Genomic DNA, 230686 nt, shown 5'->3' with positions numbered 1-230686 from the left:
TGGACAATCTCCAACGCGATGGCCTCCTCATGCCCGACAATTGCGGTGCATTCGCCATCGAAAGGAACAGCCATGTCCCAGCCGGAGTACGGGGCCCCGCAGGGCCAGCCGGATCCTCAGCAGAGCCCTCTCTACGGTCAGTCGCCTGACTACGGCCAGACCCCGCCGGCACCGGCCTACGGTCAGCAGCCCTATGGCCAGCCGCAACAGCCCTACGGCCAGCAGCAGCCCTACGGCCAGCCGGCCTATGGCCAGCAGCAGCCGTACGGCCAGCCCACCCCCTATGGGCAGCCGGGTTACGGCCCCGCCGCCGAGCACCCGCAGAGCCAGACCGTGTTCATCCTCGGCATCATCGGCATCTTCGTGCAGGTCTGCGCCTTCATCGCCTGGTACATGGGCGGCAAGGCCAAGAAGGAGATCCAGGCCGGCGCGCCCTACGCCTTCGACGGCAACCTGAAGACCGGCTACCTGCTGGGCAAGGTCATCTCCATCCTGACCATCATCGGCGTCGTCCTCACGATCGTGTGGTTCATCTTCATCATCGGTCTGGCCGCTTCATCCGGCTACTGATCGCCTGACACGCGACGACGGCGCGGCCACCATCGGTGGCCGCGCCGTCGTCGTCTGTCTGGGTCAGTGGTCGCCTTCGTCGACGACGACCTCGGGGGTGCGCACGAGGTGCACCACGGCTGCTGCCAGCCCACCCCAGAGGGTGAGCATGGCGATGATCATCATGGTGATGGCAATGGGTGTCATTTCTTCATGATCTCCTCATACTTGGCGTCGAGCGCGTCCTCGTCCATGGATTCCACGGTGCCGCGTTTCCACGGCGTGAGGGCCAGGAGGGCGGCTCCGACGATGAGCGACGCCACCATGCCCCAGCCGAAGATGCCCAGCATCCCCAGCGGGTAGTCCCCGTAGGGCGTGGTGACGTGCTTGATGACCTCGGTCACCAGGATGTAGCCCAGCACCACCGGCACGACGACGGCGACGAGCACCATCCACGCCTTGCCGAAGCGCACGCTGGAGACGCGATAGAGGTGGCTCTGCAGCAGCGGGATCTTCCGCAGCACCCAGGCCACCACGATCACCATGGCGAACGCCCCGAGCAGGATGCCGAACTTGTTGATGAACTCATCCGTGATGTCCAGGAAGAACAGGCCGGTGGTGGTGGACAGCAGCAGCATGGACGCCGCGGCCATCGGCAGGCCGACGGCGAGCGTGGCCTGCACGCGGCCGAGGCCCAGCTTGTCCTGCAGCGCGGCGGTGCAGACCTCCACGATGGAGATCATCGACGTGAAGCCGGCGAACACCAGCGACGCGAAGAACAGGGCGCCCAGGAGCGGGCCGATGGAGCTGGAGGACACGATGCTGGGGAACGCGATGAACGCCAGCCCGATGCCTCCGGAGGCCACGTCGCCCACCTCGCTGCCCGACGACTGCGCCATGAAGCCCAGCACCGCGAAGACGCCGATGCCGGCGAGCAGCTCGAAGCCGGAGTTCGCGAACCCCACCACCAGGCCGGAGCCGGTCAGGTTGGTGCGGCGACGCAGGTAGGACGAGTAGGTGATCATGATGCCGAAGCCCACCGACAGCGAGAAGAAGATCTGACCGTACGCCGCCGCCCACACGCCGGGGTTCGCCAGCGCGGCCCAGTCCGGGGTGAAGAAGGCGTTGAGACCGTCCATCGCGCCCGGCAGGGTGAGCGCCTGGATCACCAGGACCAGGAACATCACGAGCAGCAGCGGGATCATCACCAGGTTGGCCCTCGCGATGCCCCGCTTGACGCCGAGGCCGATCACCACGAGCGTCAGGACCCACACCAGCAGCATGGGGACGGCCACCTGCGGGACGAAGTCGAACCCGATGTGCGGGGTCTCGGCCACCTGGAGGAACTCGCCGAAGAGGAACCCCTCCGGGTCGTCACCCCAGGCCTCGGTGAAGCTGAAGAGGAAGTACATGGCGGCCCACGCGAGGATCGCGGCGTAGTAGACGGCGATGACGAAGCAGACCAGCACCTGCCACCAACCGAACATCTCGCTCCACTTCTTGCCGGCCCGGCGCAGCGCCAGCGGGGGAGAGGCGCGATAGCGGTGGCCGAGGGCGTAGTCGAGGAACAGCAACGGGATGCCGGCGGTCAACAGCGCGATGAGGTAGGGGATGAGGAAGGCGCCGCCACCGTTGGTGTACGACACGTAGGGGAATCGCCAGATGTTGCCGAGACCGACGGCGGAGCCGATGGCCGCCAGGATGAACACGTTGCGTGAGCTGAACGTCTCGCGACGGTGGGTCGTCGGCGCCGCTGGCCGCATGACAGATGGATCGCTCATCCGTCCTCCTATGGGTAGTGATACGGGCGTAGCGTATAGGCCACGGGGGCGCGCGCGATAGGGGGTGCGCACGATGGCTCGCTCAGTGGCCCAGCGCAGTGCGGCCCCGGGATGTGTGCCTCATGTCTCAGTGTCGCCCGCCGTGGGAGACTCTGGTGAGCACCAGACGGAGGAGAGCCCTGTGAGTGACGTCCCGCCCTACCGACCCGACGACTTCGCCGACCCCTCGTCGCCGTCGGAATTCGGCCCCGCGCCCAGCCGGGGCGCGTCGTCGCCCGCACCGTGGGGCCAGCCCCCGGTCCAGCCCCAGCCCCAGCCGTACGGGCAGCCGGCGCCCTATGGCCAACCCGCTCCCTATGGCCAACCCGCTCCCTATGTGCAGCCGGGACACTATGCACCCTCGCCCTACGCGCAAGGGCCGGGGCCCTATGCGGCGCCCTGGGCGCGCCCCGAACACCCGCAGACGCAGATGGTCTTCATCCTCGGCATCGTGGGCATCTTCACCGGTGTCGTGTCCTTCGTCGCCTGGTACCTGGGGGGACAGGCCAAGAAGGAGATCGAGGCCGGCGCGCCGTTCCCGTGGGACGGCAACCTCAAGACCGGGTACATGCTTGGCAAGGTGTTCAGCATCATCTGGATCGTGCTGATGGGTCTGGGCGTCGTGTTCTGGGTGCTGTACATCCTGTTCTTCATCTCCCTGTTCGCCTCGATGCCCTGACGCTGGGCGTGGGGCGGACTCAACGCACGAAGACCGGCTGGTCCTTCGTCGAGCGGGCCTCGTCGTACTCGTAGCCGTCGCGGTTGAAATCCAGCAGCTTGGAGGGCGTGCGCACCCGCTCCTTCACCAGCCACGCGGCCATCGTGCCACGGGCCCGCTTGGCGTAGAAGCTGACGATGCGGGGCTCGCCGTCCTTGTCGCGGTCCTCGAAGCGCGGCGAGATGATCCTGGCGCCCAGGCGTTCGCCGTCGAGCACCTTGAAGTACTCCGTGCTGGCCAGGTTGATGAGGACGTCGGCACCGGGGGAGGCGTCCAGGTCGCGGTGCAGGAGGTCCGTGACCTGACTGCCCCACCAGTCGTACAGCGACTGCCCCCGAGCGGAGGCGAGCCGGGTGCCCATCTCGAGGCGGTGCGGCTGGATGAGGTCCATCGGCCGCAGCAGCCCGTAGAGCCCGGAGAGGATGCGCAGCGACTTCTGCGCCTCGGTGAAGTCGCGGGCGTCGAACGTGTGCGCCTGGAGGCCCTGGTAGACATCGCCGTTGAAGGCGAGGATGGCGGGCCGGGCGTTCTTCGCGGTGTGTTCGCTGGTGAAGTCCTGGTACCGCGTGGCGTTGAGGTGGGCCAGGTCGTCGGAGATGTGCATGAGCCGCGAGATGTCCGCCGGGGATTTGGTGCGCATGATCTCGATCAACCCGTCCGACTGCCCGATGAGGCGCGGCTCGGAGTGCTTCTTCGTGGGCAGCGGGCTTTCGAAATCCAGCGACTTCGCCGGCGACAGGACGGACAGCATGGCCCCGATTGTAGGTGAACCCACGCGGGGACGTGCCTGGGAATACCCAGGGCAGTATCGGTGTTTGAATGTGTGAGGAGGATGTATTCATGTTGGACCCAGCAGCCCTGTACCAGTTCGAGTCGCACGTCGACCCACGCACGATCCACGCCAAGGCGATGGTGGTGACGCTCGGCGCCTTCGTGGACGCCGGACACGTGCAGCGACTCGTGGACGAGCACCTGCTGGAGACGTTGCCCAACCACGTGCTGGCGCGCTTCGACGCGGACCAGCTGCTCGACTACGCCAGCCGTCGGCCGCCCATCACGTTCGAGCGCGACCACTTCACGGACTACGAGCGCCCCGAGATCACCCTCCACCACGTCCTGGACACCGACGGTGCCCCGTTCCTGCTGTTGAACGGCCCGGAGCCGTCGTACCAGTGGGAGCGGATGGCCGCCGCCGTCGTCCACCTCGCCGACACCTTCGACGTGGCGCAGGTGATCACGCTCCAGGGAGTGCCCATGGCGGTGCCGCACACGCGCCCCGTGTCGCTGTCGCGCTTCGCCACGAGCCCGGACCTGATCCCCGGCCACCAGCCCATCTTCGGCACCATGCGCATGGGCGCCTCACTGCCGGCGCTGCTGAACGTCCGGCTCGGCGAGGCCGACGTGGCGTCCGTGGGCCTGGCGGCCCACATCCCGCCGTACCTGGCGGAGACAGACTTCCCCGCGGCCGCCGTCGCGCTGCTCGACTCGCTGGGAGTGCACGCCCAGCTGAACCTGCCGACGTCGACGCTGGAGACGAAGGCGGTCCACGTGGCCGCCCGGCTGGGTGAGGGCATGGCCGCGGACGACGACCTGCGCGAACTGGTGGAGTCGCTCGAGGAGCAACACGACCGGGTCGTGCGGGCGCTGGGCCACCAGGCGGAGCCCGAGGACGTGCCCTCGGCCGATGAGCTGGGCGCTCAGGCCGAGGCCTTCCTCAGGTCGCTGGACGACACCGAGTAGGCCACGTGGCCCCGGCAGGCGTCAGCCGACGTGGTCTGCTGAGTTCGTCGAAATGCCCGGCGCGCCCTCGTGGACGATCTTGCCCGGGTTGAAGTTGCGGCCCGGATCCACGCCGTCGAACAGCTTGCTCTGGATGAACACGCCCGCGGGGGAGATGTCCTGCTCCATCCAGGGGCTGTGCTCCTCACCGACGCCGTGGTGGTGCGACACCGTGCCATGGTTGTCCATGAACGCCTGCTGGATGGCGCGCTTGGCCAGGTCGTAGGTCACGAGATTGCTCTCGGAGTCGTCGTTGATGGCGAAGGTGAAGTACTGGCACGCGCCCGAGTGGTACGAGTGGCTGAGGTGGCAGAACACGACGCCCCGCAGGCCCAGGTCGTCCATCACCTGGTAGAAGGCGTCCGTGGCGTTGGTGTGGATCTGCTCCGCGAAGGCCCAGGGGGTCGTCGTCTCGGAGACGTCGCAGACCAGGCCGTGGTCCAGCATGAAGTCGCGCAGGTAGGGGGTGTCGTACTTCTTCTGGTCGTACAGCGCGCCCGGGCCCTTGCCGACGCCCATGCCGCCGTTGTTGCGCACGATCTTTCCGACGATGCCCTTCAGGTAGCGCACGTGGCTGGCCGAGCCCTCGAAGCCTACGAAGCTCATGGCGATCTGGCTGAGGTCCCAGCCCTTCTGTTCCATCAGCTTCTTGATGCCCTTGCTGATCAGCGACGAGACCTTGCTGCCCTTCTTGCCGTTGGCCATGATGTATTCGGTTTCGAGAGCATCCGAGACGCGGGCCATCATGACCTCCGCGTCGGATTCGACGATCTCGCGGCAGGCCTTGAGGCCGTCTGCGTAGGTGGCGTAGAAGTACGCCTGGATCTCGCGCACCTCCGGCACGCGGTGCACGTTGACCCACGCGGACGTGATGACGCCCAGGCGACCCTCGGAGCCCAGCACCATCTCGCGCACGGACGGGCCGGACGAGGTGGACGGGAGGGGGCGCAGCGTCAGCACCTGGCCGGGCATCACCATGGTGAGGCCGCGGGTGATGTCGGCGATGTCGCCGTACTTGTCGGACTGCATGCCCGACGAGCGGGTGGCGATCCACCCGCCGAGCGTGGACCACACGAACGAATCGGGGTGGTGCCCCAGCGTCCAGCCGCGAGCCTGGAGCTGGTCCTCCATGTCGGGGCCGAAGACGCCGGCCTGGATGTGCGCAAGGCCCGAGACCTCGTCGATCTCCAGCACCTTGTTCATCCGGCCGAGGTTGACCGAGACGACCTGCCGCGACTCACCGGGCATGGCCTCCAGGGCGGCCACGATGTTGGAGCCGCCGCCGAACGGGATCAGCACGGCGTCGGCGTCGACGACGGCGTCCACGAGTCGTTCGACCTCACGCTGGGTGCCGGGGTAGAGCACCACGTCGGGTACGCGGCCGAGCTGGCCGCGGCGCACGCGCACCAGGTCACGCACACCCTTGCCGAACGCGTGGACGACGCGGGTCTCGTCGTCGGTCTGCACGTACTTCTCGCCCAGGATGGCGACGAGGCTCGTGCGCAGCGACTCTGAGAGCTGGGAGGCCGGCACCTCGAGGGAGGAGAAGGGCGGGACGGGTTTGACGGGTTCGTCGATGTCGACGCCGACCCTATTCATGACGAAGGGTGCGAACTTCGGCTTGTCCTTGTAGCCGAAGCTATGGCCTTCTTCGCCCCAGCCCCACCACTTCTGCTGCTTGACGCCCTCGATCATTGAGGATCCTCCTGCTTGTCGGCCTGCTCCCGGGCATGTTCAGCCAGAGTCGCGATTTCCGTCTCCTGTGCGCGTTCGAGCGCCACATTACGCTCATACTCCGCGAGCGTCTTCTTACCGTAAGCGCGCGCGGTCGTGTCATGGAGCTCCAGCACCTGGCGGCGCATCCGCTCGTTGAATTCGTGGGCGATCTCGCCGGGCCGCGGCGTCATGGGCCGTCCGAACACGACGTGCACCTCGGGCCGGCCCTTGGGGAGGTGCTTCTGCTTCGACGGCCAGGCCTCGAAGGCGCCGACGAGGGCCACCGGCAGCGCCGGCACGCCGCGCGAGATGCACAGCGACGCGACGCCGGGGACGTACTTGCCCATCGCGCCGGTGCGGGAACGCGTGCCCTCGGGAAACAGCAGCAACGGGACGCCGTCAGACAACAGCTGGCCGGACATGCCGCGCCTGCCCTTGCCGCCCTTGCCGCGGTCGATCGGGAAGCCGTTCATGAACAGCGCCATCGACATGGACTTGAACCAGTTGCCGAAGAAGAAGTCGCCCGCCGCCCCGGTGGCGACGCGCTTCGAGAGGCGGGTGGGCAGCGAGGCCAGGATGAGTGGGGCGTCGAGGTGGGAGGAGTGGTTGCCGAACACGATGAAGGCGCCGTCGAGGGTGTCGAGGTTGCTGGCGCCGTGCACATGGACCCGCAGCAGCCGCATCAGCGCGGGCTTGAGCACCAGCATCTGGGCGGTCTGGCGCGTCGTCGCCTGCACCTTGGAGGTGTAGCGCGAGTTGCCCGATTCGAGTTCGGCGGCCACGTCAGTGCTTCCTCGAGGCGGACAGCTTCTTCGAGAACCAGCGGGTGAAGGAGCGCGGACCGTGATCCGCGAGGAACATGGCGGTCTTCCACTTCCAGTCCGGCACCGACTCGAAGCGGCCCTTGGCGGAGTCGTCGAGGGCGGTGCGCACGAGCTTGTCCGCGTCGATCCACACGATGCCTGGCAGCTTGGAAGCGTTGATGCCTGCCCGCTGGTGGAACTCCGTCTTGACCCAGCCGGGGAGCAGCGCGGTGGCGGTGACGCCGGTGCCGCTCAGCTCCAGGGCCAGGGAGTTCGAGAACGTGCGCGCCCAGGCCTTGATGGCGGAGTAGTTGCCGGAGAAGATCGACGACGACGAGGACGCCACCGTGATGATCTGGCCGTGCCCGCGGGTCTTCATGGCGCGGGCGGCGGAGCCGCTGAGGATGAACACCGCCACGCACATGACCTCGATGGCGTTGGTGTTGAGTTCCACCTCGTCGGGGTTCAGCGACGTGGAGTGGAGGCCGAACCCGGCGTTGTTGATCAGGATGTCGACGGGGCGGCTGAGGTCCTCGAGCCGCTCACCGATGCGCAGCATGTCGGCCCGCTCTGACAGATCCGCCTGAATCGTCTCGACCTCGACGCCGAACTGGCCGTTCAACTCGGCCGCGACGGCCTCGAGGCGGGCAGTGTCGCGGGCCACCAAGATCAGGTTGGTGCCACGCCTGGCCAACTCCTGCGCGAACGCGAGACCGATGCCGGAAGTGCCACCCGTGATCAAAGCTGAAGCCATGAGGTCAAAGGTACGCCACTGGGGGTGGGGCTCGCGAAGCGTGTCGGGCGTTGCTGAGCGGGGTTTGTGGTAATCCCACAACGGCGGGGCCCGCGGTTGTCGGAGAGCTACAAAAAGGGGGCTGGAAATGCTTCAGGGGGCGATCTCGCGCAGACGCGGACCGTTCGGCCCGGTGTGCGCGACACCACCCCCTGAAGGGCTTTGCTCAGCGGGAGATGACCTCGAGGGTCTCCTGCGCCATGGCCAGTTCCTCGTTGGTCGGGATCACCAGCACGCGGACCCTGGACTCCGGCGTTGAGATCTCACGCGGCTCCTTCGACCGGGCGTCGTTGGCGGCCTGGTCGAGTTCGAAGCCCAGGTTCTTCAGGCGCTCGATCACGGGGCGACGCACGTGCGCCGCGTTCTCGCCGACACCGGCGGTGAACACCAGGGCGTCGACCCCGCCCAGCACGGCGATGTAGGAGCCGATGTACTTCAGTAGCCGGTGCACATAGACGTCGAGCGCCAGCTGCGCGCGCTCGTCGCCCTCCAGGATGGCCGTCTGCACGTCGCGCATGTCGGTGAACCCGCAGAGGCCGCCCATGCCGGACTTCTTGTTGAGCAGGTTGTCCACCTCGTCGATGGTCATGCCGCTGCGCACCAGGTACTTGTGCAGACCGGGGTCGACGTCGCCGGAACGGGTGCCCATGACGAGGCCCTCCAGCGGGGTGAGGCCCATGGAGGTGTCGATGGCGACCCCGCCGTCGACGGCGGAGATCGAGGCGCCGTTGCCGAGGTGGCAGACGATGGTCTTGAGGTCTTCGATGGGCTTACCCAGGAACTCCGCGGCCTTCTTCGACACGTAGCTGTGCGAGGTGCCGTGGAAGCCGTAGCGGCGCACGCCCAGGCGCTGCGCGGTGTCGTAGTCGATGGCGTAGGTGTAGGCCTCGGCCGGGAGGGTGGAGAAGAACGCCGTGTCGAAGATGGCCACGTGCGGGACGTCCGGCAGGACCTCCTTGGCGGCGTTGATGCCGGCGATGCCGGGCGGGTTGTGCAGCGGCGCCAGGTCCGACAGCTCCACGAGCTTGTCGATGACGCTGTCGTCGATCAGCACCGACTCGATGAAGGTGGCGCCACCGTGCACCGTGCGGTGACCCACGGCCACCACGTCGTCGAGGCTAGGCCCGTGGTCCGTGAACATCTTCACGACGGCGGCCACTGCCTCGGTGTGGTCCGCGAACGGGCGGGCCTCGTGGTACTCCTCATCGCCCACCTCGTGGGTGATGGTGCCGACCTCGAGACCGATGCGCTGCACGATGCCGACCGCCTGCGGCGAGCCCACCCCCGGATCGAGTAGCTGGTACTTGATCGACGACGATCCGCAGTTGAGCAGGAGGATCGGCTGGCTCATGGCGCTTCCTTTATTGGGTGGTGGTGATGAACGACGCGGCAGGGTGGGGGACCCTGCCGCGTCGGTTCCTGGCTCAGTTGGTCTGGGCCTGGATGGCGGTGATGGTGATGGTCGACACGATGTCGTCCACGAGGGCGCCGCGCGACAGGTCGTTGACCGGCTTGCGGAGGCCCTGCAGCACGGGGCCGATGGCGATGGCGCCGGAGGTGCGCTGCACGGCCTTGTAGGTGTTGTTGCCCGTGTTGAGGTCCGGGAAGATGAACACGGTGGCACGCCCCGCGACCTCCGAGTTGGGCATCTTCTTGGCGGCGACCACCTCGTCGACGGCGGCGTCGAACTGGATGGGGCCCTCGACCTTCAGCTGCGGCGCGCGCTCGCGCACCAGGCGGGTGGCCTCGCGCACCTTGTCGACGTCTGCGCCGGAACCCGAGTCGCCCGTCGAGTACGACAGCAGGGCCACGCGGGGCTCGATGCCGAAGTTCGCGGCGGTGGCCGCCGAGGTGATGGCGATGTCCGCCAGCTGCTCGGGGGTGGGATCCGGGTTGACGGCGCAGTCGGCGTAGACCAACACGCGGTTGCTCATGCACATCAGGAACGAACCCGACACGACGGAGACCTCAGGCTTGGTCTTGATGAACTCCAGCGACGGCCGGATGGTCGCGGCGGTGGTGTTGATCGCGCCCGACACCATGCCGTCGGCCATGTCCAGGTGGACCATCATGGTGGCGAAGTAGGACGGGTCCGTGATCCGCTGGCGGGCCTGCTCGATGGTGACGCCCTTGTGGGCGCGCAGCCTGGCGTATTCCGCCGCGAACTGCTCGACCAGCTCCGGGTCCTCCGGGTTGACGACGGTGGCGTCGGAGAGGTTGAGGCCCAGCTCCGAGGCGCGCTGGCTGATGCGCGCCACGTCGCCCAGCAGGATGATGTCTGCGACGGAGCGCTGCAGCACGATGTCCGCGGCCTCGAGGATGCGGTCGTCCGTGGCCTCCGGCAGCACGATGCGCTGCTTGTTGGCCCGGGCCATCTGCATGATCTGGAACTCGAACATGGTGGGCGTGCGGATGTCCGTGGTGGTGAGGTCGATCTTCTCCAGCAGCGCACTCTCGTCGACGTACTGCGAGAACAGGGCCCGCGACACCTCGATCTTGCGGGGGGAGCTGGTGGACGTGCCGCGCACGCCCTGCAGCTTCACGGCGGTGGAGAAGGTGTCGCCCTTGGTGACCGCGATGGGCAGGTCGATCGTCGAATCCGTGAACAGCTTCGACACCGATTCCGGGATCTCGAAACCGCCGGTCAGCACCATCGCCGACAGCGGGCCGTAGTGCGGCGAGCGGTGCGCCATCACGAGGCCGGGGAGCAGGTCGAGGCGGTCCGCCGGCATGATGACGGTGGATTCACGCTTCAGGTAGGGCAGCAGGTTGGGCAGCGTCATGCCGCCCACGATGGTGTGCAGCGACTCGTGCGCCAGGAACTCGCTCTGCCCCAGCCACTGGGTGGCGCCGACGGCGGCGAACTGGGCGCCGACGGAGGGGGCGCGCAGCACGGGGCTGTCCGGCAGCACGGCGACCACGGCTTCACGGACCCTGTGCAGCGCATCGGCGACCTCGGCCTCCCGGCCCTCGTCGGCATGCGTCGCGATCAGCGCGATGACGGTGTTGTGCCGCGACTCGAACGCATCGACGGCGGACTCGGTCATCCGCTGGACCTGCTCGGCCGAGCGGTCCTTGGCGCGTGCCACGAATATCACGGGCGAGTTGAGGTTGGCGGCGATGACGGCGTTGTGGTCCAGCTCCAAGGCCGACTCGAAGTCGTCGTAGTCCGAACCGACGATGACCACGGCGTCGCGGTTCTCCGACAGCTCGCTGTACTTCGCGACGATGGTGTCGATCGCCTGGTCCGGATCCGCGGCGTAATCGGCGTAGGTCACGCCCACGGCGGACTCCAGCGACTGGTTGACGCCCTTCGGCGAAAGGAGGGCCTGGGTCACTGCGTCAGCGTCGAGGGAGTGCACGAGCGGGCGGAAGACGCCCACCGAGCGCACCTGGCGAGCGAACAGGTCGATCACGCCCAGGGCGATGGACGACTTACTGACCAGCCGCTCCGACGAGGCAATATAAACACTTTTGGTCACGGGGACCACCTTATCGCGATTCGTTTGTTGGAATGGGGCGGGTCTACACCGTCAGCGTAGGAGCTTCGCGGCGGCCACCACGACGGCGTCCAGCAGGTGCTGCAGCTGCCCGGGCCGGTGGGCGTCGGGGCGGACCTGGTTGCCGTCGAATTCAGTGGCGTTGTTGAGCGACACCTGGTTGCGCAGCCCCCACAGGTGCAGCGCCGCGAGGATGGGCCGCCACGCCTCGACGGCGCGCACCCCGCCCTCGAAGCCGTAGGAGACGAACGCCACCGGCTTGAACGCCATCTCCATGCCGAGGTGGTCGACGCCGTTCTTGAAGCCGCCCGGTACGCCGTGGTTGTACTCAGGGGTCAGCCACACGTAGCCGTCGCAGGCGGCGAGCGCGTCGGCCCACGCCTGGACGTTGGCGTCGGGGTACTTGCCCGCGTAATCGAAGGGCTCCACCTCGTCGGTGAGCACCGGCAGGTTGTAGCTGGCCAAGTCGATGAGCACGAACTCGGCGTCGGTGCGCTCCGCGGCGAGGCCCATGATCCAGTCAGCGACGGATGTGCCCTTGCGGCCCTTGCGGACAGAGCCCAGAACGATGCCGATCAACATGTCAGGGCCTTTCGGGTGCGCGAGAACGGTGTTGGTATACCAGCGACTCTATCGCGGCCGAGCGGCTCAGGCGGCTCAACTGTCGAGGAGGGCCTCCGCCAGCAGTTCGAAGCCGCGCACCTTCGCCGGCCAGCGGTCTGCGGCGTCGCCCTCGTAGGCGCCCTGGACGGGGTGGACCATGATCTCGTCCACGCCGAACTCGGCTGCGGTTTCGCGCAACTGGTGGGCGACCTCGTCGGGATTGCCCACCGCCCACGTGTCGAGGGTGGGCTGGGCGGCGCGGCGCAGGTCGTCGGTCAGCAACCGCTTGACGTCGGCGCCGACGAACGGCGAAGGCGACAGGCCGCCGCCGGTGGAGAACTTCGCCATCGTGTAGAGGTGGGGCTCGACGAGTTCCCAGGCCTCGTCGGCCGTCTCGGCCACGCAGACGTTGACGGTGACGAACGTCCGCGGTGCCTCACCGTTGTCTGTGGGTTGGAACGAGCCGCGGTACAGGTCGAGCGCCTGCCGCGTGCCGCGCCCGCTGAAGTGGCGCGCGAACACGTACGGCAGGCCGAGCGCAGCGGCGAGTTGCGCCGAGTAGTCGCTGGAACCCAGCAGCCACACCTGCGGGGAGTGCTGGATGTCCGGGGCGGCGCGGAGGTGGTAGGTGCGGCCGTGGGGGAGCCGCACCTCGGCGCCCTCGGGGTTGAGCAGGGTCAGGATGTCGGTGACGTTCCGGGGGAACTCGCGCACGGGGTCGACGGGGCGGCCATCGGCGTCCACGAAGTGGCCCCCTGCCAACTGACCTCGGATGGCGGCCGACGTGATGGGGTCTGTGCCCGGCGCGCGGCCGATGCCCAGGTCGATGCGGTCGCCGTACACGGCGGTCAGCAGCGAGAACTGCTCCGCCACGGCCAACGGGGCGTGGTTGGGCAGCATCACGCCGCCGGAGCCGAGGCGGATCTGGTGCGTGTCCTGCCCCAGGTACATCAGCTCGACGGCGGGGGAGGTGGATGCGACCGAGTCTGTGTTGTGGTGCTCGGCCACCCAGTACCGGGTGAAGCCCAGCCGGTCCGCCGTCTCGGCCATCTCCCGGCTGGCCCGGAGGCTGTCCGCCGTCGTCTGGCCCCTGCGGACGCTGATCAGGTCTAGTACCGAAAGCTGCATACCCCCCACCGTAGAGGCACCGTTCAAGCTGTGGTCTCCGTGGGGCCCTATCTCGACGACGCCCGGCAGGCCACGCCCTCAGGGGCAGCGGATTGCCAGACGGCCGCGGTGCGGGCGATCAGGTCCTCGAGCCGGCTGAGGTCAGGGGGCTCGGGTTCGTCTGGGCAGGGTGGTGCCTTGGTCGAGGAGACGAGGTGTTCGCGCAGGAGGTGCCTGCGGTGTTGCCTCGCCCTTCGCGCCGGGTCGACATGTCGGGGTGGGGTGAACCACGGCTTTCCGGTGTCCGGGTCGAGGTGGACCTGCCACTGCGATTCGGCTGACTGTTGAGGGTCTGGTTCGACCAACCGGTGATGGTGCGGACACAAAAGCACCGCATTGCCTAGACAGCTGGTTCCGCCTGCCCACCAGGGGACGATGTGGTGCGCCTCACACGAGGCAGGTCTGGCGGTGCAGCCGGGGAATGCGCAGCCTCCGTCGCGCAGTGCGAGGGCGGTGCGGATCCCGGTGGGGAACAGGCGGTGTTTGCGGCCGACGTCCAGGGGTTGGGATTTGGTGCCGAGGACGACGGGGATCAGGTCCGCGTCGCAGGCCAAGTGTCTGGCGTCGGCGGCGGATAGGCCGCCTAGGCTGTGGCCGCCGAGGACGTCGACGCGTCCCAGGCCGGTGAGCAGGGTGTCGTAGTTGACGGTGATGTGGACCTGGGGGCGGTCTCCGCCGTGGGCGGGGAGTTCCCCGGTGGCGGCGGCGGTGTGGACCAGGATCATCAACGCGTCCGCGCGGCGCATGGCGGGGCCGGAGGGTTCGTCGGAGTCGCGGTACGACGAGGCTGGCGGCGTCACCGCGTCCAGTTGGGCGGCGAGTAGTTCCGCTTGGGCGGTGGGCAGCAGGCCGGTGAAGCGGGAGGCGCCGTGGTGGTCCGGGGTGATGGTGAGGTACCGGTTGCGGTGGCGGCGCGGTCTTGGGCGTCGAGTCTCTTCTTGTCTTCGGCGTCGGCGCCGTCGGGGTCGATCACCCGGAACACGTGGCTGGCCAGTTCCCGCAACTCGTCCGGGCCGAGGTTGTGGACCTCCGCCAGGACGGAGCGCTGGCACAGTTCCACCTCTGCACGCGTCACAGCGTTGGGGAGCTTCCGTAGCCCGGAGATGATCGCTTCGGCCTGCGCCAGCGAGATTTCCCCGTCGTTCAACGCATCAGCGATGAGCGGGAACCGCTCCCCGAGATCCATGGCGAGCTTCAATGAGGCGGTGGCCTGACCGGTGGTGGTGCGCACCGACTGCCGCACCTCTTCCACCACGCCGTCGGCGGCGGAGAGGCGGGCCTCATGGAGGAGGTGGAGACGCAGCCCGGCCAGTTGGGCCTCGGCCTCGGTGACGGTGTGCACCATGTGGCCCAACCGTTCTGCGGCCGGTGAATCAGTTAGGAGTGAGCCTGCGGCGTCCCAGAGCGCAGCGATGCCCTGCTGCATCAGTTCCCGCGCTTCGCTCATGTGAACTATGCTAAAGGAACGCACGGTCTAAAACAAGGAAAAACATGTTGTCAGTCGCAACTTGTGCTAGCAGGTGCCCCTGACATTTCCCCGTCAGCAGTAGCCGACCACGAGCAGGCGGCAGCCGCGGCCGGCGTCGATCCTTTGACCCAGCCGCAGGCGGCGGGCCCAGGAAACCGTCTCAGTCCAGGTGGCGGAAGCCGGCGTCCTTGAGGTCTTCGGCCAGGTGGTTGACCAGGAGTTCCGAATCATCCGTCAGCCCGCTTCGGTAGGCCGAGCGCGACACCATGCTCGCCGAGACGGGAGCCGTCAGGAGTTGCAGCGCAATGATCAGCAGGCACAATCCCAGGGCCCACCAGGTGCGGAGGCTGAGCGCGATGCCGACGGAGACGAAGATCAGCCCCAGCACCTGCGGCTTGGTGATGGCGTGCATTCGTCCCAGCAGGTCAGGGAAGCGCACGAGGGCCACGGCGGCGCCGAAGCACAGGATGGCCCCCACCAGGATGGACAGTGCGCTGATGAAGTCGAAGACGGTGTCCATCACACCCGCTCCTTCCGCTGTCGGTTGTAGCGGTGCCGCTGCAGCATCCGGTCCGACACCATGCGGGCCACCGACACGGCGCTGGTGAAGCCCAGCATCGACAGCAGGACGAGCACCATCAGTTCCGTGGACATGTCCGTCCAGACCACCCACAGCCCGAGCGAGGCCACCATCACGGCGACGATGAGGTCTGCCGCGACGGAGCGGTCGAGCTGGGAAGGGCCCGCCGCGATCCGGTTGACGCCGATGAACGCCGCCACGGTCAGCAGCACGGCCGCGACGGACAGGATGATGTTGGTGGCCAGGATCATGGTTCGACCTCCAGGTCGAGGGCGTCGGGGGCCGGGTGGTGGTGCAGCGCGGCGTTGAAGTCCTCTATCTCGCGGCGGGAACCGAAGGCGCGCACCACCCGCGACTCCACGTCGACGGCCATCTTCTGCACCCGCCCGATGGGGTCGTCGCCGTGCAACTGGATGGCGTGCAGGTAGAGGCGGCGCGGGTTGCGCACCACTTCGACGACGACGGTGCCGGGCACCAGTGAGATCATCTCGGCCACCTGCACCTGGTAGAGGTCGTTGTCGGTGATGAGGTCGATCCGCACGATGCCCGCGCGCAGGTCGACCTTCCGGTGGAACGCGAGCAGGAACACGCGGATGGACGACACGACCAGGTCGTAGACCAGGTGCCCGATCAACCGCAGGATGCCCACCGGCCGAAGGCGACCCTTCCAGAACACGGGGGGGAGCGGGAGCACGATGCCCACCACGTAGCCCAGCAGGAGGCCGGACACGATGATCATGGGGGAGACGCTGCCCCAGAGCAGCACCCAGACGGTGGCCATGGACAGCACCGACAGCGGCCGGAACGTGAGCCGCTCTGCCAGGGGCACGCGGGACCTGGCGATCATCGCAGACCTCCCGGCAGCACGGCCTGGACGTAGGAACCGTCGCGCAGCGCGGCTGCGGCGGCGTGCGCGTACTCGTAGAGCGGGCCGGCGAACACCGTGAGGGCGAGGCTGAACAGGATCAGCCCGATGGTGGCGCCCACCTGTAGCGGGGGCATGGGGCGGGTGTCCTCGTCGGCGATCTCGTCGGGGTCGAGGTCCTGCGCCGCGGCATCCGCCCGGCGCTGTTCGGCGGGGGTGACGCCCCAGAATGCCCGGTTCCAGACCTTGGCCATCGCCATCAACGTCAGCAGGCTGGTCAGCACGCCGCCGGCGAGCACCGTCCAGGCCAGCGGGGTGCCCACCTCAGCGGCCGCCTGGAGCAGGCCGAGCTTGCCGATGAAGCCCGACAGCGGAGGGATGCCACCGAGGTTCATGGCGGGGATGAAGAACAGCGCCGCCAGCAGGGGGGCGACCTTCAGCAGGCCGCCCAGCCCGTCGAGCGACGACGTGCCGCCGCGTCGCTCGATCAGTCCCGTCACGAGGAACAACGTGGCCTGGATGGTGATGTGGTGCGCGGTGTAGAAGATGGTGGCGGCCAGGCCCGCGTCGGTGCCCAGCGCGACGCCGAAGATCATGTAGCCGATGTGGCTGATCAGCGTGAAGGACAGCATTCGCTTGATCTCCACCTGGGCGATGGCGCCGAGGATGCCCAGCACCATGGTCAGCAGAGCCGCCACGAGCAGCACGTTGTAGACGGTGTCCGCCGGGAACAGCAGGGTCTCGGTGCGGATGATGGCGTAGACGCCCACCTTGGTCAGCAACCCGGCGAACACCGCGGTGACGGGGGCCGGCGCCGTCGGATAGGAATCCGGTAGCCACGACGACAGCGGGAAGACCGCCGCCTTGATGGCGAACGTCACGATCAGCAGCACCTCGAGCAGCAGCTGGACCGGCTCCGTGAGGTCGCGCAGCCGGACGGCGAGGTGGGCCATGTTGACGGTGCCCGTGGCGGCGTAGATGGCCGCGATTGAGATCAGGAACAGCGACGAGCTGAGCAGCGACACCACGACGTAGGTGGTGCCAGCCCGGATCCGGTCCGACGTGCCACCCAGCGTCAGCAGCACGTAGGACGCGAACAGCAGCATCTCGAAGCCGACGAACAGGTTGAATAGGTCACCCGCGAGGAACGCGTTCGAGACTCCGGCCATCAGCAGCAGGAAGGTGGGGTGGAAGATCGAGACGGGGGTCTCGCGCTTGACCTCGTCCCTGTCCTGGCCGGTGGCGAACAGGAGGACGCCCAGAGCGATGACGGAGGCGACGAACAGCATGAGCGCGCTCAGCCGGTCCACCACCAGCGAGATGCCGAGGGGTTCGGCCCACGCGCCCAGCCAGAGGGCCATGGGGCCGTTGGCGTGCGTGAGCCACATGAACAGGGCACCCAGGGCGACGATGCCGCTCAGGCTGAGGATCGACACCAGGCGCTGGAGCCCAGGGCGACGGGGGAGGGCCAGCGCGACGGCGGCGCCGCCGATGGCGAGCAGCACCGGGAGGGGGAGGAGGTTGTGGAGCATCATTCGCTGACCACGTCCGCGCCGGTGTCGGAGAAGGTGGTGTCCTCGTAGGACTCAGAGGTGACGTCGTCGAGCGCGAGCTGCCGGATGCGCGCATCCTCGACGTCGTCGGCCACCTCGTCGTGCCCGTGCAGCTGGAAGCTGCGGTAGGCGAGCGTCAGCACGAACGCCGCCACCGCCATGGTGATGACGATCGCGGTGAGCACCATCGCCTGGGGCAACGGGTCCGAGACGCCGTCCGCGCCGGAGTCGCCGAGGCCGATGATCGGCGCCAGAGCCGGCTTGCCGGCCGCCACCAGGAACATCAGATTCACGCCGTTGCTGGCCACCATGACGCCCAGCAGGATGCGGGTGAGGGAGCGCTCGAGCAGCAGGTACACGCCTGCCGCGACGAGGGCGCCGGCCGTAATGGCCAGGACGAGGTTCGCTGTCATCGGCGCTCTCCGTAGCCGGGGATCGCCTTGGTGGAATCCGGGATGGGCATGGGTGCGATCTCCTCGGAGGCGTGCTGGTCGATGCCGGAACCGAGGCTGCGGGCCACGTCGAGCAGCATGCCGATCACGACGAGGTACACGCCGATGTCGAAGACCGTCGAGGACACGAGGTGGAGCTCGCCGAGCAGGGGGATGGTGAGGTGGGCGTCGTAGCTCTGCAGGATGTTGCCGCCGAAGAACACCGGGGTGATGGCAGCGAGCAGCGCGAGGATGAGCCCGCCGCCGAGGAGTCGTCCGGCGTCGAACGGGGCGGCCTCGTCCAGTTCGTGGCGGCCGGCGGCGAGGTAGCGCGTCATCAGCGCCATGCCCGCCACGAGGCCACCGGCGAAGCCGCCGCCCGGCCAGTTGTGGCCCGCGAGCAGCAGGTAGACCGACACCACGATCATCACGCCGAACAGCATCCGGGTGACGACCTCGAAGACGAGCGAGCGCACCATCGGCGACAGCGTCTGGCCGGCACGCAGCCACACGCCCGGCGAGCTGTCCGCCTGCGGCTCGTCCTCGCGCGATTCGAAGGCCTGCGCCGTCGAGGTGATCCCCACCACCCGGGAGCGGAGGAAGATCAGCGACGCGACGCCGGTGGCTGCGATGACGAGCACCGAGATCTCGCCGAGCGTGTCCCAGGCTCGGATGTCCACGAGCGCGACGTTGACGATGTTCTTGCCGTAACCGAACTCGTAGGCGGCCTCGTACCAGGCCTTGGACACGGGCTCTGCCACCCGGGCGCCCACGGCGACCAGCGAGATCAGCGTCACCGTGGTGCCGACGGCCAGCGCGATCAGCACGCGCCACCACCGCGTCGAGCTCAGCGGCCGGTTGGTGAAGTAGCGCGGCAGCTTTCGCACCACGAGCACGAAGACCACCACTGTGACGGTCTCGACGAGGACCTGGGTGAGCGCGAGGTCCGGCGCCCCGCCCATGGCGAAGAGCAGCGCGAGGCCGTAGCCGGTGACGCCGACGAGCAGGACGGCGCGGATGCGGCCACGGGAGGCGGCCGCCAGGGCCGCGGCGGTCACCATCACGGCGGCGACGAGGAGTTGGGGCCAGTTGTCGAAGAGCCGGTAGGTGGGCCAGATGCGGATGCGCAGCATGGCGTAGGTGGAGAGGGCGACCATCACCAGCAGGATGGTGCCGAGGTAGATCGACAACGAGCCGCGCTGGGTGCGCGCGGTGACCTCGACGGAGATCCGGTCCAGCCCGTGCATCGAGCGGTGGAAGATCTCCTCCGACGTGGTGGTCGTCGGGAACGTGCCCTGGATGTCGGCGATCCGCTCGCGGAAAACGAAGAGGAGCACGCCCGCGGCCACCGCGATCATGGACATCCCGAGCGGCCAGGAGACGCCGTGCCACAGCGCGAGGCCGTGGCTGGGCTGCCCGTGCCCGACCTGGGCGGCGTAGGGGGTGAGAATCTCCGTGAGCTGGGGGCCGAGGAAGCCCAGCACCAGGCTGAGCGCGCCCAGGAACATCGGCACGCCGGCCATGCCGAGGGCGGGACGGTGCCAGCTGAGCGCCGGGGCGCCGTCCTTGGAGGCGAAGGCGCCCCACCAGAAGCGCAGCGAGTAGGCCACGGTGATGGCGGAGCCGAACACCAGCGCGACGGCCAGCGCCGCCGCAGCGAGGGGCGTGACAGCCTGGATGTCGCCGACCACCAGGTAGACGATCGACTCGAACGCCGCCTCCTTCGTGAGGAAGCCCACCAACGGCGGCATGCCGGCCATGGAGAGCGCCGCGAGGCCCGCGAGGACGGCCAGCCAGGGCACCCGGTACCCGACACCGCTGAGCTCGCGGATGTCGCGGGTGCCGGCGGAGTGGTCGATGAGGCCGACGCACAGGAACAGGGTGGACTTGAACAGCGCGTGGGCGATGACGGTGCCGATGGCCGCCAACGCGGCAGCCTCCGTGCCGATGCCCGCCAGCAGCACCATGAACCCCAACTGGGAGACAGTGCCGTAGGCCAGCAGCAGCTTGAGGTCCGTCTGGCGCAGCGCGCGCCAGCCGCCCATGATCATCGTGAGGGTGCCCAGCAGCATCACGGCCGGCCGCCAGAACGGTACCGTCGCGAACGCCGGGGCCAGCACGGCGACAAGGTAGACGCCGGCCTTCACCATGGCCGCGGCGTGCAGGTAGGCGGAGATGGGCGTGGGTGCCGCCATCGCACCCGGCAGCCAGAAGTGGAACGGCACGAGCGCCGACTTCGACAGGGCGCCCACCAGCATCAGGAGCGCGCCCGCCGTGGCGAGGACCCCCGTCGGCGGGTTGGCGACGATCTGCTCGAGGGAGAACGTGCCGGAGGCGCTCCAGAGGGCGATGATGCCGATCAACATGGCCAGGCCACCGGTGGTGGTCACGACCAGCGCGGTGTGCGCGGCGCCGCGGTTGGCGCGGCGGGTGGGGTCGTGGCCGATCAGCAGGTAGGAGAAGACCGTGGTCAGTTCCCAGAAGACGTAGAGCACCACCAGGTTGTCCGCGGTGACCAGCCCCAGCATCGTGCCGGCGAAGAGCGTGAGCACCGCGGCGGACCGGCCGCTGGTGAGGCCCTCGAAGTACCAGCGGGAGTAGATCAGGACGCCCACACCGATCCAGGTGACGATCATCGCCAGGACCCACTGGAGCAGGCCCAGGCGCAGCGTGAGATCGATGTCGAGCGCCGGGATCCAGCCGTAGGCCTCGACGTAGGGGCGGCCCGCCAGGATCAGCGGCGCCTTGGAGACCAACCAGCTGCCTGCGGCCAACGGGGCGAGCGCCAGGATGAAGTAGGCACGGGCCCCCATCCGCTTCACGATCAGGGGCGTGAGGGCGCCCAGAATCGCATGGACGGCGATCAGGGCATAGAGCACGCCAGAGCTCCCCTCGGGTTTGGGTTCTTGGTGGCGGGGTCAGCTTATCGGGTGTGGCAAAGGGCTCTCAAAGTTCGGCGATGCCCGTTGCCGTGTCTGGGGTCGTGCTGATATTGTTTTCTCAGAAAACAAATCCAATGGAGGAGAGTCCCGTGTCTGATCTTCGTTATTCCTTCGGTCTCTGGACGGTGGCCTGGCGTGGCACCGATCCCTTCGGCAGCGACACGCGGCCTGAGTTCGACCCCTGGTACTACACCGACAAGCTCGCCGAGCTCGGCGCCTGGGGTGTGACCTTCCACGACAACGACGTCTATCCGTTCGATGCCGACGACGCCACCGTCGCCAAGCGGCTGGCCAAGTTCAAGGAGGCGTGTGACGCTTCCGGCCTGACCATCGAGATGGTCACCACCAACACCTTCAGCCACCCCATGTTCAAGGACGGCGGCCTGACCTCGAACGACCGCTCCGTGCGTCGCTACGGGCTGCGCAAGATCCTGCACGCCGTCGACATCGCCGCCGACATGGGTGCCAGCACGTTCGTCATGTGGGGCGGGCGTGAGGGCGCCGAGTACGACAGCTCCAAGGACTACCACGCGGCACACGCGCGCTACGCCGAGGGCCTCGACACCGTCGCCGGCTACATCAAGGAGCAGGGCTACGGGTTGCGCATCGGCCTGGAGCCCAAGCCCAACGAGCCGCGCGGCGACATCCTCCTGCCCACCATCGGGCACGCGCTGGGCCTGATCAACACGCTCGAGCACGGCGACATCGTGGGCCTGAACCCGGAGGTCGGCCACGAGCAGATGGCCAACCTCAACTACACCCAGGGCCTCGGGCTGGCGCTGTACTGCGACAAGCTCTTCCACATCGACCTCAACGGCCAGCGGGGCCTGAAGTACGACCAGGACCTCGTGTTCGGCCACGGCGACCTCATGAGCGCCTTCTTCACCGTCGACCTCATCGTCAACGGCTTCCCCGCCAGCCCGGACGCGCCGCGCTACGACGGCCCGATCCACTTCGACTACAAGCCCAGCCGCACCGAGGGCGTCGAGGGCATCTGGGATTCCGCGAAGGCCAACATGGAGGCCTTCACGATGCTCGCGGACCGCGCCAAGGCCTTCCGCGCCGATCCCGAGGTGCAGGAACTGATGAAGAAGGCCTCCATCTTCGAGCTCGCGGAGCCCACCCTCGCCGAGGGCGAGACCATCGCGGACCTGCGCAAGGCCGAGATGCCGGATCCCGCCGAGAAGGGCGCCCGCGAGTATCATTTCGTCGAACTTCAGCAGGCAGCGCTGCGGCACCTGCTCAAGGGCTAGGAGACCGACGATGGCATTGGTGGCAGGCGTCGACACCTCGACACAGTCGTGCAAGGTGCTCATCGTCGATGCCGACTCCGGCGCTGTGGTGCGCCGGGGCCAGGCGTCGCACCCCGACAGGACCGCCGTCGACCCGGAACACTGGTGGAACGCGTTCCAGCAGGCTGTCGAGCAGGCCGGCGGGCTGGATGACGTCGAGGCGCTGAGCGTCGGCGGTCAGCAGCACGGCATGGTGGCGCTGGACGCCGACGGCCGCGTGATCCGCGATGCACTGCTCTGGAACGACACCCGCTCAGCGGGGGCCGCCGCAGACCTGCGCGCGGAGTTCGACGGCTGGGCGGAGGCCGTCGGCCACCTGCCGCTGGCGTCGTTCACGCAGACGAAGCTTCGCTGGCTGGCGGAGGAGGAGCCTGACAACGCGGCGCGGGTCGCCGCCGTCGCGCTCCCGCACGACTGGCTGACGTGGCGCATCCGTGGCGCACGCTCGCTCGACGACCTGGTCACGGACCGCTCCGACGCGTCGGGCACGGGCTACTTCGACTCCGTCGCCAATGAGTACCGCCGCGACCTGTTGTCGTTGGCGCTGCGACGCGACGCCGCGAATGTGGTGTTGCCCCGCGTCCTGCGTCCCCACGAGGCGGTCGAGGGGCCGGGGTTCCTCATTGGGCCCGGCGCCGGCGACAACGCGGCGGCCGCTCTGGGGCTGGGCCTCGCGCCCGGCCAGACGTCGCTGTCGATCGGCACTTCGGGCGTGGTGGCTGCAGTCTCCGGCACCCCGGTGGCCGACGCCACCGGCACAGTGAACGGCTTCGCGGACGCCACCGGTGCCTGGCTGCCACTCACCGCCACCCTCAACGCGGCCCGCATCCTCGACAGCGCCCGCTCCGTGCTGGGCGTCGATTTCGACGAGCTGGCCAGGCTGGCGCTGTCGGCAGAGCCCGGCGCCGGCGGGCTGACGCTCGTGCCGTGGTTCGAGGGCGAACGCACGCCCAACCTGCCCGACGCCACGGCCTCGCTGGTGGGCATGACGCTGGCCAACTTCACGCCGTCGAACCTCGCCCGCGCCGCCGTCGAGGGCCTGCTGGGCCTGCTCGGTGGGGGTCTTGATGCGGTGCGAGCGCTCGGTGTCGCCGTTGAGCGCGTGTCGCTGATCGGTGGCGGCGCCAAGTCTGAGGCCGTGCGACGGATCGCCCCCGCGGTGCTCGGGGTGCCCGTGGACGTGCCGCCGGCCGGCGAGTACGTGGCGCTGGGTGCCGCGCGTCAGGCCGCGTGGGTGCTGACCGGAACGCTCCCCACCTGGGAGCTGGCCGGCTCCGAGACCTACGAGGCCGCGTCGAAGCCGGAGGTCATGGAGCGCTACCGCGCAGAGGCCGAGCGGCTGGCTGTCGCCAACGGCTGGAAGTAGCCCTCAGAGCCGGGCCCGGAGCCACGCCAGGTCGGCGTCGTGCTCCGGGACCCCGCCGGGGGTCTCCAGGATGGTCGGCACGGCCGCTTCGCGGATGATCGCGATGAGCGCCTCCGGGTCCGCCTGACCCTGACCCAGGTTGGCGTGCCGGTCGGCGCCGCTGTCGTAGGCGTCGCGGGAGTCGTTGCAGTGCACCACGTCGATGCGGCCGGTGATCGCCTTGATGCGCCCCACCAGGCCGTCGAGCTCCAGCCCGCCCGCGTGGGCGTGGCACGTGTCGAGGCAGAACCCGACCTGCCCGATGTTGTCCGAACCTGAGATGGCGTCCCACAGCCGCTCGATCGACTCCTCGTAGCGCGCCATCGCCTGCCCGCCACCGGCCGTGTTCTCGATGAAGATCGGCACCGGCAGTTTCAATCCGTCCACGCACTTGCGCCAGTTCTCGTACCCGACGGCCGGGTCGTCCTTCGCGGTGACGTGACCGCCGTGCACCACCACCCCGAGCGCGCCCACGGCAGCCGCCTCGTCGACGGTCTGCTGCAGCAGCTTGCGGCTGGGGATGCGCACGCGGTTGTTCAGCGAAGCGACGTTGAGCGCGTACGGGGAGTGGACGACCAGCTGCACGCCCGCCTCGGCGGCGGCCAGCCTGAGGGCCTCGGCCCCGCCCTCGGTGAGGGCCGCGGGCTTCTTCCAGCTCTGCGGGTCGCCGAGGAAGATCTGCACTACTCCGGCGCCGAGCGCGGCGGCGTCGGCGAGGGGGTTGACGGAGTCGACGTGGGCACCGAGGGGGAAAGACATGGGGCCCAGCCTAGCTATGTGGCGCGGGAAGTCCGCGGCGCAGTTTCAGCGCGCATGCTGCCTGTCGTCCATGATCCCCAGCACGAGCGCGAGCAGGAGGCAGGCTGCGATCCCGGTGAAGGCGCTCATGAACGCCAGGGTCCATGAGCCCGTGGCGGCGACGGCGAAGAAGACGCCGGTGATGGCGGCGTTGCCCAGCGCGGTGGTGATGCGCTCCACGGTCTGCTTCAGGCCGCTGGCCGTGCCGCCGTGGCGCACGGGCACGTCCTGCATGCTCAACGTCTGGTTCGCCGAGGCGAAGGCGCCCATGGCCGCCCCGTTGAGACCCAGCGTGGCAGAGAGCCACCAGAACGACCAGCCGAACTCCCCGATGCCCCACGCCACCAGGATGCTCAACAGGGCGCCGGTGACCATCAACGCGAGCGCGAAGACGACGAGTCGCCTGCCACGCGTCATCACGAAGCGCACCGTGTAGATCGAGGCGACGGCGCTCAGCACCGCGTTGGGGAGCCCCAGAAGGCCGGTGCGCAGCGCGTCGACCCCCAGCCCGTTCTGCAGGAAGATCGCCACCACCGCGAACGTGGAGGTCAGACCCAGGAAGGCGGCGCCGGAAACCAGCAGCCCGTTGCGGAAGGAGCGGTAGCGGAAGAGTTCGAGGTCCACGAGCGGCTCGCGGCCCGCGGCCTTGTAGCGGCGCTCCCAGAACCACCACGTGAGGATCAGGACGGCGGCGAGGGGCAGGAGCCACCAGGCCCACGACTGCCTGGCCATGAACGGGTACATCACGGCCACCACGGAGGCGGTGATGAGCAGGGAGCCGACCGGGTCCAGATCGACCCTGCCCGCCGTCGCGTCGAGGCCCAGCCGTCGCCTGCGTTCCTTCACGAACGGGAACCACCTCAGGCCCAGCACGACTGCGGCAAGGCCGAGGGGCAGGTAGCCGAAGAAAGCCCAGCGCCATCCGGTCTCCGGGCCGGCGGCCTCGATGATGGCACCGGCGATGACGGGGCCGGCCGCCACTGAGGCGGAGATCGTCACGCCCAGCAGGGCGAACGCCTTGGCCCGCCCACCGCCGCTGAAGTACTGCTGGATCATGCCGGTGACCTGCGGCGAGAATAGTCCCGCGCCCACGCCCTGCACCAGCCTGGCTGCGTTCAGGATGAACGCGTTGGGCGCCAGACCGCATGCCAGCGACGCCACGGTGAACAGCGCCGCACCGACGATGAACCAGGAGCCACGCCCCAGCACGTCGCCGGCGCGGCCGGCGGGGATCAGCGTCACTCCGAAGGCCAGCGCGTAGCCGGCGAGCACCCACTGGAGGTCCTGGTCGGTCGCGCCCAGCCCCTCCTGGATGGTGGGCAGGGCCACGTTGACCGACGAGATGGCCATGAGCGACATCCCCATCGACAACAGCAGGACGGCCAGGACCTTCATCCGGTGGAAGGTCCTGGCCGTGCCTGGTGCGGAGATGTGGTTTCTATCGGTCACCCGGCGAGTATGTCACCCAGTGGCGCGATCACCCGCGTGGCGTGTCTGGGTCATCGTCCCCCTCCGGGTGACGTGCCCGTCACCGGTTGAAGAGGACCTGGTTGTTGAAGACCCACGTGGTCTCCTGGCGGTAGCCGGAAGAGGTGGTGCCGATCACGGTGGCGAGGATGTAGCTGCGGCAGGCGCCGCGTCCGGTGGTGGCGGTGTCGCATTCGGTGCGCCACCTGCGGCCGTCGGTGGCGGTCCAGCCCGGGGTGGTGTTGCCCAGGGGGTTGTTCTTCCAGAGGGCACGGTCCGACCAGCGGTACGTGAGCGAGTTGAACGCCCAGCTGTCGGTCTTGACGTACCGGCCGTCCTTCAGCGTGATGACGGAGGCCCAGATCTCGGTGCGGCAGCGGGCGGTGGCCGAGTACGGCTCGCAGGTGGTGCGCCACTGGCGAGAGTTGACGGTGCGCTCGCCGGGGACGGTGTAGACCTCCATCATCGGCTTGAAGAGCTTGGCGGTGGCGATGTTGTTGGCCTCGGACACGGCCCAGGTGTTGCCGGTCATGGAGGCCACCGCGCCCGGCGCGAACGTCCAGTAGTAGAACGCAGGGCTGGCGTCGGCCCACTTGAAGGCATCGGCGCCCAGCGCCGGTACGGGTTGCGGCTGGAACGGATAGGGGCTCTCGTCGGGCCACTCGGCGGCGATCGTCGCCTTGACCTCGGCCGGGGTGCCGACGGCGACGCTGACGGTGAAGCCGTCGTAGGCGTCGCCGCCCACCCTCTGGTAGCGGCAGGAGGTGGTGGTGACCTCTGTCCGGGTCATCTTCGCGCCCCAGGTGGCCGAGACGGCCTCGGCGCTGGGACAGGCGACGCGGGCCACGGGGGCGACCGGGGCGGCCTGCGCGGGAGTGGCCACACCGACGGCGAACATCGCTGCGGCGGCCAGGACGGTGAGTGTGGTGCGGAGCTTCATTGGAATCGCCTTCCTCAGCGGTCTGTACCGGTAAGACGCGATGAGCGGCGCTTTGGTTGACAGGCGGACCGGTTCGGCTCAGCTGAACAGGACCTGGTTGTTGAACACCCAGCCGACGGTGGTGACGAACTCCCCGTCCGATGCCACCTCGACGGTGGGGTGACGAAGCCAGGTTCGACAGGCGCCCCGTCCCGTGACGGCCGTGTCGCACTCGGTGCGCCAGACCCGGCCGTCGGCCCGCCACGTGCCGTCGGTGGCGAGCGGGTTGTGCGCCCACAGCGCGCGCTTGGACCAGAGGTACGTCAGCGAGTTGAAGGTCCAACCCTCCTGGCGGCGGAAGGAAGCCCCGTCAGGCACGACGGTGTGCGCCCAGATCTCGGTGCGGCAGCGGGTGGTTTCGGAGTACGGCTCGCAGGTGGTGCGCCACTTCCGGCCGCCCACCGTGCGCTCGCCCGGCACGGTGTAGACCTCCATCTGTGGGCGGAACAACTCCGCTGTGGCCACTGCCTTCGCGTGGTCGTCGACGCCGCTGAGCGTGCCCACCGCCCCGGGGCTGACCTCCCAGTAGACGTTGGCCGGGCCCGCGGACTCCCAGGAGAACGCCTCCGGGCCCAGCGCGACGGCCGAGCGGATGGTGGCGTCCTGCCACGCCTCGACGCGGGACCGGGCGGCGGCCAGGCCGGCGTCCTTGGTGTAGGTGAACTCGACGCGCTGCCGCGGGCCCTGCGCGGCGGTGGGGGCGCTCTCGTACCAGCAGGAGGCGCGAGTGGCGGTCAGGGAGGACAGGTCGTAGCCGGACACCTTCGAGACCTGCTCGGCGGTGGGGCACGAGATGCGCCGGACCGGCGTGACGGGGGTGGTGCCCTCATCGGCACGTGCCACGGCCGGGACGGCGAGGAGGACAGTGGCGGCGACGGCCAGCACACGGCGCAGCACGTTCATCGCATCTCCTCCTCGGCCCCACACCGAGGTGACGCGCCCGACGGTGTGTCTGACAAACTCTAAACCCAGCAGGGGCTGCCCGGATACGGGTAGCTTGGCTGACATTCAGTAAGGAGCATTCATGGCCTACTCAGAGGGTTACGAGTACCACATCCACCTCGCCCAGGGCGACATCGGGCGCTACGTCTTCCTCCCCGGCGACCCCGGCCGCTGCGAGGTCATCGCGCAGCATTTCGACAACCCCCGCTTCGTCGCGTCGAACCGCGAACACACCACCTGGGCGGGTGAACTCGACGGCGTGCCAGTCGCGGTCACGTCCACCGGCATGGGCGGCCCGTCCACCGCGATCGCCGTCGAGGAACTCATCCATGTGGGCGCCGACACCTTCATGCGCGTCGGCACCTCCGGCGCCATGCAGCCGGAGACGCAGCCCGGCGATGTCGCCGTGATCAACGCCGCCATCCGTGACGAGGGCACTGGCCTGCACTACCTGCCGATGGAGTTCCCCGCCGTCGCCCACCAGGACCTCGTCATGGGCCTGACCGAGGCCGCGCGGGACATGGGGAAGCGCTACCACGTGGGCGTCTCGCAGTCGAAGGATTCCTTCTACGGGCAGCACTCGCCGGATTCGATGCCCGTGGCGTCGCGCCTGAAGGAGCGGTGGGACGCCTGGGTGAAGGGCGGCTGCCTGGTCTCCGAGATGGAATGTGCCACGCTGTTCCTCGTCGCCGCCACCCGCCGCGTCCGCGCCGGCGGCGTGATGATGATCATGGGTCACCACGATTTCCAGCCCATGACCGACGAGGAGAAGGCAGCGTCGCAGATCGGCAACCTGATCCCCACCGCCATCGAGGGCATGCGTCGCGTGATCGCCGCCGACAAGGCCCGCGGCTGACGCCTCACCCGTCACTGATCCGCACGTCGCCCGCCTCCCGGGTCAGATCCCAGCGACGGGTGACGTGCAGGTCGCGGGCCAGGTGCGCGTCGTGGGTGACGATGAGGAGCGCCCCGCGGTAGTCGCCGAGCGCCGCCACCAGCTGCCCCACCGACGCCAGGTCGAGGTTGTTGGTGGGTTCGTCGAGCACCAGCAACTGCGGCGCCGGATCCGCGAACAGCGTGCGCGCCAGCCCCAGCCGGAACCGTTCACCGCCCGACAGGGTGGCCGGCGGCTGGTCCGCGCGGTCACCCCTGATCAGGAACCGCGCCAGGAGCGCCCGGGCGTCGTGCGGCGTCCGGCCCGGGGCGGCCGCCCGCACCGCCTCCAGCGCGGAGGGGAAAGCGTCCAACTCGTCGAGTGTCTGCGTCAGCACGCCGACGGGCACCTGGGGCGGGAGCGTGACCTCCACGTCGCGGAGAAGGCGGGACGCGGTGCCGTTTCCCAGCAGCCGGGCGAGCAGCGTTGACTTCCCCGCCCCGTTGTCGCCCGTGAGGCGGATCCGCTCAGGGCCGACCACCTCGAGCGGCGACTCACCGGGCCGATGCAGGGCCAGGATCCGCTTGCCCGGCGGCACCGTGGTGTCAGGCAGGTCGATCCTGATCACCTCGGGCGCGCGTGCCGCGGCGTCGGCGCTTCTGCGGGTGGCGAGCGCGTTGGCGACGGCCGCGGCGTGCGCCGCCGCCTTGGCGCCGGATCCCTTGTCCGCGCGGTCCTGGAAGTAGTGCGCGGCCATCTTGTCCACGTTGCCCTTGGCCCGCTCACGCCGCCCGGAGCGGTCCCGTTGGGCCTGCCGCTGCAGCTCCGCCTGTGCGGCGCGCTTCGCGCGGGACACCTCGGCGTCGGCCTCCCGAAGTCGCCGCTCAGCCGTGGCCTGAGCGGCGGCACGCTGCTCCTGGTAGGCGCTGAACGGGCCGCCGAAGCTGACGGTGCCGCGGGGATCGAGGTCCACCAGCGCGTCCACGCGCTCCAGCAGGTCGCGGTCGTGGCTGACGACGATGACCGCGCCGGCCCACGCGCTGAGGGCGTCGTGGAGCCACCGTCGGGTGCGGGTGTCGAGGTTGTTGGTGGGCTCGTCGAGCAGGGTGATGTCGGCCCGGGCGAGCCGCGCGCCCGCCAGGGCGATCCGGGTGGCTTCGCCGCCGGACAGCGAGCCGGCGTCGCGGTCGAGGAAGTCCGTGTCGACCGGCAGCCCGAGGGTGGCCAGTGCGGCCAGGGCGCGGGGCTCCACATCCCAGTCCTCGCCGACGGCGTCGAACTGCGCTTGGTCGACGGACCCGGCTTCGAGGGCCCGCAGCGCGGATCGGACGGGTGTGATGCCGAGCAGGTCAGCGACCGAGCTCGCAGTCGACACGCGCTGGGGCAGGAGATGAACCCGTCCCGAGACCAGCAGTTGGCCCGCCGTCGGCTGGAGGCGGCCGGCGATGAGGCGCAGCAGGGTGGTTTTCCCGGAGCCGTTGGGCCCGATGAGCCCCGTCCGGGCAGCCGGGAACGTGGCGGAGACGCTGTCGAGGATGACGGCTCCGTTGGGCAGGTGGAAGGAGAGGCCGTCTACGACGACGGCAGGGGACTGAGCCATGAGGGTCCTGAGGGTCGCTGGGATGCGGTCTGGTGGACGGCACGCCAACGGGCGCGCCCGGCTCAGTCAGTCATGTCACTTCCAAGGTCGGGTCCGACCAGTCTAGACACCGGCGGGCACGTCTGTCACGGTGCGCGTTAGGCTGGAGAACGCCCAACGGAGGGGAACCCCATGAATCACGTCGTCGCACGCGTCCGCAGCATCATCGAGCAGCATGGCCAGCGCACCGCCACCAGAATCCGCGAGAACGACGCGTGGCGAACGCAGACCTACGCGCAGTTCGGTGAGCAGATCCGACGGGTGGGTCAGGGTCTCCTGAACCTGGGCGTCGAAACCGGTGGGCGCGTGGGCATCTTCCTGGGCAACAGCCCCGAGTGGTCCGAGATCGACCTCGGTTCCGGCCTGGTGCGTGCGGTGCCCGTGCCGTTGTACGCCACGTCCACGCCGGAGCAGATCCAGCACATCGCCCAGGATTCGGGCCTGACGGTGATGTTCGTCGGCAACCAGTCTGAGGCCGAGCGGGTGCTGGAGGTGTTCGACTCCCTGCCGGAGCTGGAGCATGTCATCATCACCAGGCCCTACGACGGCATGCCGCCCCAGATCGTCAGCTACGCGGACTTCCTGGCCGAGCCCACCCCCGCCGTCGAAGAGCGCTTCGCCGGGGCCGACGGGGACGACCTCGCCTCGATCATCTACACCTCCGGAACCACCGGCAACCCCAAGGGCGTGATGCTCCAGCACAAGGCGTTCGTGATGCAGTCCGAGGCGCTGGACCAGTTCTTCGACATCACCCCCGACGACCACTCGCTGTCGTTCCTGCCCCTCTCGCATGCGCTGGAGCGGGCCTGGACCTACGTCGTGCTGATGCACGGCTGCATGAACACCTACGTCGAGAACGCGCGCACCGTCGCGGAGCAGATGGTGCTGGCCCAGCCCACCCTGATGGTCTCGGTGCCGAAGCTGTTCGAGACGGTCTACACCACGGCGCACCAGAAGGCCGGCGGGTCGCCGGTGAAGCGGGCGATCTTCGCCTGGGCGCTGAAGGTGGGCCGGCACAACCAGTACGCGTTCCGCGCCGGCCGTGAGCCCGGCGCCTCGCTCCGCGCGAAGCTGCGGATCGCCGACAAGCTGGTGCTCGGCAACGTCCGCGCCGCGCTGGGCGGCCCGAAGACCGTGCTGGCCTGCGGCGGCGCCCCGCTGCGCCCGGAGATCGAGGAGTTCTTCGCGTCGGTGGGTCTGCCGGTGATGCAGGGCTACGGGCTGACGGAGGCCTCGCCGCTGGTGTCGTTCAACGCGCCGGACGACTTCAAGGAGAACACCACCGGCAAGGTGCTGCCGGGCGGCCAACTCCGCATCGGCGACTTCGGCGAAATCCTCTACAAGGGTCTCAACGTCATGTTGGGCTACTGGAACGACCAGGAGGCCACAGATCAGGTGATCAAGGACGGCTGGCTGCACACCGGCGACGTCGGCTACGTCGACACCGACGGCTTCCTCATCATCACGGACCGGCTGAAGGACATCATCGTCACCCTCGGCGGCAAGAACGTCGCCCCGCAGCCCATCGAGGGCCTGATCCTGGCGGACCCGCTGTTCGAACACGCCGTGCTGCTCGGCGACAACAGGCCGTTCGTGACGCTGCTGGTCAAGCCGTCGCTGCCCGCGGTGGAGGAGCTGGCCAAGCGCTTCTCCTGGCCGGGCGAGATGAAGGACTGGATGAACTCGAGCGAGCTGCTCGACGAGCTGCGCCGCCGCGTCGACGAGATCACGGCGCGGCTGCCATCGCAGGAGCGGCCGAAGGAGACCACCGTCCTGCACGAGGAATTCACCATGGACAACGGGCTGCTGACGCCCACACTCAAGGTGCGTCGCCGCGAGGTGGAGAAGCGCTTCCGCGAGTTGGTGGACGAGATGTACGCCCGCCTGGAGAAGGCCCGCAAGCAGGGCTGAGTCACCACAGGTAGAAGAACATCTGCAGCTGCGGGTAGCGCACGTGCACGATCGACAGGAACACCACCACGTCGAACAGCAGGTGCACCACCAGCACGTACAGCAGCGAGCGGGTCTTCGAGTACAGGTACGCCTGGAGGAGGGCGAACGGGGTGGTGAGCAGCGGGCCCCACTCCTGGTAGCCCAACTCCCAGAGGAACGACACGAAGATCACCGCGGTCAGCACGTTGGCGAACCAGAAGGAGAAGTGCCGGCGCAGCAGCACGAAGATCGTGATGATGAAGAAGAACTCGTCCCAGGAACCCACGAAGTTCACGCCGACGAAGAAGCGGGCCACCTCCGTCCAGTCCTCGAGCGCGGGCCAGTTGCGGTACGCACCGGAGCGCACGAAGTAGGTGGGCAGCAGCACCCAGCCGATCACCGGCACCGCCAGCAGATAGGCCCACATCCATGTCGTCCAGCGGCCTGAGAGCCAGTGGAAACGGATGGTGTGGTCTCCGTAGCCGAAGCGGTTGAGCAGGTACGGCACCGCCACGGCCAGCGTCAGCACCGTGCCCATCAGCGCCACGTTGCCCCAACTCACGTCGGCGCGCACCGAGATGGTGGAGACGATGATGAGGCCGACGGCGACCAGCAGGAGGTCGCGGAGCAGGACCCGGTCGAGCCAGACGGCCAGGGCGATGCCGAGCGCCATCGTCAGGTAACCGACGGGCCGGGCCTCGAGGCCGAAGAGGAAGAACGCGGAGAGGGAGACCAGCGCGGCGGGAATCAGCGACGCGCTCCATCCCGGCCTGCGCGCGACGTCGGGGGAGTCCGTGGTCTCGACGGTCACGCCGTCACCCTATCCGGCGGCGCCGAGCCGCGGGATAGCGGCGATCAGCGCCTGGGTGTACGGCTCCCGTGGTGCGTTCAGCACCTCCATCGTGGGGCCGGATTCGACGAGCCGGCCGTCCTGCAGGACCACCGTCTCGTCGCACAGCGCGGCCACGACGCTGACGTCGTGCGACACCATCACGATGCTCAGCCCGCGGTCCTTCCGCAGCCTGTCGAACAGCGCGATCACCTCGATGCGCGTGGTCACGTCGAGGGCGCTCACCGGCTCGTCGGCGATCAGCACCTCGGGGTTGGTCACGAGGGCTCGGGCGATGGCGATGCGCTGCCGCTGCCCGCCGGAGAACTCGTGCGGGTAGCGCTTCAGGACGTCGGGCTCCAGGCCCACCTCCGCCAGCGCGTCGGCCACCCGGGCTCGACGCCGGGCGCCGTCGCGCTCCACCGCCAGCGACACCAGCGGCTCGGCCACGATGCGGTCCACCCGCATCCGCGGGTCCAGCGACGCGTACGGGTCCTGGAAGACCGGCTGCACCGCGCGACGCAGCCGCCGCACCTGCCCGGCGTTCCGCAGCGACAGCGGCTCGCCGTCGAACAGCACCCGCCCCTCGCTGGGCGACGCCAGTGCCAGCAGCAGCCGCAGCGCGGTGGTCTTGCCGGAACCCGATTCGCCCACCACGCCCAAGCTCCGCCCCTTGTCGACGGCGAGGTCAAGCCCCTGCAGGGCCGGCTCTGTGGCCCCGCGGTAGCGGTAGGTGGCGCCCTCCAGCGCGAGGATCGTCACTCGAGCCTCCCGGTGGTCAGCGCACGGTCCAGCGCCCGAGCGCTGCCCACCAGCCGGTGCGTGTACGGGTCACGGGGGTCCGTGATCAGGGCCTCCACCGGCCCCTCCTCCACGACGCGTCCGTCGCGCATCACCAGCGCCCGCGTGACGGTTTGCGAGACGACGGCGAGGTCGTGCGAGACGAACAGCAACCCCATCTCGTGTTCCTCCACCACCCGGGCGAGCAGGCTCAGGACGCCCGCCTGCACCGTCACGTCGAGCGCGGTGGTGGGCTCGTCCGCCAGCAGGATCTTCGGCCGGCACGCCAGGGCGGCCGCGATCGCCACGCGCTGGCGTTGCCCGCCGGACAGTTCGTGCGGGAAGGCGCGCAGCACCCGGTCCGTCGACGGCAGCGCCACCTCGTCCAGGGCCTGCCGGATGGCCGCCTCCAGGCCGGAGCCGCCCAGCCCACGGTGTCGGTGCAGCGGCTCGGCGAGGAACGCCCCCACGCGCGTCAGCGGATCCAGTGCGGTGGAGGGATCCTGGAACACCATCGCCACCTTCGCGCCCCGCACGCCCGCGAGGGACCGCTCAGACGCGCCGATGATCTCCTGCCCGTCCACCCGGACGGACCCGGAGGCCCGCAGCCCGCGCGGCAGCAGCCCCAACACCGAGAAGATGCTCAGCGACTTCCCGGAGCCGGATTCGCCGATGATGCCCACGCGCTCACCGGCGTCGACGGCGAACGACACTCCGTCCACCACCCGCCGGCCGCCGGCCACGACGGCCATATCGGAGACTTCGAGGTAGCTCACGACCGCTCCCTCCGCGTCGGGTCGAGCCGCTCGCGCAGCCCGTCGGCGACGAAGTTGGCCCCCAGCACGATGATCACGATGACCACACCCGGCGCGACGGCTCCCCAGGGCGCCGAGTTCACCGTCGACTGGGACTCCTGCAGCAACCGCCCCAGCGACGAGTTGGGCGGCGGCACGCCCAGCCCCAGGTAGGACAGCGACGCCTCCGCCAGCACGGCGGCCCCAAAGATCAACGCGCCCGCCACCACGAGCGTGGGCCACATGTTGGGCAGCAGATGCGAGCGGATGATGCCCAGCCAGCCGGTGCCCGACGTTCGGGCGGCCGTGACGAACTGCGCGCCCAGCAGCCTCTTGGCGAGGATGCGGGTGAGGCGCGCGACGATTGCGGAGGCCGCCAGCCCGATGGAGACGACGGCGGAACCCAGGCTCGCGCCCTGCGCGGCGCCGATGAGCATGGCCAGCAGCAGCGTGGGGAACGCGATGAGCACGTCGAGCAGCGACGACTGGATGTCGTCGAGCCAGCCCCTGGAGAACGCGGCGATCAGCCCGATGACCGTGCCCACCACCATGGCGATGGCCGAGCTGCCCACGCCGACGGTCAGCGCGATGCGGGTGCCGGCCATGATGAAGCTGAAGGTGTCGCGGCCCAGCCTGTCGGTGCCCATCCAGTGCTGGGCGCCGGGCGGTTCGAGGCGCCCGCCGGAGGTGTCCGCCAGGTCGAACGGCAACCAGACGAGGGAGACGACTCCGAGCGCCACGGCGAACAGCAGGAATGCCGTGCCCACCAGCAGCGTCAGCGGCAACCGCGCCCGCCGGCGGGCCGGCGCGGGCACGACGGCCGCGGGCAGCTCGACCGGGGCGCTCATGCGTCGGCCCCCGAGAGTGAGACGCGCAGCCGCGGGTCCACGAGGCGCTGCACCACGTCGGCGAGGAAACCGATCAACAGCACGAACAGCGTGGTGACCAGCAGCACGCCCTGGATGCTGGGGTAGTCGTGCTCCGCGATGGCCTTGGTCAGCATGGATCCCAGCCCCGGCAGGTTGAAGACGGCCTCCACCACCACGGCGCCCAGCAGGGTGGACGCCAGCTCGATGCCCAGGATGGAGATCACCGGCACCGACGCGTTGCGCAGCCCGTGACGGAGGAAGGCCTCGGTGGGGCTCGCGCCCAGAGCTCGGGCGTTGCGCAGGTGGTCCGCGTCCAGCACGTCCAGCACGGCGGAGCGGACGTAGCGCGTCAGGGAGGCGCTCATCACGAAGACGATGGTGATCACCGGCAGCGTCAACGACGTGAGCGCGGCGAGCGGATCCTCCCAATCCGTGCGCGGGAAACCGCCCGAGGGGAACAGCCGCAGCTCCAGCGCGAGCAGCCAGACGAGCAGGATGCCGATCCAGAAGACCGGCACCGCGATGCCCACCTGGGCCACGCCGGACAGCAGCACGCCCAGCCGGGTGTTGGAGCGCACGGCCGCGGTGTAGCCCAGCAGGCCGGCGACGACCACCGACAGCGCGAACGCGATGAGTGTCAACGGCAGCGTGACGGTCAGCCGTTGGGCGATGTCGGGCAGGACCCGGCTGCCGGAGATGAAGGAGTTGCCCAGGTCGAGCCGGGCAACGTCGGAGAGCCAGGTGGTGAGCTGTTCCCCGAGCGGCAGGTTCGAGCCCACCTGCTCCTGCGCCGCCTGGATCTGTTCCGGCGTGGCGTCGACGGACAACAGCGCGTTGGCCGGGTCACCCGGAAGGAGGCGCAACAGCACGAAGATCAGCAGCATCGCCAGGAGGAAGCTGAGCAGCAGAAACCCGAGCCGGCGCACCAGGTAACTGGTCATGCGCCCGCCCGGGTTTCCCGCTGGATCATTGCCAAAGATTAGCCCTTGGTGATGCCGTAGACGAAGAACTGGGAGTTCAGGCCGTTGACCGGGAACCCGCTGATGTCCTTGTGCGCCACGACGATCTGCGGGAACAGGTAGAGCCAGTTGCTGGCGGCCTCATCCGCGATGATCCGGTTGGCCTCCTTCAGCTTCTCCGCCTGCGCCTCGGGCGAATCCGCCTGCTCTGCCTCGGCCACGAGCGTCTGCACCTCGGCGTTGTCGTAGCCCCAGTAGAAGTCGGGGTTGGCGTACCAGACCACGTCGCGGTCGTTGACGTGTTCCTGCAGCGTGGCCTCGAAGGCGCGCTCCTTGAACACGTTGGAGTACCACTCGTCGGCGGTGATGGTCTTGATGTTGACCGTGATGCCCACCTTGGCCAGCTCCGACTTCAGGAACTCGGCCACCTGCGGGTGCGGGTCGTAGTTGGGGGTCTGGAGTTCGAACTCGAAGCCGTCCGCCAGGCCCGCCTCGGTCAGCAGTTCCTTGGAGAGCTCCGGGTCGTACGGGTTGAGGTCCGTGAGGTCCTCGTACCAGGGGTCCGTGGGCGGCACCATGGAGCCGATCAGCGTGCCGCGGCCGTCCCAGATCGCGTTGAGGAGCTTCTCGCGGTCGACGGCGGAGTAGACCGCCTTGCGGACGAGGGCGTCGTCGAACGGGGCGACCCGGTCGTTGAACGCCAGCAGTTCCTTCACCGTCGAGGTGCCCTCGCTGATCTGGAACTCGTCGTTGTCCTCGAACGGGACGAGCGAATCCGGGCTCTGGATGGTGGTGACCAGGTCGAGTTGGCCGGTCAGTAGGGCGTTGCCCAAGGCGCTGGCGTCGGTGAAGTAGTTGAAGGTGACGCGGCCGTTCTTGGCCTTGTCGCCCCAGTAGTCGTCGTTGCGCACCAGGCTGAGCGTGCTGCCGCGCTTCCACTCGTCCAGCGTGTAGGGGCCGGTGCCGTCGGTCTCTGTGAGCGGGTCGCCGAGCTCCGGGTTCACGATCCACACGTAGGCCATGTAGTACGGGAATGAGATGGACTTCGAGTTGAGCGTGAAGACCACCGTCTTGTCGTCGGGGGCCGCCACGGAATCCACGACGGCGAAGCTGGACTTGCGGGCCGCCTGGGAATCCTCGGCCACCACTGCCTCGTAGCTGGCCTGCACGTCTGCTGCGGTCAGGTCGCGGCCGGAGTGGAACTTCACGCCGTCGCGCAGCGTGAAGGTGTAGGTGAGGCCGTCGTCGCTGACCGCGTAGTCCTCCGCGAGGAGGTTGCTGATGGAGCCGTCGTCGTTCAGCTTGATCAGGGCCTCGTAGACGTTGCCGCCCAGGGCCTCGGTGACGCCCTGGCCGCCGCCGCCGGTGTTGCTGAGGTTGCCGGGCTCGTAGATGGAGCCGATCTCGATGGCGGCCTCCGGGTCTGCGCCCACCGCTGCGGGATCCGCTCCGTCGTCGGAGCCGCCGCAGCCGGTCAGCATCACGCCCATGGCTGCTATGGCGGCGACTGCTTTCCAGAGTTTCTTCATGACGGCTCCTGTGTTCATTCGGGTCGGCCGGTCAGCCGCCCTGCCCATCTCCCAACCCGGGGGAGGGCCATTTCATTCCCGGTTGGCCGGGACCATTTCCACCGGGGTGCCGAGGGCGACGGTGCGCGAGACGGTGCAGAGGACATCCCGGGCGCGCTCGATGGACTTGTCGAGGATCCGGCGGGCCCGGTCGCCGTCCTCGCCCTCGGGGAAGCGCACGTCGAACGTGACCCGGATGTCCTCCAGGCGGTTGCCCGTCTCGTCCTTGACGCTGGTGCCGGACGCCTCGACGGCGAACACGTCGGGCACGGCGCGGCGGGTGGTCAGCATGTCGACGTCGATCGATCCGCAGGCGGCGATGGCGGCCAGCAGGAGTTCCACGGGGGTGAAGAGGTCGTCGCCGCCGGTGCCGATGGCGATCTCGCCGCCGCGCTCGTTGGTGGCGCGGAAATCGGTGGACGACACGCGCTGCACGTCGACCGCGCGGGGGCTCCTGGTCTGTTCGGTCATGGCGCCAGCCTAGGCCGGGCGGACGGGTGGCGGCGACCCCTCGTCGGCCGGGGGACGCGCCACATCTAGACTCGGCGTCGTCCACGGCCCCACATCTGGATTCGGGCCGTGCGGCATGGATGGGGCTGGTGCTCAGCCGCGGTTTGATGAGTGGACCCCCGCCGGCGCCGGTGTGCGTCGGGGATACCATCACCTCCATGGCCCAGTTCTCCATCAAACGCAGCACGACCCCCACCGCCGAAGCAGCCCGCCACGCGGCGCTCGCAGACCCCGGTTTCGGTCGCTACTACGTGGACCACATGGCAGTGATCGACTACATCAGTGGCGACGGCTGGCAGGAACCGCGCATCGTGCCCACCACCGAATGGGCGCTGCACCCCGCCTCCGCCGTCCTGCACTACGGCCAGGAGATCTTCGAGGGACTGAAGGCCTACCGCCACGACGACGACTCGATCTGGCTGTTCCGTCCCGAGCGCAACGCCGCCCGCTTCGTGAACTCCGCCCGCCGCCTGGGCATGGCCGTCCTGCCGGAAGACCTCTTCCTCGCGTCGGTGGAGGAACTGGTGAAGCTGGAGCACCACTGGGTGCCGGTCAGCGAGAACGAGCAGAGTCTCTACCTGCGCCCGTTCACCATCGCCTCGGAGCCCTATCTCGGCGTCCGTGAGGCCAACACCTACCGCTACGCCGTGATCGCCACGCCCGCGGGCCCGTACTACTCGGAGCCCGTGAAGCTGTGGATCACCCCCAACTACACGCGCGCCGCCCCCGGCGGCACCGGCACCGCCAAGTGCGGCGGCAACTATGCCGCCAGCCTGATCGCCACGGAGGAGGCGGCGGCCAACGGCTGCGGCCAGGTGCTGTGGCTCGACGGCGCGGAGCGCAAGTGGGTGGAGGAGTGCGGCACCATGAACATCATGTTCGTGACGGCCGACGGCGAACTGCTCACGCCGGCCCTCGGCACCATCCTGCCGGGCGTCACGCGCGAATCCATCCTGGAACTCGCGGCGGATCATGACCTCAAGGCCGTTGAACGCAAGATCTCCATCGACGAGGTGCTCGACGGCGTGGCCAGCGGCCAGATCGCCGAGGTGTTCGCCTGCGGCACCGCCGCCGTCGTGACCCCCATCACCGGCTTCAACTCCCCGGACCGCGGCCCCCAGCAGGTGGCCGACGGCATGCCGGGCAGCAAGACCCGCGAGATCCGCCAGCACCTCGTGGACATCCAGTACGGCCGCGCGGAGGACAAGCACGGCTGGATGCGCCGCGTCGTCTGACCGAGGGCCGCTGTCGTCACGGAGCTCTTGTTTCGCCTCAGGCGGAGCCGCCCCAGCACCACCCCATGAGGGGTGTCGCCGCCGGCCGCGTCATGTGAGGCTGGAACATGTTTGCAGTCACCTGGCAAGGCATTGAAGACATCCGCACCGTGGAGGTCGACGAGCCGCGGATCATGGAGCCCACAGACGCCGTGCTGCGCGTCACCTCCACCGCCATCTGCGGCTCGGACCTGCACCTCTACTCCACTTTCGCGCCGTTCCTCGAGAAGGGCGACATTCTCGGCCACGAGTTCATGGGCATCGTCGAGGAGGTCGGCGGCGCGGTGCAGAACCTCGCCGTGGGTGACCGCGTGGTGGTCCCGTTCACCATTACCTGCGGCCACTGCTGGATGTGCACCCGCGGCCTCCATACGCAGTGCGAGACCACGCAGGTGCGCGAACAGGGCCGGGGGGCGGCGCTGTTCGGGTACACCTCGATGTACGGCGGCGTGCCGGGCGGGCAGGCGGAGCGGGTGCGGGTGCCGCACGCCGACTTCGGGCCGGTGAAGCTCCCGGCCGATTTCGACGACGAGCGGTTCCTCTACCTCAGCGACATCCTCCCCACCGCGTGGCAGGCGGCGAAGTACGCGGAGGTGAAGCCCGGCGACACCGTCGCGGTCCTCGGGCTGGGCCCGGTGGGGCAGATGGCGGTGCGCTCCGCGTTCCGCCAGGGCGCCACCCGGGTGCTGGGCGTCGACCTCGTCGACGAGCGGCTCCGCCTGGCCGAGGAGTGGGGCGCGGAGACCGTCGACTACCGTCAGGTCAAGGATGTCGCCGTGGCGCTGCGCGGACGTACGGACGGCCGCGGCCCGGACTGCGTCATCGATGCCGTCGGGATGGAGGCGCACGGCAATCCGGTCACCGCGCAGATCATCGCCGGGACCGCCCGTATGCCTAAGCCGGTGGGCCGCCGGATGTTCAAAGACCTCGGCATCGACAGGCTGGATGCCCTGCACACCGCCATCGACGCCGTCCGTCGCGGCGGCGTCCTGTCGGTCGCCGGCGTCTACGGCGGGATGGTCGATCCCATGCCCATGATGACGTTGTTCGACAAGCAGCTGACGTTGCGCCTCGGCCAGTGCAACGTGCCCCGGTGGACCGATGAACTGTTGGCCCTCGCGCTGGAGGACGGCGACGTCATGGGGCTGGAGGGCTTCGCCACCCACCGCGTGCCGCTGTCTGAGGCCTCGGAGGCTTACAAGATGTTCCAGACCAAGTCCGACGGTTGCCTCAAGGTGGTGCTGCAACCCTGAGCTGCCGGCGCGCTTGGGCCCGGGGAGAGGAATAGTTGAATCCTCAAGTATGTTGTACAGTGATGACATCAGCTTGAAGGAAAGGCACATCATGCAGTTCGGCATCTTCACCATCGGTGACGTCACCACGGACCCCACCACGGGCCGGACGCCCACGGAGAATGCCCGCATCCGGGCCACCGTCGAGCTCGCCATGAAGGCTGAGGAAGTGGGTCTGGACGTGTTCGCCACCGGTGAGCACCACAACCCGCCGTTCATCGCGCCGGCCAACCCGCCCATCCTGATGGCGTACCTGGCCGCGAAGACCGAGAAGATCCTCCTCTCCACCGCCACCACGCTCATCACCACCAACGACCCGGTGCGCCTGGCCGAGGACTACGCCTACGCGCAGCACCTGGCTGAGGGCCGCGTCGACCTCATGATGGGCCGCGGCAACACCGGCCCGGTCTACCCCTGGTTCGGCAAGGACATCCGCGAGGGCATTGGGCTCGCCGTCGAGAACTACTCGCTGCTGCACGCGCTGTGGCGCGAGGAGGTCGTCAACTTCGAGGGCAAGTACCGCACCCCGCTGCACGGCTTCACCTCCACGCCACGCCCGCTCGACGGCATCCCGCCGTTCGTCTGGCACGGTTCCATCCGCTCCCCCGAGATCGCGGAGCAGGCCGCCTACTACGGTGACGGCTTCTTCCACAACAACATCTTCTGGCCCTCGTCGCACACCAAGCGCATGGTGGAGCTGTACCGCCGCCGCTTCGAGCACTACGGCCACGGCACGGCGGACCAGGCGATCGTCGGGCTCGGCGGCCAGGTGTTCATGCGCAAGAACTCCCAGGACGCCGTGCGCGAATTCCGCCCGTACTTCGACAACGCCCCCGTCTACGGCGGCGGCCCGTCGCTGGAGGACTTCACCCGCGAGACGCCGCTCACCGTCGGGTCGCCCCAACAGGTCATCGAGCGGGTGCTCGGCTTCCGCGAGTACGCCGGCGACTACCAGCGCCAGCTGTTCCTCATGGACCACGCCGGCCTGCCGCAGAAGGTGGTGCTCGAGCAGCTCGACCTGCTCGGCGCAGAGGTCGTGCCCGTGCTCCGCAAGGAGTTCGCGAAGCTCAAGCCCGCGCACGTGCCCGACGCCCCCACCCACGCGAGCCTGCTCGCCGCCCGGGGGCCCGTCGAGGAGGCGGCGCCCGGCGAGCCGCAGGTGGACCGCTGGACCGGCACCCGCGCCGAAGACGACAACAAGCTCTGAGGAGAGACACATGCAGCGCATCGTCGTTATTTCCGGCGGCCTGGGGTCGCCGTCGTCCACCCGCGTGCTGAGCGACGACATCGTCGCCCGGCTGCGTGATTCCCTCGCCGCCAAGGGGGAGGAGCTCGAGGTCACCGTCGCGGAACTCCGCGAGCTGGCCCACCCCATCGTCGACGCCATGCTCACCGGGTTCCCCACCGGCGAACTGGCCCGCATCACCGACGCCGTGGCCGCCGCGGACGGCCTCATCGTCGTCAGTCCCACGTTCTCGGCCTCAATCTCCGGCCTGTTCAAGAGCTTCTTCGACATCCTCGACATGGACACGCTCAAGGGCAAGCAGGTCCTCATGGCCGCCACCGGCGGCACGGAGCGCCACTCGCTGATGCTCGAGTTCGCCATGCGCCCCCTCTTCAGCTACCTGGGCGCGCTGACCATGCGCACGGCCATCTTCGCCGCGACGTCGGACTTTGGCGGCCCGGGTGTCGCCTCGCTGGGCCGCCGCGTCCGCGCCGGCGCCGACGAACTCGCCGACGCCCTCGTGGGCTCGAAGCGCAAGGTTGAGGTCGACGACTTCGTCGAGTTCGCCACTCTGCTCAGGAACTGACGGTGCCTATGCTGAAGGACATGCTCCCTGATCGCCGGCTCCTGCTCGTGCACGCCCATCCCGACGACGAATCCAGCCAGTCCGCCGCCACCATGGCCCGGTACCTCGCCGAAGGCGCCCAGGTCACGCTCGTGACCTGCACGCTGGGCGAACTCGGCGAGATCCTGGTGCCCGACTGGGCGCACTACTCCCCGCAGGAGTTGGGCGTGCACCGGCAGGAGGAGATCGCGCAGGCCATGAGTGTCATCGGCGTCACGGACCACCTCTTCCTCGGCGGGGTCGGCCGCTACCACGACAGCGGGATGATCACCACGGAGGCGGGCCGCGCGGGCGTGCCCGACGAGATGCCGGCCAACGCCTTCTGGCGCGCGGACCTCCTCGAGGCGGCGGACCACCTCGTCGATGTCATCCGCACCCGCCGCCCGCAGGTGGCGGTGACGTACGACCCGCACGGCAACTACGGCCACCCGGACCACATCCAGGCCCACCGCGTGCTGATGTACGCCGTGCAGTTGGCGGCCACACCGTCGCACAGGCCGGATCTCGGACCGCCCTGGGAGGTGCAGCGGGTGCTCTGGAACACGCACAACACCAGCCGTTGGGCGGAGGCCTACGCCATCGCTCGCGAGCGGGGGCTGGAGCTGTGGGGTGCCGATCACGACCACAGCGACGAGGCGGAGCGCCGCTTCGGCCCGGACCCGGAACAGATCGTCGCGGTGGTCGAGCTGCAGCCGTACCTCGACATCTGCCGCCGCGCGCTCTTCACCCACCGCAGCCAGGTCAACGCGGAGGACCCGTTCTGGCAGTTCTTCTCGATCATGCAGGAACTCCCCGGCGCGGGGGAGGCCTATCTCCTGGGTGCCGGGCAGCCGTTCCCGCAGGGCGACGGGCCGGCCACGGACCTCTTCGAGGGCCTGCCTCCGGACGCTACATAGAATTGCGCCCATGAGGATGAGACCCGCCGCACTTGCCGTCACCGTTGTCGCCGCGCTTTCGCTTGCCGCCTGCACCGGCTCGGACGAACCCACGCCTGCGCCCGAGGCCACCGCGTCCGCCCCGGCGGGTGGCACCCAGAGCGGCCTCCCGCAGCCGGAGGAGGAGGCGTTCACCGGCGAGATCCAGACAGAGGTGATCAAGGTTGGCCCCATGGACGTCACCGTGCCGAAGGGCATGAAGTTGCCGGAGAGCACCATCGTGACGCAGTCGGAGCAGTCAGCCGTGATGATGATCGACGAGGACCCGCAGCCAGTCATCGACTCCGTCATGAGCAGCGCCGCGGACGCCGGCTACGAGATCTACGCCGAGCCTAGCGAGGACCAGACGGTCTTCGTGGGCCACGGCAACGCCGTCCTCTTCACGGCCATCCCCAACGCCCAGATCCTGACGTGGGGCCCGGAGTCTATGAAGGACGTGCTCGCGGAAGGCTGACGCGGCGGCCGCATCAGATCTTCTCCAGTGCGGACCTCCCTGTGTGGGCCCGCGCGGACGCCCCCTGCTGGCGGACATCCCATGCGGTAGTAGATTCACCTCGTGATCGACCTCGACCCCGCCAAGGCCCGCCTGCTGCGCCGCACCGTGCTGGTGGTGGCGTGCCTGAACCTGGGCTACTTCTTCATCGAGGCGACGGTGGCGTGGGCCATCGGGTCGGTGTCGCTGTTCGCGGATTCGGTTGACTTCCTCGAGGACACCGCCGTCAACCTGCTGATCTTCGGCGCCCTCGGCTGGCCGCTCGCGCGGCGCGCGAAGGCCGGCAAGGTCATGGCGGTGGTCATCCTCGCCCCGGCAGCCGCGGCGCTGTGGCAGGCGGTGGCCAAGTTCTCCCACCCGGACGCACCTGATCCGCTGTCGCTGATCCTCACCGCAGGCGGCGCAGTGGTGGTCAACTCCCTGTGCGCGTTCCTGCTGCTGCGCCAGCGCGACCACGGCGGCTCCATGACCAAGGCCGCCTGGCTCGCCGCCCGCAACGACGTGATCATCAACATCGGCATCATCGCCATGGGCATCCTGACGCTCACCGTGGTACCCAACGGATGGCCGGACCTCATCCTCGGCCTCGGCATCGTCGTGCTCAACTTCCACGCCGCCAAGGAGGTCTGGGAGGTGGCCGAGGAGGAGAACCTCGCGGCCAAGGCCCTGGCCGGCGAGGTCGACGACGACTGAGCCGCCGGCCAACTGCCCCTGACCGGGGGCGTGAGACGCGGTGCCCGATCCTGGCGGCGGCGAGGGATAGTCTCAGAGCATGACCGAGAGCACCCAACCCGGCCCCGGGTACGTCCTCGCCGGCCGCTACCTGCTCGAGGAGAGGCTCGGTCGCGGCGGCATGTCCACCGTCTGGCGCGCCCGGGACCAGGTGCTGGGCCGCGAGGTCGCCGTCAAGGTGGTCGCGGAGATGGAGGACGCAGAGGTCACCGCGGAACGCTTCCGCCGCGAGACCCGCGTCACGGCCGCGCTGAACCATCCCAACATCGTCACCGTCTTCGACGCCGGCGTCGACAATGACCGGGCATTCCTCGTCATGGAGCTGCTGCCCGGCAGCACGCTGGCGGACGAACTGCGGACCCGCGGCGCCTTCCCCTTCGAAGAGATCCGCAGCATCGCCATCCAGGTCTCCGCCGCGCTCGGCGCCGCCCACCACGCCGGCCTGGTGCACCGCGACGTCAAGCCCGGCAACATCGCCCGCGCCGCCGACGGTGCGGTCAAGGTGCTCGACTTCGGCATCACCCACATCATCGACGAGGCGGTGGCAGATTCCGGTTCGCCTCTGACCGCCACCGGTGCCGTCATCGGCACCGCCGCCTACCTGGCGCCGGAACAGGCCCGCGGGATGCGGGTGGACCAGCGCGCAGACATCTACGCGCTCGGCTGCGTGCTGTTCGCCCTCATCACCGGCCGGCCCCCGTTCCAGGGCCCCACCGCGGTGTCCACGATGATGGCCCACGCCACCGAGCCGGTGCCCAACATCCAGGAGGCCCGTCCCGACGTGCCACCGCAGCTGGCCGCCATCGTCGCCGCCATGCTGGCCAAAGACCCGGAGGCCCGGCCGACCGACGCGGCCACCCTTGAGGCAGCGCTGCGCGCCGAGACCTCCGAGGCCGTCACCCAGCTCCTCCCGCCACCCGTGGTGGAGGGCGAACACACCGCCGTGGTGCCGGCGGCGGACCTCCCCGCGCCCATGCGGGCCTACCCGGCAGATGCCCCCGGCCCGGTGGTTGCGGCGCCTGTGGTTGCGCCAGCCCGAGCCGCCGTCGACCCGGAGGGCACCGACGACGACGTGCTCCCCATGGAAGAAGAGGAAGAGAGCAGCCGCCGGGGCCTGTTGATCGGCCTCATCACGCTGGCCGTGCTGCTGGTCGTGGGCTTCGCCTGGTGGCTGCTGTCCGGGGACCCGCAGCTCACGGCTGACCGGTCGCCGACCGCTGCCGTGCCGGCGTCGACCTCCCCGAGCGTCGACGCCTCGCCCTCGGTCTCACCCTCCCCGCAGACCACCGAGGCGTCCCCCAGCCCCACGCCCTCGCCCAGCCCCAGCCCTTCGGCCGCCCCCGCGACGACGACGGCTGCGCCGGCAACGACGGCCCCGGTCACTACCGAGGCGCCTCCGCCGCAGACTGAACCGCCCGTGGAGACCGCGCCCCCTGTCACTCAGGCGCCCCCACCGGCGGACCCGGGCAACATCGAGGGGGCCGCGCAGTCGGCTCAGGCGGCGGCCGATGAGCTCAGCACCGCCGTACGTGAAGCCTTCACGGGCGGCAACCTCGACAACGACGCGCGCAAGGCCGTCGACGCCGGCCTGCGCGATCTCTCCAGCGCGCTCCGCAGCGGCGACGAACAACTGGCCAGCGACGCCATCTCCGCGGTGGACCAGGCCCTCAGTGATTCCGGTCAGAAGGACCAGTTCGAAGGGCTCTACGAGCGGTTGAAGGACCAGGTCGACAGCTGGAACGACTTCCTCTAGGCCCCGTGCGGCCGAGAATCGAGGCCCAGGAGCGGGCGCAGGTCGTCCAGGTGGGCGACTGAGTGCTCGGCCGCGTCGTCGACGGGAGCAGCAGCCGACTCCACCGTGGCCGCCGTCATCCCCGCCGCCATGGCGGCCTCCGCGTCGATCGGCCGGTCGCCCACGCTCAGGCAGTCCGCCGGGTCCAGCCCGTGCCGCTCCATCAGCATCAGGTACAGCTGGGGGTCAGGCTTGCGCGGGTGGCCGTCGGAGGTGGAGATGAGGTCGTCGACCACGAGTCCCAGCCCGTCCAGCAGCGTCTGGGCGGAACTGCGGTCGCGGTGTGTCACCACGAGGTTGAGACCGCCCGCCGCGGAGACATCGCGCAGCAGTTCCCGGGCGCCGGGCATGGCCGGCGGGGGAGCCGACCTCCACCGCGTCTTCAAGGCAGCCTCGGCGTCCTCGAACTCCGACTCCGGCAGGTCGAAGCGCCCGCTCAGCGCGGCGATGGCCTCGCCCGTCGACCTGCGCGTCAGCATCGCCACCTCTGAATCCAACAGTTCGAGGCCGTGGCTGCGCACCACGTCGGCCAGTGCCGCGTCGAGCGCCGGATAGGTGTCGACGAGCGTCCCGCCCAGGTCCCAGAAGACGTGCCTGTACATCCTGAGAGACTACGGCGCCGCGGGACCCTCGGAGTGCCCGTCCGAGGAGAATTTTCATGGTGTGGGGTGGCGCCGCCGGGGTACGGCCTGCCGCAGGATGAGGCGTGTTTTACTGGGCGGCCCCAGTGTTTGCCACAATCGAGGGATGATCATCGCACTCGACGAACCCGGCTGGCCCACCGCGGACTGGCCGCTCGGAGCAAGCCCTTCGGCGGAAGGCATCACGTTCGCCGTCCACGCCCCGGCCGCCACCCGCGTCCAACTGGAGATCTATCCGGAGGCGCTGGGCGCCGACGCGTCCCACACCTTCCTCCCCGCCAAGGGGCCGGACGGGATCTGGCGCGCCAACATCCAGGGCCTGCCGCTCGGGGCCCTGTACGGCTATCGGGTCTGGGGCCGCAACTGGCCCTACGTCGACACCTGGGAGCCCGGCACGGAGGAGGGCTTCGAGGCGGACATGGACGAGGACGGCAACCGGTTCAACCCGAACAAGGTGCTGTTCGACCCCTATGCGCGCGAGATCAGCCACAACGTCTTCTCCGACAGCATCCTCGAGCACGGCAACGATGAGGTGTTCGGCACCGGCCCTGCGGAGGTCGACCCCACCCCGGCCGTCGAGGACGTCGAGCCCGAAGAACCGCTGCCCACGCGGCGCTCGGTCGACACCGCCCGCCAGGCGCCGAAGGGCATCGTGATCACCGACTACACCCCCATGGTCGACACACCCCACCTGCCCCCCGAGAAGTCGGCCATCTACGAGGTCTCGGTGCCGCAGCTCACCGGGCACCCGTCCGTCTGCCGGCTGAGCGAGCTGTTGAAGGACGAGCCCGGCTACGAGGGGGTCCAGAGCATCCCCGACGAGTATCGCGGCACCTACAAGGGCGCCGGCATGATGGCGCCCTACCTGAAGGCGCTGGGCTTCACCACCGTCGAACTGCTCCCGCTGCAGCAGACCAACGCGTCGGAATCCGCCCGCCGCGGCTACACCAACGCCTGGGGCTACATGACGCTGAGCTACTTCGCGCCCCACCGCGGCTACTCGTCGGACCAGAGCTACGGCGGCCCGACGCGGGAGTTCAAGGAGATGGTCTCCGCCTTCCACGCCGTCGGCATGGAGGTCTACCTCGACGTCGTCTACAACCACACGGCCGAGGGCGGCAACTGGGACGGCGACGTCAACAGCACCGGCTTCACCTCGCTGGGCGGCTTCGCCACGGCCGACTATTACCAGATGACCGCCGATTTCGTGCTGGTCGACGGCGCCACCGGCACCTCCAACCAGCTCAACTTCTCGTCGGACGCCGCCTGCAGGCTGGTGCTGGACTCGCTGCGCTACTGGACCACGGACATGGGCGTCGACGGGTTCCGCTTCGACCTTGCCACCGTGCTGGGCCGCAAACCGGACGAGGCGCACCCGGAGGACTGGGCCAACCAGAAGCGGTTCTTCACGGACCACCCGCTGCTGGTCGCCATCGCGGACTTCGCCGCCAGTGAGCACATCGAGGTCATCGCCGAGGCGTGGGACCTGTGGGGCTACGAGGTGGGCAACTTCCCGCGCGGCTGGGGCGAATGGAACGGCCGGTACCGCGACGCGGTGCGCCGCTTCAGCAAGGGCGACGCCAACATGCGTGACTTCCTCGACATGATGAACGGCGACTACCACCACTTCCACGACTCGGGCGGCGCGCAGAAGTCCATCAACTTCGTCGACGCGCACGACGGCTTCAACATGGTGGACCTCGTCAGCTACCAGGAGAAGAACAACGACCAGCCATACCCGTTCGGGCCCTCCGACGGCGGCTCCGACAACAACCTGTCCTGGGATTCGGGTGGCTCCCAGGCGCTGCGCCGCCAGCGGGTGCGCAACCTGTGGACCATCCTGTTCTTCTCCCGCGGCGTGCCGATGGTGGTGGCCGGCGACGAGTTCGGCCGCACCCAGAACGGCAACAACAACCCCTGGGAGCTCGACTCGCTGGCCATGCTGAACAACTACGCCATGATCCCGACGGCGGCGCCCCACCTCGTCGACGTCGAGGCAGGCGTCGACGCGGCCTACCACGACAACTTCGGGCGCTTCGACAACCAGGACGATGCCAACTCGCTGTTCCGGTTCGCCACCTTCATCGCCAATCTCCGGCAGCGTCACGAGGCGCTGCAGCAGACCCACTGGGGTGACCTCATCCCCGACAACAGGGACGTCAGTTACCTGTTCTCCACGCCGACGGGCGACGGTTACCCGGAGGAGGGCCACCGGGCCGTGGCGGTGCGCATCAACAACCCCGGCGACGACTTCTGGGTGCTGATCAACATGGCCGAGCACCCCATCGACTTCACGTTGCCGATGCCCGCCGAGGGGTGCGTCCTGCGCCGCCTCATCGACACCGCGTCATGGGCCGAGCCCGCGCACAACTACTGGCAGGAGGGCGAGGGAATGATCATGGAAGGGGCCACCACTGTGGAGCCCTGGGCCATCGTGGTGCTGCAGGAAGGCGTCCTCGAACCCCGCGACGTCCCGGTGTGGGAGGACTGAGCCCCTTGCCAATCGACCCGAGCCGCCCCGGGAACGGCCACACTAGGGACATGAGCACTCTCGCCGTGATCTTCAACCCCACCAAGATCGACCGCGCCGACCTCGAGGCGGTCGTCGAGCCGGCACGCGTCGAAGCGGGTTGGGGGGAGGTCCTCTGGTTGGAGACCGAGGAGGACGACCCCGGAGTCGGGATGGCGCGCGAGGCCGTCGAGAAGGGCGTCGACGTGGTGCTCGGCGTGGGGGGCGACGGCACCATCCGTTGCGTCGCCGAAGGGCTGCGCGACAGCGGGGTCCCGCTGGCGCTCGCGCCGCAGGGCACGGGCAACCTGCTCGCCCGCAACCTGGACCTCACCCTCGACAACCTGCCGGAGTCCGTCGACGCGGCCTTCAACGGAAAGCCCCGCAAGGTGGACCTCGGCATCGCCCGCTGGGTCCGCCCCAACGGCGACGAGGAGGAACGCGTTTTCCTCGTGGCCGCGGGGGTGGGGCTGGATGCGCAGATCATGTCGACCACCGACGAGAAGCTGAAGAAGCGCGTGGGCATGCTCGCGTACGTGAAGGCAGGCGTCGAGGCGCTGTTCCGCAACCATCGCATGCGGCTCACCTACCGGCTCGACGAATCCGAACCCGAGCGCGCCCGCCTGCACACCATCCTGATCGGCAACTGCGGCTCCATCGGCGGCAACGTGCTGCTGCTGCCGGACGCGGCCGTCGACGACGGTGTGCTGGACGTGGTCGGCGTCTTCCCCCGCGGCGTCTTCGGCTGGCCCAGGGTGGCCTGGAAGGTGCTGGTGGACAACGCCATCCTGCACCGCACCCGCAGCGAATTCGTCCGCAAGCAGCGCGACCGCAGCCGCGAGCTGAACTACCAGCAGTGCCGCGAGATCGAGATCACCTTCCACCGGCCGGAGGAGATCGAACTCGACGGCGACCACTTCGGGGAGATCAGGTCGCTGCTGGTGCAGGTGGAGGACGGTGGGTTGCTCGTCCAGATGCCGGCAGGCTGGACCCCCGCAGAGGACTGAGCCGGCCCCCATTTCCCCCTGATCCCGGCCTGCAGGCCTGTTGCTGAGCGTGCCCGCGACGCATACTTCAACGCATGGAACTGCTGCCAATGACCTTCGCCTCGGGCTGGGCCTCGGGCATCAACGCGTACGCCACTGTGTTCATCCTCGGCATCCTCGGGCGCTTCCTGAACACCGGCGGAGTCCCTGAGGGGTTCCAGCGCACCGACGTCCTGATCGTCATGGGCATCCTCGCCCTGGTGGAACTGGTGGCCGACAAGGTGCCGGTCATCGATTCGGTCTGGGACGTGCCCTCCACCGTCATCCGCCCGGTGGCGGGCGCGGTGATCGGCGCCCTGATCGCGGGCGCCAACGGCGACCTCCTCACCATCTCGCTCGCCGCGGTGGGCGGCGTCACGGCACTGCTCAGCCACCTCTCGAAGGCGGGGATCCGGTTGGCCGTCAACAGCTCGCCGGAGCCGGTCTCGAACGTGACCGCTTCGGTCGCCGGCGACATCGGGGTGGTCGGCGTCACCACCCTCGCAGTGCTGTTCCCCGTGATGGCCGCGGTCGTGGCCGCGGTCCTGCTGGCCCTGATGATCTGGCTCGCGTTGGCGATGATGGCCAGGATCCGACGGGGGTGGCGCTGGCTCAAGCAGCGCTGGACAGCGCCGCCGGCGGCCGTCTAGTCGGAGCGACGGCGGCGCGCCCAACCGAGCACGACCAGCGCCAGCAGCGCGGCCGCGGCCACCCCCAGCGCCGCGTAGAGGACCGCCGGGCTGCCGTTGTCGGGGCCGGGGGAGGGCGCCGTCGAGGAGTCGGCCGACGGGGTGAGCACCGTCGGCTCGCCCTCCGCGGTGGTCAGTTCCGCGGCCATCGCCTCGGTCATGGGGCCGGTGCCGTCGCAGAGGTCTGATCGCCACACGCCGTTGTCGTCGCGGGAGAACAGCGCGATGGTCATGCCCTCGGAGAGTCCCTCCAGGCCGCAGCTCGCGCCGCTGACCGGGGAGAGCACGGCCACCTGGGGGGCCTCGGGGCCTTTCCACAAGCGGGTGAGTTCGACGGTGTAGGTGGCGTCATCCATGGAGCTCTGAGGGTTCTCGGGCCGGTCCACACCCACCACGACGCCCTCCGCAACCAGGTCCGCGCTCTCGGCGTGTTCCGTGACCGACTGGGCCACACAGCTGCACGCGGCCGCGCGCGGGGCCTGCTGCCAGCTCACGACGCCGATCCCGGCGAGCAGCAGCAGCACCATCAGCATTGACCGTGTCCTCATCTTCCAAGTCTGGGGCCGTGCCCTCCGGTCGGCCCCGCCCCGCGGCCAACAGCAACCGGATTGTTATCCCTGGGATCGTCGCGGGTCGGCGGTAGGTTGGCGGTGATCAGAGAGAAGGGGCGACCATGTCAGAGCTGACCATCCTCCACAACCCGCGCTGCTCCACCTCGCGCGCCGCGCTCGAGGCGGCAGAGGCGTCGCCGTTCGCGCTCACCGTGCGCAACTACGTCAAGGTGCCGCTCACCGAGGAGGAGTGGCTCGAGGTGATCGCCAAGCTCGACGGCGACCCCACGGACCTGGTCCGCCGCGACGCCAACTTCAACTGCAGCACGTTGTCCGACGACGACGTCCGCACCGCCGAGCAGGTCGCCAAGGTGCTGGCTGAGCACCCGGAAATGGCACAGCGCCCCGTGCTGATCCGCGGAGACCGCGCGATCATCGGACGGCCCAAGGCCGCCGTCGCACCGTTCCTCGCGGGCTGAGCCGCCTGCCGGGCTTCAGGCGTCTGCGAGCACGTCCTCGACGGGGGCCCAGTCACGGTTGAAGGCCTCGGCCACCGGCTGCGACGTGAGCCGCCCGGCGTGCGTCGCCAGACCCTTCGCCAGCGCTGCGTCGATACGCATGGCTTCGCGCCAGCCGTGCTCGGCGATCCGCTCCACGTAGGGCAGCGTGGCGTTGGTCAACGCCCACGTCGAGGTGTTGGGCACCATCGCGGGCATGTTGGCCACGCAGTAGAAGGTGGAGCCGTGCACCTGGTAGGTGGGGTCGTCGTGCGTGGTGGGCCGGCTGTCCTCGAAGCAGCCGCCCTGGTCGATGGACACGTCCACCAGCACCGAGCCCGGCTTCATGGTGGCCACCATCTCGTTGGTGACCAGGCGCGGTGCCCGGGCGCCTGGGATCAGGACGGTGCCGATCACCAGATCCGCCTGCGGCAGGTGCTCCCGGATGGCCATTTCGGACGAGCGGAGGCCGTGCACCCGGTTGTCCCAGCGCCAGTAGGCCTGGCGCAGCTTGTCGATGTCGGTGTCCAGCATGGTCACGTCGGCGTTCATGCCGAGGGCGGTGTTGACGGCGTTCTGGCCGGCGGTGCCGCCGCCCAGCACCAGCACCTTCGCGTTGGGCACGCCCGCCACGCCGCCCATCAGCACGCCGCGGCCGCCCTGCGTCTTCATCAGGTGGTAGGCGCCCATCTGGGGGGCGAGGCACCCCGCCACCTCGCTCATGGGGTAGAGGAGGGGGAGCAGCCCGGTGGGCTTCTGCACCGTCTCGTAGGCGATGGACGTGGCGCCGGAGCTGAGCAGCGCGTCCACCAGCGGTTCGTCCGCGGCCAGGTGGAGGTAGGTGAAGACGCTGATCCCCTCGCGCAGGTGGCGGTACTCCGAGGCGACGGGCTCCTTCACCTTGAGAACGAGCTCGGCGTCGCCCCAGACGCGGTCCACGTCCGCCACCACCGAGGCGCCGGCATCACGATACGAGTCGTCGGTGAAGCTGGATCCCACACCGGCGCCCGCCTCCACGACGACCTCGTGCCCGCGATGGGTGAGTTCCTGGACGCCGACGGGGGTGATGGCGACCCGGTTCTCGTTGTTCTTGACCTCGCGGGGGACGCTGATGCGCATAGGGGAATCCTTCCGGTATCTGCTCAGGCTAGCCGCCGCTCTGGTGGGGCGTGACCGATGAAGGGCAGATGCCGCGGGGGGCCGGAGTTTCACGTCGGTGAACGAGCGCTGAGAGTTCTCAGTCGCCCACGGGGACCCTGCGGGTAAAGGCGCTTGTGGAGGTCGCGAATTGCGGTGAACCTGAAGCCAATCCTGAGAAATTCTTTGGAAAAGGGGGCCTCGGGGTGTTAACGTCATCCCGCTACTTCGAAAGGACCCCCTCCATGCTGAAGCGCCTCCTAGCCGCAGCCTCCGCGGCCGTCGTCGGTCTCGGGCTGGCCCTTGTGGCCCCGCAGACCGCGCAGGCCGTCGAGACGAACATGTACACGACGCCGGGCAATCACCTTGTCAACGGCCGGTACTGGAAGACCGCCTGCGACAAGTACTCAGACTCCGTCGTGCGGTGCCGCACCGAGATCTGGACCACCAAGGTGGCCACGGTCCAGGGCCAGCACGTCCTGCACAACGGGTGGGTGTTCAACAACCTCACCTACCTCCCCTCCGGTCGTGACCAGTGGGCGGGCAACCCCCTCGCCGCGGGCGGCCAGCCCGGCGGCACCCGCACCTGGACGGCCACTGACGGCCGCCAGTGGCGCACCGAGTGCGACACCGCCGCCACCGGCCGCAACGGCTGCCGCACCTACGCCCTGACCTCCGTGGTCGCCCACGAGGACGGCGCGTTCGTCACGGAGAACCAGTGGCAGTTCAACAACATCATCCAGTTCGCCACCACCGGCACCCCCGCAGTGACGACGATCCCGGCCGCGGCCCCGCCGCTGGCCGGGGTCCCCGTCGAGACCGCCCCGCAGCTGCCGGCGAACCAGCGCATCGACCTGAGCCGCGCCGCGACGTGGGACCGGATCGCCCGGTGCGAGTCCGGCGGCCGCTGGAACATCAACACCGGCAACGGCTACTACGGCGGCCTGCAGTTCAACCTGCAGACCTGGCGCTCGGTCAACGGCGGCGACTTCGCTGCCTACCCGCACCAGGCCACCCGCGAGGAGCAGATCACCGTGGCCAACCGCCTCTACGCGCAGCGCGGCTTCCAGCCGTGGAGCTGTGCCTGATTCCCTGAAGTAGCTGACGAACCCCCGGGCGCAATGCCCGGGGGTTCGTTGCTTAGACTGACCCATCGTGCGTACGAAGTGGGCAGCCCTAGTCGGCGGTGTGTTGGTTCAGTTGGTCATCGGCGGCGTGTACGCCTGGAGCCTGTTCGGGCGCGCCCTGCAGGCGCCGGAGGCGATGGCCCTGAGCCACGTGCAGGCCTCCGTCCCGTTCGAGACGGCCATCGGCATGATCTTCGTCGGCGCCTCCATCGGCGGGCGCCTGCAGGACCGCAGCAGCCCCCGCACCGTCGCCATCATCGGCATGGTCATCTACGGGCTGGGCGTCCTGCTGGCCTCCCTGGCCACGGCCCCGAGCCACTTCTGGCTGCTGGTGCTGGGGTACGGCGTCATCGGCGGGTTCGGCCTGGGCATGGCCTACATCGTGCCGGTCGCACTCCTGCAGAAGTGGTTCCCGGACCACACCGCGCTGGTCACCGGCCTCGCCGTCGGCGGCTTCGGCTTCGGCGCGACCGTGACCTCGCCCTTCGCGCAGTGGCTCGTCGCGATGACGCCCGACACGCCCGCGTTGGCGTTCCGCTGGCTGGGCGTCGCCTACTTGGTGCTGGGGCTGATCGGAGCCGCGCTCCTGGTGTCGCCCGTTGTCGCGGCCGGTGCCAAGAAGGTCGTCGAGGGCGACCTCACCGCGCCCCAGGCCCTGCGCACCGGCCAGTGGTACCTGCTGACCGGCACCCTGATGCTCGCCGTGATGGCGGGCATCTCCCTGATTTCGATGATGGCCAGCGCCGCTGTCGACGTGGGTGGCTTCACCCCCGCGGCGGCCGCGGGCATCGTCGGCGTGCTGGCGCTGTTCAACGGTGGCGGCCGGGTGGCCTGGGCCGCCGTCGCGGAGAGGCTGGGTCGCCTGCCGATGCTGGCCACGATCCTGGCCCTCGAGGGCGTGGCGCTGATCCTGCTGCCGCACGCGCAGGGCTTCTGGTTCCTGGCGCTCGCCGCGGTGGTGTACCTCTGCTACGGCGGGGCGTTCGGCGTGCTGCCGTCCACGGCCGGACAGTTCTTCGGGTTGAGCCACGCCGGCGCCATCTACGGGCTGATGCTGGTGGGCTGGTCGGGCGGCGGAGTGCTCGGGCCCCTGCTGGCGGCAGGCCTGGTCGGCGATGCAGGCTCCTACACCCTGGCGTTCTCCGTGATGGGCGCCCTCGCAGTGGTGGCCGTGGCGTTGCCGCTGGTCACGCGCCCTGTGCGCCGCGCCCCTGCGGATCAGGCCGGGAGCACCCCCAGCGTGGTGAGCCAGGCGCGCGTGTCGTGATCGTCCACCCAGCGGTGGGCCTGCCAGCCCACCGATAGGGCGCCGTCGACGTTGGCCTGCTTGTCGTCGATGAAGGCGATCTCGCCGGGTGCCAGCCCGAGGTCGCTGGTCACGCGTTCGTAGATGGCGGGCTGCGGCTTGACCGCCCCTAGGCTGGCCGAGACGTAGAGGTGGTCCACGTCGGCGCGCCAGGCGGCCCCGTCGGCGGCCCGTTGCATGGCGTGCGGCGAGTTGGACAGCACGGCCACGGTCACCCCGGCCTGCCTGCAGTCGCGGAGGAGTTGCCACGCCGCCGGGCGGAGGTTGGCCCAGATGTCGGCGTCGAGGTGCGCGATCTCGGCGATGAGGTCGGCGTCGTGGACCTCGTGCCCGACGGCCGTGAGCAGCGGGCCCCAGTAGTCGCCGTCCGGGGCGCCGGCGTCATACTCGGCCCGGCCCGTCCAGTAGTGCTCCTTGAGGAGTTCGGGGGTGGTGCCGACCCGCCCCGCCAGCACTGGCAGGAGCGACGGCGGCGAGGAGAGGACCTCCCCCAGGTCGAAGACGACGGCCTTGATCATGGCTCCAGCCTAGGCCGTCCGTGACCTGTCGTCCCGCGCTAGTGGGGCAGGGCGAGGGCATCTTCGTGGGCGACGGCCAGGCCGTCGTCGACCAGCGACGTGATGCAGCGGCGGAGTTGATCCGGGTCCGGCCAGGTGAGGTCGGCCACGGGGACGGGCACGTGGGCCGAGCGGAGGGCGGCCATGATGCGACCGCGGCACTGGCGGTCCGTGCCCTCCCACGCCTGGCCCACCCGCCGCTTGCCTTCCCAGCCGGGCCGCCCGAGGGCGAGCCAGGAGCAGTGCCCGGCCACGGGGCAGCGGCCGCACTGCGGGTTGCGGGCGGTGCAGACGGTGGCGCCCAGTTCCATGGCCGCGGCGGACCAGGTGGCCGCCTCCGCGTCGCCCTCGGGGACGAAGACCCAGGCGCGGCGGCGTTCCGCCGCGGTCTCCGTGCGGGCCGGATGCTCCACCCCGCCGTCGAGGCGGGCGAGGACCCGCCGCACATTCACGTCCAGCACCAGGGACCGGCGGCCGAAAGCGAAGGCCATGACCGCGGCGGCCGTGTAGCTGCCCACCCCTGGGAGCGCGAGCAGGGCGTCCTCGCTCTCGGGGAGCTCGCCGTCGTGCCGCTCCACCACAGCTCGGGCCGCCTCCTGCAGGCGCAGCGCGCGGCGGGGGTAGCCGAGCCGACCCCAGGAACGCAGGACGTCCGCCGTGGGCGCCGCCGCGAGCGCGGCAGGAGTCGGCCAGCGCTCCATCCACGCCAGCCACGTCCCCTCCACCCTGGCCGCGGGGGTCTGCTGCAGCATGATCTCGCTGACGAGGATGCCCCACGGAGACACTCCGGGCTCACGCCACGACAGCGGCCGGGCGTTGGCCGCGTACCAGGCGCTCAGCGTGTGCCGGAGCTCCGAACGCCGGGTCCTCACGCCTCGAGGAGGGGGGCGATGGTGTCCACCAGTTCCGGATGGTCGGCGAGGGCCTCCCTCAGCTCGCGTGGACCGTGCGGCGCGAGGCCGGCGAGGAAACCCCGGACCAACAGGGGGACGTAGCGTTCACCGAGCCGGGCCTCGAGGATGAGGTCTGCCGTGCGGAGCACTTCGTGGGCGGCCTTGTCGCGGACCTGGGTGCCGGTGAGCCTGCGCATCTTCAGCAGGGTGGAGGTGTAGGACGCGTCCTCCAGCGCGGAAGCGAAGTAGACCCGTGCCGCATCGGACAACTCGTCATCGACGGCGGGGCCGCCGGCCTCCTCAACCGCCCTCCGGAGGTCCTGGCCGGATTCGAACTTCTCCACCTGGCGCTTCACGTTGCTCAGGCTGGGCCGCATCTGCTGGGCCTCGACGATCATGCCCAACCAGAGGCCGACGAACAGGTCGCCCGTGCGGCGCTTCCCGTAGCGGGCCAGTGCGACGGCGGGATGCATGTCATCGGGGTCTGTGAGGTGGTACTCGGTGAGCAGCGCGGCCATGGGGCAACGGTACCCCCCGGCCCGGGGCGAGGGTTGATTACCGTCGCGGCAAGGCGTCCAATGGGGGCATGGACAACTTCCCGCTGCTGCGCACCCCGATCCGCTCGATCGTGGTCGACGACTCCGCCTGCGACGTCAACGACCTCGCGGTCTGTGGAGGGGTGCAGGTCACCGTGCCGGCCACCGGGAGCTGGGCGGAGCTGGTCGAGCGCGCCGTCGGCTCCGACTGGACGGGGATCGAGGCGCTGGCAGGTCTCCCGGGCACCGTCGCAGACGTGGTGCGCCGCAACGCCACCGCGCACGGGCAGCGGGCGGCCGACACCGTGATGTCCGTGCGCACCTGGGACCTCGAGGCCGACGCCCAGCGCACCTTCGCCGCCGTCGACTGTGGCTTCACCGACGGAGGCTCCCGGTTCCAGAAGGAACTCGCGGCTGGCTCCCCGCGCTACGAGATCCTCGACGTGAGCTTCCTGTTCCGCCAGGGCGACCTCACCCGGGTGGGCGCGGAAATCGCCGCCCTGCTCAATGTGGGCCTGGGCGAGCGGGTGCCGCTGCGCACCGTCGCAGACGCCGTCACCGCCTGCTGAGCCGGTCGGCGCCGGCTGGGGATCACATGGGCGCGTTCGTGAACCGGCTGTAGTGGCCCTGGAAGAGCGCGTCGATCTTGCCGGTCTCGCCGTTTCGGTGCTTCGGGATGTGGAAGGCCGCCAGCCCGCGCTCCTCGTCGGAGGGGTTCTGGGAGTACATCTCCGGGCGGTGCAGCATCAACACGATGTCCGCGTCCTGCTCCAGCGAGCCTGATTCACGCAGGTCTGACAGTTGGGGGATGCCGTCCTTGCGCTGTTCGGTGTTACGCGAGAGCTGCGACAGGGCGATGACCGGGATCTCGAGTTCCTTGGCCAGCAGCTTGATCTGGCGGGAGAACTCCGAGACCTCCAGCTGACGCGACTCCACCTTCTTGCCGGAGCTCATCAGCTGGATGTAGTCGATGGCGAGCAGCTGAAGGTCGTGGCGCTGCTTCAGGCGGCGGGCCTTCGCGCGGATCTCCATCATGGTGAGGTTGGGGGAGTCGTCGATGAAGAAGTTCTTCTCCGCGAGGATGGCCGACTTGTCCGTGACCCGCTGCCAGTCGTTCTCGTCCATCTTGCCGCCGCGGATACGCCCCAGGGGTACCGAAGCCTCCGCGGAGAGCACCTTCATCACGATCTCCGTGCGGCTCATTTCGAGAGAGAAGAACGCGGCGGGGAGGTTGTGGTGGATGGCGGCCGAGCGGCACACGTCGAGCGCGAACGTCGACTTTCCGACGCCCGGGCGCGCGGCGACGATGATCATCTGGCCGCCGTGCAGGCCGTTGGTGATGCGGTCTAGTTCGGTGAAACCGGTGGGGACGCCGGAGAGTGCGTCGCCGCTGTTGGCGATGGCCTCCATCTCATCGAACGTGGGCTCCAGCAGTTCCCGGAGCGACTTGTAGTCTTCCGAGGAGTTGCGGTCCGTCACCTCGAAGAGCGTCTGCTGGGCCTCGTCGACGATCTTGTCCACTTCGCCCTGGCCGCCGTAGCCCAACTGCGCGATGCGGATGGAGGCGTTGACCAACCGACGCAACACGGCCTTGTCGCGGACGATCTCCGCGTAGTACGGCGCGTTCGCGGCGATGGAGACGCTGGAGAGCAGGTCGTGCAGGTAGACGGCGCCGCCCACCTTGGCCAGGAGCCCCGTCTTGCCGAGTTCGCCTGCCACGGTGATGGGATCCGCCGGCTCACCACGGCCGTAGAGGCTGATGATGGCGTCGTAGATGGACTCGTGGTTGGGGCGGTAAAAGTCTGTGCCGCGCAACACCTCGACGACATCCGAGATGGCATCCTTCGACATCATCATCGCGCCCAGCACGCTCTGCTCCGCAGCGAGATCCTGGGGAGGCGTGCGGTCGAGCTCGCGGTCATCGAAGACCGCGGTTGTTGCGTGCGCCGTCATCAGCTCACCCCCTTCCAGTTCCGTTGCTTAGGCTAAGGCACCCCTCTGACGGTTCCTGCCCACGTGTGCCCCCAGCGTGTGGAGAGCTCTGTGGACAGCCTGTGGAGGGCTGTGGATAAGTGCGCGGCGCTGAGTCCCAGGGGTGTGGACGAACCTGTGGGCTGAGCGTGGATTCACCGTTATCAAATCGTTATATCCAGGGTGGCTGCCTGGCCCCTGGGGATTTGTCCACAAAGAGACGCGGCCCGCCCGGCATCCGCTCGTCATCTCGGCCCGGGTGCTCCGGGGGTGCGGCGGGGGCGGGGTCTTAAACCAGCGCTGACAATGCACTTTGTACGATTCAACCCCATTTTCCATCCGGAGGGGCCAGCGTGGTATACGGGGCCGAGTTCACCCACCGTTCATCTTCACGACGCCAGTTATCCACAGCGCCTGTGGGTTCATTGTGGATATGTGGGGAATCGCGCCTCGACCCGGGCGGTAGGCCACCCCGGGGGCCCGTCGGGAAACCTCGATGGGATGATGGGATGAGATTGAATTCCTTACCCCCCCGGGGTATGCTCAGTCAAGAGGGAGGTGCCATGACGACGGAAACCGAAACCTGCCACACTCACGGCTACACGCCGGAGAAGGCAGCCTATTTGCGGCGCCTGCGCCTGATCGAAGGTCAGGTCCGCGGTCTCGCTCGCATGGTTGAAGAGGATCAGTACTGCATCGACGTCCTGACCCAGGTCACGGCCGTGACCTCGGCGCTGAAGGCGGTGTCGCTCGGGCTCCTCGAAGACCACCTCTCGCACTGTGTCGCCGACGCTGCCCGCAAGGGCGGCCCGGAGGGCAAAGAGAAGATTGACGAGGCGATGCAGGCGATCAAGCGCCTGACCCGATAGCCCGTCACCCAAGGAAGGACTTTCTCTGTGATCACCAACTACACCGTTTCGGGCATGACCTGCGGTAACTGCGTCCACCACGTCACCGAAGAGGTCTCTGACGTCGAAGGCGTCAACAACGTCTCCGTCACGCTCGAGGGTGGCGCCATGTCGGTCGAATCCGACGAGCGCATCCCGTTCGACGCCATCATCGAGGCGGTCCGCGAGGCCGGCGGCTACACCGTCGTCGAGGCCTGAGCGCCTGACCCTCTGACCCCATCCGGGCAACTTTCCCGGGCGTAGCCGCCCGGGGCCTGTTCGGCCTGCCCTGCGCCAGCCGCGGGCATCGCAGTACCCACCGCGCACCAGGCAAGAGGAAGCATGTCCACCACCAGGACCCAACCCATCACCAACAAGATCCAGCTCGACATCCAGGGCATGACCTGTGCCTCCTGTGCCGCGCGGATCGAGAAGAAGCTCAACAAGGTGGACGGGGTGACCGCCTCGGTGAACTACTCCACCGAGAAGGCGACGGTAGAAGCACCGCCCAACTTCACCGCTGAGGACCTCATCGCCGTCGTCGAGAAGACCGGCTACGGGGCCACGTTGCCCGTCCCTGTCGGGGAGAAGAACGACGAGGCCGCAGCCCTCAAGCCGCGCGTGCTCTGGTCGTTCATCCTCAGCACCCCCGTCGTGCTCGTCTCGATGATCCCCGCGTTGCAGTTCCCGGGTTGGCAGTGGGCGGCTCTGGTCCTGTCCGCCGTCGTCGTGCTCTGGTTGGGCCGGTCTTTCCACAAGGCGACCTTCACCAACCTGCGCCACGGCGCCACCACGATGGACACGCTCGTGACCATGGGCACCGGCACCGCGTTCGCCTGGTCCCTGTACGCCATGCTGTTCGGCCACGCCGGTGAGATCGGCATGAAGCACCACTTCGAGTTCAACCTCGCGCAACAGGACGCGATGGGCTTCATCTACTTCGAGGCCGCCGTCGTCATCATCTCCTTCCTGCTGCTCGGCCGCTACATCGAGGCCCGCGCGAAGACCGAATCGGGCGCGGCCATGCGTGCGCTGCTCGAGGTGGGCGCCAAGCAGGCCACCGTCCTGCGCGACGGGCAGGAGAAGCGCGTCGACGTGAAGTCGCTCGCGGTGGGCGACCTCGTCGTCGTCCGCCCCGGCGAGAAGGTCGCCGCCGACGGTGAGGTCGTGGAGGGCCGCTCCGCCGTCGACGCGTCGATCATCACCGGTGAGTCGCTGCCGGTGGAGGTGGAGCCGGGCACGACGGTGGTGGGCGGTTCCGTGAACACCACCGGCCGCCTGGTGGTGCGCACCACTGCGGTGGGCGCCAACTCGCAGCTGGCGCGCATCGCGAAGATGGTCGAGGAGGCCCAGGAGGGCAAAGCCGACGTCCAGCGCCTGGCGGACAAGGTGTCCAGCATCTTCGTGCCCGTCGTCCTGGGTATCGCCGCCGTGACGCTGGTGGGCCACCTGGTCGCCGCGCACGGCTGGACGGTTGCGCTCTCCGCCGCCATCTCCGTGCTGATCATCGCCTGCCCGTGTGCGCTCGGTCTGGCCACCCCGTCGGCCCTCATGGTGGGGACCGGCAGGGGCGCCCAGTTGGGCACCGTGATCCGGGGCCCGCAGGTGTTGGAGCGTGCCCGCCGCGTGCAGACCATCGTGTTCGACAAGACCGGCACGCTGACCACGGGCCACATGTCCGTCGTGGACGTGGAGCCCGTCGATGGCGTGGACCGCGAGGAGCTGCTCGGGCTGGCGGCCGCCGTCGAGGCCGCCTCTGAGCACCCCATCGCCGCCGCTCTCGTCGCGGCGGTGGACCGGCCCCTGCCCGTCGAGGACTTCCAGAACGTGCCCGGCCGCGGTGTCCGCGGCATCGTGGACGGCCGCACCGTCTACGCCGGTTCGCCCGCGTTCATGGCCGATCTGGGCCATGGCCGCGCGGAGTGGAGCCGCGACGTGATCGGTTCCGTCGTCGAGGTCGCCGATGAAAACCGGATCCTCGGCCGCGTGGTGGTGGCCGACACCATCAAGGAGTCGGCCGGCGTCGCCGTCGAGCAGTTGAAGAAGCTGGGCCTCACCCCCGTGCTGCTGAGTGGCGACAACGAAGCCACGGCCCGCGCCGTTGCGGAGTCACTCGGCATCCACGACGTCCGTGCAGGCGTCACCCCCGAGGGCAAGGTGGCCGCCATCAAGGAACTGCAGGCCAAGGGCCAGCAGGTGGCCATGGTGGGCGACGGCGTCAACGACGCGGCTGCCATCGCGCAGGCGGACCTGGGCATCGCCATGGGCACCGGCACCGACGCGGCCATCGCCGCCGGCGACATCACGCTGATGCGCCACGACCTCAGCGCCGCCGTCGACGCGGTGCGCCTGTCCCGAGCCACATTGCGCACGATCAAGGGCAACCTGCTGTGGGCCTTCGGCTACAACACCGCCGCCATCCCGCTGGCGGCCTTCGGGATGCTGACGCCCATGATCGCGGGTGCGGCCATGGCGTTCTCCAGTGTCTTCGTGGTCTTGAACAGTCTCAGGTTGCGGGGGTTCCGCTCCCTCCGGAAGGGCTGATACCGGCCGCTGGCTAGGGCAAACTGCTCCTGAGAAGCGCTTTCAGGAAAAATTCAGGGAAACATCAGACAATTTGCCCCGTCCGGCTTTGCAGTGGCGAGAAATCCCGCTACAGTAATCCCATCTTCTGGATCAAACAGAAGCCCGAAAGCCGCCCGGACCGCTGCCGCCCCCCAAGGGCAGCGGTCCGGGCCTTTTCATGCCCGTGCCGCTCGGCGTCTGCCGGATCTCACCTCTGCCGAATCGTCCCGATCAGTCGTCGCGGCGGGGTAGCGTCGGGGGCATGGCACGCATTGAATCCGACTCCATGGGCAACATCGACGTTGCCGCAGACCGCTACTGGGGCGCGCAGACCGAACGCAGCCTCCACAACTTCGACATCGGCCGCAACGCCTTCGTCTGGGGCCGCCCCATGGTGCGGGCCCTCGGGGTCCTGAAGAAGGCCGCCGCGCAGGCCAACGGCGAACTGGGCGAACTGCCTTCCGATGTGGCCGAGCTCATCGCCCGGGCCGCTGACGAGGTGATCGCCGGCAACCTCGACGACCACTTCCCGCTGGTGGTGTTCCAGACCGGCTCCGGCACCCAGTCCAACATGAACTCCAACGAGGTCATCTCCAACCGCGCCATCGAGATGGCCGGCGGCGAGATGGGCTCCAAGCAGCCCGTCCACCCCAACGACCACGTCAACCGCGGCCAGTCGTCCAACGACACCTTCCCCACGGCCATGCACATCGCGGTGGTCAGCGAGCTCAACTCGCTGCTGTACCCGGCCTTAGAGAAGCTGCGTGAGGTGCTGGACACCAAGGCCAGGCAGTACGACGACGTGGTGATGGTGGGACGAACCCACCTGCAGGACGCCACGCCGGTGCGGCTGGGACAGGTGTTCGGCGGCTGGGTCGCCCAGCTCGACTTCGCCGCCGAGGGCATCAGGTTCGCGGATTCGCGGGCGCGTGACCTGGCGATCGGCGGCACCGCCGTCGGCACGGGCCTCAACGCCCACCCGGAGTTCGGCGCGCTGACCGCGCAGAAGATCTCCGAGGAGACGGGCCTGGAGTTCCGCCAGGCGGAGAACCTGTTCGCCGCGCTGTCGGCGCACGACTCCCTGGTCGAGGTCAGCGGCTCGCTGCGCGTGCTGGCCGGCGCGCTGATGAAGCTGGCCAACGACGTGCGCTGGTACGCCTCGGGCCCGCGCAACGGCATCGGCGAGCTGCTGATCCCCGAGAACGAGCCCGGCTCGTCGATCATGCCCGGCAAGGTGAACCCGACGCAGTCGGAGGCCCTCACCATGGTGGTCGCGCGGGTGTTCGGCAACGACGCCACCGTCGGCTTCTCGGGAAGCCAGGGCAACTTCCAGCTCAACGTGTTCAAGCCCGTGATGGCCCACGCCGTGCTGGAGTCGATCCGCTTGCTGGCGGACGGCATGCGCTCGTTCACGGACCACTGCGCCGTCGGCATCGAGCCGAACCTGGAGCGGATCAACGCGAACCTGTCGTCCAACCTGATGCTGGTCACCGCGCTGAACCGGCACATCGGCTACGACATGGCCGCCAAGATCGCCAAGCAGGCGCACAAGGAGGGCACGTCGCTGCGTGAGTCTGCGATCGCCAACGGTGTCGCCGGCGAGGACTTCGACGCCTGGGTGATCCCGGCCGACATGACCGGTAAGTAGGCCGCGCCGGGCGCTGGTCTCAGCGCCCGGAGGCGGCGACCTCGGCGTAGATCGACAGCATCTCCGCGGCCTGCGAGGCGATGCTCCACTGCGAACCGAGTTCGACGGAGCGCTCGCGCGCCCTGGCCCGCCAGGTGTCATCCGGCAGCTTCTCCAGCACCCGGATGATGCCGGCGGCCAGGGACGCGGGCGTCGGGCGGGTGATCTCGCCGTTGACGCCGGGTTCGATCACGAGTTGCAGTTCGTGGTCCACTGAGACGATGGGCAGGCCCGCCAGTGCGGCCTCGTGCAGGACGAGGGCCTGGGTGTCGGTGAGGCTGGGGAATGCGAACACGTCCGCCATGCCGTAGAACGCACCGAGGTCGTCGCGCTTCTGCTCACCGGGAAGGATGATGCGGCCCGCGTCGCGGCCTTCGGTGAGGATCCGCTTGATGCCCGAATACCGTTGCCAGTCTCCGACGATGCACAGCCGTGCGTCGGGGTACTGGGCGTGCACCAACGTGAAGGCCTCGGCCAGCAGCGGGATGCCCTTCTCCGGTGCGATGCGGCCGGCGTACAACACCATCGGCCCGTCGGGATGAGTGATCGGCGGGGGGCCGGGCGGGAGCGGGTCCACACCGTTGGGCACCACCCGCACGTTGATGTTCTCCGTGAGGTGCCGGCAGCGCAGCGCGGTCTTCGGCGACGGGGTGGTCACCAGGGTGGCCGTCTCCAGCATCTTCTGACACAGGGCGAGCAGCGACGCCGTCGAGCGGCCGCGGTCCTCGTAACGCACCTCTGCGGCGCGGATGTCGCGCTGGCTGACGAAGTCGCCCCGGGTGATCGTCGCCCAGGCCCGCAGCACTCCGGTGAGCAGGGGCAACACGGTTGAATAGTGGTCTGCGTACGCGTCGAAATCGGTGTGCCACGTCAGCAGCATGGGGATGCCGAGCCGCTGCGCTGCCCAGGTGCCCAGCACGCCGATGGTGCCGAAGCCGTGCACGTGCAGGACGTCGGGCTTCAGCTTCGCGATCTCGTCGATGGTGCGCTCGAAGTGCCGCCCGTTGGCCACGCGCGTGGGCATCTTCGGTACGCGCACCGAGGGGAGCCGGATCTCGCTGCGGCCGGGGCGGCCGTGGTGCGGGTTGGGCCCTTTCGCGGCGGGGGCGACGACGATCACCTCGTGCCCGGCGTCGAGCAGGTTGCCCTCCAACTGCTGCACGGCGAACATCAGGCCGTTGGCACCCGGGCCGTAGTTATCGATGAACTGGGCCACCCTGAGGCGGCGTCCATCGGTGGAAACGGGGGCGGTCACCCGGCCACTCTAGCGGCTGATCGCGGGCGCCTGTCGGCGGGCGTGGCAGCCGGTCGAACCGTGGGCAACCGGGCGCCATCCCAGGGTTTCCACGCCGTTCCACCGGCGTGTCGGAGGGCGACTGCCGCGAAGTGCTCGCGTTGTAGACCCCCTCCGGGTTACCGTCGTCCATGCGCGTGGTGATCGCACCCGACTCCTTCAAGTCGACCATGACCGCCGTCCAGGCCGCACATGCGATCGCGGACGGGTGGGTCGACGTGCGCCCGGCGGACCGCCTGACCATCCGCCCCATGGCCGACGGCGGGGAGGGCACCCTCGACGCCTTCGCCACCCTCGCGGGGGCCGAGCGGCTGCCGCTCGACACGGTCGACGCGCTCGGCAACCCCCGGCACGCGTCGTGGGTGCGGCTCCCGGACGGCACGGGCGTGGTGGAGCTGGCACACTGCTGCGGGCTCACCACCATCGGGCATCTGGCCCCACGTGAGGCGCACACCCGCGGCTTCGGCCTGGCCATCCGCGCCGCGCTGGACGCCGGCGCCACCCGGCTCCTCCTGGCCCTCGGTGGCAGCGCCTCCACCGACGGCGGACTGGGCCTGCTCGTGGCGCTCGGCCTCAGCGTGGGGCGCGCGCCCCAGCCGCCCGCGCTCACCGAGCAGCTGGGCAACGCCGCACTGCCCGCAATCACGGCCGTGGAGTGGGCCGGCGTCGTGCCGCCGCCCGAACGCGGTGCCCTGGTGCTGTCCGACGTGACCAACCCGCTGCTCGGCCCCGACGGCGCGGCGGCGGTGTTCGGGCCGCAGAAGGGCGGCGCCTCCCTCATCGAGGAGATGGACGCCAACCTCGCGCACTGGGCCGCGGTGGTGGGAGGCGACCCCCACGCACCCGGCGCCGGCGCGGCGGGCGGCGCAGGCTTCGCGCTGCAGCTCTGGGGCGCCACCACCACCTCCGGCGCCCGGGTGGTGGCCGACGCGATCGAGCTCCGCGAGGCCATGCAGGACGCCGACCTCGTCGTGACGGGGGAGGGCTCGTTCGACGCCCAGAGCTTCAGCGGCAAGGCCGTCGACGTGGTGCGGCAGATCGCTTCCGAGGTCGGGGAGGCGCGGGGGAGGGAACTGCCGGTCGCGCTGGTGGCCGGCCGCCAGGACGTGGACTTCCACGGCCTCGCCGTCGCGCTCTGGGACCTTGCCGGTGAGCGCGCCCTGGCGGACCCCATCGCAGTGGCGAGGGAAGCGGGACGCCAGGTGGCTATGAGCTTCCGCTGACCACGGGGGAGGCGGACTGGCCGGCGGGGCTCATCCGCACCACCCTGGTGCACTGAGCCACCACGTCCGGGTCGTGCGTGATGACCAGGACGGGCTCGTCCGCGAAGGCGGCCCACACGTCGCGCATCAGCGCGTCGGCGGTCTCTCGGTCCAGGTGCTCGGTGGGCTCGTCGAGGATGATGAGGTCGCGCGTGCCCACCAGGAGCCGCGCCAGCGCGAGGCGACGACGCTCGCCGCCGCTGATCGTCGTGCCTGATTCGCCCAGCCGTCGCTGCGGGTCCATCGGCAGCCCGGCCTTCGCCAGCGCGTCGACGACGGCCTGATCGGTTGCGTCCTTGTCGCCGATGCGCACGTTCTCCGCAACCGTGGTGGCGAAGATGTGGGCGTCCTGCTCCAGGTAGCCGACGCGCCCGCCCCGCGACACGCGGCCGGCCAGTGCGGGGATGAGCCCCATGGCGGTGGCGGCCAGGGTCGTCTTGCCGACGCCCGACTGTCCCACCAGCGCCACCCGCTCGCCCGGGGCCACCGACAGGGAGACGTGCTCCTGGACCGCCACGGAGTCGCCGTCGGGCAGCGGCCAGCCGATGGTCGCGTCCTCCAGGAGGAGGCCCGGTGCGCCGTCGCCGGGCACCACGTCGCCGGTGCCGACAGGCTCGACCTCCAGCACCTCGGAGAGGCGGCCGAGCGCGGAGCGCGCCCGGGTGTAGGTCTGCGCCGCCTGCGCGAAGGTGCCGAGCACCTCGTGCAGCGCCAGCGGGGTGAGGACGAGCACGGCCAGCAGACGCGGGTCCAGGTTTCCCGCCGTCAGGGCGCCGGTGCCGAACCACAGCGCAGCCCCGACGGCTAGCCCCGAGGCCACCAACTGGCCGCCTGTGGCGATGCCGCGGATCCAGGCGCCGCGGGCCTCCTGCCGGCGCAGTTCATCGTCGATCCCCAGCAGCCTGTCGAGCGCGGCGGAGTCGGCGCCGTAGGCCACCAGATCCGTGGCGGTCCGCGCCAGTTCGCGCACGCCGTCCGCCAGGCGACCCCGGGTGGGCACCGCCGCCAGGTCGACGGCGAGGCTGGCCCGCTGGGTCCACCACGGCAGCACCACCCCGGCCAGCAGCGCGGTCGCCAGCAGCGCGAGGGCGGTGGGCCAGTTGAACACGCTGAACATCACCGCGGTGGCCACGACGACCAGCGCGGCCGAGACGAACGGGATCACCACGCGCACCACGAGGTCCTGGATGGCGGTGACGTCTGCCACGACGCGCGTGAGCAGGTCGCCGCGACGCCTGCCGATCAGGGTGGTGGCGGCCAGCTTCTCGTAGACGCGCACCCGCAGCGCCGTCTGCATGCGCAGGGCCAGGTCGTGGCCGACGATGCGCTCCAGGTAGCGGAAGACGCCCCGCGAGATGGCGAACGCGCGCACGCCCACGGCGGCGGCCTGCAGGTACAGCACCGGCGGCGCCATCGCGGCGAACGACAGCAGCCAGGCGGAGACGCCCAGCAGCGCGACGGAGGAACTGGAGGCGAGCATCGCCAGCAGCACCGCCAGCAGGAACCGACGGCGACCCTTGGGTGTCGCGTCCATCAACTCCCGGGCCAGGAGGACTGTCTTCCTCATGCCAGCACCACCTCCACCACGCGGTCGGCGGCGGCCAGCACGGCGGGCCGATGGCTGACGATGAGGGCGCCTGCGCCTGTGGCGCGGACGGCCCCGATGACGTGCGCCTCCGTGGCAGCGTCCAGGCCGGCCGTCGGCTCGTCGAGCACGAGCAGCCGCGCGCCGCCGAGCCTGATCCGCACCAACGCGCGGGCCAGCGCGACGCGGCGCCGCTCGCCGGCGGACAGGCCCTCCCCGTCGTCGCCCACGTGCTTGTCGAGGCCGAAATCGGCCCCGGCGTCGGCCAGCGCCTGGGCGAGGTCCGCCTCCCGGGCGGGGGGATGGCCGAGGGCCACGTTGTCGCCGACGGTGCCGTTGACCAGCCCCGGTTCCTGCGCCACCCACGCCACCTGGGCCCGCCACGAGGCCAGGTCGATGTCGGTCAGGGAGACGCCGCCCACGGACACCGTGCCGGAATCCGGCGTGAGGAAGCCCATGGTCATGGCCAGTGTCGTGGACTTGCCGCCGCCCGAGGACCCGCTCAGCGCCACCACCTCGCCGGGCTCCACCCGCAGGTTCAGCTGGTCGACGGCGGGGCCGGCCGCTCCGGGATAGGTGAACGACACCGCGTCCAGGACGAGGGCGCCTTCCGGCGCGGGCAGCGTTCCCGCGTGGGCCTGGGCCGCGTCGATCACCTCGAACGCGGCATCGGCGGCCGCGATGCCGTCGGCTGAGTCGTGGAAGTGCACGCCCACCTGCCGCACGGGCAGGAAGGCCTCCGGCGCCAGGATGAGGACGAAGAGGGCGGTGGTGAAGTCGACGTCGCCGTAAACCAGCCGGAAGCCCACCGTGACCGCGACGATCGCCACCGACAGCGACGCCAGCAGCTCCAGCGCGAACGCCGACAGGAAGGAGATGTAGAGCACCTTCATGGTGGCGCCGCGGTACTGCTCCTCGGTGAGGTCCACGCCGCGCTTCTGGGCCCGGGCGCGCGCGAACGCCTGCAGCGTGGGGAGGCCGCTGATGAGGTCGCCGAAGTGGTTGGCCAGCCGGTCTGCCACGGAGTACGAGTGCCGCGTGGCCTTCTCCGTCGTCCATCCGATCAGCGCCATGAACACCGGGATGAGCGGCAGAGTGAACGCGATGATCAGCGCGGACTGCCAATCTGCCAGCAGGATGGTGCCGCCCACGAGCAGCGGCACGGTGACGGCCAGGCCGAGTTGTGGGAGGTACTTGCTGAAATAGCCGTCGAGCGCGTCCAGTCCTTGCGTGACGGTGCGCAGCAGGGACGCCGACGACGTGGCCCCCACCGGGGTGGCCAGCCTGGCCGCCAGCACGTCGCGACGCAGCGTCGACTTCACGGAGGCCGCGCTGCGGTGCGCCAGCCACGAGTTGAGCCAGGCCAGGAGGCCGCGGCCCAGGAACACGAGGAGCAGCAGCACCAGGGCGGTGCCCCAGCCGGGTGGGAAACCGCCGCTGTCGAACGCCAGGGTGACCCAGTCGGCGATGAGCCTGGCCTGGGCGATCAGCAGCCCCGCCGTGACCACGCCGACGACCACCGTGGCCACCAGGAACCTGCGGGTCGCCTCGGCGCGCTTCAGGAGTCTGGGATGGATGGGTCCGGCCACTCCATCATCCTTCCACAGGGCGTCCGGCGCTCAGCCGGGCGTGCGAGTCACCGCAGGTCGGCGTAGGCGCCGCCGTCGATGACGTCGGTGAAGCCCATCTCGTCCATGAGGGCCTTGGCCTGCCCGGAGCGGTTGCCGCTCTGGCAGTAGACCACGTACTGGTCGTCCTTCGGCAGTTCCGCGAGCTGGTCTGCGAAGTCTGCGGCGTAGAAGTCGATGTTGCGTGCTCCCTCGACGTGACCGGCGTCGTACTCCTCCGCGGTGCGGACATCGAGGTACACCGCGTCGGTGGGGAGCTCGGCCGTCTCCCCGGTGCCGCAGGCGGCGAGGACGGCGGTGAGGGACAGGACCAGGGCGAGGAGGAACGTGCGCACGGCAACATCATACCCCCACCGGTATATATGAGCGGGCGAGGGGCCCACTTCCACCGAAGCGAGCCCCTCGTCGTCGGGATCCGGAGGTCAGGCAGCGACCTGCACCTCGTCGGGGATGTTCTTCGTCGAGATCCGCTTGCTGAACACGTAGTAGCTCCAGCTCTGGTACGCGATCACGATGGGCACGAAGATCACTGCCGCCCACGTCATGATCGTCAGAGTGGTGGGCGACGACGCGGCCGACAGCATGGTGAGGCGCTCGCCGATGGCGATGGTCTCGTTCTGGGCGAAGCCCAGGTTGCCGTACATCTTCAGGAAGATGCCGGTGAACAGCGCCACCACGGTGATGCCGGTGGAGATGAAGCCCCAGCCGTCGCGGCCCTTGGTGATCAGCAGCGTGCCCGCCACGATCGCGATGATCGCAACCGCCCCGGCCACCCAGGCGTAGATCGAGAAGTCGCCGAACTCGGAGGTGGCCGGCCAGAAGATGTTCTGACCGATCACGAAGAGCGCGACGAGCGCCGCGGCCAGCCAGCCGACCTTCGACGCGAACGCCTTGGCGCGGTCATGGATGATGCCGCTGGTCTTCAGCGCCAGGAACATCGAGCCGTGCACCAGGAACAGCACGACGAGCAGCACGCCGCCGAGCAGGGCGAACGGGCCGAAGAGGCCCCAGAAGGTGCCGTCGAACAGTGGCGCCGGTCCCACGGGGGTGTCGACGGTGGCCTGCGGCAGGCCAACGACGAAGTTGGCGAAGCCGACGCCCAGCACCAGCGACGGGATGAAGGAGCCGATGGTGGCGAACCAGTCGAGCATGGAGCGGTACTTCGAGTCGTGGTGCTTCGAGCGGTACTCGAACGCGACGCCACGCAGGATCAGCCCGACGAGCACGAGCAGGAGCGGCAGGTACAACGCCGAGAACGTCGTCGCGTACCAGCCGGGGAAGGCGGCGAACATCGCGCCGCCCGCGGTCAGCAGCCACACCTCGTTGCCGTCCCACAGGGGGCCGATGGTGTTGACGATGACGCGTTTCTCCTTCTCGTTCTTGCCGAACACGGGGATGAGCATGGCCACGCCGAAGTCGAAGCCTTCGAGGAAGAAGAAGCCGATCCACAGGACGGCGACCAGGAGGAACCAGACGGCCACGAGGATCGGGGTCTGAACGGTGGTTTCAAGCAGATTCAACATGTCTCAACCTGTCAGTAAGCGAAGCTCATCGGGGCGTCGGCATCCGTCTGTACCTCGACGGGGGCGACCTCTGGGAGACCGGCCTTCGCGTACTTGAGGAACAGCCACACCTCGAGGACGGCCAGGCCGCCGTAGAGGAGGGTGAAGACGATCATGGAGAACAGCACCTCGCCCGCCGAAACGGAGGCGGAGACGCCTGCCTGGGTGGGCAGCACGCCCGCGACCAGCCACGGCTGGCGGCCCATCTCGGTGAAGATCCAGCCGAACGAGTTGGCGAAGAGGGGCAGCAGCGGCATGGCGAACATGAACACCGTCCAGAACCGGCTGTACTTCGGCAGGCGGTCCTTGCGAACGCTCCAGAGCGTGAAGGCAGCGATCGCGATGCCGATGAAGCCCAGGCCGATCATGAGCCGGAAGGTCCAGTAGGACACGGCCACGTTGGGCATGGGGTCCACCTCGTAGTTGGCCTGGAGTTCGGCCGCGTACTGGGTCTGGAGCGTGGTCTTGGTCTCATCGAAGCGCTGGAAGCCGTTGGCGGCGTACTCGTCGCGCAGGTTGTTGATGCCCTTGACCGTTTCGTGGCCCGAGAGGGTGGACAGCAGGCCGGGGATCTTGATGGCGAAGACCTCCTCCGTGCCCTCCAGGTTGCCGATCGTCACGATGGAGAACGAGGCGTTCTCCTCCGTGTAGAACAGTCCCTCGGCGGCGGCCATCTTCATGGGCTGCACCTCGGTCATGATCTTGGACTGGAGGTCGCCGGTGAAGATGACACCGACGGAGGCCACGAGCAGCACCCAGGCGCCGAACTTGGTGGCGAAGCGGTAGGCCTGCGTGTCGCCGGGCTTGGCTTCACCGTCGCGGTTGAGCTTGGCCAGGTGCCAGCCGCCGATGGCCGCGAGCAGACCGCCGGCCACCATGTAGGCGCCGAAGATGACGTGCGGGAAGGTGACGAGGAACACCGGGTTGCTCAGCACCTCCAGGAAGCCGTCGACACCGTCGAGCTCAGCGCGGCCGTTCGTGAAGATGGTTCCGACGGGGTGCTGCATCCACGAGTTCGCCGCGAGGATGAACACGGCCGACAGCATGGTGCCGAACGCGGCCATGTAGATGGCCATGAGGTGCAGCCACTTGGGCAGCTTGTCCCAGCCGAAGATCCACAGGCCCAGGAACGTGGACTCGAGGAAGAAGGCCAGCAGCGCCTCGAGCGCGAGCGGTGCGCCGAACACGTCGCCGACGAATCGTGAGTACTCGGACCAGTTCATGCCGAACTGGAACTCCTGGACGATGCCGGTCACGACACCCAACGCGAAGTTGATCAGGAAAAGCTTGCCGAAGAATTTGGTGAGGCGCAGGTAGGCATCCTTGCCGGTGCGCACCCAGAACGTCTGGAGGACCGCCACGAGCATTGACATGGCGATCGTGATGGGGACGAAAAGGTAGTGGTAGACGGTGGTGATCCCGAATTGCCACCGTGCAAGAATCACAGGATCCATGGCCGCACGGTACTACTTTGCGTCGTACTTCGACAACCTGTCGCTAAAACAGGGACGAGTAGCGCCTATGCTTGCCCCATGTCATCCAGGGGTGAACTCGAGCAGCGTGTGATGGAGGTGCTCTGGGCCGCGGAAGCGCCCATGAGCGTCGCCGACGTGCACGCCAAGCTCTCCGAAGAGCGGGAACTCGCATACACGACTGTGATGACCGTGCTCGATCGCCTGACGAAGAAGGATCTGGTGGACCGCGAACTGGTCGCCCGCGCGTGGCAGTACACGCCGCGCAGCACGCAGGCCGAGGTCATCGCTGCGGACATGCTGCGCCAGATCGACGGCGTGGACAGCTCGGTTCGGGTGGAAGCGCTGAAGCTGCTGGTGCGGTACCTGCCTGATGACGAGCGCACCGCGCTGGAACGCCCCGCGGAACTCGTCTAGCGCTTCCCGCCCTACTTGCCGACGGGCCTGCCCCGCTGGTCGAGCAGTTCCCGCTTGTGCGCCAGCGTCGCGTCGAGATCCGCCAGGAGCGCGGCCCGCTTGCCCTCCACCTCCGCGACGGCGGTCTGCTGCACGTCCTGCGGCTCCGCCTGGGTGCGGATCCGGGCGGCGTCCTCCGACGCCTCGAGGCTGTTGTCGATCGCATCGAGGACGGTCTCCTCGGTGTCGGCGAAGTCCTCGGCCAGCGCCTCGGTACTCATGGTCTCCGCCAGGCGGGCGCGTTCCCGCTCCGGCGTCCACCCCTCCTCGGGTTCGGGCCAGCGCAGGTCCATGTCGATGAGGGTGCGCAGCAGGATCTCGGTGACCGCCAGCCGCGAGTACCACTTCCGGTCCGCCGGCAACACCATCCACGGTGCGTACCCAGTGCTGGTGAGGCGGAAGACGTCCGCGTAGGCCTCCTGGAACTCGTCCCACTTGGCCCGGGTGTCGAGGTCGCCGGGGTTGTACTTCCACCGCTTGTCGGGGCGGTCGATGCGCTCCATGAGGCGCTTGGCCTGCTCGTCCTTCGAGACCATCATGGCGAACTTCAACACCACGGTGTCGTCGTCGACGAGCTGCTGCTCCCACTCGTTGATCTCGTCGTAGCGCTTGGACCAGACGTCCTCCTCCACGATGCCCTCCACCCGCACGACGAGCACGTCCTCGTAGTGGGAGCGGTCGAACAACCCGATGAGGCCGGGCGGGGGGAGAGCCTTCTCGACGCGCCAGAGGTAGTGGTGCGAGCGTTCCTCCTCGGTGGGTACCCCGAAGCTGGTGAGCCGGATGCCCTGGGGGTCGAACAGCCCGAAGACGTGGCGGGCGATGCCGCCCTTGCCCGCGGTGTCGAGGCCCTGCACCACGACGAGGATCTTCTTCGTGCCCCCGGAGCGACCGTGGGCGAAGAACCGTTCCTGGAGCTCGTTGAGCAGCTGCTCGTTGCCGGCGATGTACTCCTTGGCGTCGTCCTTGCTGCCTTCCCAGCCCGGGGTGGAGTTGCGGTCGAACGTGGCCAGGTCGAAATCGGGTGTGACCCGCAGCGCGTACCGGGGGTCCTGGCTCCAGAGATCGGTCATGGGGAGTCCTTTCGGGAGGATCACCCATTCTTGCGCGCATAGGGGCCGTTGTGTGGGCGATCGCGGGCCCCGGATGCCAAATCCAGATCTGGGGTCATGAGTGACACCGAATCTGGATTTGGGCGTCTCCCTGGGTTCGTCAGACGTCGGCCGTCAGGCGGATCTCGTTGCGCCACGGGTCGAGCACCGTGAGGGTGCGCCCGTCGTGCGACCCGGTGAAGCCCGCGGCCCGCAGCCGCTCGTCGGCCTTGGCGACCTCGTCGACGGTGGGCACGAGGATGTCCACGACGCCCATGCCCAGCGTGTTGGCGCGAGGGCCGGCGCCGGCGGAGTTCCACACGTTCATCGCCATGTGGTGGTGGTAGCCGCCGGCGGACACGAACAGCGCCTGGCCGCCCAGCAGGAACGTCTGGTTGAACCCCAGTGCATCGACGTAGAACTTCTGGGCCGACGCCACGTCGCCCACCTGAAGGTGCACGTGGCCCAGCTCGCCCGCCTGGCTGGTGGGCTGGTCCGTGAGGTGGGTGCGCACGAACTTCTCGGGATCGATGTAGAGGGTGCTCATCTGCACCTGGTCGCCGATCCAGGTCCACTCGTCGCGGGGGCGGTCGTGGTAGAGCTCGACGCCGTTGCCCTCCGGGTCTGTGAAGTAGAACGCCTGCGACACCAGGTGGTCGCCCGTGCCGGCATAGGTCTCGGGGTACTTGGTGTACATCGACACCAGGGTGCGGGCCAGGTCCGGCAACTCGTTGTACAGCACGGCTGTGTGGAACAGGCCGGCGGCGCTACGCGGCGCGGAGCGCAGTTCGCGGGACTCGGTGAGGCGGACGATGGGGGTCTGACCCAGGCCGAGCGTCACGGCGCCGGGCTCGTCCGCCAGCGGGGCGAGGCCCACGCCGTCGGTGTAGAAGGCGAGTTGCTGGTTCATGTCGCGGACGCGCAGCTCGAGGCGGCCCATGTGCGTTTCGGGTGCGAGAGTCATGCCTCCAGCATACGGTTGAAAGTTAAACTAATCAAGTCGCGGTAGGGCTTCAAACCCAGCCGGCCGTCACTGCTGCGCCCAGCGCTGACTTTGAGGCGAAGGACGGCGTCAAACCCAGCAGTCGCCCGAGACGTCCTGCGAGGCACGGGACGTGACGAGGTCCTAAGCCCGATGCCGTACCCCGCGAGCTGCCGCCCCCAGGCCTGGGCGGCCGCCAGCGTGGCCGCCAGCGCGCTCGTCATCGCGTACGTTCTCGCTCCCTGAGCCAGCCCGCAGCGGCAGGTCGAGGAGAGGGCATGGCTCCCGGGGCACGTCCCCACTGCGTGGGAGAGCGCCGCCTCAAGCCGGTTGCCAGATTGCGGCTGTTCGGGCGATGAGGTCCTCGAGCTTGCTGACGTCTGCAGGCCCGCCATCGGGTTGATGCTCGGTGACTACGGCCTCGGGGCCTACCGGTTCGGCGGTGTCGGGTTCGTCTGGGCAGGGTGGTGCCTTGGCCGAGGAGACGAGGTGTTCGCGCAGGAGGTGCCTTCGGTGTTGCCTGGGTCTCCGGGCCGGGTCCACGTGTCGGGGTGGGGTGAACCACGGCTTTCCGGTGGCCGGATCGAGGTGGACCTGCCACTGTGATTCGGTTGATTGGTGTGGGTCTGGTTCGACCAGCCGGTGGTGGTGTGGACACAAAAGGACCGCATTGCCTAGACAGCTGGTTCCGCCTGCCCACCAGGGGATGATGTGGTGGGCTTCGCAGGCGCGTGGTTTGGCGGTGCAGCCGGGGAATGCGCAGCCCCCGTCACGCAGTGCGAGGGCTGTGCGGATCCCGGCGGGGAACAGGCGGTGTTTGCGGCCCACGTCCAGGGGTTGGGAGTGGGTGCCGAGTACGACGGGGATCAGGTCCGCGTCGCAGGCCAAATGTCTGGCGTCGGCGCCGGATAGGCCGCCGGGGCCGTGGCCGCCGAGGACGTCGACGCGTCCCAGGCCGGTGAGCAGGGTGTTGTAGTTGACGGTGATGTGGACCTGGGGCCGGTCCCCGCCGTGGGCGGGGAGTGCCCCGGTGGCGGCTGCGGTGTGGACCAGGATCATCAACGCGTCCGCGCGGCGGACGGCCGGGTCCGATGGCTCATCGGAGTCGCGGTAGGACGACGCCGGGGGCGTCACCGCGTCGAGTTGGGCGGCGAGTAGTTCTGCCTGGGCGGTGGGCAGCAGGCCGGTGAAGCGGGAGGCGCCGTGGTGGTCCGGGGTGATGGTGAGGTACCGGTTGCGGTGGGCGGCGCGGTCTTGGGCGTCGAGTCTCTTTTTGTCTTCGGCTTCGGCGCCGTCGGGGTCGATCACCCGGAACACGTGGCTGGCCAGTTCCCGCAATTCGTCCGGGCCGAGGTTGTGAACCTCCGCCAGGACGGAGCGCTGGCACAGTTCCACGTCTGCACGGGTCACGGCGTTGGGGAGCTTTCGGAGCCCGGAGACGATCGCCTCGGCCTGCGCCAGCGAGATGTCCCCGTCGTTCAACGCCGCAGCGATCAGCGGGAACCGCTCCCCGAGATCCAGCGCCAGCTTCAGGGAGGCGGTGGCCTGGGCGGTGGTGGTGCGCACGGACTGCCGCACCCCCTCGACCAGAGCTTCGTCGGCTGCGAGGCGTGCGTCGTGCAGCAGTCGCAGCCGGGCGCCCGCGGCCTGCGCCTGGACCTCGTCCAACAGTGCCGCGAGCTGGGCGCGACGCTGGACGTCGGCTTCCGGGTCCATTCCCAGCGAGCCGATGTCCTGCCACAGGGCAGCCATGCCCTGCAGCAACACCTCGCGCGTCTCGTTCATACGTACCATTAAATAAGAACGCACTGACAAAATCGCTCGAGTCGGCGCCCCTCTTCGAAAACCACCCCAAAGGGTGGGCGCAGTTTAGAACGAAGGAACCCCCGGACCCGTGGGGCCCTGGGTCAGGCCCCCCGTGCCCGGGGGTTCCGGCGCTCGCCGGCGGTGCGCGGATCTACCCGTCAGTCCTCGATCGCCGCCGCGAACTGCGACTGATACAGGTCGTAATACGCACCCTCGGCTGCCAGCAGTTCGTGGTGGTCGCCCTTCTCGACGATGGCCCCGTCCTCCATCACGAGGATGAGGTCCGCGTCGCGAATGGTGGACAACCGGTGGGCGATCACGAACGACGTCCTGCCGGTCCGCAGCGCCGCCATGGCGTGCTGCAGCAGCAGCTCGGTGCGCGTGTCCACGGAGCTGGTGGCCTCGTCGAGAATGAGCAGCGCAGGGTCGGCCAGGAACGCCCTGGCGATCGTGATGAGCTGCTTCTCGCCCGCCGACACGTTCGAGCCCTCCTCGTCGATCACCGTGTCGTAACCGTCCGGCAGCGAGTGCACGAAGCGGTCGACGAACGTGGCCTTGGCGGCCTCGATGATCTCGTCCGGGGTGGCGTCCGGGCGGCCGTAGGCGATGTTGTCCCAGATGGTCCCGCCGAACAGCCAGGTGTCCTGCAGCACCATGCCGATGTTCCGGCGCACCTCGCCGCGCGGGAGCATGGCGATGTCCACGCCGTCGATGGTGATGCGGCCGCTGTCGAGGTCGTAGAACCGCATTATGAGGTTGACCAACGTGGTCTTGCCGGCTCCGGTGGGGCCGACGATGGCGACGGTTTGGCCGGGCTCGGCGGCCAGGTTGAGATCGCGGATCAGCGGCTTGTCGGGGGAGTACGAGAAGTCGACGTGCTCGAACTCGATGCGGCCCGTCACGTTGCCGGGCGCTCCCGCCTGGCCTGCGCTCTGCGCCTGGCCAGACTCGGCGAACGTGTCGAGCCCGGTCATCTCTTCGGCGTCCAGCAGTTCGAAGACGCGCTCCGCGGAGGCGACACCCGACTGCATGAGGTTGGCCATCGACGCCACCTGGGTCAGCGGCTGCGTGAACTGGCGGCTGTACTGGATGAACGCCTGCACGTCGCCGATGTTCATCTGTCCCGTGGCGACCCTCAGGCCACCGAGCACCGCGATCACCACGTAGTTGAGGTTCCCGACGAAGAACATCAGCGGCATGATGATGCCGGAGATGAACTGGGCACCGAAGCCGGCCTTGTACAGCTCATCGTTGCGTTCGGCGAAGACCGCCTCGACCTCCTTCTGGCGGCCGAACACCTTCACCAGCGCGTGGCCCGTGAACGCCTCTTCGATGTGGGCGTTGAGCTCACCCGTCGACTTCCAGTTCTGCGCGAACAGCTTCTGGGAGCGCTTGCCGATGATGGCGGTGATGAGCACGGCCACCGGGATGCTGACCAGGGCGACGAGGGCCAGCGTCGGCGAGATCCAGAACATCATGATCAGCACGCCGATGACCATCAGCAGCGAGTTGAGCAGCTGCGACAGTGTCTGCTGCAGCGTCTGCGACACGTTGTCGATGTCGTTGGTGACGCGGCTGAGCACCTCGCCGCGGGGCTGCTTGTCGAAGTAGCGGAGCGGCAGCCGGTCCAGCTTGGCGGAGACGCGCTGCCGCATCTGGTAGATGGTGCGCTGCACGGCGCCGTTGAGGATCCAGCCCTGGAGGTAGGAGAACGCGAACGAAGCAACGTACAACGCCAGCACCAGCATCAGGATGCTGCCGATGGCGCCGAAGTCGATGCCTTCTCCGGGGACGAAGTTGAGGTTGAGGAGTAGGTCGGCGAACTCGGTCTGCCCCTGTGCCTCGGCGCCCTGGATGATCTGTTCCTTGGTGGCGGTGGCCGGGAACTGCTTGCCGACGATGCCCTCGAGCATCTTGTCGGTGGCCAGGCCCAGGATCTTCGGGCCGACCACGCCGAGCGCGACGGAGAGGGTGCCCAGCGCGACGGCGGTGATGATCCAGGCGCGCTCGGGCCGGAGGTGGCGCAGGAGTCGCCGGGCGGAGACGCCGAAGTTGGCGGCCTTCTCTCCGGTGCCCATGCCGTGGCCGCCAGGGCCCATCTGGCGTCCGGGGCCGTGTTTGGGGCGCTCGTTGGCCTTGACTGGCAGGGCCATGTCGTCGTCGGGGTTCTGGGTGGTGGTCGTGTCGGTCATCAGGCCGCCTCCTCCGCGCTGAGCTGGGATTCGACGATCTCTTGATACGTCGGGTTGCTCTCGAGGAGCTCTTCGTGGGTGCCGCGGCCGACGATCTGCCCGTGGTCCATGACCAGGATCTCGTCGGCGGAGGTGATGGTGGAGATGCGCTGCGCGACCACCAGCACCGACGATTCGCGCGTCACCGGGGCGAGCGCGGCGCGGAGCCGGGCGTCGGTGGCGACGTCGAGCGCGGAGAAGGAGTCGTCGAACACGTACACGCCGGGCTTCTTCACCAACGCGCGGGCGATGGCGAGGCGCTGGCGCTGACCGCCGGAGACGTTGGTGCCGCCCTGGACGATGCTCGACTCGAGCTGCCCGTCGCGTTCACGGACAAAATCCGCGGCCTGGGCGACGGTGAGCGCCTCCCACAGTTCGTCGTCGGTGGCGTCCGGCTTGCCGTAGCGCAGGTTGCTGCCCACCGTGCCGGTGAACAGGTACGGCTTCTGGGGGATGAGGCCGATGCGGGCCCAGAGGTCGTCCGGGTCGTAGTCGCGCACGTCCACGCCGTCGACGAGGACGCGGCCACCCGTCGCGTCGAACAGGCGGGGGATGAGGTTGATGAGCGTCGACTTGCCGGCGCCGGTCGAGCCGATGATCGCCGTGGTCTTGCCGGGGGTGAGCGTGAAGGAGACGTCCTTGATGACCGGGGCCTCGGCGCCCGGGTAGGCGAAGCTCACGCCGTCGAAGACGACGTTGCCGCGCACCATGGTCGCCTGCTGCGGGTGGGCCGGCGGCGCGACGGAGGACTCGGTGTCGAGGACCTCCATGATGCGGTCTGCGGAGACGGCGGCGCGGGGCGCCATCACCAGCAGCATGGTGGTCATCATCACGGAGATGAGGATCTGCATGAGGTAGGCGATGAACGCGGTGAGCTGGCCGATCTGGATGTCGCCGGATTCGATGCGGTACGCGCCGAACCACATCACGCCCACCGTCGAGAGGTTCATGATGAACCCGACGAAGGGGAAGAGGAAGGCCATGAGGCGGCCCACCTTGGTGGTGACGTCCACCAGTTCTGCGTTGGTCTTCTCGAAGCGGACGGCCTCGTGGGGTTCGCGGACGAACGCGCGCACGACGCGGATGCCGGTGATCTGCTCGCGGAGCACGCGGTTGAGGGAGTCGATGCGCTTCTGCATCTTCTCGAACAGCGGGCCCATGTTCACGATGAGCACGACGATGCCGATGCCGAGGATGACGACGGCGGCCAGGATGATCCAGGACAGCCCGGCGTCTTCACGCAGCGCCATGAACACGCCGCCCACCATGGTGATGGGTGCCGAGACCAGCATGACCGCGGTCATGAGGACCAGCATCTGCACCTGCTGCACGTCGTTGGTGTTGCGGGTGATCAGCGACGGGGCGCCGAACTTGTTGAGCTCCTGCGTGGAGAAGCTCAGCGCGCGGTTGAAGATGGCGGTGCGGACGTCGCGCCCGAACTGCATGGCCGCGTTCGCACCGGCCCAGACCGCGCCGATCTGCGCGGCGCCCTGGACGGCGGAGAGGAGCAGCATGATGCCGCCGGTGCCCCAGATGAAGCCGGGGTCGCCCTTCACGACGCCCTCATCGATGATGCGTGCGTTGAGGGTGGGGAGGTAAAGGCTCATGATGGTGGCGATGGTCTGCAGCACGATCACGATGGAGAGGAGGCCCCAGTAGGGGCGGATATAGCGGTTGATGAGCCGCGCCAGGCGGGAGAGCATTAGTAGGCCTTTCGGGCGCCCGTGAGGGCGAGGGAGGCGAGGGTTTCGGGGGTGAGGGCTGCGGAGCCGTGCGTGTAGTTGAACACGTGGCCCAGTGCGATGGTGCGCAGGAACTCGACGTAGGCCTGCGGCTCGATCGAGAGTTCGTCGATGTGGGGTTCGAGCTGTTCCATCAGCCAGGCCTCGAGTTCGTCGCGGCGAGCTTCGAGTTCGTCGCGGAGGCAGGCCCCGCCGTCGGACTCCTGGCTGTGGTGGACGGTGTGGAGGAGGTTGCGGATGTCGGCCATGCGCTGGGTCAGGATGGCGATGGCTGCGTGCGACTTCGAGAGGAGGGTGTCGCCTGGTTCGACGGCGGCGATGTCCCGCTGCAGACGCTGGGCGGAGAGCGCCTCACGCGTGGTGGCGGCGATGAGGTCGGGGAGCGAGGTGAAGGCACGGAAGATGGTGCCCTCGGCCACGCCGGCGGCTTCGGCCACCTGCTTGGTGGTGAGGGAGGGTCCGTGTTGGAGGAGGAGGGGGAGTGTCGCCTCTACGAGGGAGGCGCGTCGCTCCTGTGGGGGCATGGGTGTCGCGCGGGTCACGGATCGAGTGTAGTGAGTGAGAGCTCACTCATCAACTCACCGCGCGGCGGGGCGACGGCGCAAGGTCCAAACGTCGCGCTGCGCTATCGGTGAATACTCGCGCGACTCCGGGTGCGGCCTTGCTCAGAGCCTCACCGGGTTGCGCATGAGGGCGGCTGCTACTGAGCCCCTCCGCCCACGGACGTCAGCGGAGCTCTGTCGAGAAGTGCTCAGCCAGCGGTCAAGATTTCCGCGGGGCGTCGGTTCGTTACTGCCCCCTCGTATTCGTTAATTGCTAACTCAAGCAGGGAACGAATATCACCTTGGTGGGCTTCCTCGGCTAGCGAGTGCACTGCAGCTGCAAGGATCCTGCCCGGAACTAGGACTATTGGATACTCGTCATCCTGAACCTCGATCTGGGCACGTTGGCTGAACGTGCCTGTAGTCACGTACACCCCAATCCATCCCCGCCGTAGCCTGGCTACTACACGCGCCACTTGATCTGGGCTGATGATGGAGTCCGGGTGGATGCACTTCGCCTGGCCCAGCACTACGAGTGGGGTTTTCGCGGACGTTGTCCCCACGTCGAGCCTTCCGACGAAATCCATACCGCCGTCCCCGCTTGGTCGGGTCAGCCAGCCCACGTCGTAGTGGGCACCGGACGCTCTGAGAACCCATTCAGCCACGCGCGAGGCCAGCCACTCGAAGGCGTGCTTGCGCTCGTCGAAAGCACCGTAGACCTGCCGGAGGATAGCTTCGTCGACGGAGCCAGGCTCAGGCAGTTGCTCCGCTTTGCCGAGTACCGGGCTGGTGAGAACTCGGCGCCGGATACGCGGGAGTTCCACCTTGCCACGCTCAACCCATGCCCGCCACGTTGCCGGGGCATGCCTGAGCGTCTCCGCGGCCGACAGCCTTTCGTCCCGCCGATCATCGATCCAACGCCAATCCAACTCATCATCCTCGCCCAACCTGATGACGTTGAGGTCGACCACGAGGTTTGGAAAGGTGCCTCGTCCGGCCGGATCGCGCTGAACGATGTACTCGAGACGTTCCATGACGGCGACTCCACAGAATTCTAGGAAACCCTTATCCCTCCGCTGACCATCAATGACTGTGGGGCTGGCGCGAAACAAGAGAATCGGGCTGGCGAGAACGCGGTCTTCGCGGCGGCCTGAAGCGTGGAGGTTCCATACGGATAGCAGCTGAGCGTTGCCTGGCGTCGACCCAAGGGGCTTTAGGGTCGTGACCTTGTGGTCGCCGAAGTACCGCACATGACCATGGTCAAGGTCGAACTCGTCATGCCAAGGCGTTGAATCCTGGCCCGCCTTCCAGGGACTCGAGCGGAGAAGGAGCACGGGGAGACGCGCCACGCCCTGCAGGTCACTAATCAATGCGACTCGGTTGATACCTGCTTCCAGCATCAAACGAGGGCCAGCGTGACCGGGCGGATGCTGTACAAACCAGAAGTTTGGGTATCCGTCAAGGGTTGCCTGCTTAGTGTCATAAGTGCGGTCATAGCGAACTACCTCGTTAACCCCGAGGAAGCGCATGTCTACGTTGGGACCCATGCGAGACACAATGCCAGGTGTGTCGGTTCGCTGGTGGCTCTTGATCCCTGAGCTGCTGGTTCACCTGCCGGACTTGACTGTGTGGGGCAGGGCGCGTGCCCCGCTAGAAAAGGTCAGAGGAACCAGATACCCTTCCCCTCATGGATACGGGGAACATGGTGGAGAGTGCGAAAATCCTTCCCCTCCGTGTCTTGGATCTTTTCGCAGGCGCGGGAGGTCTGAGCGAGGGATTTCGGCTAGCCAGCCACAGGTTCATGGTCGTTCAAGCGGTCGAGCTTGATTTGCATGCGGCCGCCACCTATCAACTGAACCATGGCGATGTGATCCACCGTGGTGACATCGAAGAGTGGCTGGACTCGCACGTCGTCCCCGAGGTTGACGTCGTCTTGGGCGGTCCCCCATGTCAGGGCTTTTCGACCCTGGGGAAAAGGGACGCTCAGGATCTGCGCAACCAACTTTGGGTGCAGTACGCTCGAACGCTTGAGAAGGCTCAGCCGAAGTACTTCGTGCTAGAGAACGTCGCGGTGTTCATGAAGTCTGCGGAGTTAGCTGCCTTGGAGGAGTGGACCCTCCCCGGAGCGCCGCTTGAGAACTACGTCATCGAAGCGAGAGTCCTCAACGCCGCCGATTATGGCGCGCACCAGCTTCGTAAGCGTGCCATCCTCCTTGGGTGGCGTAGGGACATGCCTAGACCCGGTTGGCCCGTACCGACACACCAGCCAAGCGAATGGAGGTCCGTTCGGGACGCCTTTGCAGGATTGGAACCCGCCGTCACGCGGACCGAGTTGCCGGATCGGTCGATGAACAGCTTGGGCAATCTTGTTCCAGGGCCGTTCACCACGGCAGAGCTGCACATAACCAGGAACTACAAACAGGTTTCGCTCGATCGGTTCCAGTGCATACCCCCTGGAGGCAACCGATTTGACCTCCCGGACGAACTCAAGGCTCCATGTTGGCGCAAACACACCAGCGGGAGTGGAGACGTAATGGGACGTCTCCGAAGCGCTCGCCCCTCCGTGACAATTCGTACGGAGTTCTTCAAGCCGGAAAAAGGCAGATACATCCACCCAACGGAGGACCGAGCGCTCACTCACCATGAGGCAGCGCGCCTGCAGGGTTTTCCTGATTCCTATCGCTGGGCGGGCACGAAGACGTCGATCGCCAGGCAGATCGGGAATGCTGTCCCGATCCCCCTGGGCAAGGCCATCGGTCAAGTGGTGGCAGAAGCGCTCGAAGCACCAGACAGGTGCCTGTGCATCGACGCTTGATAACTACGGGTTAGTCGCGAGTTTGTCAGTGAAGTCCGCTAGCCTCATGCCTACGTAGTCGAGGAGGGGCATCGTGGGTTTGTTGATATCCAAAAGCAACTGGGACCCGGATCCAGGATTGGTCCAGGAGATCGAGGATCACTATCAGCGGGCTCTGGGGGCCTACTCGAAGAACCCTAACCTGATCAGTGAGCATGCCAATCAGGAGGAATCTGTCCGTGTTGGCGGTTACGCGAACAGAACTCTGCTGGAGCTTGTCCAGAACGGCGCTGATGCGATGGCTGGCATTTCGGGCGAAGAGCACGGCCGGGTCGAAATCCTGCTGGATGAGGAAGACAGTGCTGTGTACGTCGCCAACTCAGGACGACCTTTCAGCAGCAGCGGATTGCGTTCGCTCTTCCACGCGCACCTAAGTGCCAAACGAGGCGACGAGATCGGGCGCTTCGGCCTTGGGTTCAAGTCAGTTCTTGCAGTGTCCGAGGCCCCGCAAGTATTCAGCCGGTCGGTCTCGTTCCAATTCAATGCGGAGCGGGCTCGCGCCGATCTGACGAAGCTCCCGGGTGGTGCGGCACGGTTCCCTATCCTGCGGACGCCGACCCTGTTGGACTCGTGGGAAGAGTTCCAGGAAGACCCCGTGCTGGAGGAGCTGTCCCGGTGGGCCACGACGATCGTGAAACTCCCTGCTGCGAGGAACCTCAGCCGGCTGCGGGACGAGGTTGAGGATTTCCACTCTGAGTTCCTGCTATTTGTCCGAGCGGTAAGGGAAATCCGCCTACGAGTCATCGGGGACGACCGCTTCACGACATCGCACAGTTCCCGAGAAACCGGCCCGGGGCGACTCCGTATCGAGCGGCCCTCTGGCGAAGGCGAAGACTGGCTGGTCGCTGAGCAGATGCACCGACCCTCACACGAGGCCAAGAAGGAAGTCGGTGAAGCTGTTTCTCGTGATGAGGTCAAGGTGACGGTTGCCGTCCCGCTAGGCACCCGGGCCCAAGCGGTCGGCAAGTTTTGGTCCTACTTCCCACTGGCCGATCAAACAACTGCGAGCGGACTCTTCAACGCTCCATGGAGCGTCAACGATGACCGGACGAACCTGTTAGTAAATAGCTACAACGAAGAGATTCTCCAAACGGTTTCCGAGATGTTCGTTGAGCTCGTTCCGAATGTGAGAACAGCGGATGATCCTGCACTGCACTTGCGTTATCTCCCTGCCCGCGGTCGAGAGATACGCTCGTGGGGAGACCAGAAGCTCAGCACACTTATTCCTGCTATGGCCGCCACTTCTTGCTTCATCCCCGACGCGAAGGGAGTTCTGCGGAAGCCTGGGGAGCTACGGCCCCTGGACTTCCTGTCTGAACTCGACATCAGCGAGAGGACTCACGAAGCATGGTGCATGTCCCCGCATACTGGTGATGATGTCCCCCACCCCCGTTGCTATGGCGATAGGCAGCGTCTGACTCGACTCCGGACGCTTTGCGCGGTGCAACAGAACAGCGACCTGTTCGAGGAAGAGACACGCGACTGGAAGCGCGCCCTAGAGCAACTTCCGAAACGCGGTGGTAGGTCATGGCTCCGTGAATGGGCCGACGGTCCCGACTTGGTATCAGCTGCCGACGCGTTGCGAGTAGCTGCGCCGCAAAAGGCTTGCGAGGAAGCAGTCAAAGCCAGAGTAATTCCCACGACTGCCGGTCTGAAGAGCCTCGACGACCACGCTGGTGTCTACATGCGCAGAGTGGAGGATGTAGAGGTCGAAGACGCTGTATTCGTGTTGGAGGCGTTCCTCGAGGAGGAGGGTATCGAACGGTTGCTCAGAGAGAACCGGTTCCAGGATCTGTCGCCCTCCACACTGCTTCGCGCGAGGCTCATGAACCTATCCAGAGATCCGCAGGAAGAAGAACTGCTCCAGATCTGGGACAACGTCCTCGACCTGCCCTTGGAGACTGCCAAGCGGGTGTTCCGTGAATGCCCGGGAGCAGCCATAAAGGTACCGACGCGCGATGGCGGGTGGGACTGGCCTCAAAGAGTGATCGATCTCGAGCGACCCTTGGCTGGTGAGTTTGAAAGCGTGCAGCTCGATCCACGGCGATGTGTGAGACCCCTCGCGCATTCTCTCGGCGTGATTTCAGGAGCCGTGAAGGACTTCCAGCTCGAAGATGAACCGCTGGAAGCCGAGTACCAGCAGTGGGTGCTGGACTCCATCAACGCATGCTTGGGACCGGGCGAGCGGCCTATTGAGCGCCTGTCGCTATTCCCGACCACCGAGGTCAGCAGCGGACCAGCGTCGGTTCTTCTGATTCTTTTGCGTTCCCATGCTTCGAGCGAAGAAAGAGTTAAGTGGACCGAACGGCTCTTGGCGTGGGGTGATGAGCCTTGGGATGGCGAGGACGAGGCAGGTGTCAATCACCGGGTCCCCTCGCCAGTCGCGTGGGCAGTCGAGGTAGCCGGACTCCTCAACACCATTCGTGGGCCGCTTCATCCTTCGATGGTCGTCTCACCCACACTCACGCGATACCATGCCTTTCTTCCTCTGTTGAAAGCGCCATCGGTGGTGGCCGAGGCTTTGGGGTTGCCCCGTGAGCTTGACTGCGTAGCGCCTGAAATCTTGGCTCGAGCATTGAACGAGGACGAGTACCCGGGTGCGGTGACGGATGAGCTTCTTCTTGAGTTCGTGTTGGCCGCGGCGCCCGTCGCCTATCCAAACACCGCCCCAGCGCGCATTCTCGCGCGCGTGGGGGGACGGGTTGAGAGCCGGGAGCCATCCCTCGTTTACCTGGCACATGATGATGAGCAGCAGGACTTTCTTCGGAGCAGGCAAAAACCGTACTTGCGGGTAGCAGAGGATGACGTCGATCAAGTAGTCGAGAGCCTGCGCTGCATGCGATTCGAGGACAGCTTCTCATTCTCTGTCGAATGGGCTGGAGAGCAACGATCGGACCAGGTTCTCGACGCCTTCCCCGGGCTGCGGGAGCCCTGGTGGGCGCAAGCACTAACACACGCCTCTGTGACTCGTGCCGCCGAGATCGAGAAGTTGGTAACGACCGAGGACGGCGTCGTATCGGAGACGCTGGATTGGCACCTAGAGGGTCTCAATCTCATCGTCGCGTCCGGCGCGAGTGACAAACAGGTTTTGGACTGGATCAGCGACGCATTCGCATTGGGACTCAACCACGCAGACATACTGAGCATTATGCAGGCTGGCGTAAACGCGCAGCTGGAGGCCATGAGGGCCGAAGCCGCAGCTGCACAGACCGATGCGCAGCGGCTGGAGGCCTATTTTGGGGACGATACCCTTAAAGACCAGCTCCCCCAGGGCCTCTGGGTGGGGCTTGAGTCTCAAGGATTGGTGAACAGGCGCACGTCCGTGGCTGATCTCTTCCTCACGGTGTACGGGACTGACTCAGTCAAGAACCTCAAGGACCAGTTCATGGATCTGGGATTCGGGGATGTGCCCGAGAGTTGGGCTGGTAGCCCGGCGGCGGTCCAGTGGCTACGCCGGATGGGATTCGGTCCAGAGTACGCGGGTACAAGAAGAATTCGCCAGGATGCTGAATTCATAGTTCCAGGGGCCGTCACACTCCCGCCTCTTCACGATTTTCAATCTGAGATCAGCGCCCAGATGAATCGGGTATTAACCGAACGGGATGCGAAGACGTCAAGGCATCTCAAAGCCATGCTGGAGTTGCCAACCGGTGCTGGCAAAACGCGGGTGGCAACTGAAACCGTCCTGCGCGCCTTCATCAGTGGTGATCTCCAGGGGACAGTGCTCTGGATCGCTCAGTCGCAGGAACTGTGTGAGCAGGCAGTCCAGACTTGGAGCACCGTCTGGCGAGGATTGGGCGACGAGCGCCCCCTCACCGTTGGACGTCTCTGGGAAAGCAACGACGTATCTCGGCCAGAGACGGAATTCTCTGTTGTCGTAGCAACCGACGCAAAGCTTGACGTGGTCCTGGGGAGGGCGGAATACGAGTGGCTGTCGAAGCCTGCAGCGGTGATCGTGGACGAAGCGCATAGGAGTGGTGACTCGACGCTTTACACGAGAATCTTCCAGTGGCTTGGCATAGACGGGCGCAGTTGGGATCGCCCGCTCGTGGGTCTATCAGCGACTCCCTTCAAGGGCCAATCCGGCCAGGGCACAGCGAACCTCGCCACCCGCTACGGAAGCCACAGGCTAACGGCCTTCACGGAGGGGCAGCACCAGTATGACGAGCTGGTCAAGCGCGGTGTTCTGGCCAGGGTCCGCCATGAAGTTCTGCCTGGTGTGAAGGTCGACCTGGACCCCAAGGAGCGAGCAGACGCTGCAAAGAGCCGACGCTTCTCCGCCGTCGTGATGGACCGGGTCGGACGAGATCAGGAACGCATGAGGATCCTCGCCGATCACGTACTGTCCCAGGACCCTGAATGGCCCATCCTTGTCTTTACTCCCAGCGTGCTGTCAGCGCAGGTGCTCGCCGCCACTCTGCGCTATAGGGGTGCGACTGCAGATTCTGTCAGCGGGCAGACCGGCCGATACCAGAGGCAGGAAGCAATCAAGAAGTTCAAGAATGGCGAGACTCAGATCCTCGCGAACTGTGACCTCCTCATCCAGGGGTTCGATGCCCCTGGCGTCAAGGCTCTGTACATTGCCCGCCCAACCATTAGCCCGAATGCGTACATTCAGATGGCCGGGCGCGGTTTACGTGGACCGAGAAATGGCGGCAAGGAGGAGTGTCTCATCGTGGACCTCGCTGACAACTTCGGCGATCTCAATGACTTCCTGGGCTACCGCGAGTACGAAGAATACTGGGGCCATCGCAGATGGTAGATGCCTGATAGGAGAGCAAATGTTGACGCCAACCCAGAGGAAAGCGTTGGAACACCTGAGGTCTGCCTACTGTGGACCTGAGGACGGAGAGTTCGAAGTTCTTCGGAATCGTCCACATCTGCAGTACCCCGTGGGGATGCTCTTCCCCATCGAGTCGGAACTACCGGTTACGCCGGTCGATTCCGACCTCTCGGCTCCTGGCGGGGTAGCAGAAGGAGACGTTGAAGAAGACGACTCGTCTCCTCTCGCGGAGGACTGGCGCCCCACTTCGGTTGCCATCTCTTTCGTGACCGACAAGCCCGAGATTCGCTGCACGATAGAAGGTGCGACCTACGCCTCAGTCGAGTCAGACGGTGGCCAGCGGTGGGCGCGCAGTCCGTTGGGTATTCCGGTGTTCGGATTGGACTCTAGCAACGCCACCCAACGCTTCGATCAGGGAGGGACATCTCTCGAAGTTGGGTCTCGCTGGCGTCCTTATGGAACCGCCTTCTTGGTTACGGTACACCTGCGAGTCACCGCTATGAGTGCGGGCAATGATCGAGCGGATGTTGAGCGGATGCTCTTTCAAGCAGGTCTATCAGTCGCTCCCGTTGGTGGTGGACACATCCTCGAATACGACACCTCACGCACCTACGACGACGATGCCGAAGCGCAGGAGCTTCACCTACGCTTCCGCAACCGGCAGGTCTTTGCGGTTGGTCATGGCATGGCCGCCGACTGGATCGTTGAGAACGGTGTGTGCGAAAGGATTTGGCTCACGCCTGTCCCGGCGTTCGTCGTCTCCGACGTGGAGACCACGGGTTTTTCCCCGGGGACGCCGGAATATGATTCGCTGAGCTTGGAATTCTTATCGACCATCGATCAAGACGCTTCCTCGGTCTCAAGGGCGCTTCATGGATTCGTCAATGGGTTTGAGGGATGGATCGGTAGCCAGGAATCGCGGGTCGCGCATTTCGGTTCGCGTAGCGAAGTGGCTTCCAGAATCGTGGCGCGATCACGCGTGGCTCTTGAGCGTATGAAGGAGAGCCTCCAGCGGCTGGATGAGGACACTCTACTGAAGCGCGCTTTTGCGCTGGCTATGAGTGCCATGCGGCTGCAAATGCTCAACGGCGCGAACATCAGTGGTAGGCCACAGGAGGAGCCTCGATGGAGACCGTTCCAGCTCGGGTTCATTCTTGTTTCGTTAGCATCTACTGCCGATTCGCGACATCCCGATCGGGAAATTGTGGATCTCATCTGGTTCCCTACCGGAGGTGGCAAAACTGAGGCCTACCTGGGTCTCGCCGCCATCGAGATTTTCCGGCGGCGTCTCACCGACGGGATCAAGGGCGGCGGCACTGCCGTGATAACTCGGTACACGCTTCGCCTGCTGACGGCGCAGCAGTTCCAGAGAGCAGCTGCTCTCATCTGCGCCATGGAGGTCATGAGAGATACCGACCCAAGAGTGGTCGGGATGGCACCCTTCACAATTGGTCTTTGGGTTGGCAACGAGGTGACGCCGGGCACGAAATTGGAGGCACGTGAGGCTGTCAATCGCCTGCGAAAGGCCGCTAACCCTCAAGGATCAAACGAGTTCCAGGTTGAAAGCTGTCCCTGGTGCGAGGCTGCACTGGTGCCCGAGGCTAGATCAGAAGGCCAGAACTACGGGATGGTGATTGTCGGGCATGACGTAATCATCCGCTGCCCGAACGCAAAATGTCATTTTCACGGTGAGCTTCCCCTCATAGTGATTGATGAACAACTGTATGAGGCCCCGCCCACAATCTTGCTTGCCACGGTCGATAAGTTTGCTCGTCTCCAATTCAACCCGATGGCGGGCCGGCTCCTGGGACTGAACTCACCATATCGTCAGCCATCCCTTATCATTCAGGACGAGTTGCACCTGCTGTCGGGCCCTTTGGGGACTACCGTGGCGGTTTTTGATGCGGTGATCCAGCAGTTGCTGAGCCAACACGGACACGCGCCCAAGATCGTTGCATCGACGGCCACGATCCGCGCAAGCGCTGATCAGGTGCGGGGACTATATGGCAGGGACGTGGCCCTCTACCCGCCATCAGGTCTCGACGACGATGTGACGTTCTTCTCAAAGCCAGTCGCGAGCGGCGAGGGCCGACTCTACGTCGGCCTCATGCCGCAGTCGATGTCCCAAGCTTCTGCCCTGATTTCGTCAGCGGCCCCCCTGTTAGAACTTCCGGACATCCTTGGGCAAACATCACTCGAGGACAAGCCTAGGCGGGATAGCTACTGGACCTTGGTGATGTACCACAATTCATTGCGAGAGCTAGGGCGCAGCGGGACGCTTGTTCTCGATGATGTTAACGGTCGATTAGAGACGCGTGCGGAGCGGCTGAGCCTCCGTGAGCGCTATGTCCGAACGTCAAATCTGATCGAACTCACGAGTCGTCGTGGTCCCGGGGAACTCCCAGACGATCTGAGGGCACTGAGCCGCAGCATCGATGAGCGCCCCGATGCGGTTGACGTTGTCCTGTCGTCGAACATGTTGTCAGTGGGGATCGATGTCCCTCGGCTGGCCCTCATGCTTATGGTGGGCCAGCCGAAGACGACCGCAGAATACATCCAGGCGACTAGTCGCGTCGGCCGTGGCGGCACGAAAGGACTGGTCACAACGTTGTTCCGGCCCAACAGAGCCCGCGATCGATCCCACTTTGAGACTTTCCGTGGTTATCACGAAGCCCTATACCGCGGGGTGGAGCCCTCCAGTGTGACGCCGTGGTCCTTGTCATCGCGAGATCGATCCCTGGCCGGAGCCATCGTGACTCTTGTCCGGCAAACGGTTACCGACCTAGCTGGCCCTGGTGATGCCATCAATATGGATCTCAGTGACCCGAACCTTAGTCGACGAATCAAGGCACTCGTTGAGGAGCTCGCACGGCGTATCACTGCCTCTGACCCCCTGGAGGCGCAGGAGACTGAGTCAGCGATCTGGCGCCTTCTTCGTGATTGGGATTGGCGTGCAAAAAAGCTCCGTGGTGAGGGATCTAGCTTACGCTATGAACGCCTACCTAAGGATGACTCAGCTCTGCTGAAACGCTTCGGCCAAATCGGTGAGGGTTGGCTGGTCGGCGATTCGATGCGCTCAGTAGAACCCAATGTGGCGGTGAGGGTGCAGGAGCCAAACGAAGGAAGGCGCGATGGAACAGATTAGTCATGACTTGAGGCTTCAGGAGATAGTGTCCCCGTTCGGGGTCGGCTCAATCGTCGATGTCTTGGGAGAATCCCTCATCGCTCCTGATACATCCTACTGGCAACGGCGTACAGCCCCGGTTATCGAGTGTCAGAGACTCGTGGACCAGCTTGGCCGAGGAGAGCTGCGTGAGCCACCTTCACACGGTGGAAAAGCTGGAAAGCAGACTGCATCGCTGGAATACCTGCGGTTCCCCGCGTGGCGTTTCTGCGAACGCTGTGAACGACTCACTCGCCTCTCCAGCAGAGTCAAGGGCCGGTGGAGCAATTCCTGCGCTTGTGGCGGCTTTCTGATTCCCATGCGGTTCGTGGGTGTTTGTCAGAAGGGTAGCCATATCCAGGACATCCCGTGGTTCATGTGGGCCCACAGAGGAACCGACGACGAGCTCAGCGAAACCATCCGCAATTGCCGGGAGTACACCGAGCTGCGGTTTGAGCGCCTGAAGGCGAGAGGAGAAGGACTGCAGTCCTTGAGGGTGGTTTGCGCCGGTTGTGGGCGCTCGCGAGGACTTGATGAACTCATCACACCATCCGCGCTACACCGGGACGGGATCACGTGCGAGGGACGTCAGCCCTGGGAGCCAAGGGACCTGGCGATGGGTACATGCGACTCGACGCTTGTAGCTGTACAAAGAGGCGCAACGGGCAATTACCTCGCTGAGCGCCTATCAGCCTTAGATATTCCTGAAGAGATGACCTCGCACGAAGAGGGTGTCCTTCGCGTCCGCAAGCACCCGTACTTCTCCCGTTTGGTAGACAGGATGGGCACGTCCCAGGGGGTTGCCATTGCGGGGTGGATCGCCGATGAGTTGGGTATCGAGCCGCGTGCGGTCGTTGGCGTCGCTGAACAGGGGCCGGAGGCCCACGGATCTTCGCCTTCCACCGCTTCCTCTTTACTCGAGCTCAAGGACGGAGAATGGGCAGCCTTCTTGAGAAAGTTGCCGAATGGCCGCGACTCGAACGTGGATAGCTTCGTCGTCGACGGATGGACCACGGCCGATTTCTCATGGCCCGAGAGCATCGGCACTGTGATCCAGCAAGTAGGACAGGTTCGCAGAGTGCGGGAGGTCCGGGCGCTGAAGGGCTTCCGGCGCTACTCGCCCGACGCGAGTTTTATTCCGGCGGACTTGGGTCGGGGGGCGGGCTATGTGCCTGTCTATCCTGCTGTGGAACTATTTGGCGAGGGTATCTTCCTTCGGTTCAATGAGGAAGCTATCGCGGCTTGGGAGAGCTTGCCCAAGGTGCAGGCTCGAGCACGAATCCTCCTTGACCGACGTGCGCAGCTCCCGTGGGCCTGCCGTCTTGATTCGCCAGAACCGCGGTTCCTCGCCCTACACACACTCGCTCACATGTTAATTCGCCGGCTCGCATTCGCCAGCGGGTATGCCTCCGCCGCATTACAGGAGCGTGTCTATGCGAGTTCTGAGAGACCTGACAAGACCGCGGGCATCCTAATCACAACATCCGCGGGTGACGCACAGGGGACGATGGGCGGGCTCGTACGCCTAGGTGAGCCCTCACATCTGCTCCAAGTGATTCTGGCTGCCTTGGATGACGCGGAGGTTTGCTCCAATGATCCAGTCTGTATCGAGAGCAGTAGACAGGGCTCGGCCCAATTGAACTTGTCGGCTTGCCATGGTTGTTCGTTAGTGAGTGAGACGTCCTGCGAGTCAGGAAACCGGCTCCTAGATCGGCAGCTCCTTCTTGGCGGGTCGCAAACCCCCGGCCTTATGGAGGCTGTTTTGCCGGAGATTCGAGCCCAGGCCGAACAACGCAACTGAGAGGCTGTCACCGCCTTGGATGAGGGCGGCTAATGTCCTGAACCCTCTACCATTCCGGTATCGCGAGGAGACCGCCGTGTCATCCCGACGGAACTCTCAAAGTGGCTCTTCACAGAAGTGAGTGGATCAGGGGTCTGAACCCGCCCGCGTCGAGTAGGCATCGGGCGACGTAGTTGACGATGCTGCGGAACCCGCGCGCTGTCCCGCGGAGGTGCTCCAGGAGGCCATTGACGGCCTCGGTTGGACCGTTCGATGTGCCGGGGTGGTCGAAGAACGCGAGGATGTCATCGCGGCGCCGTTTCATCGTCTGCCCCAGCGACCGCAGCTCGTCGAGGCCGGCCGGGACGCCGCTCTGGAGCCTGGTGATCAGCCGGGTCATGTGTCAACGCCGGCCAATTCTGACCCCCCTGTGCTGATTGAAAATTGACCCCTCTCGGCCGGTTTCTTGTTGGTTGGCTACTTGTTTTGCTGGTTGATGCTGTCGCGGTGTCCGCGGGTTCGGTAGGAGTCGCCGTCCAGGCCGATGACGTGGGCGTGGTGGACGAGGCGGTCGATGGTGGCGGCGGCGACGACGTCGTCGCCGAGGGTTTCGCCCCAGCGGCTGAAGGACAGGTTCGAGGTCACGATGATGGAGCCGGTCTCGTAACGGGAGGCGACGAGCTGGAAGAACAACGCCGCCGCGGCCGCGTCCAGCGGTAGGTATCCGACTTCGTCGATGATGAGTAGTCGGTAGCGGTTCAGCCGTCGGAGTTCTCGCTCGAGGCTGCCCTTGGCGTGGGCTTGGGCCAGCCGGTGGATCCAGCCGGTCGCGGAGTCGAACAACACCGGGTAGGACGCTTCGGCGGCCTTGATGCCCAAGGCGATCGCCAGGTGGGTCTTGCCGGTGCCGGGTGGCCCGAGCAGGACCACGTTCTCCCGTTTCGCGATGAAGGTGCAGGTCCCCAGGTGCGCGATCACGTCTCTGGTGACGGCGGGGATGTGATCGAAGGTGAAGTCCTGCATGGTCTTGACCTGTGGGAAGTGGGCTGCTGAGATCCTCATCCTGGTGCCGTTGGCGGTGCGGGATGCGACCTGCCTGCCCAGGACAGCGGCGAGGTATTCCTCGTGGGACCAGCCGGCTTGGCGGGCTTGGTCGCCCAGGGTTGTGAAGGTCTCGGTGATCACCGGGGTCTTCAGTTCCCGCGCCAGGAACGCGATCTCGGCTGCGATGTTCTTGCCGGTGGTCATCAGGCCACCTCCTTCACCGACTGCGCGGCAGTGTTGATGTTGAACAGCTCGTCGTAGTCACTCAGCGGCCGCAGTCCCACCTGCTGGCTTGGCTCCGCCCTGCGGGCCGCCGGGGTGGTGCGGGACTGGAAGGCTGCGCGCAGCTGTTTGGCGGCCGCGACATGGGTGGGGTCGGTGATGGTGCGTCGCAGGTCCCAGCAACGCTCATGCCGGGCCACCACAGTCCCGGCGCAGCGGACAGTGACGTGTTCCAGGCTGCAGGTGATGTCGACGAACCTGCCGATCATCGTCGGGTCCACGGAGTAGTCGTTGCCCATCACCCGGACGTAGTAGTCCCTGCCCAGCCTGATCCGGTCGCTGAACCCGACCGCGGGTGGCACTGGCGGCAGCGCAGTCATCGCTGCCACTTCGGCTGCCAACCGTGCCGCGGGAGCAGCGCCGGTGCGGCGCAGCAGCCGCTGGTTAGCCCGCGGCAGCCAAGCTCCGAGCTGGGTGTTGAACTCGACCGGGGATCCGAACTCGCGGCCCGGGAGGAACGAGGTCTGCAGGAAGCCGTTGGCGCGTTCCACCACCCCCTTGGCCTCCGGGTCTCTGGGTCTGGTCTGGTAGATCTGGGTTCCCAACGTCCCTACGAACGCTCGTGCCGCAACGGTGAGGCGGGACTGCTGACGGTTTGGTTGACTCCAAGACCGCATGATTCCTGAGAGGGGGGTCGTGCTGAAAGGATGGCAACCATGCCGAAGATCACCTACACCGACGAGTTCAAGCGCGACGCGGTCGCGTTGGTCGAGTCGGGTATCCCGCAAAAGCAGGTCGTCAAGGACCTCGGAGTGGCGAAGACCACGCTGCAAGCCTGGCTCCGTGATGCCAGGTTCAAGTCCCATGGGATGACCCCGACCACCGATCCAGAGGCCCGCAAGGACATGTCGCAGGCACTGCGTCGGATCCGGGAGTTGGAGATGGAAAACGAGGTGCTGCGGCGCGCGGCGGCGTATCTGTCGCAGGCTCACATCACGCCCCCAAAATGATCTATCCGCTCGTGAAGGAGATGGCCGCGGTCGGTGCCCGGGTGAGGGTGCCGGTGGCGGTCGCGTGCCGGATACTGGGATTCTCCAAACAGGGCTACTACAAATGGCTCAAGCAACCGGTGTCAGCCCGTGAGGCCGAGGAGCAAGAACTCATCTCGGTGCTGCATCAGCTGCACACCGACGACCCCGAGGGCGGCTACCGGGTACTGGCAGACGACCTCGCTGAGTTGGGCTACGAGTTGTCGGAGCGCAGAGTGTGGCGGTTGTGCCGGGTCGCCGGGATCCAGTCGGTGTTCACCAGGCGCAAGACCCGCTACAAGAAGGCCGGCGCGCCGGTTCACGATGACCTGGTCAACAGGCAGTTCAGCGCTGACGGGCCCAACCAGGTGTGGCTGACCGACATCACCGAACACCGCACCCGCGAGGGCAAGGTGTATCTGTGTGCGATCAAGGACGTGTTCTCCAACCGGATCGTGGGCTACTCGATCGATTCACGGATGAAGGCCCGTATCGCCGTCAACGCGCTCGAGATGGCGGTGGCCCACCGAGGCGGGCCCGCTGGGGTGATCGTCCATTCCGATAGAGGCTCCCAATTCCGGTCGCGCCGCTTCCGCAAGGCACTGAAGCGTCACAGGCTACGTGGCTCGATGGGCAGGGTCGGGGCATGTGGCGATAACGCCGCGATGGAGTCGTTCTTCGCGCTACTCCAGAAAAACGTCCTCGACCGTCGATCCTGGGGCACACGAGAGGAACTGCGCCTGGCTATCGTGTCCTGGATCGAGGGGAAGTACCACCGCAAACGCCGTCAACGCCGCCTCGGAAAACTCACCCCCATCGAGTTCGAACTCATCATGAACCCAGCCGCTAAACTGGCGGCATAACCCCGGAGGTCAACCAAACCTTCGGCAGTCCCTCAACCCAGCGAAGAGCGGTTCGATCGATTGTTCGATGCGGGACAGCCGACGAAGCGTGGCTTCCGCCGCGTCGAGGACATCGGAGCCGTAATTGCTGGCAGCAAATCGGGCGAACTCGTTGACGACGGCCGTGGCCTCTTCCATTGAGAATCCTAGGGCTCCCAAGTTCGCGCTGCTCTCATGCGACGAGTAGGTGCGACCGTAGCGCTTCTCGAAAGCGGACTCGGATCGGAAGTCTGGCAGCAGGCAGGCGCTTGACTCTGTTCCGGGCAGAGTTGGGAACTGGCGAGGCGAGAATGTGCTCTGGGCGAGCCCGTCTAGCTCCCGGTCCACGTGGCGGATGAAATCGTTTGTCTGCATTCGCTCCCCTTACTGCCCCTGGCGTGACTCTGTCTGTAGAGCGCTGGGGCCGCTCTCACTCGGCAACAGCGCTCCTCCCGCCGAGGGATGCCACCGTATCGCGCCCGTTGGGTGATCCGTCTGTCGGGCACCCTTTCCCGTCCGGATGGCCGCCACCCATTGCTTCAGTACTCAGTCGCTGACTCGTGCGGATTCGATGATGGCCGTCGCTCGCTTCACGCTGTGCTCCCACCGCTCCTGCATCGTGGGGGCGCGCTGGTCGTCGGCCGGCGGCTCGATGCCGCCCACCATGGCTGAGTGGACCTGGTTCCAGGAGCCTGACTGGTACGAACCGTGGACGATCTGACGGATCCAGGCGTAGATCAGCTGCCCGCGTTCGGAATTGGGGTTGCAGAGCCCCTCCGTCGCCTCCTTCAGTTGCGGGTAGGAGTCGCAGAGGATCTCTACCACCTCACGGTCAAGCTCCTCACCTAGGTGGGATGACGCCTCTTGGCCCTCCATGTCCTGGGCCCCCCACAAATCTTTGCGCTCGTCCTCTCCGAGGCCGGGCATGCCGACGGCAGAGAGCAGGTACGGCAGTTCCCAATCGAGTGACAGGATCCAGCCGGCGAGTTCGCGGGCGAGCCCCTCCGGCCGAGGCGCGGGGACGACATAGCTGACGGGATCCACATCACCCCACCGGTTGAACGCCCACAGTCTGGAGCCGCACCAGCCGAGCCCGGCCCCACCGTCCCAGGTGCAGGGGCCGCCAGACTCACCGTAGAAGCGCCACGATAAAAGGTCTTGCGTGAGCGTGGGTCTGGCCCACTCGTATTCGTTGTCGAGCATCCCGACGGCCGCGAACCCGGCTGGACCCCGCAGTACGAATGCCCGTTCGCCGTTGATCCGGATCCACCGCGGCACGATGTCGTGGCCGTCGGCCGGGCTGATGCTGAGGATCTCCTCGTCGTAGCCCCAGTCCTCGATGTCGATCCCGAGGTCCACCTTGGGTTCGCCCTCTGGGGTGAGCCAGTCGTCGGAGCTGGGATCGGGTTCGCCAGGCTCGTCGACGACGAGCATGCCGAGGAGCTCGTGCAGGCCGACCCCGCCGTTGGTGGTGATGTCCGTGAAACCCGCGCCGACGCGCAGGAGCGCTGGGTTGTACTGGAGGGCCTCGACGAGCCCGCCGCTCAAGGCTCCGAGGTCGCGGGTCTGGGGTTCTCCCGCGTCGTTGGTGGCGGTGATGCTGAAGGCTGAGTCGCATTCGGTGATGTCGTACTCGGTGGTGGTGCCGTCGGGCTGCACGGAGCGGCTGTGATACCGGCTCGTGCCGAGAAACTTAGTCATGGTTTCACTTCCTCAGGTGGGTGGGGATTGCCCGGCTCTGTCAGGGGGCGAAGGATTGCTTCCGCGGCCTGGGTGACACGGAACTCTCCACCGTGCTGGATGACCCAGGCGCGCAGGTCCTCAACCGGGATACCGAAGCATTTCAGTTCACCGGAGTCGGTCAGTTCGGGATGGTCCGTGCGGACCTCCACGTAGTCATAGGGGCCTGGATAGTCGCAGTCGACGACGCCGTCGGTCCCCTGCACGGTGCCGTCACCCTCACCGGTCGCGCACAGGCAGAAGGCGGGAGTCGGTTTCGACCAGGTGCCGTTTCCTGCAATCACCGAGATGACCGTGCCGTCCATGCAGAGGATGTCGTTGTTGTTGCGTTGATATCCGTGGTGGTGGCCACGATTCCCGTGGGCGGCGATCTCATCGAGAGTGGGCGTCTGGGTCTTCGTCATATGGTTCTTTCCAGGAAGGTGGTTGATGGGTTGAGCAAGAGACGCAAACCGCGCAGAATGTGCTGCCGTTCTCAGCCGCCTCCCTCCTAGGTCTGCGTGGTTCTCTTCACAGGTGTCCAGAACCGATGCAGGGGCCCAAGTAAGGGCTTGTCCAGGGCCTGTCTGAAAAGGGCTGCTTCTGTGGCTTGCCGCAGATCGCCGAGCTGCCGTTCAGTGTCTTGTTGCACTGGTTCTTTAGCAATCAATGTAGAGGGGGGCTCCGACAATTTCTCGCGGAGGGGATGTATCCATCTGACGGGTCTGAAGCGGCCGCGAAACGTGGTTCTGGACACTCTGTCGGGGTGCTGTGCCATACTCCCTGGTGGGTTAAGAGATGCGGCCCCAATCCCTCGGAATGGTCGCACGGCAACCGGTAACCGCTCCGGTGCCCTCCGAGGAAGACCCGGCCTCCACAGCCGTCGAGGTCATGCGGTCTCGTTCCAGCGAGACCTGGAACGAGGAGTTCTTTCATGTCGCCGTTGCCACTTCGTCCCGGTGAGGGTTCCTTCCCGGAGGACCAGATCTCGGTCCCCCGAGCGCCACACCGCACTGACCCTGACTACGGGAAAGTCCTGCGGCGCCGGCCCTCGGTGCCCGTGGTGGAGTCCTACCGCCAGACGGTCATCCGGATCTGGCCGAACGGGAGCGATGAGTCCCCCGTCGACGTGGTGCCCACGCCCGGTGCGGAGACCCACGGCCCGGAGGCTCTGTTCGGCGAGGGGTGCGGGCCGGTGTTCGTCGTGTCGGGGAACCACGCCTTCGGTCGGCTGACGATGCCGGATGAGGATGCTGCCACGCTGGGCGGGCTGTACTGGAGGTTGGAGTATCAGGGTGAGGACTGGGTGCCGAGCGTGTCGAGCTCGCCGAATCGTCAGTGGGTGGAGAAGGGTGCCGTGGTGAAGGGCATCGACGAGGAAGAGGCGCTCTCCACGGCCTTCTTCCACGGTCAGGACTTCGTCTTTCGGTGGGATTCCAGTGGGCTGACCCCGCTCGCCACGCGGGAGGGCGTTGACGTCGGAGGAGACGAACCGGTCGCGGTTCAGTTGGCCCCGGCGCGCACCGGCTGTCCGCTGCGGTGCGGAGCCGATGGGGTTTGCAAGATGTACGGGGGACCGTGGACGAGCTCGTCGATCACGGCCGCGTACTTCTGGAGCCAGCACCGCGCGCTGCTGCTGGACGCCTTCGGCTGCGACGTCTGCGAAGGCGAAGGTGGTGGCGGGCTGACCGGTGGCGTCGACCTGTTCACGCCCTCGAGGGAGGGCGGTTGGCAGCGGGGGGCGCCACGGACCCTGGAGCAGATCAGGGATACACCCAGCACGTCGTGACACGGGATACGCTCTCTGCGGATCGGGGCCGCTCCGAGAAGGGGTCCCCGGAGCGGGTCCATAACGGCGGCCGCTACAGCGTCGCAGAACCTCGAGGCCCGGCGGGGCGGCCGAGAACCCCGCAGATCAGTCCGGGCAGCCGCACACCCCGGACAGAGGCAGCCGGGTCAAACAGTGGGGGCATGCCTCTGCAATCTCTAGCGATCCAGCCTGTGAGCTGTTCTGGAAGGTGGACAGGGTTCGCCAGGTTCCGTTCCCGGCCAGGTCCGTGGGGACATATCCCTTCGGGAAGTCGACGTAGCCGGGGTAGATCCGGCAGGCCACTCGTCCCGCCTCCGTCCGGCATGCGACGTACGTGTGATTCATGGACCTGAACGTGACGGCTCCCACTCTGTCGAGTTCTGTGCCGATGATTCTCAGGTCTCCTGGCTCCAGCGATCGCGCCACTTCAGCACCTTGTCGCGGGTGATGGTGAGAGATGTCATTTGTCTGCCTCTCAGCTGATCCGACCCTTTCTATCTATGGCGGAGGTCCGACAGTTGCGGGGGTTCGGATGACCGAAATGGCTCGTCGATAACGCTCACTTGGCCGGGCAGATTGAACAAATCCGCACCGCTGTCAGTGGCAGCGGTCACGATGGAGAAACAGCCGAAGGAGGATTCAGTGCAGTTTCCAACAATTGGGCCTGTGGGCTTGCGTGACACGTTGGACGTCGCTCTCTTTGTTGACTACCTCCGCTCGACCTCTCGCACACGTCCGGTCGTAGTTCTCACTGTTGCGGATGGGGAGGCGGCGCCGTTCGTGTCGGCCGCCGGGCTCGAGAAGAAATTCGGGCGTCGTATCGATGTGGTGACCCTCCCCGCGAAGCAGCACACCTTCGCGCTGTCGGATGCAGTGGGCAAGGAGCGTGGAGCGTTCCTCGGCGCCTGCCGCGTCTACCCGCCGGGCGACTCTTGGGAGATCAATCCTATGGGCGTGCCCCTTCGGCTGGCGCGCAGCGCGGAGGAGCGCAGAGCCCAGCCTGGCCTGATCGAGAGGGACATCCGGGCCGCGCTCGACGCGGCCTGGTCCAACGCTTCGCTGCCATCGGCTCCCCCCGCGCCACTCGCGACGCCGGTACCGCGCCCGGCGCGGCGTCTTGGACCGCAGTACCCCTCGGTGCAAGCGGAGAAGCCGGCGCAACCGGCCACGCACCTGGTGCAGGTGGACACGGCGGCTGCGGCCGCTTCCCTGGCCCAGCACCTCGTGAGCGCGCAGCGGCCCCGGCCCGTCGTCGTGGTCACCAGGGCGACGGGCGCCCCCGCCGCCTTCGTAGACCTGGATTCATTGCGCAATGATCTCGCGGGGCTGGCGGATGTCGCGGAGATCACGACGGCAGAGGCCAGCTGGACATTCAGTGGGCAAGTGCCGGACCTGTGCCAGGTTTACGGCGGTGCCTCGCGGGTCTACCCGATAGGCGACGAGTGGACCCGAGACCCATACCTCTCCCCACTGCGCTTCGCCTATAGCTTGGCCGACAAGGTGGAGGTCACCAGGCAGTTGATCTCGGACGCCATGTCGATGGCGGCTCGGGGAGGTCTGACGCTCGCCAGCGGTCCCGCCGAAGCCCGAATGGTGGAGGGCATTGTGCAAGGCGTGGCAGGCGACCGCGGAATCGTGTCCGTCCCCGGCGATTCGTCGGCGGTGCTGTGGCCGGAACTTGTGCTACCTGGCTTACCCGCCGAGCGGCTGTTCTGCAAGGGAATGGAAATCACCGGTCTACTGGACCCGGAGTCGCGCCGGGTGGACCTACGCGAGGCCACGCGTTCGGCAGCGGAGGCGGTGGCTGGCTACCGTGACGGTGACACCATCCTCGCGCGCGTCGCCGCAGTCGATCAGGCGGGCTGTGACGTGGAACTGTTTCCCGGAGATATCCGGCGGGTCGCAGCCGAGGACCTAGGCGACGAGCGGGCGGCGGTGTCGTCGCTGGTCGCGGTGGGCGATGTCGTGCCCCTGTGGCTGGGCCAGGTCGACGGCGGCGAGTGGATGCTCTCGCTACTCGACGCCGGCGACCCATCGGAGGCGGTGCCCGCACCGTCGATCCTGGTGGGCGGCCCCCCTTGGTTGGTGCCGCAGGAACCCGCGCCCGAGGATCCCGCCGCTGACGACCATCCCGACGAGCCGGGGGATCTGAGCGACGCTGGCCAGCGTGAGCGCGCCCAGTTGGTGAAGCGGCTCCGCGCCACGGAGCGCCGCGTCGAGGAGTTGGGTGCCCAGCTCCAGAACGCCCGCGCCGCGCTGCGCGACGCGGAGAAGCGACTGAGACGCAAGCACGCTCAGGTCAGCGAGAACGCGCGCCTATTCGACAACGACGCCGACCAACTGGACTTCGAGATCCGCCACGCCTGGGCCCTGATGACGACTCCATCGGAGAAGCGCGTCAGGCGCCTAAAGAAGTGGAGGTACAGCGACCACTTCTTCGCCACCGTGGCGGAAGTTGAAGGCGTCTCGCGTGACAAAGTGGTAGAAGTGCTGGTCCACGTGCTCACCGGCCTCGACGCGGAGCTCACCTCCCGCGGGCGGCATCAGTTGCGCACCGGAGAGGGTGGCGACGCCCCGTCATTGGTGCGCCCCGGTGGGGAGACGGCGTGGCGCGTGAGCCTGCAGGTCAACGCCCCGAGCGCCCGACGGCTGCACTACTGGGTGTGCAACGACGGCTCGATCGAGCTGAGCAGCGTGCGGCTGCACGACGACATGCGCGTGTGACCGCGGCAGAGAGCATGTTCTGCGCGGGGCCTCTAACAAGGGACGGAGGGAGTCGTCGAGCTCATCTCATCACCTCCCACGCCCGCACGGAGGCTGTCGCGGTGGGCCCGACATGGCAGGAGGCATGACCTCGTTGACCAACCGGTCAAGACTCCGCCCGAGGCGCTCAAACTCGCTCATCATGGAGATACGTCGATCCCCGATCCAGATGATCCCCTCGGTGGTGTCCAGTGCACGAACAGGGGCACCGGCTTCTCCTCCCTGGATCGGGCACAAGAACCAGTATCGCGACGCGACGAGTTCCAGTGGATGGCCTTTTGGTTGGTGACGCGTCCGGTCCTTGGCCGCCTCAGGCATCGAGTCGAACAACTCCCCATGAGCTCCGGAGCCCTCGTCGTCCAAGAAGGCGCCGTTCGTCAGTACCCAGCGGTCGCGTTCCAGCGCCGTCCGTTGGAGGAACGCGGCGATTACACGCGGTCCGATGCTCATAGCGCGCGTCGTGGGGGTCGAGGCTGGTGGCGAGAGGTGGAGTTGGACCTCCAGGCGCTCGACCACGTCGAAACGTCGATCTGGCGCGAGTAGCACGTCCAGCCAATTCAGCCGTCCCTCGAGCGCCGCTTCTCCAAGCGGGGTGATGTGCATCTCTGCGCCGAGCGTGAGGAGCGCCAGAGGATGGCCATGCGACCCTATCCGGCCCTCCGGCGTCTTCCAGACAGTGAGGGCCGGACCGTATTGATGGGGGAACACCTCAATGAGGCGAAGCGAGTCTGGGTGTCTGCGCACCAGTTCGGCACCGACCACCAGGCCAGGGCTTGCCGGAGGGCAAAGGTCGGTACGTGGACCCGCTCGCCGAGCCCGTGTACTTCGTCGTTGTGCCAGACGCGCCGGCTGTTCGGCGTGTCATCCGTGGTCTAGAGTCGATACCTCCCGTGGCCGACCCTGACCAGGTCCGCGTACACCACGGCATGGTTCGGAGGTGCGTTCACGCACATGCGCGACACCACATGCGTCCGGATCGTGCTGTCGGTGAGCCGGGTCTGGCGCTGCCGCAGCCAACGGATGACATCGGCTGGACTGAATGTTCCGTCTGGACTGGACGCCTCCAGCGACTTGGCGGCCTCGAGGATGTCGTCTCGCGCGGTCATGAGTTCCTTTCCCTCGTGCGTTGAGATGCATTGCGTTTCTCTCGGCACTGTGACCGGGAGACACATGGCTTTCGTGGCGGGCCTTGTCCGTGAGCCGAGTACGGTCTGAGCGCTACAGACTTTCTACTTTGTAGCGCATTCACGCATCTGGCGGGGTCGAGCGCAGAGAAGAGCCGCCCTCTGTGTCTCTCCTGGCTACGGGTATCGTCTCCCCGACGCTGCAGCACAACGAGGAGCACAGCAGGGACACGCCACTGACCTGAACCGAGCTCGATACCCGAAAGATCCCGGCCCGGCACCACCTGGCCAAGTTCGGGATCTTCATCCTTTGGGGCATCTTCTCGGTCTCCGCCTGACGCACCCTCTGACGACCTGTTCGGCGGCCACGCTGAGTGGTACTACGCCTCCGTCTACGGGACCGTTCCGCAGCCAGGACGGTGACCACCAGGCCCGCAGCTACGTCGCAGACCCTGTGCACCGCCACTTCCCGGCCGACTTCACCGCCGCCGCGTTCGACCCCGCGGTCTGGGCCGCCTCTTCAAGCGCGCCGGCGCTCGCTGCGTCGTACTCATCCAAGCACCACGAGGGCTTCTGCCCGGTGGCCCACCAACAACCCGCACAAGCACCGGTGGAACGGGGGCGAGGTGCCCCGCCGCGACCTCGTCGGCGACCTCACCTACGCCCTCCGCGCCGAGGCCATGAGGATTGGCCTCTGCTGCTACTCGTGCGCGAGTGGGAGCCCAACCCCACCCCCGGGGTGGCGGCGGATACTTCATCTCCGTGCGCCGTCCTCCGCTTCGGCACGGAGCCCACCCGCTACCCGGACGACATCCTTGCCGCCGACGCTGGGCGGAGCCCTCGGGGTCCCTGCGGCGTCGCTGGGCGTCGACGGGTTCGGCCAGAGCGGCTCGATCGACGCGCTCTACCGGGAGAATCACCTGGACTCCGGCTCGATCGTCAACGGGGCCTTGGGCGTGCTGGGCCTCTGAGACCGGCTCACCAGGCGGTGGCGATGCTGACCGCCAGGATGACCACCGCAGCCATCGCGCAGCTCAGTTCCACCAGGATCCCCATCCCCAGCGCCTTGACTGTCGTCCAACTGGTGGCCAGCGCCATGCGGAAGTCGCGTAGCCGGTACCACTCCGCCAGGAGCAGGCCGAGCACGAAGCCGATCGGCAGGCCCAAACCGGGAAGCACGAAGACGCCGACGACCCCGGCGACGACACCGACGACGACCGGCCATTTCGGTACCTGACGCTGCTGGAGCGAGCGGCCGGTCAGCATCCAGCTGCTGAGGGCACCGAAGATCAGCAGCAAGGCGGCGAAGCCGAACGCGATCCACCCCCAGGACGAGCCACCCCAGATCGCCCACACGAGTGCGCCGACGCCGATGGCGAGGCTGCCGGGGAGGACGGGCACCACGATCCCCGTGAGCCCGACCAGGGCCAGGACGCCGGCGGCGAGCGCGGCGATCATCTCTGCTGTCATCCGGCAAGACTATGCCGTACCGCAGGCTGGTGCGAGTGCGGACTGTGGGCGCTTTCATGCGGTCAGACACCTCGCCATGGGGCCAGCCGTTCGGCGGTGGAGTACCGTCTGGGCATGCCCGCCGTCACCCGCCGACCTCCCGGTCACACCCCGGGGATTGCCAACACCGAACGAATCCGTGAGGTGAACGTGTCGCGCCTGCTGGATCTGCTGCATCGAGGTGGCCCCCAAACGCGTGCAGCGCTCACCAGGCAGCTGGGCCTCAACCGATCCACCATGGGCGTACTCGTGGCGCAACTCGTGAAGCTGGGCATCGCAACGGAGTCGGAACCGGTGCCGAACGGCACCGGAAGGCCCAGCCCCGTGGTGTCGCTCGACCCCGGCCTGGTGGCCATCGCGATCAACCCCGAGGTGGGGATGCTGCGGGTGGCCGCCGTCGCCACGGGAGGTCGCATTCTTGAGCGGGTCTCGCTGCCGCTTGATGATCTCCCATCCTCGCGGACCGTGGCGGCACTGGCCGCCGAGGCCGCAAACGACATGCTCAAACGTCATCCAGAGTGGCGACTCCTGGGCGCTGGGGTGGCCGTCCCGGGGCAGATCCGCCTGCAGGACGGCTCGGTGAGCGAGGCCACCCACCTGGGATGGACGGATGAGCCGCTCTCCAGCCACGCTGCCGAAGCGCTGGGTGCGCCCACCTGGGCCGCCAACGCGGCGATCCTCGCGCTTCGCGCCGAGACGACGTTCGGGGCCGGTGTGAACCGCGACGACCTGTTCTACATCATCGGCGGGCCTTCGGGCATCGGCGGGGGAGCGGTCGAGGACGGACGCCTCTTGGTGGGTGCCCAGGGGTTCGCCGGCGAGATCGGGCACGTGGCAGTCAATCCGGGCGGCAAGGAGTGCCATTGTGGTGGCCGAGGATGCCTGGAAGCGGAGGTCACAGCCGCTCAGTTGGGCGAAGCGCTCGGCAATCCCGATTTCACCATCGAGGAACTCGTCGACGAGTGGCGCAGCCGGCGCGACGAGCCGGGCCTCCATGAGCTCAACGAAGAGTTGCTGGCCCATCTGGCCGTCGCCCTGCGCAACATCGTCAATCTCTTCAACCCCGGGACCATCCTGATCGCCGGGTTCCTCGCCGGCCTTGTGGCGGGGAGAACGGTCGAAGAACTGGTGCCTGAGGCCATCCGGTCAAGCCGGCGCGACCTGACGATCCTGCCCGCCAATGTGCCCGACGCGGTGCTGCTCGGTGCCGCCGAGTTGGTCTTCTCCGAGTTCATCCTTGCTCCGTCCGCCTTGACCTGACTTCACAGCACCGCGGCAGCCTCGGTTTGTAACGAAGTACAACTAAATCCCCAGAACTCTTGCAAGACGTTCGTCGGCGGGATATGTTCGAGTCGCAAACAAAGCATCGGAGTGCCCCAGCAGCCTGCTGGCTCGCAGTCCTACAAGGAGGTAGTGATGCTCAAGAAGATCGTGAGTGCAGCGGCCGTCGCGGCGCTGTTGCTGACCGGATGTGGCGCTGGCGGCACGTCGGACCCTGAACCCGCCGAGGCGACCAACGGCGGGGCTGGCGCCTCCGGCGAGGGCGGCTCGTTGACTCTCTGGCACTACGAAGGTGCCAATTCGGCCATGGGCATTGCCTGGGATGAGGCCATCAAGATCTTCGAGGAGGAGACCGGAGCCACGGTCAACTTCGAGGAGAAGAGTTTCGAACAGATCCGCTCGACGGCCAGCCAGGTCCTCAACTCGGACGAGGCGCCTGACGTGATGGAGTTCAACAAGGGCAACGCGACGGCTGGGCTCCTGGCCAGCCAGGGCCTCCTGGCCGACATCAGCGGCGCCGTCGACGAATACGGCTGGGACGACAAACTGGCACCGGCGCTCCAGACGACGGCACGATACAACGAGAACGGCGTGATGGGCTCTGGCCCCTGGTACGGAATCCCGAACTACGGCGAGTTTGTGACCGTCTATTACAACAAGGCGATGTTCGAGGAGTCAGGCCTTGAGGTGCCTACCACCTACGCGGACTTCATCGCTGTCATGGATGCTTTCGTGGCCGAGGGTGTGACCCCACTGGCCACCGCCGGCCTCGAGTATCCGCTCGGTCAGCTGTGGTACCAACTCGCGCTGAGTCAGGCTGACCGCCAGTGGGTCAATGATTACCAGCTGTATGAAAACCCCCTCGACTGGAACGGCAAACCCATCACCTACGCCACCGACACTCTTCTTGAGTACGTCGACAAGGGCTATATCTCTGAAGACGTCTCCGGCATCAAGGCGGAGGATGCGGGCTTGGCCTTCATGGGTGGGCAGTCGCCGATGTTCGTCTCCGGTTCGTGGTGGTACGGCCGCTTCGTCGATGAAATCGAAGGCTTCGAATTCGGGCTGTTCCCGTTCCCCGGCAGCGAGCTCAGCCTCGGTTCCTCGGGCAACCTCTGGGTCGTCCCCGAGAATGCCGAGAACAAGGAGCTCGCTTACGAGTTCATCGACATCACCATGCGCCCCGAAATCCAGGCAATCCTGGGCAACAACGGGGGCCTTCCCGTCGCAGCGGACGAGGCTGACATCACCGATGAGAAGAGCCTTGAACTCATCCAGGCGTTCAACGCGGTCAACGAGCAGGACGGCCTGTCCTTCTACCCCGACTGGGCCACCCCCACCTTCTACGACGTGATCGTCGCCCAGCTCCAGGAACTCGTCAACGGCACCAAGAGCCCGGCTGAGGTGCGGGAAGGTCTCGCGGCGGAGTACAACTCCTACGCCGAAGAGGTCAGCTAGTCGGCATCGGCGGGGCGGCCACGCGGCCGCCCCGCACTCGACCCTCGCACCATTCACCCGAGCCGCCACCCCACGAAGGAGTAGGGCTGTGACTGCTGTTCCCACCATCAAGCGAGCCAAACGCCCGCGATCCATCGAAGAGCCGCTGATCCCTGAACGTGGCCGGCGCTCGCTCATCTACTGGCTCTACCTGATTCCCGGCTTCGCGCTGCTCACGTTGGTGGTGCTCATCCCCTTGGGTTGGAATATCTACCTGAGTTTCACGTCCTGGCGTGGCATCAAGCCTCCCGAGTTCATCGGCTTCGACAACTGGCTCAAGCTCTTCGGCGACGACAAGTTCTGGGCCTCGTTCAGCAACAGCCTCTGGATGATCGTCGCCATGGTGATCGTGCCCACCTCGATCGGGCTCATCCTGGCGGCGCTCCTGTTCGACCTGGTGGGACGCAAATTCGGCGGCAAGGTCGCCAGCTTCCTCCGCGCCACGTACTACTTGCCTCAGATCCTGCCGGCGGTCATCGCGGGCATCGTGATCGGCTGGATCCTGCGGCCTCAGGACGGTGCCCTGAACACCATCCTCGAGGGCGTCGGCCTGGGCTCACTCACCCACAACTGGCTGGGCTCGCCTGATACAGCGCTCGCCAGCATGATGGTGGTGCTCGTGTGGATCCAGATCGGCTACCCCGTCGTCATCTTCATGGCCGCCCTCCAGAGAGTGAACCCCGAGTTGTACGAAGCCGCGGAACTCGACGGCGCCAATTGGATTCAGCGGTTCCAGGCGATCACCGTCAGCATCATCCGTCCAGAGATCTTCGTTGTCACCCTCACCTGCACGATCGCAGCGCTGAAGGTGTTCGGCCCCATCTATGTGCTCACCAGGGGAGGGCCGGGCACGTCGACGATCGTTCCCGCCTACTACGCATACAGCGAGTTCTTCCAGTCTCAGCAGGTGGGTTACGGCGCCACGATCGCCACCGCACTGACCATCGTCATCAGTGTGGTCGCCATTCTCTTCATCCGCGCTCAGAACGCGATGGAGCGCAAGGAAAGCGCAGGCCTGTGATGACCACCAACATCCTTACTCCGGTCCAGACCAAGAGGCGTGGCCGGGGCGGCATGCTCAGGCGTCGTCCCATGGACTGGCTGCTCCTCGCCTTCGCCATTGCGGCTGCCGTGGCCATTGTGGCCCCCTTCTATCTGATCCTGGTGAACTCCTTCAAGTCGCCTGCCGAGTACTCCGCAGGAGGCCCATTGGCACTGCCCAAGGGTCTGTACCTCGACGGCATCATGGCCTTCTGGGAGCGCGTCGACTTCCCACGGAAGGTGTGGAACTCGTTCTTCATCTCCGGCCTCGTCGCCGTCTTCGCAGTCATCATTTCCGTACTCAACGCTTTCGCGATCGGCATCGGCAGAATCAAGGGCCGCTCCTGGGTGGTCTTGGCGTTCCTGCTGGCAAACCTCCTGCCGCAGGAGGCGCTCCTCTACCCGCTCTACTACATGTTCAAAAGCATGGGACTCTACAACAACGTGTGGTCCGTGATCATCATCTTCACGGTCATCCAGGCAGCATTCGGCACCTACCTGTTGGCGTCGGTATTTGGGGCCTTTCCCAGGGAGATCCTCGAAGCCGCCGCCATGGACGGCGCCAGCCGGTGGCGGATCCTCACCCGGGTGATCTATCCCATCAGTCGCCCCACGCTCTCGGTCCTGTTGATCTTCTTCTTCATCTGGACCTGGAACGAGTTCCTGATCCCGCTCACGTTCCTGGTCTCCAACGCCAACCAGACGGTGCCCGTGGCCATCTCCGTCCTGCAGGGCGACCGGCTCATGGACGTCACCACGACGTCGGCCTCGGCGCTGCTGGGCCTCATCCCGACCCTCATCTTCTTCCTCATCTTCCAGCGCACCCTCACGCGCGGCATCACCGCAGGAGCAGTCAAGTAATGAAATTCACCGATGGTTTCTGGCAGATCCGGCCCGGGGTCCGGCCCCTGTATGCGCAGGAGGCCTACGACATCTGGGAGTCCGACGAGACCCCGGACGGCCCGGGTCTGGTCATCACGGCACCTACCAAGGAGATCGAGAAGCGCGGCGACGTGCTGAACCGGGCCGTGCTCACGACCACGCTGTCGTCGCCCTGCGAGGGCGTCATCCGCGTGCGGATCGCCCACCACATCGGCGGCCGTCCGGTGCAGGGGTTCGACCTGCCCGGCCGCGTCGAGGGCGGTGCCGGCACGGTGTCGATGGCGGCCGACCACGCCACCCTCACCAGCGGCAGCCTGGTGGCCCGCATCAACCAGGGATCACCCTGGCAGCTGGCATTCGAGAGCGACGGTCGACGGCTGACCGGAAGCGGCCACAAGGCGCAGGGATACCTGCAGCTCGACGTTGACGCCCAGGTGGACCCGGGCCTCATCGACAACGCCAGCGAGGGAGCGCCGGTGCCCCGGCCCCGAACCTTCGTCCACGAGCAACTCGACCTGGGCGTGGGGGAGGCCATCTACGGGCTCGGCGAGCGGTTCGGGCCCCTGGTGAAGAACGGCCAAACCGTGGAGATCTGGAACGCCGACGGCGGCACCTCCAGCGAGCAGGCCTACAAGAACGTGCCCTTCTATCTCTCCAGCCGCGGCTACGGTGTGCTGGTCAACGACCCCGGTCACGTCTCGTTCGAGATCGGCTCGGAAGCGGTGGAACGCGTCCAGTTCTCCGTGCCCGGTGAGGTGCTGGAGTACTTCATCGTCGATGGACCCACGCCCAAAGACGTGCTCGAGCGTTACACCGGCCTGACCGGCCGGCCGCCCGTCGTCCCCGCCTGGTCCTGGGGGCTATGGCTGTCCACCTCGTTCACGACCGATTATGACGAGGGCACCGTCGCGAGCTTCGTCGACGGCATGGCGGAGCGCGACCTGCCGGTCTCGGTGTTCCACTTCGACTGTTTCTGGATGCGTGAATTCAACTGGACGGACCTGGTCTGGGACCGCCGCACCTTCCCGGACCCGGACGCCATGCTCGCGCGTCTTCGGGAGAAGGACCTGAAATTCTGCGTCTGGATCAACCCTTACATCGCGCAACGCTCCGTGCTGTTCTCCGAGGGTGCCGAAAAGGGCTACCTGGTCAAGCGCCCGGACGGGTCCATCTGGCAATGGGACCTGTGGGTTGCGGGCATGGGCCTGGTCGACTTCACGAACCCCGAGGCCACGAAGTGGTTCCAGGAGAAGCTTCGGGTGCTTCTCCGTCAGGGTGTGGATGCCTTCAAGACGGACTTCGCCGAGCGGATCCCCGTCGATGTTGTGTGGCATGACGGCTCAGACCCTTCGCGGATGCACAACCTCTACACCCACCTCTACAACAAGGCGGTCTTCGACGTCATCGTGGAGGAACGTGGCGAAGGTGAGGCTGTTCTTTTTGCCCGCTCGGCGACCGCCGGTGGCCAGACCATGCCGGTGCACTGGGGCGGCGACAGCACCTCAACGTTCGAGTCCATGGCGGAAACTCTCCGAGGCGGGTTGTCGCTCGTCCTGAGCGGCTTCGCCCACTGGAGCCACGACATCGGGGGATTCGAGGGCACTCCCGACCCCGCTGTCTTCAAGCGGTGGACGGCGTTCGGGCTCCTGGGTTCCCATTCCCGCTTCCACGGCTCGAACTCCTACCGGGTCCCGTGGGCGTTCGACGAGGAGGCCGTGGAGGTCACACGCGTCTTCACTCACCTCAAGATGCGGCTGATGCCCTACCTCTTCGGGGTCGGGATGGAAGCCGCCCGGACGGGCCTGCCCATTATGCGACCCATGCAACTGGAGTTCCCCGAGGACCGTTCGGTTGACCACCTGGACCGGCAGTACATGCTCGGCCCAGACATTCTGGTCGCACCTGTCCTCTCCCACTCGGGCGATGTGGAGTTCTACCTTCCAGCCGGCACCTGGACCCAGCTGCTCACCGGTGAGGTCGTCGACGGCGGTGGCTGGCGCACGGAGAGCCATGGCTTCACCAGCCTGCCGATCTATGTCCGCGCAGGCGCAATCCTTCCCATGGGTTCAGTCGCCACCCGCCCTGACTATGACTACCTGGATGGCCTCACGCTCCGGGTTTTCGCCGGCGGCGGGTCTGGCGCCAGGAGCGTGCGGGTGACGAACCCTGACCGCTCCGCCGTCGAGTTCCAGATCCACGAAGCCGAGGGTGGGATCCGCGCGACGAGCGATGTCGCGGACGGCTGGTGGTTGGCGAAGGGCCTGGGCGACCCTGTCGCTGCTTCCGACGGCGTCGCGGAGGTCCTGGCATGAGCTTCCACCATGCTGATCGCCCTGATCGGGGTCTCGTGTTCCCGCCCGGCTTCGTCTTCGGATCGGCCACTGCCTCTTACCAGGTGGAAGGCGCCGTCCACGAGGACGGGCGAGGCCCCTCGATCTGGGACACCTTCAGCCGCACGCCCGGCAAGGTTTCGGACGGTGACACGGGCGATGTCGCCTGCGACCATTACCACCGCTGGGAAGACGATCTCGACCTCATGAAAGAGATGGGCCTGGGGGCCTACCGGTTTTCCATCGCCTGGCCGCGCGTCATCCCCGGCGGTGTGGGTGCAGTGAACCAGGCGGGTCTGGATTTCTACTCACGCCTGACGGACGGGCTGCTGGAGCGCGGCATCATTCCGGTGGCGACGCTGTACCACTGGGACCTTCCCCAAGCACTGGAGGACCGGGGCGGTTGGCCCGAGCGGGCCACGGCCGAGGCCTACGCAGAATACGCCGCAGTGGTGGGCAGCGCACTTGGCGATCGCATTCACACCTGGACCACGCTCAATGAGCCGTGGTGCAGTGCCTATTTGGGCTATGGCCAGGGTGGGCACGCGCCGGGCCGCACGGAACCGGCCGCCGCCTTGGCGGCCGTGCACCACCTGAACCTCGCACACGGCCTGGGTATTCAGGCTCTGCGCGCTACGTCCACTGGGTCACCCGAGTACTCAGTGACCCTGAACTTCCACGTGCTCCGCGGCATTGGGGAAGGGGCCGACGAGGCCGTGAGGCGCATTGATGCCCTCGCCAATCGCGCATTCACTGGGCCCATGCTGCGAGGCTTCTATCCTCCTGACCTGCTGCAGGACACCGCAGGGGTCACAGACTGGTCCTTCGTCCGTGAAGGCGACCTTGAGCTCATCAACCAAGACATCGACACGCTTGGCGTCAATTACTACTCGACCACCACCGTCGGGCTGTGGGACGGGATATCACCGCGCCAGGGCGCTGATGGGCACAAGCCGTCCGGCGGCACGGCTTGGCCGGGCAGCGACGACGTCGTCGAGTTCCATGAGCAGCCAGGCCCGCACACCGCCATGGGTTGGAATATCGCGCCAGAAGCGCTGTACGAGTTGCTGCTGTCCTTGAACCGGCAGTTCCCGGGCCTCCCATTGATGGTGACGGAGAACGGTGCGGCGTTCGACGACGTGGTCGCCGATGACGGTTCAGTCCCCGACGTGGAGCGCCTCGACTATCTACGTCGCCACTTCGCGCAGGCCCACCGGGCGTTGAACGAAGGCGTTGATCTTCGGGGCTACTTCGTCTGGTCGTTGCTGGACAACTTCGAGTGGGGCTATGGCTACTCCAAGCGATTCGGAATCGTCCGGGTGGACTTCGATACCTTGGAGAGGACTGTCAAGGACAGCGGCAAGTGGTACAGCGGTTTGGCCGCCACGGGCGAATCGCCTGGGTGAACGCGTCTGCAGTGTTCATCGCACAGCTATGAAGCGCTCAGGCCTGCAGCTAGCAGCTCGGGTGCTCCCGGGCACCGCCCGGCAGAGGGAGCCAGGTGGTGCTCCGGCAGGCCTGCTCGAACACCGCCTCGACGGTGTTCTGAGCCAGACGCTCCGGCAGGCGCCGGAGGTGCTTGACGAGGCGGTTCCGGTTGATGACAGTGACGTCCTCCGGTGCCGCCTTCACGACGAAGGTGTCGGCATTGACGGGCACCACCACCCCTCGCACACTCACGTCGAAGCCGGTCGCCTTGGTCAGGAGTTTCGATGCGCGGCTCGCCTCGTATCTGGAGTTGCGGATGTGCGGCTGGCGCACGCCGTTGACCATGAACGTGTTGCCGCCCACCCATACCTTCATGCCGTCGTGGTTCTTGGAGTTGATGGTGAACACGCCGCCGGGGCCGATGAGGACATGATCGATGTCTGAGTCGTTGGAGCCAACGGGAATCGAGTGGAGGAACAGCCAGCGCGCGTCCTTCCTCTGCAGCTTCTCGAGCTCCGCGGCGACCAGTCGCTCACCGATGGCGCCCCGCTCCCAGGAGGAACGGGCATGTTTGCCGAGGAAGATGCGCCGCAGGAAGGTGGCGCGCTGACCGGCGGCGTGGGCAGCGTCGATCTGGGCCTGAAGCGAGGCGCCTGGGCGGTTGGCGGCCAGGTCAGCCATCACGGGTTCAGATGCTGGGGATGCTTCGGGGTCCTTCGACCCGCCGCCGCCGGCCGGCTGCGGAAACGTCGCCGCTACGACAGCCGGCAGGGGCTCGCTCTCGCGCGGCACACCCACGACGTGGGGTTCGGCCCGCACAGGCGCTTCCGGGTCTTTCGACCGGCCGCGGGCCGCCAGCTCAGGAACCAGGTTCGAGCCAGGCTCGGGGACCGTCAGACGCCAGGAGTCGACGGCAGCCGTCAGCTCGTCGCTGAGCTCGGGCGACTCCGGGTGCAGCGTTCCGGCGAGCACGTCCAGGTAACCCACCTGGACGTCGTCGCGGTTCACGTACAAGCGGTCCTTGCCGAAGCGCTTCCAACGCTTGTACGTGACCACACCCGTTGCTTCATCCCCCATGGGCGACGAGGCTAGCCGCGATCCATCCGGACCGCGGCCAGCCCGCCGGAATCAGGCGCGGGGAGGGTCTCGTCGTGGAACGCGATGACGGTGTCCCGGTCGAGCGACATGGCGAAACGGTTGTGCCACCGGAACTCGAACCACGCCCAGAGGGAGCTCAAGCCCAAGCCACGACGACATTGCCCTGCGGCTCGACTCCACAGGCGGCTGGCAGAAGCGCCCAGCCCTACACCGATTTTGACTTCTTCGCAGAGTCTGTCTAGTATTGGCCTTCGCGCAAGCGACTGCTGAACAAGCAAAACCCCCAGTCACATGGGGATTCATGCTTATTTGCGGGCTGATCCACCCAGATCAAGCGATTTGACACGGGGGAGGCCAACAAGTAAAGTTCTGCGGGTTGCCCAAGCGGCAAATACAACTCAACGGAACAAGCCAAACCGGCCGATTTGACAGGCTGGAACACGGCAAGTAAAGTTGATCGAGTTGCCCCAAGCGGAAATCGCACTGGAAATGGTGTGTTTGATGCGCGGGTCGCACCCGAAACTTGAGAACTCAACAGTGTGCTTTAAGTCAATGCCAAATACATGCACTGGCAAGGCTTTTTGGAGTCTTGTCGTGCGAACCCGTCTCCCAGCTTTGGTTGGGGATGGATTCCTTTGAATTAATATTGATTAAAGTCCAGTTTTTTGGATTTTGTCGGTATCAAACTAGTTGACAGTTGAGCAGGTGCCTTTTGGGGTGTCTGTGCTGATAATTTTCAACGGAGAGTTTGATCCTGGCTCAGGACGAACGCTGGCGGCGTGCTTAACACATGCAAGTCGAACGGTAAGGCCCTTTCGGGGGTACACGAGTGGCGAACGGGTGAGTAACACGTGAGTAACCTGCCCTTGACTTTGGGATAACTCCTGGAAACAGGTGCTAATACCGGATACCAGCCTTCACGGCATCGTGTTGGTTTGAAAGCTCCGGCGGTCAAGGATGGACTCGCGGCCTATCAGCTTGTTGGTGAGGTAGTGGCTCACCAAGGCTTCGACGGGTAGCCGGCCTGAGAGGGTGACCGGCCACATTGGGACTGAGATACGGCCCAAACTCCTACGGGAGGCAGCAGTGGGGAATATTGCACAATGGACGCAAGTCTGATGCAGCAACGCCGCGTGCGGGATGACGGCCTTCGGGTTGTAAACCGCTTTCAGCAGGGACGAAGCGAGAGTGACGGTACCTGCAGAAGAAGCACCGGCTAACTACGTGCCAGCAGCCGCGGTGATACGTAGGGTGCGAGCGTTGTCCGGATTTATTGGGCGTAAAGAGCTTGTAGGCGGTTTGTTGCGTCGGTAGTGAAAACTCAGGGCTTAACCCTGAGCCTGCTTCCGATACGGGCAGACTTGAGGAAGGTAGGGGAGAATGGAATTCCTGGTGAAGCGGTGGAATGCGTAGATATCAGGAGGAACACCAGTGGCGAAGGCGGTTCTCTGGACCTTTCCTGACGCTGAGAAGCGAAAGCGTGGGGAGCAAACAGGCTTAGATACCCTGGTAGTCCACGCCGTAAACGGTGGGTACTAGGTGTGGGGTTCATTCCACGAACTCCGTGCCGCAGCTAACGCATTAAGTACCCCGCCTGGGGAGTACGGCCGCAAGGCTAAAACTCAAAGGAATTGACGGGGCCCCGCACAAGCGGCGGAGCATGCGGATTAATTCGATGCAACGCGAAGAACCTTACCTGGGTTTGACATATGCCGGAAACATCTAGAGATAGGTGCCCCTTTATGGTCGGTTTACAGGTGGTGCATGGCTGTCGTCAGCTCGTGTCGTGAGATGTTGGGTTAAGTCCCGCAACGAGCGCAACCCTCGTCCTATGTTGCCAGCGGGTAATGCCGGGGACTCATAGGAGACCGCCGGGGTCAACTCGGAGGAAGGTGGGGATGACGTCAAGTCATCATGCCCCTTATGTCCAGGGCTTCACGCATGCTACAATGGCCGGTACAAAGAGCTGCGAACCTGCAAGGGTGAGCGAATCTCAAAAAGCCGGTCTCAGTTCGGATTGGGGTCTGCAACTCGACCCCATGAAGTCGGAGTCGCTAGTAATCGCAGATCAGCAACGCTGCGGTGAATACGTTCCCGGGGCTTGTACACACCGCCCGTCAAGTCATGAAAGTCGGTAACACCCGAAGCCGGTGGCCTAACCCCTTGTGGGAGGGAGCCGTCGAAGGTGGGACCGGTAATTAGGACTAAGTCGTAACAAGGTAGCCGTACCGGAAGGTGCGGCTGGATCACCTCCTTTCTAAGGAGCCTGTAGCAGCACAGTTTTTGACTGTGGTGCTCATGGTCGTGTTCTGGGACAGATGTTTCCAGCGCGGCCGGCACCGGAATGTGGAACATTGACTTTTCATGCCTGATCAGAAGTCTGGTCCGATTAGTACAACCCTTCGGGGAGTGGAACGTGGGTCTGGGTGGAGTGAGGGTTAAGCACGCTGTTGGGTCCTGAAGGGTCGGTTGCTTTTGCAACGCCTTCTAGCGGACCATGCCGGCAGTCGCCTTTCGAGGTGGTTGTTGTCCTGGGCTCGCCCGTATTTTGAGAACTTCACAGTGGACGCGAGCATCTTTGTAGATTTTTTGACAAGCTACTAAGTGCGATCGGTGGATGCCTTGGCACCAAGAGCCGATGAAGGACGTTGTAACCTGCGATAAGCCATGGGGAGCTGGTAAACGAGCTTTGATCCGTGGATTTCCGAATAGGGAAACCTTGAAATACCGGAGTCATGTCCGGCAACCTCTGCCTGAATATATAGGGCAGTTGGAGGGAACGTGGGGAAGTGAAACATCTCAGTACCCACAGGAAGAGAAAACAATAGTGATTCCGTTAGTAGTGGCGAGCGAACGCGGAAGAGGCCAAACCTCGTGTGTGTGATAGCTGACAGGCGTTGCATGCGGGGTGTTGTGGGGCCGTTCTGGTTGCGCTGTCGAGCAGCCACAGAGTAAAAAATGATCAGTGAAGTTGAAGTGTCTGTGAATGGCACAGCAGAGAAGGTAAGACTCCTGTAGGCGTAAGTTGATCACTCTGGAGCGTCACCCCAAGTAATGCGGAACCCCTGAAATTCCGCATGAATCTGGCGGGACCATCCGCTAAGCCTAAATACTCCTTGGTGACCGATAGCGGACAAGTACCGTGAGGGAAAGGTGAAAAGTACCCCGGGAGGGGAGTGAAATAGTACCTGAAACCGATCGCATACAATCCGTCGGAGCCTTTCGGGGTGACGGCGTGCCTTTTGAAGAATGAGCCTGCGAGTTAGTGGTACGTGGCGAGGTTAACCCGTGTGGGGAAGCCGTAGCGAAAGCAAGTCCTAATAGGGCGTTTTTAGTCGCGTGCTCTAGACCCGAAGCGAAGTGATCTATCCATGGCCAGGTTGAAGCGACGGTAAGACGTCGTGGAGGACCGAACTCACTTGGGTTGAAAACCGAGGAGATGAGCTGTGGATAGGGGTGAAAGGCCAATCAAACTTCGTGATAGCTGGTTCTCCCCGAAATGCATTTAGGTGCAGCGTCGCATGTTTCTTACCGGAGGTAGAGCACTGAATGGTCTAGGGGGCCCACAAGCTTACCGAAATCAGTCAAACTCCGAATGCCGGTAAGTGAGAGTGCGGCAGTGAGACTGTGGGGGATAAGCTTCATAGTCGAGAGGGAAACAGCCCAGATCATCAGCTAAGGCCCCTAAGCGATAACTAAGTGGAAAAGGATGTGGAGTTGCGGAGACAACCAGGAGGTTGGCTTGGAAGCAGCCACCCTTGAAAGAGTGCGTAATAGCTCACTGGTCAAGTGATTCTGCGCCGACAATTTAGCGGGGCTCAAGTTATCCGCCGAAGCTATGGCATTCACACGTTTAAGCCGTAAGGTTGTGTGGATGGGTAGGGGAGCGTCGTGTGCGCAGTGAAGCGGCGGGGTGACCCAGCCGTGGAGAGCACACGAGTGAGAATGCAGGCATGAGTAGCGAAAGACGGGTGAGAAACCCGTCCGCCGAATATCCAAGGGTTCCAGGGTCAAGCTAATCTGCCCTGGGTAAGTCGGGACCTAAGGCGAGGCCGACAGGCGTAGTCGATGGACAACGGGTTGATATTCCCGTACCGGCGAAATATCGCCCCTGCCGAACTGGATGATGCTAAGCACGCGAGGTGTGGTGATGTCTTCGGACGGATCTTCACTGAGTCTGTGACCCAAGTTCATAGTAGGCAAGCTGCGGAGGGACGCAGGAAGGTAGCTCTTCTCGGTTTTGGATATACCGGGTCAAGTGTGTAGGGCGAGACGTAGGCAAATCCGCGTTTCATTAAGCCTGAGACATGATGTGTCGGCAACTTTGGTTGTCGTAAGAGTGATCCTATGCTGCCTAGAAAAGCTTCGTGAGCGAGATATTAGCCGCCCGTACCCCAAACCGACACAGGTGGATAGGTAGAGAATACTAAGGCGATCGAGAGAATCGTGGTGAAGGAACTCGGCAAAATACCCCCGTAACTTCGGAATAAGGGGGACCTGATGCGTATTAGAATTTACTTCGAAAGCGTTGAGGGTCGCAGAGACCAGGCCCAAGCGACTGTTTACTAAAAACATAGGTGCGTGCTAAGTCGTAAGACGATGTATACGCACTGACTCCTGCCCGGTGCTGGAAGGTTAAGGGGAAGGGTTAGCCTCACGGCGAAGCCTAGAACTTAAGCCCCAGTAAACGGCGGTGGTAACTATAACCATCCTAAGGTAGCGAAATTCCTTGTCGGGTAAGTTCCGACCTGCACGAATGGAGTAACGACTTGGGCGCTGTCTCCACCACGAACTCGGCGGCGAAATTGCATTACGAGTAAAGATGCTCGTTACGCGCAGCAGGACGGAAAGACCCCGGGACCTTTACTATAGTTTGGTATTGGTGATCGGTGTGACTTGTGTAGGATAGGTGGGAGACTTTGAAGCTTGGACGCCAGTTCAGGTGGAGTCATCGTTGAAATACCACTCTGGTCACTCTGGTTATCTAACCTAGGTCCATTATCTGGATCAGGGACAGTGCCTGATGGGTAGTTTGACTGGGGCGGTCGCCTCCCAAAAGGTAACGGAGGCGCCCAAAGGTTCCCTCAGCCTGGTTGGCAATCAGGTTTCGAGTGTAAGTGCACAAGGGAGCTTGACTGCGAGAGAGACATCTCGAGCAGGGACGAAAGTCGGGACTAGTGATCTTCTGGTGGCACATGGAAGCGCCAGGACTCAACGGATAAAAGGTACCCCGGGGATAACAGGCTGATCTTGCCCGAGCGTCCATAGCGACGGCATGGTTTGGCACCTCGATGTCGGCTCGTCGCATCCTGGGGCTGGAGTCGGTCCCAAGGGTTGGGCTGTTCGCCCATTAAAGCGGCACGCGAGCTGGGTTTAGAACGTCGTGAGACAGTTCGGTCCCTATCCGCTGCGCGCGTAGGAGTCTTGAGAAGAGCTGACCTTAGTACGAGAGGACCGGGTCGGACTAACCTCTGGTGTGCCAGTTGTTTACCAAAAGCACGGCTGGTTGGCTACGTTGGGACGTGATAACCGCTGAAAGCATCTAAGCGGGAAGCACACTTCAAGATGAGGACTCCCACAGAATAATCTGGTAAGGCCCCTTGTAGACCACGAGGTGATAGGTCGGATGTGGAAGCACAGCAATGTGCGGAGCTGACCGATACTAATAGGCCGAGGGCTTGTCTTTCTACAAAGATGCTACGCGTCCACTGTGAGGTTCCCGAGATACGGTCGGGAACACACAACTCAACACAGACTTGAGCAAGGTGTATCCGAACGCTATTTCCCATAGTGTTACGGTGGCCATAGCGAGAGGGAAACACCCGGTCCCATCCCGAACCCGGAAGTTAAGCCTCTCTGCGCCGATGGTACTGCGAGGGGGACCTCGTGGGAGACTAGGACGCCGCCGGACTTCTTTATAACAAACCCCCCGAACCTCGTTCGGGGGGTTTGTTGCATTTACAGCCCCTTTTGCAACGCCCTCCAGCGGGGTCGTCGGCGTCGGGCGTACGGTATCGGTAGCATTTCGACAGACTCCACGTCTCACCCGCTACCGGAAGCTTGTGTCCATGAAAAGACTCGTTCTGGGGCTCGCCCTGATGCTGACCGCCTGCGGGGCCACGGCGCCTTCGGCGTCTCCTTCCGGTGCCGCGACGCCCACGCCGGCACCCCCGTCTCCCACTGCCACGGTAGTTATCCTGGCGTCGCCGGTCTTCTACGAAACTATTGATGACATGGCAGCGAAGTCGGATGCCATGGTCTCGGTGCGGATCGTCGGATCGCGCGGCGAGATGGTGCTCCCCGACTACAGTTCCGACGACCCACTCATCAACCCCTACGCAGGCACCACGAATACGCCGTCCCCAGCCGAACTCAAGCAACTGGGGACTCCGACGACGGTCTACCAAGCTCTGGTCACGCAGGCATTCGCGGGCAACCTCAAGACGGGCGAGGAGATTGAGATCCTCGAAGTGGGTGGTGTGGTGGGCGGTGTGGCCTACGAGATGGGTGGCACGCCTGATCTGCCGAGCGACCTGCCCGATCTCCTCTTCCTCGCGGAGGCCGGGAAGCACGGTCGCTATGTGACCGCGGGCATGGCTCAGGGTCGGTTCAAGGAGGTGGGTCCGGGCCAGTACCGGAGCATCGATCCCGCGCTTCCCCAGCTGGCGCTGAACTCCGCCAGCGAGATGGCACGTGTGAAACGCGTCATCGAATCCTGATCCGTACCGCGGGCATGGGCTGTTCTTCGAAGGAATGTCGTGACATATTTGGAACCCGCCAGGTAGACTGGGTACCCGAGCAGGCGCACCGTAGCGCGGACTCCCTGAGGAGGGACTGACATGAGTGCCATTACCGTTTCCCGCAAACTTGGATCGTACGGTGGGCGAATCGCTGAGCGGGTAGCCCAGGAGCTGGGCTGGAAGTTCGCGGATCGCCCCTTCGTCGATCGCGTCATCAGTGAGTTCGGACTGATCAGGCTCTCGGAGCTCTACGACAAGCCCCCGACATTGCTCGACCTGTTCAACGAGAACACCTCGCAGACCATCGACTGGATGAACAAGACGCTGGTGACCTTGGCCGCCAAGTACGACGTCGTCATCCTGGGGCGCGGCGGCTTCGCCGTGCTGAAGGGGCACTCCGACGTGTTCAATGTGCTCGTGACGGCGCCGGACGAAGACCGGGTCAGGCGCGTCATGGAGGACAACCGGGTGTCCCAGGGCGTCGCCGCGGAACTGGTCGAGCGCGATGTCGACACGAAGACCCGCTTCGTCCGCCGCTACTACGGGGAGAACTGGGCAGCAGAGGACAGCTATGACCTGGTGGTGGACACCTCCCAGGTGAACGAGGACGAGGCCGTGCAGCGGATCATCGACTCCGCTCGCGAGTGGTTCGGCTCCAACGACGGTCCCAAGATCGCCGAAGTGGGCGTCGACCCGATCCTGGTACAGACCATCGAGCAGCGCTTCGAGGAGGAAGTCCTCCTCTACAAGGAGTAGGACCCCGTGGCGTGACCGCACTGCTGGACGCGAGATTCCAGTGAGCCGGGCTGACCATCGGACGAGCTCGTCCCTGACGGCTCAGTCCAGATCGAGCCGGGCGAGCTGGTCCGGGGAGTAGGTGGCGAGCTGCTCGCCCACCGCGACCACGGCGAAGCCGTGCGAACCGATGCGCCAACTGCCAAGGATCTCGCCGGTGGCCAGGTCCAACTCATGAGTGTAGAAGTCGGCGGACAGCAGATTGCCGCGCTGCAGGAACGGTTCGTGCAGCCGGAAGCCGTACTCGCTCACCCACAGGATGTCGCCGTCGGGCGCGACCGCCGCGGTCTTGGTGTCGTCTGCCACCACCAGCACGCCGTCGATGGTGGCCGCAGTTGGCGGGATGGCCATGCCGAAGGCGCTGCCCATGGCGGTGCGGACCAGCGGGCCCTCCGTCGCACCCGTGGTGGCGTTGACGCGCAGGAGGGCGCCGTCCTGATCCAGGAAGGCGGGGACGGTGATGTCGCCTGCGCGCGGGTCCCGGTAAGGGAAGGCCAGACGGACGCCGGCCTCGGTGCGGGTGATGGGCTGGAGCCGGTAGTCGTAGGCGACCGCGCTGCTGCCCGCGTTGCACCACAGCCTGTTCCCGTCGTCGACGAGCCGGCTGCAGTGCGGCATGCCGACGAGCTGGCCGCTCGGGACGTCGATGAAGGCGGTGCGGGCACCGATCCAGAGGGCCGTGAGACCGTCGGCGACCCGACGGACGCGGGGCCGGTCCAGTGCGGGCCCCTCCGGGTACTCCTCGGGACGGATGATGATGCGGTTGTCCGAGAACAGGTCGGCGTGGCCCTCCTCCTGTGACAGGTCGATCTGCCAGGCCTGCGTGAGGTCGCCGTCGAGGCCGGTGATGAGGGCGTGCGGTGCGGGAAGTCGCTGTTCGAGGACCAGGACGTGGCCGTGGTCGACGACAAGGCCGGTGATCCAGCCGTCGAAGTCCGCCGACGACGCGGTCGCACCCGTGGCGGGGTCGATGCGGTGGAGGGTCCAGTTGGTGCCGAGGCCCCGCTCCCGTTCGAAGGGCTCGGCGCAGAGGAGTTGCCCGCCCAGCAGATCGTCCGCGCAGAAGACCCCGTCCATGGGGCGGCGCCACCGCTCCTTTCCGGTGGCGGCGTCGAGACCGTGCAATCGGGTGCTGCCGCCCTGTTCCTCGCGCGTCACGACCGCCCACGTGTCCCCGGCATCGATGGCGAGGGTGCTGTCCATGAAGCCGCTGAGGGACGTCTCGAACCTGCCCTCGCCCAGATCTGGGCGGAGGTCGACGAGGTCCAGCGACCACACGGTGGGGACGTCGCCGGTGGGGCGTGGGGGCGGACTATACGGATCTGTGGGGTCGGTCGGAAGCTGCCCTGACGGGGTGCGGCCGGGGTCTCGGTCGCCCAGCCAGCTGATGACGTTCCAGCCGCCGACGAGCACGATGATCGAGAGGATCGTGACCGTGATCACGGGGGCCCAGAGCCGCAGTGTGCCGCGGGCCTTGCGCTGTGGGCGCCGGCCAGGCCGGTGCAGCGGCGACTGCCGTGGAGGTGGAGGTTGAGGAGGCCATCCCGCCGGTGGTGCAGGAGGCTGTGGTGGTGAGGTTGGCTGTGGTGGAGCTGGCGGCTGCCTGCCGTCGAGGTGGTGCCAGCCGTCGGGGCGCTGGAAGTCGACGCGCGGCCTTGCCCCGCGCCCACTGAATGGCCACCTCACAGCCATGCGACCCTCCTCCTCGTGCCCCCGCGAGGGTACCGGAGCGGCGGTTCGTGCTGCGGGCTGTCGTATCTTGGGAGCCATGAGTAAATACGCCGGCCGCCGCGGTTTCTATTTCGCGCCGCAGTGCGCCAAATGCGGCCTGAGCACCGGAGTCTTCGAGGTGCTCGGGCCCGGCGACATGCCGGAGCGCTGGGGATGCTGGGATCCCCGCTCGCAGCAACTGCACTCTGACCGGACGGACACCGACGGCTGGCGGATGATGATGCAGGCCGGCGGGCTGGACAACGGCGTCGTGGGTGAGGCCATCGAACTGGACGACGACAGCGCCGCAGCGCTCCACCGTCGGTTGTCCGAGGGTGACGTCGAGGCTCTTGAGTCCGCGAGCGACGACCTCCTCGGCCACTGTGTGCAGTGTGGGGGGTTCTACTGCCGTCTGCACTGGCGAGCGAATCGTTGCCCGGAGGGGCACCTGCGCGCGCAGGCCTGATCCTCGGGCGACGGGACCGACGCCTAGTTGTTCAACGCGGCGCGGACCGTCTCCTGGAGTTCCCTCCAACTCACGGCGAACTTCTCCACGCCCTCGTCTTCCAGCACCTGGAAGACGTCAGCGAGGTCCACCCCGGCGTCGGAAATCTCCCGGAGGACCCGGCGGCCCTCCTCCTCGGTGCCTTCCATGGGGCGACCGACGACGCCGTGGTCCGCGAAGGCCTCGAGGGTCTTCTCGGGCATGGTGTTCACCACGCCGCGGGCGACCAGCTCGCTGACGTACATCGTGTCCGGGTAGGACGGGTCCTTCGTGCTCGTGGAGGCCCAGAGGGGTCGCTGCGGGTTGGCACCCTTCGCCTTCAGCGCGGCGAACCTCTCGGAGCCGAAGACCTCCTCGTAGGCGCCGAGGGCGACCTGGGCGTTGGCGATGGCGGCCTTGCCCTTCAGCTCTTCGTGGCCCAGCTTCTCCAGCCGGGCGTCGATCTCGGCGTCGACCCTGGAGATGAAGTACGACGCGACGGAGTGGATCTTGCTGAGGTCGCGCCCGGCCGCGTCGGCGGTCTCGAGGCCGGTGAGGTAGGCGTCCATCACCTCGCGGTACCGGCCCTCGTCGAAGATGAGGGTCACGTTCACGGAGATGCTGCGCCCGATCGACTCCGCGATGGCGGGGACACCCGCGCTGGTCGCCGGAATCTTCACGAGGAGATTCTCGCGGCCCACGGTGTCGTAAAGTTCCTGGACCTGGGTGACGGTGGCGTCGGTGTCGTGGGCCAGGTCCGGGGTGACCTCGATGGAGACGCGACCGTCGAACCCGTTGCTGGAGGCGTAGATGTCGCGGAAGAGGTCTGCGGCGTCGCGGACGTCGGTGGTGGTGGCCAGACGGATGGCCTCGTCGACATCGGTGAGATCCGCGAGCTGTTCGGCGTACGCCTCGCCGTCGCTGAGGGCCTTGGCGAAGATGGTGGGGTTCGTGGTCACCCCGACGACGTGTTTCGTCGCGATGAGCTCGGCCAGATTGCCTGTGGTGAGGCGGTCGCGCGAGAGGTCGTCGAGCCAGATGGAAACTCCGGCGTCTGTCAGGGACTTGAGACGGTCTGTCATGGGGAACCCTTCTCCTGGAGTGGTGACTCGAGCCTATGTCGCGCTGCGGTGCACCTGTCGAGGAGCGACGGATTCGTTAGTCTGGCCATGACCGTAACGCGGCGGTCGAGAGCTGGAGGGTACGAACATGGCGGATGTGGTCGTGGTGGGGTCGGCGAACGTCGACCATGTCGTCGAGATCGACCACCGGCCCGACGGCGGGGAGACCATCCTCGGCTCAGACCTCGTGTTCACCCCGGGCGGCAAGGGCGCGAACCAGGCGGTAGCCGCCGGTCTGGTGGGCGGTCGGGTGGCGTTCCTCGGCTGCGTCGGCACGGACTCCACCGGGGACCTGCTGATCGGCTCGCTGGCAGGGGCCGGCGTCGAGTTGGCTGGGATGTCGCGGGTGGAGGCGCCCACCGGGGTCGCCATCATCATGTTGACCCCGGACGGCGAGAACTCGATCATCGTGGCGCCCGGCGCCAACCGCTGGGTGACCCCGGAGTTTGTGGCCTCGCACGCGGACCTGCTGGCTGAGGCCACCGTCGTGGTGGCGCAGTTGGAGATCCCGATGGAATCGGTGGTGGAGGCGGTGTGGCACGCGCCGAACGCGCGCCTGGTCCTGAACGCCGCGCCGGCCCGGGAGTTGCCCGCCGAGCTGCTCGCCGAATGTGACCCTTTGGTGGTCAACGAGTCCGAGGCCGCGTTCCTCCTGGGCGTGGAACCCGACGACGGGGCCCAGCTCGCCCGGGGCCTGCTGGCCCGGGGCGCCCGGTCTGCCGTGGTGACGATGGGCGGTGCGGGGGCGTTCGTGGCTGAGGGGTCGTCGGAGCCCGTGCACATCGCGGCCGCCGTGGTGGAGGCGGTGGACACCACCGGCGCCGGCGACGCATTCGTCGGTGCGTTGGCGGTGCGGTTGGCGGAGGGGTCAGGCTTGGCCGAGGCGGCGTCGTTCGCTGCGCAGGTGGCGGGTGTCGCCGTGACGCGACGGGGGGCCCAGGCGTCCTACCCCCGGCGTGACGAGGTGCCGCCGACCGCGTAGTTGTGGGACCCCGCCGGTAGGGTGCTGGCGTGTGGAAATCAGCGGTGGGCGGCGTCGGCGCATTCCTGACGGTCAAGGCGGTGTTCATCGCTGCTCTGGCCGCTGTGGTGGGCGCCTTCCCGCTCGCCCAACTGACGGCCGGTGATGCGGGGTGGTACCTGAGGATCGCGCAGGAGGGGTACCCGGAGGCGGTCCCGGGTGGGTTCGCGTTCTTCCCGCTGTTGCCTGGGCTGACCAACATCCCGCTGGCCCTCGGGGCGCCGGGCGAGTTGGCGCTGTTGGCAGCAGCGTGGCTGGGCTCGGTGGTGGCGGTGATCGGGATCCAGCGGGTGGGTTATGAACTCGGCTCGGGCGCCGTCGGATTCTGGTTGGCGTTCTGCTGGGCCGTGGCGCCTCGGTCAGAGCTCCAGGCGATGGGTTTCGCCGAGGGCTGGGTGGCGGCTTTTGTGGCGTGGGGAATCTGGGCGATGCTGACCCACAGATCCTTCGTCGCCGGGATCATGGGACTGCTCGCGGGGCTGACCCACGTGTCAGGCCTGCCGTACCTGGCGACGCTGTGGCTGTGGTGGCTGGCGGGTGTGGGCGGTAGCCGACGGGAACGTGGTTGGCGGTCCAAGGTGCGCGTGGACCGGCTGGGCGCCGCCGTCCTGGGCTCTTTGGGGCTCGGGTTGTACTGGCTGTACGTCGGTTACCGCATGGGTGCGGCGAGCGGCTTCCCGGAGATGTTCGCGGGCCGTAATGGCGGGCTAGGGTCGCCTGTGGACGGGCTGGTGCGGGTGTGGGGAGTGCTCACGGGTCAGGCCGACGGCGTGACGTGGGCCGGTGCCGGAACGGATGCGGTTGCTGTGGCCGTGGCAGTGGTGCTCGTGCTGGTGCTGATCTACATGAGGGAGCACTGGCTGGTGATCGTCCCGGCGGCGCTGGCAGTGGTACTCGCGCTGATGCAGGGGCGGGTCGAGGGGATGGGGGCGCTGCTGCTGCCGTGGTTCGTACTGTGGTTGCCACTGGCACGGTTGTTCGCCCGGGTGTCGCCGTGGGTGATGGTGCCCCTCGCGCTTGCGCTCACCGTCGGCTCTGCGATGTGGGGGATCGACGGGGCGATGTACCGCTGGTCGCCGTAAGTTATCCACAGCTTCGCTGATAGGGAGGGCAAGTGACCCCCGGCGTTGTTTAGATGGGGCTCGGATTGTGGATCGGAGTTCTTCATGAGGCTGTGTGTGGCCGCCGTTGCCGGCGCTGCGTTGCTGGTTGGGTGTACGGCGGGGGCGGTGGAGTCGCCGGAGCCTGAGGTCGAGAAGACGATGGTGTCCGCTTCGCCGTCGATGTCGCCGAGTGTGAGTGTGTCGCCGAGTGCCGGCCCGAGTCCCTCGCCGACGACGTTTGAGTCGTACCCGGGTGAACTGCCGACGGAGGATGCGGAGTCGGCGGCCATCATCGCTGGTTGGCAGGAGTATCAGCGGGTCTTGGCGAAGTACCTCGCTGATCCCGAGGGCTATACGGACTTCTCGGAGACCCAGTACGTGACGACGGGTGACCAGAGCAACCACATCCTACGGAACGTCGAGATCTATCGGGAGAACGAGATCCGCAATCTAGGGGGTCTAGTTTTTGAATCCCTTTCAGTTGGCGAGATTCAAGACTTCCCTTCGGTGCGGCGTGGGGAACTCACCTACTGCGTTGATCGGAGTGCTGTGGAGATCCGCAAATACGACGGTGACCCGTACCCGACGGCGGGGTTATCTCCGCGTTACGTCGAAACAGCGACGATGGAAGAGGGCCAGGACGGCGTCTGGCGAGTTGCGCTGATCGAAAACGATCAGGAAGAAGCATGCTGATCCGTACGCGTTCGCTTCTCGCGGGCGTAGTCCTCATGCTGTGCATTTCTGTGTCGGGCACCGCGGCGGCGGAAACCAAGGAGATCTGTGGAGCCCGAGATTCGTCCGGCATCTGCCTCTTTATGATTACCCTCGAAGGTAGTGATCCTCCTAGTTCGAAGGAGGATGAAGGGTCAGGTGGGAAGGGGAAATCCGAGCCCCCCAGGGTTTGTGCATTTCAGGGGCGGACCGTCCCCTGCACGACCGGCCTAGGTGCATGGAGTGCCCTAGTGTCGGCGTGGTGTCGGCCATCATCACCGCAGCCTCCGCTCTCGGATCCAGCGTGGGGCGGGCGTACTGAAGGCGCGATCTATTTCTGCGTGCGTCCAGGTGGAGATCTCGTGCCCGATCCACGCATGGTGTCCACCCGTTGGCTGCCCGCGCCGCCGGAGGCGGTACAGGTAGATCCCCGGGAGGTGGCGCTGCGCCTGTTGGCGCGGCTGGACCTCGAAGCCGTCGAACTGGGGATGCTCCCGCGCGGTGACAACGATGTGCGCCTGAGCTTTGTGGGATGGCAGAACTGGATGTGGGCCGAGTCGCCGTCGGAAAGGCAGTGGGGGCCGGTCACCTCGTCGGATTCGGCCAGCGGTGTGACGGTGACGCTGCGGGCCGAGGTGGAGCGCGTCGAGTGGGACATGGGCGACGGCACCACCGTGACATGCGGGAGGGGTACGCCGTGGTCTGCGGTTCGGACGCAGGGTGGGAAGAATGTGAAGTCGCCCGACTGTGGGCACATGTACGAGGAGATGGGCACCTACGAGGTGACGGCGACATCGCATTGGGCGGTCAGTTGGAGCGGCGCCGGCCGCTCGGGCACGTTACCGTTCACGCTGTCGCGCAGTGCTGACTACCTCGTCGGGGAATACCAGGCCGTCAACACGAAACGCTGAACAGGTCTCGCGTCTCCGTGGCCCTCGGTTTGTCAGCCGGCGCGTGGGGCGGTGAATCAAGCGCTTTCAAGGTGACTTCAAGCCCATTTCGATTGTGTGTTGACATTGGTCTTCCGTTGGGCATAGCCTTCTCTCTGGATACGCAATTGAAAGGAGAGGTCCCATGTTGAAGTTCACTACCGCGCACCGCCTGCGCCGTGCCAACGGGGCTGCCTCCTTTGCGGGTTCCCAGAACGCCTGACGCGTTCACAACCCCTTCTGACACCCTCGTTTACTGAGGGTCTGCGGCGCGCCCGCGTCGTTGCGGGCCGTCAATACCCCCTTTGCTGATGATTATCGGCATGCCATTTTCCTGTGCATTCTGCGCGCCCAAAAGAGAAATGAAACCATCTGATGAACACGCTCCTAGCGGAACGAATACCCGTACTCAATGACCATCTACTCGAGCATTCTGAGCGTCGGCTGGGCCTAGCTGAACGCGTCGCGATGCGCATCGGCCTCTGGATGCTTCTCTGGAGCATCAGGTACGAGCGGAACGAGCGACACCCTGACGAGCGACTCGTCAACCAGGAACACCTCGACCGTGAATCTCGCGAACAGCACTATGTATCACTCCTCGGCCTCAACCGCCCCTACTGAAGCCGACGGCACAGCTGTCGGAGAGCACCCGACCCCCGGGTGGACTGGAATCACACAGTTCGCCCGGGGAACGGATGCTGCTCAACCCACAATTCTCTATAACCACCCGCGCTCAGCGTGAGAATCTGCACCGGCCGAGGGTGCTGGCTGGCCCGCGTACCGGGAGCGCTAGCGGCCCCGTTCAGGAGGCCGTGCGGCGGAGTATCGCGAACCCGTCCCAGCCCTTGGTGCCCACGGTCTGAATGGCCGCGACGTCGAGCCTCGGGTCTGCGCCGGCAGTGGTCAGGGCAGCGCGGACGCCACGGGAGTCGTCGTCGTCCGGGTTGAGCACTTTGCCGCCCCGCACGACGTTGTCGATCACGATCAGCGCGCCCGGGCGGGTGAGCGCAATCGAGCGCTCCAGATACGTGGGCAGCGACGCCTTGTCCGCGTCAATGAAGACGAGATCGAACGGCTCGACCTGCAACTCGACCAACCTCTCCGACGAGCGCGCCGCAGGGCCACACATGATGTCCACCCAGGCGCTGACCCCAGCCGCCTCGAAGTTCCGACGGGCCACGTCGGCGTTGCTGCGCTCGAGTTCGAGGCTGACCACGCGGCCCGTGGGCCCCACGGCCCGCGCGAGCCAGATCGTCGAGTAACCCGCCAGCGTGCCGAACTCCAGGACCCGCCTGGCGCCGGAGGCGGATGCGAGGATATGGAGGAGGCGGCCCATGGACGGCGAGACCTCGATTCCTGGCCGCGTCACCTCGGTGGACGTGCGGGCGGCGATGAGGGCGTCGTCCTCGCCAGCGAGCGGTGCGAGGAGGGCATCGAAAGCCTCGGGCGTCGGGGTGTCGACCATCCTGCGAGCGTAGTGCCCCCGCAGGCTCACGAAACGGGTGGGTTCTCGCTCAGACTGCGGAGCTCGTCGGCGAGGTTGGCGCGGGCCTGGCTTTCCCAGAGGTCGCGGGCGAGTTCCGTGTGGAAGAGCGGGTCCTTGGCCAGGAGTTGGCGCAGCACCTGGGAGCGTCCCTGTCGCCAGGCCTCATCGTCGACATGGGCGTAATCGAGGCGCACGTCGCGGACGTAGACGTGGTAGCGGCCGGGGATCTGGCCGAGGATGCTGAGGTCGGCGTCAGAGAGAGTCGCCTCGCGCTCGTCGCCGGGGGAGTGCGTCGCGGTCATGCGGATGAGCCGGCCGACCGCCGCTACGTCTTCCGCGCTGAGCAGGCCCGCGAGCGAATCCTCCGCCAGCCGGGCAGAGGCTTCCTCGTCCTGGCCGGGGACGCCGTCGTAGATCGCGTCGTGGAACCAGGCGGCGAGGATGACGACGGGGTCGGTGCAGCCAAGGTCTCCGAGCGCCATCAGCACGTGGGCCAGATGGCGGACGTCGTGGTAGTGGCGGTCCGGCTGTTGCCAGCGGGCGAGCAGTTCATCGCGCAGGTCGTCTGGCAGACCGAGGTAGCTCCACGACCGGTGGGCGACGGCCAGGGCTTCCGCCCGCGTCGGCGACTTCTGCGGCTTGCGCACCCGCAGCCCGCTGGCGCTGAGTGCCCGGATGAGCTCCATCTCGCCGACGGGCCGAGCCCCCTGGGCGACGAGGTCGTCGTAGCGGGAGGCGGGGACGTCGTAGTGGTCGTGATCGAAGGCCCGCGGCGGGAGCCCCGCCGAGCGGGCGAAGGTGTGGAGCTCATCGAGGGAGGTGTCAGACACGAGGTGCGCGAAGACGGTGCCGTGCGCGGGCCAGCGCGGGGGATCGATCAGGACTGCCATCTACCTAGTCTGCCTCTCGATCTACGCGGTGGTGGTGCGCAGGTCGAGGCCGAGATCCAGGACGCGGGGCGAGTGGGTCAGCGCGCCGATGGAGATGTAGTCGACGCCCGTGGCGGCGACAGCGTGGGCCGACTCCAATGTCAGGCCACCGCTCGCCTCGGTCTTCACGCCGGCCGGGCGGCAGATCTCCACGGCAGCACGCATCATGTCGGGGGCCATGTTGTCGAGGAGGACGAGTTCGGCGCCCACCTCCACTGCCTCGCGGACCTGCTCCAGCGTGTCGCACTCCACCTCGACGGCGATGCCGGGCGCGGCCCGCTGCACCGCCCGGAACGCCGCCCCCACCGAGCCGGCGGCGGCGACATGGTTGTCCTTGATCAGAGCGGCATCGCCGAGCGCCATTCGGTGGTTGACGCCCCCGCCGTCCACGACGGCGGCCTTCTGCAGCGCCCGCAGGCCGGGGACGGTCTTGCGGGTGTCGCGGATCTTGGCGTCGGTGTCGGCGACGGCCTCGACCCAGCGGGAGGTCGCGGTGGCCACGCCGGACAACTGCCCCAGGAAGTTCAGGAGCGTGCGCTCGGCCGTGAGCAGGGTCTGCACCGGGCCGGAGATGCGCAGCACCACGTCGCCGGGGGCCACATGGGTGCCGTCCGGCGCGACGACCTCGGCCGAGGCGCTGGAACCGACCCGGTCGGCCAGCGTCTTGAGCGCGACGAGGGCGGCGTCGATCCCCGAGATGACGCCCGTCTCGCGGCTGACGACCTCGGCGACACCCTGCGCTTCAGCGGGCACCGTCGTGAGGGTGGTCACGTCCGGCCCGTAGCGGAGGTCCTCGTCGAGGGCGATGTCGACGAGGCGCTGCAGCTCGGCCTGGGCTTCGGTGGTCGTCTCCTGCCGGGTGGTCATGCGGCGGTCCTTTCGACGGTGGGGAGGGGCTCGGCGCTGCAGGTCAGCGCGCCGTGGGTGAGGGTGACAAGCAGGCGGTGCGCCTCAGCCCGCCCGGGGAAGTCGGCGCGGCGGTGCGCGCCCCGGGACTCCTGGCGGGCGAGGGCCGCCGTCGCGATCGCCACAGCGACCGTATGGAGGTTGGTGGCGGTGAGGGAACGGTCGGTCAGCGTGTCGGTGGACGGGGCTGCCCCGAGGTCGCGGAGCAGTGCGGCCAGGCCGTCGGCGGTGCGGGCGACGAAGGCGTGGCGCTGCATGGCGGCGCGGAGCGCAGGCGTCGACGAGGGGTCGATGAGGCGCGGCTCGGTGCTGACGCCCACCCGCTCAATCGCAACTCCGCGGTGCGAGGTGGGCCCGACCGGAGCGGCGGCCAGCAGCCGGCCCACGCGGTCGCCCATGACGAGGGCCTCAGTCAGCGAGTTGGACGCCAGGCGGTTCGCGCCGTGCAGGCCGGTGGCGGCGACCTCCCCGACAGCGAAGAGCCCCGGCACGCTGGTCTCGCCGTCGAGCGTGGCCGCGACCCCGCCACACGAGTAGTGCGCGGCGGGATGCACGGGGATGGGCTCGGTCACGGGGTCGACGCCCCGTTCCCGGCAGAGCGCCAGGATGCCCGGGAAGTGCGCCTCCCACGTGGCGGCCCCGAAGTGGGTGGCGTCGAGGAACGCGTGGGCCTCGCCGGTGGCGCTGAGGTGGGCGACGATCGCCGCGGAGACCACGTCGCGGGGAGCCAGGTCCTGAAGGGGATGGACACCCGCCATGATGCGGCGGCCCGACGAGTCGACCAGGAACGCGCCCTCGCCCCGAACGGCCTCGCTGATCAGCACCCCGCGGGCGGTGGCCGCCTCGTCCGCGAGGACGGTGGGATGGAACTGGACGAACTCGATGTCGCGCACGGTCGCGCCGGCGCGCAGGGCCGCGGCCACGCCGTCGCCCGTGGCCACCGTCGGGTTGGAGGTGACGGGCCACAGTTGGCCGATGCCGCCGGTGGCGAGCACGACGGCGTCGGCGCGGATCTCGAAGGGTTCGTCACCGAGCGCGCGGATGCCGACGGCCCGGCCGTCCTCGGTCAGGATGTCGACGAGCCGGGTGTCCTCCAGGATGCGGACGGAACTGCCCTCCAGCGCGCGCGACAGCGCCGCCCAGAGCGCGCGTTCGATCTCGGCGCCGGTGGCGTCGCCGTCGGCGTGGATGATGCGCCGGTGGGAGTGGCCGCCCTCGAGGTGCAGGTCCAGTTCCCCATCGGGCGTGCGGTCGAACTTCGCGCCCAGTTCGATGAGCCGGGTGATGGAGCCGGGGGCGGAGGTGACCAGGTCGCGGACGACGGTCTCGTCGCAGAGGCCGACCCCGGCGGTGAGCGTGTCGGCGATGTGGGCCTCGAAGGAGTCGCCCGCGTTCCAGACCGCCGCGAGGCCGCCCTGGGCCCAGCCAGTGGCCGAATCAGTGACACCCGCCCGCGTGACGGCGATGGTGTCGACGCCCGCCGCGGCGAGGTGGAGCAGCGTGGACAGGCCGGCGGCGCCGGTGCCCACCACCACGACCCGCGCGCGCATCACTCGCCCGAGCCGGGGTTGCCGATCGCGATCATGCGCTCCACCGCCTGGCGGGCCTTGAGGGCGATCTCGGGCGCCACGTCGACCTCGTACGCCGCCGTGGTGGCCGGGTCGCCGAGGCAGGCCTCGAGCTTCTCCGGCGTGATCAACTTCATGTACGGGCACGACGCCTGGGCGTTCACGGGGCGGAAATCCGTCGTCGGGTTGGCCTTGCGGAGTTGGTGCAGCATGCCGATCTCCGTGGCCACGAGCACCTGGCTACGCGTTTCGTTGCGCGCCCTGTCGAGCATGCCACCCGTCGACAGCACGTGCGTGCGGCCCTCCGGCAGTTCGCCGGATTCCGCCAGCCACAGGGCCGAGGTGGTGCAACCGCATTCCGGGTGCACGTAGAGGCCCGCGTCGGGATTGCTGCGGACGGCGTCGATGAGGTTCGACGGGGAGATGTCGGCGTGCACGTGGCACTCGCCGAGCCACACCTGGATGTTCTTCCGGCCGGTGGCGCGGCGCACGTGGGCGCCCAGGAACTGATCCGGGAGGAACAGGATCTCGCGGTCCTCCGGGATGCTGCGCACGACCTCGACCGCGTTGGAGGACGTGCAACAGATGTCCGTGAGCGCCTTCACCTCCGCCGTCGTGTTGACGTAGGAGACGACGGCGGCGTCAGGGTGCTCGGCCTTCCAGGCGCGGAGCTGGTCGGCGTCGACGGTGTCGGCCAACGAGCAGCCGGCGTTCTGGTCCGGGATCAGGACGCGCTTGGCGGGGGAGAGGATCTTCGCGGTCTCGGCCATGAAGTGCACGCCGGCGAACACGATGGTCTCGGCGTCGACGGTGGCGGCCAGCCGGCTGAGGGCGAGGGAGTCGCCGACGTGGTGCGCCACGTCCTGGATGATGCCGGACTGGTAGTTGTGCGCCAGGATCACCGCGTTGCGCTCGACGGCCAACGCGTGGACGCGCTCCTGCCACTGCGCGACTTCGTCTGCGGTCCACTGCTCCCAGGTGCGGTTCAGGGTGAGCGTCATGGCGGGTGTCCCTCCGTGGGTTTTCGTCTCTCAGGCGGAAACTTGCGTCACTGTAGCATGCGGCCATGACCAGCAGCCAAATCCGCGACTCCGCCGGGGTAGCGCTCTACCGCCACGAGGCAATCGGCGCGGTGCTGCAGGTGCGCGACGGAGGCCCCGACGCGAGGTTGTGCGTGCTGACGGCGATCCGGGGCTCGGCGCCTTTCGCCGGCGTGCCCGCGCTGCCGTCGGGGCCGGTGGAGCCGGGCGAAACCCTGGAGGCATCGGTGCTGCGGCACCTGGCGGCGAAGGTCGATATCGCCGGGTTGGCGCACCTGGAGCAGTTGGGCACGAGTTCCGATCCCTCGCGGGACCCGGCGCAGCGCACCATCGGGACGAGCTACCTGGGGCTGGTGGCTGCGGGCGCCGAGCCGGAGCTACCGGAGAACGCCGCCTGGGTGGACGTCGACGGCGTGGGGGAGATGGCCTTCGACCACCGGTTCGTCGTGGCGCACGCCGTGCGTCGGCTGAGGGCCAAGTTGTCGTACACGAATATCGGTTTCGCGCTGATGCCGGAGGAGTTCACGATCGCAGAGCTGCGCTCCGTGTACGTGGCGGCGCTGGGCCACGACGTCGCGCCCACGAACCTGCAGCGGGTGCTGACGCGGCGTGGGCAACTAGAATCGACGGGTGAGCTGACCGTCTCAGGCGCGAAGGGCGGCAGGCCCGCGCGGGTGTTCCGCTTCGTTGACAGGGAACTGGTGGTGACCGACCCGTTCGCGGTGTTGCGCCCGGAGTGAGATCCACCTGTCAGGGCGGGCGGAGTCAGCCGACGACGTCGTAGAGGAGGCGGGCGAACTGGCCGTGCGCCTGCGCCGAGACCAGCCGGAGGCGGTCCGACTCCAGGCGCCGCGGCAGGAGCGGGGCGCCGCCGGTGAGGGCGACGGGGGCGACCGACAGCGCGATCTGGTCCAGCAGCCCGGCGTCGAGGAATTGACCGGCGAGGTCGCCGCCGCCGACCACCCAGATGTCGCCGTCGCCGGCCGCCTCACGGATTGCCCCGATGTGGTCGGTCACCGCACCGGAGATGAAGCGGACGTCCGCGCCCTCTGGCCGAGGCAGGTTGCGCGTGGTGAAGACGAAGGCGGGCCGCGACCCGTGGAAATCCTGCCACTTCTCGGGGTGGTTCAGGATGTCGTCGTGGTCGAGGACCCACTGGTACGTGGTGGAACCCTCGACCAGGACGGTGGCGCCGTCCGGGAACAGGCCCTCGTCGGGGTGGTCGCCGCCGTCGACCGCAAAGAGCCAGTCCAGCGAATTGTGCTCGTCGGCGATCCAGCCGTTGATGCTGGTGGCGGTGTCGAAGAGGATCCTGCCCATGGCTCAGCCCGCGTGCATGGGTTCCGGATCCGAGAAGCGCTGCTCCGTGCCGGGCGTGCCGTCGTCGCGCACCCAGGCGACTGCAAGCTCATCCTTGGCGCCGAAGCGCACGAGGTGGCGGCCCACGACCTGCTCCAGCCGCTCGATGGTCTCGGCGTCGGGGCCGAAGACCTGCAGGACGAGGGTGTCGGTCTCCGCGGTGAGTTCAGCGCGGCCCATGTCGCCCAGTTGCACCCAGCCGGATTCGGTCTCCGCGGACCACCCGCCGCCTGCGCGGCGCCCCAGATGGCCGACCAGCTGCTTCCCGTACCGGGCGGGGCGCTCCGTCGTGACGGACGAGACGCTGCTCATGCCTGGGGTTGCCGAGTTAGGTCACCTAAGTTCATGTTCCCAGGCTAGCGTCAGACCGAAGCGCGTTCCACGAGTTCCATGTCGAGGACGACGCTGCGGGCCTTCTTGCCGTCGATCATCTCCAGGGCCAGCTGGGTGGCCAGCCTGCCCTGCAGGTTCATGGGCTGCCTGATGGTGGTCAGCGGTGGAGCGGTGGAAGCGGCCAGGCTGTGGTCGTCGAAGCCGATCACCGACACGTCGCCGGGGACGGACCGGCCGGCCAGGGAGAGCGCCCGGAGCGCGCCGGCGGCGATGCGGTCTGAGGCGGCGAGCACGCCGTCGATGGCAGGGTCGCGCTCCAGGAGCGTGCGCATGCTGTCGAAGCCGGAGGCCTCGTCCCAGCCTGTCCATACCGCGAGTTCCGGGTCGAAAGCCCCGCTCATCGCGGCCCGGTAGCCCAGCAGGCGGTCCACTGCCGCGGGGTTGTCCTGCGGGCCGTTGATGACGGCGACACGACGGCGGCCACGAGCCATCATCCGGTTCCCGGCGAGCTGGGCGCCCGCCACATCATCCGCGTAGACGCTCGCGAAGACCCCCAGGTAGGGGTGGCCCTCCACCTGGCCGCAGAGCACTACAGGGAGCGTGCCCTCGCGCAGCGCCTCGAGCATGTCGCCGCCGACGTACGGCGAGATGGAGATGACGGCGTCCACCGCGCGTCGTTCGAAGTGGCGCAGGGCGCGCCTGTGCTCCGCGTCGGACCACGCCTGCAGGAGCACCGGCATGGTGGAGGTTTCAGCGAGGCCCTCGGTGATGCCGCGGAGCACGGTGAGGAAGGTGGGGTCGGCGAAGAACTCGTCGAGGGGCTCGGTGACGAGGATGGCGATGGTCTCCGAGCGGCCGACGGCCAGGGCCCGGCCCATCTTGTTCATCACGAAGCCGGTCTCGCGCACCGCTTCGCGCACCCGTTCCTTGGTGGCGGCCGTGACCTGCGCGGAGTCGTTGAGCGCGCGGGACGCCGTGGCTCGAGAAACTCCGGCCACGCGGGCGACGTCGCCGATGGTGGCGCGCTTGATCGAGTCCAACTCCGCCCCCTTCCTGTGCTTGTGCAGCCCCATTCTCGCATCAGCGGGGCTCTCTCGGCGCCACAGAAAGAAACCGGTTTCATTTTAGGCACCCCCGGCGTGACAGCGCGGTGGGGGTTATGTATATTGGCAAATGAAACCGGTTACATTCCATAGGGGACCGGTGAACGACATAAGGAGATCGAGTCCATGACCGACCCACGTGACTGGGAGAACCCCTCCCTCACGGGGCGCAACAGGCTCCGGGCCCGCGCCTACTTCTTCGGCTACGCCACCGAAGAGGACGCCGCCACCCGAGACCGCACCCGTTCGCGCGGCTTCGTCAGCATGTCAGGCGACTGGCAGTTCCGGTTGTTCGACAACCCGCTGCGCGTCCCCGCTGCCTTCACGTCCGCCCACCAGGCCGGGTGGGACACCGTCACCGTGCCGCACCTGTGGCAGCTCGACGGCTACGGGCACCTGCAGTACACCGACGAGGGCTACCCGTTCCCCATCGAACAGCCCCGCGTGCCGGCGGACACGCCTACCGGCGCGTACCAGCGCGTGGTGCCGCTGAGCCGCCCCGCCGACGGCGAGCAGGTCATCCTCAAGATGGACGGCGTCGAGTCCTACGCCGAGATCTACCTCAACGGCGACTTCGTGGGCATGACGAAGGGCTCCCGCCTCACCGCGGAGTTCGACATCACCGCCCACATCGTCGACGGCGACAACCTCTTTGCCATCAAGGTGCTGCAGTACTGCGACGCCACCTACATCGAGGACCAGGACATGTGGTGGGCCTCGGGCATCTTCCGCGACCTCTACCTCATCACCCGCCCGCAGGCGCGCCTGACGGACTTCTTCGTCCGCACCCGCAAGGCAGGCGACTCCGCCGAGGTCACCCTCACCGCAGAGGCCGACGGCGCCCGCAGCATCGAATGGAGAATCGCCGACGGCGACACCACCGTCGCCAGCGCCACGCTCACCCCAGGCGACACCGTCACGGTCACCGTCGACAACGCCACATTCTGGAACCCCGAGACGCCGTACCTCTACGACATGACGCTCACCGTCATGGGCGACGACGTGGTCAGCGAGCACGTCCCGCACCGCCTCGGCCTCCGCGAGATCACCATCGACGAGGGCCTCATGCACCTCAACGGCGCCTACTTCATGATGCACGGCGTCAACCGCCACGACCACGACCCAGAGAAGGGCCGCGCCATCTCAATGGACCGCGCGCGCCGCGACCTGGAGCTCATGAAGCGTCACAACATCAACGCCGTGCGCACCGCGCACTACCCCAACGACCCGCGCTTCTACGAGATGTGCGACGAGCTCGGCCTGATGCTGATCGCGGAGACCGACCTTGAGTCGCACGGCTTCGCCAACGTCGACGACCTGGCCAGGGTCACCGACGATCCCGCGTGGGAGGCGCCCTACGTGGACCGCATCGAGCGCCACGTGCTCGCGCAGCGCAACCACGCGTCGGTGCTGATCTGGAGCCTCGGCAACGAGTCCGAGTTCGGCTGCAACATCCGCGCGATGTACCACCGCGCCAAGGAGCTCGACCCCACCCGCCCCGTGCACTACGAGGAGGACCGCAACGGTGAGGTCGTCGACATCGTGTCGACGATGTACTCCCGCGTGCAGCAGATGAACGACTTCGGCGAGCACCCGCACCCGAAGCCGCGCATCAACTGTGAGTACGCCCACTCGATGGGCAACGGCCCGGGCGGCCTGTCGGAGTACCAGGAAGTGTTCAACAAGTGGGATTCCATCCAGGGTCACTTCATCTGGGAATGGGCGGACCACGGACTGCTCGACCGCAGCCGTAGCGGCGGGGCGGTGGGGGAGAACGCCTTCTACGCCTACGGCGGCGACTACGGCGACTACCCCAACAACAAGAACTTCTGCATCGACGGCCTCGTCTTCCCCTGGCAGCAGCCCAGCCCCGGCCTCACCGAGTACAAGCAGGTCATCTGCCCCGTCCTCGTGACCTGGAGCGACGGCGTGCTCAGCGTGCGGAACCGCCGCTGGTTCACCGACCTCAGCGACATCGAGATCCGCGTCGAGACCACCGTCGACGGCGTGCCCGCCGCGCCCGTGACCCTCACGCCCCAGCCTGTCGGCCCGGGCGAGACCTGGACCACCGAACTCGCGCTGAACCTCGGCGACGGCGCCCCCGCAGCCGCGGTCGCCCGCGTGTTCTCGACGCAGGCCCACACCTGGGCCGACGCCGGCCGCGAGCTCGGTGTCCACCAGCTCGCCGTCGTCGACGCCCTGCCCGCAGCGCCCACCGTAGCCCCGCGCCTGGACACGGCCGAGGACGAGTTCACCCTCACCGTGAGCACCGGCAACGGCGAACTCGTGTTCGACACCGTGAACGGCGACCTCCTCTCCTGGCGCGCGGGTGGCCGCAGCCTCGTCGCCGCGCCGCTCCGCGTGGGGTTCTGGAAGCCGCTCATCGACAACCACCAGCAGGAGGCCGACGAGCACTGGACCCCCCAGCACATCGAGATCATGCAGAACTCGGCCCGCAACGTGACCTGGCGCCGTGACGGCGAGGCCGTCGTCGTCGATTACGAGGTGCGGGTCGCCCCGCCGGTGCTGGACTTCGGCATGCAGTGCCGCGTCACCTGGCGCGTCGGGGCCGACGGTGTCGCCACCGTCGCCGTCACCGGGGAGCCCTACGGCGACTACCGCGACATCATTCCGCGCATCGGCGTGAGCCTCGAGGTGCCGGGGGAACTGCAGCAGGTGGCGTGGTTCGGCCGCGGCCCAGGGGAGAACTACCCGGATTCGAAGGCCGCCAACACGATCGGCTTCTGGGGGACCACCGTCGACGCCATGGAAACGCCGTACGTCTACCCACAGGATTACGGCAACCGCGGCGACGTGCGCTGGATGACGATCACCGACGAGGCAGGCAACGGCCTCCACGTGAGCCGTCCCGCGGATCAGGCGCCGTTCCACTTCTCCGCGTGGAACTACACGTGCCAGGACATCGACGACGCACAGCACCGCACCGACCTGGTGCGCCGCGACAACGTCACGCTCAACCTCAACGACCAGGTGATGGGTCTCGGCTCCAACTCCTGGGGCTCCGAAGTGCTCGATGCCTACCGCACCCGCTTCGAAGCCTTCGACTTCGAGTTCACCCTGCGACCCACCGAGGAGAACTGACATGCGACTCTTCACAGACCGGGCCACGATGCACGAGGTGATGGGCGGACACAAGAAGTGGCGCCGCACCCTCCAGGCCCTGGAGAACGCGCCGTCGCTGCAGAGCGGGGTGGCCTACTCCATCGTCGACTCGCTCACCTACCGCAAGGACCGTACCGCCGAGCTCGCCACCGATGAGCTCGTCGGGCGGCGCCGCTACCACGGTGTGGTCGCGGCGCTGGACGGCGATGTTGACGTCGCCGTCGCCCCCAAAGCCGACCTCGTCGAGGTCGGCGCCTACTCAGATCTGACCGACCGCCAGCCGTTCCGCGGGGAAGCCGAGGTCGTCACCGTCCCGAAGAACGGGGTGCTCGTCGTCGACATCGACGAGGCGTTCCGCGTCCTTCCCATGCCCGACTCCGAAGCGGTGCTGTTGCACGTTTCGGTCGAGGGTGCCACCTTCCACAATAAATAGACGCTCAGGGAGAGAGTCACACCATGACCATTACCAACCGCGGGCGGATCGGCATGTTCGCCCTGCTCACCATGACGGTGGCGGCGGTGTTCAACATCCGTAACGTCATCAACAACAACGTGGCGATCGGGCTGGCGTCGGCACCGGCGTTCTTCTTCGCAACGCTGCTCTACTTCATTCCGTTCACCCTGGTCATCGCCGAATTCGTGGCGCTGAACAAGAACTCCGAATCCGGCGTGTACCAGTGGGTCAAGACGTCGATGGGCGGCCGCTGGGCCTACCTCACCGCGTTCACCTACTGGTTCGTGAACCTGTTCTACTTCGCGTCGCTCCTGCCGCTCATCCTCGTGTTCTCCTCCTACCTGTTCTACGGCGAGGAGAAGCAGCTGTCGCAGGTGTGGATCACCGTGCTGTCCATCATCATCTTCGCGATCGCCACCTTCGTGTCCACCAAGGGCGCCAAATGGATCGGGTCGGTCACCTCGATCGGCGCAACGCTGGTGCTGGTACTGACCGTCGCGTTCATCCTGCTCTCGGTCGCCTCACTGTTCGGTGGCGTGGAGCCGGCCACGGCCATCTCCGTGTCGAACATGGCGCCCGACCTGTCGACCTTCGCCATGGCCTGGGGCTTCTTCGGCACCTTGGCCTGGATCATCCAGGGCGTGGGCGGCGCCGAGTCGTCGGCCGTGTTCCTCAACGACCTCCGCGGCGGCGTCAAGGCCTTCGTCCGCACCATCGTCATCGCCGGTATCGCGATCGGTCTGCTGTACGCCGCCGCCTCGCTGCTGATGAACGTGTTCGTGCCCGTCGGCACGCTGGACTACTCCAACGGCCTGTTCGTCGTCATGGGGGCAGTGGGCGAGCACTTCGGCCTGTCGGCCGACCTGGTCAACCGGGGCCTGGGCCTCATCCTGCTGGCCGCCACCCTCGGCTCGCTCCTGATGTGGACCTCCACCCCGGTGAAGATCTTCTTCTCGGAGATCCCGGCCGGGATCTTCGGCGGCAAGCTCGTCGAGCTGAACGAGGAGGGCATCCCCTTCCGCGCCGCCTGGCTGCAGTTCGCCATCGTCGTGCCGATCCTCGTGATCCCGGCGCTCGGCTCCGGCAACATCAACGACCTGCTCGGCATCGTGATCAACATGACCGCGGCTACCGCGCTGCTGCCACCTCTGCTGATCCTGCTGGCGTACTGGGTGCTGCGTAGGAAGTACGACCACGTCGTCCGCGACTTCCGCATGGGCAAGAAGGCCTTCGGCCTGGGCGTGGCCACGTTCCTCCTGGTCGTGTTCGCCTTCGTGTTCATCGCCGGCACCACCCCCACCGGCCAGCCCCTGTGGCTGACACTGACCTACAACGTGGGCGGCGTCGTCGTGTTCCTCGGCCTGGCCATCATCTGGTACGAGCGCTACATCAAGCGGCTCCGGGCCACCGACCCCACCGCTGCCGCAGCGGAGCTCGAGCCCACGGCCGAGCAGATGCTGCGCGGCGAATACGTGGCCCCGTCAGAACAGATCGACCGCACGGTCGTCAGCTGATCTGACACGAGACGGGTCCGGGAGGTTCACCTCCCGGACCCTTTTCGTGTTTCGCGCGTGCGGCGGTGGCCCCGAATCTGGATCCGGGGTCGTTGACCACCCCAGATCTAGATGTGGCCGCTGAGTCGCACCGCGAGGTCCACCGTCAGGGCGGCCGACCAACCGAAGACGGTGGTGGCACGGGGCGGCTTCGCGCCGGTGTCCGGCCGGAAGTACTCGTTGGGCCCGTGCTCGGCCACCAGTTCGACGGTGGCCCGCTCAATGCGCTCCGCCTCGGCATCGCGGCCGCGGGCGCGCAGTCCGGTGGCCACCAGCCAGTTCGTGTTCACCCACACGGGGCCGCGCCACATGCGGGTGGGGGAGAAGTCGTCGTCGCGCACGGCCACGGTGGGCAGCGGATGGGCGGTGGCGAACCGCTGCGGGTCGTTGATCGCCGCCAGCAGGGCGTCGAGCAGGCGCTCCGGGAGCCCCTCGACCAGCACGGGCATGAGCGAGACGATGGTCTCGGAGGCCACGGGGTCGCCGTGCTCGCCGATGCTCGGGAAGAACGCCCGGCTCTCATCCCACGTGCCCGCCAGCGCCGCGACGGAGCGGTCGGCACGGGAGCGGCACCTCTCGGCCGCCGCCGCCTCGCCCCGCTCCTCGAGCCAGTCCGCCAGCAGGCGGTCGGCGAGGATCAGGTAGCTCGTGAGATCCGGGGACACCAGGATGGCGTCGTCGTCGAAGATCGGCGAGTCGTCCAGGCCCGACGAATAGGGATGCAGGTACGCCGGGTGCCCGGCGGGCGCCGAGGTGGAGTACCACCATTCCTGGGCGGCCAGCATGGTGGGCAGGAACTCGTCGATCACTGCCGGGCCCGCCTGCTCGGCGAGCAACGCCACCGCCAGCGCTGTCAGCGGCGGCTTCGTCAGCGGCACGCGGGAGTGCGCCAGGCTGGGGGAGCCCATGCGCCGGAGGTTCTTGAGGTCGCCGGGTGGCAGGTCGTCGGAGGAGGCGAGGATGCCGTCCTCGTGCACGACGTCGGGCAGCTGGCCGTCGTCGCAGGGGTAGGCCAACGCGATGCGGAGCTGCTCGGTGGCCAGCCCGATGTCGCCGTGGCGCAGCCCGATCGCCATGAAGTAGGCGTCCCACTGCCACAGGCCGACGTATCCGATCTTCGACGGCACGACTGCGCGGCTCAGGCCTTCGGGGGCGTCCAACGTGAGGGTGTTGGCGCCCAGCACCCACCAACAGAAGCGGGTGATGTCGCGCCACCGCTCGTCGACGGTGGGGCACTTCGCCATCCAGCGGCCGAGCTCGGCTGCCACCTGGGAAGGCCCGTCCTCAGGCGCCCCCGCGATCCGCAGGGTGGTCTCGGCACGGTTGACCGCACCTTCCACCCGGAAGCGGGGCGGGAGCTCCACCACCACCTCGTCGTCGGCGGTGACGTAGAGGTGGGCCCCGCCCGTGAAGGTGATGCGCCAGGGGTCGACGAGTTCGACGTCTGCGGGGCTACCTTCGCCGTCGAGGACGCGAAGGCCGCGCACGGCGATGCTGTCGGCGAGCGGCCGCTCATAGGCCGCCCGGTACACGGTGAGCCCGTCGTCGGAGCGGCGCACGAAGAGTCTCGACCCGCGCACCGTGTACGGCACGTGGTCCAGGTCGAACCAGTGGGCGAGATCGGGCCCCAGATCCTGCATGTGCTTCTCCTTGCTGGTTGCGACGTCAGCGGCCGCCGAGGCCGGAGGTGGCGAGCGACTCGATGATCTGGCGCTGCCCGATCACGAACGCGATCAGCATCGGCACGGTGGAGAACGCGGTGGCCGCCATCACCAGGCCGTAGTTCATGCCGCCGTACTGGCCCTGGAACTGCGACAGCAACAGCGGCACGGTGAACAACTCTGTGGAGTTCAGCAGCACCAGCGGCAGCAGGAAGTTGTTCCAGGCGTCCAGGGCGACGATGATCGCCAGCGCGCCCAGGCCCGGGCGGATGGCCGGCAGGATGACCGTCCAGTAGATGCGCCAGCGCGAGGCGCCGTCGATCATCGCGGCCTCCTCGAGCTCGATGGGGACCGACTGGATGAACTGGCGCGCGAGGAACACGCCGAAAGGGTTGACCATGATGGCCGGAATGATCAGCGCGAGGTGCGAATCGACCCAGCCGAACTGCGCCATCAGGAAGTAGAAGGGCACCAGCGTGACCTGCTTGGGCACCATCTGCATCGCCAGGAACACCCAGAACAGAGTCTTGGAGCCCTTGAACGGGATCCGCGCGAAGCCGTAGGCGGCCATCGACGCGGTGAGCAGCGTGCCGAACACCACCAGGACGGTGATGTAGATGGAGTTGGCATAGGCCCGGCCGAACGGCAGCGCGTTCCAGGCGTCGGCGAAGTTGGTCCAGACCCACGGGTCCGGGATCAGCGACAACGGGTCCTGCAGCAACTGCGGCAGGCCCTTGAACGAGGTCAGCAACATCCAGATGAACGGGGCGACCATCAGCAGGGCGATCGCGAACACCAGGGGGTGCTTGAGCCAGCCGAGCCAGACCCGGCGATGGCGTGCTGCCGGCGTCGGAGCCGCGGGGGCGGTGGTGGTGGGAACGGTGATGGCGGTCATGGCTCAGCCCTCGTAGTGGACGAACTTCTTCTGGGCGCCGAACTGGATCGCGGTGATCACCAGGGTGAGGGCCAGAAGGACGATGGAGGCGGCGCTGGACAGGCCGAACTGCGACTTGGCGAAGCCCAGGTCGTAGATGTGGTAAACGATCGTGCGGGTGCCGTTGTCCGGGCCGGCGTTGTTGACCAGGACGAAGACGAGGTCGAACGTCTGCAGCGACGAGATGAAGGCCACGACCGATTGGTAGAAGACGATCGGGCTCAGCAGCGGCAGGGTGATCTTGAAGAAGCGGGAGACGGGGCCTGCTCCGTCGATGGCGGCTGCCTCCAGCACGGACGGCGAGATGGACTGCAGGCCGGCCATGAAGATGACGATGTTGAGACCCAGCGAGGACCAGATCGTCACGAGGCACACGGCCAGCAGGGCCAACCAGGGGTGGCCCAGCCAGTCGATCGGCTCGATGCCGAACGTGGCGGTCAGGAAACCGCTGATCACGCCGTCGGCCCGCAGCAGTTGCTGCCAGATGAGGGCGATCGCCACCGCGCTGGTGACCACGGGCGCGAAGAACAGCACCAGATAGAACGCGCGTCCCTTGATCTTGTTGAGCACGGTGGCCCCGACGATCGCCAGGAAGAGGCCGATCGGCACGGTGACCACCGCGATGACCAGGGTGTTGATGATGGCGCGGCCCAGCAGCGGACTGCTCAGCTGGTCCCGGAAGTTCTCGAACCCGATGAAATCGGGCATCCCGAAGCCGTTCCAGTCGGTGAAGGCGAGTAGGAAGGCCGCGGCGAACGGGATGAGGGTGAACAGGAGCATGCCCAGCGCCTGCGGCGCCACGAAGAACATCCCCCAGTACTTGTCCTTCTCCCGCCAGCCGCGCCGGGACGGGGCGGGCCCCGCCCCGGTCACAGCTGTGGAGGTCATGACTTGGTCTTCTCCTCGACCAGGGCGGCCACCTCGTTGAGCGCGGTCTGCGCGTCCTTCTTGCCCTCGTACAGCGGCTGCATGTATTCGACCGAGATCTGGTTGCTCAGGTCCGGGACGGCGGCCTCGGTGGCGAAGTTGGAGTAGCCCATGTCGCGCATGTCGAGCATGGTCTGGGCGTGCGCCGGGTAATCGCCGCTGAGGACGATGTCGTCGGCCCCGTTGATCGACGGGACGGCGTTGCCCTGGCCCTCGAGGCGCAGGCTCTGGCCCTCGGCGTCGAGGAACGCGGAGAAGAAGGTGAGCGCCGCCTCCGGGTCGGCCGCCTTGGCGTTGATCGCGAGGTACGACGCGGCCACGCCGGTGGGGGCGGCCTTGCCGTCATGCGTGGGCCAGCGGACGATGTCGTAGAGGGCCTCGTCGACGCCCGCGCCGCGGATGGCGCCGATGGTGTAGCGGCCCGCGGCCAGGAAGCCCAGCTTGTGGGTGACCAGCAGGGTTTCGGAGCCGGCTCCTTCGGGCAGGAGATCGGCGAGCTTCATCTCGCCGGTCTGGAAGCGCTGGGCGTAATTGTCCATGGCTTCGACCGACTTGGGGTCCTCGTGGGCGACGTAGTTGCCGTCGCCGTCGTAGACCTGGCCACCGTTGGTGGTCATGAAGCCGTCGTGGGTGGCCCAGTAGTTCCAGTACACGGCGCCGGTGAGGCCCGCCGCGGCGAGCTTGGCGGTCATGTCGAAGAACGCCTCGTTGGTCCACTCGTCGTTCTCTGCCAGCGTGGCGGGGTCATCCGTGATGCCCGCACTCTTGAGTGCTTCCTTGTCGTACCAGAGGGTGTCCGGGTTCACGTCGTTGGGCAGGGCGTAGAGCTTTCCGTCCCAGCGGGCGATGTCGAGGACGTTCTTGCTGAAGTCACCCTCCTTGACGGAGGCGCCGTCGACGGGCATCAGCACGTCGTTGCGGATGACGGAGGCGACGCGGTCGTCGCCGATATAGAACACGTCCGGCGCGGTGCCCGAGCTCAGCTGCGTCAACAGCTTGGAGTGGTACTCGGAGTACGACGGAGTGGGCTGGAAGACCAGTTCGATGTCCGGGTGGTCCGCCTTGAACTGCTCCTGGAAGCGGTCGAAGCTCTTCAGGTCCTCGGGGGAGCCCCAGGTGGACCAGACGACCTTGCCGGCGCCCTTCTGGCCCCCGGTGCCGGAGCATGCGGTGAGTGCGGGTCCTGCGACGGCGGCAGCGGCGAGGATCCCGGCGAAGCCGCCGATCTGGCGGCGCGTGAAGGTGGTCATGGGGTGCTCCTGTCTCGGGTCTGCGGTGACCCTGTGTCAATGGCGGTGGTGTCCGGAACCGGTTCGGCCGGCTCCGGGGGACTGTGGGTGATGTGCTCGATGAGCGCTGGATCGGTGGTGTCGGCTTGTCCTGCACGGAGCCCCACGAAGGTGGCGAGCAGGATGAGGGACCCGCCGACGATGAGGCGGGCCGTGAGGCTTTCGCCGCCGAAGGTGACGGCGAAAGCGGAGGCGAAGACCGGCTCGAACGTCATCATCAGTGCCACCCGAGTGGGGGAGATGTGGCGCTGGGCCCAGGTCTGGAGGAGCATCGTGACGACGCCCGCGACGATGGCGGTGTAGAGGATCGCCCCCCACACCGTCGCGTCGGCCGGGATCCGGTACGCACCGGGCAGCCCGAGGAACGTGCAGGTCACGGCGATGCCGATGAGTTGCACGACCGTGAGGGAGATGGCGTCCATGCTGCGGGACCAGCGGTCCAGCATCACGATGTGGAGCGCGTACAGGGTGGCCCCGACGAGGGTGAGGGACTCGCCGACGCCGCCGGAACCCACGCCGGAGAGGCTGAGGATCGCCAGCCCCACCACCGCAATGCCGACGGCGACCCAGGTGATGCGGGTGAGCCGCGCCTTGAAGGCGATCCACAGGATGATGGGCGTCAGGACCACGTAGGTGCCGGTGATGAAGCCGGAGACGGACGCATCGGTGTGTTGCAGGCCGACGGTCTGCACGATCTGCGCGAGCCCGTACAGGCCGCCCAGCGCGAGGCCGACCTGCCATTGCTGGGGGGTGAGCCTGCGGAGTCGCGGCCAGAAGACGACCGCCGGGATGACGGCGCCGATCGAGAAGCGCGCCGCGAGGAAGTCGATGGGGTCGATCCTGTCGACGGCATCTTTGATGATGAAGAAGGTCGAGCCCCAGATCGCGGTGACGACGAGGATGGCGAAGGTGGCCAGCGGCGCCCTGCGTCCTCGTGCTCCCATGGGTGTTCCTCCTCGAATGAAACCGGTTACATGCTAAGCGACGACGGGAGCCGATGCAACCGGTTTCAGGTGCGAAGCGGTCCGGGCACGGCCGCGTGGTGGGAGGATTTAGTGCTCGGAGGAGGGGCGCAGCAGCGGATACAGGATGGTCTCGCGGATGCCAACGCCTGTCAGCATCATGATCAGGCGGTCCACGCCCAGGCCGAGGCCGCCCATCGGCGGGACCCCGTACTCCAGCGCCTCGATGAAGTCCTGGTCGTACTCCATGGCTTCGTGGTCACCTGCGGCGGCCAGCTTCGACTGCGACATCAGGACATCGCGCTGGATGACCGGGTCCACCAACTCGGTGTAGCCGGTGCCCCGTTCGACACCGCCGATGATGAGGTCCCAAGCCTCGACCTTCCCCGCGTCGCTGCGGTGGCGGCGGGCCAGCGGCTGGGCGATCGAGGGGTAGTCGTAGACGAAGGTGGGCTGCAGTAGGCCGGGTTCGACGAGTTCGCCGAACAGTTCCATCACCATCTTGTCCGCGGCCCAGGCCTTGTCGTACTCGACCTCATGCGCGTCGGCGAACGCGTGCAGCACCTCCGCCGGCGTCTCGACCGTGATCTCTTCGCCCAGCCGCTCGGAGAGCGCTGGGAAGACCGACAGCCAGCTCCACTCGCCGTCGAGGTCGATGACGCCCTTCGGTGTCTCGAACTGCCGCGAGCCGACGGCGTCCGCCGAGGCCACGACGATGTCCTGGATGAGGCGGGCGATGGTGCGCTGGTCGCCCCACGCCTGGTACGCCTCGAGCATGGTGAACTCCGCCGAATGCGTGGAGTCGATGCCCTCGTTGCGGAAGACCCGGCCGATCTCGAACACCCTGTCCGCGCCTCCCACCATGGTGCGCTTCAGGTGGAGCTCCAGCGCGATGCGCATGGTCATGCGGATGTCGAACGCGTTGATGTGGGTCTCGAAGGGGCGCGCCGCGGCGCCGCCGTGGATGAGCTGCAGGATGGGGGTCTCGACCTCCATGTAGCCCTGCCCGTACAGCGTCTCCCGGATCGCCCGCGTGATGGCCGAGCGCTTGCGCACCATCTCACGCGCTTCGTCGCGGACGATGAGGTCCACGTAGCGACGGCGGACCCGCGACTCCTCGGACAGGTCCTTGTGCATGACGGGCAACGGGCGCAGCGCTTTGGCGGCCATCCGCCACTCGCTGACCATGATCGACAACTCGCCGCGCTTCGAGACGATGACGCGGCCGGTGACCCAGACGAAGTCGCCGAGGTCCGCGGTGTGCTTCCACTCCGCGAGCGCCTCTTCGCCCACCTCTGCCAGCGACAGCATGATCTGGAGCCGCTCGCCGTTCTCCTCCGGCGTGAAGCCGTCCTGCAGCGTGGCGAACGCCAGCTTGCCGGTGTTGCGGATGAACACGACGCGGCCGCCGGTGGTCACGACGTCCTGGGTCTCCTCGCCGGCCTCCATGTGGCCCCACTGGGCGCGGATGTCACGCAGGGTGTGGCTTCGGGTCAGATCTGCGGGGTAGGCCTCGATCCCCTGTTCCAGCAGGCGGGCGCGCTTCTCCTTGCGGACGACGGTCTGCTCGGAGTCGGTGGGCTGCACGTCAGGGGTCTCAGTCACGCGCGTCATCCTACCGTCGCGGGTGCGGGACGCCACTTTCGCCGGGGGCCGCAGCTAGGCTGGCGGAATGAGCCAGCCCCCGCAAGGCCACGGACAGCCGCAGATGCCTGCTCCGCTCCCATCAGGCGAGCCCACCCGCGCCCTACCCCGCGTCGTGCCCGGCCCCCGTCCCCGCCCGGTGAGCCCGCAGCCTGTCGTGCCCGCCTCCGGAAGTGCGGTGCCGGTGCCGCCGGAGCCGATTTCGCCGGTGGCGCAGCGGGACACAGACCCGCGGCGGCCGCGTTTCGTCACCTATGACCTGCCGCTGTCCACCACGGATTCGCTACCGGGGCGGGAGATCGCGGCGAGCCTCGGGATTGTCATCGGCATCGCCACCCGCCCGCGGGACCTGGCGCACAACCCTGAGATGGCCTTCATCAACACCTCCGCGCGGCAGGATGCCATCGGCGCCCTGGTGCAACAGGCGCAGGAGGCCGGGGCGGACGCGGTGGTGGGAGTGCATTTCGACGGCGGCAAAATCAGCGACACCGTGAGCGAGTTGGCGGCCTACGGCACCGCGGTGCGGCTGCGTCAGGAGTAAAGGGGTCAGGCCCACACGACGGCGACACCGTCGGCCCGGGCCTCGAAGGCCACCTGCGACAGGTTTGTCACGTGCCAGTGGGCGCCGAGTTCGTCCTCCGTGTGGTGCGTCAGCACGCCCAGCACGGAGCAACCGGCTCCACGGCCACCCACCACGCCGGCGGGAGCGTCCTCCACCACGAGGCAACGCTCAGCGGGGAACCCCAGGCGCCGGGCGGCGAGCTCGAACGACTCCGGCGCCGGCTTGCCCAACACCACCTCGTCACGCGTCACCACCACCGACGGACGGGGCAGCGCGGTGGCGACCATGCGGGAATCGAGCAACGGCCCCGAACAGGACGTGGCGATGGCTGCCCGCTCGGCCGGCACTGACTGCAGCGCCTCAAGGGCGCCGGGCAGGGCGATCACATCAGCGACGTCCTCGATCTCCAGTTCCTCGATGCGGGCGTGCGCCTCGTCGAATCTGTCGGCGGGGAGGAGGGCGCGCACCATGACGTCGCTGGGGAGACCGGTGAACTGGCTGTGGTGACGTGGTTCCACGCCGAACTCCGTGGCCCACGTGGCGGCGGCGCGCACGATGGCCGCGGTGGAATCTGCGAGGGTGCCGTCGAAATCGAAGATGACGGCGTCGAAGACGCCGAGGGTGCGGGTCACTTCCAGAGCGTCATGCCGGAGAAGCCGACGACGATCAGGATGAGCCCGATGGCGACGTTCCAGTCACCGATGGAGCGCATGAAGCCGATGTCCTGGCCCGCGAGGTTGTAGACAACCATCCACGCGACGCCCAGGAGCCCGATGGGGATGAACACGCCCGGTACCCAGTTGCGCCCGCCTGGGGCGAGACGCGCGGTTTCGGCGCGCTGCTCAGCGAGTTCAGACAGGCGCTTGCGCTTCTGCTTGTCAGCAGCCTGCTTGCGAACCTTGGATTCCGCCACGATGTCTCCTTCTACGATCTCGCCTAGCCTAATTGACGCCGGCGACAATGCCCACATCTGCGCGCTCATGATGGACGACGGCGGGCTCGGGCCCTCGTCGATGCCCCCGCGCCACGTACTCTGGGCGCATGAAACTGTGGCCGGTGCTGAGGGAGCGGGTCTCCGCCGTGCGCACCGTCATGGCGCGCAACCAGCTGCGCTCCCGGTCGCCGCGGGGCCGCACCACCACCATCCTGGTGTGTGTCATCGCCGGTCTGATGATGACGGTGGCTGCCATCGCTGCGCGCGGCACGGACCTGCGCAGCGACCGCACCGCCGACATGCGTGACCTGATCATCAGCCAGAGCCGGCGCAACGAGGAGCTGCGCACGCAGGTCGACGCGCTCCAGGCAGAGGTGAACGAGCTCACCAGCCGGCAGGGCTCGGGTGACTTCACCTCGGAACTGGTTTTCGCGGAGCGCGAGGCGAGCATGGTGGCCGTCACGGGTCCGGGTATCCGGGTGACGCTCACGGACGCACCCGCCGACGTGCGGCCCCCCGGAGTGGACGACGATGCGCTCGTGGTGCATCAGCAGGACATCCAGGCCGTGGTCAACGCGCTCTGGGCCGGTGGCGCCGAGGCGATGACCATCCAGGGACAGCGGGTGATCGCGACCACTGGCATCAAGTGTGTGGGCAACACCGTCGTGCTCCACGGCATCCCCTATGCCCCGCCGTACGTGATCGAGGCCATCGGCGACCGCACCCAGATGCAGGCCGCGCTCGACGAGTCTCCCGCGGTGTCGGTGTACCGGCAGTACGTGGAGGCCTACCGGCTGGGCTACTCGGTGGAGGGCGTGGGAACGCTGGAACTGCCGGCGTTCAGTGGGTCCACGGGCGTGCGGTTCGCCCGCCCGAACTGATGGCACAGCGAACGGCGCGGGCCGCGGCCACCGCCACGGCCCGCGCCGACTCGCAGAAGGTCAGCTGCAGGCCGGCATGCTCACCGACGTCCAGCTGGCGGTCTGGCTGGGCTTCGCCGTCGCCGCCACAGACAGGGAGCCGGCGGCCAGTGACGGCTGCCCCGCCAGCGTGACCCTGGTCGTCTGACCGGCTGCCAACGTCACGTTCCGGACCCCGGAGACCGAAGAGAGCCGCACTGCCTGCCGCTCGTCCGTGGGGTTCGACACCTCGACGACGACACCGGCTTCGCAGTTCGCCGACACCACCGAGGCGTCCATCGGCTGTGCGCCGGTGTGGACGCTGGGGGTGAGGGGAGTGGCGACCACGGAGACGAATCGTGCCGTCCCGCCCTCGCTCACCAGCGACAGGCCGAGTGATTCCGGATCAGGGAACACCTGGCTGGTGATCGTCCGGAGGCCACCCTCGGCGAACGCCTCGACCGATGCCCGGTCGACGTAGACCGTGAACGTCACGGTGCCGTCCGGGTTGACCAACGGTGCCGAGTCGACGGCGGCGAACTGCGAGTGGAAGCCCGTCGCGCCGGAGCGGGTCCGGTCCACCACCAGCCGGTTGGTCTTCGCGTCGATGCCCACCAGCGTGCCTTCGCCGCTGTCGGTCCCGAAGGCGGTGTCGGTGCGTACGGCGACCCCCGCGAACGAGGCGTCCCGCGGCTCGACGGTCACGTCGAGCTTGAACGCATCCGACGCCCACGGCAGCGCGACGACCGAATCGTCCACCGCCACGTTCGTGCGCCGCAGCCGTTCAGAAGGCACCTCGAGCGAGGACGCTTCGCGCACCGGCACCTGACGCAGCGCGTAGGAACCGTCGACGAGCTCCAGCGTGACCTCGCGCGGCAGCGTGTTGGCGCTGCGCCACGGGGCGGTCGGGATGGCGCCGGCGTAGCGCCAGTCGTTCATCCACCCGATCATGATGCGGCGGCCGTCCTGGACGTTGGCGAAGGAGATGGCCGCGTAGTGGTCCGGGCCCCAGTCCAGCCAGTCATAGGTCTCGATGCGACGGGGCTGCGGGGCGTCCGCGGCCACGATGTCGTCCACCAGGATGTGACCCCAGCCGAACCGGTTGTTGTCCACGATGAGGAGCTGGGCCTCCTGCCCGGCGAACTCGGCGACGTCCCACGCCACCCAGTCGAGCAGCTCCGAATCGCGCCCGGTCGCGCTGCGCACGACCTCGCCGTCGACCACGAGGTTGACGGTGGTCTCGGAGGAACGGGGCACGGCTGGCTCGTCGCCGATGACCACGTGATCGAGCGTCAGGTGGCCCCAGCCGCCGCCGACCTCGTCGATGATGCGCAACGTGGCGTCGCGGCCGCGGAACTCCGCGATGTCCCAGCTGGTCCACTGCAGCGCGCCGGCGTCCTGGCCTCCCGCGGTGCGCACCACCTCGCCGTCGACGATGAGCTGTACGGCCAGGCCCGGCCGCTCGCGACCGCCGCCGACCAGGAAGGAGAGGTGGTCGCCGTCGATCAGGAACGACGGCGAGGTCAGGGTTCCGGTGTTGTCGTCGCCCTTGGGGACACCCTCCCACGTGTTGATGCGGGCGTCGCCCAGGTAGTAGTCACCGCCGGCGTAGGCCGGGCTGTCGGTGGCCGCGAGTTCGCCGGTGCCCACCCAGCCCAGGTCGGCCAGGCTGCCGCCGTCGCGAAGTCCTTCGAAGCCGTTCCAGAGCACTGTGCCGGCGGGGGGCTCATTGCCGAGCTGGCCACCGTCGACGCGCGGGTGGTTGCCGCCGCCCACCAACAGGTTGAGCCAGGGTTCCTCGACCCTGAACGGCGCTGAGCTCATCGTGCCGACCGGCCAGTCCCAGCCGACGAAGCTGTTGACCAGCCGCTCGCCGCGGTGCCCGTTGATGGCCTGCTGGTCCCGCCAGGCGCCGGGCTGGGGGCCGTCGCCGAAGGGGCCGTTGAACTCGTTGCCCGGGTCGTTGGCGACGGTCCACCCGGAATCCGCCCACGTCCCGAACTCGAAGTCCTCGACGACGGTGCCGGGCACCACCTCGTCACCCGAGACGACGTTCTCGGCGGTGTAGGTCACGCCGTCGAAGTCGCCGACGAAGGACTGGGCACCCGAACCGCCTGCAGGGGATCCGGGGTTGAGGTTGACCACCATGACCCACTTGGTCTCGTCGGTGCCGTCGACAGTCAGTGGGAACAGGTCTGGCACCTCCCAGATGCCGCCGGTGGCATTGGCCGGGCCCAAGGTGGAGAGGTAGGTCCACTCGAGCAGGTCGTCGGAGCGGTAGAGCACCACCTGGTGGTCGAGCGCCTCGACGGCGACCATCACCCAGTACGACTCGCCGGTCTCCGGCGATGTGTAGCGGCTCACCTTCGGGTCGCGGAAGTTCTGCGAGCCCCGGTCCAGCACGGGGTTGCCCGCATACTTCTCCCAGGTGTAGCCGCCGTCGAGCGAGTAGGCCACCGATTGTGCCTGGATGCCGGCCAGCGTGGGATGTGCGCCGGTGTAGGCGCTGGTGTAGTGCGCCACCAGCGGCGGGTTGTCGGTGGTGCCGAGGCCGCTGGTGTTCTCCGTGTCGACCACGATGGAGCCGGAGAAGATGTCCTCGACCGCCTGCCCCTCGCCGTTGAACGTCTGGGCGATGGCCAGCGGCTGCTCGCTCCAGTGCAGCAGGTCCGGGCTGGTCGTGTGGCCCCACGACATGTTGCCCCACGTGTCCGCGGAGGGGTTGTGCTGGTAGTAGAGGTGCCAGACGCCGTCGTGGTGGACGAGCCCGTTCGGGTCGTTCATCCAGTTGCGTTCCGGCGTGTAGTGATAGGCCGGGCGGTAGGGCTCCTGCCCGGCCGTGTCGTCGGCTGCAGCAGGGAGTCCGACGGCGGCGCCGAGCGCCACCGTGAGGGCGATTCCTGCCCTGGTCAGTCGTTCCATTGGTTGTTTCCCTTCTGGTGACAACGTTGTCATGGCAGAGGGTGACAAAGGCTGGGGTCACCTTGATCGTTAGTTCGCCGTTCATGAGATTTGACGGCAAAATGACTCGCATGTTCCCCAACTCCTCCCGCCCCACGATGCGTGACGTCGCCCGCGCGTCAGGGGTGGCCATCAAGACCGTCTCCCGCGTCATGAACGGCGAGCCGAACGTCGCGTCAGCCACGGCGGAGCGCGTGCTCCGCGCGGCGGACGAGATGGGCTACGTGATGCACCAGCAGGCCTCGGACCTGCGTCGCCGCGACGGGGGCGTGGGAGCGATCGGGCTGCTCCTGTCGAGTGTCGGCAACGCCTTCGACTCGCGGCTGCACCGCGCGGTGGAGCGGGTCGCCAATGACCACGGGATGATGACGCTGGCGGCCAGCACGCAGGACGACCCGGACGTCGAACTCGCGCGCCTCCGCGGTTTCGTGGCGCGTCGGCTCGACGGGCTGATCGTGCTCACCGTGCGCGAGGACCACTCGCTCCTGGCACGCGAACTCGAGCGCGGCTGGCCCGTCGTCTTCGCGGACCGCCCTGCTCCCGACGTCGCCTGTGACTCCGTGACCTCCGACAACGCCGGCGGCGTCCGAGCCGCCGTCCAGCACGTGCGCGGGTACGGGCACACCAGGATCGCCTTCCTGTCCAACCTGCAGGTGATCAGCACCTCGAGGGAACGCACCGCGTGCTTCCGCCAGGCCACCCGTGACCTTCCGGACTGCACCGTGACGACGGACCTGGGAGATGAGGCGGCCGTGATCGCCGCCATCGAGCGACTCATGGGATCCGACGCGCCGCCGACAGCCATCCTGTCCGGCCGCAACGACATCACGATCGCCACCGTCAGGGCGCTGCAGCGGCTGGGGCTCGAGCGCTCCGTCGCGCTGGTGGGCTTCGACGACATCCCGATGGCCGACCTGGTGCGGCCGGGCATCACGGTCATCGCCCAGGACCCGGACGCCCTAGGCGAGTTGGCGGCCACCCGGCTGATCGCGCGCGTCCGGGGGGAGGGCCTGCGCCCAGAGCAGGTGGTCGTGCCGACACGCCTGATCGTGCGCGGCTCGGGCGAGATCACAGCCGGGCGTTCCTGACCTTGCGCTCCGCCGTCGAGCCGTCGGCTCAGAGGCCCGCGGCGGGCTTCGTGTGGCGCGTGGCGCCGGTGATGGCAGAGAGCACGTTCTCGTAGGTTGCCTCGTCCACTGCGAACGAGCCGTTGTTGCGGCCGTGGCGCAGCACCTCGATGCGGTCCGCCACGGAGCGCACGTCTGCCAGGTTGTGGCTGATGAGGATGACGCCGAGGTTCAACTCCCGGAGTCGCTCCACGTGGCTCAACACCTCTGCCGTCTGGCCCACCGACAGCGACGCCGTGGGCTCGTCCAGGATCACCAGCCGCGGGTCTGTGACGAGGGTGCGCGCGATGGCCACGCACTGCCGCTGCCCGGCCGAGAGCTGGTGGAGGGGGACGCTCAGGTCAGGGATGCGGCTGTTGAGCTGGTCCAGGTACTGGCGCGCGAGGAGCTCCATGCGTGACTCGTCCAGCAGCCCGTCGCTGCGGCTCAGTTCGCGGCCGAGGAAGATGTTCGACGGGACGTCCAGGCTCTCCACCAGCGCGAACTCCTGGAACACCGTCGCGATGCCGAGCGCGATGGCCGCCTTGGCCGACGCGATGGCCACCGGCCGGCCTGCCAGCCGGACCTGCCCCGCGTCGGGCTGGTAGACGCCCGCGACGATGCGGGCGAGGGTGGACTTACCGGCCGCGTTGTCGCCGACGAGGCCGACCACCTCGCCCGCGCGGACCGTGAGGTCCACGTCGACCAACGCCTGCACGCCGCCGAAGGCCTTGTGCACGGATCTGAGCTCCAACAGCGGTTCAGCCACGTTGCTCCCCTCCTGAGGATGTTTCCAGCACAGACGTCAAGGACATCATGTCGAAGACGCGGGCGACGACGCCGAGGGTTTCCGCTTCCTGTCCGAGCTGGCCCGGCACCAGGAGGGAGCCCGCGTCGGCGAGGAGCGGTCTGGCGCCCAAGGCGTCGAGCATGGGCCCCAGGAGCGCGTCGCCCGCCTGGGCCAACGGCCCGCCCACTACGATGCGGTCCGGCCCGACGGTGGTGGCGAGGTCTGCGAGCGCGGCACCGATCGCCGCCCCCGCGTCCGTGACGACCTGCCGGCAGCCCCTGTCGCCCGAGTTCGCCGCCGCCACGATGTCGCGCAGCGACAGGGAGCCGTGGCTGATCCGGACCAGCTCGCGCAGGGCCTCGATCGACACGACGGTGTTCAGGCAGCCTCGGGCACCGCAGCGGCAGATGGCCCCGTCCGGAGCGACCCGAACGTGGCCGAGCCCCGCCGCGGGAGCCGAACCGGGGCGCAGCACGGCGCCCCCGAGCACGATCGCGGAATCCGTCACCTCGCCCACGCGCACGTACACGCCGCACGCCGCGCCGCGCAAGGCCCCGACGCGGGCCTCGGCGAGGGCGGCGGCGTCGGTCTCGCGTTCCACCAGGACGGGGCGGTGCAGTCGTCGCTCGATGACGTCGGCCACGTCGACGTCGTCCCACGTCGGCAGGCCGACGACGGCGCCGCCGCGGTTGGCGGATGGCATCGCGACGCCGATCCCCACCAGCTCTCCCACCGCGAGCCCGCGTTGATCGGCGAGCTCCGCGGCTAACATCGCGGCGCGGTCCAGCGTGGTGTCGAAGCGATGCTCTGGCGGCAGCGGCAGGTGCTGCCGGGCCACCTGGGCGTAGCTGGCGTCCACCAGCGACATCTCGAGCGCGCGGGGCCGGATGTGGATGCCCAGGGCGAGGGAGGTGACGCGGGCCAGCGTGACGAGCTGGGCGCGGCGTCCGGAGCGCGTCGTCGCCGACGTCTCGACGGTACCGGCCGCCAGCAGTTGCTTCACGATGTTGGAGACGGTGGCGGGGGAGAGGCCCGTGGCGGCGGCGAGCTCGACCTGTGTGAGCTGGCCGTAGAGCTTCACCGCCTCGAGGATGCGGGCGCTGTTCGCCTCGCGCAGCGAGGCCTGTGAGCCGGGCGCTCCGCTGCTTTCCCTCATGCGGCAACCCTACCAGCGAGCATTAAGGCTTGAACCCAGCATCACGAATCGGTAACGGTTGAGTTCAAGGCTTGACGTCAAGGGTGGGGGCCCGTACATTGATGACATCGTTGACATAGAGGACAGCGACAGTCGAAGGAGACGTAGATGGCCGCTGAGCAACTGCTGCTCGAGATGCGCAACATCACCAAGGTGTTCCCTGGCGTGAAGGCGCTCGACGACGTCACCATGTCCGTGCGCCGCGCCGACATCCACGCCATCTGCGGGGAGAACGGTGCGGGGAAGTCCACCCTCATGAAGGTGCTGTCCGGGGTCTACCCGCACGGCACGTACGAGGGTGAGATCCTGCTCGAGGGGGAGGAGATGCACTTCAACGGCATCAAGTCCTCCGAGGAACACGGCGTCGTGATCATCCACCAGGAGCTGGCCCTCATCCCGGAGCTGTCCATCACCGAGAACATCTTCCTCGGCTCAGAGGTGATGCGCGGAGGACTGATCGACTGGGAGGCGGCCCGCACACAGGCGGTGGACCTCCTGGCGCGCGTCGGCCTCGACATCAGCCCCGACACCCAGGTCAAGACCCTCGGCGTCGGCCAGCAGCAGCTCGTCGAGATCGCCAAGGCCCTGTCCAAGAACGTCCGCGTCCTCATCCTCGACGAGCCCACCTCGGCGCTCAACGAGGACGACTCCGCCCACCTCCTGGACCTCATGCGCGGGCTCAAAGCCCGCGGCATCACCTGCCTGATGATCTCCCACAAGCTCAACGAGATCGCGGCGGTCGCCGACGCCGTCACCGTCATCCGGGACGGCCGCACCGTCGAGACCTACGACGTGGTGGCCGGGCAGGTCGACGAGGACCGCATCATCCGCGCCATGGTGGGTCGCTCGCTCGAGAACCGCTACCCGCACCGGACCCCGAAGATCGGTGAGACCCTCGCCGAGGTACGCGGTTGGAACGTCGAACACCCCAACGTCCCCGGCCGCCTCGTCGTCAGGGACGCGAACTTCACGGTGGCCCGTGGCGAGGTGGTGGGCTTCGCCGGCCTCATGGGCGCCGGACGTACCGAGCTGGCGCGCAGCATCTTCGGCCACTCCTACGGCACCTACCGCTCCGGCGAACTGCTCATCGGGGGCAGGCCGGTGCACGCCAACACCGTCCAGAAGGCGATCGCCGCCGGCATCGCCTACGTCACCGAGGACCGCAAGAACCTGGGTCTCAACCTCATCGACGACATCAAGGCCACCGTCGTCTCGGCGAACCTGAAGGGCATCGTGCGACGGTTCCTGCTGCAGCCGCGACTCGAGGCCGAGGTGGCTGAACGGTACCGGCGCGAGTTGCGGATCAAGAGCTCTTCCGTCGACGTCGGCGTGGCCACGCTTTCGGGCGGCAACCAGCAGAAGGTGGTGCTCAGCAAGTGGATGTACTCCTCACCCGAGCTGCTCATCCTCGACGAACCGACGCGGGGCATCGACGTCGGCGCCAAGTACGAGATCTACAAACTCATCCACCAACTCGCCGATGACGGCAAGGGCGTGATCGTCATCTCCTCTGAGCTCCCCGAGCTGCTCGGCATCTGCGACCGGATCTACACGATCTGCGAAGGCCGGATCACCGGCGACCTCCCGGCGTCCGAGGCGGATCAGGAAACCCTGATGCGCCGGATGACCACCACGTCCACCGCGCCGGCGGCCCCGGCTCTCTCCGCCTGACGGCGCAGTCACCATGGAAGATCGAACCATCATGAAAGCTCTCAAGCAGGTCTTTGGAGGCAAGCTCCAGCAGTACACGATGGCGTTGGCGCTGATCGCGCTCGTCGTCGTCTTCAACGTCATCTCCGGCGGCCGGATGCTGACGTCGTCCAACTTCCAGAACCTCATCTCGGGCAACGCCTATGTGCTGATCCTGGCCATCGGCATGGTCATGGTCATCGTCATCGGGCAGATCGACCTGTCGGTCGGCTCGGTGGCCGGCTTCGTCGGGATGAGCGTGGCCATCTCCATCGCCCAGTACGGCTTCCCCTGGTGGGCGGGCCTCCTGCTCGGCCTCGTCCTCGGCGTGCTCGTGGGCATGTGGCACGGCTTCTGGCTGGCCAAGATGGGCATCCCGGGGTTCATCACCACCTTGGCGGGCATGATGATCTTCCGCGGTCTGGTGATCTGGATGTCGCACTCCATCTCCGTGCCCGTGCCCACGCAGTTCTCCTACCTCGGCGCCGGCTACCTGCCCGAGTGGGGGCCCGCCTGGACCGGTCTGAACAACTCGACGCTGCTGCTCGGGCTCCTCGCGCTGGCCTGGTTCGCGTACAGCGAGATCAACCGACGTCGCCAGGCCAAGGCCCGCGGCTCCGAGATCCCGCTGTGGGTCACCGGCACCCGCGTGGTGCTGATCGCGGGCGTCATCGGCTACGTCACGTGGCTGTTCGGCAGCGGCCGCCCCGGCACGTCGTTCCCCATCCCCGGCCTGATCCTCGTCGTGCTCGTGATCATCTACCACACCATCACGCAGCGCACCCGCTTCGGCCGCCACATCTACGCCGTCGGCGGCAACAAGGCCGCGGCCGCGCTCTCGGGCGTCAACACCCAGCGCACCTACTTCCTCGTCATGACCAACATGAGCTTCCTCGCTGCCGTCGCGGGCATCCTCTTCATCGGCCGCTCCACCGCCGCGGGCCCCTCCGACGGAACCATGTGGGAGCTCGACGCCATCGCCGCGGTCTTCATCGGCGGGGCCGCGGTCTCCGGTGGTATCGGCACCGTCGTCGGCTCGATGGTGGGTGGCCTGGTCATGGCCGTCCTGAACTCCGGGCTCATGCTGATGGGGGTGGGCGCGGACCAGACGCAGGTCATCAAGGGCCTCGTCCTGCTGGCCGCCGTCGCCTTCGACGTGCACAACAAGAACCAGGGCAAGCCGTCGATCATCGGCACGCTGATGCGCAACGTCGGAAAGAAGCCCGACGTCGCGGAGGTCCCCGCAGGGACTCCCGAGGCCCAGCACCTGGCAGGTACCCCCGAGGTCCCCGTCGAAGGCCCGGCGACCGACAACAAGGCCACCATTCCGTCCTGATCCCGCCGACACCGGCACCCTTGTCACACCCCCTTTAACGGCATTCCGCCACCCCACCCCTGGGCGATGCTGCCCAAAATCTCCGAAAGGAACACCACCATGAAGTTGAAGCGCACAGCCGCAGTCGTGGCAGCACTTCTGATCTCCTCCCTCAGCCTGACGGCCTGCGGCGGCGGACGGGGCGGCGACGCCACGGTGGCCGGCGACGGCACCACTCCGGCCGCCGGCGAGGCCAGCACCGCCGGCAGCGAGGGTGGCTTCCCGGCCGACGCCACCATCGGCGTGGCCCTCCCGTGGCTGGGCACCCAGAACTGGAAGGAAGCCGAGACCATGTTCGAGGCGCAGCTCACGGAGGCCGGGTTCACGCCCCTCATCCAGAGCGCCGACCAGAAGGTGCCGCAGCAGCAGCAGCAGATCGAGGCGCTCATCGAGCAGGGCGCCAAGGTCATCGTCGTCGGCCCGGTCGACGGCACCCAGCTGGGCTCCGTGCTGACCACGGCGCACGACGCTGGAGTCGCCGTCATCGGCTACGACCGACTCATCGAGAACACCACCGCCGTCGACGCGGTCGTGCAGTTCGGCTCCGTCCGCACCGGTGAACTGCAGGGCGAGTCGCTCCTCGAGGGACTCGAGGCCACTGGCCCCGGCCCCTACAACATCGAACTCTTCGGCGGCGGTCCGGCCGATCCCAATGCCCCGAACTTCTTCAAGGGCGCCATGAGCGTGCTGCAGCCCAAGATCGACGACGGGACGCTCGTCGTCGTGTCCGGCCAGACCGACTTCACCCAGGTCGCCACGCAGGACTGGGACAACGCCAAGGCGCAGTCGCGCATGGATTCCCTGCTCTCGGGCTTCTACTCCGACAAGGAGATCCACGGCGTCCTCTCCCCGAATGACGGCATCGCCCGCGCCATCCTGACCTCGGTGAAGCAGGCCGGTCAGTCGAGGATCCCGGTGGTCGACGGCCTGGATGCCGAGAACGAGTCGATCGTCTCCATCGCCAAGGGCGAGCAGTACTCCACCGTTGCCAAGCCGACCGACGCGTTGGTCGCCAAGACGGTCGAGCTGATCAAGGCCCTCCAGTCGGGAGCAGGCCTCCCTGCCGCCGATACCCAGGAGAACAACGGCACCAAGGACGTCGACATCTACCAGCTCGACCCCGTCGTCGTCACCAAGGCTAACGCCGCCGAGGTCTTCGCCAACGACGCTGACCGCATGAAGCTCTTCGAGGACAACCTGGCCTGACCAGACTCGTGAGAGTCGGCCGCGCCTCGTGGCCGCTCGACTGAATGGGAGAAGCCGCCCGGATCCGTCAGGATCCGGGCGGCTTCCGCGTGCTCTTGGTCAGCGGCTCAGGTCCGCCGTGACCAGGGGCGAGAGCCCCGCGGCGCGGGCGGGGGCGTCGGTGTCGCCGCACTCCGTGAGCCAGTTGGCCAGCATCTGGTAACCGCCCTCGGTGAGGACCGACTCCGGGTGGAACTGCACGGCCTCGACGGCGAGCTCGCGGTGCCGTACCGCCATGATGACGCCGCTCTCGGTCCGCGCGGTGACCTCCAGGACCTCGGGAACCGAGTCCTCCATGATGGCCAGCGAGTGGTAGCGGGTGGTGGTGACGGGCGAGGGCAGTCCCTTGAACACGCCCGTGCCCTCATGGAACACGGGCGAAGTCTTGCCGTGGAGCTGCTCGGGCGCCCGGTCCACGACGCCGCCGAACGCGACGCCGATGGCCTGCAGACCCAGGCAGACGCCGAAGATGGGCTTCACGCCGCTGAGGGTGCGCACCACGTCGATGCAGACGCCGGCGGCCTCCGGAGTGCCGGGGCCGGGGGAGATCAGGATGCCGTCGAAGCTTTCGTGCCAGCGCTCATCCGCGAAGCGGGGGTCGTCGTTGCGCCACACCTCGACCTCCGCGCCGATCTGGGCGAGGTAGGACACGATGTTGTAGACGAACGAATCGTAATTGTCGATGACGAGGATGCGGGCCACTGAGCCATTGTGCCACCGCGGGCGCGGTGTGGCCCCGCCGCTCCACCGGCACGTACCCACGGCAGGAGAACGGTAAACGGCCACCAGGTGGAGTGACCCCCCTCTTTTCGAGGGGGGTACCTGCATCTGGCGGACGTCTATCGGGTGCGGCCGGCTACGGCGTCGGTGATGCCGCCGGGCTGGAGGCTGCCGGGGGCTCCGAGGCGGGGGCCTTGGCGACCTTCACCTCGAAGGGCTGGTTCCGCGGCCACGGCTCATCCCACACGGCCTCCTGCTCGAAGACGACTCCGGGCACCTGCGCAGTCGACTCCTCCTCCACCACTGTGATGGTGAAGCCACGTTCCGCGGCGGCGGCGGTGGCGTCGGCCTGGTTCAGGCCGGTCAGGCGCGGCACGATCGAGTTGCCCGTCGCCACATACAGCGTGATGGGCGTGTCGATGGCGACTGCGGTGCCCGGGGCCGGTTCGGTCTTGATGACGTCGCCCAGGTTGGCCTGCGGGCCCTCCTCCCTGGGATCGGCCTGCACGGCCTCCTGGATGTTGGTGAAACCGCTGGCGGTCAGCAGGTCCACGGCGGCGTCGTAGTTGATACCCGTGACCGTCTCCGGGATGGTGCGGGTCTCGACGCCGGTGGACACGAACAGCGTCACCTCGGAGCCGGGTTCCAGTTCCACATCGGCGACAGGGTCGGTCTCCACGACCTGTCCACGGTCGTCGGCGGTGCCGGGGCGCTCCTCGACGACGGGCTGGAGTTCGGCGTTGCGTACCACGTTCTCCGCCTGGGCGCGGTTCATGCCGATCACGTCCGGCATGAGCGCCAGTTCCACCGTCGGGCTCTCCGACGGCGAGGGCGACGGGCTGGGCGTGGGCGACTCGGTGCTGGGCGACGGCGACGGCGACGGCGAGAGCGACACCGACGGCGTGGGCGACGGCGTGGTCTCCGTGGGGCCGGGCGGGTTGAGCAGCATCAGGAGGCCGATGATCAGGCCGATGACCACGAGCCCGCCCACGACGGCCAGCACGATCATGCCGGTGCGGGAGCGGGGCTCGTCCTCTTCGTCGGCGAGGTGCTCGATGGGCACCATCGGCGGTGGCACCACCGGCGAGTTCGTGGAGGCGACGGTGGGGTCTGCGGGCATCACGCCGCGGCGGGCGGTCGTCGTCATGGGGTCAGACGGGATCACCTGCGTGGGCACGTCCGCTGGAGCGGCGGCCAACACCGGCTGGCCGCTGAGGGAGCGCAGGATGTCCTCGCGCATCTCCGACGCGTCCTGGTACCGGTCCCTGGGGTCCTTCGACAGCGACTTCAGGACGATGGCGTCCATCTCCGGCGTGACTTCAGGGTCGATCTGCGATGGCGGGACGGGCTGTTCGCGGACGTGCTGGTAGGCGACGCTCACGGGCGAGTCGCCCTTGAACAACGGCTGCGAGGTCAGCAGTTCGTAGAGGAGGCAACCGACGGAGTAGATGTCGGAGCGGTTGTCGACCTTCTCGCCGCGCGCCTGCTCCGGCGACAGGTACTGGGCGGTGCCGATCACGGCGGCGGTCTGCGTCATGGTGGCGGACGTGTCCGCCACGGCGCGCGCGATGCCGAAGTCCATCACCTTGACGGTGCCGTTGGACGTCATCATGACGTTGGCCGGCTTGATGTCGCGGTGGATGATCCCGGCGCGGTGCGAGTACGCCAGTGCGTCCAGCACGCCGGCGGTGAACTCCAACGCGCGCTCGGGTACGAGTTTGCGCCCTCCGCGCAGCACGTCACGCAGCGTGACGCCCTCCACGAGTTCCATCACGATGTAGGGCACCGACACGTTCGAGACGGTGTCGAGCTGCTCGCCGGTGTCGTAGACGGCGACGATGTTGGGGTGGTTCAGCCCCGCGGCCGACTGGGCCTCCCGACGGAACCGGGCCTGGAACGTCGGGTCGCTGGCCAGGTCGACGCGTAGCCGCTTGATCGCGACGTCACGTTCCAGCCGCACGTCCCGCGCGCGCCACACCTCGGCCATGCCACCTCGACCAATGACTTGATCGAGTTCGTAGCGGTTGCCGAGCAGGGCTCCTCGCTCTGTCATCGCACCCGGTCCTTTCGGTTTGTCACGCACCATCTTGAAGCATGCACATGAGAGAAGTCTGAGAAGTTCACCGCAGGGCCTCCACAACAGCCTTGAAGATGGGGGCGGCCAGGCGGCCGCCGGAGATGTCGTCGCGCTCTACGTCGGCGTTCTCGATGAACGAGACGACGGCGACCTTCGGGTCTTCGGCGTACCCCACGAACCAGGCGTACGGCGGGCGGTCCGGGGACGTCTGGGCGGTGCCCGTCTTGCCGCCCACGACGACGCCGTCGATCTGCGCGGGCCGTCCGGTGCCGTCCTCCACGGTGGCCACCATCATGTCGCGCAGGTGCTGGGCCGTGGACTCCGAGATGGGGCGGCCCAGCGACGACGGCTGGGTGGCGGTGAGCACGGTGAGGTCGCGGTTGGTGACGGTGGAGACCAGGTGGGGGCGCATCATCTCGCCGCCGTTGGCGATGGCGGCCGCCACCTGCACGATCTGTAGCGGGGAGGCGGCCACGTCGAACTGGCCGATGGCGGTCAGCGCGGTCTGGGCCTCGTCGATCTCCGTGGGGAAGCGGGAGGTGGCTGCGGAGATGTCGATGGTCTGGTCCTGGTTGAACCCGAACTTCTCCGCCATCTCGATCATCTTCTCGGCGCCCAGCTCCAGCCCGATGTTGCCGAAGGCGGTGTTGCACGACGTCTTCATGGCCTGCTCGAGGGTGACCGTGGTGCCGCCGCAGTTGGTGGAGTTGCCCATCGACCGCGAGGAGTTGGGAAGCCGCAGCGACGCGGGCGCGTCGACCTCCGTGGAGGGCACCATGCCGTCCTCGAGGGCGGCCGCCGCGGTGATCAGCTTGAAGGTCGACCCCGGGGGGTAGACCTCGCGCGTTGCCCGGTTCTTCAGCGGTTCCTCGGGGGCGTTGAGCAGTGCTGACCAGGCGTCGCGCTCCGCGGCGAGGTCCACTGTCGCGAGGCTGTTGGGGTCGTAGGTGGGCGTGGAGACCAGGGCCAGGATGGCGCCGGTGGTGTAGTCCATGGCGACGACGGCGCCGCGCTGGTTGCCGAGCGCGGCCACCGCCGCGGCCTGGGCGGCGGGGTTCAGCGTGGTGGACAGGTTCGCGCCGCGCCCCTGCCTGCCGCTGAGGATGTCGACCACCCGGCTCGCCGCCTGTGACGTCGACGTGCCGGCGAGCTGCTGGTTGTAGCTCTGCTCGAGCCCGGAACGGGCGTAGTCGTAGGAGTACCACCCGGTCACCGAGCTCCACAGTTCAGGGGCGGGGTAGGTGCGCACGTAGGGGAACCGGCCGGAGCGCTCCACCGACTGCGCGATGGGCGTGTTGCCCACCAGGATGGTGCCGCGGTTGCGGGAGAACTCCGCGTCGCGGACGCGGCGGTTGCGGCCGTCCTCATTGAGCGAGTCCGTCCGCACCACGGAGATCCAGGTGAGGTTGACCAACAGCGCGGCCAGCAGGAGTGCCACGAAGGAGGCGACCTTGCGAATGGGTCCGTTCACCGGTGGATCACCGCCGTCGCGTCATCGAGTGACGAGGCGTCGAGCTGGGCGACATCCTGCGGCGCCGCAGTGGCGGCCTGGGGCTGCCGGCTCCGGTGCGAGATGACCATCAGGATGCCGATGATGATCCAGTTGGCGATCAGCGATGAGCCGCCCTGCGACATGAACGGCGTGGTGAGACCGGTCAGCGGCAGCAGGCGCGTGACGCCTCCGATGATGACGAAGACCTGCAGCGCGAACACGAAGCTGAGGCCGGCGGCGAGCATCTTGCCGAACCCGTCCGGCGAGGTCACGGCGGTCTTGAAGCCGCGGGCGATCAGGAGCGCGTAGGCCAGGATGACGGCCATCAGGCCGAGCACGCCCAGTTCCTCGCCGATTGCGGCGGCGATCATGTCCGACTTCGCCAGCGGGGTGAGCCCGGGGCGGCCGAGCCCCCAGCCGCGGCCGAACAGCCCGCCCCAGCCCAGGCCGAACTGGGCGGAGATGATCTGCAGGTTCCGGTCGTAGTCGGAGAACGGGTCCAGCCACGCGTTGACGCGGCGCGGCACGTGGCTGGTGAAGTTGTAGGCCGCGATGCCGGCGGCGACGAACGCGAGCCCGGCGATGATCGGCCACGCCGGCCGCTCCGTCGCGATGTAGATCATCACGGTGAACAGGCCGAAGAACAGCAGCGAGGTGCCCAGGTCGTTCTGGAACACCATGACGGCCAGCGACGCGAGCCACATCACGGCGATGGGGCCGAGGTCTCTGGCGCGCGGGAAATCGATGCCGAGGAAGCGCTTGCCGGCCAGGGCCAGGAGGTCGCGCTTCTCGTAGAAGTAGGCGGCGAACGCGATGGCCAGCATGATCTTGGCGATCTCGGCCGGCTGGAACGAGTAGCCGAACACGCGGATCCAGATCCGCGCGCCGCCCGACGCGTGGCCGATGAACGGCGCCAGCGGCAGCAGCAGCAGGATCAGGCCGCCGATGAACAGCAGGTACGGGTAGCGCTGGAGGCGGCGGTGGTCACGCAGCAGGAAGACGACCAGCGTGAAGAGCACCAGCCCGAGTGTCGTCCAGACCAGTTGCATCGAGGAATCCGTGCGGACCGGTTCGGGGATCTGGTCGATGCGGTAGATCATCGCCAGGCCGAGGCCGTTGAGGAGGAACACCGTGGGCAGGATCACCGGGTCTGCGTAGGGCAGCTTGAAGCGCACCACCAGGTGCGTCACCAGCCCCAGGCCGTACCAGAGGGCGGCCGTCGCCGGCATGGTGGTGGGTAGCTCGCCGTAGAGGTTGAGATTGGTGATGACCCAGCCCGCGAACCCGAAGCTCTGCGCCAGCACCAGCAGCAGCAGCTCGACGTTGCGCCGTTTCTTGTAGACGATGACCTCATCGGCGACCTGGGGCATCACCTGCGCCTGCGCGGACATCAGCAGTCCTCCAGGTCGGCCTCTTCGCCCGGGGCCGGCTCCAGCGTGGCCAGCTCCTCGCCGAGGGTGGGCGTCTCCAGGGGCTCAGGGGTGTGCGGCACCAGCAGCGGGGGGACGTGCGCCGTGATCGGCGACCCGGGCGACGTGGTCTGCAACGGGTCCCCGGGCAGGCCCGGCCCCTCTTCGACGGGCTCAGGTGACTCATCGGCCGGCCCCGGCGACTCTGACTCCAGAGGCTCTGGCGACGGCGTTGCGGGCGGGTTCTCGCGCTCCTGGCGGCGCTCCTCGCGGATGGCCACGCAGTTGTCCGCCAGCTCCCGCAGGGTGCCGACGGTGCGCTCTGCCGCCTCGACGGAGCCCACGGTGATGGATGCCTCGACCTCGCCGCGGAAGAAGCGCGGCAGGTTGTCCACCGGGATGTCGGTGCGTTCCACCAGGTTGTGCAGCTCGACGCCCAACACGTTGCCGGGCACGCCGTTGAAGACGGCGACCTGCCCGTCGTCGGCGGAGACGAAATACCGGCTGGAGACGTACGAGGAGGTGGCCCACCAGCCGCCGGCCACCACCAGCGCGATCGCGAGGAAGGTGGCGATGATGCCCGGCCAGCGGGGCTTGTCCTCCGTGGGGGCGTAGCGCGCGGCCTCTTCGGCGTCGTGCTCCACCAGGACGTCCGACGGCGTGGTGGGGTAGCCGTGACCAGTGTGCAGCGCCGCGGGGCCGCCGGTGCGGGGGATCTCCACCTCGACGGCGGAGCCCACCAGCAGGGCCGGGGTGGCGTCGAGTTCCGGATCGGCCTCGACGACCTCGCCCAGGACGATGGTGATGTTGTCGTGGCCGCCGTTGTCGTTGGCGAAACGGGCCAGCGTGGCCACCGCGTCGTCGAGGTCCTGGCCCCGCAGCACCTCCTCGATGACGTCGTCGTCGACGAGGCCGCTGAGCCCGTCGGAACAGAACATGAGGCGGTCACCCAGCTGCGCCTCGTGCACCATGAGGTCCGGTTCGAAGTGGACCTGCCCGTTGAGCACCTTGAGGATGAGGGAGCGGTGGGGGTGGGTGGCCGCCTGTTCGGGCGTGATCTTGCCCTCGTCGATCAGCGACTGCACCCAGGAGTGGTCGTGCGTCAGCTGGGTGAGGGTGCCGTCGCGGAGGAGGTAGCCGCGGGAGTCGCCGATGTGGGCCAGCCCGAACTCTGTGCCGTTGAACAGCGCGCCGCAGAAGGTGGTGCCCATGCCGTCGAGTTCGAGGTTGGACTCGATGAGGTCTGTGAGTTTGGTGTTGGACCGGGCGATCATGCCGGCGATCCGGGCGAGCAGCTCCTCGCCGTCCGCCGCGCGCACCTCGTCGTGCACATCCGAGCGGGCCGCCTCCGTGGAGGCCACGGCGGAAGCCAGGTCCCCCGCTGCCGCGCCGCCCATGCCGTCTGCCACCAACAGCATGGTGGGGGAGGCGTAGCCGGCATCCTGGTTGTTCTTCCGGATGCGGCCCACCTCGGAGTGGGCGGTGAAGCGGAGGCTGAAGGTCACTAGATCTCCAGTCGCATGAGGGTCTTGCCGATGCGCACCACATCGCCGACGGTGACCTTGGTGGGCTCAGTGACGAGCTTGCCGTTCACATAGGTGCCGTTGGTGGACTGCAGATCCGAGATCACCCACGTGGTGGCGTCCTTCTGCACCAGTTGCGCGTGCCGGGCGGAGGCGTAGTCGTCGTCGAGCAGCAGCGTGGAATCCGCGGCCCGCCCGAGGTTGATCGTGGGCTCCACCGGCACCGAGGTGCCCTGCTGCGGGCCCGCCGTGACCGCGAAGCGGGTGGGCAGCTTGGAGCGGTTCTTGCCGCGGCCCCGGTCTGCGGGGATGGCGCTCAGTGAGGACACGGGCACGCGACGGCCGAACATGTCCGTGCGCACCACGTTGGCCACGAAGAGGATGAACAGCCAGAGCAGGCCGAGGAAGGCGATCTTGATCGCCGCGATCACGAGATCCGACACTCACGTCTCCGAAGGCGTGTGGACCAACATTCTGGTGTTCCCGATCTCGATGCGGGTGCCTTCTCCGATCCTCGTCTTACTGATGCGGCTGCCGTTGACGTGCACGCCGTTGGTGGAACCCAGGTCTTCGATGGTGATGACGGGGTGCTGCGGGTCTCCGGCGACGCTGATGAGCGCGTGGCGGCGGGAGACTCCTGGGTCGTTGAGGCGCAGGTCCGCCTCGTTCCCGCGGCCGATGAGGATGCCGGGGGCGATCAGGGGGTGGCGCACGCCGTTGACCTCCAGCACGAGGCGGCCGGGGCGCGGCGATTCCTTGCGGGTCTCCGGTGCGATGGCTTCGGAGGCGACGGTGAACTGGCCCGTCGGCAGGGACGTGTCCAGTTCGTAGTCGATGGAGATGGGGCCGTTGAAGACGTACTGCCTGTCTGCCGCGTGGTCGCGGATGGAGGGCAGGATCTCAGCGTTGAGGGTCTTGGAGTAGGGCGCGAGCCTGTCGTAGTCGCCCTGGGACAGGCCGATGGTGAAGGCGTTGGGCACCAGGCGCTTGTCGCGGGAGAGGAGCTTGGCTTCGGCGTCCAGCTCGCGCTGGATCCCCGCGACGATCTCGACGGGGTGCACGTAGCCCTTGAAGGCCCGTGCGAAGACCTTACCGACGGCGGATTCGATCCGCTTCTCAGCCTTGTCGAAGACTCCCATGCGCCTCCTTCCCGAGTCGTCCGGACGCAACGGTACCCGCGCAGTCTACCCTCAGGGATGAGGCCACTTCGATTTGCGCAGGGTGTTTGCCGCCGCTCGCTTCTTTCCTGCCCCGCGGCGGTGGCCGCCGGTGGTTCGGGTCACGCGCCGGCCGGACGGGCCCAGGCGAACGTGTCGATGTGCTGGCCGAAGGCGCGCAGGATGGCCGCAGACCCCTCCAGGGCGGACAGCGACTCGTGGGCGATCCGCGATTCCACGCGGTCTGCCACCGCCCGCACCTCGGGCGAGGTGCGCAGCGATTCCATCAGCTCGTCGCGCACCATGTTCCACAGCCAGTCGCGCTGTTGGTCGAGGCGCCGCGCCTGCAGCGAGCCCCCCTCCTCCAGCTCGTTGCGGTGCGCGACCACCGCGTCCCAGACCCCGTCCAGGCCTTCCCCGGTGTACGACGAACAGGTCAGCACCGGAGCCCGGCGCTTCTCGTTGTCGCTGGTGATGAGCTTCATCGCGATGCTGAGTTCCCGCGCGGCGACCCTCGCGGCCTGCTCGTTGTCGCCGTCGGCCTTCGTGATGGCGATCACGTCGGCCAGCTCCAGGATGCCGCGCTTGATGCCCTGCAACTGGTCTCCGGTGCGCGCCACCTGCAGCATGAGGAAGGTGTCGACCATGCCGTGCACGGCCACCTCGCTCTGCCCCACGCCCACCGTCTCGACCAGCACCACGTCGTAGCCGGCCGCCTCGAGCACCAGCATCGATTCGCGGGTGGCCCGCGCGACGCCGCCCAGGTGCCCGGCCGAGGGCGAGGGCCGGATGAAGGTGTTGTCGTGTTGGGCCAGCTCCGCCATCCGGGTGCGGTCACCCAGGATGGAGCCGCCGGTGCGCGACGACGACGGGTCCACCGCCAGCACCGCCACCTTGTGCTCCCGCTCCTCGATGAGTTTGACGCCCATGGCGTTGATGAACGTCGACTTCCCGGCGCCGGGTACGCCGGAGATGCCGACGCGGAACGCACGACCTGTCAGGGGCGCGATCTTCTGCAGCAGCTCATGGGCCTGTTCGCGGTGCGCGGGCTTGAGTGACTCGACGAGCGTGATCGCCCGCGCGATGTGCCCGCGGGACCCTTCGACGATGCCCTGAGCCAGATCTTCGACACTCACCTTGCGCATGATGCTGACCCTATCGCGTGGGGTTTCCCGCTTCCGGGTGCCTCCGGGGATCGGGGCCCCGGTGGCTGTGCCGCGAACCCGCCCTTTGTTACCGTCACCCCCATGAAACGCCTCGGACGCATGCTGGCCGTGCTGACTCTCGTCTGCCTCCCGATGCTCTGGGCGACCCCCGCCTGGGCCGATGACGAATACATCAGCCATCTCGACGTCACCTACGACATCCAGCGCGACGGCACCGTGGACGTCCGCTACGAGGTGCAGTGGCACTTCCCGGAGAAGGACCGCCACGGCATCATCCTCGACTTCGCCACCCGCGAACCATGGGATCAGGACTACAGCCAGGACGTGCTCTACGACATCACCGACGTCTCCGTGTCGAGCCCCAGCGGGGCCCCCGCCGGCTTCACCCAGACGACGCGGGGCGCAGGTTCCACCGAGGCGGTGAGCCTGCGCATCGGCGACCCCGACGTCGAGCTCGGCACCAGGGACGCCACCTACGTCGTCGAGTACACGATGGCCGGCGCGCTGCGCACCTTCGAGGGTGCGCCCCAACTGTTCTGGGACGTCAACAGCCCGGACCTCCCGCAGGTGCGGAAGTTCACGGCGACGGTCACCGGCCCCGAGGGTGTCGCGCGGGCGCGGTGCCTCGTCGGTAGCGAGGAGTGCCAGTCCGCCGTCGACGACGGGGTGGCCAGCTTCTCGCACGACGGTGGGCCGGGCGTGACCAGCGTGGTCGCCGAGCTCCCACCCGGGTCCGTGACCCGCGCGGAACCGGTGCTGGAGCCGAAGCGCCTCATCGGCCACGAACTGCGTGGGCTGTACAGCACCGTGGAGGTGCTCCCCGACGGCTCCGCCGAGGTGCAGCAGCGCCTCGAGTTCATGTTCCCCGCCGACGCCTCGGAGCGGATCCAGCTGGACTTCGTGGTCAGGGCGCCGTGGTCTGAGGACCTCGACCAGGTCATCGACATCTCCGACGTGCGCATCCGGGACGAACAGGGCGGGGAGGTGACCCCCGAGGTCTGGCGCTCGGATTCGGCGCAGAGCACGCTCGTGGGCTGGCTCACGTTCCGGGCCGACAACCCGGGCGCCCAGCAGGTGCTCAGGACCTTCCACCTCTCGTACCGGATCGCCGGGGCGGTCGCCGTCGAGGGCGACACCGCCCGCCTCCGCGTGCCCATCGTCCACACCGGCACGTACGACCTCACCGGCGCCACCGCCGTGTGGCGCCTCCCGGCCGCCCCCGAGGGGACCGCCTGCCTGGATCTGAGCTACTACCGGGAGGGTCCCGGCCGCCCCTGCGAGTTCTCTGCGCAGGTCGACGGCGCCACGGTGACAGCCGGCCTCGACCTGCTCGGCAACGAGTACCCGCCGCTGGTCACCGACTTCGCGCTCCCGGCCGCTGCCTTCACCTCGACGGTGCCGCTGGAGCCCAGCCTGGACGCCGCCCGGAACGAGCGCCGCGCCGCCGGCACGCTGCTCGGTCTGGGCGGCGGGGGCGCGGTGATCGCGGCGGGGGCAGCGGCCGCGCTGGTCGGACGTCGCCGCGATGAGAGGTACGCGACGGTGGCGCCCGGCCTCGTCGGCGCGCCCGGCGTCGTCCGCGCTGTGCGACGCAACGAGGACGTCCCGGTCCGCTTCCACCCACCGGAGATCCAGCCGCGCCAGGCGGGCCTCCTGCTGGACCGCCAGTTCAAGCCCGTGCACCTGGCCGCCACGCTGGTGCAGTTGGCGGTGCGGAACCTGGTGGTGCTCGACTCGAAGCCGCTCATCGTGCAGCGCGTCGACGGCTCCGGCGAGGGAGCCTCAGGAACGGAGTGGCGGGTCCTCCTCCACGCGACGGACAGCCGGGAGAAGTTGCCGGCCAACAATGCCCGGCAGATGCGCCAGATCATGGAGGAGGCCGCCGAGCACGAGATTGCGACGTCGGGATGGTTCCAGCCCTATGCGCCCACCAAGCGGGGTCTGCTGGTGTTCTTCCTGCCGTTGTTGCCGGCGGTGCTGTTCACCGCGTACGCACTGCTCGTGGACAATCCGCTGCCCGACGGCGGCTTCCGCATCGGGCTGGGGCTGTTCATCGGCGGCGTGGCGGGCGCGATCCTCGGGAAGAGGCTGCTGCCCAAGGCGATCCTGTCGGCGGACGGCACCGCGCTCCGCGACCAGGTGGAGGGCTTCCGGAAGTACATCAACACCGCCGAGGCCAAGCAGCTCAACTTCGAGGCGGACCGCGACATCTACCGCCGCTACCTGCCCTGGGCGGTGGTGTTGGGACTCACGGAGAGGTGGACCGCCGTGTGCCGCGAGTGGGCTGCGCAGGGCAGGATCGACGAGGTCGACACGTCGTTCTGGGTGGGCTCCGCGTCGTTCGCGGATTTCGACAGGGAGATGAGCCGCTTCAGCCGCGAGGTCACCAGCGCCTCCGCCCCGCCGGCGTCGAGTGGTGGCTCGGGGGGATCCTCCGGCTTCTCGTCGGGCAGCAGCGGCGGCGGTGGAGGCGGCGGCACCAGTGGCAGCAGCTGGTGAGGCGCCGCTACTGGTTGCGGGCGGCGTAGCGCTCTTCTGTGGCCTCTTTCATGGGCCTCCACCACGCTTCGTTGTCCTCGTACCAGGTGATGGTGTCGTCGAGCCCCTCGGCGAAGTCCGTGTACCGCGGCTCCCAACCCAGTTCGTCGCGGAGCTTGCCGGCGTCGATCGCGTAGCGCAGATCGTGGCCGGGGCGGTCCGCCACGTGGTCGTACCAGTCGGGGGCGTGGCCCATGAGTTGCAGGATGAGCTCCACCACTTCGCGGTTGCTCTTCTCGTTGTTGGCACCGATGAGGTACGTCTCGCCCACCCGGCCCTTCGTCAGGACGGCCCAGACGGCCGAGTTGTGGTCGTCGACGTGCAGCCAGTCGCGCACGTGGTCGCCGGACCCGTAGAGCTTGGGCCGGTGGCCGGTGATGAGGTTGGTGACCTGGCGGGCGATGAATTTCTCCACGTGCTGGCGGGGGCCGTAGTTGTTCGACGACGTGGACACCGTCGCCTCCACACCGAAGGACCGCACCCAGGCGCGAACCAGGTGGTCGCTGGCGGCCTTGGAGGCCGAATAGGGCGACGACGGCCGGTACGCGCTCTCCGGAGTGAACCGCTCCGCCGATCCCAGGGGCAGGTCCCCGAACACCTCGTCGGTGGAGATGTGGTGCAGCCGCTTGTTGAACAGGCGTACGGCCTGCAGCACGTGGTAGGTGCCCACGATGTTGGTGTCGATGAACGCGCCGGGACCTTCCAGCGAGTTGTCGTTGTGGGATTCCGCTGCGAAATGGACGACGGCGTCGCTGGCCTCGACCAGGTCGTTGACCAGCCCGGGGGCGGTGATGGAGCCCGTGACCAACTCGAACCGGCGCGGGGGCAGCCCGGCGAGGCTGGCGGGATTGCCGGCGTAGGTGAGGGCATCGAGGACCACGACGGAGGCATCTGTGTGCTGGATGACCCAGTGCACGAAGTTGCTGCCGATGAATCCCGCACCGCCGGTGACGAGCACTGTGGTCATGGGCTCAGCGTAGCGGCCGCCGTTCGGCCGGGTTCTGAGTGCGGTGAAGAACGCGGCGATAAAGTGGCGGCGTCGAACAAACGCGGGAGAGGATCTCCATGGGCAGGATTCTGGTGTTGAGCGGCGTGGGTCCGTACGCGGACCCCTGGCACCCGTTCGAGCGGACAACGCCGGCGATCGCTGAGGTGCTGCGGGACGCCGGCTACGCGGTCGAGGTGCGCGAGACCGTCGCCGGCTCGATGCTCGACCTGGCCTCCTTCGACCTGCTGGTGGTCAACGCCGGCGGCGGGATCGCCGACGAGCCGGAGTCGCCGTCGGCAGAGTTCGACGACGACCTCGGCGCGCTGGGGGATTACCTGGACGCAGGCGGTCGTGCGCTCAGCATCCACACCTCCAACGGAGCCTTCCGGCAGCAGCCGAAGTGGCGGGCGGCCGTCGGCGGGAACTGGGGACCGGACTCGTGGCACCCGGAGATCTCCGACGCGACGTTCGAACCGGCCGCCCGCGCCGAGAAGCACCCAGTGTGGGCGGGGCTGGACGCCGTCGAGGTGTTCGACGAGAAGTACTCACGCCTGGACATCGACGAGGGGGTCACACCGTTGGTCCAGCACACGCTGGAGGGACGCGACCAGGTGATGGGCTGGGCGGTCCGTGGCCAGGTGGTCTTCGACGGCCTGGGCCACGACGAGCTGTCCTACCAGTCAGCGTCGCGTCGGCAACTGTTGCTCAACGAGGTCGCCTGGCTGCTGCGCACGTAGTCGTCCAGGCAGCACGAAACCCCCCGAGCGTGGTGCTCGGGGGGTTCGCTGTGCTCAGTCTGCGAGGCGCTCGTTCAGCTTCGTCAGCAGGTCGATCGCTGCCTCGGGGATGATCGTGCCGGGCGGGTAGATCGCGTCGGCGCCGCTTTCGCGGAGCTCGTCGAAGTCCTGCGCGGGGATCACGCCACCGACGACCACCATGATGTCGCTGCGGCCCAGCTTGTCCAGCTCCTTGCGCAGCTCAGGCACCAGGGTGAGGTGGCCGGCTGCCAGCGAGGAGGCGCCCACCACGTGGACGTCGGACTCGACGGCCTGGCGTGCGGTCTCCTCGGGGGTCTGGAACAGCGGGCCTACGTCGACGTCCATGCCGAGATCGGCATAGGCGGTGGCGATGACCTTCTGGCCACGGTCGTGGCCGTCCTGGCCCATCTTCGCGATGAGGATGCGCGGGCGTCGGCCTTCCTTGGTCTCGAACTCCTCGACCAGGGCGCGCGCCTTCTCCACCGCCTCGTTGTTGCCGGTTTCCTTGCTGTACACACCAGAGATCGTACGGATCTGCGCGGTGTAGCGCCCGTAAACCTTCTCCAGCGCGTCGGAGATCTCGCCCAGCGACGCCTTGGCGCGGGCCGCGTCGATCGCCACCTTCAGCAGGTTGCGATCAGGGTCCGTCGAATCCGGGTTGGCTGCGACCCAGGTGAGGCGCTCCAGCATCTCCTGCGTGACAGTCTCGTCGCGCTCGGCGCGTAGCTGCTCGAGCTTGGCGATCTGCGCACCACGCACCGCACGGTTGTCGACCTTCAGCACCTCAAGCGCGTCCTCGGTGTCGAGGTTGTACTTGTTGACGCCGATGACCGGCTGGCGGCCGGAATCGATGCGCGCCTGGGTGCGGGCAGCCGCCTCCTCGATGCGCATCTTCGGGATGCCCTGCTCGATGGCCTTGGCCATACCGCCGGCCTGCTCCACCTCCTGGATCCGCTCCCAGGCGCGACGCGCGAGCTGCTCGGTGAGCTTCTCGACGTACGCGGAGCCGGCCCACGGGTCGACCGTCTGGGTGGTCTTGGATTCCTGCTGGAGGAACAGCTGGGTGTTGCGGGCGATGCGGGCGGAGAAGTCCGTCGGCAGCGCGATGGCCTCGTCGAGCGCGTTGGTGTGCAGCGACTGGGTGTGGCCCTGCGTCGCGGCCATGGCCTCGATGCAGGTGCGGCCCACGTTGTTGTACACGTCCTGCGCGGTCAGCGACCAGCCGGAGGTCTGCGAGTGCGTGCGCAGCGACATCGACTTCGGGTTCTTCGGCCCGAAGTCGCGCACCAGACGCGCCCACAGCATGCGGGCGGCGCGCATCTTGGCGACCTCCATGAAGAAGTTCATGCCCACTGCCCAGAAGAAGGACAGGCGGGGTGCGAACTGGTCCACGTTGAGGCCCACCGATTCGCCGGCGCGGATGTACTCCACGCCGTCGGCCAGGGTGTAGGCCATCTCGATGTCGGCCGTCGCGCCGGCCTCCTGCATGTGGTAACCCGAAATGGAGATCGAGTTGAACCGCGGCATGTTGTTGGAGGTGTAGGCGAAGATGTCGGCGATGATCTGCATCGACGGCGACGGCGGGTAGATGTAGGTGTTGCGGACCATGAACTCCTTCAGAATGTCGTTCTGAATGGTTCCGGCCAGCTGCTCGGGCTTGACGCCCTGCTCCTCGGCGGCGACGACGTACAGCGCCAGCACGGGAAGCACCGCACCGTTCATCGTCATCGACACCGACATCTGGTCCAGCGGGATGCCGTCGAACAGCTGCCGCATGTCGAGGATCGAGTCGACGGCGACACCGGCCATGCCCACGTCGCCGGCCACGCGCGGGTGGTCGGAGTCGTAGCCACGGTGGGTGGCGAGGTCGAACGCGATGGACAGGCCCTTCTGGCCGGCCGCGAGGTTGCGGCGGTAGAAGGCGTTGGACTCCTCAGCGGTGGAGAAGCCCGCGTACTGGCGCACGGTCCAGGGCTGGTTGACGTACATCGTCGCGTAGGGCCCGCGCAGGAACGGCGGGATGCCCGGCGCGGTCTCGAGGAAGTCGAGCTGGTCCAGGTCCGCGCCGCGGAACAGCGGCGGCACCAGGATGTGCTCCGGCGTCTGCCATCCGGCGGAGTGGCCGACCTCGTGGTTGATCGCGTCAAAGGTCTCCTCCGCGTTGGCCGGCACGGCCGACGCGAAGTCGATATCGGTAAAGCGGGGGATAGTCACTTCTCAGCTCCCAACTGGTCGAGGGTGGTGGTGAGCAGCTCGACCACGTTCATGCCGTCGAACACGTTGCCGTCGACGGCGGTCTCTCCGCCCTCGCCCAGCTCCTTGATCTGTCCTGCGACGAGCACCGTCTGCGCGCCGGCGGCCCGGAGGGCCTCAGCGACGGCGACACCCTGATCGGCGTAGACCTTGGCGGAGGAACACAGCACCGCAACGGTGGTGCCCTGCTCCTTCAACTGACGCGCGAAGTCCTCCGGCGAGCTGCCCTCGGCCAGCGGCGTGTCGATGCCGCCGACGTGGAACAGGTTGCCGGTGAAACCCTCACGGGCGCCGAAGTCGCGACGCTGGCCCAGGCAGGCCAACAGGACCTTGGGGGCGTTGCCCGCTTCGCGGGCCTTGTTGGCGCGGTCGCGGAGGTTCTCGAAGTCCTGCGAGTCGCGCACCAGCTTCAGGCCGCCCAACTCGGGGGCGGCAGGGCGGGGCTTGGCCTCGACCGGCTTCTCCGCGTGGTTGGGGAACATCGACACACCGGTCAGCGGGAGCTTGCGGGTGGCGAGCAGCTTCTTGCGGGACGCGTTGAGCTCGTCGAGCTGCGCCGCCACCGTGCCATCGGCCAGGGCCTGGGCGAAGCCGTCGGCCTCGAGCGCCTGGAAGACGGCCCAGGCCTTCTCGCTCATCTGGCGGGTCATCGACTCGACGAACCAGGCGCCGCCGGCCGGGTCGTTGACGCGGCCCACGTTGGATTCCTCGGCGAGGAGGATCTGCGTGTTGCGGGCGGTCCGGCGGGAGAACTCCGACGGGAGGCCCCATGCGGTGTCGAACGGCTGGACCGTCTGCACCTCGGCGCCACCGACAGCCGCCGCGAACGACGACATGGTGCCGCGCAGCAGGTTGACGTAGGCGTCGTCGCGGGACAGCTGACGCTCCGACGTGACGGCGTGCTGGACGGCGCCGCGCTTGGTGTCGGTCACGCCGAGCACCTCGCCGACGCGGTTCCACACGCCGCGGAGGGCCCGCAGCCGCGAGATGGTCGCGAACTGGTCCGTGGTCGCCGAGACGCGGAAGAGGATGGCGTCGAAGGCATCGTCGACGGTGAGCCCGGCGTCGGTCAGCGCGCGGACGTACTCGACGCCCACCGCGGCCGCATAGGCCAGCTCATGCACGTCGCCGGCCCCGGCATTGTGGTAGATGGTGGCGTCCACGACCACCGGGCGCACGCCCGGGAACGGCTCGGCCAGCTCGACGGCGTCCTTGAGGACACTGAGGTCGGGCTCGGTGCCGGCCAGGGCGGCCGCACCGATGGGATCGATGCCGAAGTTACCGGTGAAGGAGGAGTTGTCCTTGTCGGACGCCTCGAACACGGCGGCCAGCGCCCTGGCCGCCTCCAGCTGTCGGGTCTTCGAGGTGAGGTAGACCGGCGCGAGGTCCAGGAGGACGTCGGAGAGCACGGCTGAGAGGTCTTCAGGCTGGATCGCGTCGGGGTCGACGCGGAGGTAGACGGCGGTGCCACCGCGCTCCAGGTCCTGCAAGATGAAGCGGCGGGTCTCCGCCGCGTCGGGGTCCTCGTGGAGCTGGGCGACGTGCCAGGCATCCATGCTTCCGTCTCGCACGGTCGTGCCACGCACGAACGGGGCGACGCCGGGGAAGCCCAGGTCGTCCGTGCCGTCGCTCTTCACGTACAGCGGCTTGATGGTCAGGCCGTCGACGGTGGTGCTGGTCAGACGCTTGTACGCCTGTTCAATGTTCAGCTCCGTCCCTTCGGGGCGCCTGCGGTTGAGGACCTTCAGGACCTCCTTCTCCCAGTCCGCCTGGGAAGGAGTATCGAAGTCCGCGGCCAGGCTGAGATCGGCCGCACTGGTGGCTTGATCGCTCATAGCTCTCCGTCTTTCTAGGGGGTGAAACCCACGTTTCAACCCTAGACCAGCGCTTTTCACTCATAACCCGAGGCCAGAGATTGAACGAAAATCGGTGCGGCTAAAATTGCAGGGACTTTTCTGCCGGATCGGCGCGGCTGCGGAGGGATGTGGCAAAATTCTCCCTCCGGATGCGGCGCCAGTGGCTCAGCGTCCCCGGTCGGCGCGGACCGGGGCGCGGTCCCCGCGGATGGAGGCCACCATGTCCAGCACCCGCCGGGTGGCCCGGACGTCGTGCGCGCGGAACACCGTCGCCCCTTGCCAGGCCGAGATTGCGGTTGCCGCCAGCGTGCCTTCGAGGCGTTCGTCGGCGGGCAGGTCGAGGGTCTCGCCCACGAAGTCCTTCCGGGAGATCGCCTGGAGGACGGGGTAACCCAGGGCGACGATGCGGTGGGTGTTGGCCACCAGCGCCAGCGAGTTGAGCGTCGTCTTGCCGAAGTCGAGGGTGGGGTCGATGAGGATGCGCTCCCGGGGTAGCCCGGCCTCCTCGGCGCGGCGGGCGCCCTCCTGCAGCCCGTCCAGCACGTGCTCGACGACGGCGTCGCCCGGGCCGTAGTCGATGCTGGTGGGATCTGTGCGCGGCGGGAGCCCGCCCGTGTGGGAGATGACGTAGCCGGCGCCGGTCTCGGCGGCGACGTGGACGAGGTCGGCGTCGGCCCCCGCCCAGGTGTCGTTGATGAGGTCCACCAGGCCGGCGCACGCCTGGGCGACCTCGGTGCGCCAGGTGTCGACGGAGGTGAGCACCGGGAGTTCACGCAGCGCCTCGAGCACCGGTAGCACGCGCTGGATCTCCTCGGTGCCGGTGACCCACTCGCCTTCCTGACCCGCACGGACGCCGCCGATGTCGATGATGTCCACGCCCTCGTCGATCATCTGCTTGGCACGTTCGACGGCTGCGGTGGTGTCGGCGTAGCGGGCGGCGGTGTAGAAGGAGTCGCTGTTGCGGTTGATGATGCCCATGACGGCTGGGCGGGACGCATCGAAGCGCCGGCCTCCGAGGACGAGGGTCGCAGGCGAAGAGAGCATGGCGCCGAGTCTAGGCGTGCAGCGCGACGGCGGTCATGGGTTCCACGGTGACCTTCACCTTCCCGTCCTTCACCTCGAAGGTGCAGTCCTCGGGAACCAGGGCGTCGCAGTAGGTGCCGTCGGGGAGGTTGGTGGTCAGTTCCGGCTCGATGGCCTTGGTGGAGTTCCCGTTGATGGCGATCAGGCCGAGGTCGCCGCGGTCGAAGGCGACGGCGTAGCCCTCCTGCCACAGGTTCTCCGGCTCTGCATCGCCCACGACGGCGGCCCACTCCACCAGCCCCGCGTAGCTGCGGTGGAGGCAGAGCCAGGTGCCCGGTTCTGGCTTGTCCGTGGGCGTCGGCTGGGCGCACTCGGTGTCGGTGACCACGCCGTCGGACTGGGGCGCGCCGGCGTCGCGGTCCGTGAAGGCGTACCCGCTGTAGAGCACCGGGGTGCCGTACGGCACCGCCAGCAGCAGGATGTTGGCCAGGTGGTACTTCTTCGGGTCCTTGTAGGACAGCGTCTGGCGGTTGCGTTCGGTGTCGTGGTTGGTGACGAACGTGTACACCTGCTCGGACGGCACCTCGCCGTCGCGGATCTCGAGGGCGCGGTGGACGGCGCCGCCGGGGACGATGCCAGCGATGTCCTTGGCGAACTGGAACGCGAACACCGAGCCGGCGTCGAGGTAGTCCTCCGGCTGGATGGGCTCGCCGGAGCCGCGGATGACCTCCGAGATGATGAGGGGGTCGCCGTCGAGGGAGTCGACGATGGCCCGCACGTCGCGGGCGGGAAGGTGCTTGGCGGCGTCGATGCGGAAGCCGTCGACGCCGAGGCTCAGGAGGTCGTCGAGGTAGGCCGAGATCTTCTGCTGGACCGCGGGCTCTCCCGTCCGAAGGTCCGCGAGGTTACTGAGTTCGCACTCCTGGATCTCCTGCTGGTCGAGGTAGTTCTCGATGTCGCCCGAGGGCGTGGCGCAGTGGTGGAAGTCCGGCTCGGTGTAGAGGCCGGGGTAGTCGTAGTGCGTGAACGCGCTGCCGGCGACGCCGGTGCCGCCGTCGATGCCGGCCATGTGGTTGATGACCGCGTCGGCGATCACCTTGACCCCGACTTTGTGGCAGTCCGTCACCATCTGCTGGAACTCGGTGCGGGTGCCCAGCTTGGACTCGATCCGGTAGCTCACCGGCTGGTAGGAGGTCCACCACTGCCCACCCTCGATGTGTTCCTGGGCGGGGGAGAGGAGCACGAAGCTGAACTTGCCGGGGCCCAGCACGTCGGTGCACTCGCGGGCGACCGACTTCCAGTTCCACTGGAACAGCTGCACCCCGACGTGGGGTGTGGCCGGCGCCGGAGCCACCGAGGTCGTCGTCGACGGTGTGGTGTCCGAGGGCGCTTCGGAGGCAGGCGAACAGGCGCTGAATGCAAGGGTCGCCGTGAGGAGGATGCCGAGGACGCGTCGCATGGGGTCGATTATCGCCCACCCTGCCGCCGCCGAACCCCGGTCCCAGGCAGCGACGGCGAGCTCAGGCGAGCGGCGGCCGTAGGATGCGAGGGTGATGCACGCCCCCACCACCCGCTACGGCGTGATCCAGGCCGCCTACTGGAGCGGCTTCTGCATGGTGCTGCTCTTCGCCAGCGCCTACCTTCTCGACGCGGGGCTGACCAACTCCCAGATCGGCCTGGTGATCGCCGCCGGTGGCGCGCTGTCGGCGGTGCTGCAGCCGGTCGTGGCCGGGGCCGCGGACAGGTCGCGCCGCGTGCCGCTGCGGGTGTGGGCCGCTGCCCTTTCCGCGTTGATGGTGGCTGTGGGCGCGATCCTCCTCATCCCTGGGCTGCACTGGCTGCTCACCGCCGTGTTCTTCGGCCTGTTGGTGCTGACCGTGCAGCTGCTGCAACCCCTGGTCAACGCGCTGGGGATCGCGGCGATGGCGCGTGGCGTGAAGCTGAACTTCGGGGTGGCGCGGGCGGCGGGCTCCGGCGTCTTCGCGCTCGTCTCGGTGGGCGCCGGCTGGATCGTGGCCGTGGCCGGAAGCGTGATGGTGCCGCTCCTGATCATCGCGTTCCAGATCGCCTTCCTCGTGGCGACGGTGACCTTCGTGCACCGGGGTGGGATCGCCGTCGTGTCGGGTGCCCCCGACGAACCGGTGGCGGCACCCACCCAGCCGATGACGCGCGCCCGGTGGCAGCGCTTCTTCGTCCTGCTGGCCGGCATCACGGTGCTCATGACCTCTCACGCGATGATCAACAACTACATGCTGCAGGTCATGCGCCACCACGGCGGTGACACCGGCGAGATGGGCACCGCCGTGATGATCGCGGCGCTGATGGAACTGCCCGTGATGGTGCTCTGGGGCAGGGTGATGGGCCGCTGGTCGCCGGGACGCCTCCTGCAGTTGTCCGGCGTCTTCTTCGTGGTGAAGACGGCGCTGACCTGGCTCGCGCCCAGCGTGCTGGGCATCTACGGGGCACAGACGCTTCAGATCGGCGCCTTCGGGGCGATGGTCATGGCCTCGGTGTACTACGTGGAGCGGATGCTGCCGGCGCGCGACCGGATCAAGGGTCAGGCCTACATGACCATGACGGCGACCGCTGGCTCGGTGGTGGGCTCGCTGTTGGGCGGCGTGCTGCTGGATGCGAGCGGGGTGCCGCTGATGTTGCTGGTGGGCACCGGGATCGCCGCAGTGGGCGGGGCGCTCACGCTCGTCTCGGCGGAGGCGCGGCTCTGAGCTTCGCTTCGGGCGAAGAGATCTTCGGTTCTCTGGAGACGGCCGGCTCAGAGGCCGTCCGTCACCTCGGTGGGGGAGGTCTGCAACTGAGTCAGCCGTTCGTTGACCTGCGCCAGCACCTCAGCGGTCTCCGCGTTCAGCGCTTTCATGGCCTTGCGGCGGGCGCCGCCGTTGTTGGAGTGCCACGCCAGTTCGCCGCGCATCCGCAGCGCCTGGGCCTGTCGTCGCCAACCGGTGGGCTCCACCGCCTGCGGGAAGGTCTCGGAGACGGCGTCGGCAGCCACCTCGATCGCGTTGAGCTTGGCCTCGAAGCGGAGCTTCGGGTTCTCCGAGTTCGTGGCCTCCTTCAGCCTGGCCACCGCACCGTCGATGCTCTCGGAGATCTGGGGGTTGTCGCGCAGCGCGGACAGCAGCGTGGCTGTCGCGGCGATGACGCCGGAGGCCGTGGTCACGATGAGGCGGATTTTGCTCATGCCGGACATTTTACGGTGGCGCCCCAACTGCCGGTTCCGGATCTTGTGGACGCGCGCTCGGCCCTGATCGACCCAGCGCCAAGTACGCTTCTCGGATGGCGAACGAGCAGCCCAGGCCCGACGACATCGGGCGCGACCAGGAACCGCCCCACAAGCGGCTGGACCGGCACTGGAACGAGCTTCTCCAGGAGTTGCGGGTCACGCAGGGGGGCGTGCAGATTCTCGCCGGCCTGCTCTACACGCTGCCGTTCCAGGCCCGGTTCGAGGCCGTCGACCAGGCGCAACGCTGGGTCTACCTCGGGGCCGTGTCGTTCGCCACGCTGAGCGCTGCGCTGCTGATCGCGCCGGTGGCCTTCCACCGGGCGCTGTTCCGCCGTCGGCTGCGGCAGAACCTCATCAGAGTCTCCGCGTTCGTCACCAAGCTGGGGTTGGCGCTGCTGGCGCTCTCCCTGACTCTGGTGTCGGCGCTGGTGTTCAGCGTCGTCGCGGGATGGGCGGCGGGCCTGATCAGCGGCGGCGTCGCCGCGGTCTTCTTCTTCGTCGTGTGGTTGATGCTGCCGCTCGGCTGGTCCCGCGGCTACCCGGAGAAGGAGGGGGAGCCCAAGGACTAGGCCAGCACCGTCTGGTCGTAGGAGTACATCGACGCCCGGTAGACGTGCATGCCGAATTCGACGGCGCGGTGCTGCTCGTCGTAGGCCGTGCGTTGCATCGTCAGGAGCGCGCTGCCGGCGGGTTCGTTCAGCAGCCGGCCCTCCTCCGCGGTGGCGAGCCTGGCGCCGATCTGCTGGTAACCGACGGTCACCTTGATGTCGCGCTCCCGCAGGCAGGCGTAGAAACCCTTCTCCTCGAGTTCCTCGCGGTTGGGGGCGATGGTGGCGGGCAGCCAGTTCTGCATCACGGCGAGCGGCTCGTCTCGGAGCATGCGTAGGCGCTTGAAGTAGACCACCTCCGCGCCGGGCTCGAGGTTGAGCGCGGCCGCGACCCCGGGCGTCGACGATTCCTGCAGCCACGACAGCACGGTGGTGCTGGGGTCCACGCCGGACTTCTCGAGGTCGTCGTTCAGCGAGGTCAGCGACATGGGGCGGTGCACGCGCATGGGGGTGACCTGGGTGCCGGCGCCCCGTCGACGCACGATGAGGCCGCGATTGGTGAGGGTCTCCATCGCGCGGCGGGCGGTGGGCCGCGAGACGCGGAGGCGGGCGGCCATCGAGACCTCGTCCTCCAGGCGGGTGCCGGGCGCGATCTCGCCCGTCTCGATGAGACTGGCGAGGGGTTCGGCGATCTGCGCGTGCAGTGGGACCGTGCTGTCGCGGTCGATGGTGATGTCCACTACGTATGGTTTGGTGCTCGGCATGGTGCGTCCGACCCTGCTTCCCGTGATTCCCCTGGGGCAGCCCGCCGTTGGGCTGGCTGGTGACAGTCTAGATGCACCGACGTATTAAGACGCGAATATGTGCTGATCTTTGTCCGGTGACATGAGCGCCCACGCGGCTGCGTCCACCGCCTCAGGGCCGTCATTGTCAGTTGGTGGCACCCACGGTGAAGTCGCCCCAGCGCTCGATCTGCCAGCCGTCCGCCGTCGAACCGTTCAGCACGATCCACTGGGTGTTCTTCAGCGGCGGTGCGTTGTCGAAGCCGAACTCCGGGTCCTGCCAGATCGCCCACACGCGCAGGGCGGCACCGTGGCTGACCAGCGCGACGTGGTCGTCGCCCGCCTGTTCCATCGCCGCGACGGCGTTGCTGAAGCGGGCCATGAACTCGCGGGCCGTCTCGCCACCCTCCAGGCCGATGTCCATGTTCTCCGGGTGCCAGGTGTTGAGGATCCCCACATACGCGGTCCAGTCGGTGTTCATCTCCTCGACGCCGGCCGCGATCTCATGGATGCCGTCGACGATGATGGGCTCCAGGCCCCTGGCCTCGGCCAACGGTGCGGCGGTCTGCTGCGCGCGGATCAGCGTGGACGCGTACAGCACGTCGATCTCTTCGTCGGCGATGGCCTCGACAAGGGCCTCGGCCTGCGCCAGGCCGGTCTCGTTCAGCGGCGCGCCCGGATGGGCGGTGTCGAGTTGACGGTTGACGTTGGAGTCGGTCTCCCCGTGACGGATCAGGATCAGGCGCATGACCCGAAGCCTAGCCAGCCTGGCAGTGACCCTGAAATTGCGGCGGCTGTCAGGGCAGCCGCGGGACGTCGCCCCGCAGGCCGGTGGAGGTGAGGATCGTGTCCGCCTGGCCGCCGCTGTGGGTGATGTGGTGCTCGTCGTGCACCGTCAGTTGCGTGCGGTGGTGCCGCAGCGCCGTGGCGACGCGGGGGCGGTAGCGCTCGAGCTCGACCCAGACGTCGGCCTTCGACCGGTCCGCTGTCAGGGAGGCGTAGGGGATGCCCAGCTCGTCGGCCGCAGCCTTGGTGAGGTGGTGCAGACGGACGTGGTCCGGGTGGCCGTAGCCGCCGTCGGCGTCGTAGCTGACGGCCAGGTCGGCGTTGGAGCGGCGCAGGAACGCGGCGATGTCGGCGACCGCCTCGGCATCGTTTGCCGCGAAGAGCGAGCGGTCGTCGGCGGTGTCGCCCGGGCCAGCGACCGTCTCGCTGATCCACTGCATCCCCGAGTCGAGGTAGCGGCGCGGCTCTCCCCCCGCCATGCGGGCGGGCGGCATCCCCAGATAGGCGTGCACGGCCACACCGAGTTCGTCGATCGCGCCGGCCAGTTCCGCCTCCCGGCGCCGTTCGAGTTCCGGCGTGCCGGCCAGGACGGACAGCGGGCCGGGCACCACGCCACCCATCTCACCGCGCGTGGCGGTGAGCAGGGAGACCCTGACCCCTTCGTCGGCCAGGTGGGCGATGAGGGCACCGGAGGCCAGAGTCTCGTCGTCGGGATGGGCGTGGACGAAGGTGACCCGCTTGACGCACCGTTCGGCCAGCACCCGGCGGTAGTTGTCGACGGTGTGCCGGGCCGTGTGCGCCCACGTCATCTTCTCCGCGCGCTCGCGGCCGGTGCGGCCGAGCTTCTCCCGCTCGGCCGCGTCGCGTAGCAGGGGGCGGAGGGCGGCAGCCCAGTCGTGCGGGTTGTGGGTGGGCAGCAGCAGACCGGTGTGGGTGTTGCAGATGGCCTCGGTCAGGCCCCCTGCGGCCGCCGCGAGAACGGGGATGCCGGAGGCCGACGCCTCCAACGCGACCAGGCCGAACGTTTCGGAGTGCGACGGGACGAGCAGCACGGAGGAGTGGCGCATGATCTGCGCGAAGGAGTCGCGGTCCTGGCCGGGCAGGAAGGTGACCCTGCTCTCCAACCCGAGCTCCGTCACCAACGAGTGGAGTTCGGCCTCGTAGGCGGCGAAATCCGCCGATACCTGGCCCACGACGACCAGGCTGGGCCGCTCGTCGGCCGGAAGGAGCGCCAGCGTGCGGATGGCGATGTCCGGCGCCTTGAGGGGCTGGAGCCGGGCGGCGAAGAGGAGGTAGCCCGGGTCCACACCGGGGGCGGGTGTCCAGGTGTCGCCCGGCGTGGCGGGGTGGAAGAGGTCGATGTCGACCCCGGGCTGCACGATCGCGACGCGCTCCGGGTCTGCCTGGCAACGGCCGATGACCACGGCGGCCTCGTGGTGCGAGACGGCCAGGATCAGGTCGGATTCCCGGGCGCACTGGACCTCGCCGTCGAGCCGCGCCGGCGACTCCGGCGGCTCGCCGTCGCGCAACGGGGAGTTGGGGTGCGCGGCGACGGAGTGGTAGGTCATCACGTGGGGGATGCCGGCCGCGCGGGCCAGGGGGATGGCCGCGACGCCGGACATCCAGTGGTGTGAGTGGACCAGGTCGAAGTGACCTGCGGCCAGGAGGGGTTCGAGGTTGCTGCGGAACGCGTCGATGTACTGGTCGATCTCGCTCTTGGGCAGCGACCGTGCAGGGCCGGCCGTCACGTGGTGCAGGATGATGCCGTCGTCCAGCGTGTCGACGTCGGGCTGGTCCGCCGACGAGCGGCGGGTGAAGAACTCGACGTCGACGCCCGTCGTCTCCTGCAGGGCCGTGGCGAGGGCGCGGATGAGCACGTTCATCCCCCCGGCATCCGCGGTGCCCGCCCGCTCGGCCGGTGAGGTGTGCATGGAGATGAAGGCGACCCGCATGGGCTGAGCCTACTGCCGGCGCGACCCCAGGTCCTCCGCGGCGGCGACCACCGCGTCGATCAGCGCGCGGTCCTGGGCCAGGTCCGGGGCCACGAAGCCGACGACGCGCGCTGCGGCCTCGGTGAGCTCACCGGCGGCCAGGGCGAGCACCACGTCCGCCTGAGCGTCCTTCACTGGGGCGCCGAGGCCCCGCAGATGCAGCAGCCAGGCGGCGACGGCCTTCACCGCAGCCACCGGCATCTCACCGCGGCCGCGCCACGCGCGCAGCGTCGGGGCGATCCGCACGGGCAGCTTCAGCGAGCCGTCGGAGGCGATCTGGGCCAGCAGGTGCCGGATGTTGGGGTTCTCGTAGCGCTCGACCAGGGCGCGGGCGTACTCCTCCCACGGCACCTGGAGGCCGGGTCCGGCCTCGTTCCACCACGCCAGCACCCACTCGCGCAGGACGGGGTGCGCGATGCCCTCGGCGACGGTTTCGACGCCCAGGATGGGGCCCGCGTACGCCAGCAGCGAGTGGGAACCGTTCAACATCCACAGCTTGCGCTGCTCGTAGGGCTCCACGTCGAGGACCAGTTGCGCACCGGCCGACTCCCAGTCGGGGCGGCCTGCGGGGAACTCGCCCGAGATGACCCATTCGGAGAACGGCTCGGTGGGAACGGGGGAGGCGTCGGAGTAACCCTGCGTCTCGGCCACGAGCCGGACCTCGGCCTCCGTCGTGGCCGGCGTGATGCGGTCCACCATGCAGGTGGCCCAGGCCACGTTCTCGTCCATCCACCCCACGAGAGTGGGGTCCACCTGATGGGCGGCGTCCCGCACGACCTGCCCGAAGGCGGTGCCGTTGTCGGGGATGTTGTCACAGGGCAGCACGGTGAGCGCGCCCGAGCCCGCGGCGCGGCGGCCCAGCAGGCCGGCCAGGATGCGCGCCGGGGGAGTGGAGATGGCCAGTCCGGCGATGGAGTCGACGGTCACCCGGCCCTCCTCCACCAGCGTCTTCAGCGCTGCGAGGTCGGCGGCCACGGCCTCATCGGCGACGTCGAGGGCCCCGGACGGGAGCCGGTAGTAGCCGGCCTCGGTCACCGTCGAGGTCACGACGGCGAGCTCGGGGGAGGCGAAGTAGTCCATCAGCGCGCGGAAGTCCGACGCCGGGTGCACGGCCACGACCGACGAGATGACCTCGAAGTGGTCGCCGTCGGCGCCCTGGGTGACCAGCGTGTAGAGCCCGTCCTGCGGGGTGAGCAGGTCCGACATCGTGGGCCGGCGCCCGGTGAAGGCCGCGATGCCCCATTCGGCGGCGTCCGAGGCGTGTTCGGTGTACCAGGCCTGGTGGGCGCGGGTGAAGTTGCCGAGGCCGAGGTGGACCATGCGGACGGGGGCGGCGGGGCGGCCGAAATCGGCGCGGGTGAGCGTGGTCACAGCTTGAACACCTTCTTGGGCTGGGTCGAGGTGAGGTCGACGATGGTTTCGAGGGCCTCGTCCATCGCCAGCCGATGTTCGGCGACGAGGTTGGCGAGGAAGGCGGAGTCGACGCGGCGCGAGACGTCGTGCCGGGCGGGGATGGAACAGAACGCTCGGGTGTCGTCGATGAAGCCGGAGGTCTTGGCGAAGCCGGCGTAGCCGGTGACGGAGCGGCGGAACCGCATGATGGCGTCGGCCTCGTCGATGAACCACCAGGGGGCGCCGACGAACAGGCCGCGGTACCAGCCGGCGAGCGGCGCGAGTTCGCGCGAGAACGCGGTCTCGTCCATGGTGAAGACCACCAGGTGGAAGCCCTCGGCGTTGCCGTAGGCGTCGAGCATGGGCTGCAGCGCACGGGTGAATTCGACAGCGTGGGGGACGTCCCCGCCCACGTCGGCGCCGAAGCGCTCGAAGGTCGCCGAGTCGTGGTTGCGGTGGACGGCCGGATGCAGGGTCATGACGAGCCCGTCGTCGACGGCGAGCCTGGCTTGGTCGTTGACCATGTGGCGCCGCAGGGCGTCACCGTCGGACGGGGTGATCGTCCCGGCCAGCGCCTCGCGGAAGAGCCGCTCGGCCTCGGCGTCGGAGAGGCGCTGGGTGCCGGCGTCGGCGTGCGAGTGGTCGGTGGAGACCGCCCCGTTGTCCTTGAAGAACTGGCGGCGCACCCGCATGGCTTCGACGTGCGCGGCGTACCCGTCGATCTCGACGTCGGTCACCGCCGCCAGGTTCTGCGTCAGCGTGCGCCAGGTGGGGCGCGCCGGCTCGAGGTACTGGTCCGGCCGGAACGTGGGCACGACGCGGCCTTCCCACGTGGGGTCCGCAGCGAGGCGCTGGTGGGCGTCGAGCGGGCTGCACGGGTCGTCGGTGGTGGCCATGGCCTCGATGTTGAACCGCTTGTACAGCGCGCGCGGCCGGTACTCGTCGCGCGTGAGGCAGCCGGCGATCTGGTCGTAGATCTCGTCAGCCGTCTCCGCGGAGGGCCGCACCTGGACGTCGAACACGTCGTGGAACTCGGACTCGAACCAGAACTGCACGGGGGTGCCGCGCAGCACCTTCCAGTTCTCGCACAGCTTCCGGAAGGCGCCGCGCGACTGCTCCTCGCTCAGCTCGGTGCCGACGGGGACACCCAGGTCCGCGAGGTCAACGCCGCCGGCGGCATGCAGCATCCGGTTGGTGTAGTGGTCGGGTGTCAGCAACAGCGACGTCGGGTCCGAGAACGGCTCGTCGTCGGCCAGCCATTCGGCGGGCACGTGCCCGTGGGGGGAGACGATCGGCGCATCGGCGACGGTTCGGTACAGCTCGCGCGCGATGTCGCGGGTGCCCGGGTCCGCCGGGAGGAGCCGGTCGGCGTGCGGGGCGAGGGGGGTGGGGGACATGGGTTCTACTTACCTTTCGGCGGTGAATACAGGGGGATGGGGCGGCACGATGCCGGTGGAGTCGCGCGCGATGAGATCCATCGGCACCACGATGGTCTCAATGGTGGGCGCGTTGCGGTGCTTGAGTTGGCTGAGCAGCGCGCGGGCGGCGCGGGCGCCGATGAGGCTGGGCTGCGGCGACACCGTCGTCAGGGTGGGAGTGGTGAGCACCGAGGAGATGGAGTTGTCGATGCCGACCACCGACACGTCCTGCGGCAGGCTCAGCCCGTAACTCTGCGCCGCCTTCATGAAGCCGATGGCCATGATGTCGTTGAAGGCGATGACGGCGGTGGTGGGATGCTCGCGCCACAGCTTGGCGGCTTTCACGCCGCCCTGGATCGATGGCGTGCATGGGCCCACCCGGCGCAACTGGAGGCTGAGTTCGTGGCACGCCTCCGTCGCTGCGCGCCAGCGCACACCGTTGGCCCACGACGCCTCCGGGCCGCCCAGATATGTGATCCGGGTGTGTCCCAGGCCTGCCAGGTGCTCGACTGCGCGCCGGATCCCGCGGGCGGAATCCGGCACCACCGACGGCAGACCCGCGATGATCCGATTGGTGGCCACCACCGGCATCCGCTTCACGATCTGCGTGATCGCCGAATCCGTGAGGCGGGAGGCCGACAACACCAGGCCGTCGAGCAGCGGTAGCACCGACTGGATTGCCTGGTACTCGGTGTGCCCGTCCTCCTGGGAGTCCATCAGCAGCACCGTGTAGCCGGCCTGCGCCGCCTCCTGCTGGAAGCCGCGCATGATGTGGGCGTAGACGGGGTTGGTGACGTCCGCCACGACCAGGCCGAGGGCCTTCTTCTCGACGCCCTGCTCCGGGTGCTGCACCGGTTTGGTGCGGTAGCCCAGCTTCGTGGCTGCGGCGTGGATCTGTTCGCTGGTCTCGGCGTTGACGCGGCCGGGCCTGGAGAACGCGCGCGACACCGTCGACGGCGACACCCCAGCCTCCAGCGCCACGTCGTAGATCGTGACCTGCTTGCGGCGCTTCTTCGGCTCACTCATGGTCGTCCTCCGGCCAGGGGGCCCCGGGGTGTAGACCCTGCGCCCAGGCGACTGCGTGGGCCCGCCCGAGCGCCACCCGCTCGGCCACGCCGAGGGCCTCAGCCAGCGCCTGCACGTCGACGAACTCGGCGGTGGCCTGCTGGATGGGACGGCCCTCCCCGTCGCCGGAGAGCTTGATCCGCACCTGGTGGCCATCGATGTCGACCGGTCGCCACGTCCGCTGCAGCACCCGGCGGTGCGACGGGTGGGCGATGCGCACCCCGATGGTCGACGTGTGCATGACAAGGGCTTCGACGACGGCGCCGGTGTCGGCCTTCGACGCCAACGCGGTCACGGTGTGGGCCGGGCGGCCCTTCTTCATGATGATGGGAGTGAGCCAGGCGTCGACGGCGCCCGCGTCGAGCAGGCGGTCGAGGACCGCCGGCCAGAGCCGCGGGTCCAGGTCGTCGACATTGGCCGCGATCTCCTGCACCTCGAACGGCGTCTCGTCCTGCAGTGCGGTGCCGACGGCGGTGCCGAGCAGCACGCGCACCACACCGGGGCGGTCCCTGCGGACGCGGGTCCCGGCGCCGGTGCCCACGCCGTCGAGCGTCATGGCGGGCAGGGCCTCCACCTGGTTGCAGAGGGCGCGGATCAGCGCCATGCCGGTGGGGGTGGTCAGCTCGCCGGCCTCAGGCGGCCCACCGGCCTCGACCTGCCAGCCCCTCGCGAGTGCCACCACGGCGGGCGGCGGCACGGTGAGGAGCCCGTGCTGCGTGCGGACGGTGCCGGTGCCCACCGCGACGACGGAGCTGGAGGCGTCTCTCACGCCGAGGGTGCGGACGGCTTCGGCGACGCCCACGATGTCGCCGATGGAGTCGAGCGCGCCCACCTCGTGGAAGTGGACCTCCTCGACGGTGGTGCCGTGCACGGCGGCCTCGGCCTCGGCCAGGGGGCGGAACGCGGCGAGGGTGAGCTCGCGGGTGACGGCCGGGATGCCGTCGGCGGAGAGCAGGCGCTCGATGTCGCTCAGGTGTCGGGCGGGCGGGTCGGGCTCGTCGGCGATGACGTCGACCTTCAGCGCGTCGAACGGGCCGCGGCGCACCCGTCGGGTCTGGAGGTGCAGCTTCCCTGGGGCGACGAGGTCGAGGACCGCGGCGACCGAGCCGGCGTCGGCCCCGGCGTCGATGAGGGCGGCGAGGAGCATGTCGCCGGCGGCGCCCTGGGACGCGTCGATCCACAGGCGACGGGTGCGCTCCCGTGACGGGGCCACCTGCGTGGGCTGCACCCTCGTGCCGGAGGGGACGGAGTCGCCGTCCGCGGTGGTCAGGTGGGGATGGTGATGCCCGTGGTCATCGTGGCGGTGCGAGGGGTCATGCACGATGCCTCCCGGGCGCCGCGATCTGGGCAGCCAAGTGGCCCGCCCCGTAGCCGTTGTCGATGTTGACGACTCCCACGCCGGGGGCGCAGGAGTTCAACATGCTCAACAGCGCCGCGACTCCCTCGAACGCGGCCCCGTATCCCACCGAGGTCGGCACCGCGACGACGGGGCAGGCCACCAGACCGGCCACGACGGGCACCAGGGCGGCGTCCATCCCCGCCGCGAGCACGATGACGTCGGCCTCGCGCAGTTCGTCGAGACGGGCGACGACCCTGGTCAGGCCCGCCACGCCGACGTCGACCACTTCGGTGACCTCGCGCCCGAGGAAGCGGGCGGTCAGCGCCGCCTCGCGGGCGACGGGCAGGTCCGAGGTGCCGGCGCACACGACGACGACGCGGCCGCCGCTGGGCGCCGGGGGTTCGCCCGGCCAGGCGGCGAGGGAGGCGGTGTCGTCGATGAAGACGCCGGGCAGTTCGTCGCGGATGGCGGTGAGCTGCTCGGGTGTGGCGCGGGTGAACAGGACGGTGCCCAGCTCCTGGTCGGTCTGCTCCGACTTCTCCCGCCACGCGCGGGCGATGGCGTGCACCTGGGCCAGTGTCTTGCCCATGCAGAACACGGCCTCCGGGTAGCCGCGGCGGCGGTAGCGGTCGAAGTCCAGGGTGGCGATGTCCATCACAGGGCCTCCGGGCGCCGGTTGAGCAGGGTGAGGGTGAAGTTCCCGGACTGGATGCCGCCCAGGTCGAGCGTGGCGTGCTGGAAACCCGCCGCCTTGACGCGGCTCAAAAGCTCCTGGCGCACGGCGGTGTCGGCGATGAGGTGGAACTCGTCCGCGGGCACCTCGATGCGGGCGATGCTGCCGTGGTGACGCACCCGGCAGTCGGAGAATCCCGCGGCGAGCACGGCGTCCTCCGCCAGGTCGATGGCCGCCAGCTTCTCGGCGCTGACCGGTTCCCCGTGCGGGATCCGGCTCGCGAGGCACGGGGCCGCGGGCTTCAGCGCGCTGGCCAGACCGAGTTCGACGGCGACCGCGCGGACGTCCGCCTTGCCGGCGCCGGCGTCGGCGAGGGGATGGAGGACGCGGTGCTCGGCGGCCGCGCGGCTGCCGGGACGGTCCGGCCGGGAGGCGTCGTCGGCGTTCTCGCCGTAGGCGATGGCGGTGAGTTGCAGTTCGTCGGCCACGCGGGTGTCCAGGACGGTGAAGAGCTCGTCCTTGCAGTGGTAGCAGCGGTCCACCGGGTTGGCTGCGTAGTCGGCGTTGGCGAGCTCGTTGGTGGCGACCTCCACCAGGGGCAGCCCGAGCTGCTCCGCCTGGCGGTGGGCCAGCCGTCGCTCCCGCTTGGCCAACGACGGCGACACGCCCAGCAGCAGCACCGTGTTCGCCTCGCCCACGGCGCGGGCGGTGAGGGCTGCCAGGACGGTGGAGTCGACTCCGCCCGAGTAGGCGACACCGACGCGGAGGCGGGGCGAGGAGTCTTGCGCTGCGTTCGCCCGCCCCTCGGTACCGCTCAGGACCGAGGCCGCGACCGCGTCGGCGACCCTTTGGAGGTCGGCCGACAGCGGGGCGTGGAGGTCGATGGGTTGCATGGCGGTCCTTCCCGTCAGTTGCCCTGCTCGGAGCGCAGCTGGTGCCAGCGCTTGCGCACGTCGTAGGCGGCCGACTTGGGCAGCCGGTCGCGGGTGAACATGCCCTTCTTGTTGCCACCCACGCGCATGATGCCGGGGGTGGTCTGGAAGTCGGCGAAGTTCCACATCTGCTCGCCGACCACCTCGGGGTAGTCGTCGAACACCCGGTGGAACATGGCGAGCATGTCCACCTGGTACTCCTCGGACCAAGGGCGGCGGTGGAAGTCGCGCAACCCGTTGAGGGTGTCGGGGCCGTATTCGGTGAACAGGATGGGCTTGCCGGGGGCGAGGGTGAGCCACCCGTCGAGTTCTTCGCGGAGGTGCTTCTCCGCGAGTTCGAGGTTGCCGTTGTCCCAGTACCAGCCGTAGTACCGGTTGAGCATGACGACGTCGTAGAGGTCTGCCACCTTCTCCTTGTCCGGCGTGGACAGCTGCACGTTGACGTAGCCGACGGGGCGGCTGGGGTCCGCGTCGCGGGTGGCGGCTACGAGCGGCTCGAAGTAGGCGCGGCTCGCGTCCGACCAGGTTTCGGGCTCGTTGGCGATCGACCACAGCACGACGCTGGGATGGTTCTTGTCGCGCGCGATGAGCTCGCGGATGTGCGCCTCGTGGACGCGCCGGGTCTCGTCGTTGATGGTCTCGGGGGAGAACGTGGAGCGTGGCTTGCCGTCGCCGAAGATGCCGCCCGAGAGGCCCTGGTTCATGCCGACGGCGGCGGTCTCGTCGATGACGACGAAGCCCATCCGGTCGGCGTGGTCCATGACCTCCTCGGCGTACGGGTAGTGCGAGGTGCGGAAGGAGTTGGCGCCCTGCCAGGTCATGAGTTCGAAGTCGTGCACCATGAGCGCGTCGTCGTGGCCCTTGCCGCGCACCAGGTTGTCCTCGTGCCGGCCGTAGCCGCGGAAGTAGAAGGGCCGGCCGTTGATGAGGAACTGCGAGTCCTTCACCTCGACGGTGCGGATGCCGAACGGCTGGGGGTAGACGTCCTCGCCGGCGGTGACCTCCAGCGTGTAGAGGTAGCCGCGGCCGGGTTCCCAGAGCTCGGCATCCTCGACGCGGACCCGGCCGGCGGCGCCCGCTGCGCTGCCGACCTCCACGCCCGCGGCGTCCAGGACGCGCACCGACACCTGGGTGGCCGCCGCTTCCGCCGGTCCCTGAGTTGCATCCGCGACCTCGACGGCGTAGTCCACGACGCCGGCCCTGCCGTCGATCCGCGTGGTGATGGTCACGTCGGTCACCGCCAGTTGGGGGCGCGTGTAGAGCAACACACTGCGGTGCAGGCCGGCGTAGTTGTAGAAGTCGTGGAAGTAGTACTGGGTGGCGTTGCCCACCTCGTCCACCGACACGAAGCCCGGCGGGATGCTCTGCCAGCTGAGGCGGTTGTCGACGGCGACGGTGAGCCGGAACTGTCGCCCGGCGAGATCCGTGACGTCGGCCTCGAACGGCAGGTAGCCGCCCACGTGGGAGGCCACCTCGTCATCGTTGACCCAGACGCGGGCCTCGTGCGAGGCCGAGCCGAAGCGGAGGAACAACCGCTCGCCGTCCGCGGGGCGGGGCACCGTGACGGTGCGCTGGTACCAGACCCAGCCGACGTGGTCGCGGACCGCGGATTCGGTGGTGATGTCGTTGTACGACGCCGGCACCGGCATGGGGCGCGGCTGCTCCAGGGGCCCGGCGAACCAGCGCTGCTCGATGCCGCTGTTCTGCGTGTCGACCGAGAAGTCCCACACACCGTCCAGCGACGTGATGGTGCGGGAAAGGGAGGTACGGGCGCCCAACATGTGAGCTCCTTTGCTTGAGGGTCCGGGTCAGTGCCTCAATTCAACCCGCGGCAACTTTGCCTTCCCCCAGATTGCCATAAGTTGCAGTGGCCCGGTATGGCTCGGCGCATCCGACACGTTGTTGAATTGTCAAATTGGCCGGGGTGCAACAGACGGCAACTTTGAGGTCGCCAGCGACTCGAATGAGACATTTACTTCATCAACCTATGGGAGCAGATCGGTGCGGTACCGAACTGCACTGGCCTCGGCAGCACGGGTGCTGCCTCGTCGAAGGAGACGGAAACAAATGTCCATCAGCACTCAGAACCGGACAGTTCGCCCCTTCGGGTGGCGCGACAAGATCGGCTACCTCTTCGGTGACTTCGGCAACGACTTCACCTTCATGCTCCAAATGATGTTCTTCATGGTGTTCTACACCGACGTGATGGGCATCAACCCGGCCCATGTTGGTCTGCTGTTCCTGCTGGCCCGCCTCCTCGACGCCTTCACCGATGTGGGCATGGGGCGCCTCGTCGACGTGCTGAAGCCCTCGTCGAGCGGCCGCTTCAAGCCGTGGATCCTCCGCATCGCCATCCCAGTCGCCCTGGCCGGCGCGATGATGTTCATGCCGTTCGCCGTCGATGCGAGCTACGCGGTGCGCGTGATCTACATGTGCGTCACCTACGTGGTGTGGGGCTCGGTCTTCTACACGATGATCAACATCCCCTACGGCTCCATGGCTGCGGTCATCTCCAACAATCCCGAGCACCGCGCGTCGCTGTCCGTGTTCCGCTCCGTGGGCGCCCAACTCGCCTTCCTCCTGATCTCGGCCGTGCTGCCCCAGGTTGTGTTCGTGCAGAACGCCAACGGCGTCGACCAGCTCGACCCCACCCGGATGGCGCTGGCCGCCGTCGCCTGTGCCATCGCCGCAGTCGCCTGCTACGCGCTGTGCTACTTCAACGTCGAGGAGCGCGTCCAGTCCATCCTCAAGCCCAAGGACCAGCAGGCCTCGTTCGGTCAGATGCTGGGCACCCTGACGAAGAACCGCCCCCTGATCGCCCTGGTCATCGGCGCCATCGTCTTCCTCATCGGCAACCAGATCGCCTCCACCACCACCGCGTACCTGTGGAAGGACTACTTCAACAACGGCGGCATGATGTCGACCGCGCAGATCGTCGCCATCGCCCCTGTCTTCATCATCGCGCTGGTCGCCACCCGCCTGGCCATGAAGTTCGGCAAGAAGGAGATGATCGGCACCATGCTCGCCGTCTCCGGGCTGCTCTCGATCGTCATGTGGATCATGAAGATCTCGAACCCTTGGCTGTTCATCGCGCTGTTCTTCGTCCTGTCCATCGGCGTGGCGATGTACAACACCCTCGTCTGGGCGGTCATCACCGACGTCCTCGACTACCAGGAGATCAAGACCGGCGAACGCGACGACGGCACCGTGTACGCCATCTACAGCTGGAGCCGCAAGCTCGGCCAGGCCGCCGCCGGCTACGTCGTCGGCTGGGCCGTGGGCTCCATCGGCTACAGCTCCGAGGCCGCGCAGGCAGGGGCCCAGCAGTCGTTGGAGACCAAGAACGGCATCTACCTGCTGTTCCTGCTGGTGCCGGGCATCCTGTACCTGATCACCTCCGCCATCATGCTCTTCTGGTACCCGCTCGGCCGCAGGCAGGTCATGGACAACTTCCAGACGCTGCAGGCCCGCGCCGCCGCTGTGGAGCCCGATTCGGCTCAGTCGGTCGACCCGGCCGCCGCCGACGTCATCCCGGCCGCCAGCGGTGTGACCCACGGCGAGACCGGCGCCCGCCGCGGCAACATCGCCAACGATCCGCGCGAGTGACCTCTGTTCCCACGGCACGGCCCCCGCACTCCTGGTGCGGGGGCCGTTTCGTTGCTGTCCAGGTGTCGAACTCGACACAACGCTTCCGGAGCCCGCGTAGTGACGATTCTGGAACCGTCCCGGGTGCCACATCTGTCACTACGACGGGGGGTCGAGGTGACGTGTCGGTTATGTGACCGTCGGTCACCGGGCCGGCACGCAGCGGGCGCAGCGGGAGGGGAGGTCTGGCCAGCCGCCTTTCCAGAGCAGCGAGGCCACCTGTCCGGCCGCGCGGCAACTTTCGTACATGACGCCGTTCCAGCCGAAGCGCAGCGTCCGGCCGTCGTGGTGGACGGCGTTGTCGTTGTCTCTCAGCATGTCTTGCGAGCCGTCCGCATGGTCGCGCATCCCGTCGAGCTCGATGATGAGGTTGTACTCGCGGTAGTAGGCGTCCGCTCGGCCCGCCATGCGTTGCACCTGCCGCTCCGGGATGGGCAGCCCGTGGCGTAGGAGCACCTCGGTATGGAACCGCCACTCGAGCGCACTCTCGATTCCGCGGCCCGCCTGGCCGCACAGTTCGCGCAGGACAGCCCGGTGCCTGACCCCGGGTGTCGCCTCCAGTTGCTTGAGGACCCGCTCGGGGGTCGTCAGCCCTTTCGCCAGTGCCCGCGCGACTGCCGAGACGGCGTCGTTCTCCGTCGTCTCGTCCGCGATGTCCAGCATCGTCACCTCGACGGTGGTCCGACGGAGGCTCAGCACACCGTGCCGGGTGGCGCGGCGGAACCGGATCTGCCATCGGTCGAGATCAAAGTCGGCCCGGGCCTTGGGCGCCCAGACGGTGACCTTCGACGGGGCGTCGCGCACCGCGTCGTGCAGGTGGCCCGAGGCGAGCCCGCCCACCACGGCCTCGCTTCCGCCGCGCAGCAGCCCCGCCCACGCTGCGGCCGCGAACGACGGTGGGCCAAGGAGGTGGAGACCGGGCGCAACCGGGGTCCACTCCTGCGCCATGCGGGCGATGATGCGTCGGCTCAGCCCGCCCTCGAGTAGTTGCCGGGTGCTGACGACCTGGGCCTGCTCGCCGATCTGCTTGAGGAGCGAGTCTGGGATGTTCTTGCGCGCATACACGGGTCCAGCCTGGAACGGGAGCCGAGGGCGGGGAAGGGGCCTGGGCCAACGGACAACACCTGACTGGAAACGGACAACACCTGGTGTGCTTCGGACAACACCTCGAGCGTTGATTGGCCGTCCAGCGGGGCGTCCAACGCGTGGTGGCGGCCTGGGCTGATCTGGTGGCACCCGTTGACGGGCTGCGGGTTGTCTATGGCTGCGGTGGATGGCAGCAATGCGCGGACGAAGCGGGTGGCAGCGGCCGTTGGGCGCTCCGGGGTTGACTGTGCTGTCGGGACGGTGGCAGAAGTCGCAAGACGGCTCGACCCGCCGTCGGAGTGTCGGTTCCAGCACCGACGTCGGTGCGAGATTTCGCACTACGCGGCGCGCCTGCGCAGGCACTGCGAGATCTGGCACCGTGCTCGTTCGCCAAGGACGGCCAAGCTGGCCGGGCGGGCGTGGTTGGCGCCGACCTGCCGTGTTGGCTGCCTTGCTCAGCGTCACCATCCTCGGCCTCGGCTTCCAGCGGGTGAGCGACGGCGGCCCCAGCTGGTCGGGTGTCACCCGTTGACCCCCTGCGGGTCGTCCGTGGCCGCGGTGGACGGCAGCAATGCGCGGACGAAGCGGGTGGCAGCGGCCGTTGGGCGCTCCGGGGTTGACGGTGATGTTCGGACGGGGCAAGAGTCGCAAGACGGCTCGGCCCGCCGTCGTGGTGGCGGTTCAAGCACCGACTTCGGTGCGAGGTCTCGCACTACGCGACGTGTCCGGGCCGTAGTGCGGGATCTGGCACCGCGTCTTCGCGGGCCAGATCTGGCGTCACCTCAGGCGGGGAGCTTGCCCCTCTGCTCCTCAGTCCGGTGCAGCAGTTCGCCGGCGTTGGGCACCACGAGCGTGTCCGGGTCTGCCGACATCGCCTCCAGCTCCACATCCGCCGGGTCCAGGTAGTTCAGCGAGATCTTCTCCACCACCTCCCGCGGTATGCCGGTGGCCAGGGTCACCGTCACGCGGTTGGTCTCGACCCCGGTGGCCGGGTCGTAGTCGCCCAGGCCGCGCAGGTGCGTCGAGTGCGCCAGCTCGCCCCACGGGTGGTCCTTGAACCGCTCCCACTGTCCGACGAAGTACTGCCGGTTGTGGTAGCCGATCTCCTCAATGCCCGGGTGCATCACGGACACGTCCTTGATGTGCGGGGCGTAGATGATCAGCTCGCCGCCGTCGGCGACGACGGGCTCCATCTTGTAGAAGCCCTTCGCGCCCGTCCACATGTCCTCGTACATCTGCGGGATCACGGAGACCACGCGCTTGTACGCCTTCGGCACGTATTTCACGTGCACCTGGCTGGACACCTCGGCGCAGGCCTCCCAGGAGGAGCGGGTGTCGCCGAAGGCCATGAACTGCAGGTCGTCGGAGCCGGGCTTGACGATCATGCCGAGCAGCAGCTTCGTCGACGGGACGAGCGCGGCCGCCGCGTCGATCATCTGCCGCACGGGGGTGATGCCGACGGATCCGATCATCTCGTAGCTGGTGATCAGGGCGCCCACCCAGTGGGACATGTCGATGACGTCGTGGCCGGAGAGTCCGGGGAAGAAGTACTTGTTGCCACCGGAGATGCCCACCACCTCGTGGGGAAGGACAGGGCCGAGCACCAGCGAGATGTCGGTGTCGACGACCATCTTGTTGACCAGCACCGTCATGTCGCGGTCAGTCAGGCGGCCGTCGGTCAGCTCGCCGATGCGCGCGGCCGGGATGGTGCCGAGGTGGGCGAAGGTGTCGTGGTTGCGCCAGTCGTGGTTGTGGATCTCCCAACCGGGGTAGGTCTCCTCGAACCGTCCCGGCGCCGAGCCCATGAGCCGGCCGATGGCCTCGTCGCCCATGTAGTCGTGGGTGCCCAGCGCGATGACCACGCGGACGTCCTTCGGGCGCTGGCCGAGGGCCTCGTGGATGACCTTGGCCACCATGTCGACGGGGGCGTGGCGCGTGCCGTCCGGCACGACGAGGGTGACGCGCTTGCCGTCGAAGTCGTAGCGACGCAGCTCATCGAGGACGAACGTGCGGATCTGCTCCTCGGTGAGGACCTGGTCTGGGCCTCCGACGGTTGCAGCGTCGGGCACTCCGGGATACAGCTTCGTCATGGGACCACCCTACGTCCGGCCGGTCGTCCCGCACCTGGGGCGCGGGACGGCTCAGCGGCTTCATTCATCGCTGGACACGCGCGTTGCCCTCCCAGATGGACCAAACCTGCGCCTCATCCATGGGGGAGCCGTAGTCGTTGAGGGACGTGGCAGCGAGGGCCCCCGTCGCCCAGCCGAACTGCATGCACTTCTCCGCGGGCCAACCGCGCAGCAGGCCGTGGAGGACGCCGCCGATAGAGCCGTCGCCGCCGCCGATGCGGTCGAGAACGTCGATGTCGCGGAGGTGGGCGACGTGGAACTCACCCTCGCCCCAGAGCACCATGCCCCAGCGGTGGTGGTTGGCGGAGATGACCTCGCGCAGCGACGTGCCGATGAACGAGGCGCGGGGGTACCGCTCGGAGATGCGGGCGATCATGGCCTTGAAGCTGCCGATCTCGTCGGCGATGTCCTCGCCGCCGGCCTCCGGGCCGGGAATGCCCAGGCACAGCTGGAAGTCCTCCTCATTGCCGTAGAGGATGTCGCAGAGCTGGGCGATCTCGTGGAAGGCCCTGTGCAGTTCGTCCTCGCGACCCTTCCAGAACGACGCCCGGAAGTTGAGGTCGAAGCTGATCGCCGTGCCGTGCTCGCGGGCCTTCTTGGCCAGCTCCACGCAGAACGTCGAGGTCTGGGGAGACAGCGCCGCCACCAGGCCGGACAGGTGCAGGATCTTCACGCCCTCGTCGCGGAACAGCTTGTCCAGGTCGTAGTCGGCGACCTTCAGGTCCAGTCCCACCTCGCCGGCGCGGTCGTTCCAGACGCGCGGCGCGCGGCCGCCGAACCCGGCGTCGGCGATGTTGAACTGGTGGCGGTTGCCCCAGGCGTCGCCCTGCGGCACCTCCGGGCCTTCGTAGGCCATGCCGCGGGCGCGCAGATCCGCCTTGATGAACGCCGAGATGGGGGAGCCGTCGACGAACCTGGTGAGCACCTTGACCGGCAGGCCAAGATGGGACGCCACGGAGGCGACGTTGGTCTCGGCCGAGGTGGCCTGCATCAGGTAGCGGCTCGAGGAGTGCACCGGCTGCCGGTTCTCCGGCGTGATCCGCACACCCATGGAGGTTGGCACCACAAGTGCCCACTTCGCATCTTCCCGTAGCTGCATGTCAGCTCACCACTTCCTGACGCTCGTCGGTTGCCCACAGGGTGTGGAAGCTGCCCTCGTCGTCGACGCGCTTGTAGGTGTGGGCGCCGAAGTAGTCGCGCTGACCCTGGATGAGCGCGGCGGGCAGGCGGGGGCTGCGCACCCCGTCGTAGTAGGACAGCGACGACGAGAAGACCGGGGCCGGCACGCCGTGGAGGGCCGAGAGGCTCACCACGCGGCGCCACGACGGGAGCGCGGCCACCACCTTGTCGTAGAAGTACTTGTCGCCGATGAGCAGCGGGAGATCCGGGTTGCCCTCGTAGGCGCGGGTGACCTCGCCGAGGAAGCGGGCCCGAATGATGCAGCCGGCGCGCCAGATGCGGGCCATGTCGCCGAGGCTGATGTCCCAGTCATATTCGGCGGCGGCGGCCTGGATCAGGTTGAAGCCCTGGCTGTAGGCCACCAGCTTCGACGCGTACAACGCCTGGCGGACGTCCTCGATGAAGGCGTCGCTGTCCTCGATGTACCAGCCGGCGGCCTCGGACGCGAAGCCGTGTGCGCCCTCGCGCTGGACGGGCGACGACGACAATCCGCGGGCGAAGGTCGCCTCACCGATGCCGGTGACGGGTACGCCCAGCGTCAGTGCGGTCTGGGTGGTCCAGGCGCCGGTGCCCTTCTGACCCGCCGCGTCGACGATGACGTCAACCAGCGGCGTGTCGGTGCGGGCGTCGACCTGGCGCAGCACCTCGACGGAGACCTCCATCAGGTAGGAATCGAGGTCGCCCTTGTTCCACTCCTCGAAGATGTCGGCGATCTCCGCGGGGCTGAGGCTGAGCGCGCGGCGGAGGAGGTCGTAGGCCTCGCCGATGACCTGCATGTCGGCGTACTCGATGCCGTTGTGGACCATCTTGACGAAGTGGCCGGCGCCGTCCGCGCCGACATGGGTGCAGCAGGGTTCGCCGTCGACATGTGCGGAGATGGATTCCAGCATGGGGCCGAGGCGACGGTAGGACTCCTCCGAGCCGCCGGGCATGATCGACGGGCCGAGCAGCGCTCCCTCCTCGCCGCCGGAGACGCCGCAGCCGACGAAGTGCAGCCCGCGCTCGCGGAGCGCAGCCTCGCGGCGGCGGGTGTCCGAGAACAGGGCGTTGCCGCAGTCGACGATGATGTCGCCCTCGTCCATCCGGGAGGCGAGCTCCTCGATGACGGCGTCGGTGGCGGGGCCGGCCTGAACCATGATGATCGCGACGCGGGGCGACGTGAGGGAGGCCACGAAGTCGTCCATCGACTCGCCGGGGACGAACGTTCCCTCGTCGCCGTGTTGGGCCATCACGGCCTCGGTCTTGGCTGCGGTGCGGTTGTGGATGGCCACCCTGTGGCCGTGGCGGGCAAGGTTGCGCGCCAGGTTGGATCCCATGACGCCCATGCCGGTGACGCCGATGTCAGCGCTGGACGGGGTGGGGGTGGCGAGTGCCATCGGGTTCTCCTTCTACGTTGTGTGGCTCCAGCATGTCGCGAGGTGGTGGTGGCGCCGGAGGTGTTGCAGTAAGTTGCCACCGCCCGGCTCCGTGGGGATGGCGGGAGGCCTCGGGGGCCTGGGAAGGGAGCGGCGCTGACCGCGCCGTCGGTGGCAACAAATGGAAACTTGGCCGTCTCGAAAGACGACTCTGGTGGAGTTGACACCGTAACCCACAGCAACGGAGCGAGGACAGACTCATGGTGGATCTCACAGCGCAACCCTTCAATCTGGACGACGAGGCGGTCGCCTGGGTCGAGAAGACCATTTCGGAGATGACCGACGAGGAGAAGATCGGTCAGCTGTTCGTCAACATGGGCGCCGAGCGCTCCGAGGAGTACCTCACCGGGGTGCTGGACAACTACCACATCGGCGCGGTGCGCTATAACCCCGGCAAGGCCGAAGAGGTGTGGGAGCAGAACTACATCCTCCAGACGAAGTCGAAGCTGCCCATGCTGATCGCCGCCAACACCGAGGCCGGCGGCAACGGGGCCTGCACCGACGGCACGTACATCGGCTACGAAGCCAAGATCGGCAACACCGACGACGCCCGGTGGGCCTACGAGATGGGCCGCGTGTCCGGCATCGAGGCCGCCGCCATCGGCTGCAACTGGTCGTTCGCGCCCATCGTCGACGTGTATCGCAACTGGCGCAACCCCGTCGTGTCGCTGCGCTCGTTCGGCGGCGACGTCGACAAGGTCCTCGAGATGAGCCTCGCCTACATGAAGGGCATCCAGGAGTCCGGCATCGCCCCGGCCGCGAAGCACTGGCCCGGCGACGGCATCGACGAGCGCGACCAGCACCTCTCGCACGCCCCCAACTGGCTGTCCACCGAGGAATGGGACGCCACGTTCGGCAAGCTGTACCAGGGCCTCTTCGACGCCGGCCTGCCGTCGATCATGACCGGCCACATCGCGCTCCCGTCGTACCAGAAGCACTTCAACCCCGACATGACCGACGAGGACATCCTGCCGGCCACCCTGTCGAAGGAGATCAACACCGACCTCCTCCGGGGCAAGCTGGGCTTCAACGGCGTCGTCGTCACCGACGCGTCCCACATGGTGGGCCTGACGGGCGCCATGAAGCGCTCCGACATCCTGCCCACGGCCATCGAGGCCGGCTGCGACCTGTTCCTCTTCTTCAACGACCCCGACGAGGACTTCGGCTGGATGATGGAGGGCTGGAAGTCCGGCAAGCTGTCCGACGAGCGACTCCACGACGCCCTGACCCGCATCCTCGGCCTCAAGGCCATGCTGGGCCTGCACAACCGCAAGCGCGAGGAGATCCTCCCTCCCAAGGAGGAGGCCATGGCGCGCATCGGCCTGCCCGAGTCGAAGAAGGTCGCCGAGCAGGTGGCCGACGCCGCCATCACGCTGGTCAAGAACAAGCAGCCCGGGAACCTGCCGATGTCACCGCAGAAGTACCCCCGCGTCCTCGTCGTGCCGATCGGCGCCGCGCCCAGCCCCTTCGCGATGCTCGCCGGTAACGGCGGCGGCCGCCCGGCAGACCGGTTCGTCGAGAAGCTGCGTGAGCGTGGTTACCGGGCGGACCGCTACGAATCCCAGCTGGAGAAGGTCAAGGGCAAGGAGCCCGACGAGATCAAGAAGATCCTCGCCAACGCCTACGCCGGCAAGTCGCCGGTCTCGGACCTGACCGACAACTACGACATGGTCCTGTCCGTGGCCCACGTCTACGGCCTCGGCCAGCCGATCGAGCGCCCCTACTGGCCCGGTACGAAGGGCACGCTCGACATGCCCTGGTACGTGCACGAACTGCCCACCATCCTCGTGTCGACGGCCTCGCCGAACCTGCTGGCCGACATGCCGCAGGTGAAGACCTACGTGGCGGGCTTCGACGACAAGGACTTCAACCTCGACATCATGCTCGACAAGCTGGAGGGCCGCTCCGAGTTCAAGGGCACCCCCGCCACCGAGATGTTCCCGTTCGCCGACACCAGAATCTGACGGAGATGTTCATGACCGAAACCAAGATGCCGGAGCGGGCCCAGGTCCTCGTCGACTTCAAGCCCACCAGGGAATTCTTCGTTGGGATCGACTCCGACGGCTGCGCCATGGACGCCATGGACATCAAGCACCAAGAGTGCTTCACGCCGGCCTACATCAAGTACTTCAACCTCCAGGCCGCCTCCACCCTGGTGCGGGAGACCGCCCTCTTCGTGAACCTGTACTCCACCACCCGCGGCCAGAACCGGTGGGTGGCGCTGGCCCGGCTCTTCGAGCTGCTGAGGAAGCGCCCGGAGGTGCTGGAGCGCGGTGTGCGGATCCCCGAGGGGCGGGAACTGCAGAAGTTCCTCGACTCCGGCTACCCCCGCTCCGACCGCGGCATCGCCGACTTCGCCGCGGCCCAGCCGTCGGTGGAGATCGAGGAGTGCATGGAGTGGGGCAAGGGCGTCAACGAGCTGATCGAGTGGATGGTGCACGGCTGCGCCCCGTTCCCCGGTGTGCGTGAGGCGTTCGACGCCATGGCCGGGCAGGTGGACTGCATGACGGTCTCCGCCACCCCCATGGAGGCGCTCGAGCGCGAATGGCACGAGCACGACCTGGCCGGGTACATGAAGGTCATCGCCGGCCAGGAGATGGGTTCCAAGGCCCAGCACGTGCACTGGGCCGCCAAGGGTAAGTACGAAGACGACCACATCATGCTGATCGGTGACGCCCCGGGCGACCGGGACAGCGCCTTCTCCGAAGGGGTGCTGTTCTACCCGATCATGCCCGGTAGCGAGGCGGCGAGCTGGCAGCGTTTCCGCGAGGAGGCCCTCCCGCGCTTCCTGGGCGGGACGTATCGCGGTGAGTACCAGGACGCACTGGTGGCCGAATACGAGTCGCTGCTCCCCGCGACCCCGCCGTGGCGCACCATCTCACCGGTACCGGCCGACCCCGAGTCAAACCCCGGGGATATCCAACTGAAGTAGGGGTTGGAACCAGACGTTGGCCTGATGCGGCTCAGCTGATTTCTGGTGAAGGATGGGGTCCATGACCACTCTTGATGCCTCCGACGTGCACACTGGGCAGGGGAGAATCGTCCCGATGCAAGGGGAGGTCATGGAGCCGCTGGAACACGAGGACGTAACAACGCCGTCGGATCCGGTGCGCGCCAAACGGCTGAAAACCCTGATCCACGTGCTGACCTTCATCGGTCTCGCCTGCGTCGTCACCCTCGTCGTCCTGGGTTTCACCAGTGGGGTGCTGACGTCGGTGGCGTCGCTGCGTGAGTTCGTCGACGGCTTCGGCCTGCTCGCCCCCGTGGCCTTCATCCTCATCGGGTCGCTCGAGTCCGTCGTGCCGGTGATCCCGGGTTCCGGCGCCATCATCTCGGCGCCCATCATCTTCGGCCAGATCGAGGGCACCCTTTGGGCGTACCTCACCACCGTGCTGGGCTCCACCCTGGTGTTCTTCATCTCGCGCCACGTCGGCCGCGACATCGTCGTCGCCCGTTTCTCGCAGCGCACACTGGAGCGGTACGGCAAATGGCTGGACCATCCAAAGTTCATGAAGTATTTCGCTATCGCGATTGCCCTTCCACTGGCCCCTGACGACGTACTGTGTTACATGGCTGGGCTCACCAACATGCGGTGGCGCACCTACCTGCTCATCATCTTCCTGTGCAAGCCGTGGGGAGTGGTGCTCTACACAACAGGCGTTATGACCATTCTGAAGGTGGTGTTCCCATGGCTGGGTCTCTAGTGCCAGCAGCGGAGACGCACCCCGACGCAGGTCTGCGGGTCTGTCTCTACTCGGGAGCCGGCCGGCTCATGGAACGCAGCGGCGTCGGATCCGCCATGCGGCATCAGGCGAAGATGCTGCTCAATCTGGGTTCGCAACTGGTGAAGCTGTGGAAGCGGCCCGACATCGTGCAGCTCAACACCATCTTCCCGGATTCCGTGCTCGTCGGCGTTCTCGCCAGGGCGTTGGGGATCCCCGTCGTCGTGTTCGCGCATTCCACGAGGGAGGACTTCGAACAGTCCTGGGTGGGCGCGCGAACCTTCGCGCCGCTGTTCGAGAAGTGGCTGGGCGTCGTGTACCGCCGCGGCGACGTCGTGGTCACCCCCACGCCCTATTCGCGCGGCATCATTGAGAATTACCGGATCACCGCGCCCATCCGGGTGTTGACCAACGGCGTCGACACCCGCTTCTTCTCCGGCGGCCACGCGGCCCGCGCGCGGTTCCGCGCCCGGCACCGCATCGCGTCGGATCGCCACGTGGTGCTGAGTGTCGGGCACCTGATGGTGCGCAAGGGCATCCTCGAATACATCGATCTCGCCCGCTCCATGCCGGAGGCGGATTTCTACTGGGCGGGCACCGCGCCCAATGCGGTGATGACGCCGGATGTGCGGGCGGCGTTGGCCCACCCGCCGTCGAACCTCCACCTCCTGGGGCACATCCCGCCGGACGAGGTGCGCGACGCCTACGCGGGGGCGGACCTCTTCTGCTTCATGTCGCACGAGGAGACCCAGGGCATCGTCGTGCTGGAGGCGCTGTCCAGCGGCGTACCGGTGCTGGTGCGCGACATCCCCGTGTACGACGGTTGGCTTCACGAGGTGGCCGTGCACCGCGCGTCCACCACCCGCGAGTTCGAGACGACGGCGCGGGCCGTCCTCTCCGGCGAGGCGCCGGACCTGACCGAGGCCGGGCGGTTGCTGGCGGCCCAGCACGACCTGCTCGAGGTGTCCACGGACCTTGCTGCGGTGCACCGGGACCTGCTCGAGCGACGCCCGGGCCACCGTCGCGCCATCGGTGCCTGACCTGAGTGCTCGGTGAGCGTCGGTAATAGGCTGGGGCTGAGAACCCGTCAGTGGTGACGGGCGGCTAGGAGGGCCCCATGAAGACTCATCGGCTCGGCACGACGGACCTTGAGGTTCCCGCTGTCGTCACCGGCGTGATGCGCATCCAGGACAAGACCGACGACGAGATCCGCGCGTTGTACACCGCCTCCCGCGAGGCGGGGATCAACTTCTTCGACCACGCCGACATCTACGGCTCGGCGCCGTACCACGGGTGCGAGAAGAGGTTCGCGGAGGCGCTGCAGCTCAGCGCGGCGGAGCGCGGTGAGATCATCCTGCAGACGAAGGCCGGGATCAACAAGGACGGCCCCTTCTTCGACTTCTCCTACGAACACCTCGTGCGCCAGATCGACAACTCGCTCAGGGCGCTGGACACCGACTACCTCGATGTTTTCCTTCTCCACCGTCCCGACGCGCTGGTGGAACCCGAGGAGGTCGCCCGGGCGCTCGATGACGCGGTGACCGCCGGCAAGGTCCGGCACGTGGGCGTCTCCAACCACACCCCGAACCAGATCGAGCTGCTGAAGCGATACGTGCGCCAACCCCTCGTCGCGAACCAGCTGCAGCTGTCGATCACGCACGCGCCCATCGTCGCGCAGGGAGTGGCGGCCAACATGGTGGACGTGAAGCAGTCGGTGAGCCTGGACCTGGGCATCCTCGACTACTGCCGCCTCCATGACATCACCGTCCAGGCGTGGTCGCCGTTCCAGGCTGCATTCTTCAACGGCGTGTTCCTCGGCAACGCCGACTACCCGGAGCTCAACGCCGTCATCGACTGGTTGGCTGCCAAGTACGGGGTCGCGCCGGAGGGTATCGCCACCGCCTGGATCACCCGCCACCCTGCCAGCATCCAGGTTGTACTGGGCACGACCACTCCAGAGCGCGTCACGAAGGCAGCCGCCGGGGCCGACGTCGAGCTCTCCCGCCCAGAGTGGTACGAGCTGTTCAGGGCCGCCGGGTACCTCGTCCCGTGATGCCGCGGCGGCCCCTGGCTGTCGTCGTTTTGTGCGCCGCGGTGAGGGGGTGCTAAGGTTTGACGTCGGGTCGAGAGACCCGGATGCGCGCGTGGCGGAATGGCAGACGCGCCGGCTTCAGGTGCCGGTGCCCGCAAGGGCGTGGAGGTTCAACTCCTCTCGCGCGCACGACGACAACCACCACAACAGGTGAGAGATCCCCAGCCGGTCACCCCGGCTGGGGATTTCCTGTCTGTAGCGACGCAGCGCGATGTGGTCAGGGTCAGAGCTGGACCGTGCCGTGTTCACCCTGGTCTGGCCGCTCACCCGTGACAGCGGCCTTGGCCAACCCGATCAGCGTCGCCACCTGGCTGCCGCCGTCCCAATACTCGGCGGTGTTGACGTTTACCTCCAAGATGACGTTGGCCGGGTCCTCGGCATCCCCGGCGTACGCCTCCTGGATGCGGTTCCACAGTTCGCGCTTCTTGGCCGTGTCGCGTTCGACCCGACCAGTGCCCGACATCGACACGTAGGCGCTGCCATCCATGATCGAAAGGTTCACCTGCTGCCCGTCGGACTGGGTCGAGACGTCGTTGTCGCCCTGTGTGATGAAACGAAAGACCGACTCCTCCCGCTCCGCGATGGTCATGGGGCGGCTCATGAGCGCGCCGTCGGCGTCGCGCGTGGTGGCCATCACGAAGCGCTGGCCCTTGATGAGGTCGTCGAGATGAGCGGCGTGCTCCGCCGGAGTCGTGTGCTTATCCATGGAGCGACTGTAAACGTTGAACAAACCTGACACAAGGGATGGCGCAGTCGTCCTTGAACAGATGGCATGGGTACGCAGCGGCGTAGTAGCAGGGGCGGTCCTGGGCCGTTGCGCGGAACGGTGCATGGAGGGGCCCGGGATGAGACAATCAACCCACGGGCTGACGCGCGGCCCGGGGTCCTGGGGAGGCCGCCATGGTTGTCGCAATTCTGTTGTGCCTGGGTGCCATCTGGGGCATCGTCACGGGCGTGGTCCAGCACAGGACGGCGCGGATCATTGTCTCGACGATGGTGCTCATCCTCGTGATCGCCGGGTGGATCTACTTCTCCCTGAACCCGTACTGACTGGTCACTCCCCGGGGCGGACGATCCCGTGCTCATAGGCCAGGACGACAGCCTGGACGCGATCCCGGAGCCCGAGTTTCTGCAACACCCGCGCGACGTGCGTCTTGACGGTCTGGATGCCGACGAACAGCGTGTCGGCAATTTCCGCATTCGACTTCTCCCGGGCGATGAGGGTCAGCACCTCGGTCTCCCGCTCGGTGAGGAAGTGGTACCCCGGCGGCGGGCCCGCGTGTCCTGTGCGCGTGAACTGTTCGATCAGCCGCCTGGTGATGCTGGGCGCCAAGAGTTCCTCTCCCCGGGCAACGGCGCGCACGCCCGAGAGGAGTTGGTCTGTGGGTGCGTCCTTGAGCAGGAAGCCGCTGGCGCCGGCGACGAGCGAGTCGTAGACGAGTTGGGACCGGTCGAAGGTGGTGAGCATGACGACGCGGACGCCCGTGGTGGAGGTGATGATCGCTCGTGTTGCGTCGATGCCGTCGACCTTCGGCATCCGGATGTCCATGAGCACCAGGTCCGGGCGGAGCGTGCGCGCCAGGTCTATCGCCTCCCGCCCGTCCGCCGCCTCCGCGACAACGTCGAGGTCATCTTCCGCGGAGAGGATCATCCTCAGGCCGGTGCGGACGAGTTCCTGGTCGTCAGCCAGCAGGATGGTGGTCATGGGTTCTCCTGAGGGATGGTGGCCGCGACGCGAAAGCCGCCCCCGGCGGTGGGGCCGGTGTGGAGCGTTCCTCCGGCCGCCGCGATGGCCGCGGCGAGCCCCTTCAGTCCCGTGCCCGTGCCGGTACCGGGGAGCGCGTTGCCGGTGTGCTCAGCGCCGCCGTCGAGGACCTCGAGCATGATCGCCCCGGGGAGTCTCCTGACGCGCACCTGCGCCGTCGCTCCGGCGGCGTGGCGGGCGACGTTGATGATCGCCTCGCGGACGATACGGTGCGCGAGGACGGCGGCGGCGCCGGCGGGCACGGGGTCCGCGGTCACCGTGACGTCGACGCCGGCTCGTCGGCCGATGGCGGCGAGGCGGGCCGGGTCCAGGGGTGCCGCGCGGGATTCGATGGTTTCGAGGCCGTTCTTCAGCTCGTCGAGACTCTGCGCCGCGACCTGTGCGATGAGGCTCAGCGTGGCATCCTGGCCGGACCCCTGCCTCTGCTGTGCGCCCGCATGCAGGCAGACGACGGTCATCCCATGTGCGACGGTGTCGTGCAGCGTGCTGGCCAGCGCCTCGCGCTCCCGCGCGACAGCGAGCCGGACCGCCGCGCCCCGCCCGCTCTCGAGCGCTTCCACCACCTCCCGTGTCCGACGCAGCCGTTCCTGCCATCCGCTGACGATTCGGCCCAGTAGGAGCGCGCTGAGCGACCACAGAAGCACGGGCCCAACGCCCTCTCCAGGGCCGACGAACTCGATCGCGACCACACCGGCGGCGGTGATCGCCCCGCCCAACAGCCACCGGCGCGCCGGGCACCATGCGCCGATGCTGTAGAAGAGGGCCGAAAGCAGAGCGATGCCCGTGACGAGGGAGGAGATCGGCGTCAGCCACGCGCTCACCAGTACCCCGAGTGCCGAGGCGGCGGCAGCCGCGAAGATGGGGTGGGTCCGGCGCCAGACGAGGGGTGTGCAAACGGCGGCGGCCCCCACGACAGCTACCCAGAGGAGGGGACCCTCCCCGTCGGAGATCAACGCCACCTCGACCCCCATCGCGACGGCCAGCGCGGCTGCCATCAGGGCGTCAGACGGAGACCAGTCGGTCCGGGGCGCCGTGGGCTCCGGCCCCGGCACGTCCGCCGCCGCCGTCGGGGCCTCCTCACGCATGAAACCGACCGCGTCGCGCAGCAGGTCAAGTACTTGGCGCGCCTGGCGCTCGAGCACGGGCAACGCGGTGCGGTCACCGCCGCGGAGTGCGCCTTCGGCCCTGAGCGCGATCCCGGCGATGCGCTCGGCCAGGTCCGCGTGCACCTCGGCTTGCACCCCGTTGAGCACGTCCAGCCGCGCCGCCTCGACGTCGATGCGCTGTTGCTCCTCCAACTGCGCCTGGAGCCGAGCGAGTCGACCGACGTGCAGCGCGCGGGCCTTGACGGCGGCCCCGGCGAGCGCGGGACCCCCGACGAGTACCGCGAAGAACACGAGGTCGTCGAGCCAATGGAACCCGTCGCCGAGGGCCTGGTTGGCGAGCACCAGCAGGCTGGTACTCAGCACGACGCTGCCAGCGGCCTCCAGGCGCGGCAACCAGGCACCGGCCGTGTACCCCGCGAGGATCGCGATGAGGAGCGTGGGCCCGTCGAGATACCAGTCGAAGCCGTTCCAGGCGGCCAAGAGAGACACCGGTCCGCAGCAGACGAACAGTGTGGCCGCAATGACCCTGCGTGTCACGAAACCGAGTTTAGTCACCGCAATCTCATCACACGTCACTCTCCGGAGGGATGACGGTACTGCCCTGCCTGAGCGAGCGTTGAACCCATGAATGCACACCGACTCGCGCTATGGGCCGCCGTCGCGGCCGTCATCATCTGGGCACTCAAGGCTGCTGCGATCGGCATCGCCGGCGGACCGGGCAGGAGCCCTCTCGAAGACCCGCTCTTCTTCGGCGGGCTGCTGGCGTTCGTCATCGCCGTTGTCGCACTCGTCGCCGCAGCAACCGGCGGCGCCCGCAGGTGGATCCGCGTGCTGTTCTTCGTCGGCGTAGTGGTCGCCGGCGCGGTCCTGACCTTCGCCGTCGGAGCAATCGTGGAGGCAGTAGGCGGGCAGGACGGCAGCGCTCATTGGCTCTGGGGCGAGGTGAACCTCTGGGTATCTGCGCTGGTGGTCCTGACCGCTTCCGCCGTGCTGGTCCGCGGTCGCCCGCGGTCCCGCTGGGCTTGACCTGCCACCGGTACCCGGGTCAGCGAGCGCCGTCAGGCCAGTGGGCCGAGCAGGTAGCTCTTCAGCGTCGCCTGCGCGACTTCGCTCTGGCCGTGCTCGCCGGTGAACTGGGCCGTCGCGTCCGTGCCGCACAGCGGCTCGATCCGCTCGGGGCCGCCCGGGTGCTGCGGGATCCAACTGGTGACGTCGTAGGCGTTGCCGTCGACGGCGATCCAGCAGTCGGCGGGCGTGCTGTGGGCCGCCACGTCGGCCATCGTGTAGGCGCTCTGCCCAGGTGCCGCAGCCCTTACCGCCACGCCGGACCAGGCCGCCGTCGCGCCCGAGTGGCCGGTGAGGGTCACGAGCACGAGCACCACGAGAGCCAGCGCCGACACCACCCAGCCGAACACGCCACGCGCCGACGACGGGTCGGCCCGCCGCACGCGCCACAACCAGACGCCGCCCGCCACGAGCAGCACGGCGGAGGCCAGCGCGGTCCACATGCCCAGTTCCGAGTGGGTGACCGGGAGGCCCACTTTCGCGGCCAGGTCGTCGCCGGTTCCCCAGGCGGCAACCGCCCCCAGGGCGCCGAGGGCGAGGAGCCCCAGCACCGGCAGGGCGAACCTCGGCCGCCAGGCCGGCCGGAGGGTCAGCGCCACGATCGAGACGGCGGACAACGGCAGCAACACCACCGGCAGGTGCACGAACAGCGGGTGGGCCGGCAGCCCGAGGATGTCTTCCAGCATGGGGATGAGACTAGATGTGGCGAAGGGGCGGTGCATAGGGGGACGACGCCGTGCGTCAGGCACCGGGCAGCGAAAACCCGCCGGGTGCCTGGGAGGCAACCGGCGGGTTCACGGGGTCTGCGTTACTGAACCTTGACGGGGCGGCCGCTGCGGGCCGATTCCTCGGCCGCCTCGGCCAGCACCAGGGCCTCGATGCCGTCACTGATGGTCGGCGACACCTCGACGCCCTCGTTGATCGCGTCGATGAAGGACGCCAGCTCGTCGCGGTACGCGTCGGCGTAGCGCTCCAGGAAGTAGTCCAGGTACGGGTCCTGGGCCGCGCTGAAGTCCTTCTTGTTCACGGTCAACGACGTGGGGCGCAGGTTGTCGACGAACAGCGAACCGTCCGCACCGTGCACCTCCATCCGCTGGTCGTAGCCGGCGGCGCAGTGACGGTTGTTGGTGATCGACGCCACGGCGCCGTCGACGCTGCGCAGCACGACGACCGCGCCGTCGAAGTCACCGGTGCCCGCCAGTTCGGGGATGTTGCTCTGTCCGAACGCGGTGACCTCGGCGATGTCGCCCATGAAGAACCGGGCCTGGTCGAAGTCGTGGATGGTGCAGTCCTTGAAGATGCCTCCCGACGACGCGATGTAGCTCGCCGGGGGAGCGGCGGGATCGCGCGATTGGATGGTCATCTGCTCGACGCGGCCGATCTCTCCGGCGGCGACGAGATCGTGCGCCTTCTTGATCGACGGGTCGTAGCGACGCTGGAAACCCACCATCACCGGCGGGTGCTCGAAGGTGGCCAGATCGGCCTCCAGCTCGCGCGCCTGCGCCACCGACGAAGCAACCGGCTTCTCGCAGAGCACGGCCTTGCCGGCGCGTGCCGCGGCGAGGACCTGCTCGGCGTGCAGCGGGGTGGGCGAGCCGATGATCACGGCGTCCACCTCAGGATCTGCGAACACCTCCGCGGCGTCCTTCACGGCCCGTGCGCCATGCGCGGCGGCGAGATCCTCTGCCGCGGTACCGAACGGATCCGACACGAGCACGAGTTCGGCGCGGGGGTGCGACGCGATCGCCTGGGCGTGCACCCGGCCGATGCGGCCGGCGCCGATGATGGCTACGCGGAGTAACTTGTCTGTCATGTACCCACTCCTCAGGGGGCTGGAACGAGGATGTCGCGGACGAGAGCATCGAGATCGGCGTCTGCCGCGAGGAACTGGCGGAGGGTCTTGCGGGTGGGGCCGAAGTCTTCGAACTCCTCGGGCGTCATCCCGTCGACCTCGTAGGCGCGGCGGAAGTCCTCGATCTTCAGCAACTCCTGGAGGTGCTCCTGCTTGACGGGCTCGTCCATGCGGGGGACGGTCTCATATCCGGACTCGTTGATGGTCTTCTGCCACGTGAACGGCGGGGAGACCACCACGTCGCCGCCCACGAACTCAGCCCAGTGGTTGACGTTGCGGAAGGCTGCGGACAGGACCCGCGAGCGGTACCCGCGCTCCTGGAAGATCTTGTAGGCACGCTTCATGCACGCGACGCCGGCCCACTCGAGGGCCTCCGGGTCCACTGAGAGCCCCTCGCGCTCGGCGGTTTCCTTGAGCCAGTCGTCGAGGCGTCCCACCATGATGGTGACGACGGGGCCCATCTCGGAGACGTCATGACCCTCGGCCTCGCGGCGCTTCAGGCCGCGCTCGATGGCCTCGCCCGCCTGCACCGCCTGGGGTACGGAGAAGGAGACGGTCACGTTGATGGACACGCCGCGGTAGCTGGCCTCTTCGATGGCCTCCAGGCCCGTCTTGGTGGCCGGGATCTTCACAACGATGTTGTCGGCCAGCTCATGGAACTCCACGGCCTGGTCCGCGAGCGCCTGGGCGTCGCGGTGGAGGCGCGGGTCGGTCTGTACCGACAGGCGACCGTTGCGGCCGTTGTGCTCCCTGAAGATCGGCTCGAGCAGCGCGGCTGCTTCGACGGACATGTCCTTCACGGCCTGCCAACCGATCTGCGACTCGCCCCAGGTGGGGTGCTCGGCCGCGATGGCCTCGATGCGCGGACGCCACTCATCGAGGTGCTGCTTGATGGTGGTGTAGGCGATCACCGGGTTGCATGTGGCCCCGACCCCGCCGAACGCGATGGACTGCTTCAGCTCATCGAGATCCGAGGAATCGTTCCACAGGGACGTGGGGGTGGTCTGCGCTGCGGCCAGCAGCGGCCCGGGGGTGTAGTCAGTCATCTGGCTCCTGCTTTCACGGAGAGCGGCGGCGTCGCCGTATGTGACTCAGTTAATCGCATTGTCTATGCATAGTCAAGCGATTGTCAGAACATTTACTCAGGACGTGAACAACGTGAACTGGAACGAGTACAGCGAGGGGCGGTAGACGTGGTTGCCCAGTTCCACGGCGCGGCCCTCGGCTGTGCGGCCCACCCGGTGCATCGTCAGCAGTGGCGCGCCCTTGTCCTCGCCGAGGAGCTCTGCCTCTTCGGCCGTGGCGCCGCGGGCGCCGACCGACTGCTGCGCCGCCGCGATCAGCACGTCGCGCTTCTGCAGACACTGGTAGAGGCCGTGTTCGCCCAGCTCCTGCCAGGTGGGGGCGATGTCGAGCGGGATGAGGTTGGTGAGGATGGCGAGGGGGTGGTCGTCCGCGTAGCGCAGGCGGCTGACTTCGAGCAGTCCCTCGCCGGGCTTCATCCCGAGCTTCTCGGCTTCGTCGGGCGCCGCCTCGCGCACCTGGTACTTGAGCACTTTGGTGGAGGGGGAGAAGCCTGCCTCCACGAGGTCCTCATTGAGAGAGGAGAGCTTCATGGGGCGGTGCACGTGGGGCGGGGCGACGCGGGTGCCGACGCCGCGTCGGCGGGTCAGCAGGCCCTTGGCGACCAGTTCCTGGAGAGCGCGGCGCGCCGTCGGGCGGGCGACGTCGAGGCGCTGGGCCATCGAGACCTCGTCCTCGATGCGCGCGCCTGCTGCGAGTTCACCGGAGAGGATCGCCGCCTCGATGGGTTGGGCGATCTGCTCATACAGGGGACGATCCGAGTGGCGGTCGATTGTGATGTCCGGTGTGTAGGTCTCGTCCATGCATACTCCTTGACCTGGCCGACTTTGGCAGCGGTATGAACCGCCAGAGCGGTATTGCGACAGATCATACTCCGGAAGCGCGCGTCTCGAATGTGTGCACAAAGAGTTGACCACGCTGTTCCAGTCAGGCAGACTGAGGGCCGACGAAGGAGGTCATCACTGTGGATGGCGAACACGTGCCCGAGATTCTCGTGGTGGGGCGCTGCAGCGTCGACGTGTATCCGCTCGAGGTCGGGGTCCACCTCGAGGATGTGAGCATTTTCCGGAAGTTCCTCGGCGGTTCCGCCACCAACGTCGCGGTCGCGGCCGCGCGCTACGGCCGCAACGTCACGGCGCTCACCGGCGTGGGCGACGACCCGTTCGGCCGTTTCATCATCGCCGAGCTGGGGCGTCGCGGGGTGGATGCCTCGCACGTGGTGACCAATCCCGCGTTCAACACACCTGTGACATTCTGCGAGATCTTCCCGCCGGACAACTTCCCGCTCTACTTCTATCGCGCGCCGACCGCACCGGATCTCGAGTTGCGTCCGGAAGATCTGCCGGCCGACCTCGCCGACTACCGCATCCTCTGGATGACCGCCAGTGGCCTGTCGGTTGAGCCTTCACGTCAGACCCACCGAACCCTGGCCCGCACGGAGCGCAGCGGAATGCTGGTGTTCGATCTGGATTACCGCGCCCGTTTCTGGGACGACGAGGTCACCGCCTCGGGGCACATCAGCTCCATGCTGGAACACGCCGACGTCGCGATCGGCAATCTCGAGGAGTGTCGCATCGCGGTGGGTGAGACCGACCCGGAGCGAGCCGCCGACGCGCTGCTCGACCGGGGCGTCGACATCGCCATCGTCAAGCAGGGCCCCGTCGGCACCTTCGCCAAGTCCCGCACCCAGAGCACCTTCGTGCCGGCCAGCCGGATCGAGGTCGTCAACGGCCTCGGCGCCGGCGACGCGTTCGGTGGCGCGGTGTGCCACGGCCTCCTCAACGGCTGGGAACTGCCGCAGCTCATCCGGTTCGCCTCCGCGGCCGGCGCCATCGTGGCGTCCAAGCTCGAGACGGCCCCCGCCATGCCGGACCAGGCGGAGGTCGAGGACATGCTGGCCCGCCACGTGGAAACCGACGCACGGGGGCAGGCATGATCACCTTCGACGACCTCACTGACGTGCGCTTCACGCGCCCCGACGCAGTGGCTGCGGCCCTCGCCGCTCGCGCGCCCGGCGTCATGCCGGCACCGGGGGAGAAGCTGCTGGTCATCGCGGCAGACCACCCGGGCCGCGGGGCCCTCAAGGCCGGTAGCGACGAGCTGGCCATGGCGTCGCGCCGCGTACTCCTCGAACGGTGCGCCGTGGCGATCGCCCGGCCCGGCGTCGGCGGGTTCCTCGGCACCCCGGACCTCATCGAGGAACTCGCCCTCCTCGGCGCGCTTGAGGGCAAGCTGGTGTTCGGCTCCATGAACCGCTCCGGCCTGGCCGGCTCCACGTTCGAGGTGGACGACCGCATCACCGGCTACACCGCGCCCGGCATCGAGCAGGCGGGCCTCGACGGGGGCAAACTCCTCCTGCGCATCGACCTGCAGGACCCGGCCACCCCGGCCATGCTGGAACAGGCCGCGCGCGCCGTCGACGACCTGGCCGCGGCGGGGCGCATCGCGATGCTGGAACCCTTCATCAGCCGCCGCGTGGAGGGTCAACTCACCAACGACCTGTCTCCCGACGAAGTCATCCGCGCCATCAGCGTGGCCTCCGCGTTGGGTCACACCTCGGCGCGCACCTGGCTGAAGCTGCCGTGCGTGGCGGACATGGACCGCGTGCTGGAGTCCACCACGCTGCCGGTCCTGCTGCTGGGCGGCCCGGTGCCGGAGCAGATGGACGAAACCGTCCGTGCCTGGGCCAGCTCACTGCGCAATCCCAGCGTGAAGGGGCTCGTCATCGGGCGCGCCCTGCTCTTCCCCCGCGACGGTGATGTGGCCGGCGCGGTGGACCGACTCGTGGAGGTTCTGTGAACGACAACGCCAAGTACGTCATCCCTGCGGGGGAAACCGCCCATGGCAACTTCGAGACGGACGTGACCGCGCAGCGCGCCGGCTGGGAGTGGTGTTCGATCCGCGTGATCGGGCTGCCGGCCGGGGCCGCGCAGACCGTCGACACCGGCGGCGAGGAGATCCTGGTGCTGCCGCTCAGCGGATCCTGCACCGTGAAGGTCGACGGTGAGACCCACCGCTTGGAGGGCCGCGGCGAGGTCTGGACCGAGATCACCGACTACCTGTACGTCCCGCGCGGCAAGACCGCCGTCATCCACAGCGAGCAGGGCGGCCGGTTCGCGCTGCCCGGATCGAAGGCCACCAAGGACCTCCCCGTCGTGTACTGCCCGTCGTCGCAGGTCATCACGACGCTGCGCGGTACCGGCAACTGCTCGCGGCAGGTCAACAACTACGCGCTGGGCAACCCGCTGGAGACGTCCCACCTGCTGGCGTGCGAGGTGCTCACGCCCGGCGGCAACTGGTCCAGCTACCCGCCCCACAAGCATGACGAACACACTCAGGACGAACGCGTCCTCGAGGAGATCTACTACTACGAGGTGCGCCCCGGCCGCGACGGTTCGAAGGGGATGGCGCTCCAGCGCATCTACCCGTCGCCCGGGAAGCCCATCGACGTGTGCACCGAGGTCAACTCTCGCGACGTCGTGGTGATGCCGTTCGGCTACCACGGCCCGTCGGTCGCCGCCCCCGGCTATGACCTGTACTACCTCAACGTCATGGCCGGTCCCTCCGAGGACTCCACCTGGCTGATGACCGACGACCCCCATTACACGTGGATCCGCCAGGCCTGGGAAGAATCCGAGGTCGACCCCCGTCTCCCCATGACCCCCCTCAATCCCCAGGAGTGAGCATGAGCACCACCGTTCGCCTTACCGTCGGGCAGGCTGTCGTCCGATTCCTCGTCAACCAGTTCTCCGAATCCGACGGCGTCGAGCGCCGCCTGATCGCTGGGGCCTTCGGCATCTTCGGCCACGGCAATGTCGCCGGCATGGGCCAGGCGCTGCTCCAGAACGACCTCGACCCGGAACCGGATGGCGGTGAGATGCCCTACATCATGCCCCGCAACGAGCAGGGCATGGTCAACGCCGCCGCCGCGTACGCCAAGTCCACCAACCGCACGCAGACATGGATGTGCACCTCGTCCATCGGCCCGGGGGCATTGAACATGGTGACCGGCGCCGCCGTCGCCACCACCAACCGGCTGCCCGTGCTGCTGTTCCCGTCGGACCAGTTCGCCACCCGCGCGCCGGATCCGGTGCTGCAGCAGGTCGAGGACCCGGTGTCGCCGCTGACGGCGGCCACCGACGCCTTCCGGCCCGTGTCGCGGTTCTTCGACCGCGTCACACGCCCCGAACAACTCATCCCGTCGCTGATGCAGGCCATGCGCGTGCTGACCGATCCGGCCGACACGGGAGCCGTCACCGTCGCCCTGCCCCAGGACGTGCAGGCCGAAGCCTACGACTTCCCGGTGGAGTTCTTCGCCAAGCGGGTCTGGCGGATCCGCCGTCCTGCGCCGGAAAGGGTCGCCATCGAGCGCGCCGCCGAGATCATCCGCGGCGCCAAGCGCCCGCTCATCGTCTCCGGGGGTGGCACGATCTACTCCGGGGCTAGCGACGTGCTGCGTGCCTTCGCCTCGGCGACGGGCATCCCGGTGTCGGACACCCAGGCGGGCAAGGGCGCGATCGACGCCGACCACGACTGCTCCGTGGGCGGCGTGGGCTCCACCGGCGCCGAGTCGGCCAACGAACTGGCGCGCGGGGCGGACGTGGTGATCGGCATCGGTACCCGCTACTCCGACTTCACCACCGCGTCGCACACCGCGTTCCGCAACCCGCACCTCCGGTTCGTCAACATCAACGTCGGCGCCTTCGACGCGGCCAAGCACGCCGCCGAGATGGTGGTGGCCGATGCGCGCGAGGCGCTGGTGGCCCTGAGCGAGGCGCTCGAGGGCTACCGGGTCGACGAGGCGTACTCCGCCGAGGTCGCCCGCCTGCGTGACGAGTGGGCCACCACCACGGACGAGTGCGTCAACGTCGGCCATCAGCCGCAGCCCGCCCAGATCGAGGTCTTCGGCGCGCTCAACGAGATGATGGGCGAGAACGACGTCGTGATCAACGCGGCCGGCTCCATGCCCGGCGACCTCCAGTCGCTGTGGCGCGCCAAGACCCCCGTGCAGTACCACGTGGAGTATGCGTTCAGCACCATGGGCTACGAGATCCCCGCCGCGATGGGCGTCAAGCTCGCGCTGCCGGACAGCGAAGTGGTGGCCATCGTCGGCGACGGCACGTACCAGATGCTGCCGATGGAACTGGCCACCATCGTGCAGGAGGGCCTCAAGGTCATCCTGGTCCTGTTGCAGAACCACGGGTTCGCGTCCATCGGCGCGCTGTCCGAATCGCACGGCTCGCAGCGCTTCGGCACCCGGTACCGCAAGGGCTCGGTGCCGCACAACCGGGACGGTGACCTGCTCCCCGTCGACATCGCCACCAACGCCGAGAGCTGGGGCGTCACAGTGTTGCGGGTGAAGACCATGGAGGAATTCCGCGCCGCCTACCGCGAGGCCGAAGCCATGGACCGCGCCGTGATGATCTACATCGAGACGGCCCTTATCGGCCCCAACCCGCCCAGCAGCAGCTGGTGGGACGTGCCGATCGCCGAGGTGTCGCGCATCTCCTCGACGCAGGAGGCCCGCGCCCGCTACGAAACCAACCGCGCCCCCCAGCGCCACTACCTCTGACCGAGAAATAGGAGAACCATGAAGATCGCCGGTGCCCCCATCAGCTGGGGCGTATGCGAGGTCCCCGGGTGGGGCTACCAGATGAGCCCCCAGCGGGTGCTCACCGAGATGAAGGAGATCGGCCTCACCGCCACGGAGTTCGGCCCGCAGGGCTGGCTGCCGATCGACGCCGAGGAGCGCGCTGCCGCGGTGCGCGAGTTCGGCCTCAAGCCGGTGGGCTCCTTCTTCCTCGCCGTCATGCACGACCCCGAATTCGATCCCATCCCGCAGGTCAACCAGGAGCTCGACGCGTTCGAGGCGGCCGGGGGCGAGTTCCTCATCCTCGCCGCAGATTCCGGCAGCGAGGGCTACGACGACCGTCCTATCCTGGACGAGACCGGCTGGCAGACGCTGTTCGGCAACCTCTCGCGCATCACCGAGGTGTGCGCCGCCCGCGGCGTGACCGCCTGCATCCACCCCCATTGGGGCACGATGGTGCAGAACCTCGACGAGGTGGAGCGCGTGCTGGACAACTCGACGGTGGGCCTGTGCCTCGACACCGGTCACCTGAGCGCCGGCGGCGCCGACGTCGTCGACCTGGTGCGCCGGTACGCGGACCGCGTCGACATTGTGCATGCAAAAGATATCCGCAAGGACCTCACGGACCGACTCCTCACTGGCGAGCTCAGCTGGAGCGAGGGCATCAAGGCCGGCATGTTCACCCCCATCGGCCAAGGCGACATCGACTTCTCCGCCATCGTCGCCCTCCTCGACGAGGCCGGCTTCGACGGCTACTACGTGCTCGAGCAGGACATCATGCTCGACGAGGAGCCCCCGGCAGACGGTGGCCCCGTGGCCAACGCGAAGGCCTCGCTCGACGCTCTTTCGGCTCTGGCCTGATCCGTGCTATTGTTAGAACAAATAGGCGACGTGGCCAAAGAATGGAAGGTTGAGCCATGACTGAGACCATCACCCACTGGATCGGCGGAGCCCCGTACGAGGGCACGCCCACGCACCGCATCCCCGTGGAGAACCCAGCTACCGGTGAGGTGACCGGTGAGCTGCTCGCCGCGTCGCTCGCCGACGTCGACCATGCCGTCGAGGTTGCCCGCGAAGCGCAGAAGAGCTGGGCCGCGACCTCGCTGGCCAAGCGCACCGCCATCATGTTCAAGATGCGCGAGCTCGTGCTTGCGAACCAGGACGAGCTGGCCAAGGCCATCGTCGCTGAGCACGGCAAGGACTACGGCGACGCGATCGGCGAGATCCAGCGCGGCCGCGAAACCCTCGACTTCGCCTGCGGCATCAACACTGCCCTCAAGGGCGACCACTCCTACGACATCTCCTCCGGCGTGGACATCCACAGCATCCGCCAGCCCGTCGGGGTCGTCGCGGGCGTGTGCCCCTTCAACTTCCCGGTCATGGTCCCGATGTGGATGCACCCCATCGCCATCGCCACCGGCAACGCCTTCATCCTGAAGCCCGCCACCCCGACGCCCACCGCGTCGCTGGTCGTGGCCCGGCTCTACAAGGAGGCCGGCCTCCCCGACGGGGTCTTCAACGTCGTCGCCGGCGACGTCGAGACCGTCACAGGGCTGCTCGAGCACAAGGGCATCGACGCCATCTCCTTCGTGGGCTCCACCCCGGTGGCCCACATCATCCAGGAGAAGGCCACCCTGGCAGGCAAGCGGGTCCAGGCGCTCGGCGGCGCGAACAACCACGCCATCGTCATGCCCGACGCGGACCTCGAGTTCGCCGCCCAGCACATCTCCGCTGCGGCCTTCGGTGCCGCCGGTGAGCGGTGCATGGCGCTGCCGGTGGTCGTCGCCGTCGGCGGTGTGGAGGACAAGCTCGCCGAGCTGGTCAAGGCCAACGGCGCCAAGATCAAGGTGGGCTTCGGGCTCGACGAGGGCGTCCAGATGGGCCCCGTCATCACCCGCAAGGCGCAGGAGCGCATCAAGGGCCTCATCACCGACGCCGAGGAGCGTGGCGCCGAGGTGGTGCTCGACGGCCGCGACCTCACCGTCGACGGCTACGAGGATGGCTTCTGGGTTGGTCCCACCGTCCTGAAGAACGTCCCGCTGGATGCCCCGGCGTACCACCAGGAGATCTTCGGCCCTGTGCTCACCATCGTGGTGGCGGACAGCTACCACGAGGCCATCGAGATCGTGAACGGTTCCCCGTTCGGTAACGGCGCCGCGATCTTCACCAACGACGGTGGGGTCGCCCGCCGCTTCGAACTCGACGTGCAGGCCGGCATGGTGGGCATCAACGTGCCGATCCCGACCCCCGTTGCCTACTACTCATTCGGTGGCTGGAAGGATTCGCTGCTCGGCGACCACCACATCCACGGCCCCGAGGGCGTCTCGTTCTACACGCGCCTGAAGGCTGTCACCAGCCGCTGGCCCTCCGAGCGCACCTTCGAAGCGACCATGTCCTTCAAGCGCGAAGAGTGAGTTCCTACACCGCCTAGACAACGAAGGATCTCGGCCTTGTGAAGGGTGGTGGTCCAATGACGGATCGCAGCATCGGCGTGGGAATCATCGGTCTCGGGTGGATGGGGCGGCTGCATTCGCGCAGCTACCGCGCCCTCGCGGAGAAGTTCCCTGAACTCGGCGCCACGGTTCGGCTGGTGAGCGCGTGTGACGCGCAGCCCGAGACGCGGAAGGCCGCTGTGGACGGCATGGGATTCCAGCGAGCGGTGGAGGACTACCGCGAGGTGATCGCCGACCCCGAGGTGGACGTCGTGTCCATCTGCTCGCCCAACTTCCTCCATCGCGAGATCGCCCTCGCCGCGGCCGCCGCCGGCAAGCCGTTCTGGATCGAGAAGCCGATGGGCACCAACGCCGCGCAGTCGCGCGACATCGCCGAGGCCGCGCGTGCCGCCGGGGTGGTGACCGCCGTCGGCTTCAACTACCGCCACACGCCGGCCATCGAGCGGGCCCGCGAACTGATCCGCGGCGGCCGTCTCGGCCGGATCACCAACGTGCGCTGCTGGTTGATCGCCGACTACGCCTCGTCGCCGGACGGGCCGCTCACCTGGCGCGACAGCCGCGAATACGGCGGCAGCGGTGTCATCGGCGACCTGATGAGCCACGGCGTCGACCTCGTGCAGTACCTGGTGGGACGCATCGAATCGGTGACCGCGGCCACCGGGCAGTTCATCACCGAGCGCCCCATCCCTCTCAAGGAAGGCGTCGGGCACAGCGGCTGGGAGGTCAGCGACAAGAAGGGCCCCGTCGAGAATGAGGACTGGATCGCGATGATCGGTCGCCTGGAGGGCGGGGCCCTGGCCACGCTCGAGGCCAGCCGTGTGGCCACCGGCCCGCGAGCCGAGTACATCGTCGAGGTGTACGGTTCCGACGGTTCGGTGCGCTGGAACTTCGAACACCTCAACGACCTGCTGGTGGCCGTGGGACGTGGTCAGGAGTTCACCGGCTACACGCACGTCATGGCGGGGCACGATTTCCCGCG

Annotated in this window: 195 protein-coding genes, 1 tRNA gene, 3 rRNA genes, 1 pseudogene and 1 riboswitch (1 of these 201 only partly in view); of the genes and pseudogenes, 82 read left to right on the top strand and 118 right to left on the bottom strand. The window is 67.7% G+C overall.

Translation table 11 applies throughout. The features are described 5' to 3' along the window. Nucleotides 1-72 precede the first annotated feature (72 nt). On the top strand, nt 73-570 hold the full coding sequence (locus J7D54_RS13300; protein ID WP_182763398.1) for a hypothetical protein: 498 nt from the start codon (nt 73-75) through the stop codon (nt 568-570). Between the two features lie 63 nt (nt 571-633). Here the strand turns inward: J7D54_RS13300 and J7D54_RS13295 are convergent, their stop codons facing one another. After that, entirely contained in the window at nt 634-756 is a 123-nt protein-coding gene (locus J7D54_RS13295; protein WP_076061440.1) for a methionine/alanine import family NSS transporter small subunit, read from the bottom strand. Beyond that, on the bottom strand, nt 753-2330 hold the full coding sequence (locus J7D54_RS13290) for a sodium-dependent transporter (protein WP_209455147.1): 1578 nt from the start codon (nt 2328-2330) through the stop codon (nt 753-755). Before J7D54_RS13290 ends, J7D54_RS13295 begins: the two co-directional genes overlap by 4 nt. Before the next feature lie 181 nt (nt 2331-2511). Here J7D54_RS13290 and J7D54_RS13285 point away from each other — a divergent pair, with 181 nt between their 5' ends. Then, nucleotides 2512-3048: a hypothetical protein gene (locus J7D54_RS13285; RefSeq protein WP_182763399.1), complete on the top strand. Its 537-nt coding sequence runs from the start codon at nt 2512-2514 to the stop codon at nt 3046-3048. Nucleotides 3049-3067: 19 nt separating this feature from the next. Here J7D54_RS13285 and yaaA read toward each other — a convergent pair whose 3' ends face one another. Continuing rightward, a complete protein-coding gene (yaaA, locus tag J7D54_RS13280) occupies nt 3068-3838 on the bottom strand; it encodes a peroxide stress protein YaaA (protein ID WP_182763232.1) in 771 nt (256 codons plus the stop codon). A gap of 89 nt (nt 3839-3927) precedes the next feature. Between yaaA and J7D54_RS13275 the strand changes: the two genes are divergently transcribed. After that, the gene (locus tag J7D54_RS13275; RefSeq protein ID WP_182763233.1) at nt 3928-4827 is read left to right on the top strand and encodes a PAC2 family protein; all 900 of its coding nucleotides are present in this window, start codon (nt 3928-3930) and stop codon (nt 4825-4827) included. A 21-nt stretch (nt 4828-4848) separates the two neighbouring features. On the opposite strand, the gene J7D54_RS13270 is transcribed toward J7D54_RS13275, so the two are convergent. From J7D54_RS13270 to J7D54_RS13200, 15 genes are all read right to left on the bottom strand, one after another. Then, on the bottom strand, nt 4849-6561 hold the full coding sequence (locus J7D54_RS13270; RefSeq protein WP_182763234.1) for an FAD-binding oxidoreductase: 1713 nt from the start codon (nt 6559-6561) through the stop codon (nt 4849-4851). Next, nucleotides 6558-7364, bottom strand: coding sequence for a 1-acyl-sn-glycerol-3-phosphate acyltransferase (locus J7D54_RS13265; protein WP_245244027.1), 807 nt, complete (start codon nt 7362-7364; stop codon nt 6558-6560). The genes J7D54_RS13270 and J7D54_RS13265 overlap by 4 nt, the downstream gene beginning before the upstream one ends. 1 nt (nt 7365) lies before the next feature. Beyond that, nucleotides 7366-8139: an SDR family oxidoreductase gene (locus tag J7D54_RS13260; RefSeq protein WP_182763235.1), complete on the bottom strand. Its 774-nt coding sequence runs from the start codon at nt 8137-8139 to the stop codon at nt 7366-7368. A gap of 205 nt (nt 8140-8344) precedes the next feature. Further along, a complete protein-coding gene (locus J7D54_RS13255) occupies nt 8345-9529 on the bottom strand; it encodes an acetate kinase (protein ID WP_182763236.1) in 1185 nt (394 codons plus the stop codon). A gap of 73 nt (nt 9530-9602) precedes the next feature. After that, nucleotides 9603-11660: a phosphate acetyltransferase gene (gene pta, locus J7D54_RS13250; RefSeq protein ID WP_182763237.1), complete on the bottom strand. Its 2058-nt coding sequence runs from the start codon at nt 11658-11660 to the stop codon at nt 9603-9605. Nucleotides 11661-11711: 51 nt separating this feature from the next. Continuing rightward, nucleotides 11712-12260, bottom strand: a complete 549-nt coding sequence (locus tag J7D54_RS13245) for an NADPH-dependent FMN reductase (protein ID WP_182763238.1) — start codon at nt 12258-12260, stop codon at nt 11712-11714. 75 nt (nt 12261-12335) lie between these two features. Then, entirely contained in the window at nt 12336-13409 is a 1074-nt protein-coding gene (locus tag J7D54_RS13240) for an LLM class flavin-dependent oxidoreductase (protein ID WP_182763239.1), read from the bottom strand. A gap of 47 nt (nt 13410-13456) precedes the next feature. Then, nucleotides 13457-14335 carry an HNH endonuclease signature motif containing protein gene (locus J7D54_RS14325; RefSeq protein WP_256437900.1) on the bottom strand — a complete coding sequence of 293 codons (879 nt, stop codon included), beginning with the start codon at nt 14333-14335 and terminating at the stop codon, nt 13457-13459. After that, nucleotides 14245-14895, bottom strand: coding sequence for a DUF222 domain-containing protein (locus J7D54_RS14355; RefSeq protein WP_182763240.1), 651 nt, complete (start codon nt 14893-14895; stop codon nt 14245-14247). Before J7D54_RS14355 ends, J7D54_RS14325 begins: the two co-directional genes overlap by 91 nt. Before the next feature lie 181 nt (nt 14896-15076). Next, nucleotides 15077-15436 (bottom strand): monovalent cation/H(+) antiporter subunit G, encoded by a 360-nt coding sequence (gene mnhG, locus J7D54_RS13225; RefSeq protein ID WP_182763241.1) that lies wholly within the window; start codon nt 15434-15436, stop codon nt 15077-15079. Next, on the bottom strand, nt 15436-15747 hold the full coding sequence (locus J7D54_RS13220) for a monovalent cation/H+ antiporter complex subunit F (protein WP_076061396.1): 312 nt from the start codon (nt 15745-15747) through the stop codon (nt 15436-15438). The genes mnhG and J7D54_RS13220 overlap by 1 nt, the downstream gene beginning before the upstream one ends. Beyond that, nucleotides 15744-16343, bottom strand: a complete 600-nt coding sequence (locus tag J7D54_RS13215; protein ID WP_182763242.1) for a Na+/H+ antiporter subunit E — start codon at nt 16341-16343, stop codon at nt 15744-15746. Before J7D54_RS13215 ends, J7D54_RS13220 begins: the two co-directional genes overlap by 4 nt. Continuing rightward, the gene (locus J7D54_RS13210; protein ID WP_182763243.1) at nt 16340-17896 is read right to left on the bottom strand and encodes a Na+/H+ antiporter subunit D; all 1557 of its coding nucleotides are present in this window, start codon (nt 17894-17896) and stop codon (nt 16340-16342) included. The genes J7D54_RS13215 and J7D54_RS13210 overlap by 4 nt, the downstream gene beginning before the upstream one ends. Next, nucleotides 17893-18327 carry a Na(+)/H(+) antiporter subunit C gene (locus J7D54_RS13205; RefSeq protein WP_182763244.1) on the bottom strand — a complete coding sequence of 145 codons (435 nt, stop codon included), beginning with the start codon at nt 18325-18327 and terminating at the stop codon, nt 17893-17895. The genes J7D54_RS13210 and J7D54_RS13205 overlap by 4 nt, the downstream gene beginning before the upstream one ends. Continuing rightward, nucleotides 18324-21224 (bottom strand): Na+/H+ antiporter subunit A, encoded by a 2901-nt coding sequence (locus tag J7D54_RS13200; protein WP_182763245.1) that lies wholly within the window; start codon nt 21222-21224, stop codon nt 18324-18326. Before J7D54_RS13200 ends, J7D54_RS13205 begins: the two co-directional genes overlap by 4 nt. 152 nt (nt 21225-21376) lie before the next feature. On the opposite strand from J7D54_RS13200, the gene xylA reads away from it, so the two are divergent. Both xylA and xylB read left to right on the top strand, forming a co-directional pair. Next, on the top strand, nt 21377-22540 hold the full coding sequence (xylA, locus tag J7D54_RS13195) for a xylose isomerase (RefSeq protein ID WP_233120763.1): 1164 nt from the start codon (nt 21377-21379) through the stop codon (nt 22538-22540). A gap of 10 nt (nt 22541-22550) precedes the next feature. Continuing rightward, complete coding sequence (xylB, locus tag J7D54_RS13190; RefSeq protein ID WP_182763246.1) at nt 22551-23945, top strand: xylulokinase; 1395 nt, start codon at nt 22551-22553, stop codon at nt 23943-23945. A gap of 3 nt (nt 23946-23948) precedes the next feature. On the opposite strand, the gene J7D54_RS13185 is transcribed toward xylB, so the two are convergent. The 4 genes from J7D54_RS13185 to J7D54_RS13170 form a co-directional block, all read right to left on the bottom strand. Continuing rightward, nucleotides 23949-24743, bottom strand: coding sequence for a deoxyribonuclease IV (locus tag J7D54_RS13185; RefSeq protein WP_182763247.1), 795 nt, complete (start codon nt 24741-24743; stop codon nt 23949-23951). Nucleotides 24744-24788: 45 nt separating this feature from the next. Then, complete coding sequence (locus J7D54_RS13180) at nt 24789-26231, bottom strand: MFS transporter (RefSeq protein ID WP_245244025.1); 1443 nt, start codon at nt 26229-26231, stop codon at nt 24789-24791. A 79-nt stretch (nt 26232-26310) separates the two neighbouring features. Further along, entirely contained in the window at nt 26311-27189 is an 879-nt protein-coding gene (locus tag J7D54_RS13175) for a hypothetical protein (RefSeq protein ID WP_182763248.1), read from the bottom strand. Between the two features lie 78 nt (nt 27190-27267). Beyond that, complete coding sequence (locus J7D54_RS13170; protein WP_182763249.1) at nt 27268-28131, bottom strand: hypothetical protein; 864 nt, start codon at nt 28129-28131, stop codon at nt 27268-27270. Nucleotides 28132-28252: 121 nt separating this feature from the next. On the opposite strand from J7D54_RS13170, the gene udp reads away from it, so the two are divergent. Continuing rightward, complete coding sequence (gene udp / locus J7D54_RS13165; RefSeq protein WP_182763250.1) at nt 28253-29026, top strand: uridine phosphorylase; 774 nt, start codon at nt 28253-28255, stop codon at nt 29024-29026. A gap of 4 nt (nt 29027-29030) precedes the next feature. Here the strand turns inward: udp and J7D54_RS13160 are convergent, their stop codons facing one another. Then, nucleotides 29031-30644 carry an ATP-binding cassette domain-containing protein gene (locus tag J7D54_RS13160; RefSeq protein ID WP_182763251.1) on the bottom strand — a complete coding sequence of 538 codons (1614 nt, stop codon included), beginning with the start codon at nt 30642-30644 and terminating at the stop codon, nt 29031-29033. Between the two features lie 171 nt (nt 30645-30815). Between J7D54_RS13160 and J7D54_RS13155 the strand changes: the two genes are divergently transcribed. Then, nucleotides 30816-32594 carry a long-chain fatty acid--CoA ligase gene (locus tag J7D54_RS13155; protein WP_182763252.1) on the top strand — a complete coding sequence of 593 codons (1779 nt, stop codon included), beginning with the start codon at nt 30816-30818 and terminating at the stop codon, nt 32592-32594. A 1-nt stretch (nt 32595) separates the two neighbouring features. Here the strand turns inward: J7D54_RS13155 and J7D54_RS13150 are convergent, their stop codons facing one another. The 7 genes from J7D54_RS13150 to J7D54_RS13120 all read right to left on the bottom strand — a co-directional run bounded on the left by J7D54_RS13150 (nt 32596) and on the right by J7D54_RS13120 (nt 38885). Further along, complete coding sequence (locus J7D54_RS13150) at nt 32596-33426, bottom strand: type II CAAX prenyl endopeptidase Rce1 family protein (protein WP_209455146.1); 831 nt, start codon at nt 33424-33426, stop codon at nt 32596-32598. A gap of 9 nt (nt 33427-33435) precedes the next feature. After that, on the bottom strand, nt 33436-34206 hold the full coding sequence (locus J7D54_RS13145) for an ABC transporter ATP-binding protein (RefSeq protein WP_209455145.1): 771 nt from the start codon (nt 34204-34206) through the stop codon (nt 33436-33438). Further along, nucleotides 34203-35000: an ABC transporter ATP-binding protein gene (locus J7D54_RS13140; RefSeq protein WP_220486215.1), complete on the bottom strand. Its 798-nt coding sequence runs from the start codon at nt 34998-35000 to the stop codon at nt 34203-34205. The genes J7D54_RS13145 and J7D54_RS13140 overlap by 4 nt, the downstream gene beginning before the upstream one ends. After that, nucleotides 34997-35866, bottom strand: a complete 870-nt coding sequence (locus J7D54_RS13135; protein ID WP_182763253.1) for an ABC transporter permease — start codon at nt 35864-35866, stop codon at nt 34997-34999. Before J7D54_RS13135 ends, J7D54_RS13140 begins: the two co-directional genes overlap by 4 nt. Then, nucleotides 35863-36828, bottom strand: a complete 966-nt coding sequence (locus J7D54_RS13130; RefSeq protein ID WP_182763254.1) for an ABC transporter permease — start codon at nt 36826-36828, stop codon at nt 35863-35865. The genes J7D54_RS13135 and J7D54_RS13130 overlap by 4 nt, the downstream gene beginning before the upstream one ends. Nucleotides 36829-36866: 38 nt before the next feature. Next, entirely contained in the window at nt 36867-38375 is a 1509-nt protein-coding gene (locus J7D54_RS13125; RefSeq protein ID WP_182763255.1) for an ABC transporter substrate-binding protein, read from the bottom strand. Between the two features lie 72 nt (nt 38376-38447). Beyond that, the gene (locus tag J7D54_RS13120) at nt 38448-38885 is read right to left on the bottom strand and encodes an OsmC family protein (RefSeq protein WP_182763256.1); all 438 of its coding nucleotides are present in this window, start codon (nt 38883-38885) and stop codon (nt 38448-38450) included. Nucleotides 38886-39082: 197 nt separating this feature from the next. On the opposite strand from J7D54_RS13120, the gene J7D54_RS13115 reads away from it, so the two are divergent. From J7D54_RS13115 to J7D54_RS13080, 8 genes are all read left to right on the top strand, one after another. Further along, complete coding sequence (locus J7D54_RS13115) at nt 39083-40159, top strand: branched-chain amino acid aminotransferase (RefSeq protein ID WP_182763257.1); 1077 nt, start codon at nt 39083-39085, stop codon at nt 40157-40159. A 107-nt stretch (nt 40160-40266) separates the two neighbouring features. Further along, nucleotides 40267-41451: a zinc-dependent alcohol dehydrogenase gene (locus tag J7D54_RS13110; protein WP_182763258.1), complete on the top strand. Its 1185-nt coding sequence runs from the start codon at nt 40267-40269 to the stop codon at nt 41449-41451. Between the two features lie 91 nt (nt 41452-41542). Beyond that, entirely contained in the window at nt 41543-42697 is a 1155-nt protein-coding gene (locus J7D54_RS13105; RefSeq protein ID WP_182763259.1) for an LLM class flavin-dependent oxidoreductase, read from the top strand. A gap of 10 nt (nt 42698-42707) precedes the next feature. After that, nucleotides 42708-43301 carry a CE1759 family FMN reductase gene (locus J7D54_RS13100; protein ID WP_182763260.1) on the top strand — a complete coding sequence of 198 codons (594 nt, stop codon included), beginning with the start codon at nt 42708-42710 and terminating at the stop codon, nt 43299-43301. Nucleotides 43302-43321: 20 nt separating this feature from the next. Further along, entirely contained in the window at nt 43322-44236 is a 915-nt protein-coding gene (gene mshB / locus J7D54_RS13095) for an N-acetyl-1-D-myo-inositol-2-amino-2-deoxy-alpha-D-glucopyranoside deacetylase (protein WP_182763261.1), read from the top strand. Between the two features lie 10 nt (nt 44237-44246). Further along, nucleotides 44247-44729 (top strand): hypothetical protein, encoded by a 483-nt coding sequence (locus J7D54_RS13090; RefSeq protein ID WP_182763262.1) that lies wholly within the window; start codon nt 44247-44249, stop codon nt 44727-44729. Between the two features lie 102 nt (nt 44730-44831). Next, the gene (locus J7D54_RS13085; RefSeq protein WP_245244022.1) at nt 44832-45461 is read left to right on the top strand and encodes a cation transporter; all 630 of its coding nucleotides are present in this window, start codon (nt 44832-44834) and stop codon (nt 45459-45461) included. A 79-nt stretch (nt 45462-45540) separates the two neighbouring features. Continuing rightward, nucleotides 45541-47253, top strand: a complete 1713-nt coding sequence (locus J7D54_RS13080) for a serine/threonine-protein kinase (protein ID WP_182763263.1) — start codon at nt 45541-45543, stop codon at nt 47251-47253. Here the strand turns inward: J7D54_RS13080 and J7D54_RS13075 are convergent. After that, nucleotides 47250-47894 carry an HAD-IA family hydrolase gene (locus J7D54_RS13075; protein WP_182763264.1) on the bottom strand — a complete coding sequence of 215 codons (645 nt, stop codon included), beginning with the start codon at nt 47892-47894 and terminating at the stop codon, nt 47250-47252. The genes J7D54_RS13080 and J7D54_RS13075 overlap by 4 nt on opposite strands. Nucleotides 47895-48039: 145 nt before the next feature. Here J7D54_RS13075 and J7D54_RS13070 point away from each other — a divergent pair, with 145 nt between their 5' ends. The 3 genes from J7D54_RS13070 (at nt 48040) to J7D54_RS13060 (ending at nt 52117) form a co-directional block, all read left to right on the top strand. After that, the gene (locus tag J7D54_RS13070; protein WP_182763265.1) at nt 48040-50424 is read left to right on the top strand and encodes an alpha-amylase family glycosyl hydrolase; all 2385 of its coding nucleotides are present in this window, start codon (nt 48040-48042) and stop codon (nt 50422-50424) included. A 50-nt stretch (nt 50425-50474) separates the two neighbouring features. Then, nucleotides 50475-51449 (top strand): diacylglycerol kinase family protein, encoded by a 975-nt coding sequence (locus J7D54_RS13065; RefSeq protein ID WP_182763266.1) that lies wholly within the window; start codon nt 50475-50477, stop codon nt 51447-51449. A 74-nt stretch (nt 51450-51523) separates the two neighbouring features. After that, complete coding sequence (locus tag J7D54_RS13060) at nt 51524-52117, top strand: DUF4126 domain-containing protein (RefSeq protein ID WP_182763267.1); 594 nt, start codon at nt 51524-51526, stop codon at nt 52115-52117. Here J7D54_RS13060 and J7D54_RS13055 read toward each other — a convergent pair. Then, a complete protein-coding gene (locus J7D54_RS13055; protein ID WP_182763268.1) occupies nt 52114-52704 on the bottom strand; it encodes a hypothetical protein in 591 nt (196 codons plus the stop codon). The two genes, J7D54_RS13060 and J7D54_RS13055, sit on opposite strands and share 4 nt — an antisense overlap. Before the next feature lie 125 nt (nt 52705-52829). Between J7D54_RS13055 and J7D54_RS13050 the strand changes: the two genes are divergently transcribed. Then, a complete protein-coding gene (locus J7D54_RS13050) occupies nt 52830-53186 on the top strand; it encodes an ArsC/Spx/MgsR family protein (protein WP_182763269.1) in 357 nt (118 codons plus the stop codon). Between the two features lie 15 nt (nt 53187-53201). Here J7D54_RS13050 and ald read toward each other — a convergent pair whose 3' ends face one another. Then, nucleotides 53202-54323, bottom strand: coding sequence for an alanine dehydrogenase (gene ald / locus J7D54_RS13045; protein ID WP_182763270.1), 1122 nt, complete (start codon nt 54321-54323; stop codon nt 53202-53204). A 263-nt stretch (nt 54324-54586) separates the two neighbouring features. Here ald and J7D54_RS14380 point away from each other — a divergent pair, with 263 nt between their 5' ends. After that, nucleotides 54587-55429, top strand: a complete 843-nt coding sequence (locus tag J7D54_RS14380) for a transglycosylase family protein (RefSeq protein ID WP_209455144.1) — start codon at nt 54587-54589, stop codon at nt 55427-55429. Nucleotides 55430-55496: 67 nt separating this feature from the next. Continuing rightward, nucleotides 55497-56735 (top strand): OFA family MFS transporter, encoded by a 1239-nt coding sequence (locus J7D54_RS13035; protein WP_209455143.1) that lies wholly within the window; start codon nt 55497-55499, stop codon nt 56733-56735. Here the strand turns inward: J7D54_RS13035 and J7D54_RS13030 are convergent. Genes J7D54_RS13030 through J7D54_RS13020 form a run of 3 tightly spaced genes read right to left on the bottom strand, consistent with a single transcriptional unit; the run spans nt 56687 to nt 58742 of the window. After that, nucleotides 56687-57292 (bottom strand): HAD family phosphatase, encoded by a 606-nt coding sequence (locus tag J7D54_RS13030; protein ID WP_182763271.1) that lies wholly within the window; start codon nt 57290-57292, stop codon nt 56687-56689. The genes J7D54_RS13035 and J7D54_RS13030 overlap by 49 nt on opposite strands. A 38-nt stretch (nt 57293-57330) precedes the next feature. After that, a complete protein-coding gene (locus tag J7D54_RS13025; protein WP_245244020.1) occupies nt 57331-58203 on the bottom strand; it encodes an A/G-specific adenine glycosylase in 873 nt (290 codons plus the stop codon). Beyond that, nucleotides 58200-58742: a DUF6553 family protein gene (locus J7D54_RS13020; protein WP_182763272.1), complete on the bottom strand. Its 543-nt coding sequence runs from the start codon at nt 58740-58742 to the stop codon at nt 58200-58202. Before J7D54_RS13020 ends, J7D54_RS13025 begins: the two co-directional genes overlap by 4 nt. Nucleotides 58743-58810: 68 nt before the next feature. Between J7D54_RS13020 and J7D54_RS13015 the strand changes: the two genes are divergently transcribed. Next, nucleotides 58811-59329: a hypothetical protein gene (locus J7D54_RS13015; RefSeq protein WP_182763273.1), complete on the top strand. Its 519-nt coding sequence runs from the start codon at nt 58811-58813 to the stop codon at nt 59327-59329. A gap of 22 nt (nt 59330-59351) precedes the next feature. Here J7D54_RS13015 and dnaB read toward each other — a convergent pair whose 3' ends face one another. Further along, entirely contained in the window at nt 59352-60713 is a 1362-nt protein-coding gene (gene dnaB, locus J7D54_RS13010; protein WP_076062844.1) for a replicative DNA helicase, read from the bottom strand. Nucleotides 60714-61294: 581 nt separating this feature from the next. Here dnaB and J7D54_RS13005 point away from each other — a divergent pair. From J7D54_RS13005 to fumC, 4 genes are all read left to right on the top strand, one after another. Continuing rightward, nucleotides 61295-61600, top strand: coding sequence for a metal-sensitive transcriptional regulator (locus J7D54_RS13005; RefSeq protein ID WP_076062841.1), 306 nt, complete (start codon nt 61295-61297; stop codon nt 61598-61600). Nucleotides 61601-61627: 27 nt separating this feature from the next. Next, on the top strand, nt 61628-61837 hold the full coding sequence (locus J7D54_RS13000; RefSeq protein WP_182763274.1) for a heavy-metal-associated domain-containing protein: 210 nt from the start codon (nt 61628-61630) through the stop codon (nt 61835-61837). 123 nt (nt 61838-61960) lie between these two features. Continuing rightward, nucleotides 61961-64162 carry a cation-translocating P-type ATPase gene (locus J7D54_RS12995; RefSeq protein WP_182763275.1) on the top strand — a complete coding sequence of 734 codons (2202 nt, stop codon included), beginning with the start codon at nt 61961-61963 and terminating at the stop codon, nt 64160-64162. 283 nt (nt 64163-64445) lie between these two features. Beyond that, nucleotides 64446-65831 (top strand): class II fumarate hydratase, encoded by a 1386-nt coding sequence (gene fumC / locus J7D54_RS12990; RefSeq protein ID WP_182763276.1) that lies wholly within the window; start codon nt 64446-64448, stop codon nt 65829-65831. A 19-nt stretch (nt 65832-65850) separates the two neighbouring features. On the opposite strand, the gene J7D54_RS12985 is transcribed toward fumC, so the two are convergent. Beyond that, complete coding sequence (locus tag J7D54_RS12985; protein WP_182763277.1) at nt 65851-67125, bottom strand: glycosyltransferase; 1275 nt, start codon at nt 67123-67125, stop codon at nt 65851-65853. 170 nt (nt 67126-67295) lie between these two features. Here J7D54_RS12985 and J7D54_RS12980 point away from each other — a divergent pair, with 170 nt between their 5' ends. Continuing rightward, nucleotides 67296-68387 (top strand): glycerate kinase, encoded by a 1092-nt coding sequence (locus J7D54_RS12980; RefSeq protein WP_182763278.1) that lies wholly within the window; start codon nt 67296-67298, stop codon nt 68385-68387. On the opposite strand, the gene cydC is transcribed toward J7D54_RS12980, so the two are convergent. The 5 genes from cydC to J7D54_RS12955 all read right to left on the bottom strand — a co-directional run bounded on the left by cydC (nt 68371) and on the right by J7D54_RS12955 (nt 74655). Further along, a complete protein-coding gene (cydC, locus tag J7D54_RS12975) occupies nt 68371-69993 on the bottom strand; it encodes a thiol reductant ABC exporter subunit CydC (protein WP_182763279.1) in 1623 nt (540 codons plus the stop codon). The genes J7D54_RS12980 and cydC overlap by 17 nt on opposite strands. Continuing rightward, a complete protein-coding gene (gene cydD, locus J7D54_RS12970; protein WP_245244252.1) occupies nt 69990-71540 on the bottom strand; it encodes a thiol reductant ABC exporter subunit CydD in 1551 nt (516 codons plus the stop codon). The genes cydC and cydD overlap by 4 nt, the downstream gene beginning before the upstream one ends. A 107-nt stretch (nt 71541-71647) precedes the next feature. After that, nucleotides 71648-71974 carry a rhodanese-like domain-containing protein gene (locus tag J7D54_RS12965; RefSeq protein ID WP_182763281.1) on the bottom strand — a complete coding sequence of 109 codons (327 nt, stop codon included), beginning with the start codon at nt 71972-71974 and terminating at the stop codon, nt 71648-71650. An 87-nt stretch (nt 71975-72061) separates the two neighbouring features. Beyond that, entirely contained in the window at nt 72062-73162 is a 1101-nt protein-coding gene (cydB, locus tag J7D54_RS12960) for a cytochrome d ubiquinol oxidase subunit II (RefSeq protein ID WP_182763282.1), read from the bottom strand. Between the two features lie 11 nt (nt 73163-73173). Next, nucleotides 73174-74655 carry a cytochrome ubiquinol oxidase subunit I gene (locus J7D54_RS12955; RefSeq protein ID WP_182763283.1) on the bottom strand — a complete coding sequence of 494 codons (1482 nt, stop codon included), beginning with the start codon at nt 74653-74655 and terminating at the stop codon, nt 73174-73176. 78 nt (nt 74656-74733) lie between these two features. On the opposite strand from J7D54_RS12955, the gene J7D54_RS12950 reads away from it, so the two are divergent. Further along, nucleotides 74734-75090 carry a BlaI/MecI/CopY family transcriptional regulator gene (locus J7D54_RS12950; protein ID WP_182763284.1) on the top strand — a complete coding sequence of 119 codons (357 nt, stop codon included), beginning with the start codon at nt 74734-74736 and terminating at the stop codon, nt 75088-75090. Between the two features lie 11 nt (nt 75091-75101). Here J7D54_RS12950 and J7D54_RS12945 read toward each other — a convergent pair whose 3' ends face one another. From J7D54_RS12945 to J7D54_RS12915, 7 genes are all read right to left on the bottom strand, one after another. Next, complete coding sequence (locus J7D54_RS12945; RefSeq protein ID WP_182763285.1) at nt 75102-76202, bottom strand: PPK2 family polyphosphate kinase; 1101 nt, start codon at nt 76200-76202, stop codon at nt 75102-75104. A gap of 139 nt (nt 76203-76341) precedes the next feature. After that, nucleotides 76342-77184: a VOC family protein gene (locus J7D54_RS12940; RefSeq protein ID WP_209455142.1), complete on the bottom strand. Its 843-nt coding sequence runs from the start codon at nt 77182-77184 to the stop codon at nt 76342-76344. A gap of 339 nt (nt 77185-77523) precedes the next feature. After that, nucleotides 77524-78987 (bottom strand): HNH endonuclease signature motif containing protein, encoded by a 1464-nt coding sequence (locus J7D54_RS12935; protein ID WP_182763286.1) that lies wholly within the window; start codon nt 78985-78987, stop codon nt 77524-77526. Between the two features lie 179 nt (nt 78988-79166). Further along, on the bottom strand, nt 79167-81200 hold the full coding sequence (locus J7D54_RS12930) for an ABC transporter ATP-binding protein (protein WP_182763287.1): 2034 nt from the start codon (nt 81198-81200) through the stop codon (nt 79167-79169). Next, nucleotides 81200-82942, bottom strand: a complete 1743-nt coding sequence (locus J7D54_RS12925) for an ABC transporter ATP-binding protein (protein ID WP_182763288.1) — start codon at nt 82940-82942, stop codon at nt 81200-81202. Before J7D54_RS12925 ends, J7D54_RS12930 begins: the two co-directional genes overlap by 1 nt. Further along, on the bottom strand, nt 82942-83523 hold the full coding sequence (locus J7D54_RS12920; protein WP_182763289.1) for a TetR/AcrR family transcriptional regulator: 582 nt from the start codon (nt 83521-83523) through the stop codon (nt 82942-82944). Before J7D54_RS12920 ends, J7D54_RS12925 begins: the two co-directional genes overlap by 1 nt. Before the next feature lie 209 nt (nt 83524-83732). Then, on the bottom strand, nt 83733-84923 hold the full coding sequence (locus tag J7D54_RS12915; protein WP_182763393.1) for a restriction endonuclease: 1191 nt from the start codon (nt 84921-84923) through the stop codon (nt 83733-83735). 287 nt (nt 84924-85210) lie between these two features. On the opposite strand from J7D54_RS12915, the gene J7D54_RS12910 reads away from it, so the two are divergent. From J7D54_RS12910 to drmB, 4 genes are all read left to right on the top strand, one after another. After that, nucleotides 85211-86338, top strand: a complete 1128-nt coding sequence (locus J7D54_RS12910) for a DNA cytosine methyltransferase (RefSeq protein WP_209455140.1) — start codon at nt 85211-85213, stop codon at nt 86336-86338. A 73-nt stretch (nt 86339-86411) separates the two neighbouring features. Then, nucleotides 86412-91139 carry a sacsin N-terminal ATP-binding-like domain-containing protein gene (locus J7D54_RS12905; RefSeq protein WP_209455139.1) on the top strand — a complete coding sequence of 1576 codons (4728 nt, stop codon included), beginning with the start codon at nt 86412-86414 and terminating at the stop codon, nt 91137-91139. Nucleotides 91140-91659: 520 nt separating this feature from the next. Next, nucleotides 91660-94305 carry a helicase-related protein gene (locus J7D54_RS12900; protein ID WP_209455138.1) on the top strand — a complete coding sequence of 882 codons (2646 nt, stop codon included), beginning with the start codon at nt 91660-91662 and terminating at the stop codon, nt 94303-94305. Next, a complete protein-coding gene (gene drmB, locus J7D54_RS14480; RefSeq protein ID WP_209455137.1) occupies nt 94292-96124 on the top strand; it encodes a DUF1998 domain-containing protein in 1833 nt (610 codons plus the stop codon). The genes J7D54_RS12900 and drmB overlap by 14 nt, the downstream gene beginning before the upstream one ends. A gap of 109 nt (nt 96125-96233) precedes the next feature. Here drmB and J7D54_RS12890 read toward each other — a convergent pair. The 3 genes and pseudogenes from J7D54_RS12890 to J7D54_RS12880 form a co-directional block, all read right to left on the bottom strand. After that, nucleotides 96234-96476 (bottom strand): annotated as a pseudogene (locus J7D54_RS12890) (transposase); the annotation flags it as partial. A gap of 104 nt (nt 96477-96580) precedes the next feature. Next, the gene (gene istB / locus J7D54_RS12885; protein WP_182763292.1) at nt 96581-97351 is read right to left on the bottom strand and encodes an IS21-like element helper ATPase IstB; all 771 of its coding nucleotides are present in this window, start codon (nt 97349-97351) and stop codon (nt 96581-96583) included. Continuing rightward, nucleotides 97351-97974, bottom strand: coding sequence for a hypothetical protein (locus tag J7D54_RS12880; protein WP_182763293.1), 624 nt, complete (start codon nt 97972-97974; stop codon nt 97351-97353). The genes istB and J7D54_RS12880 overlap by 1 nt, the downstream gene beginning before the upstream one ends. Nucleotides 97975-98085: 111 nt before the next feature. Here J7D54_RS12880 and J7D54_RS12875 point away from each other — a divergent pair. Continuing rightward, a protein-coding gene (locus J7D54_RS12875) for an IS3 family transposase (protein WP_245244018.1) occupies nt 98086-99260 on the top strand; the annotation gives its coding sequence in 2 pieces (ribosomal slippage) (nt 98086-98365 and nt 98365-99260; 1176 coding nt in all). A gap of 9 nt (nt 99261-99269) precedes the next feature. Here J7D54_RS12875 and J7D54_RS12870 read toward each other — a convergent pair. The 3 genes from J7D54_RS12870 to J7D54_RS12860 all read right to left on the bottom strand — a co-directional run bounded on the left by J7D54_RS12870 (nt 99270) and on the right by J7D54_RS12860 (nt 101422). Then, entirely contained in the window at nt 99270-99437 is a 168-nt protein-coding gene (locus tag J7D54_RS12870) for a hypothetical protein (protein ID WP_182763294.1), read from the bottom strand. A 387-nt stretch (nt 99438-99824) separates the two neighbouring features. Continuing rightward, nucleotides 99825-100979 (bottom strand): hypothetical protein, encoded by a 1155-nt coding sequence (locus J7D54_RS12865; RefSeq protein WP_182763295.1) that lies wholly within the window; start codon nt 100977-100979, stop codon nt 99825-99827. Further along, a complete protein-coding gene (locus J7D54_RS12860; RefSeq protein WP_182763296.1) occupies nt 100976-101422 on the bottom strand; it encodes a hypothetical protein in 447 nt (148 codons plus the stop codon). Before J7D54_RS12860 ends, J7D54_RS12865 begins: the two co-directional genes overlap by 4 nt. A 364-nt stretch (nt 101423-101786) precedes the next feature. Then, nucleotides 101787-101897, top strand: a riboswitch (SAM riboswitch). A gap of 34 nt (nt 101898-101931) precedes the next feature. Between J7D54_RS12860 and J7D54_RS12855 the strand changes: the two genes are divergently transcribed. Next, a complete protein-coding gene (locus tag J7D54_RS12855) occupies nt 101932-102786 on the top strand; it encodes a hypothetical protein (RefSeq protein WP_182763297.1) in 855 nt (284 codons plus the stop codon). A gap of 849 nt (nt 102787-103635) precedes the next feature. Next, a complete protein-coding gene (locus tag J7D54_RS12850) occupies nt 103636-105531 on the top strand; it encodes a hypothetical protein (protein WP_182763298.1) in 1896 nt (631 codons plus the stop codon). A 69-nt stretch (nt 105532-105600) separates the two neighbouring features. On the opposite strand, the gene J7D54_RS14475 is transcribed toward J7D54_RS12850, so the two are convergent. Further along, nucleotides 105601-106314: a hypothetical protein gene (locus J7D54_RS14475; RefSeq protein WP_371811096.1), complete on the bottom strand. Its 714-nt coding sequence runs from the start codon at nt 106312-106314 to the stop codon at nt 105601-105603. A gap of 128 nt (nt 106315-106442) precedes the next feature. After that, on the bottom strand, nt 106443-106676 hold the full coding sequence (locus tag J7D54_RS12845) for a hypothetical protein (RefSeq protein ID WP_182763299.1): 234 nt from the start codon (nt 106674-106676) through the stop codon (nt 106443-106445). An 833-nt stretch (nt 106677-107509) separates the two neighbouring features. On the opposite strand from J7D54_RS12845, the gene J7D54_RS12840 reads away from it, so the two are divergent. Further along, entirely contained in the window at nt 107510-107665 is a 156-nt protein-coding gene (locus tag J7D54_RS12840) for a hypothetical protein (protein ID WP_182763300.1), read from the top strand. 7 nt (nt 107666-107672) lie between these two features. Here J7D54_RS12840 and J7D54_RS12835 read toward each other — a convergent pair whose 3' ends face one another. After that, nucleotides 107673-108164, bottom strand: a complete 492-nt coding sequence (locus tag J7D54_RS12835) for a DUF456 domain-containing protein (RefSeq protein ID WP_182763301.1) — start codon at nt 108162-108164, stop codon at nt 107673-107675. 114 nt (nt 108165-108278) lie between these two features. Between J7D54_RS12835 and J7D54_RS12830 the strand changes: the two genes are divergently transcribed. From J7D54_RS12830 to J7D54_RS12805, 6 genes are all read left to right on the top strand, one after another. Continuing rightward, a complete protein-coding gene (locus J7D54_RS12830; RefSeq protein WP_182763302.1) occupies nt 108279-109463 on the top strand; it encodes an ROK family transcriptional regulator in 1185 nt (394 codons plus the stop codon). Between the two features lie 156 nt (nt 109464-109619). Continuing rightward, nucleotides 109620-110942, top strand: coding sequence for an ABC transporter substrate-binding protein (locus J7D54_RS12825; protein ID WP_182763303.1), 1323 nt, complete (start codon nt 109620-109622; stop codon nt 110940-110942). A gap of 88 nt (nt 110943-111030) precedes the next feature. Next, on the top strand, nt 111031-112002 hold the full coding sequence (locus J7D54_RS12820; RefSeq protein WP_182763304.1) for a carbohydrate ABC transporter permease: 972 nt from the start codon (nt 111031-111033) through the stop codon (nt 112000-112002). Continuing rightward, nucleotides 112002-112883, top strand: a complete 882-nt coding sequence (locus J7D54_RS12815; RefSeq protein ID WP_182763305.1) for a carbohydrate ABC transporter permease — start codon at nt 112002-112004, stop codon at nt 112881-112883. The genes J7D54_RS12820 and J7D54_RS12815 overlap by 1 nt, the downstream gene beginning before the upstream one ends. Then, a complete protein-coding gene (gene yicI, locus J7D54_RS12810; RefSeq protein ID WP_182763306.1) occupies nt 112883-115216 on the top strand; it encodes an alpha-xylosidase in 2334 nt (777 codons plus the stop codon). The genes J7D54_RS12815 and yicI overlap by 1 nt, the downstream gene beginning before the upstream one ends. Beyond that, nucleotides 115213-116640: a GH1 family beta-glucosidase gene (locus tag J7D54_RS12805; RefSeq protein WP_182763307.1), complete on the top strand. Its 1428-nt coding sequence runs from the start codon at nt 115213-115215 to the stop codon at nt 116638-116640. The genes yicI and J7D54_RS12805 overlap by 4 nt, the downstream gene beginning before the upstream one ends. 49 nt (nt 116641-116689) lie before the next feature. On the opposite strand, the gene J7D54_RS12800 is transcribed toward J7D54_RS12805, so the two are convergent. Then, entirely contained in the window at nt 116690-117739 is a 1050-nt protein-coding gene (locus tag J7D54_RS12800) for a nuclease-related domain-containing protein (RefSeq protein ID WP_209455136.1), read from the bottom strand. Between the two features lie 11 nt (nt 117740-117750). Beyond that, entirely contained in the window at nt 117751-117900 is a 150-nt protein-coding gene (locus J7D54_RS12795) for a hypothetical protein (RefSeq protein WP_182763401.1), read from the bottom strand. Between the two features lie 596 nt (nt 117901-118496). Here J7D54_RS12795 and J7D54_RS12790 point away from each other — a divergent pair. The 5 genes from J7D54_RS12790 to J7D54_RS12770 all read left to right on the top strand — a co-directional run bounded on the left by J7D54_RS12790 (nt 118497) and on the right by J7D54_RS12770 (nt 125256). Further along, nucleotides 118497-120017, top strand: a 16S ribosomal RNA gene (locus tag J7D54_RS12790). 333 nt (nt 120018-120350) lie between these two features. Continuing rightward, nucleotides 120351-123446, top strand: a 23S ribosomal RNA gene (locus J7D54_RS12785). Between the two features lie 108 nt (nt 123447-123554). After that, nucleotides 123555-123671 (top strand): 5S ribosomal RNA (rrf, locus tag J7D54_RS12780). Together the 16S, 23S and 5S rRNA genes form the textbook arrangement of a ribosomal RNA operon. Nucleotides 123672-123993: 322 nt before the next feature. Further along, nucleotides 123994-124479 (top strand): hypothetical protein, encoded by a 486-nt coding sequence (locus tag J7D54_RS12775; protein ID WP_182764222.1) that lies wholly within the window; start codon nt 123994-123996, stop codon nt 124477-124479. A 120-nt stretch (nt 124480-124599) separates the two neighbouring features. After that, nucleotides 124600-125256 carry an AAA family ATPase gene (locus J7D54_RS12770; RefSeq protein ID WP_182764221.1) on the top strand — a complete coding sequence of 219 codons (657 nt, stop codon included), beginning with the start codon at nt 124600-124602 and terminating at the stop codon, nt 125254-125256. 81 nt (nt 125257-125337) lie between these two features. On the opposite strand, the gene J7D54_RS12765 is transcribed toward J7D54_RS12770, so the two are convergent. Continuing rightward, nucleotides 125338-126738, bottom strand: coding sequence for a PQQ-binding-like beta-propeller repeat protein (locus tag J7D54_RS12765; RefSeq protein WP_182764220.1), 1401 nt, complete (start codon nt 126736-126738; stop codon nt 125338-125340). A 325-nt stretch (nt 126739-127063) separates the two neighbouring features. Between J7D54_RS12765 and J7D54_RS12760 the strand changes: the two genes are divergently transcribed. Next, nucleotides 127064-127471, top strand: coding sequence for a hypothetical protein (locus tag J7D54_RS12760; protein WP_182764219.1), 408 nt, complete (start codon nt 127064-127066; stop codon nt 127469-127471). Between the two features lie 23 nt (nt 127472-127494). Here J7D54_RS12760 and tal read toward each other — a convergent pair whose 3' ends face one another. Beyond that, on the bottom strand, nt 127495-128571 hold the full coding sequence (gene tal, locus J7D54_RS12755; protein WP_182764218.1) for a transaldolase: 1077 nt from the start codon (nt 128569-128571) through the stop codon (nt 127495-127497). Between the two features lie 127 nt (nt 128572-128698). Here tal and J7D54_RS12750 point away from each other — a divergent pair, with 127 nt between their 5' ends. From J7D54_RS12750 to J7D54_RS12735, 4 genes are all read left to right on the top strand, one after another. Further along, nucleotides 128699-129592 (top strand): ribokinase, encoded by an 894-nt coding sequence (locus J7D54_RS12750; protein WP_182764217.1) that lies wholly within the window; start codon nt 128699-128701, stop codon nt 129590-129592. Between the two features lie 29 nt (nt 129593-129621). Then, the gene (locus J7D54_RS12745; RefSeq protein ID WP_182764216.1) at nt 129622-130713 is read left to right on the top strand and encodes a hypothetical protein; all 1092 of its coding nucleotides are present in this window, start codon (nt 129622-129624) and stop codon (nt 130711-130713) included. Nucleotides 130714-130809: 96 nt separating this feature from the next. Beyond that, nucleotides 130810-131427 carry a hypothetical protein gene (locus J7D54_RS12740; protein WP_182764215.1) on the top strand — a complete coding sequence of 206 codons (618 nt, stop codon included), beginning with the start codon at nt 130810-130812 and terminating at the stop codon, nt 131425-131427. 380 nt (nt 131428-131807) lie between these two features. After that, nucleotides 131808-132356: a hypothetical protein gene (locus J7D54_RS12735; RefSeq protein ID WP_182764214.1), complete on the top strand. Its 549-nt coding sequence runs from the start codon at nt 131808-131810 to the stop codon at nt 132354-132356. 468 nt (nt 132357-132824) lie between these two features. On the opposite strand, the gene J7D54_RS14350 is transcribed toward J7D54_RS12735, so the two are convergent. From J7D54_RS14350 to nadA, 6 genes are all read right to left on the bottom strand, one after another. Further along, complete coding sequence (locus J7D54_RS14350) at nt 132825-132959, bottom strand: hypothetical protein (RefSeq protein WP_255433676.1); 135 nt, start codon at nt 132957-132959, stop codon at nt 132825-132827. 217 nt (nt 132960-133176) lie between these two features. Beyond that, nucleotides 133177-133839 carry an O-methyltransferase gene (locus tag J7D54_RS12730; RefSeq protein ID WP_182764213.1) on the bottom strand — a complete coding sequence of 221 codons (663 nt, stop codon included), beginning with the start codon at nt 133837-133839 and terminating at the stop codon, nt 133177-133179. A 26-nt stretch (nt 133840-133865) separates the two neighbouring features. Further along, nucleotides 133866-134750: a DUF4031 domain-containing protein gene (locus J7D54_RS12725; RefSeq protein WP_182764212.1), complete on the bottom strand. Its 885-nt coding sequence runs from the start codon at nt 134748-134750 to the stop codon at nt 133866-133868. A gap of 21 nt (nt 134751-134771) precedes the next feature. Then, nucleotides 134772-135656: a carboxylating nicotinate-nucleotide diphosphorylase gene (gene nadC / locus J7D54_RS12720; RefSeq protein WP_182764211.1), complete on the bottom strand. Its 885-nt coding sequence runs from the start codon at nt 135654-135656 to the stop codon at nt 134772-134774. Further along, nucleotides 135653-137245, bottom strand: a complete 1593-nt coding sequence (nadB, locus tag J7D54_RS12715) for an L-aspartate oxidase (RefSeq protein ID WP_182764281.1) — start codon at nt 137243-137245, stop codon at nt 135653-135655. Before nadB ends, nadC begins: the two co-directional genes overlap by 4 nt. Then, on the bottom strand, nt 137245-138264 hold the full coding sequence (gene nadA, locus J7D54_RS12710) for a quinolinate synthase NadA (RefSeq protein WP_182764210.1): 1020 nt from the start codon (nt 138262-138264) through the stop codon (nt 137245-137247). The genes nadB and nadA overlap by 1 nt, the downstream gene beginning before the upstream one ends. A gap of 65 nt (nt 138265-138329) precedes the next feature. Between nadA and J7D54_RS12705 the strand changes: the two genes are divergently transcribed. After that, nucleotides 138330-139043, top strand: coding sequence for an NUDIX domain-containing protein (locus J7D54_RS12705; protein WP_182764209.1), 714 nt, complete (start codon nt 138330-138332; stop codon nt 139041-139043). Nucleotides 139044-139068: 25 nt separating this feature from the next. Here the strand turns inward: J7D54_RS12705 and J7D54_RS12700 are convergent, their stop codons facing one another. The 3 genes from J7D54_RS12700 to J7D54_RS12690 are packed head-to-tail and all read right to left on the bottom strand — an operon-like array spanning nt 139069 to nt 141035. After that, on the bottom strand, nt 139069-139623 hold the full coding sequence (locus J7D54_RS12700) for a dihydrofolate reductase family protein (protein WP_182764208.1): 555 nt from the start codon (nt 139621-139623) through the stop codon (nt 139069-139071). A gap of 3 nt (nt 139624-139626) precedes the next feature. Continuing rightward, nucleotides 139627-139974 carry a DUF2218 domain-containing protein gene (locus tag J7D54_RS12695; protein ID WP_182764207.1) on the bottom strand — a complete coding sequence of 116 codons (348 nt, stop codon included), beginning with the start codon at nt 139972-139974 and terminating at the stop codon, nt 139627-139629. A gap of 50 nt (nt 139975-140024) precedes the next feature. Continuing rightward, complete coding sequence (locus J7D54_RS12690; RefSeq protein WP_209455135.1) at nt 140025-141035, bottom strand: LacI family DNA-binding transcriptional regulator; 1011 nt, start codon at nt 141033-141035, stop codon at nt 140025-140027. Between the two features lie 189 nt (nt 141036-141224). On the opposite strand from J7D54_RS12690, the gene J7D54_RS12685 reads away from it, so the two are divergent. The 3 genes from J7D54_RS12685 to J7D54_RS12675 are packed head-to-tail and all read left to right on the top strand — an operon-like array spanning nt 141225 to nt 146189. Further along, the gene (locus tag J7D54_RS12685; protein WP_182764205.1) at nt 141225-144200 is read left to right on the top strand and encodes a glycoside hydrolase family 2 TIM barrel-domain containing protein; all 2976 of its coding nucleotides are present in this window, start codon (nt 141225-141227) and stop codon (nt 144198-144200) included. 1 nt (nt 144201) lies between these two features. Next, on the top strand, nt 144202-144654 hold the full coding sequence (locus tag J7D54_RS12680; protein WP_182764204.1) for a beta-galactosidase subunit beta: 453 nt from the start codon (nt 144202-144204) through the stop codon (nt 144652-144654). Between the two features lie 23 nt (nt 144655-144677). Continuing rightward, nucleotides 144678-146189 carry an amino acid permease gene (locus J7D54_RS12675; protein ID WP_182764203.1) on the top strand — a complete coding sequence of 504 codons (1512 nt, stop codon included), beginning with the start codon at nt 144678-144680 and terminating at the stop codon, nt 146187-146189. Nucleotides 146190-146296: 107 nt separating this feature from the next. On the opposite strand, the gene J7D54_RS12670 is transcribed toward J7D54_RS12675, so the two are convergent. The 6 genes from J7D54_RS12670 to lysS form a co-directional block, all read right to left on the bottom strand. After that, nucleotides 146297-147868 (bottom strand): glycogen debranching protein, encoded by a 1572-nt coding sequence (locus J7D54_RS12670; protein ID WP_182764202.1) that lies wholly within the window; start codon nt 147866-147868, stop codon nt 146297-146299. Between the two features lie 25 nt (nt 147869-147893). Continuing rightward, nucleotides 147894-148784, bottom strand: coding sequence for a carbohydrate ABC transporter permease (locus J7D54_RS12665; RefSeq protein WP_182764201.1), 891 nt, complete (start codon nt 148782-148784; stop codon nt 147894-147896). A gap of 3 nt (nt 148785-148787) precedes the next feature. Beyond that, a complete protein-coding gene (locus J7D54_RS12660; protein WP_209455134.1) occupies nt 148788-149711 on the bottom strand; it encodes a carbohydrate ABC transporter permease in 924 nt (307 codons plus the stop codon). Continuing rightward, nucleotides 149708-151000 (bottom strand): extracellular solute-binding protein, encoded by a 1293-nt coding sequence (locus J7D54_RS12655; protein ID WP_182764200.1) that lies wholly within the window; start codon nt 150998-151000, stop codon nt 149708-149710. The genes J7D54_RS12660 and J7D54_RS12655 overlap by 4 nt, the downstream gene beginning before the upstream one ends. Further along, complete coding sequence (locus J7D54_RS12650) at nt 150997-151983, bottom strand: DMT family transporter (protein WP_182764199.1); 987 nt, start codon at nt 151981-151983, stop codon at nt 150997-150999. Before J7D54_RS12650 ends, J7D54_RS12655 begins: the two co-directional genes overlap by 4 nt. Before the next feature lie 108 nt (nt 151984-152091). Then, nucleotides 152092-153615 (bottom strand): lysine--tRNA ligase, encoded by a 1524-nt coding sequence (lysS, locus tag J7D54_RS12645; RefSeq protein ID WP_182764198.1) that lies wholly within the window; start codon nt 153613-153615, stop codon nt 152092-152094. A 58-nt stretch (nt 153616-153673) separates the two neighbouring features. Here lysS and J7D54_RS12640 point away from each other — a divergent pair, with 58 nt between their 5' ends. Beyond that, a complete protein-coding gene (locus J7D54_RS12640; protein WP_182764197.1) occupies nt 153674-154186 on the top strand; it encodes a YbjQ family protein in 513 nt (170 codons plus the stop codon). A 5-nt stretch (nt 154187-154191) separates the two neighbouring features. On the opposite strand, the gene J7D54_RS12635 is transcribed toward J7D54_RS12640, so the two are convergent. Together J7D54_RS12635 and J7D54_RS12630 are read right to left on the bottom strand one after the other, a co-directional pair. Next, complete coding sequence (locus J7D54_RS12635; protein ID WP_209455133.1) at nt 154192-154839, bottom strand: HAD-IA family hydrolase; 648 nt, start codon at nt 154837-154839, stop codon at nt 154192-154194. Then, nucleotides 154836-155120, bottom strand: a complete 285-nt coding sequence (locus J7D54_RS12630) for a cell division protein CrgA (protein WP_076061306.1) — start codon at nt 155118-155120, stop codon at nt 154836-154838. Before J7D54_RS12630 ends, J7D54_RS12635 begins: the two co-directional genes overlap by 4 nt. Before the next feature lie 128 nt (nt 155121-155248). Here J7D54_RS12630 and J7D54_RS12625 point away from each other — a divergent pair, with 128 nt between their 5' ends. Further along, nucleotides 155249-156022 (top strand): DUF881 domain-containing protein, encoded by a 774-nt coding sequence (locus J7D54_RS12625; RefSeq protein ID WP_245244013.1) that lies wholly within the window; start codon nt 155249-155251, stop codon nt 156020-156022. A 60-nt stretch (nt 156023-156082) separates the two neighbouring features. Here J7D54_RS12625 and J7D54_RS12620 read toward each other — a convergent pair whose 3' ends face one another. Then, complete coding sequence (locus J7D54_RS12620; RefSeq protein WP_182764196.1) at nt 156083-158962, bottom strand: glycoside hydrolase family 32 protein; 2880 nt, start codon at nt 158960-158962, stop codon at nt 156083-156085. Between the two features lie 110 nt (nt 158963-159072). Here J7D54_RS12620 and J7D54_RS12615 point away from each other — a divergent pair, with 110 nt between their 5' ends. Further along, nucleotides 159073-160089: a LacI family DNA-binding transcriptional regulator gene (locus J7D54_RS12615; protein ID WP_209455132.1), complete on the top strand. Its 1017-nt coding sequence runs from the start codon at nt 159073-159075 to the stop codon at nt 160087-160089. Nucleotides 160090-160117: 28 nt separating this feature from the next. Here the strand turns inward: J7D54_RS12615 and J7D54_RS12610 are convergent, their stop codons facing one another. Together J7D54_RS12610 and J7D54_RS12605 are read right to left on the bottom strand one after the other, a co-directional pair. Continuing rightward, nucleotides 160118-160876 carry an ATP-binding cassette domain-containing protein gene (locus tag J7D54_RS12610; protein WP_182764194.1) on the bottom strand — a complete coding sequence of 253 codons (759 nt, stop codon included), beginning with the start codon at nt 160874-160876 and terminating at the stop codon, nt 160118-160120. After that, nucleotides 160869-162053: an ROK family transcriptional regulator gene (locus J7D54_RS12605; protein ID WP_182764193.1), complete on the bottom strand. Its 1185-nt coding sequence runs from the start codon at nt 162051-162053 to the stop codon at nt 160869-160871. Before J7D54_RS12605 ends, J7D54_RS12610 begins: the two co-directional genes overlap by 8 nt. 147 nt (nt 162054-162200) lie before the next feature. Here J7D54_RS12605 and mmsA point away from each other — a divergent pair, with 147 nt between their 5' ends. The 3 genes from mmsA (at nt 162201) to J7D54_RS12590 (ending at nt 166362) form a co-directional block, all read left to right on the top strand. Beyond that, the gene (gene mmsA / locus J7D54_RS12600; protein ID WP_182764192.1) at nt 162201-163763 is read left to right on the top strand and encodes a multiple monosaccharide ABC transporter ATP-binding protein; all 1563 of its coding nucleotides are present in this window, start codon (nt 162201-162203) and stop codon (nt 163761-163763) included. Between the two features lie 31 nt (nt 163764-163794). Beyond that, nucleotides 163795-165117, top strand: coding sequence for a sugar ABC transporter permease (locus J7D54_RS12595; protein ID WP_182764191.1), 1323 nt, complete (start codon nt 163795-163797; stop codon nt 165115-165117). Between the two features lie 99 nt (nt 165118-165216). Beyond that, complete coding sequence (locus tag J7D54_RS12590; RefSeq protein WP_182764190.1) at nt 165217-166362, top strand: sugar-binding protein; 1146 nt, start codon at nt 165217-165219, stop codon at nt 166360-166362. Between the two features lie 99 nt (nt 166363-166461). On the opposite strand, the gene J7D54_RS12585 is transcribed toward J7D54_RS12590, so the two are convergent. From J7D54_RS12585 to meaB, 8 genes are all read right to left on the bottom strand, one after another. Next, on the bottom strand, nt 166462-167103 hold the full coding sequence (locus J7D54_RS12585; RefSeq protein WP_245244011.1) for an aminodeoxychorismate/anthranilate synthase component II: 642 nt from the start codon (nt 167101-167103) through the stop codon (nt 166462-166464). A gap of 154 nt (nt 167104-167257) precedes the next feature. Next, the gene (pknB, locus tag J7D54_RS12580) at nt 167258-169174 is read right to left on the bottom strand and encodes a Stk1 family PASTA domain-containing Ser/Thr kinase (RefSeq protein WP_182764188.1); all 1917 of its coding nucleotides are present in this window, start codon (nt 169172-169174) and stop codon (nt 167258-167260) included. 67 nt (nt 169175-169241) lie between these two features. Then, nucleotides 169242-170669 (bottom strand): penicillin-binding protein 2, encoded by a 1428-nt coding sequence (locus J7D54_RS12575; RefSeq protein ID WP_182764187.1) that lies wholly within the window; start codon nt 170667-170669, stop codon nt 169242-169244. Further along, nucleotides 170666-172081, bottom strand: a complete 1416-nt coding sequence (locus J7D54_RS12570) for an FtsW/RodA/SpoVE family cell cycle protein (RefSeq protein WP_245244010.1) — start codon at nt 172079-172081, stop codon at nt 170666-170668. The genes J7D54_RS12575 and J7D54_RS12570 overlap by 4 nt, the downstream gene beginning before the upstream one ends. Further along, the gene (locus J7D54_RS12565) at nt 172081-173604 is read right to left on the bottom strand and encodes a PP2C family serine/threonine-protein phosphatase (protein ID WP_182764186.1); all 1524 of its coding nucleotides are present in this window, start codon (nt 173602-173604) and stop codon (nt 172081-172083) included. Before J7D54_RS12565 ends, J7D54_RS12570 begins: the two co-directional genes overlap by 1 nt. Continuing rightward, nucleotides 173604-174065, bottom strand: a complete 462-nt coding sequence (locus J7D54_RS12560; RefSeq protein WP_182764185.1) for an FHA domain-containing protein — start codon at nt 174063-174065, stop codon at nt 173604-173606. Before J7D54_RS12560 ends, J7D54_RS12565 begins: the two co-directional genes overlap by 1 nt. Further along, the gene (locus J7D54_RS12555; protein WP_182764184.1) at nt 174066-174761 is read right to left on the bottom strand and encodes a DUF3662 and FHA domain-containing protein; all 696 of its coding nucleotides are present in this window, start codon (nt 174759-174761) and stop codon (nt 174066-174068) included. A 140-nt stretch (nt 174762-174901) separates the two neighbouring features. Next, nucleotides 174902-175924 (bottom strand): methylmalonyl Co-A mutase-associated GTPase MeaB, encoded by a 1023-nt coding sequence (meaB, locus tag J7D54_RS12550; protein ID WP_182764183.1) that lies wholly within the window; start codon nt 175922-175924, stop codon nt 174902-174904. A 102-nt stretch (nt 175925-176026) separates the two neighbouring features. On the opposite strand from meaB, the gene J7D54_RS12545 reads away from it, so the two are divergent. Continuing rightward, on the top strand, nt 176027-178444 hold the full coding sequence (locus tag J7D54_RS12545; RefSeq protein WP_182764182.1) for a DUF2207 domain-containing protein: 2418 nt from the start codon (nt 176027-176029) through the stop codon (nt 178442-178444). A 7-nt stretch (nt 178445-178451) separates the two neighbouring features. On the opposite strand, the gene rfbB is transcribed toward J7D54_RS12545, so the two are convergent. Beyond that, nucleotides 178452-179450: a dTDP-glucose 4,6-dehydratase gene (gene rfbB / locus J7D54_RS12540; protein WP_182764181.1), complete on the bottom strand. Its 999-nt coding sequence runs from the start codon at nt 179448-179450 to the stop codon at nt 178452-178454. A gap of 98 nt (nt 179451-179548) precedes the next feature. Here rfbB and J7D54_RS12535 point away from each other — a divergent pair, with 98 nt between their 5' ends. Next, on the top strand, nt 179549-180208 hold the full coding sequence (locus J7D54_RS12535) for a ThuA domain-containing protein (protein ID WP_182764180.1): 660 nt from the start codon (nt 179549-179551) through the stop codon (nt 180206-180208). A 54-nt stretch (nt 180209-180262) separates the two neighbouring features. Here J7D54_RS12535 and scpA read toward each other — a convergent pair whose 3' ends face one another. From scpA to J7D54_RS12515, 4 genes are all read right to left on the bottom strand, one after another. Further along, nucleotides 180263-182443: a methylmalonyl-CoA mutase gene (scpA, locus tag J7D54_RS12530; protein WP_182764179.1), complete on the bottom strand. Its 2181-nt coding sequence runs from the start codon at nt 182441-182443 to the stop codon at nt 180263-180265. Continuing rightward, a complete protein-coding gene (gene mutA, locus J7D54_RS12525) occupies nt 182440-184317 on the bottom strand; it encodes a methylmalonyl-CoA mutase small subunit (protein WP_182764178.1) in 1878 nt (625 codons plus the stop codon). The genes scpA and mutA overlap by 4 nt, the downstream gene beginning before the upstream one ends. Before the next feature lie 186 nt (nt 184318-184503). Continuing rightward, nucleotides 184504-185382 (bottom strand): dihydropteroate synthase, encoded by an 879-nt coding sequence (folP, locus tag J7D54_RS12520; protein WP_182764177.1) that lies wholly within the window; start codon nt 185380-185382, stop codon nt 184504-184506. Between the two features lie 10 nt (nt 185383-185392). Then, nucleotides 185393-186820, bottom strand: a complete 1428-nt coding sequence (locus J7D54_RS12515; protein ID WP_182764176.1) for an alpha-amylase family protein — start codon at nt 186818-186820, stop codon at nt 185393-185395. Nucleotides 186821-186914: 94 nt separating this feature from the next. On the opposite strand from J7D54_RS12515, the gene J7D54_RS12510 reads away from it, so the two are divergent. After that, the gene (locus tag J7D54_RS12510) at nt 186915-188084 is read left to right on the top strand and encodes an MFS transporter (protein ID WP_245244248.1); all 1170 of its coding nucleotides are present in this window, start codon (nt 186915-186917) and stop codon (nt 188082-188084) included. Nucleotides 188085-188131: 47 nt separating this feature from the next. Here the strand turns inward: J7D54_RS12510 and J7D54_RS12505 are convergent, their stop codons facing one another. Further along, nucleotides 188132-188557: a hypothetical protein gene (locus J7D54_RS12505; RefSeq protein ID WP_182764174.1), complete on the bottom strand. Its 426-nt coding sequence runs from the start codon at nt 188555-188557 to the stop codon at nt 188132-188134. Between the two features lie 95 nt (nt 188558-188652). On the opposite strand from J7D54_RS12505, the gene J7D54_RS12500 reads away from it, so the two are divergent. Continuing rightward, nucleotides 188653-189168, top strand: a complete 516-nt coding sequence (locus J7D54_RS12500; protein ID WP_182764173.1) for a DUF6328 family protein — start codon at nt 188653-188655, stop codon at nt 189166-189168. On the opposite strand, the gene J7D54_RS12495 is transcribed toward J7D54_RS12500, so the two are convergent. The 10 genes from J7D54_RS12495 to uidA all read right to left on the bottom strand — a co-directional run bounded on the left by J7D54_RS12495 (nt 189165) and on the right by uidA (nt 201306). Further along, complete coding sequence (locus J7D54_RS12495) at nt 189165-189911, bottom strand: GntR family transcriptional regulator (RefSeq protein ID WP_182764172.1); 747 nt, start codon at nt 189909-189911, stop codon at nt 189165-189167. The two genes, J7D54_RS12500 and J7D54_RS12495, sit on opposite strands and share 4 nt — an antisense overlap. A 166-nt stretch (nt 189912-190077) precedes the next feature. Then, nucleotides 190078-190677 carry a histidine phosphatase family protein gene (locus J7D54_RS12490; RefSeq protein WP_182764171.1) on the bottom strand — a complete coding sequence of 200 codons (600 nt, stop codon included), beginning with the start codon at nt 190675-190677 and terminating at the stop codon, nt 190078-190080. A gap of 49 nt (nt 190678-190726) precedes the next feature. Beyond that, complete coding sequence (locus J7D54_RS12485) at nt 190727-192667, bottom strand: glycosyltransferase (protein ID WP_182764170.1); 1941 nt, start codon at nt 192665-192667, stop codon at nt 190727-190729. A gap of 9 nt (nt 192668-192676) precedes the next feature. Continuing rightward, a complete protein-coding gene (locus J7D54_RS12480; protein ID WP_245244008.1) occupies nt 192677-194077 on the bottom strand; it encodes a mannitol dehydrogenase family protein in 1401 nt (466 codons plus the stop codon). Next, nucleotides 194074-195495 (bottom strand): glucuronate isomerase, encoded by a 1422-nt coding sequence (gene uxaC / locus J7D54_RS12475; protein WP_182764169.1) that lies wholly within the window; start codon nt 195493-195495, stop codon nt 194074-194076. Before uxaC ends, J7D54_RS12480 begins: the two co-directional genes overlap by 4 nt. A gap of 9 nt (nt 195496-195504) precedes the next feature. After that, nucleotides 195505-196542 (bottom strand): LacI family DNA-binding transcriptional regulator, encoded by a 1038-nt coding sequence (locus J7D54_RS12470; RefSeq protein WP_182764168.1) that lies wholly within the window; start codon nt 196540-196542, stop codon nt 195505-195507. Then, a complete protein-coding gene (gene larC / locus J7D54_RS12465) occupies nt 196535-197902 on the bottom strand; it encodes a nickel pincer cofactor biosynthesis protein LarC (protein WP_209455131.1) in 1368 nt (455 codons plus the stop codon). The genes J7D54_RS12470 and larC overlap by 8 nt, the downstream gene beginning before the upstream one ends. Then, nucleotides 197895-198575 (bottom strand): nickel pincer cofactor biosynthesis protein LarB, encoded by a 681-nt coding sequence (gene larB, locus J7D54_RS12460; RefSeq protein WP_182764167.1) that lies wholly within the window; start codon nt 198573-198575, stop codon nt 197895-197897. Before larB ends, larC begins: the two co-directional genes overlap by 8 nt. Continuing rightward, nucleotides 198575-199486 (bottom strand): ATP-dependent sacrificial sulfur transferase LarE, encoded by a 912-nt coding sequence (gene larE, locus J7D54_RS12455; RefSeq protein WP_182764166.1) that lies wholly within the window; start codon nt 199484-199486, stop codon nt 198575-198577. Before larE ends, larB begins: the two co-directional genes overlap by 1 nt. Before the next feature lie 14 nt (nt 199487-199500). After that, the gene (gene uidA / locus J7D54_RS12450; protein ID WP_182764165.1) at nt 199501-201306 is read right to left on the bottom strand and encodes a beta-glucuronidase; all 1806 of its coding nucleotides are present in this window, start codon (nt 201304-201306) and stop codon (nt 199501-199503) included. Nucleotides 201307-201592: 286 nt separating this feature from the next. On the opposite strand from uidA, the gene J7D54_RS12445 reads away from it, so the two are divergent. Further along, nucleotides 201593-203131 (top strand): MFS transporter, encoded by a 1539-nt coding sequence (locus J7D54_RS12445; protein ID WP_182764164.1) that lies wholly within the window; start codon nt 201593-201595, stop codon nt 203129-203131. Nucleotides 203132-203314: 183 nt separating this feature from the next. Here the strand turns inward: J7D54_RS12445 and J7D54_RS12440 are convergent, their stop codons facing one another. The 4 genes from J7D54_RS12440 to gndA form a co-directional block, all read right to left on the bottom strand. Next, nucleotides 203315-204235 carry a hypothetical protein gene (locus tag J7D54_RS12440; protein ID WP_182764163.1) on the bottom strand — a complete coding sequence of 307 codons (921 nt, stop codon included), beginning with the start codon at nt 204233-204235 and terminating at the stop codon, nt 203315-203317. 803 nt (nt 204236-205038) lie between these two features. Further along, nucleotides 205039-206346: a lactate racemase domain-containing protein gene (locus tag J7D54_RS12435; protein WP_182764162.1), complete on the bottom strand. Its 1308-nt coding sequence runs from the start codon at nt 206344-206346 to the stop codon at nt 205039-205041. Between the two features lie 64 nt (nt 206347-206410). Beyond that, nucleotides 206411-207448, bottom strand: a complete 1038-nt coding sequence (locus J7D54_RS12430; RefSeq protein ID WP_245244006.1) for a PfkB family carbohydrate kinase — start codon at nt 207446-207448, stop codon at nt 206411-206413. 37 nt (nt 207449-207485) lie between these two features. Then, nucleotides 207486-208940 carry an NADP-dependent phosphogluconate dehydrogenase gene (gene gndA / locus J7D54_RS12425; protein ID WP_182764160.1) on the bottom strand — a complete coding sequence of 485 codons (1455 nt, stop codon included), beginning with the start codon at nt 208938-208940 and terminating at the stop codon, nt 207486-207488. A 239-nt stretch (nt 208941-209179) separates the two neighbouring features. Here gndA and J7D54_RS12420 point away from each other — a divergent pair, with 239 nt between their 5' ends. The 6 genes from J7D54_RS12420 to J7D54_RS12395 all read left to right on the top strand — a co-directional run bounded on the left by J7D54_RS12420 (nt 209180) and on the right by J7D54_RS12395 (nt 214922). Next, entirely contained in the window at nt 209180-210943 is a 1764-nt protein-coding gene (locus J7D54_RS12420; RefSeq protein WP_182764159.1) for a glycoside hydrolase family 3 protein, read from the top strand. 11 nt (nt 210944-210954) lie between these two features. Beyond that, complete coding sequence (locus tag J7D54_RS12415; RefSeq protein WP_245244004.1) at nt 210955-211911, top strand: HAD family hydrolase; 957 nt, start codon at nt 210955-210957, stop codon at nt 211909-211911. Nucleotides 211912-211972: 61 nt separating this feature from the next. After that, nucleotides 211973-212683, top strand: coding sequence for a TVP38/TMEM64 family protein (locus J7D54_RS12410; RefSeq protein ID WP_182764158.1), 711 nt, complete (start codon nt 211973-211975; stop codon nt 212681-212683). Continuing rightward, nucleotides 212668-213741 (top strand): glycosyltransferase, encoded by a 1074-nt coding sequence (locus J7D54_RS12405; RefSeq protein ID WP_182764157.1) that lies wholly within the window; start codon nt 212668-212670, stop codon nt 213739-213741. Before J7D54_RS12410 ends, J7D54_RS12405 begins: the two co-directional genes overlap by 16 nt. Nucleotides 213742-213818: 77 nt before the next feature. Beyond that, nucleotides 213819-214754, top strand: a complete 936-nt coding sequence (locus tag J7D54_RS12400; protein WP_182764156.1) for an aldo/keto reductase family oxidoreductase — start codon at nt 213819-213821, stop codon at nt 214752-214754. 85 nt (nt 214755-214839) lie between these two features. Next, nucleotides 214840-214922 (top strand) — tRNA-Leu (locus J7D54_RS12395). A gap of 94 nt (nt 214923-215016) precedes the next feature. On the opposite strand, the gene J7D54_RS12390 is transcribed toward J7D54_RS12395, so the two are convergent. Continuing rightward, entirely contained in the window at nt 215017-215499 is a 483-nt protein-coding gene (locus J7D54_RS12390; protein ID WP_182764155.1) for a pyridoxamine 5'-phosphate oxidase family protein, read from the bottom strand. A gap of 194 nt (nt 215500-215693) precedes the next feature. Between J7D54_RS12390 and J7D54_RS12385 the strand changes: the two genes are divergently transcribed. Next, the gene (locus tag J7D54_RS12385; protein WP_182764154.1) at nt 215694-215843 is read left to right on the top strand and encodes a hypothetical protein; all 150 of its coding nucleotides are present in this window, start codon (nt 215694-215696) and stop codon (nt 215841-215843) included. A gap of 4 nt (nt 215844-215847) precedes the next feature. Here the strand turns inward: J7D54_RS12385 and J7D54_RS12380 are convergent, their stop codons facing one another. Both J7D54_RS12380 and J7D54_RS12375 read right to left on the bottom strand, forming a co-directional pair. Then, nucleotides 215848-216498 carry a response regulator transcription factor gene (locus J7D54_RS12380; RefSeq protein WP_182764153.1) on the bottom strand — a complete coding sequence of 217 codons (651 nt, stop codon included), beginning with the start codon at nt 216496-216498 and terminating at the stop codon, nt 215848-215850. Next, nucleotides 216495-218201: a sensor histidine kinase gene (locus tag J7D54_RS12375; protein WP_182764152.1), complete on the bottom strand. Its 1707-nt coding sequence runs from the start codon at nt 218199-218201 to the stop codon at nt 216495-216497. The genes J7D54_RS12380 and J7D54_RS12375 overlap by 4 nt, the downstream gene beginning before the upstream one ends. Before the next feature lie 87 nt (nt 218202-218288). On the opposite strand from J7D54_RS12375, the gene J7D54_RS12370 reads away from it, so the two are divergent. Continuing rightward, the gene (locus tag J7D54_RS12370; protein ID WP_182764151.1) at nt 218289-218690 is read left to right on the top strand and encodes a hypothetical protein; all 402 of its coding nucleotides are present in this window, start codon (nt 218289-218291) and stop codon (nt 218688-218690) included. Between the two features lie 32 nt (nt 218691-218722). Here the strand turns inward: J7D54_RS12370 and J7D54_RS12365 are convergent, their stop codons facing one another. From J7D54_RS12365 to J7D54_RS12350, 4 genes are all read right to left on the bottom strand, one after another. Further along, nucleotides 218723-219415 carry a cytochrome b5-like heme/steroid binding domain-containing protein gene (locus tag J7D54_RS12365; RefSeq protein WP_182764150.1) on the bottom strand — a complete coding sequence of 231 codons (693 nt, stop codon included), beginning with the start codon at nt 219413-219415 and terminating at the stop codon, nt 218723-218725. A 122-nt stretch (nt 219416-219537) separates the two neighbouring features. Next, nucleotides 219538-220542 carry an inositol 2-dehydrogenase gene (gene iolG / locus J7D54_RS12360; RefSeq protein ID WP_182764149.1) on the bottom strand — a complete coding sequence of 335 codons (1005 nt, stop codon included), beginning with the start codon at nt 220540-220542 and terminating at the stop codon, nt 219538-219540. Nucleotides 220543-220553: 11 nt separating this feature from the next. Then, nucleotides 220554-221627 (bottom strand): transaldolase family protein, encoded by a 1074-nt coding sequence (locus J7D54_RS12355; RefSeq protein WP_182764148.1) that lies wholly within the window; start codon nt 221625-221627, stop codon nt 220554-220556. A 96-nt stretch (nt 221628-221723) separates the two neighbouring features. Further along, nucleotides 221724-222467: a GntR family transcriptional regulator gene (locus J7D54_RS12350; RefSeq protein WP_182764147.1), complete on the bottom strand. Its 744-nt coding sequence runs from the start codon at nt 222465-222467 to the stop codon at nt 221724-221726. A 176-nt stretch (nt 222468-222643) separates the two neighbouring features. On the opposite strand from J7D54_RS12350, the gene iolC reads away from it, so the two are divergent. The 7 genes in view from iolC to J7D54_RS12315 are tightly spaced (at most 56 nt apart) and all read left to right on the top strand, a layout consistent with a single transcriptional unit that may run on beyond the window. Further along, on the top strand, nt 222644-223600 hold the full coding sequence (gene iolC, locus J7D54_RS12345) for a 5-dehydro-2-deoxygluconokinase (protein ID WP_245244003.1): 957 nt from the start codon (nt 222644-222646) through the stop codon (nt 223598-223600). After that, the gene (locus J7D54_RS12340; protein WP_182764146.1) at nt 223597-224463 is read left to right on the top strand and encodes a deoxyribose-phosphate aldolase; all 867 of its coding nucleotides are present in this window, start codon (nt 223597-223599) and stop codon (nt 224461-224463) included. Before iolC ends, J7D54_RS12340 begins: the two co-directional genes overlap by 4 nt. After that, nucleotides 224460-225347, top strand: coding sequence for a 5-deoxy-glucuronate isomerase (gene iolB / locus J7D54_RS12335; protein WP_182764145.1), 888 nt, complete (start codon nt 224460-224462; stop codon nt 225345-225347). The genes J7D54_RS12340 and iolB overlap by 4 nt, the downstream gene beginning before the upstream one ends. A gap of 2 nt (nt 225348-225349) precedes the next feature. After that, nucleotides 225350-227236 (top strand): 3D-(3,5/4)-trihydroxycyclohexane-1,2-dione acylhydrolase (decyclizing), encoded by a 1887-nt coding sequence (iolD, locus tag J7D54_RS12330; RefSeq protein ID WP_182764144.1) that lies wholly within the window; start codon nt 225350-225352, stop codon nt 227234-227236. An 18-nt stretch (nt 227237-227254) separates the two neighbouring features. Continuing rightward, nucleotides 227255-228115, top strand: a complete 861-nt coding sequence (locus J7D54_RS12325; RefSeq protein WP_182764143.1) for a sugar phosphate isomerase/epimerase — start codon at nt 227255-227257, stop codon at nt 228113-228115. Nucleotides 228116-228171: 56 nt separating this feature from the next. Then, complete coding sequence (locus J7D54_RS12320) at nt 228172-229668, top strand: CoA-acylating methylmalonate-semialdehyde dehydrogenase (RefSeq protein ID WP_182764142.1); 1497 nt, start codon at nt 228172-228174, stop codon at nt 229666-229668. A 56-nt stretch (nt 229669-229724) separates the two neighbouring features. Next, a protein-coding gene (locus tag J7D54_RS12315; protein ID WP_182764141.1) for a Gfo/Idh/MocA family protein crosses the window boundary here: on the top strand, nt 229725-230686 show its 5' portion. Its footprint extends 226 nt past the window's final position; 962 of the gene's 1188 nt are visible here — the first part of the coding sequence; its start codon is at nt 229725-229727; its stop codon lies off the right edge, out of view.

Origin of the sequence: Tessaracoccus sp. MC1865 (genome assembly GCF_017815535.1) — a bacterium.
Classification (GTDB): domain Bacteria; phylum Actinomycetota; class Actinomycetes; order Propionibacteriales; family Propionibacteriaceae; genus Arachnia.
The sequence above is the reverse complement of the archived record's forward strand: the minus strand, read 5'-3'. Positions and strand labels throughout refer to the sequence as shown.

Excerpts from the sequence above, each read along its gene's own strand:
- J7D54_RS13300 (WP_182763398.1), top strand. The coding sequence starts at position 73 with ATGTCCCAGCCGGAGTACGGGGCCCCGCAGGGCCAGCCGGATCCTCAG.
- J7D54_RS13295 (WP_076061440.1), bottom strand. The coding sequence starts at position 756 with ATGACACCCATTGCCATCACCATGATGATCATCGCCATGCTCACCCTC.
- J7D54_RS13290 (WP_209455147.1), bottom strand. The coding sequence starts at position 2,330 with ATGAGCGATCCATCTGTCATGCGGCCAGCGGCGCCGACGACCCACCGT.
- yaaA (WP_182763232.1), bottom strand. The coding sequence starts at position 3,838 with ATGCTGTCCGTCCTGTCGCCGGCGAAGTCGCTGGATTTCGAAAGCCCG.
- J7D54_RS13275 (WP_182763233.1), top strand. The coding sequence starts at position 3,928 with ATGTTGGACCCAGCAGCCCTGTACCAGTTCGAGTCGCACGTCGACCCA.
- J7D54_RS13270 (WP_182763234.1), bottom strand. The coding sequence starts at position 6,561 with ATGATCGAGGGCGTCAAGCAGCAGAAGTGGTGGGGCTGGGGCGAAGAA.
- J7D54_RS13260 (WP_182763235.1), bottom strand. The coding sequence starts at position 8,139 with ATGGCTTCAGCTTTGATCACGGGTGGCACTTCCGGCATCGGTCTCGCG.
- J7D54_RS13255 (WP_182763236.1), bottom strand. The coding sequence starts at position 9,529 with ATGAGCCAGCCGATCCTCCTGCTCAACTGCGGATCGTCGTCGATCAAG.
- J7D54_RS13245 (WP_182763238.1), bottom strand. The coding sequence starts at position 12,260 with ATGTTGATCGGCATCGTTCTGGGCTCTGTCCGCAAGGGCCGCAAGGGC.
- J7D54_RS13240 (WP_182763239.1), bottom strand. The coding sequence starts at position 13,409 with ATGCAGCTTTCGGTACTAGACCTGATCAGCGTCCGCAGGGGCCAGACG.
- J7D54_RS14355 (WP_182763240.1), bottom strand. The coding sequence starts at position 14,895 with ATGAGCGAAGCGCGGGAACTGATGCAGCAGGGCATCGCTGCGCTCTGG.
- mnhG (WP_182763241.1), bottom strand. The coding sequence starts at position 15,436 with ATGGACACCGTCTTCGACTTCATCAGCGCACTGTCCATCCTGGTGGGG.
- J7D54_RS13220 (WP_076061396.1), bottom strand. The coding sequence starts at position 15,747 with ATGATCCTGGCCACCAACATCATCCTGTCCGTCGCGGCCGTGCTGCTG.
- J7D54_RS13215 (WP_182763242.1), bottom strand. The coding sequence starts at position 16,343 with ATGATCGCCAGGTCCCGCGTGCCCCTGGCAGAGCGGCTCACGTTCCGG.
- J7D54_RS13210 (WP_182763243.1), bottom strand. The coding sequence starts at position 17,896 with ATGATGCTCCACAACCTCCTCCCCCTCCCGGTGCTGCTCGCCATCGGC.
- J7D54_RS13205 (WP_182763244.1), bottom strand. The coding sequence starts at position 18,327 with ATGACAGCGAACCTCGTCCTGGCCATTACGGCCGGCGCCCTCGTCGCG.
- xylB (WP_182763246.1), top strand. The coding sequence starts at position 22,551 with ATGGCATTGGTGGCAGGCGTCGACACCTCGACACAGTCGTGCAAGGTG.
- J7D54_RS13185 (WP_182763247.1), bottom strand. The coding sequence starts at position 24,743 with ATGTCTTTCCCCCTCGGTGCCCACGTCGACTCCGTCAACCCCCTCGCC.
- J7D54_RS13175 (WP_182763248.1), bottom strand. The coding sequence starts at position 27,189 with ATGAAGCTCCGCACCACACTCACCGTCCTGGCCGCCGCAGCGATGTTC.
- J7D54_RS13170 (WP_182763249.1), bottom strand. The coding sequence starts at position 28,131 with ATGAACGTGCTGCGCCGTGTGCTGGCCGTCGCCGCCACTGTCCTCCTC.
- udp (WP_182763250.1), top strand. The coding sequence starts at position 28,253 with ATGGCCTACTCAGAGGGTTACGAGTACCACATCCACCTCGCCCAGGGC.
- J7D54_RS13160 (WP_182763251.1), bottom strand. The coding sequence starts at position 30,644 with ATGGCTCAGTCCCCTGCCGTCGTCGTAGACGGCCTCTCCTTCCACCTG.
- J7D54_RS13155 (WP_182763252.1), top strand. The coding sequence starts at position 30,816 with ATGAATCACGTCGTCGCACGCGTCCGCAGCATCATCGAGCAGCATGGC.
- J7D54_RS13135 (WP_182763253.1), bottom strand. The coding sequence starts at position 35,866 with ATGAGCGCCCCGGTCGAGCTGCCCGCGGCCGTCGTGCCCGCGCCGGCC.
- J7D54_RS13130 (WP_182763254.1), bottom strand. The coding sequence starts at position 36,828 with ATGACCAGTTACCTGGTGCGCCGGCTCGGGTTTCTGCTGCTCAGCTTC.
- J7D54_RS13125 (WP_182763255.1), bottom strand. The coding sequence starts at position 38,375 with ATGAAGAAACTCTGGAAAGCAGTCGCCGCCATAGCAGCCATGGGCGTG.
- J7D54_RS13120 (WP_182763256.1), bottom strand. The coding sequence starts at position 38,885 with ATGACCGAACAGACCAGGAGCCCCCGCGCGGTCGACGTGCAGCGCGTG.
- J7D54_RS13115 (WP_182763257.1), top strand. The coding sequence starts at position 39,083 with ATGGCCCAGTTCTCCATCAAACGCAGCACGACCCCCACCGCCGAAGCA.
- J7D54_RS13110 (WP_182763258.1), top strand. The coding sequence starts at position 40,267 with ATGTTTGCAGTCACCTGGCAAGGCATTGAAGACATCCGCACCGTGGAG.
- J7D54_RS13105 (WP_182763259.1), top strand. The coding sequence starts at position 41,543 with ATGCAGTTCGGCATCTTCACCATCGGTGACGTCACCACGGACCCCACC.
- J7D54_RS13100 (WP_182763260.1), top strand. The coding sequence starts at position 42,708 with ATGCAGCGCATCGTCGTTATTTCCGGCGGCCTGGGGTCGCCGTCGTCC.
- mshB (WP_182763261.1), top strand. The coding sequence starts at position 43,322 with ATGCTCCCTGATCGCCGGCTCCTGCTCGTGCACGCCCATCCCGACGAC.
- J7D54_RS13090 (WP_182763262.1), top strand. The coding sequence starts at position 44,247 with ATGAGGATGAGACCCGCCGCACTTGCCGTCACCGTTGTCGCCGCGCTT.
- J7D54_RS13080 (WP_182763263.1), top strand. The coding sequence starts at position 45,541 with ATGACCGAGAGCACCCAACCCGGCCCCGGGTACGTCCTCGCCGGCCGC.
- J7D54_RS13075 (WP_182763264.1), bottom strand. The coding sequence starts at position 47,894 with ATGTACAGGCACGTCTTCTGGGACCTGGGCGGGACGCTCGTCGACACC.
- J7D54_RS13070 (WP_182763265.1), top strand. The coding sequence starts at position 48,040 with ATGATCATCGCACTCGACGAACCCGGCTGGCCCACCGCGGACTGGCCG.
- J7D54_RS13065 (WP_182763266.1), top strand. The coding sequence starts at position 50,475 with ATGAGCACTCTCGCCGTGATCTTCAACCCCACCAAGATCGACCGCGCC.
- J7D54_RS13060 (WP_182763267.1), top strand. The coding sequence starts at position 51,524 with ATGGAACTGCTGCCAATGACCTTCGCCTCGGGCTGGGCCTCGGGCATC.
- J7D54_RS13055 (WP_182763268.1), bottom strand. The coding sequence starts at position 52,704 with ATGAGGACACGGTCAATGCTGATGGTGCTGCTGCTGCTCGCCGGGATC.
- J7D54_RS13050 (WP_182763269.1), top strand. The coding sequence starts at position 52,830 with ATGTCAGAGCTGACCATCCTCCACAACCCGCGCTGCTCCACCTCGCGC.
- ald (WP_182763270.1), bottom strand. The coding sequence starts at position 54,323 with ATGCGCATCAGCGTCCCCCGCGAGGTCAAGAACAACGAGAACCGGGTC.
- J7D54_RS14380 (WP_209455144.1), top strand. The coding sequence starts at position 54,587 with ATGCTGAAGCGCCTCCTAGCCGCAGCCTCCGCGGCCGTCGTCGGTCTC.
- J7D54_RS13030 (WP_182763271.1), bottom strand. The coding sequence starts at position 57,292 with ATGATCAAGGCCGTCGTCTTCGACCTGGGGGAGGTCCTCTCCTCGCCG.
- J7D54_RS13020 (WP_182763272.1), bottom strand. The coding sequence starts at position 58,742 with ATGGCCGCGCTGCTCACCGAGTACCACCTCACAGACCCCGATGACATG.
- J7D54_RS13015 (WP_182763273.1), top strand. The coding sequence starts at position 58,811 with ATGGACAACTTCCCGCTGCTGCGCACCCCGATCCGCTCGATCGTGGTC.
- dnaB (WP_076062844.1), bottom strand. The coding sequence starts at position 60,713 with ATGACGGCGCACGCAACAACCGCGGTCTTCGATGACCGCGAGCTCGAC.
- J7D54_RS13005 (WP_076062841.1), top strand. The coding sequence starts at position 61,295 with ATGACGACGGAAACCGAAACCTGCCACACTCACGGCTACACGCCGGAG.
- J7D54_RS12995 (WP_182763275.1), top strand. The coding sequence starts at position 61,961 with ATGTCCACCACCAGGACCCAACCCATCACCAACAAGATCCAGCTCGAC.
- fumC (WP_182763276.1), top strand. The coding sequence starts at position 64,446 with ATGGCACGCATTGAATCCGACTCCATGGGCAACATCGACGTTGCCGCA.
- J7D54_RS12980 (WP_182763278.1), top strand. The coding sequence starts at position 67,296 with ATGCGCGTGGTGATCGCACCCGACTCCTTCAAGTCGACCATGACCGCC.
- cydC (WP_182763279.1), bottom strand. The coding sequence starts at position 69,993 with ATGAGGAAGACAGTCCTCCTGGCCCGGGAGTTGATGGACGCGACACCC.
- cydB (WP_182763282.1), bottom strand. The coding sequence starts at position 73,162 with ATGTTGAATCTGCTTGAAACCACCGTTCAGACCCCGATCCTCGTGGCC.
- J7D54_RS12955 (WP_182763283.1), bottom strand. The coding sequence starts at position 74,655 with ATGGATCCTGTGATTCTTGCACGGTGGCAATTCGGGATCACCACCGTC.
- J7D54_RS12950 (WP_182763284.1), top strand. The coding sequence starts at position 74,734 with ATGTCATCCAGGGGTGAACTCGAGCAGCGTGTGATGGAGGTGCTCTGG.
- J7D54_RS12945 (WP_182763285.1), bottom strand. The coding sequence starts at position 76,202 with ATGACCGATCTCTGGAGCCAGGACCCCCGGTACGCGCTGCGGGTCACA.
- J7D54_RS12940 (WP_209455142.1), bottom strand. The coding sequence starts at position 77,184 with ATGACTCTCGCACCCGAAACGCACATGGGCCGCCTCGAGCTGCGCGTC.
- J7D54_RS12935 (WP_182763286.1), bottom strand. The coding sequence starts at position 78,987 with ATGAACGAGACGCGCGAGGTGTTGCTGCAGGGCATGGCTGCCCTGTGG.
- J7D54_RS12930 (WP_182763287.1), bottom strand. The coding sequence starts at position 81,200 with ATGACCGACACGACCACCACCCAGAACCCCGACGACGACATGGCCCTG.
- J7D54_RS12925 (WP_182763288.1), bottom strand. The coding sequence starts at position 82,942 with ATGCTCTCCCGCCTGGCGCGGCTCATCAACCGCTATATCCGCCCCTAC.
- J7D54_RS12915 (WP_182763393.1), bottom strand. The coding sequence starts at position 84,923 with ATGCTGGAAGCAGGTATCAACCGAGTCGCATTGATTAGTGACCTGCAG.
- J7D54_RS12910 (WP_209455140.1), top strand. The coding sequence starts at position 85,211 with ATGGATACGGGGAACATGGTGGAGAGTGCGAAAATCCTTCCCCTCCGT.
- J7D54_RS12900 (WP_209455138.1), top strand. The coding sequence starts at position 91,660 with ATGAGTGCGGGCAATGATCGAGCGGATGTTGAGCGGATGCTCTTTCAA.
- drmB (WP_209455137.1), top strand. The coding sequence starts at position 94,292 with ATGGAACAGATTAGTCATGACTTGAGGCTTCAGGAGATAGTGTCCCCG.
- istB (WP_182763292.1), bottom strand. The coding sequence starts at position 97,351 with ATGACCACCGGCAAGAACATCGCAGCCGAGATCGCGTTCCTGGCGCGG.
- J7D54_RS12870 (WP_182763294.1), bottom strand. The coding sequence starts at position 99,437 with ATGGAAGAGGCCACGGCCGTCGTCAACGAGTTCGCCCGATTTGCTGCC.
- J7D54_RS12865 (WP_182763295.1), bottom strand. The coding sequence starts at position 100,979 with ATGACTAAGTTTCTCGGCACGAGCCGGTATCACAGCCGCTCCGTGCAG.
- J7D54_RS12860 (WP_182763296.1), bottom strand. The coding sequence starts at position 101,422 with ATGACGAAGACCCAGACGCCCACTCTCGATGAGATCGCCGCCCACGGG.
- J7D54_RS12855 (WP_182763297.1), top strand. The coding sequence starts at position 101,932 with ATGTCGCCGTTGCCACTTCGTCCCGGTGAGGGTTCCTTCCCGGAGGAC.
- J7D54_RS12845 (WP_182763299.1), bottom strand. The coding sequence starts at position 106,676 with ATGACCGCGCGAGACGACATCCTCGAGGCCGCCAAGTCGCTGGAGGCG.
- J7D54_RS12835 (WP_182763301.1), bottom strand. The coding sequence starts at position 108,164 with ATGACAGCAGAGATGATCGCCGCGCTCGCCGCCGGCGTCCTGGCCCTG.
- J7D54_RS12830 (WP_182763302.1), top strand. The coding sequence starts at position 108,279 with ATGCCCGCCGTCACCCGCCGACCTCCCGGTCACACCCCGGGGATTGCC.
- J7D54_RS12825 (WP_182763303.1), top strand. The coding sequence starts at position 109,620 with ATGCTCAAGAAGATCGTGAGTGCAGCGGCCGTCGCGGCGCTGTTGCTG.
- J7D54_RS12815 (WP_182763305.1), top strand. The coding sequence starts at position 112,002 with ATGACCACCAACATCCTTACTCCGGTCCAGACCAAGAGGCGTGGCCGG.
- yicI (WP_182763306.1), top strand. The coding sequence starts at position 112,883 with ATGAAATTCACCGATGGTTTCTGGCAGATCCGGCCCGGGGTCCGGCCC.
- J7D54_RS12805 (WP_182763307.1), top strand. The coding sequence starts at position 115,213 with ATGAGCTTCCACCATGCTGATCGCCCTGATCGGGGTCTCGTGTTCCCG.
- J7D54_RS12800 (WP_209455136.1), bottom strand. The coding sequence starts at position 117,739 with ATGGGGGATGAAGCAACGGGTGTGGTCACGTACAAGCGTTGGAAGCGC.
- J7D54_RS12775 (WP_182764222.1), top strand. The coding sequence starts at position 123,994 with ATGGCAGCGAAGTCGGATGCCATGGTCTCGGTGCGGATCGTCGGATCG.
- J7D54_RS12770 (WP_182764221.1), top strand. The coding sequence starts at position 124,600 with ATGAGTGCCATTACCGTTTCCCGCAAACTTGGATCGTACGGTGGGCGA.
- J7D54_RS12760 (WP_182764219.1), top strand. The coding sequence starts at position 127,064 with ATGAGTAAATACGCCGGCCGCCGCGGTTTCTATTTCGCGCCGCAGTGC.
- tal (WP_182764218.1), bottom strand. The coding sequence starts at position 128,571 with ATGACAGACCGTCTCAAGTCCCTGACAGACGCCGGAGTTTCCATCTGG.
- J7D54_RS12750 (WP_182764217.1), top strand. The coding sequence starts at position 128,699 with ATGGCGGATGTGGTCGTGGTGGGGTCGGCGAACGTCGACCATGTCGTC.
- J7D54_RS12730 (WP_182764213.1), bottom strand. The coding sequence starts at position 133,839 with ATGGTCGACACCCCGACGCCCGAGGCTTTCGATGCCCTCCTCGCACCG.
- J7D54_RS12725 (WP_182764212.1), bottom strand. The coding sequence starts at position 134,750 with ATGGCAGTCCTGATCGATCCCCCGCGCTGGCCCGCGCACGGCACCGTC.
- nadC (WP_182764211.1), bottom strand. The coding sequence starts at position 135,656 with ATGACCACCCGGCAGGAGACGACCACCGAAGCCCAGGCCGAGCTGCAG.
- nadB (WP_182764281.1), bottom strand. The coding sequence starts at position 137,245 with ATGCGCGCGCGGGTCGTGGTGGTGGGCACCGGCGCCGCCGGCCTGTCC.
- nadA (WP_182764210.1), bottom strand. The coding sequence starts at position 138,264 with ATGACGCTCACCCTGAACCGCACCTGGGAGCAGTGGACCGCAGACGAA.
- J7D54_RS12705 (WP_182764209.1), top strand. The coding sequence starts at position 138,330 with ATGACCAGCAGCCAAATCCGCGACTCCGCCGGGGTAGCGCTCTACCGC.
- J7D54_RS12700 (WP_182764208.1), bottom strand. The coding sequence starts at position 139,623 with ATGGGCAGGATCCTCTTCGACACCGCCACCAGCATCAACGGCTGGATC.
- J7D54_RS12695 (WP_182764207.1), bottom strand. The coding sequence starts at position 139,974 with ATGAGCAGCGTCTCGTCCGTCACGACGGAGCGCCCCGCCCGGTACGGG.
- J7D54_RS12685 (WP_182764205.1), top strand. The coding sequence starts at position 141,225 with ATGACCGACCCACGTGACTGGGAGAACCCCTCCCTCACGGGGCGCAAC.
- J7D54_RS12680 (WP_182764204.1), top strand. The coding sequence starts at position 144,202 with ATGCGACTCTTCACAGACCGGGCCACGATGCACGAGGTGATGGGCGGA.
- J7D54_RS12675 (WP_182764203.1), top strand. The coding sequence starts at position 144,678 with ATGACCATTACCAACCGCGGGCGGATCGGCATGTTCGCCCTGCTCACC.
- J7D54_RS12670 (WP_182764202.1), bottom strand. The coding sequence starts at position 147,868 with ATGCAGGATCTGGGGCCCGATCTCGCCCACTGGTTCGACCTGGACCAC.
- J7D54_RS12665 (WP_182764201.1), bottom strand. The coding sequence starts at position 148,784 with ATGACCGCCATCACCGTTCCCACCACCACCGCCCCCGCGGCTCCGACG.
- J7D54_RS12660 (WP_209455134.1), bottom strand. The coding sequence starts at position 149,711 with ATGACCTCCACAGCTGTGACCGGGGCGGGGCCCGCCCCGTCCCGGCGC.
- J7D54_RS12655 (WP_182764200.1), bottom strand. The coding sequence starts at position 151,000 with ATGACCACCTTCACGCGCCGCCAGATCGGCGGCTTCGCCGGGATCCTC.
- J7D54_RS12650 (WP_182764199.1), bottom strand. The coding sequence starts at position 151,983 with ATGGGAGCACGAGGACGCAGGGCGCCGCTGGCCACCTTCGCCATCCTC.
- lysS (WP_182764198.1), bottom strand. The coding sequence starts at position 153,615 with ATGACGCGCGTGACTGAGACCCCTGACGTGCAGCCCACCGACTCCGAG.
- J7D54_RS12640 (WP_182764197.1), top strand. The coding sequence starts at position 153,674 with ATGAGCCAGCCCCCGCAAGGCCACGGACAGCCGCAGATGCCTGCTCCG.
- J7D54_RS12625 (WP_245244013.1), top strand. The coding sequence starts at position 155,249 with ATGAAACTGTGGCCGGTGCTGAGGGAGCGGGTCTCCGCCGTGCGCACC.
- J7D54_RS12620 (WP_182764196.1), bottom strand. The coding sequence starts at position 158,962 with ATGGAACGACTGACCAGGGCAGGAATCGCCCTCACGGTGGCGCTCGGC.
- J7D54_RS12615 (WP_209455132.1), top strand. The coding sequence starts at position 159,073 with ATGTTCCCCAACTCCTCCCGCCCCACGATGCGTGACGTCGCCCGCGCG.
- J7D54_RS12605 (WP_182764193.1), bottom strand. The coding sequence starts at position 162,053 with ATGAGGGAAAGCAGCGGAGCGCCCGGCTCACAGGCCTCGCTGCGCGAG.
- mmsA (WP_182764192.1), top strand. The coding sequence starts at position 162,201 with ATGGCCGCTGAGCAACTGCTGCTCGAGATGCGCAACATCACCAAGGTG.
- J7D54_RS12595 (WP_182764191.1), top strand. The coding sequence starts at position 163,795 with ATGAAAGCTCTCAAGCAGGTCTTTGGAGGCAAGCTCCAGCAGTACACG.
- J7D54_RS12590 (WP_182764190.1), top strand. The coding sequence starts at position 165,217 with ATGAAGTTGAAGCGCACAGCCGCAGTCGTGGCAGCACTTCTGATCTCC.
- pknB (WP_182764188.1), bottom strand. The coding sequence starts at position 169,174 with ATGACAGAGCGAGGAGCCCTGCTCGGCAACCGCTACGAACTCGATCAA.
- J7D54_RS12570 (WP_245244010.1), bottom strand. The coding sequence starts at position 172,081 with ATGTCCGCGCAGGCGCAGGTGATGCCCCAGGTCGCCGATGAGGTCATC.
- J7D54_RS12555 (WP_182764184.1), bottom strand. The coding sequence starts at position 174,761 with ATGGGAGTCTTCGACAAGGCTGAGAAGCGGATCGAATCCGCCGTCGGT.
- meaB (WP_182764183.1), bottom strand. The coding sequence starts at position 175,924 with ATGCGCAAGGTGAGTGTCGAAGATCTGGCTCAGGGCATCGTCGAAGGG.
- J7D54_RS12545 (WP_182764182.1), top strand. The coding sequence starts at position 176,027 with ATGAAACGCCTCGGACGCATGCTGGCCGTGCTGACTCTCGTCTGCCTC.
- rfbB (WP_182764181.1), bottom strand. The coding sequence starts at position 179,450 with ATGACCACAGTGCTCGTCACCGGCGGTGCGGGATTCATCGGCAGCAAC.
- J7D54_RS12535 (WP_182764180.1), top strand. The coding sequence starts at position 179,549 with ATGGGCAGGATTCTGGTGTTGAGCGGCGTGGGTCCGTACGCGGACCCC.
- mutA (WP_182764178.1), bottom strand. The coding sequence starts at position 184,317 with ATGAGCGATCAAGCCACCAGTGCGGCCGATCTCAGCCTGGCCGCGGAC.
- folP (WP_182764177.1), bottom strand. The coding sequence starts at position 185,382 with ATGCTCTCTTCGCCTGCGACCCTCGTCCTCGGAGGCCGGCGCTTCGAT.
- J7D54_RS12515 (WP_182764176.1), bottom strand. The coding sequence starts at position 186,820 with ATGCGACGCGTCCTCGGCATCCTCCTCACGGCGACCCTTGCATTCAGC.
- J7D54_RS12510 (WP_245244248.1), top strand. The coding sequence starts at position 186,915 with ATGCACGCCCCCACCACCCGCTACGGCGTGATCCAGGCCGCCTACTGG.
- J7D54_RS12505 (WP_182764174.1), bottom strand. The coding sequence starts at position 188,557 with ATGAGCAAAATCCGCCTCATCGTGACCACGGCCTCCGGCGTCATCGCC.
- J7D54_RS12500 (WP_182764173.1), top strand. The coding sequence starts at position 188,653 with ATGGCGAACGAGCAGCCCAGGCCCGACGACATCGGGCGCGACCAGGAA.
- J7D54_RS12495 (WP_182764172.1), bottom strand. The coding sequence starts at position 189,911 with ATGCCGAGCACCAAACCATACGTAGTGGACATCACCATCGACCGCGAC.
- J7D54_RS12490 (WP_182764171.1), bottom strand. The coding sequence starts at position 190,677 with ATGCGCCTGATCCTGATCCGTCACGGGGAGACCGACTCCAACGTCAAC.
- J7D54_RS12485 (WP_182764170.1), bottom strand. The coding sequence starts at position 192,667 with ATGCGGGTCGCCTTCATCTCCATGCACACCTCACCGGCCGAGCGGGCG.
- uxaC (WP_182764169.1), bottom strand. The coding sequence starts at position 195,495 with ATGTCCCCCACCCCCCTCGCCCCGCACGCCGACCGGCTCCTCCCGGCG.
- J7D54_RS12470 (WP_182764168.1), bottom strand. The coding sequence starts at position 196,542 with ATGAGTGAGCCGAAGAAGCGCCGCAAGCAGGTCACGATCTACGACGTG.
- larB (WP_182764167.1), bottom strand. The coding sequence starts at position 198,575 with ATGGACATCGCCACCCTGGACTTCGACCGCTACCGCCGCCGCGGCTAC.
- larE (WP_182764166.1), bottom strand. The coding sequence starts at position 199,486 with ATGCAACCCATCGACCTCCACGCCCCGCTGTCGGCCGACCTCCAAAGG.
- uidA (WP_182764165.1), bottom strand. The coding sequence starts at position 201,306 with ATGTTGGGCGCCCGTACCTCCCTTTCCCGCACCATCACGTCGCTGGAC.
- J7D54_RS12445 (WP_182764164.1), top strand. The coding sequence starts at position 201,593 with ATGTCCATCAGCACTCAGAACCGGACAGTTCGCCCCTTCGGGTGGCGC.
- J7D54_RS12435 (WP_182764162.1), bottom strand. The coding sequence starts at position 206,346 with ATGACGAAGCTGTATCCCGGAGTGCCCGACGCTGCAACCGTCGGAGGC.
- gndA (WP_182764160.1), bottom strand. The coding sequence starts at position 208,940 with ATGGCACTCGCCACCCCCACCCCGTCCAGCGCTGACATCGGCGTCACC.
- J7D54_RS12420 (WP_182764159.1), top strand. The coding sequence starts at position 209,180 with ATGGTGGATCTCACAGCGCAACCCTTCAATCTGGACGACGAGGCGGTC.
- J7D54_RS12415 (WP_245244004.1), top strand. The coding sequence starts at position 210,955 with ATGACCGAAACCAAGATGCCGGAGCGGGCCCAGGTCCTCGTCGACTTC.
- J7D54_RS12410 (WP_182764158.1), top strand. The coding sequence starts at position 211,973 with ATGACCACTCTTGATGCCTCCGACGTGCACACTGGGCAGGGGAGAATC.
- J7D54_RS12405 (WP_182764157.1), top strand. The coding sequence starts at position 212,668 with ATGGCTGGGTCTCTAGTGCCAGCAGCGGAGACGCACCCCGACGCAGGT.
- J7D54_RS12400 (WP_182764156.1), top strand. The coding sequence starts at position 213,819 with ATGAAGACTCATCGGCTCGGCACGACGGACCTTGAGGTTCCCGCTGTC.
- J7D54_RS12390 (WP_182764155.1), bottom strand. The coding sequence starts at position 215,499 with ATGGATAAGCACACGACTCCGGCGGAGCACGCCGCTCATCTCGACGAC.
- J7D54_RS12385 (WP_182764154.1), top strand. The coding sequence starts at position 215,694 with ATGGTTGTCGCAATTCTGTTGTGCCTGGGTGCCATCTGGGGCATCGTC.
- J7D54_RS12380 (WP_182764153.1), bottom strand. The coding sequence starts at position 216,498 with ATGACCACCATCCTGCTGGCTGACGACCAGGAACTCGTCCGCACCGGC.
- J7D54_RS12370 (WP_182764151.1), top strand. The coding sequence starts at position 218,289 with ATGAATGCACACCGACTCGCGCTATGGGCCGCCGTCGCGGCCGTCATC.
- J7D54_RS12365 (WP_182764150.1), bottom strand. The coding sequence starts at position 219,415 with ATGCTGGAAGACATCCTCGGGCTGCCGGCCCACCCGCTGTTCGTGCAC.
- iolG (WP_182764149.1), bottom strand. The coding sequence starts at position 220,542 with ATGACAGACAAGTTACTCCGCGTAGCCATCATCGGCGCCGGCCGCATC.
- J7D54_RS12355 (WP_182764148.1), bottom strand. The coding sequence starts at position 221,627 with ATGACTGACTACACCCCCGGGCCGCTGCTGGCCGCAGCGCAGACCACC.
- J7D54_RS12350 (WP_182764147.1), bottom strand. The coding sequence starts at position 222,467 with ATGGACGAGACCTACACACCGGACATCACAATCGACCGCCACTCGGAT.
- J7D54_RS12340 (WP_182764146.1), top strand. The coding sequence starts at position 223,597 with ATGATCACCTTCGACGACCTCACTGACGTGCGCTTCACGCGCCCCGAC.
- iolD (WP_182764144.1), top strand. The coding sequence starts at position 225,350 with ATGAGCACCACCGTTCGCCTTACCGTCGGGCAGGCTGTCGTCCGATTC.
- J7D54_RS12325 (WP_182764143.1), top strand. The coding sequence starts at position 227,255 with ATGAAGATCGCCGGTGCCCCCATCAGCTGGGGCGTATGCGAGGTCCCC.
- J7D54_RS12320 (WP_182764142.1), top strand. The coding sequence starts at position 228,172 with ATGACTGAGACCATCACCCACTGGATCGGCGGAGCCCCGTACGAGGGC.